This is a genomic window from Streptomyces sp. 12E, from assembly GCF_055633275.1.
The window spans coordinates 6,115,682-6,338,728 of record NZ_JBVNCJ010000001.1 but is presented as its reverse complement, the minus strand read 5'-3'; the positions used below and the strand labels follow the sequence as shown (position 1 = coordinate 6,338,728).

Annotated in this window: 202 protein-coding genes, 1 tRNA gene, 6 pseudogenes and 2 riboswitches (2 of these 211 only partly in view); of the genes and pseudogenes, 89 read left to right on the top strand and 120 right to left on the bottom strand. The window is 72.4% G+C overall.

Annotation, left to right across the window (positions count from 1 at the left end):
* Nucleotides 1-559, bottom strand: the start of a protein-coding gene (locus ACZ8ZB_RS29115; protein ID WP_470740590.1) for a hypothetical protein. Its footprint begins 968 nt before the window's first position; 559 of the gene's 1,527 nt are visible here — the first part of the coding sequence; it begins with the start codon at nt 557-559; the stop codon falls past the left edge of the window.
* A gap of 202 nt (nt 560-761) precedes the next feature.
* Between ACZ8ZB_RS29115 and ACZ8ZB_RS29110 the strand changes: the two genes are divergently transcribed.
* Nucleotides 762-1,211 (top strand): nuclear transport factor 2 family protein, encoded by a 450-nt coding sequence (locus ACZ8ZB_RS29110; protein ID WP_470740589.1) that lies wholly within the window; start codon nt 762-764, stop codon nt 1,209-1,211.
* A gap of 14 nt (nt 1,212-1,225) precedes the next feature.
* Here the strand turns inward: ACZ8ZB_RS29110 and ACZ8ZB_RS29105 are convergent, their stop codons facing one another.
* On the bottom strand, nt 1,226-2,488 hold the full coding sequence (locus ACZ8ZB_RS29105; protein WP_470740588.1) for a HEAT repeat domain-containing protein: 1,263 nt from the start codon (nt 2,486-2,488) through the stop codon (nt 1,226-1,228).
* Between the two features lie 385 nt (nt 2,489-2,873).
* Between ACZ8ZB_RS29105 and ACZ8ZB_RS29100 the strand changes: the two genes are divergently transcribed.
* The 4 genes from ACZ8ZB_RS29100 (at nt 2,874) to ACZ8ZB_RS29085 (ending at nt 7,718) form a co-directional block, all read left to right on the top strand.
* Nucleotides 2,874-3,635, top strand: a complete 762-nt coding sequence (locus tag ACZ8ZB_RS29100) for a hypothetical protein (RefSeq protein ID WP_470740587.1) — start codon at nt 2,874-2,876, stop codon at nt 3,633-3,635.
* A 236-nt stretch (nt 3,636-3,871) separates the two neighbouring features.
* Nucleotides 3,872-4,765 carry a DUF1963 domain-containing protein gene (locus ACZ8ZB_RS29095; RefSeq protein WP_470740586.1) on the top strand — a complete coding sequence of 298 codons (894 nt, stop codon included), beginning with the start codon at nt 3,872-3,874 and terminating at the stop codon, nt 4,763-4,765.
* Nucleotides 4,766-5,217: 452 nt separating this feature from the next.
* The gene (locus ACZ8ZB_RS29090; RefSeq protein WP_470740585.1) at nt 5,218-5,904 is read left to right on the top strand and encodes a LysE family translocator; all 687 of its coding nucleotides are present in this window, start codon (nt 5,218-5,220) and stop codon (nt 5,902-5,904) included.
* 578 nt (nt 5,905-6,482) lie between these two features.
* Nucleotides 6,483-7,718, top strand: a complete 1,236-nt coding sequence (locus ACZ8ZB_RS29085; RefSeq protein ID WP_470741562.1) for an IS30 family transposase — start codon at nt 6,483-6,485, stop codon at nt 7,716-7,718.
* Here the strand turns inward: ACZ8ZB_RS29085 and ACZ8ZB_RS29080 are convergent.
* The gene (locus tag ACZ8ZB_RS29080; protein WP_470740584.1) at nt 7,715-9,340 is read right to left on the bottom strand and encodes an MFS transporter; all 1,626 of its coding nucleotides are present in this window, start codon (nt 9,338-9,340) and stop codon (nt 7,715-7,717) included. The two genes, ACZ8ZB_RS29085 and ACZ8ZB_RS29080, sit on opposite strands and share 4 nt — an antisense overlap.
* A gap of 132 nt (nt 9,341-9,472) precedes the next feature.
* On the opposite strand from ACZ8ZB_RS29080, the gene ACZ8ZB_RS29075 reads away from it, so the two are divergent.
* Nucleotides 9,473-10,063: a helix-turn-helix domain-containing protein gene (locus tag ACZ8ZB_RS29075; protein ID WP_470740583.1), complete on the top strand. Its 591-nt coding sequence runs from the start codon at nt 9,473-9,475 to the stop codon at nt 10,061-10,063.
* Nucleotides 10,064-10,191: 128 nt separating this feature from the next.
* Nucleotides 10,192-11,070: a class I SAM-dependent methyltransferase gene (locus ACZ8ZB_RS29070; protein ID WP_470740582.1), complete on the top strand. Its 879-nt coding sequence runs from the start codon at nt 10,192-10,194 to the stop codon at nt 11,068-11,070.
* Between the two features lie 100 nt (nt 11,071-11,170).
* Here the strand turns inward: ACZ8ZB_RS29070 and ACZ8ZB_RS29065 are convergent, their stop codons facing one another.
* The 20 genes and pseudogenes from ACZ8ZB_RS29065 to ACZ8ZB_RS28970 form a co-directional block, all read right to left on the bottom strand.
* Nucleotides 11,171-11,452: an RNase A-like domain-containing protein gene (locus ACZ8ZB_RS29065; RefSeq protein WP_470741606.1), complete on the bottom strand. Its 282-nt coding sequence runs from the start codon at nt 11,450-11,452 to the stop codon at nt 11,171-11,173.
* Between the two features lie 3 nt (nt 11,453-11,455).
* Nucleotides 11,456-11,794: pseudogene (locus ACZ8ZB_RS29060) on the bottom strand (hypothetical protein); the annotation flags it as partial.
* A 13-nt stretch (nt 11,795-11,807) separates the two neighbouring features.
* A tRNA-Leu gene (locus ACZ8ZB_RS29055) sits at nt 11,808-11,892 on the bottom strand.
* A gap of 258 nt (nt 11,893-12,150) precedes the next feature.
* The gene (locus ACZ8ZB_RS29050; protein ID WP_470740581.1) at nt 12,151-13,344 is read right to left on the bottom strand and encodes a sugar phosphate isomerase/epimerase family protein; all 1,194 of its coding nucleotides are present in this window, start codon (nt 13,342-13,344) and stop codon (nt 12,151-12,153) included.
* A 115-nt stretch (nt 13,345-13,459) separates the two neighbouring features.
* Nucleotides 13,460-14,839 carry a nucleotide pyrophosphatase/phosphodiesterase family protein gene (locus ACZ8ZB_RS29045; protein WP_470740580.1) on the bottom strand — a complete coding sequence of 460 codons (1,380 nt, stop codon included), beginning with the start codon at nt 14,837-14,839 and terminating at the stop codon, nt 13,460-13,462.
* Nucleotides 14,836-16,005: a metabolite traffic protein EboE gene (eboE, locus tag ACZ8ZB_RS29040; RefSeq protein ID WP_470740579.1), complete on the bottom strand. Its 1,170-nt coding sequence runs from the start codon at nt 16,003-16,005 to the stop codon at nt 14,836-14,838. The genes ACZ8ZB_RS29045 and eboE overlap by 4 nt, the downstream gene beginning before the upstream one ends.
* A 3-nt stretch (nt 16,006-16,008) precedes the next feature.
* Nucleotides 16,009-16,899 (bottom strand): TatD family hydrolase, encoded by an 891-nt coding sequence (locus ACZ8ZB_RS29035; RefSeq protein WP_470740578.1) that lies wholly within the window; start codon nt 16,897-16,899, stop codon nt 16,009-16,011.
* Nucleotides 16,899-17,639, bottom strand: a complete 741-nt coding sequence (locus ACZ8ZB_RS29030) for an EboA domain-containing protein (protein ID WP_470740577.1) — start codon at nt 17,637-17,639, stop codon at nt 16,899-16,901. Before ACZ8ZB_RS29030 ends, ACZ8ZB_RS29035 begins: the two co-directional genes overlap by 1 nt.
* Nucleotides 17,636-18,670 carry a sugar phosphate isomerase/epimerase family protein gene (locus ACZ8ZB_RS29025; RefSeq protein WP_470740576.1) on the bottom strand — a complete coding sequence of 345 codons (1,035 nt, stop codon included), beginning with the start codon at nt 18,668-18,670 and terminating at the stop codon, nt 17,636-17,638. The genes ACZ8ZB_RS29030 and ACZ8ZB_RS29025 overlap by 4 nt, the downstream gene beginning before the upstream one ends.
* Nucleotides 18,667-19,653: an SCO3242 family prenyltransferase gene (locus ACZ8ZB_RS29020; RefSeq protein ID WP_470740575.1), complete on the bottom strand. Its 987-nt coding sequence runs from the start codon at nt 19,651-19,653 to the stop codon at nt 18,667-18,669. The genes ACZ8ZB_RS29025 and ACZ8ZB_RS29020 overlap by 4 nt, the downstream gene beginning before the upstream one ends.
* The gene (locus tag ACZ8ZB_RS29015; RefSeq protein ID WP_470740574.1) at nt 19,650-20,819 is read right to left on the bottom strand and encodes an inositol-3-phosphate synthase; all 1,170 of its coding nucleotides are present in this window, start codon (nt 20,817-20,819) and stop codon (nt 19,650-19,652) included. Before ACZ8ZB_RS29015 ends, ACZ8ZB_RS29020 begins: the two co-directional genes overlap by 4 nt.
* Nucleotides 20,820-20,968: 149 nt before the next feature.
* Nucleotides 20,969-24,685 carry a ThuA domain-containing protein gene (locus ACZ8ZB_RS29010; RefSeq protein WP_470740573.1) on the bottom strand — a complete coding sequence of 1,239 codons (3,717 nt, stop codon included), beginning with the start codon at nt 24,683-24,685 and terminating at the stop codon, nt 20,969-20,971.
* Between the two features lie 269 nt (nt 24,686-24,954).
* Nucleotides 24,955-25,953, bottom strand: a complete 999-nt coding sequence (locus tag ACZ8ZB_RS29005) for a sugar phosphate isomerase/epimerase family protein (RefSeq protein ID WP_470740572.1) — start codon at nt 25,951-25,953, stop codon at nt 24,955-24,957.
* A gap of 15 nt (nt 25,954-25,968) precedes the next feature.
* On the bottom strand, nt 25,969-27,177 hold the full coding sequence (locus tag ACZ8ZB_RS29000) for a Gfo/Idh/MocA family protein (RefSeq protein WP_470740571.1): 1,209 nt from the start codon (nt 27,175-27,177) through the stop codon (nt 25,969-25,971).
* A 79-nt stretch (nt 27,178-27,256) separates the two neighbouring features.
* Nucleotides 27,257-28,297 (bottom strand): substrate-binding domain-containing protein, encoded by a 1,041-nt coding sequence (locus ACZ8ZB_RS28995; RefSeq protein ID WP_470740570.1) that lies wholly within the window; start codon nt 28,295-28,297, stop codon nt 27,257-27,259.
* A 17-nt stretch (nt 28,298-28,314) separates the two neighbouring features.
* Nucleotides 28,315-29,334, bottom strand: a complete 1,020-nt coding sequence (locus ACZ8ZB_RS28990) for an ABC transporter permease (protein WP_470740569.1) — start codon at nt 29,332-29,334, stop codon at nt 28,315-28,317.
* Entirely contained in the window at nt 29,331-30,848 is a 1,518-nt protein-coding gene (locus ACZ8ZB_RS28985) for a sugar ABC transporter ATP-binding protein (protein ID WP_470740568.1), read from the bottom strand. The genes ACZ8ZB_RS28990 and ACZ8ZB_RS28985 overlap by 4 nt, the downstream gene beginning before the upstream one ends.
* 218 nt (nt 30,849-31,066) lie before the next feature.
* Nucleotides 31,067-32,248: an ROK family protein gene (locus ACZ8ZB_RS28980; RefSeq protein ID WP_470740567.1), complete on the bottom strand. Its 1,182-nt coding sequence runs from the start codon at nt 32,246-32,248 to the stop codon at nt 31,067-31,069.
* Nucleotides 32,249-32,736: 488 nt separating this feature from the next.
* Complete coding sequence (locus ACZ8ZB_RS28975) at nt 32,737-33,684, bottom strand: beta-ketoacyl-ACP synthase III (protein ID WP_470740566.1); 948 nt, start codon at nt 33,682-33,684, stop codon at nt 32,737-32,739.
* 155 nt (nt 33,685-33,839) lie between these two features.
* Nucleotides 33,840-33,976, bottom strand: a pseudogene (locus tag ACZ8ZB_RS28970) (MFS transporter small subunit); the annotation flags it as partial.
* Nucleotides 33,977-34,218: 242 nt separating this feature from the next.
* On the opposite strand from ACZ8ZB_RS28970, the pseudogene ACZ8ZB_RS28965 reads away from it, so the two are divergent.
* The 3 genes and pseudogenes from ACZ8ZB_RS28965 to ACZ8ZB_RS28955 form a co-directional block, all read left to right on the top strand.
* A pseudogene (locus ACZ8ZB_RS28965) lies at nt 34,219-34,436 on the top strand (2Fe-2S iron-sulfur cluster-binding protein); the annotation flags it as partial.
* A gap of 18 nt (nt 34,437-34,454) precedes the next feature.
* The gene (gene fdhD, locus ACZ8ZB_RS28960) at nt 34,455-35,303 is read left to right on the top strand and encodes a formate dehydrogenase accessory sulfurtransferase FdhD (RefSeq protein WP_470740565.1); all 849 of its coding nucleotides are present in this window, start codon (nt 34,455-34,457) and stop codon (nt 35,301-35,303) included.
* Nucleotides 35,304-35,502: 199 nt separating this feature from the next.
* Nucleotides 35,503-37,203 (top strand): alpha/beta hydrolase, encoded by a 1,701-nt coding sequence (locus tag ACZ8ZB_RS28955; RefSeq protein WP_470740564.1) that lies wholly within the window; start codon nt 35,503-35,505, stop codon nt 37,201-37,203.
* A gap of 270 nt (nt 37,204-37,473) precedes the next feature.
* Here the strand turns inward: ACZ8ZB_RS28955 and ACZ8ZB_RS28950 are convergent, their stop codons facing one another.
* Nucleotides 37,474-38,526, bottom strand: a complete 1,053-nt coding sequence (locus tag ACZ8ZB_RS28950) for a bile acid:sodium symporter family protein (protein ID WP_470740563.1) — start codon at nt 38,524-38,526, stop codon at nt 37,474-37,476.
* A 108-nt stretch (nt 38,527-38,634) separates the two neighbouring features.
* Between ACZ8ZB_RS28950 and ACZ8ZB_RS28945 the strand changes: the two are divergent.
* Both ACZ8ZB_RS28945 and ACZ8ZB_RS28940 read left to right on the top strand, forming a co-directional pair.
* Nucleotides 38,635-39,052, top strand: a pseudogene (locus ACZ8ZB_RS28945) (long-chain fatty acid--CoA ligase); the annotation flags it as partial.
* 134 nt (nt 39,053-39,186) lie between these two features.
* Entirely contained in the window at nt 39,187-39,975 is a 789-nt protein-coding gene (locus tag ACZ8ZB_RS28940) for an aldo/keto reductase (protein WP_470741605.1), read from the top strand.
* A gap of 64 nt (nt 39,976-40,039) precedes the next feature.
* On the opposite strand, the gene ACZ8ZB_RS28935 is transcribed toward ACZ8ZB_RS28940, so the two are convergent.
* The 3 genes from ACZ8ZB_RS28935 to ACZ8ZB_RS28925 form a co-directional block, all read right to left on the bottom strand.
* Nucleotides 40,040-40,741 (bottom strand): SDR family oxidoreductase, encoded by a 702-nt coding sequence (locus ACZ8ZB_RS28935; RefSeq protein WP_470740562.1) that lies wholly within the window; start codon nt 40,739-40,741, stop codon nt 40,040-40,042.
* A gap of 67 nt (nt 40,742-40,808) precedes the next feature.
* Nucleotides 40,809-41,687, bottom strand: coding sequence for a class I SAM-dependent methyltransferase (locus ACZ8ZB_RS28930; protein WP_470740561.1), 879 nt, complete (start codon nt 41,685-41,687; stop codon nt 40,809-40,811).
* A 163-nt stretch (nt 41,688-41,850) separates the two neighbouring features.
* Nucleotides 41,851-43,563: a glycoside hydrolase family 6 protein gene (locus ACZ8ZB_RS28925; RefSeq protein ID WP_470740560.1), complete on the bottom strand. Its 1,713-nt coding sequence runs from the start codon at nt 43,561-43,563 to the stop codon at nt 41,851-41,853.
* A gap of 491 nt (nt 43,564-44,054) precedes the next feature.
* On the opposite strand from ACZ8ZB_RS28925, the gene ACZ8ZB_RS28920 reads away from it, so the two are divergent.
* The 3 genes from ACZ8ZB_RS28920 (at nt 44,055) to ACZ8ZB_RS28910 (ending at nt 50,245) form a co-directional block, all read left to right on the top strand.
* Nucleotides 44,055-46,970: a glycoside hydrolase family 48 protein gene (locus tag ACZ8ZB_RS28920; protein WP_470740559.1), complete on the top strand. Its 2,916-nt coding sequence runs from the start codon at nt 44,055-44,057 to the stop codon at nt 46,968-46,970.
* 143 nt (nt 46,971-47,113) lie between these two features.
* Nucleotides 47,114-49,783: a cellulose binding domain-containing protein gene (locus ACZ8ZB_RS28915; RefSeq protein ID WP_470740558.1), complete on the top strand. Its 2,670-nt coding sequence runs from the start codon at nt 47,114-47,116 to the stop codon at nt 49,781-49,783.
* A gap of 78 nt (nt 49,784-49,861) precedes the next feature.
* Entirely contained in the window at nt 49,862-50,245 is a 384-nt protein-coding gene (locus tag ACZ8ZB_RS28910; protein ID WP_470740557.1) for a hypothetical protein, read from the top strand.
* Between the two features lies 1 nt (nt 50,246).
* Here the strand turns inward: ACZ8ZB_RS28910 and ACZ8ZB_RS28905 are convergent, their stop codons facing one another.
* From ACZ8ZB_RS28905 to ACZ8ZB_RS28895, 3 genes are read right to left on the bottom strand one after another with little or no spacing between them, the layout of a single operon-like run.
* Nucleotides 50,247-52,118 carry a rhamnogalacturonan lyase gene (locus ACZ8ZB_RS28905; RefSeq protein ID WP_470740556.1) on the bottom strand — a complete coding sequence of 624 codons (1,872 nt, stop codon included), beginning with the start codon at nt 52,116-52,118 and terminating at the stop codon, nt 50,247-50,249.
* A gap of 35 nt (nt 52,119-52,153) precedes the next feature.
* A complete protein-coding gene (locus ACZ8ZB_RS28900; RefSeq protein ID WP_470740555.1) occupies nt 52,154-52,930 on the bottom strand; it encodes a class I SAM-dependent methyltransferase in 777 nt (258 codons plus the stop codon).
* Between the two features lie 5 nt (nt 52,931-52,935).
* The gene (locus ACZ8ZB_RS28895; protein ID WP_470740554.1) at nt 52,936-53,241 is read right to left on the bottom strand and encodes a 4a-hydroxytetrahydrobiopterin dehydratase; all 306 of its coding nucleotides are present in this window, start codon (nt 53,239-53,241) and stop codon (nt 52,936-52,938) included.
* 126 nt (nt 53,242-53,367) lie between these two features.
* Between ACZ8ZB_RS28895 and ACZ8ZB_RS28890 the strand changes: the two genes are divergently transcribed.
* A complete protein-coding gene (locus tag ACZ8ZB_RS28890) occupies nt 53,368-54,183 on the top strand; it encodes a helix-turn-helix domain-containing protein (protein ID WP_470740553.1) in 816 nt (271 codons plus the stop codon).
* Here ACZ8ZB_RS28890 and ACZ8ZB_RS28885 read toward each other — a convergent pair.
* Nucleotides 54,165-54,590, bottom strand: coding sequence for a hypothetical protein (locus ACZ8ZB_RS28885; protein ID WP_470740552.1), 426 nt, complete (start codon nt 54,588-54,590; stop codon nt 54,165-54,167). The genes ACZ8ZB_RS28890 and ACZ8ZB_RS28885 overlap by 19 nt on opposite strands.
* Nucleotides 54,591-54,812: 222 nt before the next feature.
* Here ACZ8ZB_RS28885 and ACZ8ZB_RS28880 point away from each other — a divergent pair, with 222 nt between their 5' ends.
* Together ACZ8ZB_RS28880 and ACZ8ZB_RS28875 are read left to right on the top strand one after the other, a co-directional pair.
* Nucleotides 54,813-55,676 (top strand): helix-turn-helix domain-containing protein, encoded by an 864-nt coding sequence (locus ACZ8ZB_RS28880; protein ID WP_470740551.1) that lies wholly within the window; start codon nt 54,813-54,815, stop codon nt 55,674-55,676.
* A 59-nt stretch (nt 55,677-55,735) separates the two neighbouring features.
* Nucleotides 55,736-56,551, top strand: a complete 816-nt coding sequence (locus ACZ8ZB_RS28875) for an SAM-dependent methyltransferase (RefSeq protein WP_470740550.1) — start codon at nt 55,736-55,738, stop codon at nt 56,549-56,551.
* 13 nt (nt 56,552-56,564) lie between these two features.
* Here the strand turns inward: ACZ8ZB_RS28875 and dnaK are convergent, their stop codons facing one another.
* The 5 genes from dnaK to ACZ8ZB_RS28850 all read right to left on the bottom strand — a co-directional run bounded on the left by dnaK (nt 56,565) and on the right by ACZ8ZB_RS28850 (nt 62,688).
* Nucleotides 56,565-58,439: a molecular chaperone DnaK gene (gene dnaK / locus ACZ8ZB_RS28870; RefSeq protein WP_470740549.1), complete on the bottom strand. Its 1,875-nt coding sequence runs from the start codon at nt 58,437-58,439 to the stop codon at nt 56,565-56,567.
* Between the two features lie 86 nt (nt 58,440-58,525).
* Nucleotides 58,526-59,257, bottom strand: a complete 732-nt coding sequence (locus tag ACZ8ZB_RS28865) for a glycerophosphodiester phosphodiesterase family protein (RefSeq protein WP_470740548.1) — start codon at nt 59,255-59,257, stop codon at nt 58,526-58,528.
* Nucleotides 59,258-59,336: 79 nt separating this feature from the next.
* Entirely contained in the window at nt 59,337-59,765 is a 429-nt protein-coding gene (locus ACZ8ZB_RS28860; protein ID WP_470740547.1) for an OsmC family protein, read from the bottom strand.
* A gap of 298 nt (nt 59,766-60,063) precedes the next feature.
* Nucleotides 60,064-60,570 carry a hypothetical protein gene (locus ACZ8ZB_RS28855; RefSeq protein WP_470740546.1) on the bottom strand — a complete coding sequence of 169 codons (507 nt, stop codon included), beginning with the start codon at nt 60,568-60,570 and terminating at the stop codon, nt 60,064-60,066.
* Nucleotides 60,571-60,612: 42 nt separating this feature from the next.
* On the bottom strand, nt 60,613-62,688 hold the full coding sequence (locus ACZ8ZB_RS28850) for a phage holin family protein (protein WP_470740545.1): 2,076 nt from the start codon (nt 62,686-62,688) through the stop codon (nt 60,613-60,615).
* Between the two features lie 513 nt (nt 62,689-63,201).
* On the opposite strand from ACZ8ZB_RS28850, the gene ACZ8ZB_RS28845 reads away from it, so the two are divergent.
* On the top strand, nt 63,202-63,975 hold the full coding sequence (locus ACZ8ZB_RS28845; protein WP_470740544.1) for an MBL fold metallo-hydrolase: 774 nt from the start codon (nt 63,202-63,204) through the stop codon (nt 63,973-63,975).
* A 38-nt stretch (nt 63,976-64,013) separates the two neighbouring features.
* On the top strand, nt 64,014-64,634 hold the full coding sequence (locus ACZ8ZB_RS28840) for a DedA family protein (RefSeq protein ID WP_470741604.1): 621 nt from the start codon (nt 64,014-64,016) through the stop codon (nt 64,632-64,634).
* 106 nt (nt 64,635-64,740) lie between these two features.
* Here the strand turns inward: ACZ8ZB_RS28840 and ACZ8ZB_RS28835 are convergent, their stop codons facing one another.
* From ACZ8ZB_RS28835 to ACZ8ZB_RS28820, 4 genes are all read right to left on the bottom strand, one after another.
* Nucleotides 64,741-65,991, bottom strand: coding sequence for an aminotransferase class I/II-fold pyridoxal phosphate-dependent enzyme (locus ACZ8ZB_RS28835; protein WP_470740543.1), 1,251 nt, complete (start codon nt 65,989-65,991; stop codon nt 64,741-64,743).
* Nucleotides 65,992-66,136: 145 nt separating this feature from the next.
* Nucleotides 66,137-66,808, bottom strand: a complete 672-nt coding sequence (locus ACZ8ZB_RS28830) for a hypothetical protein (RefSeq protein WP_470740542.1) — start codon at nt 66,806-66,808, stop codon at nt 66,137-66,139.
* Between the two features lie 137 nt (nt 66,809-66,945).
* Complete coding sequence (locus tag ACZ8ZB_RS28825) at nt 66,946-67,743, bottom strand: RNA polymerase sigma factor SigF (protein ID WP_470740541.1); 798 nt, start codon at nt 67,741-67,743, stop codon at nt 66,946-66,948.
* Nucleotides 67,744-67,892: 149 nt separating this feature from the next.
* Nucleotides 67,893-68,033 carry a hypothetical protein gene (locus ACZ8ZB_RS28820; protein ID WP_470740540.1) on the bottom strand — a complete coding sequence of 47 codons (141 nt, stop codon included), beginning with the start codon at nt 68,031-68,033 and terminating at the stop codon, nt 67,893-67,895.
* 164 nt (nt 68,034-68,197) lie between these two features.
* On the opposite strand from ACZ8ZB_RS28820, the gene ACZ8ZB_RS28815 reads away from it, so the two are divergent.
* From ACZ8ZB_RS28815 to ACZ8ZB_RS28805, 3 genes are all read left to right on the top strand, one after another.
* Nucleotides 68,198-68,590 (top strand): DUF2795 domain-containing protein, encoded by a 393-nt coding sequence (locus ACZ8ZB_RS28815; protein WP_470740539.1) that lies wholly within the window; start codon nt 68,198-68,200, stop codon nt 68,588-68,590.
* Nucleotides 68,591-68,661: 71 nt separating this feature from the next.
* A complete protein-coding gene (locus ACZ8ZB_RS28810; RefSeq protein ID WP_470740538.1) occupies nt 68,662-69,087 on the top strand; it encodes a CBS domain-containing protein in 426 nt (141 codons plus the stop codon).
* 21 nt (nt 69,088-69,108) lie between these two features.
* Nucleotides 69,109-69,654: a type 1 glutamine amidotransferase domain-containing protein gene (locus tag ACZ8ZB_RS28805; protein WP_470740537.1), complete on the top strand. Its 546-nt coding sequence runs from the start codon at nt 69,109-69,111 to the stop codon at nt 69,652-69,654.
* A gap of 12 nt (nt 69,655-69,666) precedes the next feature.
* Here the strand turns inward: ACZ8ZB_RS28805 and ACZ8ZB_RS28800 are convergent, their stop codons facing one another.
* Nucleotides 69,667-69,954: a DUF6158 family protein gene (locus tag ACZ8ZB_RS28800; protein WP_470740536.1), complete on the bottom strand. Its 288-nt coding sequence runs from the start codon at nt 69,952-69,954 to the stop codon at nt 69,667-69,669.
* A gap of 62 nt (nt 69,955-70,016) precedes the next feature.
* Between ACZ8ZB_RS28800 and ACZ8ZB_RS28795 the strand changes: the two genes are divergently transcribed.
* Nucleotides 70,017-71,129: a baeRF2 domain-containing protein gene (locus ACZ8ZB_RS28795; protein ID WP_470740535.1), complete on the top strand. Its 1,113-nt coding sequence runs from the start codon at nt 70,017-70,019 to the stop codon at nt 71,127-71,129.
* An 11-nt stretch (nt 71,130-71,140) separates the two neighbouring features.
* Here the strand turns inward: ACZ8ZB_RS28795 and ACZ8ZB_RS28790 are convergent, their stop codons facing one another.
* Complete coding sequence (locus tag ACZ8ZB_RS28790; protein ID WP_470740534.1) at nt 71,141-72,760, bottom strand: ABC-F family ATP-binding cassette domain-containing protein; 1,620 nt, start codon at nt 72,758-72,760, stop codon at nt 71,141-71,143.
* A gap of 143 nt (nt 72,761-72,903) precedes the next feature.
* On the opposite strand from ACZ8ZB_RS28790, the gene ACZ8ZB_RS28785 reads away from it, so the two are divergent.
* A complete protein-coding gene (locus ACZ8ZB_RS28785) occupies nt 72,904-73,743 on the top strand; it encodes a methyltransferase domain-containing protein (RefSeq protein ID WP_470740533.1) in 840 nt (279 codons plus the stop codon).
* A gap of 43 nt (nt 73,744-73,786) precedes the next feature.
* Here the strand turns inward: ACZ8ZB_RS28785 and ACZ8ZB_RS28780 are convergent, their stop codons facing one another.
* From ACZ8ZB_RS28780 to ACZ8ZB_RS28720, 13 genes are all read right to left on the bottom strand, one after another.
* A complete protein-coding gene (locus tag ACZ8ZB_RS28780; protein ID WP_470740532.1) occupies nt 73,787-74,110 on the bottom strand; it encodes a gas vesicle protein K in 324 nt (107 codons plus the stop codon).
* Nucleotides 74,107-74,295 (bottom strand): gas vesicle protein, encoded by a 189-nt coding sequence (locus ACZ8ZB_RS28775; protein ID WP_371237096.1) that lies wholly within the window; start codon nt 74,293-74,295, stop codon nt 74,107-74,109. Before ACZ8ZB_RS28775 ends, ACZ8ZB_RS28780 begins: the two co-directional genes overlap by 4 nt.
* On the bottom strand, nt 74,292-75,071 hold the full coding sequence (locus tag ACZ8ZB_RS28770; RefSeq protein WP_470740531.1) for a GvpL/GvpF family gas vesicle protein: 780 nt from the start codon (nt 75,069-75,071) through the stop codon (nt 74,292-74,294). Before ACZ8ZB_RS28770 ends, ACZ8ZB_RS28775 begins: the two co-directional genes overlap by 4 nt.
* Nucleotides 75,068-75,409, bottom strand: a complete 342-nt coding sequence (locus ACZ8ZB_RS28765) for a gas vesicle protein (protein ID WP_073931262.1) — start codon at nt 75,407-75,409, stop codon at nt 75,068-75,070. Before ACZ8ZB_RS28765 ends, ACZ8ZB_RS28770 begins: the two co-directional genes overlap by 4 nt.
* On the bottom strand, nt 75,406-76,626 hold the full coding sequence (locus ACZ8ZB_RS28760) for an SRPBCC family protein (protein ID WP_470740530.1): 1,221 nt from the start codon (nt 76,624-76,626) through the stop codon (nt 75,406-75,408). The genes ACZ8ZB_RS28765 and ACZ8ZB_RS28760 overlap by 4 nt, the downstream gene beginning before the upstream one ends.
* Nucleotides 76,626-77,210, bottom strand: coding sequence for a DNA primase (locus ACZ8ZB_RS28755; protein WP_470740529.1), 585 nt, complete (start codon nt 77,208-77,210; stop codon nt 76,626-76,628). Before ACZ8ZB_RS28755 ends, ACZ8ZB_RS28760 begins: the two co-directional genes overlap by 1 nt.
* Nucleotides 77,207-77,473 (bottom strand): gas vesicle protein GvpG, encoded by a 267-nt coding sequence (locus ACZ8ZB_RS28750; RefSeq protein WP_470740528.1) that lies wholly within the window; start codon nt 77,471-77,473, stop codon nt 77,207-77,209. Before ACZ8ZB_RS28750 ends, ACZ8ZB_RS28755 begins: the two co-directional genes overlap by 4 nt.
* Before the next feature lie 4 nt (nt 77,474-77,477).
* On the bottom strand, nt 77,478-78,251 hold the full coding sequence (locus ACZ8ZB_RS28745; protein ID WP_470740527.1) for a GvpL/GvpF family gas vesicle protein: 774 nt from the start codon (nt 78,249-78,251) through the stop codon (nt 77,478-77,480).
* Nucleotides 78,248-78,682 (bottom strand): gas vesicle structural protein GvpA, encoded by a 435-nt coding sequence (locus ACZ8ZB_RS28740; protein WP_030819129.1) that lies wholly within the window; start codon nt 78,680-78,682, stop codon nt 78,248-78,250. Before ACZ8ZB_RS28740 ends, ACZ8ZB_RS28745 begins: the two co-directional genes overlap by 4 nt.
* A 58-nt stretch (nt 78,683-78,740) precedes the next feature.
* Complete coding sequence (locus ACZ8ZB_RS28735) at nt 78,741-79,112, bottom strand: gas vesicle protein GvpO (RefSeq protein ID WP_470740526.1); 372 nt, start codon at nt 79,110-79,112, stop codon at nt 78,741-78,743.
* A gap of 108 nt (nt 79,113-79,220) precedes the next feature.
* A complete protein-coding gene (ligD, locus tag ACZ8ZB_RS28730; RefSeq protein ID WP_470740525.1) occupies nt 79,221-80,147 on the bottom strand; it encodes a non-homologous end-joining DNA ligase in 927 nt (308 codons plus the stop codon).
* Complete coding sequence (locus ACZ8ZB_RS28725) at nt 80,144-81,991, bottom strand: transketolase (RefSeq protein ID WP_470740524.1); 1,848 nt, start codon at nt 81,989-81,991, stop codon at nt 80,144-80,146. Before ACZ8ZB_RS28725 ends, ligD begins: the two co-directional genes overlap by 4 nt.
* The gene (locus ACZ8ZB_RS28720) at nt 81,988-83,520 is read right to left on the bottom strand and encodes an NAD(P)/FAD-dependent oxidoreductase (RefSeq protein WP_470740523.1); all 1,533 of its coding nucleotides are present in this window, start codon (nt 83,518-83,520) and stop codon (nt 81,988-81,990) included. Before ACZ8ZB_RS28720 ends, ACZ8ZB_RS28725 begins: the two co-directional genes overlap by 4 nt.
* Before the next feature lie 142 nt (nt 83,521-83,662).
* Here ACZ8ZB_RS28720 and ACZ8ZB_RS28715 point away from each other — a divergent pair, with 142 nt between their 5' ends.
* Entirely contained in the window at nt 83,663-84,625 is a 963-nt protein-coding gene (locus tag ACZ8ZB_RS28715; protein ID WP_470740522.1) for an LLM class F420-dependent oxidoreductase, read from the top strand.
* 354 nt (nt 84,626-84,979) lie between these two features.
* On the opposite strand, the gene ACZ8ZB_RS28710 is transcribed toward ACZ8ZB_RS28715, so the two are convergent.
* The gene (locus ACZ8ZB_RS28710; RefSeq protein WP_470740521.1) at nt 84,980-85,405 is read right to left on the bottom strand and encodes a phage holin family protein; all 426 of its coding nucleotides are present in this window, start codon (nt 85,403-85,405) and stop codon (nt 84,980-84,982) included.
* Between the two features lie 108 nt (nt 85,406-85,513).
* On the opposite strand from ACZ8ZB_RS28710, the gene ACZ8ZB_RS28705 reads away from it, so the two are divergent.
* Nucleotides 85,514-85,861 (top strand): VOC family protein, encoded by a 348-nt coding sequence (locus ACZ8ZB_RS28705; protein WP_470740520.1) that lies wholly within the window; start codon nt 85,514-85,516, stop codon nt 85,859-85,861.
* A gap of 106 nt (nt 85,862-85,967) precedes the next feature.
* Here ACZ8ZB_RS28705 and ACZ8ZB_RS28700 read toward each other — a convergent pair whose 3' ends face one another.
* The 7 genes from ACZ8ZB_RS28700 to ACZ8ZB_RS28670 all read right to left on the bottom strand — a co-directional run bounded on the left by ACZ8ZB_RS28700 (nt 85,968) and on the right by ACZ8ZB_RS28670 (nt 95,286).
* Nucleotides 85,968-86,522 (bottom strand): GNAT family N-acetyltransferase, encoded by a 555-nt coding sequence (locus ACZ8ZB_RS28700; protein ID WP_470740519.1) that lies wholly within the window; start codon nt 86,520-86,522, stop codon nt 85,968-85,970.
* 40 nt (nt 86,523-86,562) lie between these two features.
* Nucleotides 86,563-87,495: a S66 peptidase family protein gene (locus ACZ8ZB_RS28695; protein ID WP_470740518.1), complete on the bottom strand. Its 933-nt coding sequence runs from the start codon at nt 87,493-87,495 to the stop codon at nt 86,563-86,565.
* Nucleotides 87,492-89,444 (bottom strand): dipeptidyl-peptidase 5, encoded by a 1,953-nt coding sequence (locus ACZ8ZB_RS28690; RefSeq protein WP_470740517.1) that lies wholly within the window; start codon nt 89,442-89,444, stop codon nt 87,492-87,494. Before ACZ8ZB_RS28690 ends, ACZ8ZB_RS28695 begins: the two co-directional genes overlap by 4 nt.
* A gap of 16 nt (nt 89,445-89,460) precedes the next feature.
* Nucleotides 89,461-90,765 carry a M20/M25/M40 family metallo-hydrolase gene (locus ACZ8ZB_RS28685; protein WP_470740516.1) on the bottom strand — a complete coding sequence of 435 codons (1,305 nt, stop codon included), beginning with the start codon at nt 90,763-90,765 and terminating at the stop codon, nt 89,461-89,463.
* Nucleotides 90,758-91,591: a M55 family metallopeptidase gene (locus ACZ8ZB_RS28680; RefSeq protein ID WP_470741603.1), complete on the bottom strand. Its 834-nt coding sequence runs from the start codon at nt 91,589-91,591 to the stop codon at nt 90,758-90,760. Before ACZ8ZB_RS28680 ends, ACZ8ZB_RS28685 begins: the two co-directional genes overlap by 8 nt.
* Nucleotides 91,592-92,287: 696 nt before the next feature.
* Nucleotides 92,288-94,687, bottom strand: a complete 2,400-nt coding sequence (locus ACZ8ZB_RS28675; RefSeq protein WP_470740515.1) for an MFS transporter — start codon at nt 94,685-94,687, stop codon at nt 92,288-92,290.
* A 155-nt stretch (nt 94,688-94,842) separates the two neighbouring features.
* Nucleotides 94,843-95,286 carry an SRPBCC family protein gene (locus tag ACZ8ZB_RS28670; RefSeq protein WP_470740514.1) on the bottom strand — a complete coding sequence of 148 codons (444 nt, stop codon included), beginning with the start codon at nt 95,284-95,286 and terminating at the stop codon, nt 94,843-94,845.
* A gap of 171 nt (nt 95,287-95,457) precedes the next feature.
* On the opposite strand from ACZ8ZB_RS28670, the gene ACZ8ZB_RS28665 reads away from it, so the two are divergent.
* The 4 genes from ACZ8ZB_RS28665 to ACZ8ZB_RS28650 all read left to right on the top strand — a co-directional run bounded on the left by ACZ8ZB_RS28665 (nt 95,458) and on the right by ACZ8ZB_RS28650 (nt 99,190).
* Complete coding sequence (locus ACZ8ZB_RS28665) at nt 95,458-96,486, top strand: Rv2578c family radical SAM protein (protein ID WP_470740513.1); 1,029 nt, start codon at nt 95,458-95,460, stop codon at nt 96,484-96,486.
* 139 nt (nt 96,487-96,625) lie between these two features.
* A complete protein-coding gene (locus ACZ8ZB_RS28660) occupies nt 96,626-98,206 on the top strand; it encodes an alpha/beta hydrolase (protein WP_470740512.1) in 1,581 nt (526 codons plus the stop codon).
* A 55-nt stretch (nt 98,207-98,261) separates the two neighbouring features.
* Entirely contained in the window at nt 98,262-98,660 is a 399-nt protein-coding gene (locus tag ACZ8ZB_RS28655) for a RidA family protein (protein ID WP_470740511.1), read from the top strand.
* A gap of 20 nt (nt 98,661-98,680) precedes the next feature.
* A complete protein-coding gene (locus tag ACZ8ZB_RS28650; RefSeq protein WP_470741602.1) occupies nt 98,681-99,190 on the top strand; it encodes a GNAT family N-acetyltransferase in 510 nt (169 codons plus the stop codon).
* Here ACZ8ZB_RS28650 and ACZ8ZB_RS28645 read toward each other — a convergent pair.
* Nucleotides 99,187-99,762 carry an adenylosuccinate lyase gene (locus tag ACZ8ZB_RS28645; protein ID WP_470740510.1) on the bottom strand — a complete coding sequence of 192 codons (576 nt, stop codon included), beginning with the start codon at nt 99,760-99,762 and terminating at the stop codon, nt 99,187-99,189. The genes ACZ8ZB_RS28650 and ACZ8ZB_RS28645 overlap by 4 nt on opposite strands.
* 350 nt (nt 99,763-100,112) lie before the next feature.
* Here ACZ8ZB_RS28645 and ACZ8ZB_RS28640 point away from each other — a divergent pair, with 350 nt between their 5' ends.
* The 9 genes from ACZ8ZB_RS28640 (at nt 100,113) to pssA (ending at nt 111,120) form a co-directional block, all read left to right on the top strand.
* Nucleotides 100,113-101,918, top strand: coding sequence for a 3-hydroxyacyl-CoA dehydrogenase family protein (locus ACZ8ZB_RS28640; protein ID WP_470740509.1), 1,806 nt, complete (start codon nt 100,113-100,115; stop codon nt 101,916-101,918).
* Between the two features lie 163 nt (nt 101,919-102,081).
* The gene (locus tag ACZ8ZB_RS28635; protein WP_470740508.1) at nt 102,082-102,894 is read left to right on the top strand and encodes a TetR family transcriptional regulator; all 813 of its coding nucleotides are present in this window, start codon (nt 102,082-102,084) and stop codon (nt 102,892-102,894) included.
* 403 nt (nt 102,895-103,297) lie between these two features.
* Complete coding sequence (gene ccrA / locus ACZ8ZB_RS28630; RefSeq protein WP_470740507.1) at nt 103,298-104,641, top strand: crotonyl-CoA carboxylase/reductase; 1,344 nt, start codon at nt 103,298-103,300, stop codon at nt 104,639-104,641.
* A gap of 10 nt (nt 104,642-104,651) precedes the next feature.
* A complete protein-coding gene (locus ACZ8ZB_RS28625) occupies nt 104,652-106,700 on the top strand; it encodes a protein meaA (protein WP_470740506.1) in 2,049 nt (682 codons plus the stop codon).
* The gene (locus ACZ8ZB_RS28620; protein WP_470740505.1) at nt 106,697-107,659 is read left to right on the top strand and encodes an HpcH/HpaI aldolase/citrate lyase family protein; all 963 of its coding nucleotides are present in this window, start codon (nt 106,697-106,699) and stop codon (nt 107,657-107,659) included. The genes ACZ8ZB_RS28625 and ACZ8ZB_RS28620 overlap by 4 nt, the downstream gene beginning before the upstream one ends.
* Nucleotides 107,660-107,664: 5 nt before the next feature.
* Nucleotides 107,665-108,234: a MaoC family dehydratase gene (locus ACZ8ZB_RS28615; protein WP_470740504.1), complete on the top strand. Its 570-nt coding sequence runs from the start codon at nt 107,665-107,667 to the stop codon at nt 108,232-108,234.
* Between the two features lie 3 nt (nt 108,235-108,237).
* Complete coding sequence (locus tag ACZ8ZB_RS28610) at nt 108,238-109,443, top strand: acyl-CoA dehydrogenase family protein (RefSeq protein ID WP_470740503.1); 1,206 nt, start codon at nt 108,238-108,240, stop codon at nt 109,441-109,443.
* A gap of 170 nt (nt 109,444-109,613) precedes the next feature.
* A complete protein-coding gene (locus tag ACZ8ZB_RS28605; protein WP_470740502.1) occupies nt 109,614-110,270 on the top strand; it encodes a phosphatidylserine decarboxylase in 657 nt (218 codons plus the stop codon).
* Between the two features lie 22 nt (nt 110,271-110,292).
* Nucleotides 110,293-111,120, top strand: coding sequence for a CDP-diacylglycerol--serine O-phosphatidyltransferase (gene pssA / locus ACZ8ZB_RS28600; protein ID WP_470741601.1), 828 nt, complete (start codon nt 110,293-110,295; stop codon nt 111,118-111,120).
* A 548-nt stretch (nt 111,121-111,668) separates the two neighbouring features.
* On the opposite strand, the gene ACZ8ZB_RS28595 is transcribed toward pssA, so the two are convergent.
* Nucleotides 111,669-112,844 carry a glycerate kinase gene (locus tag ACZ8ZB_RS28595; RefSeq protein WP_470740501.1) on the bottom strand — a complete coding sequence of 392 codons (1,176 nt, stop codon included), beginning with the start codon at nt 112,842-112,844 and terminating at the stop codon, nt 111,669-111,671.
* Between the two features lie 155 nt (nt 112,845-112,999).
* Between ACZ8ZB_RS28595 and ACZ8ZB_RS28590 the strand changes: the two genes are divergently transcribed.
* From ACZ8ZB_RS28590 to ACZ8ZB_RS28575, 4 genes are all read left to right on the top strand, one after another.
* Nucleotides 113,000-114,070, top strand: a complete 1,071-nt coding sequence (locus tag ACZ8ZB_RS28590) for an ADP-ribosylglycohydrolase family protein (RefSeq protein ID WP_470740500.1) — start codon at nt 113,000-113,002, stop codon at nt 114,068-114,070.
* A 45-nt stretch (nt 114,071-114,115) separates the two neighbouring features.
* Complete coding sequence (locus ACZ8ZB_RS28585) at nt 114,116-114,481, top strand: hypothetical protein (protein ID WP_470740499.1); 366 nt, start codon at nt 114,116-114,118, stop codon at nt 114,479-114,481.
* A gap of 180 nt (nt 114,482-114,661) precedes the next feature.
* On the top strand, nt 114,662-115,165 hold the full coding sequence (locus ACZ8ZB_RS28580) for an NUDIX domain-containing protein (RefSeq protein WP_470740498.1): 504 nt from the start codon (nt 114,662-114,664) through the stop codon (nt 115,163-115,165).
* Nucleotides 115,166-115,224: 59 nt separating this feature from the next.
* Nucleotides 115,225-115,950: an SIR2 family NAD-dependent protein deacylase gene (locus tag ACZ8ZB_RS28575; protein WP_470740497.1), complete on the top strand. Its 726-nt coding sequence runs from the start codon at nt 115,225-115,227 to the stop codon at nt 115,948-115,950.
* Here ACZ8ZB_RS28575 and ACZ8ZB_RS28570 read toward each other — a convergent pair.
* The 16 genes and pseudogenes from ACZ8ZB_RS28570 to ACZ8ZB_RS28495 all read right to left on the bottom strand — a co-directional run bounded on the left by ACZ8ZB_RS28570 (nt 115,947) and on the right by ACZ8ZB_RS28495 (nt 134,188).
* A complete protein-coding gene (locus ACZ8ZB_RS28570; RefSeq protein ID WP_470740496.1) occupies nt 115,947-116,429 on the bottom strand; it encodes a methylated-DNA--[protein]-cysteine S-methyltransferase in 483 nt (160 codons plus the stop codon). The two genes, ACZ8ZB_RS28575 and ACZ8ZB_RS28570, sit on opposite strands and share 4 nt — an antisense overlap.
* 22 nt (nt 116,430-116,451) lie before the next feature.
* Complete coding sequence (locus ACZ8ZB_RS28565) at nt 116,452-117,933, bottom strand: AlkA N-terminal domain-containing protein (RefSeq protein ID WP_470740495.1); 1,482 nt, start codon at nt 117,931-117,933, stop codon at nt 116,452-116,454.
* Nucleotides 117,934-118,260: 327 nt separating this feature from the next.
* Nucleotides 118,261-119,115, bottom strand: a complete 855-nt coding sequence (locus ACZ8ZB_RS28560) for a DUF72 domain-containing protein (protein ID WP_470740494.1) — start codon at nt 119,113-119,115, stop codon at nt 118,261-118,263.
* A 39-nt stretch (nt 119,116-119,154) separates the two neighbouring features.
* Nucleotides 119,155-120,303: pseudogene (locus ACZ8ZB_RS28555) on the bottom strand (beta-galactosidase small subunit family protein); the annotation flags it as partial.
* Between the two features lie 18 nt (nt 120,304-120,321).
* Entirely contained in the window at nt 120,322-120,765 is a 444-nt protein-coding gene (locus ACZ8ZB_RS28550; protein WP_470740493.1) for a DUF3093 domain-containing protein, read from the bottom strand.
* A 143-nt stretch (nt 120,766-120,908) separates the two neighbouring features.
* Entirely contained in the window at nt 120,909-122,225 is a 1,317-nt protein-coding gene (locus tag ACZ8ZB_RS28545) for an RICIN domain-containing protein (RefSeq protein ID WP_470740492.1), read from the bottom strand.
* A 707-nt stretch (nt 122,226-122,932) separates the two neighbouring features.
* Nucleotides 122,933-123,445, bottom strand: a complete 513-nt coding sequence (locus tag ACZ8ZB_RS28540) for an O-acetyl-ADP-ribose deacetylase (protein ID WP_470740491.1) — start codon at nt 123,443-123,445, stop codon at nt 122,933-122,935.
* Complete coding sequence (locus tag ACZ8ZB_RS28535) at nt 123,442-124,851, bottom strand: phytoene desaturase family protein (RefSeq protein ID WP_470740490.1); 1,410 nt, start codon at nt 124,849-124,851, stop codon at nt 123,442-123,444. Before ACZ8ZB_RS28535 ends, ACZ8ZB_RS28540 begins: the two co-directional genes overlap by 4 nt.
* Nucleotides 124,852-124,953: 102 nt before the next feature.
* Nucleotides 124,954-125,799, bottom strand: coding sequence for an inositol monophosphatase family protein (locus ACZ8ZB_RS28530; protein WP_470740489.1), 846 nt, complete (start codon nt 125,797-125,799; stop codon nt 124,954-124,956).
* A gap of 100 nt (nt 125,800-125,899) precedes the next feature.
* Entirely contained in the window at nt 125,900-127,729 is a 1,830-nt protein-coding gene (locus ACZ8ZB_RS28525) for a gamma-glutamyltransferase family protein (protein WP_470740488.1), read from the bottom strand.
* A 242-nt stretch (nt 127,730-127,971) separates the two neighbouring features.
* A complete protein-coding gene (locus ACZ8ZB_RS28520; protein WP_470740487.1) occupies nt 127,972-129,276 on the bottom strand; it encodes an MFS transporter in 1,305 nt (434 codons plus the stop codon).
* Between the two features lie 3 nt (nt 129,277-129,279).
* A complete protein-coding gene (locus ACZ8ZB_RS28515) occupies nt 129,280-130,128 on the bottom strand; it encodes an ABC transporter ATP-binding protein (protein WP_470740486.1) in 849 nt (282 codons plus the stop codon).
* Nucleotides 130,125-131,180: a FecCD family ABC transporter permease gene (locus tag ACZ8ZB_RS28510; protein ID WP_470740485.1), complete on the bottom strand. Its 1,056-nt coding sequence runs from the start codon at nt 131,178-131,180 to the stop codon at nt 130,125-130,127. Before ACZ8ZB_RS28510 ends, ACZ8ZB_RS28515 begins: the two co-directional genes overlap by 4 nt.
* Nucleotides 131,177-132,220: a FecCD family ABC transporter permease gene (locus ACZ8ZB_RS28505; RefSeq protein ID WP_470740484.1), complete on the bottom strand. Its 1,044-nt coding sequence runs from the start codon at nt 132,218-132,220 to the stop codon at nt 131,177-131,179. Before ACZ8ZB_RS28505 ends, ACZ8ZB_RS28510 begins: the two co-directional genes overlap by 4 nt.
* Complete coding sequence (locus ACZ8ZB_RS28500) at nt 132,217-133,269, bottom strand: iron-siderophore ABC transporter substrate-binding protein (RefSeq protein ID WP_470740483.1); 1,053 nt, start codon at nt 133,267-133,269, stop codon at nt 132,217-132,219. The genes ACZ8ZB_RS28505 and ACZ8ZB_RS28500 overlap by 4 nt, the downstream gene beginning before the upstream one ends.
* 148 nt (nt 133,270-133,417) lie before the next feature.
* The gene (locus ACZ8ZB_RS28495) at nt 133,418-134,188 is read right to left on the bottom strand and encodes a helix-turn-helix transcriptional regulator (protein WP_470740482.1); all 771 of its coding nucleotides are present in this window, start codon (nt 134,186-134,188) and stop codon (nt 133,418-133,420) included.
* Nucleotides 134,189-134,415: 227 nt separating this feature from the next.
* Here ACZ8ZB_RS28495 and ACZ8ZB_RS28490 point away from each other — a divergent pair, with 227 nt between their 5' ends.
* The 3 genes from ACZ8ZB_RS28490 (at nt 134,416) to ACZ8ZB_RS28480 (ending at nt 137,537) form a co-directional block, all read left to right on the top strand.
* Nucleotides 134,416-135,480: a lipoate--protein ligase family protein gene (locus tag ACZ8ZB_RS28490; RefSeq protein ID WP_470740481.1), complete on the top strand. Its 1,065-nt coding sequence runs from the start codon at nt 134,416-134,418 to the stop codon at nt 135,478-135,480.
* A 199-nt stretch (nt 135,481-135,679) separates the two neighbouring features.
* Nucleotides 135,680-136,345, top strand: a complete 666-nt coding sequence (locus ACZ8ZB_RS28485; protein ID WP_470740480.1) for a hypothetical protein — start codon at nt 135,680-135,682, stop codon at nt 136,343-136,345.
* Nucleotides 136,346-136,691: 346 nt separating this feature from the next.
* Nucleotides 136,692-137,537 carry a CAP domain-containing protein gene (locus ACZ8ZB_RS28480; protein ID WP_470740479.1) on the top strand — a complete coding sequence of 282 codons (846 nt, stop codon included), beginning with the start codon at nt 136,692-136,694 and terminating at the stop codon, nt 137,535-137,537.
* A gap of 179 nt (nt 137,538-137,716) precedes the next feature.
* On the opposite strand, the gene ACZ8ZB_RS28475 is transcribed toward ACZ8ZB_RS28480, so the two are convergent.
* The 5 genes from ACZ8ZB_RS28475 to ACZ8ZB_RS28455 form a co-directional block, all read right to left on the bottom strand.
* Nucleotides 137,717-138,718 (bottom strand): TIGR03842 family LLM class F420-dependent oxidoreductase, encoded by a 1,002-nt coding sequence (locus ACZ8ZB_RS28475; RefSeq protein WP_470740478.1) that lies wholly within the window; start codon nt 138,716-138,718, stop codon nt 137,717-137,719.
* Nucleotides 138,719-138,729: 11 nt separating this feature from the next.
* Nucleotides 138,730-140,133: a dihydropyrimidinase gene (gene hydA / locus ACZ8ZB_RS28470; RefSeq protein WP_470740477.1), complete on the bottom strand. Its 1,404-nt coding sequence runs from the start codon at nt 140,131-140,133 to the stop codon at nt 138,730-138,732.
* Between the two features lie 34 nt (nt 140,134-140,167).
* The gene (locus ACZ8ZB_RS28465; protein ID WP_470740476.1) at nt 140,168-141,454 is read right to left on the bottom strand and encodes an aspartate aminotransferase family protein; all 1,287 of its coding nucleotides are present in this window, start codon (nt 141,452-141,454) and stop codon (nt 140,168-140,170) included.
* Nucleotides 141,451-142,293, bottom strand: coding sequence for a nitrilase-related carbon-nitrogen hydrolase (locus ACZ8ZB_RS28460; protein ID WP_470740475.1), 843 nt, complete (start codon nt 142,291-142,293; stop codon nt 141,451-141,453). The genes ACZ8ZB_RS28465 and ACZ8ZB_RS28460 overlap by 4 nt, the downstream gene beginning before the upstream one ends.
* 183 nt (nt 142,294-142,476) lie before the next feature.
* Nucleotides 142,477-142,746: a helix-turn-helix domain-containing protein gene (locus ACZ8ZB_RS28455; RefSeq protein ID WP_470740474.1), complete on the bottom strand. Its 270-nt coding sequence runs from the start codon at nt 142,744-142,746 to the stop codon at nt 142,477-142,479.
* 33 nt (nt 142,747-142,779) lie between these two features.
* Between ACZ8ZB_RS28455 and map the strand changes: the two genes are divergently transcribed.
* Together map and ACZ8ZB_RS28445 are read left to right on the top strand one after the other, a co-directional pair.
* Nucleotides 142,780-143,550 (top strand): type I methionyl aminopeptidase, encoded by a 771-nt coding sequence (gene map, locus ACZ8ZB_RS28450; protein WP_470740473.1) that lies wholly within the window; start codon nt 142,780-142,782, stop codon nt 143,548-143,550.
* A gap of 269 nt (nt 143,551-143,819) precedes the next feature.
* Nucleotides 143,820-146,348, top strand: coding sequence for an ATP-dependent Clp protease ATP-binding subunit (locus ACZ8ZB_RS28445; protein WP_470740472.1), 2,529 nt, complete (start codon nt 143,820-143,822; stop codon nt 146,346-146,348).
* A 40-nt stretch (nt 146,349-146,388) separates the two neighbouring features.
* Here the strand turns inward: ACZ8ZB_RS28445 and ggt are convergent, their stop codons facing one another.
* The gene (gene ggt, locus ACZ8ZB_RS28440; RefSeq protein WP_470740471.1) at nt 146,389-148,197 is read right to left on the bottom strand and encodes a gamma-glutamyltransferase; all 1,809 of its coding nucleotides are present in this window, start codon (nt 148,195-148,197) and stop codon (nt 146,389-146,391) included.
* Nucleotides 148,198-148,347: 150 nt separating this feature from the next.
* On the opposite strand from ggt, the gene ACZ8ZB_RS28435 reads away from it, so the two are divergent.
* A complete protein-coding gene (locus ACZ8ZB_RS28435; protein WP_470740470.1) occupies nt 148,348-149,103 on the top strand; it encodes a hypothetical protein in 756 nt (251 codons plus the stop codon).
* Nucleotides 149,104-149,720: 617 nt separating this feature from the next.
* Here ACZ8ZB_RS28435 and ACZ8ZB_RS28430 read toward each other — a convergent pair.
* The 5 genes from ACZ8ZB_RS28430 to ACZ8ZB_RS28410 form a co-directional block, all read right to left on the bottom strand.
* The gene (locus tag ACZ8ZB_RS28430) at nt 149,721-150,128 is read right to left on the bottom strand and encodes a DUF6278 family protein (RefSeq protein WP_470740469.1); all 408 of its coding nucleotides are present in this window, start codon (nt 150,126-150,128) and stop codon (nt 149,721-149,723) included.
* Between the two features lie 75 nt (nt 150,129-150,203).
* Nucleotides 150,204-150,983: an exodeoxyribonuclease III gene (locus ACZ8ZB_RS28425; protein WP_470740468.1), complete on the bottom strand. Its 780-nt coding sequence runs from the start codon at nt 150,981-150,983 to the stop codon at nt 150,204-150,206.
* A 52-nt stretch (nt 150,984-151,035) separates the two neighbouring features.
* Nucleotides 151,036-151,671, bottom strand: coding sequence for an MBL fold metallo-hydrolase (locus tag ACZ8ZB_RS28420; protein WP_470740467.1), 636 nt, complete (start codon nt 151,669-151,671; stop codon nt 151,036-151,038).
* Between the two features lie 54 nt (nt 151,672-151,725).
* The gene (gene pcaDC / locus ACZ8ZB_RS28415) at nt 151,726-153,027 is read right to left on the bottom strand and encodes a bifunctional 3-oxoadipate enol-lactonase/4-carboxymuconolactone decarboxylase PcaDC (RefSeq protein WP_470740466.1); all 1,302 of its coding nucleotides are present in this window, start codon (nt 153,025-153,027) and stop codon (nt 151,726-151,728) included.
* A 13-nt stretch (nt 153,028-153,040) separates the two neighbouring features.
* On the bottom strand, nt 153,041-153,490 hold the full coding sequence (locus ACZ8ZB_RS28410; protein WP_470740465.1) for a transposase: 450 nt from the start codon (nt 153,488-153,490) through the stop codon (nt 153,041-153,043).
* On the opposite strand from ACZ8ZB_RS28410, the gene ACZ8ZB_RS28405 reads away from it, so the two are divergent.
* Nucleotides 153,491-154,393 (top strand): cyclase family protein, encoded by a 903-nt coding sequence (locus tag ACZ8ZB_RS28405; protein WP_470740464.1) that lies wholly within the window; start codon nt 153,491-153,493, stop codon nt 154,391-154,393.
* 24 nt (nt 154,394-154,417) lie between these two features.
* Here the strand turns inward: ACZ8ZB_RS28405 and ACZ8ZB_RS28400 are convergent.
* Both ACZ8ZB_RS28400 and ACZ8ZB_RS28395 read right to left on the bottom strand, forming a co-directional pair.
* Nucleotides 154,418-154,704 (bottom strand): annotated as a pseudogene (locus ACZ8ZB_RS28400) (transposase); the annotation flags it as partial.
* 182 nt (nt 154,705-154,886) lie between these two features.
* Nucleotides 154,887-155,915 carry a LacI family DNA-binding transcriptional regulator gene (locus tag ACZ8ZB_RS28395; RefSeq protein ID WP_470740463.1) on the bottom strand — a complete coding sequence of 343 codons (1,029 nt, stop codon included), beginning with the start codon at nt 155,913-155,915 and terminating at the stop codon, nt 154,887-154,889.
* Nucleotides 155,916-156,109: 194 nt separating this feature from the next.
* Here ACZ8ZB_RS28395 and ACZ8ZB_RS28390 point away from each other — a divergent pair, with 194 nt between their 5' ends.
* From ACZ8ZB_RS28390 to ACZ8ZB_RS28370, 5 genes are all read left to right on the top strand, one after another.
* Nucleotides 156,110-157,120 (top strand): extracellular solute-binding protein, encoded by a 1,011-nt coding sequence (locus ACZ8ZB_RS28390; protein WP_470740462.1) that lies wholly within the window; start codon nt 156,110-156,112, stop codon nt 157,118-157,120.
* Nucleotides 157,121-157,123: 3 nt separating this feature from the next.
* Complete coding sequence (locus ACZ8ZB_RS28385; RefSeq protein WP_470740461.1) at nt 157,124-157,411, top strand: hypothetical protein; 288 nt, start codon at nt 157,124-157,126, stop codon at nt 157,409-157,411.
* A 5-nt stretch (nt 157,412-157,416) separates the two neighbouring features.
* A complete protein-coding gene (locus tag ACZ8ZB_RS28380) occupies nt 157,417-158,334 on the top strand; it encodes a carbohydrate ABC transporter permease (protein WP_470740460.1) in 918 nt (305 codons plus the stop codon).
* Nucleotides 158,335-158,490: 156 nt separating this feature from the next.
* Nucleotides 158,491-159,153 carry a carbohydrate ABC transporter permease gene (locus ACZ8ZB_RS28375; RefSeq protein ID WP_470740459.1) on the top strand — a complete coding sequence of 221 codons (663 nt, stop codon included), beginning with the start codon at nt 158,491-158,493 and terminating at the stop codon, nt 159,151-159,153.
* Nucleotides 159,137-161,155, top strand: coding sequence for a hypothetical protein (locus tag ACZ8ZB_RS28370; RefSeq protein ID WP_470740458.1), 2,019 nt, complete (start codon nt 159,137-159,139; stop codon nt 161,153-161,155). Before ACZ8ZB_RS28375 ends, ACZ8ZB_RS28370 begins: the two co-directional genes overlap by 17 nt.
* Before the next feature lie 561 nt (nt 161,156-161,716).
* Here ACZ8ZB_RS28370 and rraA (ACZ8ZB_RS28365) read toward each other — a convergent pair.
* Nucleotides 161,717-162,226, bottom strand: coding sequence for a ribonuclease E activity regulator RraA (gene rraA / locus ACZ8ZB_RS28365; RefSeq protein WP_470740457.1), 510 nt, complete (start codon nt 162,224-162,226; stop codon nt 161,717-161,719).
* A 185-nt stretch (nt 162,227-162,411) separates the two neighbouring features.
* Here rraA (ACZ8ZB_RS28365) and ACZ8ZB_RS28360 point away from each other — a divergent pair, with 185 nt between their 5' ends.
* The 5 genes from ACZ8ZB_RS28360 to ACZ8ZB_RS28340 all read left to right on the top strand — a co-directional run bounded on the left by ACZ8ZB_RS28360 (nt 162,412) and on the right by ACZ8ZB_RS28340 (nt 170,298).
* Complete coding sequence (locus tag ACZ8ZB_RS28360; RefSeq protein WP_106411711.1) at nt 162,412-163,290, top strand: GntR family transcriptional regulator; 879 nt, start codon at nt 162,412-162,414, stop codon at nt 163,288-163,290.
* 153 nt (nt 163,291-163,443) lie between these two features.
* On the top strand, nt 163,444-166,104 hold the full coding sequence (gene acnA / locus ACZ8ZB_RS28355; protein ID WP_470740456.1) for an aconitate hydratase AcnA: 2,661 nt from the start codon (nt 163,444-163,446) through the stop codon (nt 166,102-166,104).
* A gap of 116 nt (nt 166,105-166,220) precedes the next feature.
* Nucleotides 166,221-167,393 carry an ABC transporter substrate-binding protein gene (locus ACZ8ZB_RS28350; RefSeq protein ID WP_106411713.1) on the top strand — a complete coding sequence of 391 codons (1,173 nt, stop codon included), beginning with the start codon at nt 166,221-166,223 and terminating at the stop codon, nt 167,391-167,393.
* Between the two features lie 57 nt (nt 167,394-167,450).
* Nucleotides 167,451-169,220: an ABC transporter permease gene (locus tag ACZ8ZB_RS28345; protein WP_470740455.1), complete on the top strand. Its 1,770-nt coding sequence runs from the start codon at nt 167,451-167,453 to the stop codon at nt 169,218-169,220.
* On the top strand, nt 169,213-170,298 hold the full coding sequence (locus ACZ8ZB_RS28340; RefSeq protein ID WP_470740454.1) for an ABC transporter ATP-binding protein: 1,086 nt from the start codon (nt 169,213-169,215) through the stop codon (nt 170,296-170,298). The genes ACZ8ZB_RS28345 and ACZ8ZB_RS28340 overlap by 8 nt, the downstream gene beginning before the upstream one ends.
* A 130-nt stretch (nt 170,299-170,428) precedes the next feature.
* On the opposite strand, the gene ACZ8ZB_RS28335 is transcribed toward ACZ8ZB_RS28340, so the two are convergent.
* The 8 genes from ACZ8ZB_RS28335 to ACZ8ZB_RS28300 all read right to left on the bottom strand — a co-directional run bounded on the left by ACZ8ZB_RS28335 (nt 170,429) and on the right by ACZ8ZB_RS28300 (nt 177,193).
* Nucleotides 170,429-171,811 (bottom strand): DUF3500 domain-containing protein, encoded by a 1,383-nt coding sequence (locus tag ACZ8ZB_RS28335; protein WP_470740453.1) that lies wholly within the window; start codon nt 171,809-171,811, stop codon nt 170,429-170,431.
* 464 nt (nt 171,812-172,275) lie between these two features.
* Nucleotides 172,276-172,665, bottom strand: coding sequence for an FCD domain-containing protein (locus ACZ8ZB_RS28330; RefSeq protein ID WP_470740452.1), 390 nt, complete (start codon nt 172,663-172,665; stop codon nt 172,276-172,278).
* A gap of 273 nt (nt 172,666-172,938) precedes the next feature.
* A complete protein-coding gene (locus tag ACZ8ZB_RS28325) occupies nt 172,939-173,181 on the bottom strand; it encodes a GntR family transcriptional regulator (protein ID WP_470740451.1) in 243 nt (80 codons plus the stop codon).
* Nucleotides 173,182-173,232: 51 nt separating this feature from the next.
* Complete coding sequence (locus ACZ8ZB_RS28320) at nt 173,233-173,529, bottom strand: antibiotic biosynthesis monooxygenase family protein (protein ID WP_470740450.1); 297 nt, start codon at nt 173,527-173,529, stop codon at nt 173,233-173,235.
* Nucleotides 173,530-173,549: 20 nt separating this feature from the next.
* The gene (locus tag ACZ8ZB_RS28315; RefSeq protein WP_470740449.1) at nt 173,550-174,008 is read right to left on the bottom strand and encodes a cupin domain-containing protein; all 459 of its coding nucleotides are present in this window, start codon (nt 174,006-174,008) and stop codon (nt 173,550-173,552) included.
* Nucleotides 174,009-174,031: 23 nt separating this feature from the next.
* Complete coding sequence (locus ACZ8ZB_RS28310; RefSeq protein WP_470740448.1) at nt 174,032-175,402, bottom strand: NAD-dependent succinate-semialdehyde dehydrogenase; 1,371 nt, start codon at nt 175,400-175,402, stop codon at nt 174,032-174,034.
* Nucleotides 175,402-175,962 carry an isocitrate/isopropylmalate family dehydrogenase gene (locus ACZ8ZB_RS28305; protein ID WP_470740447.1) on the bottom strand — a complete coding sequence of 187 codons (561 nt, stop codon included), beginning with the start codon at nt 175,960-175,962 and terminating at the stop codon, nt 175,402-175,404. Before ACZ8ZB_RS28305 ends, ACZ8ZB_RS28310 begins: the two co-directional genes overlap by 1 nt.
* On the bottom strand, nt 175,898-177,193 hold the full coding sequence (locus tag ACZ8ZB_RS28300; RefSeq protein WP_106411721.1) for a CitMHS family transporter: 1,296 nt from the start codon (nt 177,191-177,193) through the stop codon (nt 175,898-175,900). Before ACZ8ZB_RS28300 ends, ACZ8ZB_RS28305 begins: the two co-directional genes overlap by 65 nt.
* 373 nt (nt 177,194-177,566) lie before the next feature.
* On the opposite strand from ACZ8ZB_RS28300, the gene ACZ8ZB_RS28295 reads away from it, so the two are divergent.
* The 9 genes from ACZ8ZB_RS28295 (at nt 177,567) to ACZ8ZB_RS28255 (ending at nt 185,802) form a co-directional block, all read left to right on the top strand.
* On the top strand, nt 177,567-178,280 hold the full coding sequence (locus ACZ8ZB_RS28295) for a FadR/GntR family transcriptional regulator (RefSeq protein ID WP_175462487.1): 714 nt from the start codon (nt 177,567-177,569) through the stop codon (nt 178,278-178,280).
* 239 nt (nt 178,281-178,519) lie between these two features.
* On the top strand, nt 178,520-179,212 hold the full coding sequence (locus tag ACZ8ZB_RS28290) for an aspartate/glutamate racemase family protein (protein ID WP_106411723.1): 693 nt from the start codon (nt 178,520-178,522) through the stop codon (nt 179,210-179,212).
* A complete protein-coding gene (locus tag ACZ8ZB_RS28285) occupies nt 179,209-180,045 on the top strand; it encodes a sugar phosphate isomerase/epimerase family protein (protein ID WP_470740446.1) in 837 nt (278 codons plus the stop codon). Before ACZ8ZB_RS28290 ends, ACZ8ZB_RS28285 begins: the two co-directional genes overlap by 4 nt.
* A gap of 30 nt (nt 180,046-180,075) precedes the next feature.
* Nucleotides 180,076-181,158, top strand: a complete 1,083-nt coding sequence (locus ACZ8ZB_RS28280; RefSeq protein WP_241911184.1) for an isocitrate/isopropylmalate dehydrogenase family protein — start codon at nt 180,076-180,078, stop codon at nt 181,156-181,158.
* 80 nt (nt 181,159-181,238) lie between these two features.
* Complete coding sequence (gene otnK / locus ACZ8ZB_RS28275) at nt 181,239-182,501, top strand: 3-oxo-tetronate kinase (RefSeq protein ID WP_470740445.1); 1,263 nt, start codon at nt 181,239-181,241, stop codon at nt 182,499-182,501.
* Entirely contained in the window at nt 182,498-183,142 is a 645-nt protein-coding gene (gene otnC / locus ACZ8ZB_RS28270; protein ID WP_470740444.1) for a 3-oxo-tetronate 4-phosphate decarboxylase, read from the top strand. The genes otnK and otnC overlap by 4 nt, the downstream gene beginning before the upstream one ends.
* Nucleotides 183,143-183,193: 51 nt before the next feature.
* Nucleotides 183,194-183,691: a ribonuclease E activity regulator RraA gene (gene rraA / locus ACZ8ZB_RS28265; RefSeq protein ID WP_470740443.1), complete on the top strand. Its 498-nt coding sequence runs from the start codon at nt 183,194-183,196 to the stop codon at nt 183,689-183,691.
* 3 nt (nt 183,692-183,694) lie between these two features.
* Nucleotides 183,695-184,834, top strand: coding sequence for a DUF475 domain-containing protein (locus ACZ8ZB_RS28260; RefSeq protein WP_470740442.1), 1,140 nt, complete (start codon nt 183,695-183,697; stop codon nt 184,832-184,834).
* A 150-nt stretch (nt 184,835-184,984) separates the two neighbouring features.
* Nucleotides 184,985-185,802, top strand: a protein-coding gene (locus ACZ8ZB_RS28255; RefSeq protein ID WP_470740441.1) for an IS5 family transposase whose coding sequence is annotated in 2 segments (ribosomal slippage) — nt 184,985-185,332 and nt 185,335-185,802 — 816 coding nt in all. Because the reading frame shifts where the segments join, the coding sequence is not laid out codon by codon here.
* Between the two features lie 1,329 nt (nt 185,803-187,131).
* On the opposite strand, the gene ACZ8ZB_RS28250 is transcribed toward ACZ8ZB_RS28255, so the two are convergent.
* Entirely contained in the window at nt 187,132-188,079 is a 948-nt protein-coding gene (locus ACZ8ZB_RS28250; protein ID WP_470740440.1) for an ion transporter, read from the bottom strand.
* A gap of 346 nt (nt 188,080-188,425) precedes the next feature.
* Nucleotides 188,426-188,815, bottom strand: a complete 390-nt coding sequence (locus tag ACZ8ZB_RS28245; protein ID WP_470740439.1) for a hypothetical protein — start codon at nt 188,813-188,815, stop codon at nt 188,426-188,428.
* A 201-nt stretch (nt 188,816-189,016) separates the two neighbouring features.
* Here ACZ8ZB_RS28245 and ACZ8ZB_RS28240 point away from each other — a divergent pair, with 201 nt between their 5' ends.
* The 6 genes from ACZ8ZB_RS28240 (at nt 189,017) to ACZ8ZB_RS28215 (ending at nt 192,845) form a co-directional block, all read left to right on the top strand.
* Nucleotides 189,017-189,235 (top strand): hypothetical protein, encoded by a 219-nt coding sequence (locus ACZ8ZB_RS28240; protein ID WP_470740438.1) that lies wholly within the window; start codon nt 189,017-189,019, stop codon nt 189,233-189,235.
* A gap of 93 nt (nt 189,236-189,328) precedes the next feature.
* Nucleotides 189,329-190,327 (top strand): sporulation protein, encoded by a 999-nt coding sequence (locus ACZ8ZB_RS28235; protein ID WP_470740437.1) that lies wholly within the window; start codon nt 189,329-189,331, stop codon nt 190,325-190,327.
* Between the two features lie 300 nt (nt 190,328-190,627).
* On the top strand, nt 190,628-190,894 hold the full coding sequence (locus ACZ8ZB_RS28230) for a GlsB/YeaQ/YmgE family stress response membrane protein (RefSeq protein ID WP_470740436.1): 267 nt from the start codon (nt 190,628-190,630) through the stop codon (nt 190,892-190,894).
* A 133-nt stretch (nt 190,895-191,027) separates the two neighbouring features.
* Nucleotides 191,028-191,603 (top strand): TerD family protein, encoded by a 576-nt coding sequence (locus ACZ8ZB_RS28225; RefSeq protein ID WP_470740435.1) that lies wholly within the window; start codon nt 191,028-191,030, stop codon nt 191,601-191,603.
* A 105-nt stretch (nt 191,604-191,708) separates the two neighbouring features.
* The gene (locus ACZ8ZB_RS28220) at nt 191,709-192,392 is read left to right on the top strand and encodes a hypothetical protein (protein WP_470740434.1); all 684 of its coding nucleotides are present in this window, start codon (nt 191,709-191,711) and stop codon (nt 192,390-192,392) included.
* 147 nt (nt 192,393-192,539) lie between these two features.
* Complete coding sequence (locus ACZ8ZB_RS28215; RefSeq protein WP_470740433.1) at nt 192,540-192,845, top strand: Sec-independent protein translocase family protein; 306 nt, start codon at nt 192,540-192,542, stop codon at nt 192,843-192,845.
* Between the two features lie 226 nt (nt 192,846-193,071).
* Here ACZ8ZB_RS28215 and ACZ8ZB_RS28210 read toward each other — a convergent pair whose 3' ends face one another.
* Nucleotides 193,072-193,275: a hypothetical protein gene (locus tag ACZ8ZB_RS28210; RefSeq protein ID WP_470740432.1), complete on the bottom strand. Its 204-nt coding sequence runs from the start codon at nt 193,273-193,275 to the stop codon at nt 193,072-193,074.
* Entirely contained in the window at nt 193,272-194,918 is a 1,647-nt protein-coding gene (locus tag ACZ8ZB_RS28205; RefSeq protein WP_470740431.1) for a glycoside hydrolase family 27 protein, read from the bottom strand. Before ACZ8ZB_RS28205 ends, ACZ8ZB_RS28210 begins: the two co-directional genes overlap by 4 nt.
* A 371-nt stretch (nt 194,919-195,289) precedes the next feature.
* On the opposite strand from ACZ8ZB_RS28205, the gene ACZ8ZB_RS28200 reads away from it, so the two are divergent.
* Nucleotides 195,290-196,894, top strand: coding sequence for a glycoside hydrolase family 43 protein (locus ACZ8ZB_RS28200; RefSeq protein WP_470741600.1), 1,605 nt, complete (start codon nt 195,290-195,292; stop codon nt 196,892-196,894).
* 268 nt (nt 196,895-197,162) lie between these two features.
* Here the strand turns inward: ACZ8ZB_RS28200 and ACZ8ZB_RS28195 are convergent, their stop codons facing one another.
* Nucleotides 197,163-198,176 (bottom strand): LacI family DNA-binding transcriptional regulator, encoded by a 1,014-nt coding sequence (locus ACZ8ZB_RS28195; RefSeq protein WP_470740430.1) that lies wholly within the window; start codon nt 198,174-198,176, stop codon nt 197,163-197,165.
* A gap of 207 nt (nt 198,177-198,383) precedes the next feature.
* Here ACZ8ZB_RS28195 and ACZ8ZB_RS28190 point away from each other — a divergent pair, with 207 nt between their 5' ends.
* Nucleotides 198,384-199,349 carry a glycoside hydrolase family 6 protein gene (locus ACZ8ZB_RS28190; protein ID WP_470740429.1) on the top strand — a complete coding sequence of 322 codons (966 nt, stop codon included), beginning with the start codon at nt 198,384-198,386 and terminating at the stop codon, nt 199,347-199,349.
* A gap of 69 nt (nt 199,350-199,418) precedes the next feature.
* On the opposite strand, the gene ACZ8ZB_RS28185 is transcribed toward ACZ8ZB_RS28190, so the two are convergent.
* The gene (locus ACZ8ZB_RS28185) at nt 199,419-199,610 is read right to left on the bottom strand and encodes a hypothetical protein (RefSeq protein ID WP_470740428.1); all 192 of its coding nucleotides are present in this window, start codon (nt 199,608-199,610) and stop codon (nt 199,419-199,421) included.
* Between the two features lie 638 nt (nt 199,611-200,248).
* On the opposite strand from ACZ8ZB_RS28185, the gene ACZ8ZB_RS28180 reads away from it, so the two are divergent.
* Nucleotides 200,249-200,515 carry a hypothetical protein gene (locus ACZ8ZB_RS28180; RefSeq protein WP_470740427.1) on the top strand — a complete coding sequence of 89 codons (267 nt, stop codon included), beginning with the start codon at nt 200,249-200,251 and terminating at the stop codon, nt 200,513-200,515.
* 89 nt (nt 200,516-200,604) lie between these two features.
* Here the strand turns inward: ACZ8ZB_RS28180 and ACZ8ZB_RS28175 are convergent, their stop codons facing one another.
* The 3 genes from ACZ8ZB_RS28175 to ACZ8ZB_RS28165 all read right to left on the bottom strand — a co-directional run bounded on the left by ACZ8ZB_RS28175 (nt 200,605) and on the right by ACZ8ZB_RS28165 (nt 202,396).
* Nucleotides 200,605-200,886: a DUF7336 domain-containing protein gene (locus ACZ8ZB_RS28175; protein WP_470740426.1), complete on the bottom strand. Its 282-nt coding sequence runs from the start codon at nt 200,884-200,886 to the stop codon at nt 200,605-200,607.
* 111 nt (nt 200,887-200,997) lie between these two features.
* Nucleotides 200,998-201,168 carry a hypothetical protein gene (locus tag ACZ8ZB_RS28170; RefSeq protein WP_470740425.1) on the bottom strand — a complete coding sequence of 57 codons (171 nt, stop codon included), beginning with the start codon at nt 201,166-201,168 and terminating at the stop codon, nt 200,998-201,000.
* A 247-nt stretch (nt 201,169-201,415) separates the two neighbouring features.
* Complete coding sequence (locus tag ACZ8ZB_RS28165; protein ID WP_470740424.1) at nt 201,416-202,396, bottom strand: ferric reductase-like transmembrane domain-containing protein; 981 nt, start codon at nt 202,394-202,396, stop codon at nt 201,416-201,418.
* A gap of 206 nt (nt 202,397-202,602) precedes the next feature.
* Nucleotides 202,603-202,833, top strand: a riboswitch (cobalamin riboswitch).
* A gap of 194 nt (nt 202,834-203,027) precedes the next feature.
* Between ACZ8ZB_RS28165 and ACZ8ZB_RS28160 the strand changes: the two genes are divergently transcribed.
* The 10 genes from ACZ8ZB_RS28160 (at nt 203,028) to ACZ8ZB_RS28115 (ending at nt 212,652) form a co-directional block, all read left to right on the top strand.
* A complete protein-coding gene (locus tag ACZ8ZB_RS28160; RefSeq protein WP_470740423.1) occupies nt 203,028-203,936 on the top strand; it encodes a GHMP family kinase ATP-binding protein in 909 nt (302 codons plus the stop codon).
* Nucleotides 203,933-204,955, top strand: coding sequence for a cysteine synthase family protein (locus tag ACZ8ZB_RS28155; protein WP_470740422.1), 1,023 nt, complete (start codon nt 203,933-203,935; stop codon nt 204,953-204,955). The genes ACZ8ZB_RS28160 and ACZ8ZB_RS28155 overlap by 4 nt, the downstream gene beginning before the upstream one ends.
* Nucleotides 204,952-206,193, top strand: a complete 1,242-nt coding sequence (locus ACZ8ZB_RS28150) for an ATP-grasp domain-containing protein (RefSeq protein WP_470740421.1) — start codon at nt 204,952-204,954, stop codon at nt 206,191-206,193. Before ACZ8ZB_RS28155 ends, ACZ8ZB_RS28150 begins: the two co-directional genes overlap by 4 nt.
* The gene (locus tag ACZ8ZB_RS28145) at nt 206,186-207,454 is read left to right on the top strand and encodes an MFS transporter (RefSeq protein ID WP_470740420.1); all 1,269 of its coding nucleotides are present in this window, start codon (nt 206,186-206,188) and stop codon (nt 207,452-207,454) included. Before ACZ8ZB_RS28150 ends, ACZ8ZB_RS28145 begins: the two co-directional genes overlap by 8 nt.
* Nucleotides 207,423-208,172, top strand: coding sequence for a class I SAM-dependent methyltransferase (locus ACZ8ZB_RS28140; protein WP_470740419.1), 750 nt, complete (start codon nt 207,423-207,425; stop codon nt 208,170-208,172). The genes ACZ8ZB_RS28145 and ACZ8ZB_RS28140 overlap by 32 nt, the downstream gene beginning before the upstream one ends.
* A 53-nt stretch (nt 208,173-208,225) precedes the next feature.
* A riboswitch (cobalamin riboswitch) is annotated at nt 208,226-208,403 on the top strand.
* A gap of 28 nt (nt 208,404-208,431) precedes the next feature.
* Nucleotides 208,432-209,457 carry an ABC transporter substrate-binding protein gene (locus ACZ8ZB_RS28135; RefSeq protein WP_470740418.1) on the top strand — a complete coding sequence of 342 codons (1,026 nt, stop codon included), beginning with the start codon at nt 208,432-208,434 and terminating at the stop codon, nt 209,455-209,457.
* Nucleotides 209,454-210,569, top strand: a complete 1,116-nt coding sequence (locus ACZ8ZB_RS28130) for a FecCD family ABC transporter permease (protein WP_470740417.1) — start codon at nt 209,454-209,456, stop codon at nt 210,567-210,569. The genes ACZ8ZB_RS28135 and ACZ8ZB_RS28130 overlap by 4 nt, the downstream gene beginning before the upstream one ends.
* Nucleotides 210,566-211,351 carry an ABC transporter ATP-binding protein gene (locus ACZ8ZB_RS28125; protein WP_470740416.1) on the top strand — a complete coding sequence of 262 codons (786 nt, stop codon included), beginning with the start codon at nt 210,566-210,568 and terminating at the stop codon, nt 211,349-211,351. Before ACZ8ZB_RS28130 ends, ACZ8ZB_RS28125 begins: the two co-directional genes overlap by 4 nt.
* A 343-nt stretch (nt 211,352-211,694) precedes the next feature.
* Complete coding sequence (locus tag ACZ8ZB_RS28120; protein ID WP_470740415.1) at nt 211,695-212,069, top strand: roadblock/LC7 domain-containing protein; 375 nt, start codon at nt 211,695-211,697, stop codon at nt 212,067-212,069.
* Between the two features lie 217 nt (nt 212,070-212,286).
* Nucleotides 212,287-212,652 (top strand): ArsR/SmtB family transcription factor, encoded by a 366-nt coding sequence (locus ACZ8ZB_RS28115; RefSeq protein ID WP_470740414.1) that lies wholly within the window; start codon nt 212,287-212,289, stop codon nt 212,650-212,652.
* A 13-nt stretch (nt 212,653-212,665) separates the two neighbouring features.
* Here ACZ8ZB_RS28115 and ACZ8ZB_RS28110 read toward each other — a convergent pair whose 3' ends face one another.
* The 8 genes from ACZ8ZB_RS28110 to ACZ8ZB_RS28075 all read right to left on the bottom strand — a co-directional run.
* Entirely contained in the window at nt 212,666-214,753 is a 2,088-nt protein-coding gene (locus ACZ8ZB_RS28110) for an SWIM zinc finger family protein (RefSeq protein WP_470740413.1), read from the bottom strand.
* On the bottom strand, nt 214,750-217,659 hold the full coding sequence (locus tag ACZ8ZB_RS28105) for a DEAD/DEAH box helicase (protein WP_470740412.1): 2,910 nt from the start codon (nt 217,657-217,659) through the stop codon (nt 214,750-214,752). Before ACZ8ZB_RS28105 ends, ACZ8ZB_RS28110 begins: the two co-directional genes overlap by 4 nt.
* Nucleotides 217,660-217,754: 95 nt before the next feature.
* Complete coding sequence (locus ACZ8ZB_RS28100; protein ID WP_470740411.1) at nt 217,755-218,333, bottom strand: sugar kinase; 579 nt, start codon at nt 218,331-218,333, stop codon at nt 217,755-217,757.
* Nucleotides 218,330-219,478: an ROK family glucokinase gene (locus ACZ8ZB_RS28095; RefSeq protein ID WP_470740410.1), complete on the bottom strand. Its 1,149-nt coding sequence runs from the start codon at nt 219,476-219,478 to the stop codon at nt 218,330-218,332. Before ACZ8ZB_RS28095 ends, ACZ8ZB_RS28100 begins: the two co-directional genes overlap by 4 nt.
* Before the next feature lie 129 nt (nt 219,479-219,607).
* A complete protein-coding gene (locus ACZ8ZB_RS28090; RefSeq protein ID WP_470740409.1) occupies nt 219,608-220,417 on the bottom strand; it encodes an ATP-binding cassette domain-containing protein in 810 nt (269 codons plus the stop codon).
* Nucleotides 220,414-221,457, bottom strand: coding sequence for an ABC transporter permease (locus tag ACZ8ZB_RS28085; protein ID WP_470740408.1), 1,044 nt, complete (start codon nt 221,455-221,457; stop codon nt 220,414-220,416). The genes ACZ8ZB_RS28090 and ACZ8ZB_RS28085 overlap by 4 nt, the downstream gene beginning before the upstream one ends.
* A complete protein-coding gene (locus ACZ8ZB_RS28080) occupies nt 221,454-222,458 on the bottom strand; it encodes a sugar ABC transporter substrate-binding protein (protein WP_470740407.1) in 1,005 nt (334 codons plus the stop codon). Before ACZ8ZB_RS28080 ends, ACZ8ZB_RS28085 begins: the two co-directional genes overlap by 4 nt.
* Before the next feature lie 171 nt (nt 222,459-222,629).
* Nucleotides 222,630-223,047, bottom strand: the 3' portion of a protein-coding gene (locus ACZ8ZB_RS28075) for a GntR family transcriptional regulator (protein ID WP_470741599.1). Its footprint extends 332 nt past the window's final position; only the last 418 of its 750 coding nucleotides appear in the window; its start codon lies off the right edge, out of view; its stop codon occupies nt 222,630-222,632.

The window sequence follows — 223,047 nt, the reverse complement described above, 5'->3', positions numbered from 1 at the left end:
GCTCCCACAGCGGGGGCCCGGCCGGGCCCAACCGGTCGTACGCGCATCCCTCGTCCGCGTTGAGCAGGACGAAGTCCGGCTCGGTGCGCAGCAGGGCGGCACGCAGTCCGCCCACCAGCTCGACCGGGGAGCGCTCCGGGAAGCCCAGCGCCGCACGGAGCCCGGCCCGCTCCTCGTCGATTCCGTAGTACTCACGGATCTCGTCCTCGGTCTCCGCGACGCGCGCCAGGATCCTCTCCTCGCCGTCGTCCGGCGACAGACGTGTGCAGTCGCGCCAGCCGGGCAGGCCGATCACGAGCTCCAGGGCCTCGTCGACGCTGGAGCCGATGATCCCCGCGGCGCCCTCCGAGTCGGCGTAGAGCACCGAGCCGTCCGCGCACACGAAGTACGTGCCGCCGGTGTCGTCCCCGGCCACAGGCTCCAGCGGCCCGCCCGAGGCGAGGCGGACCTCCTCGACATGGCCGTGGGCGGCGCGGTCCAGGTCGAAGTCGAAGGGGAAGGCGGCCAGTTCGGCCAGGCGGCGGTCCTGCCGCAGCAGTCGTAGCGCGTGATCGGTCATGTCACGGAAAGTAACACCATCCGCTGACCACGGACTCGCGGCCCTTGCGGGAGGCCATGGAGTCGCCGCCCTCCCCCCAGCGGCGCGGACCGTCCTCCACCGAACCGGCGCGTGGGGCGGGTCGCGGAAGTGCCGGCCCCCGCCGCACCACGATGTCCGATTGCCGCCGGCACGATCCCGTCGCGGTGCGCAGGCTGGTGCCATGACGATGCCATCCACCACGGAGTCGGCGACGGTCCTCGCCGGCATGTATGCGGCTGAGGCGGAGTACCTGGCGGCGGGAGGCCCCGGCGAGGCCTCGTTCGATCTGCTCGCGCCCTTCTTCGCGCCGGACGTCGAACTGCACCAGGCGGACGCGCTGCCCTACGGGGGCACGTGGCGCGGGCACGACGGCCTGGCGCGGTTCTTCCTCAGGATGGGAGAGGTGTGGGAGGCGTTCGACATGGTGGAGCAGGAGTTCCTCGCCACCGGTGAGACCGCGGTCGTGCTCACCCAGGTCCGTGCCCGCGCTCGCGCGACCGGCCGCGAACTCGGCTTCCCCATCCTGCAGACGATCACGGTCAGGGACGGGCGGATCACCGAGGTCCGTCCGTTCTACTGGGACACGCGGGCCGTCGCCGAGGCCTGCGCCGCGCCGGCGCCCACGGACTGAGGCCGGCACCGCGTTCACGGCCAGGGCGGCCGGCGCGAGCGGGGCGAGGCCCCGGACGCCGGCCCAGGGGCCTCGCCCTGGCCGGTTCCGGCGTAGGTCCGCAGGTCGGGGAGGGCGGTCGGCACCTTCCACCGGCGCAGGGCGTCCATGGGACCGGACAGCCGGACGACCTCGTCCTGGTCGACGGCGAAGCGCACGACACGCTGCTGCACGGTGCTCAGGTCACCGAAGGACCGCGGCGGTTCGGCGGGATCGCCGGGGAAGACCAGCGTGAACAGCGTGTGCGCTGTGTAGTACCGGTCGTAGAACCCTTCGACGCCCGTGCGGTCGGCCAGCCCGGCCAGCATGGCGTCGACCGTCCGGAGCGCCGTGGCCTCGGACGTCCCGGCCAGGGCCATCGCCGCGAGGCCGCTGTAGGAGCCGCTCAGGAACGACATCGTCCCGGTCTTCCCGGGCGGCCGGGCGACGACCTGCGTCAGTGTCTCGACGACGGCCGGTCCGGCGATGCCGAACCGCGTCAACGCGAAGGCGGAGGCCCAGCGCAGTTCGACGACCGGGCTCTCCAGGCAGTGCTCGACGAAGGGGACGGCCGCCGGATCGCCGAGCAGGCCGAGGGCGACCACTCCCGTCGCCGCGGCGCCGGGCGAGACCTCATCGGCGACGAACGCCTGCAACAGCGGAACCGACGTCGCCGCGGACTCGGGGAACCACGCCAGCAGGTTCGCCGTTCCGGCCCGCAGTTCGGGGCTGCCGGAGGTCAGCAGGGTGGCGAGCGCGGGGAGCGCTTCCCGGACGGCGTCGTAGGAACGCACCACCGCCTCGGCGTCGATCAGCACCTGCGCCCAGCTCTCCTCGCGCTGTCCGCGCTGCTCGTTGTCCGCCGCTTCGGCGATCCACCGGGCCCAGTCGTCGGCTTCGCCGCGCAGCCGTGTCAGGTAGGCGCGGTCTTCCTCGGGGTCGTAGCCGTTCGGCAGGTGGTTGGCGTCCAGCCCGATCGCGATGGCGGCCAGCAGCCTGACGCACCCGTGCCTGTCGGCCGTTCCCGGGTCGAGTGCCATCCGCACGAGGAACGGGACGGTGTACACCGCGGCCTGCGATCGCGTGCCCTGGTGCACGATGTGGTTCCCGAGCCGCGCACCCGGCGAATGCCGGCCCTCCCGGATCCCCGCCCGCATCGCCCGGAGGTGTCCGGGGACGTCGTCGGCCATGCCGTAGGAGTGCCGCAGCCGGGCCCAGGGCACGTCGTCCAGGCCGGCGAGGGGGTCGTCATCCGTCACGGCAGCAGATCCTGGCACACCGGGACTCCGGTTCCGTCCCGAGGTCCGCTGTCCGGTCGGACGAGGGGGCCGCCATCCGCGCCACCCCCTCCGCACGGCCGTCGCCCCTCGGCAACGGCCGACCGAACTCCCGGTCGGCATCCGGCCGTTCAGGGAGACGCATCACGACATCATGATCCACCGACGCTGATCGGTTCGAGGATCCTGCCCAGGGGGGCGTGCTTCGCCCGCCGCACCGCGCCGGTCCCTCCGCCTCGCGGGAGGCGGGGATCGTCCGATGCCCCATCGTGATCCGCGGGCGCGCAACCCCGTGTGGATGCCGGCCGTCTGTAAGGCGCTGGGGGGACGAGCCTCCGGTGCCTTTCCGTACAAGATTGGGGATCAGGTGGGGAAGCAGGTCTGGAGAGTCGCCGTGGCCGGTGGCGCGGCGGCGGTGTTCACGGCCGTGGCCGCGGTGCCGGCCGGGGCGGCCGAGGGCGGGGTCTCGTTCTCCCGTGTCCAGGTGAACGGCGGCAAGCCGATCGTGATCGGGGTGTCGGGGGAGGTCGCGGTGCCCGCCTCCTTCCGGATGACGACCACGCGCAAGTGGAAGTGGCCGGCGGTGTTCCTGTACCGCAAGGGGGCCGACCGGCTGTGGCACGCCATCGAGACGAGCGACTGCACCAAGGTGAAGTCGGGCGTCTGCGACTTCGACGAGACGATGTACTTCGACCCGAGCGTGTGGGACATGCGCAACAGCGAGGCCGGGGCCTGGAGGGTCGGAGCCGAGGTGTACTTCAAGGGCGGCGGTGGTGACGTCGACGACAAGGGTCTGACGGTCCACGTCAAGCGCAACTCCCGCCTCACCGTCAACGCCTCGCCCGAACCCGTGGCCAAGGGCAGGACCATCACCGTGACCGGAAAGGTCACCCGGGCCAACTGGGAGACCAGGAAGTACGCCTCCTACGGAGGACGCCAGGTGAGCCTGCAGTTCAAGCCCGCCGGCACCGCCTCCTACACCACGGTGAAGAAGGTGCACGCGAACGGCTCGGGCAATCTCAGGACGACCGTGAAGGCCTCCAGGACGGGTACGTGGCGCTGGGTGTACTACGGCAACACCACCACCGGGCCGTCGAAGTCGTCCGGGGACAGCGTCGTGGTGAAGTGATGTCCGCGGTCCCGGCGGGCCGGTGGGGGCCGGGTCGGCGGTAACGGCTGCGACGGTCGGGGCGTCGGGTCCGTCGCGAGCGCGGCGGACCCGGCGCCTTGCGTCCTGGCCCCGGATCGCCCCGCCCCGTGCCCGTACCGACGTCCTGGACGTGGCACAGCCGCATGATCCATCGGACAGGTCCCGGGAGGTGAGCCGGATCATCCGGTGTCAGTGGACTGGGGCAGGATGACGGCATGTCACATACGAAGAGGTTCCGGGAACACGCCCGCCGGCACGGCGTCTCCGACGACGCCGTCACCCGCATCCTGTGGTCCGTGCAGCCATCGGTCAAGATGAGCGTCAAGTCGCCCGGAAGCGTCCGGCCGGAGGACCGGGTGGTCGGTTGTGTCGGGGGGCTCCCCGACATGCCCGTGCACTCCACCTGGAAGCCCGGCGACCATTTCGTCGCCTGTCTCGATCTGGCGGCCATACCGAAACAGCCACTGGACGACCTGATCCCCCGGCAGGGACGGCTCCTGCTGTTCGCCGCCCCGGGCTACCGCGACACGTACCCGGAGAACTGGTCCGCCCCGGTGATCTTCGTGCCCCCGGGCACCGAGACGGCGGTGGCCGACGCACCCGTGGACTTCAGCTACTACACCATGCGCGAGGAGTCCCAGGAACTCCTGGAACGCAAGGTGCTCACCCTCCTGGAGCCCGCCGCATGGGACGTCCTCGGCTGGCCCGAGAGCGACCCCCCGCTCGAGGCCGCGATCGAGGAGTACGCCTCCCTGGTTCCCGACGCACCGGTCGTCAACCGGGAGGCGGGCGGCTCGCTGGACCTGCGCGGGACGCAGCTGAACCACCACGACTGGCTGGCCCTCTACGAGGAGGAGTTCCGGGAGAAGAGGGAGCAGGCGGTCTCCCTGGTCAGGGACGCCCCGGAGAGGTTCGACGAACTGCACGCCCGCGCCCTCAGGGAAGCGGCGGAAGCCTCCGAGGACAACACCGAACCGTATCTGTGCCTCGCGGAGGTCGCCGAGGCCAACGTCTTCGGTCCCGGTGACGGAGAGGTGGGCTGGGTGATTCCCCACGACGACCTCCTCGCCCAGCGGTTCGACCGCGTCGAGCATTCCTACTTCTCCTGATCCCACCTGCTGCCGCGGAAGCGGGCGCCGGCGGCCGGTACCCGCCACGGCGAACGCGGCCACGTCTTCCCCGGGACCGCGACGGCGGCCGCCGCTGCCACGCACAACCGGCCGGACGAGGAGAAGACAGGCAACCCTGCGCGCAGTGCGGTGCGCCGATGGATCCGCGGTCCCGCGACGACTTGTGCCCCGCCTCGCTCGCGTCGGACCATTCACGGCAGGCGTCATGGGGACCGTTGCACGGCGTTTCGGTCTCCTGTTCCTCACGCGCCCTCCGCAGCCGCCCGCGTCGCCGGGGCGTCCGTGCGGACGTCCCGTCCTTCCGCGTACAGCACTCCCCTGTACACGTCCCCGCGTCAACAGCCTCCCCGTACGCCCGTTCACAGGATGCCCCCGACCAGGCGGCGAGAAGGCCGTCGTCCCGCGCGGGCTACGGCTCGAGGAGTAGGCCGATGGTCCCTCTCCCCTTCCCGGGGATCACGGGCGATGATTCAACGGTGATCGGTCTGCACCAGTTGGCTGCCTTCTGCTCGATGTCCCTGCTGCTGTCCGCGATCCCGGGGCCCAGCGTGCTGTTCGTCGTCGGCCGGGCCCTTGCGCACGGGCGCCGGGCGGCGCTGGCCTCCGTACTCGGCAACGCCCTCGGCGGCTACGCCCTTGTCGTCGCCGTGGCGTTCGGGGTGGGGAACGTGGTGGCGAGGTCGGCCCTCGCCTTCGGCGTGATCAAGATCGCCGGGGCCACGTATCTGGTCTTCCTCGGCGTCCAGGCGATCCGGCACAGCCGCACGCCTTCCCCGGAGCCCGGCGCCGCGCGGGCCGTCGCCCGCGGAACGCTCCGGCAGACGTGGGAGGGGTTCACCGTCGGAGTGACGAACCCCAAGAGCATCGTCTTCCTGACGGCCGTGCTCCCGCAGTTCGTCGACCGGGACGCGGGCCACGTCGTCGGGCAGATACTGCTCCTGGGGCTGGCCGGGGCGCTGCTCCAACTGGCGTCCGACAGCGTCTGGGGACTGACGGCCTCCGCCGCGCGGGCCTGGTTCGGCCGTTCCCCGCGCCGGATGTCACTCGTGGGCGGCGCCGGCGGCCTGGCCATGATCGGACTCGGCGTCACGGTCGCCGCCACCGGCCGCGCGGACTAGGTGTGTTGACCACGAGCGTTGGCGACAGGGGGCGGGAACGCCTTCCGCCTCCGCGATCGTGGTCGGGGTGGTTCCGTGCTGACGCGAGCTGAACCGCGCGCATCACCTCACCCACCGCGAGAGGCCGCCGACCACGGGTCGGCGGCCTCTCGCCCGTTCCCTGTCGAGTACAGCGTGGTAACCGCCGGAGGGCGCGGGTGTAGGCAGGGGCGCCGGGGAGTCGCGGCGGCTGCCTTCCTGCGCTTCCGGTCCCGGGCAGGGCGGGGGCGGTTCGACCTCAGCGGCTCACCGGCCCCGGTGAGCGGTCGGCGGACGCGGTGTTCGCGGAGTGGTCCGCTGGGGCCCGGCTCGTGCGCGGTCAGCCGGCGCTTGGGTTCTAACGGTCCTCGCAACACCCGCGATCTGTGGGAGTTGCGAGGACCGTGGTCGTTGGGCGCGATGATCTTGCGGGGCTGCGGGAGCGTTTTCTTGCGCGGCTGGATGCCGTGGGGAACGTGACCGTGGTGGCGCGTGAGCTGGGGGTGAACCGGAACACTGCTTTCAGCTGGGCCCGGAAAGCTGGACGGAGCTCGGTTCGTCTGCCGCGCCGGCATCCCGGGCGGGACGAGTACGAGCGGCTTCGGGCCGCCGGTGTCGCACGCCGGGTCGCGGCCCGGCAGGTCGGCGTGAACGAGCGCACGGCCAAGGACTGGGACTGGGGCGTCAAGAAGAGCGGCACCACACGCACCTACGCCGACGGCCGCCGCGTCGACTACGCGGCGGGGACCGTCACGATGTCCGTTGTGACCACGCCACCGGTGGGCCTGACGGCCCTGGAAAAGCAGCTCCACCCGCGGTTCCTGACGCTCGCCGAGCGCGAGAAGATCCGCGATCTCCATGCGGCGGGCCACTCGCTGCGGGCGATCGGACGAGCCCTGGGACGGCCGGCGAGCACGGTCAAGCGGGAGATCGACGCGAACTCGGGCAGCGAGGGCTACCAGCCCTACGCCGCCCACCGCGCGGCCGCCGCCCGCAGGCCCCGGCCCAAGGAACGCAAACTGCTGCGCGAGGGACGGCTGCGCCGCTTCGTCCAGGACGGACTGCGCAGGCGGTGGTCACCGGAGCAGATCTGCCACGCTCTACTGAGAGAACATCCCGACGACGAGAGCATGCGGGTGAGCGTGGAGACGGTCTACCAGGCGCTGTATTTCCAGGCCCGTGGCGGCCTGAAACGGGAGGTGCAGGCGGCCGTCCGTTCCGGGCGGACCCGCCGCAAACCACGCCGGGACCCCCAGCGGCGCACCCCACGGTTCACCGACCCGATGGTGATGATCAGCGACCGCCCCGCCGACATCGAGGACCGGGCCGTGCCCGGTCACTGGGAAGGCGACCTGATCATCGGCCAGGGCGGCCGCTCCGCGATCGCCACCCTGGTCGAGCGCAGCACCCGCTACACCATGCTGGTCCACCTGCCGGGCGGAGCCCACGACGCCGAGACCGTCCGCGACGGCCTCGTCGCCACGATCCAGACCCTGCCCGCCCACCTGCGCGGTTCCCTCACCTGGGACCAGGGCAGCGAGATGGCACGCCACAAGCAGTTCAGCATGGCCACCGGCATGCCCGTCTACTTCTGCGACCCCGCATCGCCCTGGCAACGCGGCTCGAACGAGAACACCAACGGACTGCTGCGGCAGTACTTCCCCAAGGGCACCGACCTGAGCGTCCACAGCCCCGAAGACCTCGAACACGTCGCCCAGGAACTCAACGGCCGCCCACGCAAGACGCTCGGCTGGGATACCCCAGCCGAGCGTCTACGTGATCTACTCACCACCTAAAACCAAGTGGTGTTGCGACGATCCCTTGAACCCAAGGCGGAGACGGTCTCGGCGGGGTCCGTCTCGTCCGCGACCGCGGAGGGTGTGTTCCCGGGGCCGCGGAGGGCGATGTGCACGAACAGGGCGCCCATGAGGAGGGCGCCCGCCCACATGGCCTGCTGCCAGCCGTCGACGAAGGACCGCTGCGCCGCGTGGAGCAGGTCCGGTGCGTACGGTCCGGCGCCGCCCGCCGCCTCGACGGCGTTGGCGACGCCTTCCCGGGCGGTGTCCGCGGCGCCCTGGGGGATGCCGCGCAGCCTGTCGTCGATGGCGTCGCGGTAGCCCGCGGACACGAGCGCGCCGAGCAGGGCGACGCCGAGTGCGGTGCCGAACTCGCGGGTGACGTCGTTGAGGGCGGAGGCGACGCCCTGCTTCTCGCGCGGCAGGGCGGCGGTGACGGCTTCCGTGGACGGTGTCATCGACAGGCCCATGCCGACGCCCATGGCGAGCAGGCCGGGCAGGACGGACGGGTAGCCGCCGCCGACGGAGACGAGGAGCGCCATGAGCGCCATGCCGGCTCCGGCCAGTGCGACGCCCGCCATCACGGTCGAGCGGGCGCCGATCCCCGCGGCCAGCTTGGGGGCCAGGCCGGAGGCCGTCATCATCGCGAGGGCCATGGGCATCATCGCGACCGTGGACAGCAGTCCCGACCAGCCGAGTACGGCCTGGAAGAACGGGAAGAGGACCACGCCGATGCCCGCCTGGACACCGAAGACCACCAGCAGCGTGATCGAGCCGCCCGACAGTCCGCGCTCCCGGAACAGCCGTACGTCCAGCAGGGAGGCGTCGCGGCGGTGCAGCTCCCAGGCCACGAACCCGGCCGTGGCGACGAGGCCGGCCGTCAGGCCGATCAGCGTCGCGGGCGCGGTCCAGCCGCGTTCGGGGCCTTCCTGCAGGACGAAGATGAGACCGGTCACGGCGATCGCGGAGAGCAGGGCGCCGACGGTGTCGAACCGGTGGGCCGAGGTCTCGCGGGAGTCGGGGACCGACCGCAAGGTCATGGCCAGGGCCACGAGGACCAGGACCGCCGGCAGGACGAACAGCAGGCGCCAGTCGGCGACGTCGACCAGGAGCGCGGAGAGGAACATGCCCAGGATCCCGCCGCCTCCGGCGATTCCGGTCCACACGCCGATCGCCTTGCCGCGCTGTTCCTCGGGGAAGGTGGAGGTGATGACGGAGAGCGTGACCGGCATGATCATGGCGGCGCCGATGCCGCCGGCCACGCGGGCGGCGAGCATCGCTTCGGCCGTCGGGGCCAGGCCCGCGATCACGGTGGCGATGCCGAAGACCCCCAGGCCCGCGACGAGCACGGGCTTGCGGCCCAGGCGGTCGCCCAGGGCGCCGAGCGGCAGCAGCAGCGCGGCCAGGGCGAGGGTGTAGACGTTGATGATCCACAGGACCGTGCTCTGGGAGGCGCCGAATTCCACGGCCATGTGGGTCTGCGCGACGTTCAGCCCGGTCACCGAGGCGATGACCGCCATCAGGGCGAGGGAGACGGTGATCAGGATCATGCGCAGCCGGCGCGCGTCGGGGGTGTCCCGGCCGCCGTCCTGCGTGGCCGGTACGGGCTGGTTCGTCCTCATGGATTCCTCTCGGAAGGGCGTGCCGGGCCGGCGCCGGGGCAGGACCGGTCGCCGGCCGGGTGAAGGGGCGCGGGCGGCGCCGCGTCACACGACGCTAAGCCGGTCTTGCCTTGAAGGCATACACTGTTGCGCATGACGCAAGAAGATGAGGATCTGGACAGCCTCGTGCGCAAACGCATCCGCGCCCTGCGGGTGGCGCAGGGCTGGTCCCTGGAGGAACTGGCCTCCCGTGCCCACCTCAGCCAGTCCTCACTGAGCCGCATCGAGAACGGCCGGCGCCGCCTCGCGCTGGATCAGCTGGTCACCCTCGCCCGCGCCCTGGACACCACGCTCGACCAGCTCGTGGAGACCGCCACCGAGGACGTCGTCATCAGCCCGACGATCGACGGCGCCCACGGCCGGATGCGCTGGACCGTCAAGGCGGACCCCGGGATGAGCGTGGTGCGCCAGCGGATGACCGAACCGCCCCCCGAGAACCCGGCGCGCATGCGCGCCCACCCGGGGCGCGAATGGCTGGTCGTCCTGTCCGGCACGGCGATCCTCATGCTCGGCCACCGCCGCTTCCGCCTCGAGACCCATCAGGCCGCCGAGTTCCCCACGATGATGCCGCACGCGATCGGCGCCGACGGCGGACCCTGCGAGATCCTGGGCATCTTCGACCGCGACGCCCGCCGCGGCCACCAGAACGACAGCGGCGACGACGCCCAGGGCGCTCCCGGGTGACGGAGAGGCCGCGCGACGGGCCTCCCCGGCGGCGGTCTCTTGCGCGTCGGGCAACGCTCTCGACCATCGTCTTGCGCGGGCCGGGATGCTTCGTGCCGCAGGCGCATGTCCGTCCTAGCGTGAGAAGCATGAACCACGCCCACACCCACACCCACGCTCCCCGCCACGGCGCTCCGCACGGTCACCACCACGAGTGCGCGACGGACGGCCAGGCGGAGATCCTCGACCTGGACGCCGAGGTCCTCGCCGAGCACACCGCCTCCCTCACCGCGTGGCTGCCGCTGCAGGCCGCCCCGCACCACATCGTGGACCTGGGCTGCGGTACGGGCGCGGGCACCTTCGCCCTCCTCGACCGCTTCCCCGACGCGCACGTCACCGCCGTCGACGCCTCCGCCGAACACCTGCACCGTCTGCGCGCCAAGGCGCGCACCCGCGGCGTCCAGGAGCGCGTGCGCACGGTGCGGGCCGACCTCGACGAAGCGGCCTGGCCCGGCCTCGGCTCACCGGACCTGGTCTGGGCGTCGGCCTCGATGCACCACATGGCCCGTCCCGACCGTGCCCTGCGCACCGTCCACGCCGCGCTCGCACCCGGCGGCCTGTTCGCCGTCGTCGAACTGGCCGGCCATCCCCGCTTCCTGCCCGAGGACGCCCCCGAGGACCGGCCCGGTCTGGAAGAGCGCGTCCACGCCGCGGCCGACCGCCGCCAGGCCGCGCACCTGCCCCACCGGGGCGCCGACTGGGGCCCCATGCTGACCGCCGCCGGATTCACCGTCGAGGGCGAGCGCACCGTCGCCGTGAACCTCGAAGGCTCGCGCAGTGAAGCGATCGGCCGCTACGCCACCGGCGTCCTGCGGCGCATCCGCGGCGCCGTCGCGGACGGACTCTCCCCCGAGGACCTCACCGCGCTCGACCGGCTCCTCGACACCGACGGCCCGCACAGCATCCTGCGCCGCGACGACCTGACGGTACGCACCGAACGCACCGTCTGGGCCGCCCGCCGCACCTGACCACGGACGGCTCCTGCCGCCGGGGCGGGCCCGCCTCCGGGCCCGCGTACAGCACGCCTCCGTACAGGCGTCGTCGCTGGCGGCGTGCCGGTCGCGGCCGTCACGCTCGCCGCAGCACCACGCGCGCCGCGCGGACGTCGACGGGCCCGCGCCCCGCCGGCAGGTCGCCCTCCAGCTGGACCCGGCCCACGGGCTCCTCCCGGGAGGGCCGGGCGGCCTCGATGGTGAGGCGGGCCCGGGCCCCCCGGGCGAGCCGGCGGTGGATGACCTGCTCGTTGGCGGTCACCACCTGCCGGGTGGCCCAGTGGGCGGTCCCCCGGTCGGGGTAGGAGGTCGACCGGAACTCTCTGACCTTGCCCTCGTCCGGCGGCGGACCCTTGATCCACGCCTCGATGGCGGTCTTGTTCTGGTTGAGGTTGTGCTCGGCCAGCTCCTCCGCCCGCCGGCAGTCCGGGAAGGCCGAAGAGGCGCGGGGGTACGGCTTGCCGTGCGGCCATGCCTGCGTCGGGCCGTTCGTCTGCTGGTCGCGCAGGCGCTGCGCGAGTTGCTCGTCCGTCTTGCCGACGCGCCTGTCCAGGATGTGACCGTGCTCCAGGTACTCGTCGGCGGCGAGATCGAGGTCGTGCCTGTCGGCCGAGTCGGCCTTCAGCGTGAGTCCCAGCGGGGTGTCAGCCTCGGTGGAACGAGAACGACCGATGGCCCCGACCGTGTCGGTCGGGGCCATCGGTGGAGCGGTGTGTCCGAGGGGGGACTTGAACCCCCACGCCCGATAAAGGGCACTAGCACCTCAAGCTAGCGCGTCTGCCATTCCGCCACCCGGACAAGGTGTCCGTCGCCTTCGCGGGGTGTTCCCCGGGCGGCGACAGGGACAACCATACCAAGGTTTCGCAGCGCCTTTCACCTGCGTTTTCCGTGCCTCCGGGCGGTGGTGGGCGGGGTGCACGGTGTGTGTCCGGGCGGTGGTGGGCGGGGTGCACGGTGTGTGTCCGGGCGGTCACGTGCGCCCGGACCCGAGCCGGTGCGCGGCGGCCCTTCCCGCGGGTGGCGCGGGAGGGGCCGCCGTTCGGCCGGGCGGGGCGGTCAGCGGCGCCGCTTGCGCAGGGCCGCCAGGTTGTCGTAGCTGATCTTGGCCTCGCGCAGCGACTGCGCGGGGTCGGTGGCGCTCGGGGAGTTGTCGTCCTCGACCATCGGGTTGTGGTAGTTCCGCTCGCCGACGCGGGAGAAGAACGCCGTGTAGTCGATGACGCCCGTTCCGAAGGGCACCATGTCGTAGCCCATGCCGTTGGTCGTGCTGACGACGCCGTCCTTGGCGTGGAACAGCGGGTAGCGCTTGTTGTGGCGGGCGACCAGGCCGGCCGGGTCGAAGACGTTCTTCCTGGTCGAGCCGTCGTGGGCGGTGTACGTGTGGAACTTGTACTGGGCGACGTGCGCCCAGAAGACGTCCATCTCCAGCCAGACGAGCCGGGGGTCGGTGATCTTCAGGAAGTACTCCAGCTTGCGGATGCCGGAGCTGCGGGTCGGCCGGCCCTGGTCGTCCAGCGGGCCGCCGTCGAGCAGGAAGCCGTAGGCGCTGTCGTGGTTGTGGGTGTAGAGCTTGATGCCCTGACGGCGGGCGATCTCACCGAGGGCGTTCCACTTGTCGGCGGCCACGTCCCAGTCGGCGCGGTAGGAGCTGCCGGTGGGGTCGCCGCCGGTGCCCATGTGGTCCATGCCGAGGATGTTGGCGATCTCCAGGTGCTTCTTGAAGGTGTCCTTGTCCGCCGTGGTGAGCGGCCAGGAGGACGGGATGAAGCCGTGGTTGCCCTGGGCGCGCAGCCCGTAGTCGTCGAGCCAGCGGCGCAGCAGCCTGGCGCCCTGGACGGATTCCAGGTCGTCGCCGCCGGGGGCGTTCGCGTGCTGGCGGTAACCGGCGAACTCCACCTGGCGGTAGCCGTGGCGGGCCAGCTGCCTGAACACCTCGCGGAAGCCGGAGGGCAGGTCGCTCGCGAGGGGGTCGCGGGCGATGGCGTCACGGACGGTGTAGAGGATGATGCCGCGCTTGTGCGGCGGGACGAGCACCTGCCCGCGCCCGTGTCCGTGGTCGTGTCGGTGGTCTCCGCCCCGGTCGTGGGCCACGGCGGGGGCGGCGCCGAAGACGGGGGCGGCGACGGCTCCGGCCGCCACGGCGGTGCAGGTGCTGAGGAACCGGCGCCGGTCCACACCGAGGGTGCGGCGCAGCCCCTCGTCCGGGGTGTCGGCGGCTTCGGTGCGTGAGGGGTCGGAGTACGGGGTCACGAGTGGCCTGCCTTCTCGGTCGTGGCCGGCTCCGGTCCCGCCGGGACCGGCCGTTGTCAGTGCCGTGTGTTTCACTCTCGGTAGTCGGATGTCGGCGGCCGTGCGTGGTGCGGTGTCAGCCGAGTCCGGCGAGCCGGAGCAGGAGTTGTTTCACATCGGTGGCCGCGACGCGGTCGCCGAGGGCGCGGGGGGTGGAGCAGATGAGGAGCGGACCGTCGTCGTCGCTCGCGGGGAGGCGGCCGTGGCTGCCGCGGATGGGCGAGGGGTCCAGGGGCACGACCGCCATGCGGTAGCGCATGCCGAGCTTCTTGCGCGCCAGCGCGCCGGCCGCCTTGACCTTGACGTAGGGGTCGAGGGGGTCCATGAAGAGCTCGACCGGGTCGTAGCCGGGTTTGCGGTGGATCTCGACGAGCTGCGCGAAGTCGGGCGCGCGGTCGTCGTCGAGCCAGTAGTAGTACGTGAACCAGGCGTCGGTTTCGGCGACGGCGACCAGTTCGCCGGCGCGCGGGTGGTCGAGGTGGTGGGCCTTCTTGCCCTCGTCGTCGAGGAGCTGCTCGATGCCGGGCAGTCCCTCGAGGGCGGCGCGGGTGGCGTCGAGGTCCTCGGGGCGGCGCACGTAGACGTGGGCGAGCTGGTGGTCGGCGACCGCGAAGGCGCGGGAGGCCATCGGGTCGAGGTACTCCATGCCGTCCTGGGTGTGGACCTCGAGGAGGCCGGCGCGGCGCAGGGCGCGGTTGATGTCCACGGGCCGGTTCACGCGGGTGATGCCGTACTCGGACAGGGCGACGACGGTACGGCCCTCGGCGCGGGCGTCGTCGAGGAGCGGGGCCACGGCGGCGTCGAGGTCGGCGGCGGCCTTCAGGGAGCGCGGGTCGTCGGGGCCGAAGCGCTGCAGGTCGTAGTCGAGGTGAGGGAGGTAGCACAGGGTCAGGTCGGGGTGGCGGGTGCGCATGACGTGGCGGGTGGCGTCGATGATCCACCGGCTGGAGACCAGGTCGGCGCCGGGGCCCCAGAAGTGGAACAGGGGGAACGTGCCGAACTTCTCGGTCAGTTCGTCGTGCAGGGCGGGCGGCCGGGTGTAGCAGTCGGGTTCCTTGCGGCCGTCGGCGTAGTAGACCGGGCGGGGGGTGACGGTGATGTCGGTGTCGGCGCCCATGGCGTACCACCAGCAGATGTTGGCGACGGTGTAGCCGGGGTGGGCGCGGCGGGCGGCGTCCCAGAGCTTGTCGCCGGCGACGAGGCCGTTGTGCTGCCGCCACAGCAGGACGTCGCCGAGCTCGCGGAAGTACCAGCCGTTGCCGACGATGCCGTGCTCGGAGGGTGTGGTGCCGGTGAGGAAGGTGGACTGGGCGGCGCAGGTGACGGCGGGCAGGACGGTGCCGAGCGGGGCGCGGGAGCCGGACTGGCCGAGCGACTTGAGGTGGGGCATGTGGTCGAGGAGCCGGGGGGTGAGGCCCACGACGTCGAGGACGAGCAGGGGGGTGGGGCCGGTCATGGGAGCTCCTTCAGGCCGAGGTCCGTCAGGAGGTCGCGGGCCAGGGCGAGTTCGGCGGCGATGCCGTCGGCGAGCTGGGTGCGGCCGCGGGGGCGCAGCTCGGGCGGGAGGGCCTGCCAGGTGTAGGTCTCGACCTCGAGGTGGCGGGTGAGGGGGTGCGGGCCGCCGACGAGCCGGGTCAGGACGGACTTCAGGACGGGCAGCGTGGAGGTGAGGGGCGCGGCGGGAGCCGCGTGCAGCGGGACGTGGAAGTGGGAGCGCCAGGGAGCCGTGTCGGGCAGGGCGTCGCCGGCCAGGGCCTCGTCGAGGTCGTCGGTGCCGCGCAGGCCGACGGGGGTGGAGGTGCGGGTCTGGTGCAGGAAGCGGGGTTCGGCGAAGGCGGCCAGGGCCTCGCGGACCTCGGGGAGGTGGGGCTGCTCGGCGTGCAGGGCGGCGGAGAGCTGCGACTTGACCACGGGCACGCCGGCCCGGGTGAGGTCGTCCAGGGCGGTGTGCGGGTCTTCGAAGGAGGTGGCGAGGTGGCAGGTGTCGACGCAGATGCCGACGCGGTCGTGGGCGATCGCGGTGAGCGGTGCGATGGCGTCCCGGGTGGTCTCGACGACGCAGCCGGGTTCCGGTTCCAGGGCGACGCGGACGGAGCGTCCGGTCAGCTCCTCGAGGGCGTCGAGGCGTTCGGCGAGGGTGCGCAGGGCGGTGCGGGCCGTCTCCGCCCGCTGCTCGTCATGGGCGGTGCGCCAGGCGAGGGGCAGGGTGGAGATGCTGCCGTCGGTGACGTCGTCGGGGAGGAGTCCGGCGAGGACGCGGGCCAGGGAGGTGGTGTGCTCCAGGCGCTCGGGGTCGGCCCAGTCCGGTGTGTAGACGCGGTACTTGACCTCTTCGGCGCCGAAGCCCTCGTAGGGGAAGCCGTTGAGGGTGACGACCTCCAGGCCGCGCCGGTCGAGTTCGCAGCGCAGTCCGCGCAGGGCGGCGGGGTCGGTGACGAGGGCGTGCGCGGCGTCCCTGGCGAGCCACAGGCCGATGCCGAGCCTGTCCCGGCCGAGGCGGCGGCGGACCGGCTCGCAGTGGTCGCGGAGCTGGGCGAGGACGCCGTCCAGGGTTTCGGCGGGGTGCACGTTGGTGCAGTAGGCGAGGTGGACGGTGGAGCCGTCGGGGTGGCGGAAGCGCATGGCTCACGCCTCCGTGGCGGGGGCGCCGGCCGGCTGGGGCTCGTCCTTCGGTGCGCCGCGCAGGACGGAGTTGCCCTCGTGGGTGGCGCCGGTGGCGCCGACGTCGAGGTTCAGGCGGCCGCTGAGCCCGTAGAAGGCGACGGGGTTGCGCCACAGCACCCGGTCGACGTCGTCCTCGGTGAAGCCCTCGGCGAGCATCAGGTCGGCCACCTTGCGGGTCTTGAGGGGGTCGCTCCTGCCCCAGTCGGCGGCGGAGTTCACCAGGACCTGCTCGGGGCCGTGGGCGCGCAGGATCGCGACCATCCGTTCCTCGTCCATCTTGGTGTCCGGGTAGACGGAGAAGCCGAGCCAGGCGCCGCTGTCCTTGGCCTCCTTGACGGTGGTCTCGTTGAGGTGGTCGACCAGGACCCGGTCGGTGGGCAGGGCGGACTCGCGGACGACGTCCAGGGTGCGGCGCAGCCCGGCGAGCTTGTCGCGGTGCGGGGTGTGCACCAGCGCGGGCAGGCCGTGGTCGGCGGCGAGCTGGAGCTGGGCGGCGAGGGCGGTGTCCTCGGCGGGGGTCATGGAGTCGTAGCCGATCTCGCCGACGGCCACCACGTTGTCCTTGACGAGATACCGGGGCAGCGCGTCGAGGACGGGCGTGCAGCGCGGGTCGTTGGCCTCTTTCGGGTTGAGGGCGAGGGTGCAGTGGTGGGCGATGCCGTACTGGGCGGCGCGGAAGGGTTCCCAGCCGAGGAGGGCGTCGAAGTAGTCGAGGAAGGAGGCCGGGGAGGTGCGGGGCTGGCCGAGCCAGAAGGAGGGCTCGACGACGGCGCGGACGCCCGCTGCGTACATGGCCTCGTAGTCGTCGGTGGTGCGCGACGTCATGTGGATGTGGGGGTCGAAGATGCGCATCAGGACTCCTTGCCGTGGGGGTCGTCCGTGCCGTGCGGCGGGGTGGCGGGGGCGGAGCCGGTCAGGGCCAGGACGCGGTGCAGGTCCTCGGGGACGGGGCGGCCGGCGGCGGTGCGTTCCGCGGCGTAGTCGCCGAGCATGCGGGCGAGTTCGCCGTCGCCCCGGGCGCGCCGGTCCAGGTCCGCCACCTGGTCGAGGCCGACGCCGGTGAACAGGCACTTCAGGACCGCGTGCCGCCAGGCGTGGGCGTCGAGGTGCCGGGCGGCGTAGGGGCCGAGGGCGGCGGCGACGAGCCGGGTGTCGTTGGTGCGCAGGGCGTCCTCGACGAGCGGGAGGGCGCCGGGGCCGTCGGGCACCAGGTGCGGCAGGGCGTGCAGGACGGCGCGGCGTTCGTCGGCGGTGCCCTGGAAGTAGACCCGGCTCAGCGCGTCGGCGTCGGCGCGGGCCGCGTGCAGGATGAGGACGCGGGCGGCGTCGGCGTGGGCGGGGCCGCAGCGGCGGCCGGCCTCGGCCAGGCGCAGCTCCCACACGGAGACGGGCCCGTGGGCGCCGGGGTGGGCGGCGGCCTCGTCCAGGGCCTGGTCGAGCCAGGCGCGGGCGGCTCCGCCCAGCCGGTCGTCGAGGCGTCGGCGCAGTTCGGCGGGCGGGGTGAGGGCGGGGGTGGCGCCGTCACCGGGGGTCGCCGGTCCGCCGGTGGTGTCCGCCTCCGGGGTGGCCGGTGCGGCATGCGGGCGGGTCATGGGGTGCTGCTCCCTTCGGGGGTGGCGGAGGGATCGCCGTGCGGTGGGACGGGGACGGGAGGGGCGGCCTGGCGGAGGAACGGGAGGGAGTGGGCGGCGAAGTGGGGGCCCGCGTGGGAGTGGCGGGGCAGTTCGACGACCGTCAGGCCCTGGTAGCCGGTGGCGGCGAGGGCCGCGAGGACGGGCGGGAAGTCGATCTCGCCGTCGCCGAAGGGGAGGTGCTCGTGGACGCCTCGGCGCATGTCCTCGATCTGGACGTGGCGCAGCCAGGGGGCGGCGTCGCGTACGCAGTCGGCGGGCGGGAGGGGCTCGAGGCACTGGCAGTGGCCGAGGTCCAGGGTGAGGCCGAGGGGCCCGGGGTCGCCGAGCGTGCGGCGCAGGTGGTGGAAGTCGGCGAGGGTGGCGAGGAGGTGGCCGGGCTCGGGTTCGACGGCGAGGGGGACGCCGGCGGTGGCGGCGGCGTCCAGGACGGGGGTGAGGGTCTCGGCGAGGCGTTTCCAGGCGGTGTCCTCGTCGGTGCCGGCGGGGACGGTGCCGCTGAAGCAGTGCACGGCGTGCGCGCCGAGGTCGGCGGCGACGCGGACCGCCCGCAGGAGGAGGTCGGCGCGGCGGGCGCGGTCGTCCGGGTCGGGGTCCAGCAGCGAGGGGCCGTGCTTGCGGCGGGGGTCGAGCACGTAGCGGGCGCCGGTCTCCACGGTCACGCCGAGCCCGAGCTCGTCCAGCCGGTGCGCCACCCGGCGGGTGCGGGCGGCGAGGTCCGGGGCGAGCGGGTCGAGGTGCATGTGGTCGAGGGTCAGGCCCACGCCGTCGTAGCCGAGGTCGGCGAGGAGGGCGAGGGCGTCGTCGAGGCGGAGGTCGGCGAGGCCGTTGGTGCCGTAGCCGAAGCGGAGGGGGGTGCCGGCGTGCCGGTTCGCGTCCCGGGCCCCGTCCGCGCGTGCGGCCCGGCTCGTGTCCGGGGCCGTGTTCCCGCCCGGGCCGTGACCGTCCCCGGCCGCCTCCCGGCTCGCGCCCTGGTTCGGGTTCCGGCTCATGTGATGCTCACCTTCCTCATGCCGGCCCTCCTCGCGAACATCCGGCCGGCCGGGGCCAGGGCCGCGACCAGGAGGGACGTGGCGGTCGCGCCGGAGCGGGCGGCGAGTGCGGCCTGGAGCGGGATCGTGGCGCGGATGCCGCCGCCGACGGCGCGCTGGGTGAGCGGGGGTGAGGGGTTGAGCGCGGCGTGGACGTAGGGCCGGGCGGCCGTGACGGCGTAGGCGGCGCCCAGGACGGTGGCGAGGACGCCGGTGGCCCGGGGCGTGCCCCCGGTCGGGCCGGGACCCGGCAGGCCGGGGGCGGCTGCTGCCCGCCGGCCTGCCGGGGGTCGGGTGCGGCGGTGGGCGACCAGCCGGGTCAGCGCCCCCGTCGTCGCGAGGGCCGCCAGCGGGGCCAGGGCCGAGCCGCCGGTGGTCTCCCGGCGGGAGACGGCCGTGACCGCGAGGGTGTGGCCGCCGAGCAGCGCGGCGGAGGGCAGTGCGGCGCGGGCGCCGCCGCCGGTGGCCGCGGCGCCCAGGAGCAGGTCGAGTCCGCGGGCGGCGGCCATGGCCGCGGGACCGGCGGGCGTGTGCTTCAGGGCGAGGTCGTAGGCCCAGACGGTCGCCGCCAGGGGGGCGGCCACCGCGAGGGCGGGCCGTCCCGCGCCGGCGGCGAGCGCCAGTCCGGCGCCGGTGAGGGCACCGGCGGCGGTGAGGGCGGCGGCCGGGCGGATGCGGCCGGACGGCAGCGGGCGGTGCGGACGCTCCACGGCGTCCTCGGCGCGGTCCGCCCAGTCGTTCAGGGCCATGCCGGCCTCGTACAGGCACACGGAGGAGCCGATCGCGAGCAGGGTCCGCGGCCCGGGGCGCGCACCGGCCGCCGCCGCACCGGCCAGGGCGTCGCCGGGGACGGTGAAGAGGGCGGGCAGCCGCAGCAGTTCGGCCCAGGCGGCCGCGCGGGCCGGGCCGGCCGTCGCTCCGGCCGGGGCGGTCGTGCGGCTCATCGGTGTGCCTCGCGGTCGTCGGCGCCGGCGCCGTCCCGCAGCCGTTCGGCGAAGCGCCTCAGCTCCGTGTACTGCTCGGCCAGGGACGACGGGCCGTCGCCGACCGGATCCTTGAAGTAGAAGCCCAGTTCGCCCAGCGGGCCGGTCAGGCCCTTCTGCCGGGCGCGGGCGGTCAGCCGGGCCAGGTCGAGGACGAGGGGGGCGGCGAGGGCCGAGTCGCAGCCCTGCCAGGTGGTCTGGAGGACCATCCGGGCGCCGAGGAAGCCGTCGAAGGCGATGTGGTCCCAGGCCGTCTTCCAGTCGCCGAGCGCGGGCACGTCGTCGATGTGGACCTCGCCCTCGGGGGTGGTGCCGAGGGTGTCGGCGAGGACGCGTTCCTTGCCGGCGTTCTTGGCCGCGGCGGCAGCGGGGTCGGCGAGGGCGGCGCCGTCGCCGCCGCCCAGGAGGTTGGTGCCGGACCAGGCGCGCACGGCGAGGGCGCGCTGGAGGAACATCGGGCCGAGCACGGAGCGCAGCAGGGTCTGCCCGGTCTTGCCGTCGCGGCCCGCGTACGGCAGGCCCGAGGAGGCGGCGAGCGGAGCCAGCGCGGGGTGGTGCAGGCCCGTGGAGGGGGTGAAGTTGACGTAGGGGCAGCCGGCGCGCAGGGCGGCCGCCGCGTAGAGGGAGCTGGGCGGCAGGGTGCCGTCGGTGGGGGCCGGCTCGGTGGAGGCGACGTTGATCACGACGGCGCCCGCGAGGTCCTGGCGGCGCACGAAGTCGCGGATGTCGGCCGCGAACACGTCGATCCACTGGTCCTGGGTGCGGCCGGTGTCACCGGGCAACGGACCGCCGGGCCTGATCTCCCGGTCGGCGGCGACGAGTTCGGCGTGCACCGCGGACGGCAGGCCGTGCGGCAGGACGCCGCCGTCGGCGAGGTGCTCGGCACGCTTGGGCAGCGGGCAGTCGACGGTGTCGTGTCCGCCGAAGACGAGGGACGACACCGGGGGCAGACCGCAGGAGATGAAGTCGGGGGTCTCGGTGACCATGCCGGTCGGCGGGTGGAGCCCGGCGGCGACGGCGGCGCAGCCCGCGATCGCGGTCGTGGCGACGGATCCGCGTGCGCCGATGAGCCAGACGCCGCAGCGGGGGGCCGGGGTGGGGGCGGGGAGGAGCGGTTCGGCGGACATGGGCAGCCTCCTTGTCGTACGCGAACCTGGTGCGAGCGCCGGAAGGGGGGACGAGCGGGGTGCCGGGCGCGGGGCCCGGCGGGACGGCGGGCGGAGGTCCGGCGTCCTCCGCCCGCCGCCGTTCCGGTTGCCCCGGGGGGCGGTTCGCCCTAGGAGGGCAGTTCCTTCAGCTGGATGTTCCGGAAGGAGACCTGGTCGCCGGCGCCGTGGTTCTGCAGGCCGATGTGGCCGTCGGTCAGGCTCCGCTCGGGGTCCTTGTTGGTGAAGTCGTTGATCTTGACTCCGTTGAGGAACACCTGGAGGCGTTCGCCCTGGACCTTGATCTCGTAGGAGTTCCACTGGCCGGGCGGGCGCAGGACCTGGTCACGGGCCTTGATGTTCGCCGACTTGAACGAGTAGACGGAGCCCGTGGTGCGGTCGGCCGCGTCCGTGGCGTCGATCTGGATCTCGTAGCCCTTGTTCACCGCGGACCAGGGGTCGTCGGAGGCCGGGAAGCCCACGAAGATCCCGGAGTTGTCGTCGCCCCGCATCCTCCAGTCGAGCTTGAGCGAGTACGACTTCAGCTCCTTGGCCTGGTACCAGAGCAGCCCCATGCCGCCCTCGGACTCCAGGGTGCCGTCCTTGACGTTGAACTTTCCGGGGCCGGCCTGCTTCCAGCCGTCGAGGGTCTGGCCGTTGAAGATCTCCCGGTGGCCCTTGTCCGGCCTGCAGTCCGCCTTCACCTGGCCGGTGGCGTACTGCAGGCCGCCGAGCAGGTGGGCGCGGAAGGCCTCGTCGGCGTACGACTCCTTGGTGTGGCCGCCGCCGGTGTAGAAGGAGCGGCCGCCGCCGTAGCTCTGGCACCAGGCGATCGGGTGGTCGCCCTTCATGGTGCCGCCCTGGTAGGTGGTCTCGTCGAGGGTGGCGAGGATCTTGGCCTGCTCGCGCGGGTTGGTGCGGTAGTTGTACCACTCGTCGGTGCGCTCCCAGGTGTCGCCCAGGTGCGTGGTGGACGGGTGGTCGTGGTCGTGGACGCGCACGGTGGCCTTCTGGATGGCCGGGTGCGAGTCGAAGTGGGCGCCGACGAGGCCGCCGTAGAACTCCCAGTCGTACTCGGTGTCGGCGGCGGCGTGGACGCCCATGTAGCCGCCGCCGTTCCTGACGTAGTTCTCGAACGCCTTCTGCTGATCGGCGTCGAGGACGTCACCGGTGGTGGACAGGAAGGCGACCGCGTCGTACTTGGCGAGGTTGGCGGTGGTGAACTGCCGGGCCTCCTCGGTCGCCGTGACCGAGATGCCGGCCGGGGCGCCCAGTTCCTTCAGCGCGGCGACGCCCTCCGGGATGGAGTCGTGCCGGAAGCCGGCGGTCTTGGAGAAGACCAGGACCTTCTTGCCGGCCTTGAACGGCTCCTTGGAGAACTCGAAGTCGTCGATGTCGTACAGCGCGCCCTCGCCGCCCTTGAAGACCAGGTAGATCTCCGTGGTCTTCTTCGGCAGGGACCGCAGCGGCACGTCGACGTCCTGGAACGTCTCCCAGCCGCCGGTCGGCGGGATGTACGCCGAGCCGTGCAGCGTGCCGGTGGGCGAGCCGGTGCGCAGCTCGACGAAGCCGCCGGCACCGCCGGAGGAGGCCCGTACGGTCATCTTCTTCTGCCCGTCGAACTTGTAGGGGCTGAAGGAGATCCAGTCGCCGTCGTGGATGTCGCCGACGGTCTTGCCGCCGTTGGCGCCGGTCTTGTCGATGACCGACACGCCCTGCTGGGCGCCGAAGTGCTCGGCCTGGCGGTGCAGCGGCTGGAGCACGGTGCGGGCGGTGCCGGTCAGCGCCTCCTGGCCGTTCGCCCCGCCGTCGGTGTAACTGGCGCCGACGACGCCGTAGATGTTGGCGTTGGGGTCGTGACCGCCGTCGCCGGGGGGCGGGTTGAGGGTGCCCTCACAGCCCATTTCGCTGGTCAGCTCGTGGGCGTGGGAGTCGTGGCCGAGGCTGTAGGCGACCTTGACCTTGGAGCAGTCGATCGTCTCCTCGGGGTCGGTGACGGTCACCTTGAACGGCACGGGCTCGCCGAAGGCGGCCAGGCTTCCGTTGCCCGGAACGGTGATCTTCACCGTGGGCTCGGTGTTGCCGACCACGATCCGGACGCTGGCGTTTCCGGTGTTGCCCTCGGGGTCCTTCGCGGTGAAGGTCGCGGTGTAGGTGCCGGCCTTCTTGTAGCGGTGGGTGGGGGTGAGGCCCTCGCCCCTGGTGCCGTCGCCGAAGTCCCAGCTGTAGGTGAGGTCCGGGGAGTCGGCGTCCTTGGCGCTGCCGGTGAACCTGACCCTCAGCCCGGCCGCGCCGGACGTCCTGTCCGCGCTGACCTCGGCGATCGGGGAGAAGCCGTCCTCGGCGTTCTCGATCCGGTACAGGGCGGAGTCCTTGTCGCCCTGGAACCAGGACAGACCGTAGTCCAGGACGTAGAGCGCGCCGTCGGGGCCGAACTCCATGTCCATGATCTGGGTGCCGGTCCACGGGAAGTCGTTGATCTTCGCGACCGTGCCGTCTTCGGTCTGCTCGATCCGCTTGATCCAGCGGCGGCCGAATTCGCCGGCGAAGAAGTCGCCGTCGTACGCCTCGGGGAACTTCACCGAGGACTCGAGGTCGGGGTCGTAGCGGTAGACCGGGCCGCCCATCGGGGACTCGGAGCCGCTGCCGAACTCGGGGAGGGAGCCGCCGTCGTAGGGGATCCAGGCGGGCTGCGCGGGCGGCAGGTCGACGAGGCCGGTGTTGTGGCGCGAGGTGTTCTTCGGGGCGGCGCAGTCGAACTTCTCGCCGGAGGCGCCGGTGGCGAAGTCGTAGTCGTTGTAGGCGTCGTTGTCGCCGGTGCAGAACGGCCAGCCGAAGTTGGCGGGCTTGGTGACCTTGGCGAACTCGACCTGTCCCGCCGGGCCCCGGTTCGGGTCGGCGGCGCCGGCGTCGGGGCCGTAGTCGCCCACGTAGATGGTGCCGGTCTTCTTGTCGATGTTCATCCGGAACGGATTGCGGAAGCCCATCGCGTAGATCTCGGGGCGGGTCTTCTCGGTGCCGGGGGCGAAGAGGTTGCCCTCCGGGATCGTGTACGAGCCGTCCTCGGCGACCTTGATGCGGAGGATCTTGCCGCGCAGGTCGTTGGTGTTGCCGGAGCTGCGGCGGGCGTCGAAGGCCGGGTTGCGGTCCGCCCGCTCGTCGATCGGCGTGAAGCCGTCGGAGGAGAACGGGTTGGTGTCGTCGCCGGTGGACAGGTAGAGGTTGCCCTCGGCGTCGAAGGCGATGTCGCCGCCGACGTGGCAGCAGGTGCCGCGGGAGGCCGCGACGTCCAGGACCTTCTTCTCGCTGGCCAGGTCCAGGGTGCCGTTGGGGTTGAGGACGAACCGGGAGAGGCGGTTGACGCCGTCGAACTTCTTGAAGTCCTCGGCGGTGCCGTTCTCCGGGGCGTCGCCCGCGGGGGTGTCGAGCGGCGGGGCGTAGTAGAGGTAGATCGCCCGGTTGTTCTCGAAGTCCGGGTCGATGCCGACGCCCTGCAGGCCCTCCTCGTCGTGGCTGTAGACGTCGAGCTTGCCGGCGACCTTGGTGACGCCGCCCTGGTCGGTGAGGCGCAGCGTGCCGTCGCGCGAGGTGTGCAGGACGCTGCGGTCCGGGAGCACGGCGAGCGACATCGGCTCGCCCGTCTCGGGCTCGCCCTTGGCGAGCGGCACCTGCTGGAACTGCCCCTCGGCGGCTGCCGGTTCGTCGTGCTCCGGGTGGCCGGGGTGGGCGCCGGCGACGGTCGCCGGGGTGCCCACGGCCAGCAGCAGGCCGGTGAACAGGGCGAGACCGGTGCGAAGTCCGGAACGACGCCTCGTGGTGCGGGTGGATGTGAGTCTGCTTCTGTGCACGAAGTCCCTCCGGGAACGGGATGGGGCCGTACGGAACAGCTGCGAAGACGTGCGGTGCGTGCGGGCGCCGGGGTGCGCCGTCACCCCGGAGGCGTGAGTGTCCTGAACACTTCAGGGACGGTAACCGCGTTCCTCCGGGGCGAACACCCCTGGGAGCGGAACCTGTTGAACTTTTTCCCGACACAGGACAAAGCGGGATCCGGGCAGGCCGGGCCGGGGGCCGGCGGATGTGCCGGTCCCCGTCCCCGACCTGCCGTCGGGCGCCCGGGTCAGCTGTTGAACGCGGCGTCGAAGGACGCGCTGGGCGGCTCGAAGTCGAAGGCCTTGAGGCGGGTGAGCGCCTCGGGGGCGCCCTGGAGCCGGTCCATGCCGGCGTCCTCCCACTCGACGGAGACGGGCCCCCGGTAGTCGATGGAGCGCAGCATCCGGAAGACGTCCTCCCAGGGCACGTCCCCGTGGCCGGCGGAGACGAAGTCCCAGCCGCGCCGGGGGTCGCCCCAGGGCAGGTGGGAACCGAGGCGGCCGTTGCGGCCGTCGAGGCGCCTGCGGGCCTCCTTGCAGTCGACGTGGTAGATCCGGTCGCGGAAGTCCCACAGGAAGCCGACCGGGTCGAGGTCCTGCCAGACGAAGTGGGAGGGGTCGAAGTTGAGGCCGAAGGCCGGCCGGCGGCCGACCGCGTCCAGGGCGCGTACGGTCGTCCAGTAGTCGTAGGCGATCTCGCTGGGGTGGACCTCGTGCGCGAACCGCACGCCCTCGGCGTCGAAGACGTCCAGGATCGGGTTCCACCGCTCGGCGAAGTCCTCGTAGCCGCGCTCGATCATCGACTCGGGGGCGGGCGGGAACATGGCGACCAGGTGCCAGATGGCGGAACCGGTGAAGCCGATGACGGTGTCGACGCCGAGGAGGGCCGCGGCGCGCGCGGTGTCCTTGATCTCGGCGGCGGCCCGCTGCCGTACGCCCTCGGCCTCGCCGTCGCCCCAGATGCGGGCGGGCAGGATCGCCCGGTGGCGTTCGTCGATGATGGCGTCGCACACCGCCTGCCCCACCAGGTGGTTGGAGACGGCCCAGCACTTCAGCCCGTACTTCTCCAGGAGCTGGTGGCGGCCGGCGACGTAGGACGGGTCGGCGAGCGCCTTTTCCACCTCGAAGTGGTCGCCCCAGCAAGCGAGTTCGAGTCCGTCGTAGCCGAAGTCGCGGGCGAGTCGGCAGACCTCCTCCAGGGGCAGGTCCGCCCACTGGCCGGTGAACAGCGTGAAGTCGCGAGGCATCTGTGTCCGTCCTCCTCAGGCGGCGATCGGTGTGTAGACGGAGTTCTTCTCGGCGCTCTCCTCCACCGCCGCCAGGACGCGCTGCACCTGGAGCCCGTCGGCGAAGGAGGGGTCGGGGCCGCGGCCCTCGGCGACCGCGTGGACCAGGTCGCGGGCCTGGTGCACGAAGGTGTGCTCGTAGCCGAGGCCGTGGCCCGGCGGCCACCAGCCCTCGAGGTAGGGGTGGTCGGATTCGGTGACGAGGATGCGGCGGAAGCCGGCGTGCGCGCCGGGCTCGGTGCCGTCGTGGTACGACAGCTCGTTGAGCCGTTCCAGGTCGAAGGCGAGCGAGCCGCGCTCGCCGTTGAGTTCGATGCGCAGGGCGTTCTTGCGTCCGGTGGCGTACCGGGTGGCCTCGAAGGAGGCGAGGGCGCCGGAGGCGAAGCGGCCGGTGAACAGGGCGGCGTCGTCGACGGTGACCTGGCCGGTGCCGGCGGCGGAGACGGCGGCCAGACCGGCGCTGGGGGCGGTGGGCAGCGGACGCTCCCGTACGAACGTCTCGGTGAGCGCGGAGACGCCCGTCAGCCGCTCGCCGGCCAGGTACTGCGCCAGGTCGACGATGTGCGCGCCGAGGTCGCCGAGCGAACCGGAGCCAGCCTGCTCGCGGCGCAGCCGCCAGGTCAGCGGGAACTGCGGGTCCACCAGCCAGTCCTGCAGGTACACGACCCGTACGTGCCGCAGCGTGCCGATCCGGCCCTCGGCCACCATCCGCCGGGCCAGCGCGGTCGCGGGAACGCGGCGGTAGTTGAAGCCGACCATCGCCAACTGGCCCCGGGCCTGGGCCTCCTCGGCGGCGCGGGCCATCGCCTCGGCCTCCGCGACGGTGTTGGCGAGGGGTTTCTCGCACAGCACGTGCTTGCCCGCGGCGAGTGCGGCGAGCGCGATCTCGGCGTGGCTGTCGCCGGGGGTGCAGATGTCGACGAGGTCGACGTCGTCCCGTTGGACGAGGGCGCGCCAGTCGGTCTCGGTCTCCGCCCAGCCGTGCCGGTCGGCCGCCGCGCGCACGGCGTCGGCGTCCCGGCCGCAGATCACGGCCATCTCGGGGCTCAGCGGCAGGTCGAAGACGCGGCCCGCGGTGCGCCAGCCCTGGGAGTGGGCGGCGCCCATGAAGGCGTAACCGACCATGCCGATGCGCAGCGGTGGCTTCCCCGCCCGATCCCCGTCGGACGCTTGCGGCTGTGCCATTCGGATGTCCTCCTCGTCGTCGTGGCGGGCGGGGGTGGGCCCCGCCCGGGGGCTGGTCAGGCCCGTGGAGCGGGGCTCCTCACTTGAAGCCGGTGGGCATGTACTGGTCCACGTTCTCCTTGTCGACGACGGCCGAGTAGCAGGTCAACGACGAGGGGATCTCGAACTCCGCGAGACCGCCGACGCCCTTGCCCTGGCCGAGGGCGCGGGCCAGGTCGATCGCGGAGGCGGCCATCGTCGGCGGGTACAGGACGGTGGCCTTCAAAACGCCCCTGTCGGCCTTGATGGCCTCGAAGGCGGCGAGCGCGCCCGCGCCGCCCACCATCAGGAACTCGTCGCGCCCGGCCTGCTCGATGGCGCGCAGCGCGCCCACGCCCTGGTCGTCGTCGTGGTTCCACAGCGCGTCGATCCGCGACTGCGCCTGGAGCAGCTGGGACATCTTGGCCTGGCCGGACTCGACGGTGAACTCGGCGGCCTGGCGGGCCACCTTCTTGATGTTGGGGTAGTTCTTGAGAGCGTCGTCGAAGCCCTGGGTGCGCTGCTTGGTCAGCTCCAGGTTGTCCAGGCCGGCCAGCTCGACGACCTTGGCGTCCGCCTTGCCCTTGAGCTTCTCGCCGATGTAGTGGCCGGCGTTGAGGCCCATGCCGTAGTTGTCGCCGCCGACCCAGCAGCGGTACGCCTGCGGGGTGTTGAAGATCCGGTCGAGGTTGACGACCGGGATGCCGGCGCGCATCGCCTTCAGTCCGACCTGGGTGAGCGCCTTGCCGTCGGCGGGCAGGATCACCAGGACGTCGACCTTCTTGTTGATGAGGGTCTCGATCTGGCCGATCTGCTGGGCGGTGTCGTTGGAGCCCTCGGTGATCTCCAGGGTGACGTCGGAGTACTTCTCCGCCCGCTTCTTGGCGTTGTCGTTGATGGCGTTGAGCCAGCCGTGGTCGGCCTGCGGTCCGGCGAAGCCGATGGTGACCGGCTTGCCGGGCTTGTCGTCGGCGGCGGGCTGGTCGTTCGCGGCCGGCTCGTCGTCGCTGGACTCGTTGCTGGTGCAGCCGGTGACGAGGGCGCCGGCGGACACGGCGGCCGCTCCGAAGAGCAGCCCTCTGCGGCTGGTGAACTCTGGCATGGCGGTGAACCCCTTCTTCAGGTCGTGCTCGCGGTACGGCGCTGGACCAGCACGGCGGCGACGATGATCGCGCCCTTGGCGATCTGCTGGACGTCGCTCTGCAGGTTGTTCAGGGCGAAGATGTTGGTGATCGTGGTGAAGATCAGGACGCCGAGGACGGAGCCGACGATGGTGCCGCGGCCTCCGGTGAGCAGGGTGCCGCCGATGATCGCGGCGGCGATGGCGTCGAGTTCGTAGAGGTTGCCGTTGGTGTTCTGGCCGGAGCCGGCCAGCACGATCAGCAGGAAGGCGGCGATGCCGCAGCACAGCCCGGACAGCAGGTACAGGTAGAGCCGCTGGCGGCGTACGTCGATGCCGGCGAGCCGGGCGGCCTCCGCGTTGCCGCCGACGGCGACGGTGCGGCGGCCGAAGGTGGTCCGGTTGAGGACCAGCCAGCCGATGACGGTGACCGCCGCGAACACGAGGACCAGCGGCGGGACGCCGAGCACGTAGGAGTCGCGTTCGCCGAGGTCGAGGACGCCGTCGACGGTGACGATCTGCGTCCGGCCGTCGGTGATCTGCAGGGCGAGGCCGCGGGCCGAGGCGAGCATGGCGAGGGTGGCGATGAACGGGACCATTCCGCCGTACGCGATGAGCACCCCGTTGACCAGCCCGCATCCGAGTCCCACGAGGACGGCGGTGAAGAGGATGCCGCCGAAGCCGTACTCCTGGGTGGCGACCGTGGTGGCCCACACCGAGGCGAGGGCGACGATCGCGCCGACCGACAGGTCGATGCCGCCGGAGATGATGACGAAGGTCATGCCGACCGTGACGACGCCGATGACGGAGGCCTGGGTGAGGACGAGCTGGAGGTTGCGGGTGTCCAGGAACTCGTCCGGTTTGGTGATGCCGCCGATGAGGACCAGTACGGCGAGCACGCCGAGCAGCGACAGCGTGCGGACGTCGGCGCGGAACAACACGGCGCGCCAGGCGGGTGTTTCGCCGGCCGACGGCGCCTTGGGGGCGCTGTCCCGCGGCGGGGAGACGGGCTGCGTCATGACGCCGGGCTTCCTTCCATGACGAGGTCGAGTACACGGTGTTCGTCGAGTTCGCGGGCGGGCGCCGTGTGGACGACGCTGCCCTCGCGCAGCACCAGGACGCGGTCGGCGAGGCCGAGCACCTCGGGCACCTCGCTGGAGACCAGCAGCACGGCGAGGCCCTCGTCCGCCAGTCGGCGGACGACCGCGTAGAGCTCGGCGCGGGCGCCGACGTCGACGCCCCGGGTGGGTTCGTCGAGCAGCAGCACCCGGCAGCCGCGCAGCAGCCAGCGGGCGAGCACGGCCTTCTGCTGGTTGCCGCCGGACAGGGTGCGCACGGGCACGTTCGGGTTGTCGGGCCGCAGGGAGAGTTCGCGGACCGCCGCGCGCGCCGCCCCCAGTTCGGCGCCGCGGTCGATCCAGCCGGCCCTGGCGAAGCGGGACATGGAGGAGACCGACACGTTGCGGGTGACGGACTCCAGCATCAGCAGGGCCTGCGCCTTGCGTTCCTCGGGGGCGAGCCCGAGTCCGGCGCGCACGGCGGCCCGTACGCTCCCCGGCTTCAGGGGGCGTCCGTCGACGAGGACCCGGCCGGTGTCGGGCTTGCGGGCGCCGTAGACCGTCTCCAGGATCTCGGAGCGTCCCGAGCCGACGAGCCCGGCGAGCCCGACGATCTCCCCGGGGCGCACCTGGAGGTCGAGCGGGGCGAACTCGCCCTCGCGGGACAGCCCTTCGACGGTGAGCACCGGTTCGCCCCGCGGGGCGGCGACGGGCCGCTCCGGGAAGACGTACTCCACGTTGCGTCCGGTCATCAGCGCGACGACCTCGCGGGTCGGCGTCGACTTCGCGGGCAGCCCGCCGGCGACGGCGCGGCCGTCCTTCAGCACGGTCACCCGGTCGCCGATGCGGCGGATCTCCTCCAGGCGGTGCGAGATGTAGACGACGGCGACCCCGTCGGCGGTGAGGTCGCCGACGATGCGGAAGAGGTTGTCGACCTCGTCCGGGTCGAGGGCGGCGGACGGCTCGTCCATCACGATGAGCCGTACGTCGTGGGAGAGCGCCCGTGCCATGGACACGATCTGCTGCTGCGCCGCCGGGAGTTCGCCGACCAGCCGGGCGGGGTCGATCTCGGGGTGGCCGAGCCGCTTCAGCAGCCGGGCCGTCGACGCCCTGGCCGCTTTCGGGCGGACGACGAAGCCGGCCGTGGTCGGCTCATGGCCCAGGTGGACGTTCTCGGCGACCGACAGGTGTTCCACCAGGTCGAGTTCCTGGTAGATGGTGGCGATGCCGAGGCGCATGGCGGCGATCGGCGAACGCAGGGTGACGTCCTCGCCGCGCCAGCGGATGGCGCCGGTGTCGGGCTGGTGGGCGCCGGCCAGCACTTTGATCAGGGTGGACTTCCCGGCGCCGTTCTGGCCGAGCAGGCAGTGCACCTCGCCGGCCTGGACGTCGAGGTCGACGCCGTCCAGGGCCCGGACTCCGGGGAACGACTTGGTGATGCCGGACATGCTGAGCAGCGGTGATTCTGGTGCCATGCGGATTCCCCTCGGCGGGCGTACGGGCCGGTGTCAGGGCGATCCCCTCGCGGGGCAGGCGTTTTCGGGCAGGACGGGGCAAGGCGGTGGCGGTGCCTGGTACGGGTGGGCTGTTCCGGTGCGGAGGGCGTGCGTGGAGGCCGGTGCGGTGGAGCGGGTGCCGTGGCGCGGATGCGGTGGGGCCGGAAACAGGTGCGACGAAGGTGCGGTGAGGCTGTTTACGCGGGTGAGAACAGGTGGTCGCTGATGAGCCGGGCCGCGCCGATGACTCCGGCGGTGGGTCCCAGCTCCCCCAGCACGATCGGCAGGTTGCCGGTGGCCAGGGGCAGCGAGCCGCGGTAGACCTGGGTGCGGATCGCGGCGAGCAGGGTGTGGCCGAGGCCGGTCACCCCGCCGCCGATCACCACCAGGCCGGGGTTGAAGAAGCTGACCAGGCCGGCGATGACCTGGCCGGTGCGGTTGCCGCCCTCGCGGATCAGATCGAGGGCGGTGGCGTCACCGGCCGCGGCCGCGGCGGCGACGTCGACGGCGCTGAGCGCGCCGTTCGCCTCCAGCCGGGCGGCGAGTTCGGCGGAGAGCCGCTGTTCGGCGGCCTCCATGGCGTCCCGGGCGAGGGCCGCGCCGGAGAAGTGGGCCTCCAGGCAGCCCCGGTTGCCGCAGGCGCACGGACGGCCGTCGGGCACGGCCTGGATGTGCCCGATGTCGCCCGCGCTGCCCGTCGTACCGCGGTAGACCTCACCGCCGACGACGATGCCGCAGCCGATGCCGGTGCCGATCTTGACGCAGAGGAAGTCGGCGACGGTGCGGGCGACGCCCGCGTGCTGCTCCCCCATCGCCATCAGGTTCACGTCGTTGTCGACCATGACCGGGCAGCCGAGGTCCTGGCTGAGCGCCTCCCGCACGGGGAAGCCGTCCCAGCCCGGCATGATCGGCGGAGCCACCGGGATGCCCTCGGGGAAGCGGACCGGGCCCGGGACGCCGATGCCGGCGCCGTCGAACCCCTCCGCGAGCCCCGAGGCCCTCAACTTCGCGGCCATGGCGAGCACGTGCTCGAAGACCGCGACCGGCCCCTCGCGTACGTCCATGGGCTGGTTGATGTGCCCGAGGATCTCCAGCTCGGCGTTGGTGACGGCGACGTCGACCGAGGTCGCGCCGATGTCGACGCCGAGGAACCGAAGGTGCGGGTTGAGCCGGATGTTGTGGGAGCGCCGGCCGCCGCGCGAGGCGGCGAGTCCGTCGGCCACGACGAGCTCCGTCTCCAGCAGCCGGTCCACCTCCACGGCCAGTTTCGACCGGGAGAGGTCGACCTGGTCGCCCAGCTGGGCACGGGAGTTGGGTCCGCCGTCGCGCAGCAGCCTGAGCAGTCGGGCCTGGTGGGCGTTGGCGGGTCGCGCTGTCATACGTCTCACGGACCCCTCCCCGACTCGACCGGCCTGTGCGCGCCGGCTCCGGCCACGTGTGTGGCGTGCTTTCGGATGGGAAAGTAGCAGCGCCTGCCGGAGGTGGGAAGAAGTCGCGCAGGAATTGCCCCCTACTTTTTCCACTCACAGGACAAAGAGGTCCGTGAGGGTACCGGGAGGCAGCTCGCAAAGGGGCTGAAAAGGCGCTCACGGATCGCCCGGGAATCGACGCGCGCGTGGCCGGCCGGGGCTGGAGGACGCGGGTGGTGATGGGTTCGAGCAGCGCCTCGTGGACCCGGCCATGCGGCGGTCCGGGCCGTTCGAGCCTGGGCCCCCCCCCGGGGCAGTCCGGTCGACGGCATCGCCGTCCCCTCCGCGGCGGCGCCGTGCGCCCCCGCGGACGCCGGTGCGCCACCACCGCCCGTGGTGATCGTCCTCCGTCCACGGACCACGGCGCGCGCCTGCCGGGGCGCCGGGCCGGCCCGGGTTCAGGGGCAGCGCACGACCTGCCCCGCGTACGACAGGTTCCCGCCGAAGCCGAAGAGCAGCACCGGGTCGCCGGTCGACACCTCGCCCCGTTCGACGAGCTTGGAGAAGGCGAGCGGGATGCTGGCGGCCGAGGTGTTGCCGGACTCGGTGACGTCGCGGGCCACGACGGCGTTGACGGCGCCGAGCCGGCGGGCGAGGGGTTCGATGATCCGCAGGTTGGCCTGGTGCAGGACGACCCCGGCGAGGTCCTCGGGCGCCAGCCCCGCCTTCTCGCAGGCCTGGCGGGCGACGACCGGCAGTCGGGTGGCGGCCCAGCGGTAGACGCTCTGGCCCTCCTGCGCGAACCGCGGCGGCGTCCCCTCGATCCGCACCGCGTGCCCCATCTCGGGCACCGAGCCCCACAGCACCGGCCCGATCCCCGCCTCCCCGCCCGGCGCGCAGGCCTCCACCACGGCGGCGCCCGCCCCGTCGCCGACGAGCACGCAGGTGGTGCGGTCGGTCCAGTCGGTCACGTCGGTCATCTTGTCGGCGCCGACGACCAGCACCCGGCTCGCGCCGCCGGCCCGCACGGCGTGGTCGGCGGTGGCGAGGGCGTGGGTGAATCCGGCGCACACCACGTTGAGGTCCATGACCGCGGGTCCGGGCATGCCGAGGCGGGCCGCGACCCGGGCGGCCATGTTGGGCGAGCGGTCGATGGCGGTGGAGGTGGCGACCAGGACCAGGTCGATCTCGGCGGGTGTCCGGCCGGCCGCCGCCAGCGCCTTGGCGGCGGCGTGCGCGGCCAGCTCGTCGACCGGCTCCTCGGGGCCGGCGACGTGGCGGGTGCGGATGCCCACCCGGCTCGTGATCCACTCGTCGCTGGTGTCGACCATGCCCGCCAGGTCCTCGTTGGTGAGCACCCGGGCGGGCTGGTAGTGGCCGACGGCGACGATGCGCGAGCCGATCATGGATGGGTCCCCCTCGGTGGGTCGGGTGCGGGATGCACCAGTCTGATCAGTGACTCACCGGTACGAAGGCAGGTGAAGCGACAGGAAACGGGGGCGCGGCTTGTCGGCTTCCGTCAGGCCCCGGGCGGCTCGGCGCCGCCCGGGAGCCGCGGTCGCCCGGTGAACAACCGGGTCGCCTTCCGCACGAGCCCGTACAGCCCGTGGGCGAGCGGCGCCCCACCCACGGCCGGGCGAAGGCGATCGGCCCGCGGCGGCCGGGGTCAGGCGGACTCCGGCCGCCGTCGCCGGTCATCGGCGCCTCCTTCGGCGCCCCGTGACCGGGGACGTGGTGACGGGGGCGGACGGGCCGGCGGCTCCGGCCCGGCGGTGCGACGGGGGACTCGTGATTCCCCCCATTCCTCCCACCGCAGGAACGGCGGGGGCCGTTGAGAAGGCGGTCGAGCAGACGGCCACCGGTACCGCGCAAAGCCTCGCCGGGGGCCTCCTCCCTACCGCGGACACCGACTCGCCGGCGGAGATCCGGCGGTTTCCGCGGCGGAGTGCGGCATGCGGGCGGCGGGTACCCGGGACGGGCCGGGGCAGTCGGGACAACGACCGTGCGCGCGTACCGCGGCGTGGGATGCGGCCTCGCACTCCGTGTGCAGGACAATGGGACCGTGAAGGTCACCTCGCCGCACGACGATCCGGTGACCCTCGGCGACCTGTGCGTCGAGGGGCGCTTCGGCCATCAGCACGTACGGGACCGGGACTGAGCGGGAACGGGTGGGAACATGGGACGAGTCACGGAACGACGCAAGGTGCTCCGCATCCGCGACGGGGCGGTCTCCAGCCGCCCCGACACGCTCGTCGCCGAGGAACCCCTGGAGATCAGGCTGAACGGCAGGCCCCTCGCCGTCACCATGCGCACACCGGGCGACGACTTCGCGCTGGCGGCCGGTTTCCTGGTGAGCGAGGGAGTGCTCGCGACCGCCTCCGACCTGCAGAACATCGTCTACTGCGCGGGGGCTACGGCCGACGGTTCCAACACCTACAACGTGGTGGACGTGAAGACCTCCCCCGGCGTGGTGATCCCGGACCTCACGCTGGAACGCAACGTCTACACCACGTCCTCCTGCGGTCTGTGCGGCAAGGCCAGCCTGGACGCGGTGCGCACCACGGCCCGCCACCCCATCGCGGACGCTCCCGCGCTGCGCGTGGAGCCGGAGCTGCTGGCGGGCCTGCCCGACCGGCTGCGCGCGGCCCAGCGGGTCTTCGACCGCACGGGCGGCCTGCACGCGGCGGCCCTGTTCGACGAGGGCGGCGAGCTGCTCGACGTGCGGGAGGACGTGGGCCGGCACAACGCGGTCGACAAGCTGGTCGGCCGTGCCCTGCAGAGCGGAGCCCTGCCGCTGTCCCGGACGATCCTGCTGGTCTCCGGCCGGGCCTCCTTCGAGCTGGCGCAGAAGGCGGTCATGGCCGGCATCCCGATGCTGGCGGCGGTCTCCGCGCCGTCCTCGCTGGCCGTGGACCTGGCGGCGGAGACGGGCCTGACCCTGGTGGGCTTCCTGCGCGGCGGTTCCATGAACGTGTACGCGGGTGAGGAGCGCATCGCCCTGCGGGCCGCGGCCGCCCGGGGCTGACCGGTCCCCTTCCCGCACGGCGCCGGGGAGCGCCCCCCGCGCCGCGGGGCCCGCCTCGGTCCCGTACGGCGCCGCGCCCTCACGTCTCCCGCCCGGACGGCTGATCAGTTGCCACCGAAGAACGACGATCAGTAGGTTCGGGGCGTCGAACATCGAACGGCACGCTGTTCCGGTGTGTCAGGGGGCAGGGGGCTCGCGGATGCGTACGCGGTTTCGGGACTCGGGTCGCTCGGCCCGGTCTTTCCGTACGGGGGCGGACGGGTCCGGTGGTCCCTCGCGGTGCGCCGCGGTGCGCGCCGCCGCGCCCCGCCGCGCCGCCGCGGGCCTGCTCGCCCTCGCCGTCGTGTTCGTGGTGGCCGCGGGGGCCGGGTGCGATGTCGTCGGAGGCTCGGGCTCGGGTCCGTCCGCGTCCTCCGAGGACGGCGAGGCGCCCCGCCGGGACGAGCGCAAGGCGACGAACCCGCCCCCGGGGCTGCCCGCGGCTTTCACCGCCGGCCAGCGGCTCGACTGGTCGGCCTGCCCGGCACCGTCCGGGGCACAGGGGGACGGTGACGCCCCGGGCGACGGCTGGGAGTGCGCCACGATGAAGGCGCCGCTGGACTACGGGCGGCCCGTCCGCGACACGATCGACGTCGCCATGATCCGGAAGAGGGCCACCGGACCGGAGCGGAAGCGGATCGGATCGCTCCTCCTCAACTTCGGCGGCCCCGGCCAGTCCGGCGTCGTGGGGCTCCCCGAGTTCGCGAGCGACTACGCCGCGCTGGGCGAGCAGTACGACCTGGTCAGTTTCGATCCGCGAGGCGTCGGCGGGACGGCCCCCGTGATCTGCGGAGAGAGGGAGTACGAGGGCGGTGCCGCCTGCGGGAAGCACTCCGGTGAGCTGCTGCCGTACGTCGGCACCTCCCACACGGCGCGCGACATGGACCTGATGCGCTATCTCCTCGGTGACGAGGAGCTGCACTACTTCGGCGTCTCCTACGGCACCAGGCTGGGCGGCGTCTACGCCCACCTGTTCCCGGGAAACGTGGGCCGGCTCGTGCTCGAAGCCCCGGTCGACCCGACGCTGGACCGCCTGCAGGGCGAGCTCAGCCAGGTCAAGGCCGTCCAGCTCGCCTTCGACCGCTTCGCCGAGCACTGCGCGAAGGCCTACGACGACTGCCCCACCGGCAACGGTCCCGAGCAGGCCGGACAACGCGTCACCGAGCTGCTGGACGAGCTCGAGGAGAAACCCGCGCCCACCGACGGCGACGGGGAACTCGACGGCAGTCTCGCCGCCCATGCCATCGCGAACCACCTGGACAGCGGCGAGGAAGGCTGGAGGCCGCTGGCGAAGGCGCTCCGCGAGGTCATGGGGCGGGGCACCGGCAACGCGTTGCTGGGGGAGGCGTACGACCACGGCCCGGACACCCAGGCACGCGGCGCCCGGGCCGGCGCCGGAGCCCGCGGCGGGACCTCGGGCGGCAACGGCACGTCCGCCTTCGCAGCGATCACCTGCGCCGACTCCGACCTGCGCCCCGACTTCACCGAAGCCGAGGCGATGACGAAGCGGTTCGAGACGGCCTCCCCCGTCTTCGGCGAGACCTGGGCCACCGGCGTCCACCTCTGCTACGAGTGGCCGTTCGGCGGCGAGAGCGCCACCCCCGACGTCAGCGCGGACGGTGCCGCCCCGATCCTCGTCGTCGCCAACACCGGCGACCCGACGACGCCGTACGAGGGCGCCGAGCGGATGGCGGCCGAGCTGGGCGAGGGGGTCGGCGTGCTGCTGACGGTGCGGGACGAGGGTCACGGGTCGTACCCCTTCAACCGCTGCGCGACCGAGGCCGTCGACACGTACCTCCTTCACGGTACGACCCCCCGGGCCGGCACGGCGTGCCCGGCGCCGGGCGGCGCACCGACGTAGGCAGCGCGTTCCCGGTGACGCGGGACGAGCGGACGTACGTCCTGTCCACCATGGCGGCGGGTGCCGGGGTGCTGACCACGGTGGCGTCGTACCAGGCCTGCTCCCCGACCGGACCGTGGCACGGACCGGCGCGGGAGTTCACCCCGGTCCCGCCCCGGGGCGGGACCGCCGCCCACGGCCCGCGGACGCACCCGGAGCCGAGCGACGACGGGCGGCTGGTGCGCGGCTACGACGTGAACCGGCTCAAGAGGCCCGAAGCGGCCGGGATGCTCAGCCGGAACGTGTCCCTGTACCGGCCTCGGTCCGTGAGCGTCCGGCTCGGTCCGGGACGGTGCTCTCCTCGGCGTCCGTCTCGGCCGGGTCGTGCGAGCGCCGCTTGGCGATCACCGCGCACACCATCAGCTGCATCTGGTGGAACAGCATCAGCGGCAGCACCGCCAGCGAGGCCTGCGCCCCGAACAGCACGCTCGCCATGGGCAGCCCGGCGGCCAGCGACTTCTTCGAACCGGCGAACTGGATCGCGATCCGGTCCTCCCGGCCGAACCGCAGCGCCTTGGCGCCGTACCAGGTCAACAGCAGCATCACGGCGAGCAGGACGGCCTCGACGGCGAGCAGCCCGCCGAGCCGGGCCGGGCCCACCTGGTGCCAGACGCCCCGCACCATGCCCTCGCTGAACGCGGTGTAGACGACGAGCAGGATCGAGCCGCGGTCGACCAGCCCCAGCACCTTGCGGTGGCGGGAGACGAAGGAGCCGATCCAGCGGCGCAGCAGCTGCCCGGCGACGAACGGCACCAGCAGCTGGAGCACGATCCGCACCACCGACCCGGCGGAGAACCCGCCCCCGCTGTCACCCAGCAGCCCCGCCGCGAGCAGCGGGGTGACGACGATGCCGACCAGTGAGGAGAAGGACCCGGCGCAGATCGCGGCGGGCACGTTGCCGCGGGCGATCGAGGTGAACGCGATCGACGACTGGATGGTGGAGGGGACCAGGGTGAGGAAGAGCAGGCCCTGGTGGAGCGGGTCGGTCAGGAGGACCGGGACGAGTCCGCGGGCGGCCAGGCCCAGCACCGGGAAGACGACGAAGGTACAGGCCAGCACGGTGACGTGGAGCCGCCAGTGCTTCAGCCCGTCCAGGGCCTCGCGGGTGGAGAGCCGGGCGCCGTAGAGGAAGAACAGGAAGGCGATCGCGGTCGTGGAGGCGCCGGAGGCGATGTCGGCGCCGGTCCCCCGGGCGGGCAGCAGCGCGGCGAGGCCCACCGTCCCGAGCAGCAGCAGGATGTACGGGTCGATCGGCGGCCGACTCGGCCGGCGCAGGCATTTCACGGTGCTCCACTTGCTCGGGTGTTCGGTGCTCAGGGGGTACGGGCGCCCCTCCCCATCCTGCTCCCTCCCGCCCTTGACCAGGAATCCGGTGCACCGCCACGAGGACCACGCGCCAAGGAGATCCTGGTGGCCTCCGGCGGCAAGAGCGTCCCGCCGGAGGTGCTGGAGGAGCGGGTGCGGGCCATCCGCCGGTCAGCCGGTGCGTCGTCGTCGGCAACGACCGCCCGTGCGTCGCCGCGCCGGTCACCCTGGACCAGGAGGCCGTCGAACACTGGCTGGCGATGCGCGGCAGACCGCGGACGTCACCGGCCGAGCCGGTGCGCGACGCGGACCCGGAGACGGAGGTGCGGCGGGCCGTGGTCGCGGCGGACACCCTGGTCCCGCAGGCCGGGTCGATCCGCACGTTCGCATCCTGGCGCAGCCGTTCACCGAGGAGCACGGGCTGCTCACGCCGTCGCTCAAGCCGAAGCGGCGAGCGATCGAAGAAGCGTACGAGAACGGGGTCGAGGCGCTCCACCGGGCATGAATTTCCCGGTCAGGAATGCATCCCCGGCCGTGATCGTTGACGATGTGGGTAATACCTGTAGTACCTGACCACAACCGAAGGATCGAGAGCTCGTGAGCAAGGTCCCCCCGATCATCCTGAACAACGGCGTCGAGATGCCCCAGCTGGGCTTCGGCGTCTGGCAGGTTCCGGACGCGGAGGCCGAGACGGCCGTGACGACGGCGCTGGAGGCCGGCTACCGCAGCATCGACACCGCGGCGATCTACGGCAACGAGGAGGGCACCGGACGGGCCCTCGCGAAGTCGGGCGTCCCGCGCGAGGAGCTCTTCGTCACCACCAAGCTCTGGAACAGCGACCAGGGGTACGACTCCACCCTGCGGGCGTTCGACGCGTCCCTGTCGAAGCTCGGCCTCGAGTACGTGGACCTCTACCTGATCCACTGGCCGACGCCGGCCCGGGACCGGTACGTCGACACGTACAAGGCGTTCGAGAAGCTGCTCGGCGACGGCCGGGTCCGCGCCATCGGCGTGTCCAACTTCCTGCCGGAGCACCTGGACCGCCTGACCGCCGAGACGTCCGTCGTCCCCGCGGTCAACCAGATCGAGCTGCACCCGCACCTGCAGCAGCGCGCCGCGCGCGAGTACCACGCGGAGCGGGGCATCGCGACCGAGGCGTGGTCGCCGCTCGGTTCCGGCAAGGGGATCCTGGAGATCCCGGCGATCGTGGCGATCGCGCGGAAGCACGGACGCACGCCGGCGCAGGTGGTGCTGCGCTGGCACCTCCAGCTGGGCAACGTCGTCATCCCGAAGTCGGTGACGCCGTCCCGGATCGAGGAGAACATCGACGTCTTCGGGTTCAGCCTGGACGCGGAGGACCTCGCCGCGATCAGCGCACTGAACGAGGACCGGCGCATCGGGCCGGACCCGGCGGAGCTCAACGACTGACCTCGCGCACCCGACGGCCTCCCCCTCGGCCGGGGGAGGCCGTCGTGCGTCCGCGGGACGGTGTTCAGCTGGGCTGCCCGACGGGCCGTACGACGACGGTGTTGACGTCGACACCGGCCGGCTGCGCCATGGCCCACACGACGGAGTCGGCGATCTGGTCGGCGGTGAGCAGACGGCCGGGCGGGAGGCTGCCGTGGGAGTCCCAGAACGGCGTCTCCGTCCGGCCGGGCGCGATCAGGGTCACGCCCACGCCCCACTCGGTGACCTGCCGCCGGGTGTTCTCGGCGAGCCCCGTCACCGCCCACTTGGTGGCCCCGTAGAGGTTCCCGGGCCCGTGCACGAACCCGGCGACGCTGCCGACCAGCACGATCCGCCCGCGGGTCTCCTTCAGGGCGTCGACGGAGGCCCTGATCAGCAGGGCGGGACCCAGGACGTTGGTCAGCACCATCTCGGTCCATCCGGCGGGGTCCCCTTCGGCCACCGTGTCGTGGGTTGCGAAACCGGCGTTGGCGACGACGGTGTCCAGGCGGCCGAACCGCGTCAGCACGGTGTCCACCGCCGCTCGTACGTCGTCGTACTCTGCCGCGTTCCCGGTGATCGTCAACAGGTCCTCGGGCTCCCCGAGTTCCTTCGCGAAACCGCGCAGCCGCTCCTCGCCCCGCCCGGTGACGGCCACTCGCTGCCCCGCGTCCAGCAGTTGCCGGGCGACGGCGGCGCCGATGCCACTGCCGCCGCCGGTGATGAGCGTGACCGGAGAGTCGGTCATGGAAACCCCCTGGGTGTCGTCGTGTGCCGGGGAGTCCATCACTTGGAGAGCTCTCCAAGTCAAGCCGTCACACCGGCCGCACCGCCGCGTGGACCGTGTGGGCCGCCAGGACGAACACGTCCGGGCGGTGGTGGACGCTCGCCTTGTCGTCGGGGTCGAGGAGGCGGTCGAGGGTGGCGCGGTCGCCGGCGTCCAGGTCCTCGCCGACGACCTCGCGGGTGCGGGTGAGGGCGGTGACCACATGGGCGCGGGTACGGTCCGCGACCGGAGCGGGGAGGTCGAGGAGGAAGGTGCGTGAGCGGGCGTGGTGCAGGCCCGCCGAGGTGAGCAGGGCCGGCCAGTCCTCGACGACGGCCACCGAGCCCGGCAGCTCGGCCCGCATCCGGCCGAACCGCTCCTCCTCCACCACGTTGATGCGCGCCTGGAGACCGGGCCGGCCGAACCCGATGTCGCGGGGCAGGAACCGGGCGGGCAGTCCGCCCTCCATCACGGCCAGCGTGCCGCCGGGCGCCAGCCGCGCCGCGCAGGCGGCCAGCGCGGCGGCCTGGTCCCCCAGGTGGTGCACGCTGCGGCTGGCCCACAGCAGGTCGGCCGGATAGTCCAGCTCGCCGAGCACGTCGGGCAGTTCGCCGGCGAGGGTGTCGAAGCGGTCGCCGACGCCCTGGCGCCCGGCCCGGTCCCCGGCCCGCTCCAGCAGCGGCTGGGAACCGTCGACGGCCACGATCCGCGCGCCCGGGAAGATCTCGGCGAACAGGCACGAGATGACGCCGGGGCCACTGCCCGCGTCCACGATCAGCCCCGGTTCCGTCACCTCCTTCGCCAGCCAGTTCAGGGCCCGCTCGTAGAGCGGTGTGAACAGCTCCGCCTCGGATTCGAGCAGGGGGGCCAGCTCGGCCCAGTCGTGGTCGTGGTCGTGCTTGTGGTCGTGGTCGTGGTCGTGCGCCATGGTGTTCAGCCTCTCCGCTCGGATGCCGTCAGGGTGCGACGACGCACCGGGAGGGAGCAACCGTTGTTGCCGCTTCCGCAAAGGGATGCCGTGCGGAGAGGCGCGGCGGTCCGCCGGGGCAGGACCCGGCGGGTCCTGCCCCGGCGGACCGGTGGTCAGCCCGTCACGACAGCGGCGGGTACGCGTTCCTCATCAGCTCCTGGAACTGGGCGGAGAACCAGTGCCCGGAGATCGGGGCGTCCGCCAGCGCGCCCGACATGTTGTTGTCGTTGCGCGGGTTGCCGGTGTACGTCGGGTCGCACATCCGGTCGAAGCCCTTGCCCTCGTCGTTGTTGATGACCTTGCTCGCCCCGTCGGACTCGCCCGGGGGCTTCATCCACACGTAGGCGTCGATCCCGGGCTCAGGGGAGGCCTGCGGACGCTCACCGAGTCCGGCTCCCGACTGGTTGCACCAGTTGCCCGTGTTGAACCGGCGGTCGTAGCGGCCGCCGTCGACGTAGGTGTCCACGCTGGTCGTGGCGCCGGGCCCGGTGGGCCGGTTCGCACCGCCCCAGCCGTTGCGGGAGGTGTCGATCAGCATGCCGATGTTCGAGTCGAAGCCGATCGAGACCAGCTGGTTGCGCAGCGCCTGGGCGTACGACAGCTCGTCGACGTAGCGGTTCCAGCTGACCCACTTCGACTCGCGCACCGACTTGCCGGCCACGTTGTCGCCGATGGAGAAGTGGTCCTCCTTCAGCGCGCTGTAGTTGGCCGTGTTGGCGATGAAGCCGTGCACGTCGGCGACGGTCGCGCCCTCGGCGGTCGCGGCCTGCTTGAACATGTCGGCGGAGGCGCCGAAGTTGTCGTCCCAGCCCAGCCAGCCGTGGTGGCCGGCGTCCACGTAGTTGTAGACGTTGGGCACGTCGCCCAGCTTGTTCAGGGCGTAGCCGACGCCCTTGACGTAGTTGCCGTTGGCCTTCATCACGTCGCAGTTGGGCGTGGCGGTGGGCCGCGGGGAGACGTTGGTGACCAGGTTCGGCAGGGAGTCGATCTCGACCGTGGTGACGATCCGCAGGTCGGCGTACTTCGAGTCGGCGAGGATGGCCTTGATCGGGTCGATGTACTGCGTCTTGTACTTGTCGATCTCCGTCGGGCCGAGCTCGCCGTTGGAGGCGAGGGCGGCGCAGTCACGGCCGGGCAGGTTGTAGATGACCAGCTGGATGACGAGCTCGCCGGAACCCTTCTGCCGCAAGGCCTCGTCGAGGTGGTCGCGCAGGCCCATCTTGCCGTTGGCGCCGTTGATGGCGGCGGTGCGGTCCAGCCAGACACCGGTGGGCTGGTTCGCGATGCGGCTGCCGCCCGGCTCGGCGGCGGCGTTCGCGGACCACTCGGGGTTCACGTACACCTTGGCGCCGTCGTAGGGGTTGTTCACCCGGCCGGTCGGGTCCGGCGGCGGGTCGGTGGGGCCGCCGCCGGAGTCGACGTTGCAGGTCACCCCGTCGAGGGTGAAGGTGGCGGGGACGGCGTTGCTGCCGCTGTAGGTGCCCTGGAAGCCGAAGGAGGTCGAGCCCCCGGTGGCGAGGGTGCCGTTGTAGGACTCGTTGGCGGCGGTGACGTTGGCTCCGGACTGGCTCACCTTGGCGTTCCAGCCGCTGGCGATCCTCTGGTTGCCGGCGTAGGACCACTTCAGCGACCACGACGACTTGGCGGCGCTGTTGTTGGTGATCGTCACGGACGCGGTGAAGCCGGAGCCCCAGTCGTTCTGCACCTTGTAGTCCACGGTGCAGGGGACGGCGGCAGCCGCGCCGGCGGCGCCGGGGACGGCGGCGATCGCCGTCCCGGTGGCGCCGGCGACCAGCGCCATGGCGGCGAGAAGCGCGGTTCTGGTGCGACTCATCGTGCGGGTTTCCTATCCGTAGGGGGCTGTCCTTCTCGAGCGCGCGCGGACGATCGCGCGGCCTGGTGCCTTACGGGTGGGAGTGCCGTCCGGGCCCGGTCCGAACAGGCCTGTGACGCCGGCCGGGGATTCCGGGCAGCACGGACGGCAGGTGGATCCCACGGAACGAGCGACCCCGCGTCAGGTGCTCCACACGTGCACGGGGATGGCTAAAAGTACTGAACGCGGGGGGTGGCGCATGAGCGACTCCTTGCAGCTCGGACACGCCGGGACGGACGCGTCGACTGGTGGAACCGCTCCCACTGGTGCACATGAAGCTAGCGCCAAGTGACGGCAAAGAACAGGGGGCCGTCGACTTTCCCCCCAGCTCGATCCGTCGAATATTTTCGATTCGACCCGAGGCTTGACCGCCCCCTACCCCGTCTTCACTATGGGAGCGCTCCCACTGGTTCAAGGCTTGACATGTCCGAGTCGCAGGAGGAACCAGCACCATGCATCCCCCACCCAGGAGACGCAGAGGCTTACGACGGTTACTGACGGCCGTCGCGGCCGCTCTCGCCCTTCCCCTGACGATGCTCTCGACCGGCTCGACCCCCGCCCGGGCGGCCGCCGTCCAGTGCAGCGTCGACTACAAGACGAACGACTGGGGCTCCGGATTCACCACGGAGCTGACCCTCACCAACCGCGGTACGGACGCCATCGACGGCTGGACCCTGACGTACGGCTACGCGGGCAACCAGAAGCTGGTGAACGGCTGGAACGGCAGCTGGACGCAGTCCGGCACGACCGTGACCGTGAAGAACGCCGGGTACAACGCCCGGATCGCCGCCGGCGCCGCCGTCACGACCGGCGGCCAGTTCACCTACAGCGGCAGCAACGCCGCACCCACCTCCTTCGCGATCAACGGCACCCCCTGCGTCGGCGCCCACCAGCCGCCGATCACCGTACTGACCAGCCCCCAGGCCGGCGCCGTCTACACCCAGGGCGAGACGGTCCCGCTCGCCGCCACCGCGGCGGCGGCCGACCAGGCCACCATCACCAAGGTGGAGTTCTACGACGACACCGAGCTGCTGGGCTCGGACAGCAGCGCGCCCTTCACGCTCTCCGTCGGCGGCTTGACCGTGGGCAGTCATTCACTGGTGGCGAAGGCGTACGACAGCATGGGCGCCTCCGCCGAATCGACCCCGGTCGGCATCACGGTCGCCTCGGGTCCCGCCGTGGTGGCCACGCCGTCCCAGCTCGGCGTCCAGCAGGGCGAGTCGGGCACGTACGAGGTGAAGCTGTCCAAGCAGCCGAGCTCGAACGTGACCGTCACGACGGCACGGGCGAGCGGCAACTCGGGGCTGTCGGTCTCCGGCGGCGCGTCGCTCACCTTCACGCCGGCGAACTGGAACACCGCGCAGAAGGTGACGATCGCCGCCGACTCCTCGGGCAGCGGCTCGGCGGTCTTCGAGTCCTCGGCGCCGGGTCACGCCAAGGCGGCGGTCACGGTGACCCAGCTGGGCGCCCAGAAGACGTACGACGCGCGTTTCCTGGAGCTGTACGGGAAGATCACCGATCCGGCGAACGGATACTTCTCGCCGGAGGGCATCCCGTACCACTCGGTCGAGACGCTGATCGTCGAGGCGCCGGACCACGGCCACGAGACCACCTCGGAGGCGTACAGCTACCTGCTGTGGCTGCAGGCGATGTACGGCAAGGTGACCGGTGACTGGTCGAAGTTCAACGAGGCCTGGGACATCATGGAGAAGTTCATGATCCCGACCCACGCCGACCAGCCGACCAACTCCTTCTACAACCCCTCGAAGCCGGCGACGTACGCGCCCGAGTACGACACCCCGAACGAGTACCCGTCCGCGCTGGACACGGGCGTCCCGGTCGGCCCCGACCCGATCGCGGCCGAGCTGAAGTCCGCCTACGGCACGGACGACGTCTACGGCATGCACTGGATCCAGGACGTCGACAACGTGTACGGCTACGGCAACTCGCCCGGCAAGTGCGAGGCGGGTCCGGCGGACACCGGTCCTTCGTACATCAACACCTTCCAGCGCGGCCCGCAGGAGTCGGTCTGGGAGACCGTCCCGCAGCCCACCTGCGACGCCTTCAAGTACGGCGGGAAGAACGGCTACCTGGACCTGTTCACCAAGGACGCGTCCTACGCCAAGCAGTGGAAGTTCACCAACGCCCCGGACGCCGACGCGCGTGCCGTGCAGGCCGCGTACTGGGCGGACCTGTGGGCCAAGGACCAGGGCAAGGGCTCCCAGGTCTCCGCGACGGTCGCCAAGGCCGCGAAGATGGGCGACTACCTGCGCTACGCCATGTTCGACAAGTACTTCAAGAAGGTCGGCAACTGCACCAGCCCGTCCTGCCCGGCCGGCACCGGCAAGGACGCCTCGCACTACCTGCTGTCCTGGTACTACGCCTGGGGCGGCGCCACCGACACCTCGGCCGGCTGGGCCTGGCGCATCGGCTCCAGCCACGCGCACGGCGGCTACCAGAACCCCCTCGCCGCGTACGCGCTGAGCCAGTACGCGCCGCTGAAGCCGAAGTCGGCGACGGGCGCGGGCGACTGGGCGAAGTCGATGCAGCGCCAGCTGGAGTTCTACCGCTGGCTGCAGTCCGACGAGGGCGGCATCGCGGGCGGCGCGACCAACAGCTGGGCGGGCCGGTACACGACCCCGCCGTCCGGCACCCCGACCTTCTACGGCATGCACTACGACGAGAAGCCGGTCTACCACGACCCGCCGTCCAACCAGTGGTTCGGCTTCCAGGCGTGGTCGATGGAGCGGGTCGCCGAGCTGTACCAGCAGACCGGCAACGCGCTCGCCAAGTCGGTCCTCGACAAGTGGGTGGACTGGGCGCTGTCCGAGACCACGGTCAACCCGGACGGCTCCTTCCGGATCCCGTCGACGCTGCAGTGGTCGGGCAAGCCCGACACCTGGAACGCGTCGTCGCCCGGCGCCAACAGCGGACTGCACGTCACCGTCGCCGACTACACCAACGACGTCGGTGTGGCCGCGGCGTACGCCAAGACGCTGACGTACTACGCCGACCGCTCCGGTGACACGGAGGCGGCGGCCACGGCGAAGGCGCTGCTCGACGGCATGTGGGAGAACAACCAGGACGCGCTCGGCATCGCCGTCCCGGAGACCCGCGCCGACTACAACCGCTTCGACGACCCGGTCCACGTCCCGAGCGGCTGGAGCGGCACCATGCCCAACGGCGACGTGATCAACTCGTCGTCGACGTTCGAGTCGATCCGCTCCTTCTACCAGGACGACCCGGCGTGGTCGAAGATCGAATCCTATCTGGCGGGCGGCGCCGCGCCCACCTTCACGTACCACCGGTTCTGGGCCCAGGCCGACATCGCCCTGGCCATGGGCTCGTACGCGGAGCTTCTCGAATAGCCCCCGCCGACGCTCCGCGGACCGGTCCCGGCACCTGACGCCGGGGCCACACACGGCCGGGCGGTCCCACTCGCGCACGGTGGGGCCGCCCGGCCCTCGCACGCTCTCCCCGCTCCCCCTCCCCCCAAGAGGAAGGAACCCCCGTGCGAAGAACCCGTGTCCTGACGACCGTGCTCGCGCTGGCGGCCGGTCTGCTCGCGGGCGGCCCGCCCGCCCTGGCCGCCGGCGCCCCGGAGCCGGCCACCGCGCTCGCCGCCGACACCTACACCTGGAAGAACGCGCGCATCGACGGCGGCGGGTTCGTGCCCGGCATCGTCTTCAACCGCAGTGAGAAGGACCTGGCCTACGCCCGCACCGACATCGGCGGCGCCTACCGCTGGCAGGAGTCCACGAAGACCTGGACCCCGCTGCTCGACTCGGTCGGCTGGGACGACTGGGGGCACACCGGTGTGGTGAGCCTCGCCTCCGACTCCGCCGACCCCGACCGGGTGTACGCGGCGGTCGGCACGTACACCAACGACTGGGACCCGGCGAACGGCGCGGTGCTGCGCTCCACGGACCGGGGCGCGAGCTGGCGGAAGGCGGACCTGCCGTTCAAGCTGGGCGGGAACATGCCGGGACGGGGCATGGGGGAACGGCTGGCGGTCGACCCGAACCGCAACAGCGTGTTGTACCTGGGCGCGCCCAGCGGCAACGGGCTGTGGCGGTCGACCGACGCGGGAGCGAGCTGGTCGGAGGTCACGTCCTTCCCCAACCCCGGGAACTACGCGCAGGATCCGAGTGACACCTCCGGGTACGCCTCCGACAACCAGGGCGTCGTCTGGGTCACCTTCGACGAGTCGACGGGCGGCGCGGGGACGGCGACGAGGACGATCTACGTCGGCGTCGCCGACAAGGAGAACGCGGTCTACCGGTCGACGGACGCCGGCGCGACCTGGCAGCGGATCGCCGGACAGCCGACGGGACACCTCGCCCACAAGGGCGTCCTCGACGCCGAGAACGGCTACCTGTACCTCGCGTACAGCGACACGGGCGGCCCCTACGACGGCGGCAAGGGCCGGCTGTACCGGTACGCGACGGCGACCGGTGCCTGGACGGACATCAGCCCGGTGGCGGAGGCCGACACCTACTACGGCTTCAGCGGACTGACCGTGGACCGGCAGAACCCCGGCACGGTGATGGCGACGGCGTACAGCTCCTGGTGGCCGGACACGCAGATCTTCCGCTCGACGGACAGCGGCGGCACGTGGACGCAGGCGTGGAGCTACACGTCGTACCCCGAGCGGCGGAACCGCTACACGATGGACGTCTCGTCGTCGCCGTGGCTGACCTGGGGCGCGAACCCGTCACCGCCCGAACAGTCCCCGAAACTGGGGTGGATGACGGAGGCGCTGGAGATCGACCCGTTCGACTCCGACCGGATGATGTACGGGACGGGCGCGACGGTCTACGGCACGGAGAACCTGACCAACTGGGACGACGACAGATCGTTCACCATCACCCCGATGGTGCGGGGCCTGGAGGAGACGGCCGTCAACGACCTGGTCTCTCCCCCCTCGGGCGCCCCGCTGATCAGCGCGCTCGGTGACGTCGGCGGCTTCCGGCACACGGACCTCACCAAGGTGCCGTCGATGATGTTCACCCAGCCGAACTTCACGTCGACGACCAGTCTGGACTTCGCCGAGTCCGACCCGAACACGGTGGTCCGGACCGGCAACCTGGACTCCGGGCCGCACATCGCGTTCTCGACCGACAACGGCGCCGACTGGTTCGCGGGAACGGACCCCTCGGGCGTGAGCGGCGGCGGCACGGTCGCGGCGGCGGCCGACGGCAGCCGGTTCGTGTGGAGCCCGCAGGGCGCGGGCGTGCACCACACGACCGGGTTCGGCACGTCCTGGTCGGCGTCGAGCGGCATCCCGGCGGGGGCGGTCGTCGAGTCCGACCGGGTGGACCCGAAGAGGTTCTACGGCTTCAAGTCCGGCAGGTTCTACGTCAGCACGGACGGCGGTGCGACGTTCACGGCGTCGGCGGCGGCGGGGCTTCCGGCCGGCGACAGCGTGCGCTTCAAGGCGCTCCCGGGCGCGAAGGGCGACATCTGGCTGGCGGGCGGGGCGAGCGACGGCCCGTACGGCCTCTGGCACTCCACCGACTCGGGCGCGACCTTCACCAAGCTGGTGAACGTCGACGAGGCCGACACCGTCGGCTTCGGCAGGGCGGCGCCGGGCGCCTCGTACCAGACCCTCTTCACCAGCGCGGAGATCGACGGCGTGCGCGGCATCTTCCGCTCCACGGACCGGGGCGCGACCTGGACCCGCGTCAACGACGACGCCCACCAGTGGGGTTGGACCGGCGCGGCCATCACCGGTGACCCGCGGGTCTACGGCCGGGTGTACGTGGCGACCAACGGCCGGGGCGTCGTCTACGGCGACACCTCGGACACCGGCGGCACGGATCCCGAGGAGCCCGAGGAGCCGGAGGAACCCGATCCGACCGGCGCCTGCGCGGTGACCTACAAGATCACCAACCAGTGGACCGACGGCTTCCAGGCCGACGTCCGGCTGACCAACACGGGCTCGGCCGCCTGGAACGGCTGGTCCCTGACCTGGTCCTTCGCGGACGGCCAGAAGATCTCCCAGCTCTGGAACGGGTCCCACACCCAGTCGGGTGCGGCCGTGACGGTCCGCAACACCGGCTGGAACGGCACGGTGGCGGCGGGCTCTTCGGCGGCCTTCGGCTTCACGGCGACCAGATCGACGGCCAACAGCAGGCCCACGGCCTTCCAGGTGGGCGGGGAGACCTGCACGGTAGGTTGATCGCAGTGCACCCCGGCCCGCCCGTACCCGGTACGGGCGGGCCGGGGTCGTGAGACCCCTGGGAAGGACATGATCACCATGAAGCTCTTGAGACCCGCCCTCGCCGTCGCGGTGCTGATGTCGGTCGCCGCCTGTGGCGGGTCGTCCGAGCCGGAGGCGTCGGCGGGCGCGACGAGCGGTGCGGAGTCCCGGGGGGCCGGGGCCGTGGAGACGAGCCCTTCGGCGGACGCCGCGCCGGTCGCCGCCGTCATGCCCGACGTCATCGGCGGCAATGCCGGACGCGCGCACGAACAGATGGGTTCCGACCTCGACATGGTCTTCGAGGACGCGAGCGGGCGGGGCCGTCCGGTGGACGACCCCGCCGCGTGGAAGATCTGCAGCTCACGGCCGGGCCCCAACCAGCAGATCACCGGATATCCGGTGGTCCTCGACGTGGTGAGGACCACCGAGAACTGCGCTTAGGTCACGGCGTGTAGACCGTCGGCCTGGGCGGGGTGGGCATGCCGACGCCGATGAAGAAGCCGGTGTGCGGGGGCTGGTTGTAGGCGGTGTTCTGCCAGGCCAGGGACGTGCGGTACAGGGTGTCGTGGAGGAGGGTGGTGATGCGCCGGTCCGTGTCGTGGGGGGTGGAGTAGATGCGCAGGTTCCTGTTGTCGCCGGTGCGCCAGACGACCTCCTCGCGCCAGTCGCCCAGGATGTCACCGGACAGGACCGGGGTGGCCTTGGTGCCGTTGTTCGAGGACACGCCCGAACCGGTCAGCAGGCGGGTGTCGGAGGACGTGCCGTACTTGTCGATGCGGGTGCCGTCGAGGAGTTCGCGGACCGGATCGCCGTCCCACCAGGAGAGGAAGTTGGCGGAGGAGGGCTTGCGGCCCTTGGTGGCGCCGCCCTCGTCGCGGACCGAACCGTCGGAGGAGGACCACATCTCCGGGCCGGAGTTGCCCGGCCAGACGTCCGCCGCGACCCCGCGGCCGTTGTCGCAGCAGGCGCCGAGCTTCCAGCGGACCGCGCCGTTCGCCGGGTCGATGTACAGCGCGGCGGGCTGGCTCGTGGACTCGGAGACCTTGTAGTACTCCAGGCCGGAGGTCGACGGGTCGAGGTCGCCGAGGTGCTGGGCGTCGCCGTGGCCGGTCCTGGTGGTCCACAGGCCGTCACCGTCGTCGTCGACGGCCATCGAGCCGTAGACGATCTCGTCCCGGCCGTCGTTGTCGACGTCACCGACGGAGAGGGCGTGGGAGCCCTGACCGTCGTACCCCTTGCCGCTGTTGGTGGAGGAGTTGGTGTCGAAGGTCCAGCGGCGGGTGAACCGGCCGTCCCGCCAGTCCCAGGCCGCGATCACCGTGCGCGTGTAGTAGCCGCGCGCCATGATCAGGGAGGGACGGGCGCCGTCCAGGTACGCGGTGCCGGCGAGGAAACGGTCGACGCGGTTGCCGTAGGAGTCGCCCCAGGAGGAGACCGTGCCGCGGGCCGGGACGTAGTCGACGGTGCCCATCGCCCTGCCGGTCTGCCCGTTGAACATCGTCAGGTACTCGGGGCCGGACAGGACGTACCCGCCGGAGTTGCGGTGGTCGGCGGAGGAACTGCCGATGACCGTCCCGGTGCCGTCCTTGGTGCCGTCGGCGGTCTTCATGGCGACCTCGGCCTTGCCGTCGCCGTCGTAGTCGTACACCTGGAACTGCGTGTAGTGGGCGCCGGAACGGATGTTGCGGCCCAGGTCGACGCGCCACAGCCGGGTGCCGTCCAGCCTGACGCCGTCGACGATCGTGTTGCCGGTGTAGCCGGACTGGGAGTTGTCCTTGGCGTTGGTGGGCTGCCACTTGAGCACGATGTCGAGGGCGCCGTCGCCGTCGAGGTCCCCGACGGAGGCGTCGTTGGCCTCGTAGGTGTAGGAGACGCCGTCGGGGGTGGTGCCGCCGGACGGCGGACTGATCGGCACGTCCTTGTAGCCGGCGCGGAACTGTACGGCGTGCACGGAGTCGCCCTGCTCGGCGCCGTTCACCACCGCGCGGACGGTGTAGTCGGCGTGGGAGGGCGCGCCGGAGTGGAAGTAGGTGGTGGAGCCGGTGATCGGACTGGAGTTGACCTTGGTGCCGGCCCGGTAGACGTTGAACGCGACGTTGTCCGGGTCGGTGCCGAGCCAGCGCCAGCTGACCAGGTTCCCGCTGCCGGTGTGCACGCTGACGACGCCGCGGTCCAGCTTCTCGACCTGCCGTGCGGTGGCGGCCTCGGCGGGCGCGTCCGACAGCGCGGTCAGGCCGGCGCCGGCCAGCGCCGCCACGGCGAGCGCCGCGGGCAGGACGACACGGCGTCTGCGGTGCCTGTGGGGGTGGGTCACGGGAGGGACCTCCTGGGAGGACGGATGGGTTCCGCCTACCGGTCGCCGCCGGAACCCTCCAGGTTGCCGTCCGACGGTTTCCGGTACGCCCTGAGCCGGAACACGGGGTCGGCGCGGGGCCGGTCCTGGTCGGGGAGCTCGGCCAGCCGGGCGGCGAACTCCTCGGCGATCGGCGCACCGGGCGGCAGGGTGACGAACCAGCCGCGCCGCAGGTCCGCGATGGTGCGGCGGGGACTGCGGCCCTGGCCGCACCCCCGGAAGCGGGCCTCCCCCGCGGGGAGCAGACCGTGCCCGGCGGCGCAGGCGTCGACGGCGTCGAGGGCGTCGGGGACCGGGCTGCGCGGGCGCGCGGCGAGGACCGCGTCGATGTCGCTGCCCACGTTGTGCGAGGCGCCCTTGTGGACGGTGGTGACGTACACCCCGCCGGGCCGCAGCACGCGGGCGCACTCGGCGACGACCGCCCGTACGTCCTCGGGTCCTGACATCAGGTGCAGCAGCCACACGCTGACGACGGCGTCGAACCGGGCGTCGCCGAAGGGCAGCCGGCGGCTGTCGGCGCGGACCACGGAGCCCGGCAGACGGGCGACGGCCGTCCGGGTCATCGCCGTGGAGAGGTCGACGCCCGTCACCCGCAGACCGGGGCGGGCGGCGGCCAGCCGCCGGGTCACGATGCCGGTGCCGCACGCCACGTCCAGCAGGTCCCGCGCGCCGCCCGGTACGAGGCCCATCACCGCGTCGGCGGCGGCCGCCGCCCGCGGTTCACCGCCGCGTGAGGCGTCGTACCGTTCCGCTTCCTCGTCGTAGTCCAGCACGCGCCTCAGTGTGCACCGTGTCCGGGCGCCAGGTCCTCCACCCTGCGGGCGAGCTCGAGGTCCTTCTCGGTGACGACGCCGCCCGCGCTGTGGGTGTGCACGGACAGGACCACGGTGTCGTAGCCGAGGGTGAGGTCGGAGTGGTGGTCGAGCTCCTCCTGCACCTGGGCGATGTGGACGACCATCGCCGTCGCCGCGAAGTGCGAGCCGAGCCGGTAGGAGCGGGTGATCCGGTCGCCGTCGAGCGACCAGCCCGGCAGCTCGGCCAGCCGCTCCTCGATCTCCTTCTGCGACAGCGGTTCGACGGGCATGGGCTGCGCTCCTTCACCGGTCCGGATCTCGTGCCAGGGCCTCCAGACTGCCACAGAGGACCCCCGGGCCCCCGGTCGGAAACGGGCCGCTCCCCGGTGCTGCCGTTTCTCGATTACCGTCCTGGCATGACCACTGTCACGTCCGGTACCGCTTCCCGCACCGGAGGCGTGGGCCCGCTGCTGCGCGCCTGGCGGGAGCAGCGTCGGGTCAGCCAACTGGAGCTGGCCCTGCGCGCCGGCTCCTCCGCCCGGCACATCAGCTTCGTCGAGACCGGCCGCTCCCGGCCCAGTGAGGAGATGGTGCTGCGGCTGGCCGAGCACCTGGAGGTGCCCGTGCGGGAGCGCAACGCGCTGCTGCTGGCGGCCGGTTACGCGCCCCACTACCCGGAGACCCCGCTGGACGATCCCGCGCTGGAGGTGGTGCGCGAGGGCATCGAGCGGCTGATCAGCGGCTTCGAGCCGTATCCGGCGCTGGTGGTGGACGCGATGTACGACGTCGTGGCGGCCAACCGGGGGATCATGGCGCTGTTCGACGGCGTCCCTCAGGCGCTGCTGACGCCGCCGCTGAACGCGGTGCGGCTCACCCTGCACCCGCGGGGGCTGGCGCCGCGGATCCGGAATCTGCGGGAGTGGCGCGGCCACCTGCTGGAGCAGATGCGACGGCACATCGCCCTGCACCGCTCACAGCGGCTGCGGGCGCTGTACGACGAGGTGGCGGCGTTCCCCGTACCGGACTCCGCCGGCCAGGAGGAACCGGCCGATCCGGTGGCGTACTTCGCGCTGCCGATGGTGATCGAGCACAAGGGCCGGACGCTGTCGTTCGTGTCGTCGATCTCCACCTTCAACACCCCGATGGACGTGACCGTCGCCGAGCTGGCCGTGGAGACCCTGCTCCCGGCGGACCCGGCGACGGCCGAGTACCTTCAGTCCTGGCTGAGCTGACGCTCCTTCAGCGCCATGTGCTGGAGCAGGGCGAAGCCCGCCACGGTGAGCGCCTGGAGGACCGTCCACACCGCGCCCGCCGCGGTCGGGGTGAGCCACAGCGCGAGGGCGACGAGACTCACCGCCGTCCAGGCGAGGTTGGCCTCGACGACGATCCGCACGCCGGACGCCGGCGGGTGCGGCCGGGCGGCCAGCAGGCCCACGCCGGCCGCGTAGACCGCGAGGAACGCGCCGATCCCGAGCAGCAGGCCGGAACCGGCTCCGAGGAACCGGCCGAGCGGTCCGGAGAGGGCGAGGTAGGCGGCGGCGTTGGCGCCGGTCACCACGGCGTCGAGGGCCAGGAAGCGGCGCAGCATCCGCTGCGGCTCCACGGTCCGGGCGAGCACGGCGAGCTGGGTCGTGGACATGACGCATCATCCTCCGTCGGGATCGGTTGCCGGGTCCCGGGCCGGAGTGCGCCGGCCCGGGACCCGGTGCGTCCACGATCCCGTGCGGGCGGGGCCGGGTCGATTACCTCCCGGGTCATGCGGCGGGAACCAGGGAAACAGGGCGGTCGCCCGCGGCTCGTGAGAGTCTCTGAGGGACATGACAGACTGGGCGCGTACCCGGGCGCGTTGGGGAGGCGTGGCGTGAGTGAGCGGCGGGCCGCACCCACCGTGGGCCAGGTGGTCCTGGGAAGGCGGCTGCAGGAACTGAGGGAGGCCGCGGGCCTGTCACGGGAGGAGGCCGCCCGCATCCTGCGGGTGGCGCCCGCGACCGTACGGCGGATGGAGACCGCCGAGGTCGCGCTGAAGATCCCGTACGTCCAGCTGCTGCTGAGCGCCTACGGGGTGCCCGAGGGCGAGTCCGCCGCGTTCGTCGAGCTCACCGAGGAGGCGAACCGGCCGGGCTGGTGGCAGAGGTACGGCGACGTGCTGCCCGACTGGTTCAGCATGTACGTGAGCCTGGAGGGCGCCGCCCGTATCATCCGCTCCTACGAGCCGCACTTCGTGCCGGGGCTGCTGCAGACCGAGGGGTACGCGCGTGCCGTGCTGGAGGCCGGGACGATCGGGAACATCGGGCCCGAGGCGGTCGAGCGGCACGTGGCGCTGCGCATGGAGCGCCAGCGGCTGCTGGAGCGTCCCGACCCGCCGCACCTGTGGGTGCTGATGGAGGAGACGGTGCTGCGCCGTCCGGTGAGCGCCGACGGCCGGGTGATGCGCGACCAGCTCGACAAGCTCCTCGAGTACTCCGCGCGGGACCGGATCACGCTGCAGATCGCCGAGTTCGCCGACGGACCGCACCCGGGGACGTACGCGCCCTTCTCCCTGTTCCGGTTCGCCGAGCCGGAGCTGCCGGACATGGTGTTCACCGAGTACCTGACCGGCGCCCTGTACCTGGACTCCCGCAAGGAGGTGTCGGCGCATCTGGAGGTCCTGGACCACATGACGGCGCGGGCGGCCTCGGCACAGCGCACCGAGAAACTGCTGCGGGAATGCCGCGAGCACCACTGAGCCGCGCCCCCGGGCAGGCCTTTCGCGTCCACGAGGAATCCACGAGGAGAAGAACGCCCATGACCGGATCCGGCACCGCGCACGTCCGCATCGACACCAGCCGGCCGCATCCGGCCCGGGTCTACGACTGGTGGCTCGGCGGCAAGGACAACTACCCGGTGGACGAGGAGCTGGCACGCAGGATCCTCGCGGCGGACGGCACGGTGTTACGCGGGGCGCGGGCCAACCGCCGGTTCATGCACCGGGCCGTGCGCACCGTCGCCGAGGCGGGGGTACGCCAGTTCCTGGACATCGGCACGGGCATCCCCACGGAGCCCAATCTGCACCAGGTGGCGCAGGGCGTCGCCGCGGAGTCCCGCGTGGTGTACGCGGACAACGACCCGATCGTGCTGCGGCACGCCGAGGCGCTGCTGCACGGCACCGCCGAGGGCAGCACGCGGTACGTGCACGCCGACGTGCGGGACGCGGACACGCTGTTGCGCCGGGCGGCCGAGTCGCTGGACCTCGGCCGGCCGGTGGCGCTGTCGCTGGTCGCGCTGACCCACTACCTGGACGACGACCCGGACGGCGACGACGTGTACGGCCTGCTGGAGCGGTACACGGCCGCGCTGGCGCCGGGCAGCTACCTGATCCTCTCCCAGGTCACGCCCGATCTGAGCCCCGAGGCCGTGGAGCGGGCGGCGGACCTCTTCGGGCGCAGCGGCACGCCCTTCCACCCCCGCTCGCTGGCCGCGTTCTCCCGCTTCTTCACCGGCCTCGAACTGCTGGGCCCGGGGGTCATCCCGGTGCACGGGTGGCGTCCGGCGGAGGAGGACGTGGCGGCGCAGGCGGAGGGCATCGTGCCGGTCTACGCGGGGGTCGCCCGCAAGCCGTGACCGGTGCGGCGGGTCAGGCGGCGCCGTCCTCCCGCCGGCCGGTGTCCCGGTCGTCGTCGACGATCTCCGCGTCGACGACGCCGTCGTCGTCCTGCGGGGCGGTGTGCTGTTCGCCTTCCCCGGCCGGGGTCTGCTGGGCCTGCGCGTACATCGCCTGGCCCATCTTCTGGCTGACGGAGGCGAGTTTCTCGACGGCGGCACGCAGTTCGGCGGTGTCGGAGGACTCCTGCTCCAGCAGCCGCTTCACCTCCGTGAGGGCCGACTCGACCTCCGTCCTGGTCCCGCCGGGCACCTTGTCACCGTTGTCGCGCAGGAACCGTTCGGTCTGGTAGGCGAGTTGTTCGGCCTGGTTGCGGGTCTCGGCGGCCTCGCGGCGTTTGCGGTCCTCCTCGGCGTAGTTCTCGGCGTCGCGCATCATGCGGTCGATGTCGTCCTTGGGGAGGGCCGATCCGCCGGTGACGGTCATCTTCTGTTCGCGGCCGGTGGCGAGGTCCTTGGCGGAGACGTGCATGATGCCGTTGGCGTCGATGTCGAAGGCCACCTCGATCTGGGGGACGCCGCGCGGGGCCGGGGGCAGGCCGGTGAGGTCGAAGACGCCGAGCTTCTTGTTGTAGGCGGCGATCTCGCGTTCGCCCTGGTAGACCTGGATGCCGACCGAGGGCTGGTTGTCGGTGGCGGTGGTGAAGATCTCCGAACGCCGGGTGGGGATCGTGGTGTTGCGTTCGATCAGTTTGGTCATGATGCCGCCCTTGGTCTCGATGCCCAGGGACAGCGGGGTGACGTCGAGGAGCAGCACGTCCTTGACGTCGCCGCGCAGGACGCCCGCCTGGAGGGCCGCGCCGAGGGCCACGACCTCGTCGGGGTTGACGCCCTTGTGCGGTTCCTTGCCGGTGAGTTCGCGGACCAGGTCGGTGACGGCGGGCATCCGGGTGGAGCCGCCGACCAGGATGACGTGGTCGATCGCGGAGAGCTCCACGCCGGCGTCCTTGACGGCCTGGTGGAAGGGCTTCTTGCAGCGCTCGAGGAGGTCCGCGGTGAGCTCCTGGAACTGGGCGCGGGTGAGCTTCTCGTCGAGGTGCAGGGGGCCTTCGGCGGAGGCGGTGACGTAGGGCAGGTTGATCGTGGTCTCGGTGGACGAGGACAGCTCGATCTTCGCCTTCTCGGCGGCCTCCCGCAGCCGCTGCACCGCCATCTTGTCCTGCGCCAGGTCGACGCCGTACTGCCCCTTGAAGCGCTTGGCGAGGTACTCCACGACGCGCTGGTCCCAGTCGTCGCCGCCGAGGTGGGTGTCGCCGTTGGTGGCCTTCACCTCGATGACGCCCTCGCCGATGTCGAGCAGCGACACGTCGAAGGTGCCGCCGCCCAGGTCGAACACCAGGACGGTGTGGTCGTTCTCCTTGTCCAGGCCGTACGCCAGGGCCGCCGCCGTGGGCTCGTTGATGATCCTGAGCACCTTCAGGCCGGCGACCTCCCCGGCCTCCTTGGTGGCCTGCCGCTGGGTGTCGTCGAAGTACGCCGGCACGGTGATGACCGCGTCGGTGACGTCCTCGCCGAGGTAGGCCTCGGCGTCCCGGCGCAGCTTCTGCAGCACCCGGGCGGACAGTTCCTGCGCCCGGTAGCGGGTGCCGTCGACGGAGCCCTGCTCGGGGAACCGCCAGTGCGCGTCGCCCATGTACCGCTTGACCGAGCGGGCGGTGCGTTCGACGTTCGTCACGGCCTGCCGTTTGGCGACCTCGCCGACCAGCACCTCGCCGTTCTTGGCGAAGGCCACCACCGAGGGGGTGGTGCGGGCGCCCTCCGCGTTGGCGATGACGGTGGGCTCGCCGGCCTCCAGCACGGCCACCACCGAGTTCGTGGTTCCCAGATCGATTCCGACCGCACGTCCCATCGCCGTCCCCTTCCGCCAGGGCACCTCTCCGGAGTTCCAGCACAAAACTTGAGCGGATGTTTGTCAATAGGTTGAGCGGGTGATTGTCAACAAGACGTACGGTCGCGCAGGGCCACGGCGCGGCGAGGCCGGTCGGTGATCAGCACGTCCACGCGCGGGTCGTCGAGGAAGCCGCGCAGCGCCGCGTCCTCGTTGACCGTCCACACCATGGTGAACAGTCCGCCCCGCGCCGCCTCGCGCAGCACGCCGGCGCGGGCCAGCCGCCAGTGCGCGGCGACGCCGTGGGCGCCGCAGGCGCGGACCCGGCGCAGGGGCAGCAGCTCGCCGATCCGGGTCCGCACCAGCCGGCCCCGGCGGATCTCCCCGCCGTCCCGGCCGAGGGACAGCACGGTGCGCACCCGCGGGCGGGCGGCGGTGAGGGCGGCGACGGAGCTGTCCTCGAGGGTGGTGGCGACGAGTCCGTCCTCGCCGAGCAGGGCGACCGCGCGGTCGATCAGCTCCCTCTCGTAGCCGGTCTCCTTGAGGTCCAGATGGGCGACGAGCTTCCCGGCGACCAGCCCCATCACCTCGTCCACGACGGGCACGGGGTAGCCGGCGCGCTCGTTCAGCTCGGCCTGGCTGAGCGTGGACAGCGGCGGACCGGTACGGCGTACGCGGGGGTCGTGGTGGACGACGAAGACCCCGTCCGCGGTGCGCCGTACGTCGAGCTCGACGTACTCCGCGCCGGACACGAGCGCGTCCTCGTACGCCTCCCGGGTCGCCGGGGCGGCGCGCTCGGAGCCGCCCCGGTGGGCGGAGACGGCGGGGTGTGGCGTCATGGCGGTCGGCTCCGGGTGGGACGTGCCGCAGGCCGCCCCGGAAGGGAGCGGCCTGCGGTGGTGCGGTGCGGCGAGCGGGTCAGGCGAGCTTCGCCGTCAGGGTGATGTCCGTGCCCTTCAGCGCCTGGCTGACGGGGCAGTTCACCTTGGCGTCCTCGGCGGCGGCGACGAAACCGGCCTCGTCCAGGCCGGGGACGGTGCCCTCGACCGTGAGGTGGATGCCGGTGATGCCCTCGCCGGGCACGAAGGTGACGTCGGCGGAGGTGGTCAGCCGGGTCGGCGGGGTGCCGGCCTTGTCGAGACCGTTGGAGAGGGCCATCGAGAAGCAGCTGGAGTGCGCGGCGGCGATCAGCTCCTCCGGGCTGGTCTTCCCGTTCGCCTCCTCGGCCCGCGACGCCCAGGTGACCGGCTGTTCGGCGATGGCGCCGGAGGAGTCGAAGGCGACGACCCCGCTGCCCTTGAAGAGACTGCCTTCCCAAACGGTGTGTGCGGAGCGCGTGGCTGCCATGACGCATCCTTTCGAAATGTCCGGCCGTGTGTCCGGCGGTGCTCGGTCAGGGCGCCGGGTCACCGGGCGCCCTCCCCCATCCGATCACATCACAGCTCAACTCACCCGGAAGACGGGCCCCCTCGCGGTGAACGGCGGCCGTGCGCCCCGCGGGACGAGGTACGCGTGCTCCCGCCGGACCCGCGACACGTCGCACCGGCCGTCGGTGATGACGGGGAGCGGCGCGATGGCGCGGGCCGGAGCACGACGGGCGCCGGGTCCGGTGAACTGCCTCCCGCGGAGACGGGGCGACGCGTTCTCAGCAAAGCCGGGCGCGGTCGAGGGTCTCGGGCACCCAGTCGTGGAACACCAGCCGCGGGAAGAGCCGGCCCTCGGTGTCGAAGGGGAACGAGAAGCCGGGCGCCATCCGCAGGTCCCGGTGCGCCACCTGGACGTGGACGCGGCTGTCCGGGAGGAAGCGGGGCGCCCCGAAGGGGCCGATCCGGTTGATCCTCGCGTGGATGCGGTCGCCGTGCACCAGGGCGGCGCAGCCGTGCTCCTCCGCCTTCTCCGCCGGGACCCCGCGGACCCAGCGGTGGAACTCGTCGAGGAACCCGTGCCGGGCCAGCTCCCGCAGGCCGGTCCGCTCCGTCCGGGCGTCCCCGTGGCCGTCGAGGAACACCATGAGCTGGGGCACCCCCGCGCGGCGGCTCCAGTGGGCGGGGAGGTCCCGGACGACGCGGTCCAGGACGCACAGGACGTCCGTGCGCACCGCCGGGTCCAGTTTCCGGAGCTCGTCCAGCGTGTACGCGGCTTCCTGGTCCATCGCGCCATCATCCGCGACCGCCGCCGGCGGATCAACGGTCGCTCAGGCCGCGCGCTCCCGGTCCGGGACCGCGGACAGGTCCGCCCCGTCCGACTCGGTCAGCCAGCGGCGCAGCACCTGGTGGACCTGTTCGGCGCCGGCGAGCTCCGTGCCGTCGGGGACGGGTGGGGACAGGGCGAGCGGGGACAGCAGGAAGGGGCGGGACTGGGCGCCGCCGAGGCCGCCGTGGGAGCCGATCTGCTCCTCGAAGGCGAGGACCTCGCCGTCGGCGGGGTCGTGGAAGGAGTTGACCATGATGTCGGCGGTGTGCGGGAAGGTGTGGGTGCGGCGCACGACGTCGGCGGCGCCGGGGCCGAAGGCGGCCAGCGGGCCGGGGTCGTCGTCCAGCTCGTCCAGGGGGATCTCCGCGCCGTACGCGCCGAGGACGACCCCGCCGTGGCGTTCGCTGCGGACGAGGAGGAAGCCGATGCCGGGGTGGTTGGCGAGGGTCGCCAGCAGTGCGGGGTGGCGGGCGTCGATCTCCTCCTTGGTCATCCGGTGCGGCACGTCCGGGAAGGAGACCAGGCCGAGGTTGCCGGAGGCGAGCACGACGGGTTCGGAGCCGCGGGAGGGGCGGTAGTGCTCGGCGCCCTCCTCGACGGGCCGGCGCAGCGCCGCGCGGACGGCGGCGCGGGCCTCGGCGCCGCTGTGGGTGCGCTGGGCGCGGCGCGGCACGGGCAGTCCGCAGCCGGCCCGCACCAGGTCGCCGAGGGTGAGGCCGTAGCGGGAGCGGAAGGTCTCGCCGGGGCTCTGCCCGTGGTCGGAGAGGACGACGATCCGGTACGGGCGGGGGGCGTGCTCGGCGACGTTCTCGATCAGGGCGAGGGCGCGGTCGAGGCGCTGGAGGACCTTCTCGGTGTCCCGGCCGACGGGCCCGGAGTGGTGGGCGACCTCGTCGTAGGCCACCAGGTCCGCGTAGACGGCGGTGCGGCCGGCCAGCAGGTCGCCCGTCACGGCGGCGACCACGACGTCCCGTTCGACGACGGTCGCGAAGGCCCGCACGAACGGGTAGAGCCCGCCGCGCGAGACGCGCGGGCGCTGCCCGCGGAACCGGGCCCGGGTGGACTGGCCGATCTCCCGGCCCACCTCGGCGACGAAGGACAGCGCGGTGCGGACGGCGTTGGCGGGGTCGGAGAAGTAGGCGAAGTAGCCCGCGCGGGAGCGGGCCGCCGGGCCGCGCCGGCGGGTGGCGATGGAGAGCACCAGGGCCTGTTCGTCGGCGCCGCCGCTGAAGAGGTTGCCGCGGCTGGCGCCGTCGACGGCGAGCAGTCCGGCGTGGCCGGAGTATTCGATGGCGCGGGCCTGGAGTTCGGCGGCGCTGGTGGGCCGGTTGCAGACCATGACCTCGCGGCGGGCCTTCTCGTACCAGCGGAAGGCGGGGACGTCGTGGTTGCTGCCGTGCAGGATGCCGAGCTGGCTGGCGCCGGTCTGGCTGGACCAGTCGGTGCGCCAGGGGGTGAGGCGGTGGGAGGGGCGGTCGCCGCCGGTGCCGGTGCCGAGCCAGCGGGCGACGGTGGGCATCAGTCCCTTGCCGACGGCGTGCAGCAGGATGTCGTGGCCGACGCCGTCGAGTTGCAGGAAGACGGTGCCGGGGGTGGCGGGGCAGGGCGGGGCGGAGCCCCGTCTGCGATGGGCGAGGCGGTAGAGGCGGCGGCGGTAGGCGTCGTCGTCGCGCACCGCGAGGGCGGCGCCGGTGGCGGAGGCGACCGCGGACATGACGGCGGCGACCACGACCGCCGTCTCCGGTGCGGCGGCGCCCCGTTCGACCGGTGTGACGTGCAGGGCCAGCCACAGCAGGGCGCCGTTGAGGAAGAACACCAGCAGGCCCAGGACGAGCGCCGGCACGAGCAGCAGCAGGCGCACCAGCGGCGGCCAGACCAGGGCGGAGAGCAGACCGAAGGCGCCGGCGCCGAAGGCGGCGGTGACCGCGATGTCCGTGGCGCTGTCGCCGTCGGCCGAGCGCAGCCGGAAGTCGGGCAGGATGCCGGCGAGCAGCAGCATGGTGAGCGTGGAGACCGCCCACACGGCGACGCTCCGCCCGATCTGACTGGCGACCCGTCGCCACCGCCCGCCATCCACGCCCGCACACCTCACGTCCCGGCCGACCTGGCCCGTCTCCCACCCTGTCACAACGGCCGAACGAGGCGTTCCGTCCCCGTCGTACGGGCCGGCGGCTGCTCGGCTGCCGCCCGCCCAGGCCGTCGGCGGCGAAGGCCGCCGGAGCACACGGGCCTTCGTCGCCGCGCCGTACGACGGTTCCGCACGGCCCACCGCCTCCCCCGCGCCACGGACGGGCCGGTCCCGGACCGCACTCCGTCCCGCGGCACGCGGTGGTCGGGGCGCGGTGCCCGTACCCCGTGCGAGGAGTTCGCGGGCCACCACGCGGCCGTGTCCGGCGGCCCGGCGGGCGCACCCGGCGTGCCGGCCGCGGGAGTCCGCCGGGAAGGGACCGGCGCCCGGTTCCCCCAGCGGCGTCGTACTCGCGGTCCCCGTCCCCCGCACCGGCCCCGCGGCGCCCCTCGCCCCCGGTTCTCGCCGCCGACCCTACTCCTGCGCGTAGGCTTCGGGGAGTCGCACGAGGGAGGCGCGAAGGTGGCGGTGGAGGTCACGTGGTGGGGGCACGCCACCTGCACGGTCGAGGACTCGCACACGCGGGTGCTCACCGACCCCCTGTTCGCCCGCCGGTTCGCCCACCTGCGGCGCCGACGCGGCGCGGTGCCGCCGGCCGAGGCCCGGCAGGCGGACGTGGCCCTGGTCTCCCATCTGCACGCCGACCATCTGCACCTGCCGTCGCTGGCCCGGCTCGCGCCGGGCACGCGCCTGCTCGTGCCCCGGGGCGCGCGGCGCGCCGTGCCGGGGCTGCGCCGGCTCGCCCACCTCGAGATGAGCGAGGTGGCGCCCGGCGATGTGACGAGGGTCGGCGGCCTGGTCGTACGGGCCGTGCCCGCGCGCCACGACGGGCGGCGGCTGCCGGTCGGGCCGCACCGCTCCCCCGCCCTCGGCTACGTCCTGGAGGGCGAGGCGCGGACGTACTTCGCCGGGGACACCGGTCTGTTCGACGAGATGGCCAAGGAGGTCGGGCCGGTCGACGTGGCGCTGCTCCCGGTGGGCGGCTGGGGGCCGTACCTGGGCGAGGGGCACCTGGACGCGGGACGCGCGGCCGAGGCGCTGGCCCGGCTGGGGGCGTCCAGCGCGGTGCCGGTGCACTACGGCACGTACTGGCCGATCGGGATGGACGCCGTGCGCCCGCACGAGTTCCACGCGCCGGGGCACGAGTTCGAGCGGCAGGCGGCCCGGCACGCGCCCGGAGCGTCGGTGCACCGGCTGGGGCACGGGGAGCGCGTGCGCCTGGAGGTCGCGCGGTGATACTTCCCGCCGCCCCGGGCCAGGCGGCCGGCGCGTCGCTGTCGTCGGCGGCCCTGCCCGCCGTGGCGCCCGAGTTCACCCAGCAGGCCGTCGGCTACCCCTCGCTGTTCCTGCTGGTGCTGATCGGTGCGCTGGTGCCGGTGGTACCGACGGGCGCGCTGGTCAGTTCGGCGGCCGTGGTCGCCTTCCACCGGGCGGCGCCGTTCTCGATGGCGCTGGTGTTCGTGACGGCGTCGCTGGCGGCGTTCCTCGGGGACGTGGCGCTGTACTGGCTGGGGCGGCGCGGGATGAGGTCGAGGAACGGCTCGCGCTGGCTGGAGGCGATCCGGGAGCGCGCCCCGGAGGACCGGCTGGCCCAGGCGCAGGAGAAGCTCGCCGACCACGGGGTGGCGGTGCTGGTGCTGTCCCGGCTGGTCCCGGCCGGGCGGCTGCCGGTGATGCTGGCCTGTCTGGTCGCGAAGTGGCCGGTGCGGCGCTTCGTGCGGGGCAATCTGCCGGCCTGTCTGGCCTGGGCGGCGACGTACCAGTTGATCGGTGTGCTCGGCGGTTCGCTGTTCGCCGAGCCGTGGCAGGGCGTGCTGGCGGCGATCGTGCTGACGGTGCTGATCAGCGTGGCGCCGGGCCTGTGGCGGCGGATGCGGGGGACGGCGGCGGGGTGAGCAGGCCCCGGCGACGACGGTCCCGGCGACGGCGGGATCCGGTCACGTCAGGACCCGGGAACCGGATCCGGGGCGGCCGTCCTCACGGCCGGTCCGGGGTGCCGCGTCACCGGGGGGACTCCCGTCGCCGGCCGGCGCCGTCACGGAGCTCGTCGAGGACCGCTGTCAGCCGGGACAGCGCGCTTCGCACCTGCGGCAGTTCCAGGGGCGCGGGTGAGCTCAGGCCTTCCGCGCGCAGTTCGGCGGTGTCGCCCAGCAAGGGGGCGGTGGACAGCCGTACGCGCGGTGCTTCGAGATCGTCGCCGAAGCGGTGGCCACCCGGTGCGGGCATGCCGAGCCGGATGGTGAGGAAGTCCTCCAGCTCCTGGGCGTCGCCGATGCCGTGCGCGTCGAGCGCGGGGGCCAGGGGGGTGAGGTCGACGTACAGGTGCCGGCCGCAGCAGGGGGGCCGGGCGAGGGCGCCCGCGGCGACGACGGCGTGGTGCGCGGCGGCGGCGACGCGCGCGTGCAGGCGTACGGTGCCGGCGACGCGCGCGGTGACCGGTTCCGGCTCGGACAGCGCGTAGGCCGCCGCGGCGGCGACGGGTGCGGCGACGCACGCGTCGAGCGCGGTGAGCACGTCGAGCACGCGCGCGTGGAGCGCGTTCCCCTCCTCCCCCGCCGGGAAGCGGGCCACCGCCGCCGGCCAGCCCGGCGGGAGCAGGGCGCCGGCCAGGTCGGTGACGACGGTGACCCGGTCGGGCAGCATCTCGGCGGGGCTGAGCAGCACGGTGTCGTGCGGGTCGTGCAGGGTGTCGCGCCAGGTCTCGTCGCTGACCAGGTGGAGCCCCTCGGCGACGGCGGCCTCCAGGGTCTCGTGGAGCAGCTCGGGCGGGGTGACGCCGGCGGTGGGGTCGTCGGCGACGGAGAGCACCAGCAGGCGCGGGTCGCCGCCCTCGGCCCGCAGCCGGCGCACGGTCTCCAGCAGGGCGTACGGGTCGGGGACGCCACCGTTCTCTGTCGGGGTCGGCACGGGGAAGGCGGGGCGGCCGAGCAGGCGGGCGTAGGGGACCCACCAGGCGGCGCAGGGCCGGGGCACCAGGACGTCGCCGCCGAGGGCGGCGGTCAGCGCCACCAGCAGGGCGGGCGCGCCGGGGGCGACGGCCACCCGGTCGGGGGCGGCCGGCAGTCCGCGCCGGTCGCCGTAGCCGCAGGCCGCGTCCAGCAGGGCGGGCCCGCCGCCGACCGGTTCGGCGGCGGCGCGGGAGGCCGCGGCGGCGAGCACGGCGGACAGCTCGGGCAGGACGGGGAGCCCGTCCTCGGGGAGCACCGGCCCGAACCGGACGGGGCCGTGACCTTCCGGGTCCGTCCGCCGCATCCCTACCTCCGCGCAGTCCCTGGTGCCGGTGCCGTGGCGTCCGCCCGCGCCCCGGACGGCATCCCTTGGGCCAGTCAGTACCCAGCGTGCCGCGTGCCATGGGTGCCGGGGCGGGGCGCGCCGCGCACGGCGCGGGCGTCCGACGTCAACCGTCCGTGCCGGTGGTCCGGTCCCGGTGCACACGGTGCGCGGCGGCGGCGAGCGCGCCCGCGATCAGCAGCCCGCCGGCGACCAGCGCGGGCACGGAGTCGGTGAAGGCGCCACCCCCGCCCGCGTGGACGCCCTGGTACGCGGGGGCACTGGCGCAGGGGGTGGTTTTCGGCCCGGTGGGCTCGGGGGCGGGCGGTCTGTACGCGGAGGGCTCGTATGCGGTGGGCCCGGGCTTCAGGGCCTTCGGTCCGACGGCCCCGGGTTCGGCGGGGTCGCTCTCCTCGGGGTCGCTTTCCTCGGAGTCCTCGGAGTCCTCGGAGTCCTCGGAGTCCTCGGGGCCCTTGAGTTCCCCGGGTTCCCCGGGGGCGGGGATCTCCGCCTCGAGCCCCTCGAAACCCTCGAGGCCCTCGGGACCGAGGCCGGCGTCGGATTCGGCGTCGGGTCCGTCCGGGGCCGCGCGCTTCGGTGCGGCCGCCTCCGGCCCGGCGGGTTCGAGGGCGTCCGCCTCCCACGCGCCTTCCTCCGGTTCCGGGCATGGGGTGTGGGAGGCGGTGCCCCAGGAGGCCTCCTCGTCCAGAGAGGTGCCCGCGAACACGGCCGGTGCGAGCGCCACGAGGGCGGCACCGGTGACGGTGGCGAGGGACAGGGCACGGGCGGTGCGGCGCATGGTGCGGGCTCCTTCGAGCGACGGCGGGGCACGGCGTGCGGTCACGCCCCACAGCCATCACAGCCCCGTCACCGCCGCGCCGCCCGCCGCCGGACACCATTGGCGGGACCGGGCTCGCCCGTGCGGGTGAAGGACCGCTACGTCTCGTCGTCGTCCCGCATGACCTGCTCCCGCACCCGGCCGCAGCAGCGGCTGATCAGGCGGGAGACGTGCATCTGCGAGATGCCCAGCTCCTCGGCGATGCTGCGCTGCGTCATGTCGCCGAAGAACCGCATGTAGAGGATGGTCCGCTCCCGCTCGGGCAGCGCGGCCAGCCGTTCCTTGACGGCCTCGCGGTCGACCACGGTGTCCAGCGCCGGGTCGGGCGCGCCGAGCGCGTCGCCCAGCGAGTAGCCGTCGTCGCTGCCGGGCAGTTCGGCGTCCAGGGACAGCGCGGCGAAGCTCTCCAGCGCCTCCTGTCCGGTCCGGACCTCCTCCTCGCTCAGACCGGTGTGCTCGGCGATCTCGGCCACGGTCGCCCGGCGGCCGGGGGTGGTCCGGGACAGGTCCTGGGAAGCGTGCCGGACGCGGTTGCGCAGCTCCTGGACCCGGCGCGGTACGTGCAGGGCCCACATGTGATCGCGGAAGTGCCGCTTGATCTCGCCGGTGACGGTCGGCACGGCGTAGCTCTCGAACGCGTTGCCGAGTTCGGGGTCGTACCGGTCGACGGCCTTGACCAGGCCGAGCGCGGCCACCTGGTACAGGTCGTCGTAGTTCTCGCCGCGGCTGCGGAAGCGTCCGGCGAGGCGACCGGCCATGGGCAGCCAGGCCTCGACGATCTCGTCGCGGAGCGCGTCCCGCTCCGGCCCGGGAGGCAGTGCGGCGAGCCTGCGGAAGGCGTCCGCGGTGTCGGGGGCGTCGTCGTGCGGGTGTTTCGCGGTCGCTCGGATCGGCATGGCGCGTCGCAGCTCCCTCGGGGGTGCTCGGGTACGGACGGTCACCGTGGCGAGCGCACCGGCGGGAGCGGGTACGCCCGGAGCGGCGCGACACCGCCTCCACGGACGTGCCTCCTGTCCGAAGCACTGGGGCTGCGCCTGCCCCCGTTTCACCGCCCCAAACTCCCCAGCGGGGCTTCGGCCGGGTCTGCCTCGGGCGGTGCGGGCGGCAGCACGAAATCCTCGTAGCGGCCCAGCATCAGGATCGCGCCGAGCATGAGGGGCGGGATGAGCACGGCGAGCACCGCCATGGCCTGTCCTTTCCGGGAGGCGCGTGGGGGCGTGCGGGTGCGGGTGCGGGTCTCCCGCTCTCCGGCGGCCAAACCCCGGGCCGCGGCGATCCGGCGCACGAACCCCGTGTCGCCCTCCGCTCCTCGGGTACGCGGTGCGGACCCCGAAGGATCTGGAGGGAGACATGCAGCGAGGCAGCGACCGGCTCAGCGTCCACCGCGACGACGAGATGAAGCACGAACTGCAGGGTCTGCTGCGGTCCGGGCACCCCACCCGCACCGAGGAGTGGCACGACCCGGAGCCGTTCGCCGACGACGACCCCGAGGTCGCGCGCGGCCCGGTGACGCCGGGCCGCGGTCCGACGTCACTGGAGTCGGTGCGGCTGGAACTGGCCAGGATCCTGGGCCGCGGGGCGTTCCCCGCGGGACCGCGCGAGTTGACGCGCGCCCTGGACCGGCGGTACGCGCCCGACGCGCTCATCGAGGCGTTGGAGCGGCTGCCGCACAAGGACCGCTACGGCAGCGTCCAGGAGCTGGCCGAGGCGCTGACCCGGGCCCGGCAGACGGAGACCGCGTGAGCCGGGCCGCCGGGGCGCCGAGGCCGGCCCTCGGCGCCCCGGCGGCCGGGATCGGAGGGAGGGCCCCGGTCATGGCCGAGTCCGTCAAGGACGTGATGACCCCGGGCGTGGTCGCCGTGCGCCCGGACGCCTCGATCGTCGAGGCGGCGCAGCTGATGCGCACCCAGAACATCGGAGACGTGGTGGTGGCCGACGGACAGCGGGTCGTCGGCGTGCTCACCGACCGCGACATCACCGTCCGCGCGGTCGCCCGGGGCGCGGACCCGCTCGGGGTGAGCGTGGGATCGGTGTGCACGCCGGACCCGTTGACGCTCGCCCCGGACGATCCGGTGTCCTCAGCCGTCGCCCTGATGCGTGAGCACGCGGTCCGCCGGATCCCGGTGGTCGAGGGCGGTCTGCCGGTCGGCCTTGTGAGCCTCGGCGACCTGGCCGAGGCACGGGAGTCCGGCTCGGCGTCGGCCGACATCAGCCGTGCGCGGCCGGACGGGAACAACTGAACGAAAGGACGTGAGGGCATCATGCGCATCGCATTCCTGACCGCGCCCGAGGGCGTGGAGCAGGTGGAACTGACCGAGCCGTGGCAGGCGGCCGTGGACGCCGGTCACGAACCCGTGCTCGTGTCGACGAGTCCGGGGAAGATCCAGGCGTTCGACCATCTCGACAAGGCGGACACCTTCCCCGTGCAGGAGGTCGTCGGCGAGACGTCCGCGGACTCCTTCGGCGGGCTGGTGCTGCCGGGCGGGGTGGCCAACCCCGACTTCCTGCGCATGGACGACAAGGCCGTCGCGTTCGTGCGGGACTTCTTCGAACAGGGCCGGCCGGTCGCCGCGATCTGCCACGCCCCCTGGACCCTGGTCGAGGCCGACGTGGTCCGCGGCCGGGTGCTGACCAGCTGGCCCAGCCTGCGGACGGACCTCCGCAACGCCGGCGCCACCTGGGTCGACGAGCAGGTGAAGGTGTGCGACCACGGGTCGAACAAGCTGGTCACCAGCCGCAAGCCGGACGACCTCGAGGCCTTCTGCGAGACCTACCTGAAGGTGTTCGAGGCGGAGACGGACTCGTAGGCCGAAGGCCGGTCAGGTGCCCGGGGTCGTGGGTGTCGCGGTGTCCGCGGCGCCCCGTTCCCGGGCGCCTTCGCGTGTGCGGCCGGGGGCCACCGGGCGGTGCGGGTTGCGGCGCAGGTACTCGCCCTCCAGCTGCGCCATCCGCTCGTTGTGGGCGCGCAGCGCGCCGTTGGAGCCGTACAGCAGTGTGTCGTGGCGCGTGCGGTGGATGGTCTCCAGCTCCTTCATGAGCTGCTGGTCGTCCAGGCGGTCCGGCTCGACTCCGGTCATCGTGGCACCCCGCTCGTCGTGTGCGTTCATGTGGTCCGGGTACCCGCCCGGCCGGCACAAGCACTACCCCGAACGGCAACCGGGAGGGAGCCATGGAACTCGCTTTCCTGCATCCACTCTACGAACGTCCCGGCCCCTGGGCCTCCGTCTACGTCGACACCTCCCGGCACACGGAGCACACCCCCCAGGAACGACGGCTGAAGGCCCAGGCGCTGGCCGGCGAGCTGGCCGAACAGGGGGCGGACGAGGCGACCTGCCGGGCGGTGCGCCGGGCGCTGGAGGATCTGCGGCACTCCAGCGAACCGCACGGCCGCGCGCTGTTCGCCCGGGACGGCGAGGTGGTGCTCGACCCGCCGCTGGCCCGGTCCCCGCAGCGCGACCGGGCCGAGTGGGCGCCGCTGCCCAGGGTCGCGCCCCTGCTGGAGCTGGCCGGCGAGGACCCGGTGTGCATCGTCGCCTACGTCGACCGCAGGGGCGCGGACTTCGAGCTGCGCAGCGCGCTCGGCCGGGACGACGTCGGCGGTGTCACCGGGCGGCAGTGGCCGCTGCACCGGACCGGTTCCGTCGACTGGTCGGAGCGCCATTTCCAGCTGCGGGTGGAGAACACCTGGGAGCACAACGCCGCGGAGATCGCCGACGCGCTCGCCGTCTGCCACGAGGAGACCGGCGCCGATCTGCTGATCCTCGTCGGTGACGACCGTGAGCAGCGCTCCGTGCGGGAACGGCTGCCGCAGCGGCTGCACGGCCTGGTGGTCGAGGCCTCGCACGGGGCCGGCAGCAGGCTGCTCGACGAGGACGTGGAGCGGATCCGCGCGGATCACGTCCGGGACCGGGCCGCGGCGGAGCTGGAGCGGTTCCTCGCCGCCCGCAGCCCCGACGACGAGGGCCGCACGGGCGCCGTGGAGGGCGTGCCGGCGCTGGTCGAGGCCGCGCGCGAGCACCGGATCGACGAGCTGCTGATCCGGCCGGACTCGGCCGACGCGCACCGCGAGGTGTGGATCGGTGAGGATCCGGACCAGCTGGCGGTGCGGCGTACGGACCTGAAGGTGCTCGGCGAGCAGAACTCCTGGGCGGCGCGGGCGGACGACGCGCTGATCCGGTCCGCGGTCGCGACGGACGCGCCCGCGCTGTCGGTGGCCGCCGCCCCGGCCGCGCGGGACGACGCGCCGACCGGCGGACTGGGCGCGCTGCTGCGCTGGAAGTGACCCGCGGTCCCCTAGCGCACTCGCTCCACCCGGCGTTCGTCCCAGACCGGTTCGGAGGTCTCCCTGACACGGCCGTCGCTGCCGAAGACCAGGAAGCGGTCGAAGGAACGGGCGAACCAGCGGTCGTGGGTGACGGCGAGGACCGTGCCCTCGAAGCCCTCCAGGCCTTCCTGGAGGGCTTCGGCCGATTCCAGGTCGAGGTTGTCGGTGGGCTCGTCGAGGAGCAGGGCCGTGACGCCCTGGAGTTCCAGGAGCAGGATCTGGAAGCGGGCCTGCTGGCCGCCGGAGAGGCGGTCGAAGGTCTGCTCGGCCTGCTGGGTCAGTTCGTACCGGCGCAGGCGTGACATGGCGGCGCCCCGGTCCTGGGAGTGTTCGGCCCACAGGATGTCCAGGAGGGTGCGGCCCAGCAGTTCGGGGTGGGCGTGGGTCTGCGCGAAGTGGCCTGGCAGCACGCGCGCGCCGAGTCTCCAGTTCCCGGTGTGGGCCACGTCGTCGCCGGCGAGCAGGCGCAGGAAGTGGGACTTGCCGGAGCCGTTGGAGCCGAGCACCGCGACCCGTTCGCCGTAGAAGACCTCCAGGTCGAAGGGTTTCATCAGACCGGTGAGTTCGAGCCGCTCACAGGTGACGGCGCGCACTCCGGTGCGGCCGCCCTTGAGGCGCATCCTGATGTCCTGCTCGCGCGGGGGCTCCGGCGGCGGTCCCGCCTCCTCGAACTTGCGCAGCCTGGTCTGGGCGGCGCGGTAGCGGGACGCCATGTCCGGGCTGTTCTCGGCGGCCTGACGCAGCGTCAGGACCAGCTTCTTCAGCTGGGCGTGCTTCTCGTCCCAGCGGCGGCGCAGTTCCTCGAAGCGGGCGAAGCGTTCCCGCCGGGCCTGGTGGAAGGTGGCGAAGCCGCCGCCGTGCACCCATGCGTCGGCGCCCGCGGGACCCGGTTCCAGGGAGACGATCTTCTGGGCGGCGCGGGCGAGGAGTTCGCGGTCGTGGGAGACGAAGAGGACGGTCTTGCGGGTCTCGGCGAGCCGTTCCTCCAGCCAGCGCTTGCCGGGCACGTCGAGGTAGTTGTCCGGCTCGTCGAGCAGCAGCACCTCGTCGGCGCCGCGCAGCAGCGCCTCGAGGACCAGGCGCTTCTGTTCGCCCCCGGAGAGGGTGCGGACCTCGCGCCACTGCGCCTTCTCGTACGGCACGCCCAGCGCGGCCGTGGTGCAGATGTCCCACAGCGTCTCGGCCTCGTACCCGCGCGCCTCGGCCCAGTCGGCGAGGGCCTGCGCGTACGCCAGCTGGGCGGCCTCGTCGTCGACCGTCATGATCGCGTGCTCTGCGGCGTCGACGGCGCGGGCGGCCTCGCGGATCCTGGGCTGCGCCACGGAGACCAGCAGGTCGCGCACGGTCGTCCCGTCCCGTACGGAGCCGACGAACTGGCGCATGACGCCGAGGCCGCCGGTGACGGTGACGGAACCGCCGTGCGGCTTCAGCTCGCCGGAGAGGAGGCGCAGCAGGGTGGTCTTGCCCGCGCCGTTGGGGCCGACGAGGGCCACGACGGCCCCCTCCCCCACCCGGAAGGAGACATCGCCCAGCAGCGCCCTCCCGTCGGGGAGGTGGTACTCGAGGTGCGCGGCTTCCAGATGACCCATGACGGGATTGTGCGGGGTCGTCGGCGCAGGCGGCAAACGGTTTCCGGCAAGGCTGTACCAGAATGCGAGACGCATATCTCACGATGCGGCCGGGGGGCGTAGCGTGAGCGCCCTCCTACGAGAGTGGAAGGGGTGGGCTCGTCATGCCGGAAACGCGGGAGACCGCCGTCTACACGCACGGCCACCACGAATCGGTGCTGCGCTCGCACACCTGGCGGACCGCCGAGAACTCGGCGGCGTACCTCCTCGGGGTCCTCGAGCCCCGCATGCGGATCCTCGACGTCGGGTGCGGGCCCGGCACCGTCACCGCCGACCTGGCGGGGCTCGTCCCCGACGGGCACGTCACCGGTCTCGACCGGGATCCGGGGATCCTGGAGCGGGCCCGGGCGGCGGCCGGCGAGCGGGGGCTGGCGAACACCGACTTCCTGGTGGGGGACGTGCACGCGCTGGACTTCCCGGACGACACGTTCTGCGTGGTCCACGCCCATCAGGTGCTCCAGCACGTGGGCGATCCGGTGGGGGCGCTGCGCGAGATGCGGCGGGTGACCAGGCCGGGCGGGTTCGTCGCCGTACGGGACTCGGACTACGCGGCGATGACCTGGTACCCCCCGTCGGCGGGCATGGACGACTGGCTCGGCCTCTACCGGCGGGTGGCCCGGGCCAACGGGGGCGAGCCGGACGCCGGACGGCGGCTGAAGTCCTGGGCGCTCGCCGCGGGCTTCACGGACGTCACCGCGACCTCGGGCACCTGGACCTTCTCGACCGCCGGGGAGCGGGCCTGGTGGAGCGGCCTGTGGGCGGACCGCACGGTGGCGTCGGCCTATGCCCGGCGGGCGGTCGACGGCGGCCACGCCACCCGGCAGCGGCTGCGGGACGTGGCCGGGGCGTGGCGGGAATGGGGCGCCCGGGACGACGGCTGGTTCAGCGTGCTGCACGGGGAGGTCCTCTGCCGCGTGGAGGCGCGGACCACGCCGGTGAGGTGACGGCGGGGTCCCCGGGACCGGTCCCCGGGGACCGGTCCCGGGGTCAGTCCCGGGGAAGCAGCGGTCCGAGCGGTCCGAGGTCCAGGTTCAGGTCCTCGGGCCGCAGTCCGTAGCGGTTCCGCAGTTCCGCCATGCGGTCCTCGAGCAGCATGAGGGTGAGCCCGATCCGCTCCTCCTGCTCCTCGCTCAGGTCCCCCTCGTCGAACCGGCGCACCGCCTGCCGCTCCATGAGCTGGCGCAGCAGTTCCACGACGGTGAGCACCAGCTTGATCAGGTCGCGTTCGACCGTGTCCGGCTCCAGGTCCAGGCTCCTGCGGCGGCTGTCGTGCGGCTCGACGTGCCGCTCGCCGTCGGGCGCGGCCGTCACGGCGAGTCCTCGAAGGGCGAGGGGACCCGCGCGTTCACGGAGCTGATGAGCGCGTTGAGGTCGATGCGGACCAGGTCGACGTCCGCGATGCGCAGCGTGATGTCCCCCTTGATGACGACCCCGCCGGCCAGCAGCCGATCGAGCAGGTCCACCAGGGCTATCTCGCGGCGTTCGACGACGGTCACGGGCCCTCCTCCCCGGCGCTCTCCTCACCGGCGAACGAGTAGGCCGCCCACGGACCGGTGAGCTCGACCCGTATTCCGGGCTCGCCGTCCTTGGTGCGGTCCACCTTCTCCACGAACTCCTCGGACTCCGTGCGGGGCACCAGGTAGGCGGCGTTGAGCACGTTGCGCCCGGAGGCGCCGGAGAGCGCGGGATTCTGCGGTGCGTGCAGCCGGGAGTCCTCGGCGGCCCCGGAGAGGGTCTCGTGCAGCCGGGTCGCGAACGCCTCGGCCCGTTGCCACAGATCGTCCTGCGACTTCGTCCGCATGCGCCGCTGACGCAGGTACTCCCGGCCGGACGCCGGTTTCGGCACGGGCGCGGCGGAGGCCTCCGGCGTCCGGTCCGGCTCGACGTAGACCTTGACGCCCCACTCGACCCGGCCCTCCAGCCGGTCCAGGACGCGCAGGAAGCTCTCCTCGCGCTCCTCCATCATGGTCCGTACGCCGCTGTCGTCGCGGAACACGGTGCCGAGCCGCAGCGGCAGCGGGGTCGTGACGGTGGTGAGCGCGTCGATCACGCCCTGGTGGGCGCGGGCGACCGCGGTCAGCCAGTCGAGGTCCTCCAGGTGCGCGCGCAGCGGTTCCTCGGCGAAGTCCGCCTCGGGCACGTGGCTGACGACCGCCACCAGACCGTGGTGGGGCAGCGGCCGGGGCGGATCGCCTCCGACCCCGGTCAGCTGTGCCTGGAGCGGTGTGCCGTAGGGGCGGCAGACCGCGTAGACGTACCGCAGTCCGGTCACGGACCCTCCTCCTGTGCGCGGCGGGGCTCCAGCCCCAGTTCCTCCAGCCGGGCCAGCCGTTCACGCAACTCCGCGTTCTCCCTGGCCAGTTCGTCGCGCCGGGCGCGCGAGGACAGCGCCGGGTCGGACTCCCACCAGTCGATCCCCATCTCCTTCGCCTTGTCGACGGAGGCGACGACGAGCCGCAGTTTGATGGTGAGGAGTTCGATGTCCAGCAGGTTGATGCGGATGTCACCCGCGATCACGACGCCCTTGTCGAGCACCCTTTCCAGGATGTCGGCGAGATTGGCGCCGCTGCCCTGGCCGTACGGCTCGGGAAGCCGGCTGGGGGTCGTCATCGGCGGCTCCGGCCTTCGGGCTGCTCGTCCTCGTCCTCGTACTCAGCCTCGTCCTCGTCCTCCGGGTACTCGTCCTCCGGGTACTCGTCCTCCTCGTACCCGTCCTCGGACCCCTCGGGCTCTTCGGTTTCCTCGGCTCCTTCGTCCTCGGTCCCCTCGGCTCCTTCCTCCTCGGACTCCGGCTCGTACTCCTCCTCGGGTTCCGTGCCGGCTTCGTCCTCGGCCTCGTACTCGTCCTCGGGCTCTTCCTCGGCCTCGTACTCGTCCTCGGGCTCCTCCTCGGCCTCGTCCGAGGGAGCCTCGTTCTCCTCCTCGGAGGGGCCCTCGTCTTCCTCCTCGGCGAGGGCGTCCTCGTGGCTGCGGACGACCTCGCCGTCGCGGATCTCGCCCCGCCAGCCGTCCTGGGCCTCGCCCTTGAGGGTGATGAAGCGGGCGAAGTTCTTCAGGTCGAGCCGGGCGCGGCGGCCCTGGGCGCGCCAGATGTTGCCCGTCTTCTCGAAGAGGCCCGAGGGGTAGTACTCGATGACCAGCAGGACCCGGGTGAGGTTGTCGGCGAGACGGTGGAAGGAGACGACGCCTCTCGTCGTGCCCTTGGCGCCCTCCGAGGACCAGGCGATGCGGTCGTCGGGGACCTGCTCGGTGGTCTTCGCCTTCCAGCTGCGGTTGGACCACCAGATCTTCGCCTGCCAGTCCGAGGTGGTCTCGTCGGACTTGTTGGCGCTCTTGACGCCCTTGGCGAAGGTGCTGAAGTCCTGGTACTGGGTCCACTGGTCGTACGCCGTGCGCAGCGGGACCCCGACATCGATGTACTCCATGATGACGGTGGGCTTCTGGCCGGCGGACTTCTTGCGCTTGCCCTTGTCCTTGCCTCCGCCCAGCCCCTTCAGCGCGCCCATCACGTTGTCCTTGGCCCGTGAGGCTCCGAGTTCGACGGCGCTGCGCAGCGGGCCCTTGCCCTCCGCGATCTTGCGGCCGCCGTCGAGGGCGAGCTTGGCGAAGCCCGGGCTGTTGCCCTCGGCGATGTCGTTGAGCTTGTTCGTGGTCTCGCCGAGCTTGTGGCCGAGGCCGGTCAGCAGCCGGGTGGCCTGGGCCGCGAGGTAGTCCTGCAGTTCGGCCTTGAGCCGGTCGGCGGCCTCGCTGTGGGCCACGTCGGCGAGCGGGTTCTTCGACGCGCCGTTCCGTGCGGCGGAGCCGGCCCTTCCGAGGGTCTCGGCCATCACTCACCGCCTCCCTTCGCGGTGCGGGAGCGGGCGCCGCGGGCCGCGGCGGCGGTCTTCTTCGCCGCCGTCTTCCTCGCGGGGGCCGTCTTCTTCGCCGCCGTCTTCTTCGCGGAGGCGGCCTTCTTCCCCGGCGCCTTCTTGGCCGCCGCCTTCTTGGCCGGCCGCTCGGGGGCCGGCTCGTCCTCGTCCGGCGCCTCCCGGTCCTCCGCCTCGGCCGCCTCGGCGTCCTCGGCGTCCTCCCCGTCGGCGTCGTCCTTCGGACCCCGGCCCGCCAGCCGGTCGCGCATGTCGGCGGTACGGCCGTGCAGCCGGCCGGCGAGGGAGTCGAGCTGCCGCTCGACCAGCGCGCCGGAAGCGGCCTTGCCGACGCCCCGCAGCTCACCGCGGAGCTGGTCGCCGATCTCCTTGAACTGCGGATTGTCCCGCAGTTGCTGGGACACCAGGTCGGCGACCATGCGCGGGCTGAGGTTCAGCTTCTTGCCCGCCACCAAGCCGCCGACGGCGAGTGCCATCTTCAGCTTCTTGGTCCGTCCGAGGAGATATCCGGCCCCGATCGCGAGGCCCAGTCCCGTTCGATTCACTGTCCTGCCGTCCCATCCCCCGCACCCGCGCCCGTGCGCGTCGCGGTCTCCAGCCGGTCGAGGAGTTCGTCCTCCTGACGGTCGAACTCCTCCTCGCTGATCTCCCCGGCTTCCAGCCGCTCCTCCAGCCGGGCCAGTTCGGCACGGATCGTGGCGGGGTCGTAGTAGATGCGTTCCGCTTCCTTCAGCACCTGCCTGATGGCCCAGCCGCTGCCGCGTACCGGCGCGAACGGCAGCAGCAGCACCTCCGAGATCAGGCCCATGTCCTCACCCCACTTCGGTGTCCGTTCCGCCGGCCGCGGTGCCCGCCGGCTCGGCCGGGCCGGGCTCGACGAAGCTGTACGGCGGCAGCGGGCCGTTCAGACGCACCTCGAGGTGGGGCATGTCCTTGCGGACCCGCTCCACCGCGGACAGGAATTCCTCCGCCGTCTCCCGCTTCACCAGGTAGGAGACGTTGGCGAGCCAGCCCGTGGACTCGGGGCCCACGCTGACGGCGTCGGCCACCCCTTCCAGCGCGCTCTCCAGCGCGGCGCCGTCCTCGGACTCCTTGGCCTTGACCGCCGCGGCGACCATCTCGCCGAGCCGGATCTTGTCCTCGTAACTACCGCCACCGGACTTGCGGTTGGCCTCCGCGAGACCGCGGATCTCCGGATTTCCGGCCATCACGTGGTGCAGGACGGCGTCCTCCACGTGGTTGGCCTTGACGTTGTACTCGACCCGGCCGTCCAGCGCGCGCAGCCGCTCCAGGTAGTGCTCGGCGCGCTCGGCGAGGACGCCGGTGACGGAGTCGTCGTCCGGGGCGACGCTCCCGAAGCGCATGGGCAGCACGCACCCGGCCGCGCCGATCTCGCTGAGCACGTTCTGATGGGCGAGCAGTTCCCTGCGCTTGGGACGCAGCCCCTCGGGCGCGTCGCTGACGACGGCCGCCAGTTCTCCCGCCCGCAGAATGCGCACCGGGCGCGACGGATCACCGACGCCGCCCATGCCCTCGGGCAGTGACGGGTGCGACGCCGCCGTGATGCCGTAGACGTACGTGCTCACTCCTGCTCCTCCTTGCGACGGGCGGCGGTGCTCTTGCGGGTGCGCGGACGCGACTCGGTCTCACGCTCGGATCCACCCTCGCGCGCCTGCTTGAAGGCGTCGGAGATGGTGTCGGCGGCGCCGGACAGCGCCCCCTTCGACTTGCCGCGGGCGCCGGACTCGGTGACCTCCCCGACGATCTCGGGCAGCCCCGGGCTCTTGCGGGGCCCGGCCTCCAGGTCGAGGCGGTTGCACGCCTCGGCGAAGCGGAGATAGGTGTCGACGCTCGCGACGACGACACGGACGTCAATCTTGAGAATCTCGATGCCGACCAAGGACACGCGCACGAAGGCGTCGATGACGAGCCCCCTGTCCAGGACGAGCTCGAGCACGTCGTAGAGGCCGCTGCTGCCGCCTCCACCGCCGGTCTGCTGTGCCGGTACGACTGTCATTCCGGCTATCCCTTCTTGTCCGTGAGTGTGGGTGTGGTTGTGGGTCCGGCCGGGCGGCCTAGTGGCCGCCGGACCTGCGCGCGTCGGCGCGTCCCCGCTCGTAGCGGCGGACCCGCCGGTAGCCGGTGAGCTGCCCGTCCCGGTCCAGCTCGACCTGGTAACTCGCCATCAGGCTCATCGTGTCGGGCACCCGCTCGAGTTCGAGGACCTCGACCTCGAGCGCCCAGCCCTCCTCCGTCTGCTCGAAGGACGACACGGACTCGGCTTCCATCCCGGTGAGCTCCGCGAGCTGGCCGCGCGCCTGGCGCAGCACCTCCATCGGACCCGGCCGTTTGGCGCTTGTGCTGTTCTCCGTCGACTTGTGGGTTTCCTGTGAGTCCTGGGTTTCCTGTGAATCCTGTGACTCTTCGGTGTTTTTCGTGTTCGACATGGCCACCTCCCCCTTCGTGTGGCCGCAAGTGTGTTCGCCAAACCTCCGTGCGCCCGGCCGATCTCCACGGCCGGGCATCGTGCCCGGTCGAAGGGGTGCGAGCGCCGTTCAGCCCCGCAGGGCCGCCAGCCGGCGGCGGGCGGGGCCCAGGACGCGTCCCCGGCGCGGCAGGTCCGACCACGGGTCGGTGCGGACCTGCTCGACGGCGTCGGCGACGGTCCAGCGACGGGCGTGCAGGCCCGGATCGTCCAGCTGGTCCCAGGAGACGGGCGTGGCGACGGGAGCGCCGGGCAGGGCGCGGACGGTGCAGGGGGCCACGGCGGTCTGCGCGTAGGCGTTGCGCTGCACGTCGAGGTAGAGCCGGTCGCCGCGGTCCTTCTTGCGGGCGGCGGTGGTGAGCCGGTCGGGGTGGGCGGCGGCGAGGGTGTCGGCGACCTCGCGGGCGAAGGCGCGTACGTCGTCGAAGTCGTGGTCACCGGTCAGCGGCACGATCACGTGCAGTCCCCGGGACCCGGTGGTCATCAGCGCCGAGGGCAGGTCCAGCTCGTCGAGCAGCTCCCCCAGCAGCCGGGCGGCCTTCCGCACCGCCTCGAAGTCGTCGCCGGAGGGGTCGAGGTCGAAGACCAGCCGGTCCGGCCGGTCGATCCGGCCGGTGCGGGACAGCCACCGGTGCAGGGTGATGACCGCCTGGTCGACGAGGTGGAGGAGGGTGGCGGTGTCGTCGCACACGGTGTGCGTGACGGTGCCGCCCTCCTTGGCGACCTCGGCCCGGGTGATCCAGTCCGGATAGCCGTCCGGGGTGTTCTTCTGCATGAACGCCGGGCCGTCGATGCCGTCCGGGCGCCGGTCCAGCATCAGCGGGCGGCCCCGCAGGTGCGGCAGCATGAACGGGGCGACGGCCCGGTGGTAGTCGACGAGGTCGTCCTTGGTGTACTCCCCGGTGTCCCCGTCGCCGGGGAAGAGCACCTTCCCCGGCCGGTGGATCTCCACCCGGCGACGGCCGGCCCGTACGGTGCGCGACCCGTCGTCGCTCACGAGACGACCGCCTCCCCCACCAGCAGCCGGCCGGCCGCCGCGATCGACTCGGCGTCGATCCCGGCGGCGTGCAGCTGCTCGTCCGGGGAGGCCGACCCCGGCATGGTGCGCACGCCCAGCCGTACCAGGCGCGGTACCGGACGCCCGTCGGCGAAGGCCTCCGCGACCGCGTCCCCGAGGCCGCCCTCCGGGTGGTGGTCCTCCACCGTCATCAGGCAGCCGGTCTCCTCGGCGGCCGTGTGCAGCGTCTCCCGGTCGACCGGCTTCACCGAGTACAGGTCGATCACCCGTACGGCGATGTCCTCCTCCGCCAGGGCCTCCGCGGCGGCCAGCGCCTCGGGCACGGTGACGCCCGCCGCGACGAGGGTGAGCCGGTCGCGGCCGGAGGAGCGCAGCACCTTGCTGCCGCCGACCGGGAACTCCTCGTCGGGGCCGTAGATCACCGGGCCCGCACCACGCGAGGTGCGCAGGTAGCGGATGCCGTCCAGGTCGGCCATCGCGGCGACCAGCCGTGCGGTCTGGTTGGCGTCGCACGGGTACAGCACGGTCGAGCCGTGCACCGCCCGCATCATCGCCAGGTCCTCCAGGCCCATCTGGCTGGGACCGTCCTGGCCGATGGCGACGCCCGCGTGCGAGCCGACGAGGTTGATCCCGGAGCCGCTGACCGACGCCATGCGGATGAAGTCGTGGGCGCGGGTGAGGAAGGCCGCGAAGGTGGCGGCGTACGGCACGCGGCCGCGGGTCGCCATGCCGACCGCCGCGGCGACCATCTGCTGCTCGGCGATGTAGCACTCGACGTAACGCTCGGGGTGCTCCTTGGCGAAGGCCTCCGCGCGGGTGGAGTCGCCGACCTCCCCGTCGAGGACGACGACGTCGCCGCGCGCGGTGCCGAGGGCGGTCAGCGCCTCGCCGAAGGCGTTCCGGGTGGCCACCTCCTCGCCCTTGTCCCAGCGCGGCAGTTCCAGCCGGCCGGTGTGCGGGGCGGGCGGCGTTCCGTCGGCGGGCGGCTGCGCCACCCGGATGCGCAGGTCGCGGGGGCCGCCGAGCTCGGCGATGGCCTCCTCGGCCTCGGGCAGCGGTTTGCCGTGCAGGCCCTCGCGGTCCTGGACCGCCTCGACGCCCTTGCCCTTGAGGGTGCGGGCGAGGATCGCGGTGGGCTGGCCCTTGGTGGACAGGGCCTCTCCGTAGGCGCGGTCGACGGCGTCCACGTCGTGGCCGTCCACTTCGACGGTGTGCCAGCCGAAGGCCTGGAAGCGGCGGGCGTAGGCGTCCAGGTCGTGGCCGTGCCGGGTGGGGCCGCGCTGCCCGAGCCGGTTGACGTCCACGATCGCCGTGAGGTTGTCCAGGTGCTCGTAGGCGGCCTGCTCGGCCGCCTCCCAGACGGAGCCCTCGGCCAGTTCGCTGTCACCGCACAGCACCCACACGCGGTGGTCGGCGCGGGCCGGCCGCTTCCCCGCCAGCGCGATGCCGACGCCGACCGGGAGGCCCTGGCCGAGGGAGCCGGTGGCCGTCTCGACCCAGGGCAGCCGGCGCGGGGTGGGGTGGCCTTCGAGGCGGCTGCCGTTCTCGCGGAAGGTGAGCAGTTCCTCGTCGTCGATGGCGCCGACCGCCTTGTAAAGGGCGTACATCAAGGGTGAGGCGTGCCCCTTGGAGAGGACGAAGCGGTCGTTGGCCGGGTGGTCGGGGCGGTCGAAGTCGTAGCGGAAGTGGCGGGCGAACAGCACGGCCGTCAGGTCCGCCGCGGACATCGACGACGTGGGGTGCCCGGAGCCCGCGGCGGCCGCGGCGCGGACGCTGTCCACCCGCAACTGCTGGCCGAGCTCGACGAGTTCACCGGTGTTCATGAGTCTCCTTCGGTGGGGCGGTCGGTTCGCTTGACGGGGCCGGGCGCGACGCCGGGACCGGGCGGCGGCTGGTCGGGGGGCGGAGCGACGGCGGGCCGGTCCCCGGGCTGGCCCTTCGCGGGCTCACCGCCCGGCTGGCCCTTCGCGGGCTCACCGCCCGGCTGGCTCCTCGCCGGCTCACCGCCGGACCGCTCCTTCGCAGGCTCCGAACCCGGCCGCCCCTGATCGCCCGGTACCCGCGGCAGTTCCGGCGACGCCGTGTCCAGCGGCACCGACCAGGACCGGACGAGCCCCAACTGGACGGCCTGGCGCGGCAGCACGGCGTCCAGAAGCCAGTCGGCGGCCACCCGGACCCGGTTCCCCGGCATCGCCGCGAGGTGGTAGCCGCGGGTGACCGCGCCCGCCACCGGCCCGGACAGGTTCACGCCGAGCGGGTTGGCGGCGGCCTTGACGCCGCCCAGGTCCACCACGAACCCCATGTCCTTGTGCCGGTAGGCGCGTCGCTCGCCGTCGCCGAACGACGCGGCGACGTTGTGCGCGCACACCTTGCCCTGCCGCCAGGCGTGCTGCGCGGTCATCGGGGTGTACGAGCCGGGCTTCTCCAGGTCGGGCACGGCGGCGGCGTCCCCGCAGGCGAACACCTCGGGCCGGCCCGGCACCTGCAGGTGCGGGTCGACGAGCAGCCGGCCGCGTTCCATGGGCAGTCCGAGGGATTCGGCGAGCGGGTCGGGACGCACGCCCACGCACCACACCAGGGTGCGGGTGTCGACGAACTCCCCGTCCGTCAGCAGCACTCCGTCGTGCGTGGCCTCCTTCACGGAGGTGCCCATCCGTACGTCCACGCCCCGTTCGCGCAGGACCGCGTCGGCCGTGCGGGAGAGCCGTTCGTCCAGCTCGGGCAGGACCCGGTCGGCGATGTCCAGCAGCATCCAGCGCGGCCGCAGCCCGGTCCGCATGGGGTGCCTGGCGACCTGCGCGTCGGTGAACAGCTGCCCGTGCGCGGCGACTTCGGTGCCGGTGTAGCCGGCGCCGACCACGACGAAGGTGCAGCGGGAGGCGCACTTCTCGGCATCGTCGGTGGCGGCGGCGAGTTCCACCTGGCGGGTGACGTGGTCGCGCAGGTACAGGGCTTCGGGCAGGCCGCGGAAGCCGTGGGCGTGCTCGGCGACCCCGGGGATCGGCAGCAGCTTGTTGACGCTGCCGGCCGCGAGGACCAGCCGGTCGTAGTCGAGGGTGCCGCTCTCGCCCTCGGGGCCGGTGTAGTGCACCTGTCGTGCGTCGAGGTCGATGCGGTCGGACCCCCCCAGCACCAGCTTCACGTGCGGCAGCGTGCCGGAGAGGGAGACGGTGACCCGGCGCGGCTCCAGGACGCCGGCGGCGACCTGGGGCAGCAGGGGCAGGTACAGGAAGTAGTCGGTGGGGTTGAGCAGGACGATCTCGGCGCGCCCCCTGGCCAGCCGGGACAGGGTCCGGGCCGTGCGGTACCCGGCGAAGCCGGCACCGACGATCACAATGCGGGGTCGACTCACGGTTCGCCTCCGGCGCTGTCGCGTACGTCGGGAGACTTCCGCGTCCCCCCGGCGGGGTCCGCCAAACGTCCGGCCGGTTTCCGCCCGGCCCCCCGGGTACCCGGCCCGGGACCCGAACGCCCACGTCGCGGAGGCGCCCCCCATGCCCGAGTACGGCTATTTCCTCTCGTGCGAGCAGTACGGCCCCGCAGAGCTGATCGAGCAGGCGCGGATGGCCGAGCAGGCCGGATTCCAGGCCCTGTGGATCTCCGACCACTACCACCCGTGGAACGACGAACAGGGGCAGAGCCCGTTCGTGTGGTCGGTGATCGGCGCGCTGTCCGAGGCGGTGTCCCTGCCGGTGGGGACGGCGGTGACCTGCCCGACCGTGCGGACGCACCCCGCGGTGGTGGCGCAGGCGGCGGCCACGGCCGCGGTCATGTCACCGGGGGAGTTCCGGTTCGGCGTGGGCACCGGCGAGGCGCTGAACGAGCACATCCTCGGGGACCCCTGGCCGCCCGCGCACGTGCGCCTGGAGATGCTGGAGGAGGCGATCCAGGTGATGCGCCGGCTGTTCACCGGCGAGGAGGTCAACCACCACGGCACGCACTACACGGTGGAGAACGCCCGGCTGTACACCGTGCCGGACGAGCCCGTCCCGATCGACATATCGGGCTTCGGCCCGGCGGCCACCAAGCTCGCCGCCCGGGTCGGCGACGGCTACATCACGATGATGCCGGACGCCTCGATGGTGGAGCAGTACCGCAAGGGCGGGGGCGGCGGGAAGCCGGTCAGCGGCGGCACCAAGGTCTGTTACGGCACCGACCGTGACGAGTGCGTGCGCACCGTGCACCGGCTGTGGGCGAACGAGCAGCTGCCCGGCGAACTGGGTCAGGTACTGCCGTCGCCGAAGCACTTCGAGCAGGCGCAGACCCTGGTCACCGAGGACATGGTGCGGCAGAACCGGGTGTGCGGCGACGACGTGGACGAGCACGTCGCCGAGCTCCGGCGGTTCGCCGACGCGGGCTTCGACCGGATCTACGTCAACCAGATCGGCCCCGACCTGCGCGGCTTCTTCGACTTCTACCGCACCAAGGTGCTGCCGCAGCTCCAGCGGACCGCCTGAGCCGGGAGGACCCGGGCCGTGGAACCGTGCCGGCCCGGGACTCCACGACGGCGGTGACCGCCGAGGCGCCGCCGGTCGGCGGCTTCCCGGGCGGGGGCCCGTGCTGCTCGTGGAGGGCGGGAGCGCGCAGGACGCGCCGGGCATCGCGCTGTGGGACTTCGGGGTGCTGCCGCCGGAGCTTCCGCCGGTGCGGCTGCCGAGGGGCGTGCCGGGAAGTCCTCGACGGCGCCCCGGACCCCACGGGAGGCGCGTCCGGCCTCACCCCGGGACATCGGTCAGGGCCCGGCGCCGCGGACGCGAGGCGTTGCGCGGCACAGGGCGGGCCGGGCGGCCCGCTCCGCTTCCCGCAGCGGGTCAGGCCCGGCGGTGGGGCGTGTCGGGGTCGGATTCCGGCCGCGGCGGCACGACACCGGCGGTGGGGGGCGCGGACGGCGCCGGCGGGACGGGAACCGACCGGCCGGCGGGCGCGGCGGCCTGCGCGGGAAGGGTCGCGGACGCCGTGGGCCGGGCCGCGCCGCGCAAGGCGTAGGCCAGCGCGCCCAGGACCACGGCCGTGATCAGTGCGGCGGCCCAGTCCGGCAGGACCAGGTCGAGGGCGAGACCCACGGCCAGTGACACGGCCGCGCCCGCGTACAGGGCGGCGGCCCCGGATCCGGCGTACAGGGCGGCCCTGCGGCGCTGTCCCCGCGCCTGTTCGCGCAGTTCGTCGCGCACGGCTTCGCGGGCCACCCGCGCCAGCTCGTCGACCAGGTGCTTGTCCGGATGCTCCAAGCGCTGCATGAGCGTCGGGTACCCGTGCCCGCGGGCGCGTAACGCCCGCGGGCACGGAGCGTGAAGACCGCCTGCGCCGGGCGCCGGGCCGGCGTCGCCCCAACTAGGCTCGTCCCCATGGAGATTCTGGGTGCCACACTGCGCGTCTGCGTCGACGACATCGAGACCGCCATCCCCTTCTACGAGCGGCTGGCGGGCGGCAGGGCCCTCCGGTTCGAACGGGGCGGCGTGCAGGTCGCCGCGGTCGGCTGCTTCCTGCTGATGAGCGGTCCCCCGGCCGAACTGGACGTGCTGCGCAGGGTCGCGGCGACCCTCGCGGTCAAGGACGTCGAGGAGACCCGGCAGGTGCTCGCGGAGATGGGAGCCGACATCCTGGCGGGCCCGCTCCCCACGCCCGTGGGCCGCAACCTCATCGCACGGCACCCGGACGGGGCGGTCTACGAGTACGCGGACCGCCGCTCCTGACGCGGCCGGTCACGGCGTGGGCCGCGTCCGGGAGCCGTACCGGTCCGGCGGCGGCCCGCCCGGCCGGCGACCGCGTGAGCGGGGTCCGCACGCGGCGGGCCGGACGTCAACGCCCCTTCGTCATCTCGCTGGTGAGCGCCCAGCGTTGATGGTCGCGCCAGGCGCCGTCGATGAAGAGCATCTTCGGCGAGAAGCCCTCCAGGCGGAACCCGCAGGCGCGGGCGAGGGCGATGGAGGCCGCGTTGCCGGGCTGTACGTTGATCTCCAGACGGTGCAGCCGCATCGGGCCGAAGGCGTACCGCACCACGAGGTCCAGGCCCTCCCGCATCAACCCGCGCCCGGCCGCGTGCGCGAAGGCGCCGTAGCCCAGCGCACCGCACAGGAAGCCGCCCTCGACGATGTTGTTGATGTTGATGAACCCGGCGAGGGCGCCGTCCGCCCCCTTCTCGCAGACCAGGAAACCCGCCTTGGTGGGGTCCGCGATCAGCCGCCCCGCGTACGCGGCGTACTCGCCCCGGCTGTCCGGCGGGAACAGCCAGGGGTGGTGGAGGTCCTTGCTCTCCCGGGCGCGGGCGGTGAATTCGGCTCCGTCCGCCCGAGTGAAGTGGCGGATCCCCACGCGGTGGCCCTCGGCGAGGTAGCGGGAAGCGGTGTGCGGCACCCTGCCACCCTACGACGGGCCCGCGCGCGGCGCGGGCCCGTCAGCTCAGCGCCGGTTCGTCCAGGGTCAGCGTGCCCGCGTCGGCGTCGAGTTCCGCCGTGACGCCGAACGGGACGGTGAGCGCGTCGTCGCAGTGCCCGAATCCGAACTGCTCGGCCACCGGCACCCCGAGGCCGCCGAGCCGGTCGGCGAGCAGCGCCCGCACCCCGTCGTACGGCTCGCAGCGGGCCCAGGAGCCGAGCAGCAGTCCGCGGACCCCGTCCAGCCAGCCGGACCGCAGCAGTTGGGTGAGGTAGCGGTCGAGGCGGTACGTCTCCTCCCCCACGTCCTCCAGGCACAGCAGTCCGCCGCGCGCGGAGGGTCTGGCGTGCGCGGTGCCCAGCTCGGCGGCGAGCAGGCAGAGGCAACCGCCGAGGGTGACTCCGCGCGCCCGCCCCGGGACGAGCGCGGTGCCGTCGGAGCGGACGGTGCGGACCGTCTCGGGGGAGAACAGCGTGGCCCTGAGGTGGTCCTGCGCCCGCGCGCTCTTCACGAAGTCGGCGCCGGCGGCCATCGGACCGTGCAGGGTGACGAGGCCGAGCCGGACCGCGAACGCCTCGTGCAGCGCGGTGATGTCGCTGAACCCGACGAACACCTTCGGGCCCGCGGCCCGCATCGCCTCCCAGTCGAGCAGGTCGACCATGCGCTGTACGCCGTAGCCGCCGCGGGCGCAGATCACCGCGTCGACGGCCGGGTCGCACCAGGCGGACTGCAGGTCGGCGGCCCGGTCGGCGTCGCCGCCCGCGAGGTAGCCGAACTCGCCGTGCCGGTCCGGGACGTGGCGGCCCACCACGGGGTCGAGGTCCCAGCCGCGCAGCACGTCGAGCCCGGCCTGGAGCCGCTCCTCGGGCACCGGACCGCTGGGCGCGACCACGGCCACCCGGGCGCCGGGAGCCAGGCGGGCCGGCCGGCGCAGCGGCTCGACCCGGCTCACGTGCCCAGCTCCAGGGCCGGCACGCCGGGTGGTTCCATGCCGAACACCTGGGCGTACAGGGACAGCTCCGCCTCCAGGGCGCGCACCATGGTCTCCGCCCGCCGGAAGCCGTGCCCCTCGCCCTCGAAGGCGAGGTAGGCGTGCGGCACGCCGCGGCCGGCCAGCCGGGCCAGGAAGCGCTCGCACTGCGCCGGCGGGCAGATCACGTCGTCCAGTCCCTGGAGCATCAGGAACGGCACGGTGAGCCGGTCGGCGTGCGTGACGGGCGAGCGTTCGGTGTACCTACCGGGCACCTCGGCGCGCGGGCCGATCAGGCTCTCCAGGTACTGGGACTCGAAGTCGTGGGTCCCCCCCGTGCCCCAGCCGGCGAGGTCGAGCACGGGGTAGCTGATGGTGCCGCAGGCGTAGACGTCGGTCGTGGTGAGCGAGGCGGCGGCGGTCCAGCCGCCGGCGCTGCCGCCGCGGACGGCGAGCCGGTCGCGGTCGGCGGTGCCCTCGTCGGCGAGGGCCAGCGCGACGGCGGCGCAGTCCTCGACGTCGACCACGCCCCACTGGCCGTGCAGCCGGTTGCGGTACTCCCGCCCGTATCCGGTGGAGCCGCCGTAGTTGACCTCGGCGACGCCGATGCCGCGCGAGGTGAAGTAGGCGATCTCCAGGTCGAGCACGAGCGGCGCCCGGCCGGTGGGACCGCCGTGCGCCCAGATCACGTACGGGGGCAGTTCGTCCGCGGGGCCGGTGTGACCGGGGTGGTGCGGGGGATGGACGTGGGCGTGGATCTCGCGGCCGTCCGGTCCGGTGAACGTGCGGGCCTGCGACTCGGGGTAGTACGCGGGGTCCACGGCGTCCTCGTGGGCGGCGCCGATCACACGGGCCCGCCCCGTCCTGGTGTCCAGCTCCACCACCTCGTGGGAGCCGCGCGGTCCGGCCCCGACGGCGACGACCCGCTCGCCGTGTGCCGCGAGGGTGGGCGCGAACTCGCTCCACGGGCCGGCGGCGTCGACGACCTCGCAGGTCTCGGGGTCGAGCACGCCCAGCACGGGTGCGCCCCGGCCGTGCAGGACGGCGACCAGACCGCCCTCCAGCGGCGCGAACCAGCGCAGGCCCAGCTTCCACAGCGGTCCGCCGAACTCCTCCTCGCGCGGGCAGACCGGCGTCCCGTCCCGGTAGAGGTTCCACCAGCCGGTGCGGTCGCTCGCGTACAGCAGCCGGCCGTCGGGGGTCCAGTCGACCTGGGCGACGGACTCCTCGGGTCCGCCGGCCACCGTACGGGCGTCGCGCAGGGTGCCGTCGGCGGCGACGTCGGCGACGAGCAGTTCGGTGCCGTCCCACGGCATGCGCGGGTGGTCCCAGCCGAGCCAGGCGGCGCGCCGTCCGTCCGGCGCGAGGCGCGGCCCGGTGACGAACCGGTGCCGGCCGTCGCTCAGTTCCCGCACGGCACCCCGGTCGCCGGCGGCGGAGCCGTCCAGCGGCACGGCGGCCAGGACCCGGCGCACGTCGCCGGGGCCGTCGCCGGTGAACTCCTCCAGCACGCACCACACCTCGCCGCGCTCCGGCAGCAGCACCGGCTCGGCCCAGCGCAGCCCCTGCCCGACCGGGGACACGGGGGTGAGCGGGCGGGGCTCGCCGCCCGGCTCGTACCGGTAGAGGCGCTGGTCGGCGAAGTTCACGAACACCACGAGCGGGACACCGCCGCGCACGGTGCCGGCCCAGGGCCGGCCGCCGTACTCGATGACCCGGCTCCGCACGTTCCACGGCGCGGGCAGGACGGACTCCTCGGTGCCGTCGGCGTGCCGCCGCACCAGGCCGCGCCGGCCGGCCTCGGCGGGCCGGGGCTCGGTCCACCACACCTCCTCGCCGACGAAACCCACGAACTCGGGGCTGCCGTCGTGGGCCGCCGCCGTGGCCGCGTCGATGGGCGAGGGCCATTCGCCGTACGCCAGGGTCCGCACCGTCTCCCCCACTCGCTCAGGCCGTCCGCAGGAACCGGTCGAGGACGCGGACGCCGAAGTGGAGCGCCTCGACCGGGACGCGCTCGTCCACCCCGTGGAAGAGAGCCTGGTAGTCGAAGCCCTCCGGCAGCTTCAGCGGCGCGAATCCGTAGCCGGTGATGCCCAGCCGGGAGAACTGCTTGGCGTCCGTGCCGCCCGACATGCAGTACGGCACCACGTGCCCCTCGGGCGCGAACTCCTGGACGGCGGCCCGCATCCGGGCGTACGTCGGCGAGTCCAGCGGCGCCTGGAGCGCCACCTCGTGGTGCTCGAACTCCCAGTCGACGTCCGGCCCGGTGAGCCGGTCCATGGTCGCGCGGAACTCGTCCTCGGCGCCCGACAGATACCGTCCGTCCACGTGCGCCACGGCCTCCCCCGGAATCACGTTGACCTTGTAGCCGGCGTTCAGCATCGTCGGGTTGGCGCTGTTGCGGACGGTGGCCTCGACGAGTCTGCCCGCCGTGCCGAGCTTGTCCAGCAGGGCTTCCACGTCCGTCAGGTCCGTGTCGATGCCGTACACCGCGGCGATCTCGGTGAGCGCGGCCCGCACGGTCGGGGTGAGCCGCAGCGGCCACTGGTACTCGCCGATGCGGGTGACGGCGGCGGCCAGACGGGTCACCGCGTTCTCCCCGTTGACCTTGGAGCCGTGCCCGGCCCGGCCGCGCGCGGTGAGCCTCATCCAGGCCGTGCCGCGCTCGCCGGCCGCGATCGGGTAGAACTGCCGCCCTTCGCCGTCGTGGAAGGTGAACGCGCCCGACTCGCTGACGCCTTCGGTGCAGCCCTCGAAGAGGTGGGCGTGCCGGTCGGCGAGGAATCCGGAGCCGTCCTCGGCGCTGGCCTCCTCGTCGGCGGTGAACGCGACGACGACGTCCCGCCGGGGCCGCACGCCCTCGCGCGCCCAGGCCCGCACCACGGCGAGGATCATCGCGTCCATGTTCTTCATGTCGACCGCGCCGCGGCCCCAGACGACCCCGTCGCGGACCTCACCGGAGAACGGGTGCACGCTCCAGTCGGCGGCCTCGGCCGGGACGACGTCCAGATGCCCGTGGACGAGCAGCGCGTCGGCCGACGGGTCGGTGCCCTCCAGTCGGGCGACGACGTTGGTGCGGCCCGGCGCGCGCTCCAGGAGCACCGGCTCGAGCCCCGCCTCGGCGAGCCGCGCGGCGGCGTACTCGGCGGCGGGCCGCTCCCTGCAGTCCCCCCCGCCCCTGTTGGTCGTGTCGATCCTGATCAGGTCGGACGTGAACGTCACGACCTCGTCGAGGGCCCGCTCGTCAGCCATACTGCTCCTCCACCGCGGCCGAGGCGATCGTGGTGACCGCCTTGAAGGTGCGGATCCCGTCGTACATGGTCCCGCTGGTGTACGCCACCTTCCGCTCGCCGGTGCGGGTCACGCCCGGCACGACGGTGGCGGCCATCGCCAGGTGCTCGGCGTCGAACTCCACCGCGACGGTGAACGGCCCGGCGTCGACCGGCTCCCGGCGCACCGCCAGCGCGACCGCCTCCTCGGCGGCCGCGCGGATGTCGGCGGCCGTGCGGACCGGGGTGCGGCACACCGCCGCGTACCGGGACACATGGTCCTTGACGGCGACCTTCAGCGCCTCGGGCGCGTAGCCGAGCGCGTCCTCGCAGGCGACGTCGTCACCGGTCACCAGGATCACCGGCACCCCGTACTCGGCGACCACGTGCGCGTTGAGCAGGCCCTCGCTGGCCCGTACGTCGTTGACCCAGACCCCGGTGATGGAGTTGGCGAGGAAGGTGTGCGCGAGCACGCCCTCCATGCCGGCGCCGGCGTGGTAGCCGATGAACGCGATGCCGTCCACGTCGCCGTGCTGCACGCCCTCGACCATGGACAGCGCCTTGTGCCGCCCGGTGAGCATCTGCGCCCGCTCGTCCAGCTGCTCGAGCAGCAGGTTGCGCATGGTCCAGTGCGCCTCGTTGATCAGCACCTCGTCGGCGCCGCCGGCGAAGAATCCCTGCACGGCGGCGTTGACGTCCGAGGTGAACATGGACCGGCACCGCTCCCACTGGGGAGTCCCCGGCAGCACGTCGGCCGGCCAGGTGACACCGGTGGCGCCCTCCATGTCGGCGCTGATGAGGATCTTCATGCGGCACACGCTACGTGGTTCCGCCGGATCCCGGCCAGCCTGTGGATATTCCTCACCGGACCGGCGACGGAGGTCTCCTCGCCCCTCTCCGGCGTCGCCCTGCGCGGACTCGTCCACGACGTGCGGGAAGCGGTCGGCGAGGAAGCGGGTCCGGGTGCCGTTGCCGCGCCCCAGGTCGATCAGGGGCAGGGCGGGGCCGGTCGGGTGCGGTCCGGACAGGGCGAGACGGCGGGCCGCGGTGAGGGCGGGCTCCGCGTCCCGGAACACGGCCCCCGGCCCCTTCGGCGCCTCACGCCGGAAGCCCTCCCAGGCCTCCCGGTACCGACTGGCCGCCCCGAAGTGCGCCGTGCACCACCGCAGGTCGACCGCCGGGCGGCCGAGCGCGTCCTCCTCGGTGAGGGAGAACAGACGTCGCGCCCCCTGCTCCAGCGGGAGACGAGCCCGTCGCGGTCGACCACGGCCACGGCCGGCGGGATGCGGCCGGCGCCGCCCCGCCCGGCCGTCCCCCGCCCGGCGATCCGGAGGTGCGTCCCGCCCGGTGCCACGGTCCACGGCCCAGGCCCTCTCTCCCCCGGCTGTGCGGGATCTGCACCGCCGTCACCACCGTACGGCCACGGTCGGACGCGATGTGCGCCGACGCGGGAACTGCCCGCCGGCGCTCGCACCGGCGTGCGTTCCCGCGTGTCACGGGCCGTTTCAGTCCTCGTGCCCCAGCTGGAGGTCGCGTTCCGTGCGCCCTCCGCCGGCCACCTGGAGCACGGTCGCGACCGGCGGGTAACCGGCGGCGATGACGGTGTACTCGCCCGACGCCAGGTCGACGAACCGGAAGGTGCCGTCGGGTCCGGTGGTGAGGGTGTCGACGACGTTGCCCGCCGCGTCCAGCAGGGTCACGCGCGCCTCCTCGACCGGCCGCCCGCCGCCGGCCCGCACCGTGCCGCGCAGCATCGCGCCGCCGGCCAGCTCGACGTCCTGACGGGTCTCGCGGGCGGCCTGGACGGTGACGGGGAGGGCGGCCGGGCGGAAGGCGGGCGCGCTCGCGGCGAGCGTGTACTCGCCCGCCACCAGCTCGCTGATGACATAGCCGCCCTCCCGGCCGCTGCGGGTGCTCGCGACGACCTCCCCATGGACGTTGGTGAGCGTGACGGCCGCGTCCCGCACCGGTGTGCCGTCGGCGGTGACGACGGTGCCGGCCAGCCTGCCCGCGCCGCCGAGGACGACGTCGAGTTCGACGGGCCGCTCGCCGACGGTCACGGAGACCGCCTGCGGCTGGTGGCCGCCCGCGGCGGCGATCAGGACGTACGCGCCCGGGCCGGGGGTGGCCAGCGCGTACCGCCCGTCCTCGCCGCTCGCGCCCCGTCCGGTCTGCTGTCCGGAGACGTCGATGAGGGTCAGTGCCGCGCGCGGTACGACGGTCCCGTCGGGGTGCTGCACGGTCCCGCAGACGGGAACGCCGCCGGTGTGGGCCGACCGGGCGTACGGCACCCGTGCGGTGGAGCGGGGTGCTTCCTGCACCGGGTCGGCGGTGGGGGCGTGGTGGGACACCAGTGGTCTCTCCTTGAGGAAGAAGGCGATGAGCAGGCCGAGGACGAGCACCGGCACCAGGTGGAGGAAGACGCGCGGCATGGCGTCGGCGTAGGCCTGCACGTAGGCGTCGCGCAGCTCGGGCGGCAGCGCGTGCACCAGCTCGGGGGTGATCGACTCGGCGTCGGGCGGGGTTCCCGCGCCGGCGGGCGGGCGGTCTTCGAGCGCGTCGGTGAGCCGGCCCGCGAAGAGGGTGCCGAAGGCGGCGGCGCCGACGCTGCCGCCGATCTGCCGGAAGTAGTTGTGGGCGCTGGTGGCGGTGCCGAGATCGGCGGGGCGCACGGAGTTCTGCACGGCGAGGATCAGCACCGGCATCACCATGCCGACACCGGCGCCGAGGACGGCCGTCCAGATGCCGTAGTACAGCCGGGGGGTGCCGGTCTCCAGGCGGGACAGCAGCCACATCCCGACGACGGAGAGTGCGGTGCCGACGACGGGGTGCCACCGGTAGCGGCCGGAGCGGCTGACGAGGTGTCCGGAGACGATCGAGGCGCCGACGATCCCGCCCGTCATGGGCAGCATCAGCAGTCCGGATTCGGTGGCGGAGACCCCGTCGACCATCTGCAGGTACGTCGGCAGGTAGCCGGCGGCGCCGAACAGGGCGACGCCGGTCACCAGGCCCACCAGGCCGGTGACGTTGAAGACGGAGTCCCGGAACAGCCGCAGCGGGACGAGGGGTTCGGCGGCGAAGCGCTCGGCCACGAGGAAGAGGACGCCGGCCGCGACGGCACCCGCGCCGAGTCCCAGGACGAGGCGGGAGTCCCAGGCGTGTGCGGTGCCGCCCCAGCTGGTCAGCAGCACCAGACAGGTGGAGGCGGCGGCCAGCAGCAGGGTGCCGAGGACGTCGAAGCGGCCCCGGGCGGCCGGCTTGGGGAGTTTGAGCACCAGGGCGACGACGGCCATGGTGACGACGCCGAACGGCACGTTGACGTAGAAGCACCAGCGCCACGAGAGGTGATCGGTGAGGTAACCGCCGAGCAGCGGCCCGGCGACGGACGCGAGGCCGAAGGCGGCGCCGGTCAGCCCCATGTACCGGCCGCGCCGGCGCGCGGGCACGATGTCCGCGATGATCGCCTGGACGCCGATCATCAGGCCGCCCGCGCCGACTCCCTGCACCGCGCGGTAGGCGATCAGCTGGTCCATGGTCGACGCGCGGCCCGCCAGCGCGGAGCCGACGACGAACACGAGGAGCGCGAACTGGAAGACGCTCTTGCGGCCGAGCAGGTCGCCGAGCTTTCCGTAGACCGGCAGTCCGACGGTGGCGGTGAGCAGGTAGGCGGTGATCGCCCAGGACATCCGGTCCAGGCCGTGCAGCTCGCCGACGATCCGGGGGAGCGCGGTGGCGACGATCATCTGCTCCAGGGCGGCGAGCAGCAGCGCCGGGATCAGCGCGAGGAAGACCAGCCGGACCCGGCGCGGGCTCAGGTCCGGCTCGACGACCCGTGCCGGGGGCGGCGGGCCCCCGGCCGACGGTGCCGTGGCCGGCTCGTCCTGCGTCAGAGTGATCCCGCCCACGTGCCGCTCCCCTCGTCGCACCGCCGGACAATTCCCGCGTGAAAGCGACAACTACGGGCAAGCACGGCGAGTTACGGGACAGGGAAGGGTCGTCACGAGATCACTCGAAACGGTGAGGAGCCAACTCCGCGGGCTTTACGAGGGGTTGCCACCCCTCACTTCTCGACCTCCGCGGCCAGCCTGGCCAGCAGGGCGTCGTGGATGCGGGCGAGGCCCTTGGGCGCGAAGGTCTTCTCGAAGAAGCCGCCGATGCCGCCGGCGCCGTCCCAGACGGTGGTCACGACGACGCGGGAGCGGCCGTCACCGGCCGGGGTGACCCGCCAGGTGGTGACCATGGAGGAGTTGCGGTCCTTCTCGACCAGTTCGCCGTCGGTCGGCTCGGTGACCTCCAGGAGGCAGTCGCGGACGCGCTTGCTGGTGGCCTGGAGCTTCCAGTGCACCAGGGTGCCCTCGCCGTCGCCGCCCTCGCGGACCTCGTACTCGCTGTACTGCTCGGGCAGCACTTTCGCGCGGGTGCCGCTGTAGTCGGCGAGGGCGTCGAACACCGTCTCCGCGTCCGCCTCGACGATCCGCTCCGTAGTGGCTTCGACCTGCGCCATCGCTTACCTCCAGGGCATGGGTTCTCAGGGCCGGGGCAAGCCAATCACCCCCGCGCCCGGCCGCCCAAATCGGGGCTTCGGATGTGATCGGGAGGGTGACCGAAGATGTCGTCCGCCCGATCATGGGAACATATGTTCTATTCTGTGGCGCGGCGACACCGAGGAGGCGACATGCGCTGGGAGAACCTCTCACCGGGCTCCGCACACAGCCGGGCCGACGCCGCGCTGTTCGGCGCGGAGGCGGTCACGACCCGCACCTTCGACACGCCGGAGTTCCGTGGCGTCACCTTCCACGAGGTCCGGGCCCGCTCGATCGTCGACCGGGTGCCGGGAGCCTCCCGCATGCCGTTCGAGTGGACGGTGAACCCCTACCGGGGCTGCGCACACGCGTGCGTCTACTGTTTCGCGCGCAGCACCCACGGTCATCTGGACCTCGACACCGGCCTCGGCTTCGACAGCCAGATCGTGGTCAAGGTGAACGCGCCCGAGCTGCTGCGCCACCGGCTGGCCTCCCGCGACTGGCGGGGCGAGCACATCGCGATGGGCACGAACGTCGACTGCTACCAGCGGGCGGAGGGCCGCTACCGGCTGATGCCGGGCATCCTCGCCGCCCTGCGCGACCACGCCAACCCGTTCTCGATCCTCACCAAGGGCACGCTGATCCTGCGGGACCTCCCGCTGCTGAGGGAGGCCGCCCGGGTGACCGACGTGGGCGTCTCGGTCTCGGTGGGGTTCACCGACGAGGAGCTGTGGCGGACGGTCGAACCGGGCGCTCCGGCCCCGGAGCGGCGGCTGGACGTGGTCCGGACGTTCACCGGGCACGGCATCGACTGCGGGGTCCTGATGGCGCCGGTGATCCCGTTCCTGAGCGACCGTCCGGACCGGCTCCGGGCGGCCGTACGGGCCGTCGCGGCCGCGGGCGCCGCCTCCGTCACCCCCCTGGTGCTGCATCTGCGGCCGGGCGCCCGCGAATGGTTCATGTCCTGGCTCGGGCGGCACCATCCGCACCTGGTGGCCCGCTACGAACGGCTGTACGCGGACGGCGCCTACGCCCCGAAGTGGTACCAGCGCCGCATCACCCGCCAGGTGCACGAGCTGGCCGAGGAGTACGGCATCGGTCCCACCCGGGCGGGGACGCCCCGCCGGATCCGCGCCGCCGGAACCCCGGCGGTCGGACCGGACCGGCTGACGCTCTTTTGAGAGCGTTCGAGCGCATCCTGCGACCCGATCGGGTCAAGAATCAGCGGAACGTGTTCGGACGGGGTCCCGCATCGGGACGATGCCGCGTGAACCGTGAGCCCCGCGGTCCGCCGCACCTCCGTCCTGGGAGGACCCCACCATGAGAAAACGCGCAGCCGTGCTGTGCGGTGCCGTCGTCGTCCTGGCCGGAAGCCTCACGGCCGCGCCCGCCGAGGCCGGCTCGCCGCGCGCCGCGAGGACCCCGCACGCCGCGAAGCCCGGCTGGAAGGAGTGCGGCACCGACGACTACCCGAGGCTGCAGTGCGCGTCCGTCGAGGTGCCGCTCGACCACACCGACCCCGCCGGGCGGAGGATCACGCTCGCGCTGTCCCGCGTGCCGCACACCGCGGAGCGGTACCAGGGCCCCCTGCTGGTGAACCCGGGCGGCCCCGGCGGCAGCGGTCTGACGCTCGCCGGGTTCGTCGCGGCGGCGCTGCCGAAGCACGTGGCCGCCCAGTACGACGTCATCGGCTTCGACCCGCGCGGAGTGGGCGCGAGCGAGCCGGCGCTGGACTGCGCGCCGGGTCACTTCGACCCGGTGCGCCCTGACCCGGTGCCGGCCTCGCCCGAGGCCGAACGGGCGAACCTCGCGCGCGTGCGGTCGTTCGCCGCGGCCTGCGGACGCAAGTACGCCGATCTGCTGCCGCACATCGACACGAACAGCACGGTGCGCGACCTGGACGTGATCCGGCGGGCGCTGGGCGCGGAGAAGCTCAACTACTTCGGGTACTCCTACGGCACCTACCTGGGAGCCGTCTACGCCAAGCTGTTCCCGGAGCGGGTGCGGCGCCTGGTCCTGGACTCGGTCGTCGACCCCACCGGGGTCTGGTACGACGCCAACCTCGACCAGGACCACGCCTTCGACGACCGCCACCGCGCCTTCATGGCCTGGGTCGCCGAGCACGATCCGGCGTACGGGCTGGGCACCGACCCGGAGGAGGTCGAGGCCACGTGGTACGCGATGCGCGCGGCGCTGAGGAAGGACCCGGCCGGCGGGAAGGTGGGCGCCGCCGAGCTGGAGGACACCTATCTCCCGGGCGGCTACTACAACGGCTACTGGCCCCACCTCGCGGAGGCGTTCTCGGCGTACGTGAACGAGCGGGACGCCGGGCCGCTGATCGAGGCGTACGAGAACTTCGGCGCGAGCGACGCCGCCGCCGCCAACGGTTACAGCGTCTACACCGCGGTGCAGTGCCGGGACGCCGCCTGGCCGCGTGACTGGCGGCAGTGGCGCAAGGACAACTGGGAGGTGTACGAGCGGGCTCCCTTCCTCGCCTGGAACAACGCCTGGTACAACGCGCCGTGCGCCTTCTGGCCGACCGGGTCGCTGCGGCCGGAGCGCGTCCGCAACGACAAGCTGCCGCCCGCGCTGCTGTTCCAGGCGACGCACGACGCGGCGACCCCGTACCAGGGCGGTGCCACCGTCCACCGGCTGCTGGCCCGCTCCAGCCTGGTGGTCGAGTCGGGCGGCGGCAACCACGGCATCACGCTGAGCGGGAACGCCTGCCTGGACCGGCATCTGACGGCCTACCTGGCCGACGGGACCGTGCCTCGCGGGGACGGTCGCGAGGCCGACGCGGTGTGCGCGGCGCTGCCCGCCCCCGAGCCGCTGACGTCGAAGGCGGCGCCGGCGTCGGCGCGCGGTTCGACGCTGCACGGTCTGCTCGGCTTCCGGAGCTGAAGGCCTGACGACCCGTCGGGGACGGACTGTCGTACCCGTGGTCCATCATGAACGCATGAGTGACCTGACCCGCATCCCCGCCCCCGACGGCGTGGCCCCCGCGGCCCAGTACACCCACGTGGTGTCGGGCACCGGCCGCTTCGTCGCCGTCTCCGGCCAGCTCGCCCTGGACGAGGACGGCGAGCTCGTCGGCGAGGGCGACGCCGGGGCCCAGGCCCGCCAGGTGTTCGAGAACCTGCGGCGCTGCCTGGCCGCCGCCGGGGCGACCTTCGACGACGTCGTGAAACTCACTTTCTTCGTGACGGACATGGCGCACATGCCGGCCATCCGCGCGGCCCGCGCCGAACACATACCGGACGACCGGCTGCCGGCCGCGTCCGCCGTACGGGTCGCCGGGCTGGTCCGCCCGGAGTTCCTGATGGAGATCGAGGCCTTCGCCGTGGTGGGTGCGTGAGCGGGCTCGTGCTGCGGTCCATGACCGCCGACGACTGCGAGGGCGTCGCCGGGATCCGGATACGCGGGTGGCGGCACGCGTACCGGGGTCTCGTCCCGCAGTCGTACCTCGACGGCCTCGACGTCGGGGCCGACGCCGAGCGGCACCGCGCCCGCCTGACCGGCGGTGACGGCGGCGTGGTGAACCTGGTCGCCGAGGCCGACGGCGGCGAGCTCGCGGGATGGGCCGCGTTCGGCCCGTACCGGGACGCCGGCGGGCGCACCGGGGACGCGGAGCTGTACGCCCTCTACCTGCTTCCCGAGCGCATCGGCCAGGGCGTGGGACGGACCCTGCTGACCGAGGTGACCCGCCGCTGCGCCGCCGTCGGCCACCCGCGCGTGCGCCTGTGGGTCCTCGAGGGCAACGCCCGCGCCCGCCGTTTCTACGAGCGGGCGGGGTTCGGCGCGGACGGGGCCGAGGAGCCCTTCGAGGTGGACGGGGTGGTGGTGCCCGAGGTGCGGTACACGAAGGAGCTCACCGGGCGGCCCTAACGCGGTCGGGGGATCCGGGCCAGCGCGTGCACGGCCGCCTCGGCCAGCGCCGGATGGGCGAGGGCGTCGTTGAGCACCGGCTCGGCGCGCGGGTCGCCGAGTTCGCCCAGCCCTTCCACGCAGGCCAGCGCGACCCGGCGGTACGGGTCGTGGGGGCGCAGACGCCGCCGCAGGGTGGTGATCAGGGCCGGGACCGCCTCGGGGGCGCGCAGTGCGGTCAGCAGGCGGACGGGGTGCAGGGCGTAGGCGACGCGGAGTTCGTTGGTGGCGAGGGCGGCGGCGGCGCGGGCGGTGCGCGGGTCGCCGAGGCGGGCGAGGGCGTGGGCGGCCGCGGCGCAGCGCGGCGGGTCGCGGTGGTTGAGGAGCAGCACCAGCGCCTCGAAGGCCCGCCGGTCCCCCGCCACCCCCAGCCGGAACGCGGCCAGTTCCCGCGCCCACAGCGGCTGCCCGGCTTCGGTGAGGACGCCGGCCAGGGTGTCGGGCTCGTCCGTGGCCAGGAGGCGGTCGTACGCCGCCGATCCGCCCGCCTCCGCCCGTAAGCGCTCCGTGAGCGATCGCAACTCTTCGTCCATGGTGCAGAGGTTAGGGGGTGCACGGGGCCGCTCGGGACGTACCTCACAAAGCCGGGGGGCTGGCGCGCTCGTTACCCGCCGGTTAAGCTCAGACGAGCGAGTTACCCGCTCGCGATCCTCCTCATGGCGGTCTGGTGACGCGGCCGTCCTGAGTGGCAGTCGGTTCGGTGCCCCGTGTACCGCAGTACGGCCCGGCCCCGGGACAGGGCCGGCCGGACCGTCGTTCGCCGACGGCGCCGGGCGTGTGCGCTCGCAGCCCGGTTCACACCCGCATCCCGCACGTACCCGGTGCGCCCTTCGGCGCACCCGGGCGTGTTCTCCGTCGTCACCCTCATTCCTGGAGTCCCGCGATGGCCGCTCCCCTCTCCGACACCCCTCTGTCCCCGCTCCGGACCGTCGCCGTGGTCGGCCTCGGCACGATGGGCACCGGCATCGCCGAGGTCCTGGCCGGCGCCGGCCGCGACGTCATCGGCATCGACATCAGCGAGGCCCAGGCCGCCCGGTGCGTCGCCGCCCTGGAGGCCTCCACCGCCCGAGCCGTTCGGCGCGGCCGACTGACCGAGGAGCGGCGCGCGGACCTCCTCGCCCGCGTGACCACCTCCGCCGACCTCACGGCGGCGGCCGACGCCGATCTGGTGATCGAGGTGGCGCCGGAGTCGTACGAGATCAAGCAGCAGATCCTCCGTGAACTCGACGGGATCGTGCGGCCGGACACCCTTCTGGCGACCGGCACCAACGCACTGTCCGTCACGCGTCTCGCCGCCGACTCGGCCCGCCCCGAGCGGGTGCTGGGCATGCACTTCTTCAACCCGGCGCCGGTGATGAAGCTGGTGGAGGTCGTCTCCTGCGTGCTGACCGCCCCCGCGGCCGTCGCCGCGGTCACCGACCTCGCGCTGGACCTGGGCAAGGAGCCCGTGGCGGTCGGCGACCGGCCCGGATTCGTCGCCGACGGGCTGCTGTTCGGCTACCTCAACCAGGCCGCCGCGATGTACGAGGCCAACTACGCCTCCCGCGAGGACATCGACGCCGCGATGCGGCTGGGCTGCGGGCTGCCCATGGGCCCGCTGGCGCTGCTCGACCTGATCGGCGTCGACACGGCGCGCACGGTCCTGGAGGCCATGTACGCCGAGTCCCGTGACCGGCTGCACGCCCCGGCCCCGGTCCTCAAGCAGCTCAGCGAGGCGGGCCTGACGGGCCGCAAGGCGGGGCGCGGTTTCTACACGTACGAGGCTCCGGGCAGCGGCGCCGTCGTGCGGGACGCCCTGACCCCGCCGGAGGGCGGCTCCCCCGCCACCGGCCGTCCGGTGCGTTCGGTGGGCGTCGCGGGCTCCGGCACCATGGCCTCCGGCATCGCCGAGGTCTTCGCCAAGGCCGGCTACGAGGTGGTCCTGGCCGCCCGCGGCGCGGAGAAGGCGCAGGGCGCCAAGGCCCGGATCGGGAAGAACCTGGCGCGCTCGGTCGACAAGGGCCGGATGACCGCCGAGGCCGCCGCCCGGGCCCTGGAGCGGGTGCGCCCGACGGGCACGTACGACGACTTCGCCGACGTCGATCTCGCGGTCGAGGCGGTCGCCGAGGACCTGGAGGTCAAGCGGCAGCTGTTCGCGGCGCTGGACAAGGTCTGCAAGCCGGGCGCGGTCCTCGCCACCACCACCTCCTCGCTCCCGGTCGTCGCCTGCGCCCGTGCCACCTCGCGCCCGCAGGACGTGATCGGCATGCACTTCTTCAACCCCGCGCCGGCCATGAAGCTGGTCGAGGTGGTGCGTACGGTGCTGACCGCCGACGACGTGCACGCCACCGTGCGCGAGGTCTGCGGCACGATCCGCAAGCACCCCGTGGACTGCGGCGACCGGGCCGGGTTCATCGTGAACGCGCTGCTGTTCCCCTACCTCAACAACGCGATCAAGATGGTGCAGGAGCACTACGCGTCCCTCGACGACATCGACGCCGCGATGAAGCTGGGCGGCGGCTACCCGATGGGGCCGTTCGAACTGCTCGACGTCGTCGGCCTGGACGTCTCGCTCGCCATCGAGAAGGTGCTGCACCGCGAGTTCCGCGACCCGGGGCTCGCGCCGGCGCCGCTGCTGGAGCACCTGGTGGCCGCGGGCTGCCTCGGCCGCAAGACCGGCCGTGGCTTCCGCGAATATGCCAAGCGCTGAGCGGCGCCCCGGCGACTGGTCCGAGGGCGGCGCGGAGTGGGGCGGACTGCTGGACCCCGACCGGTTCCCGCCGCCGGCCCGCGGCGCCCCTCCCCCGCCCGGCGAGGGCGGGGGAGCCCCCGGTCATGCGCACCGAGCTGCGCACATGCAGTACGTTCAGGGCATGTCCCAGCCCGCCAAGTCCGCACGTACACCAGCCACGACCGAGCAGCCGGAAAGCGCCGCAGGCTCCCGTGCCGCCGCCCAGCGGCTCAAAATGCGCCGGGAACTGGCGGCCGCCGCGATGGAACTGTTCGCGACCAAGGGGTACGAGGCGACCACCGTCGACGAGATCGCCGCCGCCGCCGGGGTCGCCCGCCGCACCTTCTTCCGTCACTTCCGTTCCAAGGAAGAGGCGATCTTCCCCGACCACGACGACACCCTGGTCCGCGCCGAGGCGGTGCTCAACGCCGCCCCCGCGCACGAGCATCCGCTCGACACGGTGTGCCGCGGCATCAAGGAGGTCATGAGGATGTACGCGGCGCGGCCGGAGATCTCGGTCGCCCGCTACCGGCTGACCCGCGAGGTGCCCACCCTGCGCGAGGCGGAGATCGCGTCGGTGGCCCGCTACGAGCGCCTGTTCACCCGCTATCTGCTCGGTCACTTCGACGAGCACGCGCACGACGACGACGCGGGCGACGACCCGCTGCTGGCGGAGGTCGCCGCGTCCGCCGTGGTCACCGCGCACAACCACGTGCTGCGGCGCTGGCTGCGGGCCGACGGGCAGGGCGACGTGGAGGCCGAGCTGGACCACGCCTTCGCGATCGTCCGCAGGACCTTCGGCAACGGGATCATGGCGGGCCGGCGCACCGCGCCGCCGAAGCCGCCGGCCGCCTCGGCGTCCGCGCACGGCGAGGTCCTGGTGACGGTCGCCCACGTGGACGCCCCGCTGGACGAGGTGATGCGGACCATCGAGCAGGCGCTCAAGGAGCGCTGAACCGCCCCGAGGAGCACGGAGCGATCCGCTCGCCGCTGTGATGACGGCCACCCCGCCGGGTGGCCGTTTTGCCATGTCAGGGGCGCTTTTCACACCCGCTTCCGGGCCGGTTCGATCGATCATCGCTCATCTGATGGGTAAAGATTTCACCTGAGCCGAGGTTCTGGCACGCAGTGCCTTGCCGGATGACACGGCGTGCCATACGTTGAAGATGTCCGGGCGAGTCCCGGCGGGCCCACCGCCCGCACGTCCGGACGCCTGCGTCACAGGCAACCTCCCGCGCACACCAAGCGCTGCCGAAGCACCACCCGCCGGACCGACGGCGCCCCTCGCCCCCTCAGCAGCACACCGACGTAACCCTCAGCGCCCCTCCCTCAGGGCGCTCATCGCCGGAGGCAACACCGTGACCGTCAAGGACATCCTGGCCGCGATCCAGTCGCCCGACTCCACGTCGGAGGACTTCGCCGCCCTGCCGCTCCCCGAGTCGTACCGCGCGATCACCGTGCACAAGGACGAGACGGAGATGTTCGCGGGCCTCGAGACCCGCGACAAGGACCCCCGCAAGTCGATCCACCTGGACGACGTGCCGCTGCCCGAACTCGGCCCGGGCGAGGCCCTGGTGGCCGTCATGGCCTCCTCGGTCAACTACAACTCGGTGTGGACCTCGATCTTCGAGCCGCTGCCGACCTTCGGCTTCCTGGAGCGCTACGGCAAGCTCAGCGAGCTCGCCAGGCGCCACGACCTGCCGTACCACATCATCGGCTCCGACCTCGCGGGCGTGGTGCTGCGCACCGGCCCCGGCGTCAACGCCTGGCGCCCCGGCGACGAGGTCGTCGCCCACTGCCTCTCCGTCGAGCTGGAGTCGTCCGACGGCCACAACGACACCATGCTCGACCCCGAGCAGCGCATCTGGGGCTTCGAGACCAACTTCGGCGGCCTGGCGGAGATCGCGCTGGTGAAGTCCAACCAGCTGATGCCGAAGCCGGACCACCTCAGCTGGGAGGAGGCCGCCGCGCCGGGCCTGGTCAACTCCACCGCCTACCGGCAGCTGGTGTCCCGCAACGGCGCCGGCATGAAGCAGGGCGACAACGTCCTCATCTGGGGCGCGAGCGGCGGACTCGGCAGCTATGCCACCCAGTTCGCGCTGGCCGGCGGCGCCAACCCGATCTGCGTCGTCTCCAGCGACCAGAAGGCGGACATCTGCCGGTCGATGGGCGCCGAGGCGATCATCGACCGCACCGCCGAGAACTACAGGTTCTGGAAGGACGAGAACACCCAGGACCCCAAGGAGTGGAAGCGCTTCGGCAAGCGCATCCGCGAACTCACCGGTGGCGAGGACATCGACATCGTCTTCGAGCACCCCGGCCGCGAGACCTTCGGCGCCTCGGTCTTCGTCACCCGCAAGGGCGGCACCATCACCACCTGCGCGTCGACCTCGGGCTACATGCACGAGTACGACAACCGCTACCTGTGGATGTCCCTGAAGCGCATCATCGGCTCCCACTTCGCCAACTACCGCGAGGCCTGGGAGGCCAACCGCCTGATCTCCAAGGGCAGGATCCACCCGACGCTCTCCAGGACGTACTCCCTGGAGGACACCGGGCAGGCGGCGTACGACGTCCACCGCAACCTGCACCAGGGCAAGGTCGGCGTGCTGTGCCTGGCGCCCGAGGAGGGCCTGGGCGTGCGCGACCACGAGAAGCGCGCGCGGCACATCGACGCCATCAACCGCTTCCGGAACATCTGAGGGCCGGGCCATGGCAGAGCGTCCCGCGCCGCAGGCGCAAAGGGAGAAGGACCGTCCGTGGCTCATGCGGACGTACGCCGGTCACTCGACGGCCGAGGCGTCCAACGAGCTGTACCGGCGCAACCTCGCCAAGGGCCAGACCGGCCTGTCGGTCGCCTTCGACCTGCCGACCCAGACCGGGTACGACCCCGACCACGTCCTCGCCCGCGGCGAGGTCGGCCGGGTCGGCGTGCCGGTCGCGCACCTCGGTGACATGCGCCGGCTGTTCCAGGACATCCCCCTGGAGCGGATGAACACCTCGATGACGATCAACGCCACCGCCATGTGGCTGCTGGCGCTCTACCAGGTCGTCGCCGAGGAGCAGGGCGCGGACATCACCAGGCTCCAGGGGACGACCCAGAACGACATCGTGAAGGAGTACCTGTCCCGGGGGACGCACGTCTTCCCGCCGGGCCCGTCGCTCCGCCTCACGACGGACATGATCGCGTACACGGTCTCCCACCTCCCGAAGTGGAACCCGATCAACATCTGCAGCTACCACCTGCAGGAGGCCGGGGCCACGCCGGTGCAGGAGATCGCGTACGCGATGTCCACCGCGATCGCCGTGCTCGACGCGGTGCGCGACAGCGGCCAGGTGCCGCGGGAACGCATGGGCGACGTGGTCGGCCGCATCTCCTTCTTCGTCAACGCGGGCGTCCGCTTCGTCGAGGAGATGTGCAAGATGCGCGCCTTCGGCCGCATCTGGGACCAGGTCACCCGCGAGCGGTACGGCATCGAGAACCCCAAGCACCGCCGCTTCCGCTACGGCGTCCAGGTCAACTCCCTCGGTCTGACCGAGGCGCAGCCGGAGAACAACGTCCAGCGGATCGTGCTGGAGATGCTGGCCGTCACCCTCTCCAAGGACGCCCGCGCGCGCGCCGTGCAGCTGCCGGCCTGGAACGAGGCCCTCGGCCTGCCCCGCCCCTGGGACCAGCAGTGGTCGCTGCGCATCCAGCAGGTCCTGGCGTACGAGAGCGACCTGCTGGAGTACGACGACATCTTCGAGGGGTCGAAGGTGATCGAGGCGAAGGTGGAGCAGCTGGTCGCGGACTCGCTGGCGGAGATGGAGCGGATCGAGGGGATGGGCGGCGCGATGGCCGCCGTCGAGTCCGGCTACCTCAAGTCCCAGCTGGTCTCCTCGCACGCCGAGCGACGGGCCCGGATCGAGTCGGGCGAGGAGAAGATCATCGGTGTCAACGCCTTCGAGGGCACCGAGCCCAACCCGCTGACCGCCGACCTGGACACCGCGATCCAGACGGTCGACCCCGCGGTGGAGGCCCGGGTCGTCGCCTCGCTGCGGAACTGGCGCGACACCCGCTACCAGCCGCCCTTCAACCACCCGCGCCCCTGCAAGGCGCTGGAGAGGCTGAAGGAGGCCGCGAAGGGCACCGCCAACCTCATGGAGGCCACCCTGGAGTGCGCCCGGGCCGGCGTCACGACCGGCGAGTGGGCCGGGGCGCTGCGCGAGGTGTTCGGCGAGTTCCGGGCGCCGACCGGTGTCTCCTCCGCCCCGGTGGCGGTGGCCGCCGAGGAGGGCTCGGCCCTGTCGGCGGTCCGCCGCAAGGTGGAACTGACGGCGAAGGACCTGGGCGTGGGCAAGCTGCGCTTCCTGGTCGGCAAGCCGGGCCTGGACGGCCACTCCAACGGCGCCGAGCAGATCGCCGTGCGGGCCCGCGACGCCGGGTTCGAGGTGGTCTACCAGGGCATCCGGCTCACCCCGGAGCAGATCGTGGACGCCGCCCTCGCCGAGGACGTGCACGCGGTGGGCCTGTCCGTCCTCTCCGGCTCGCACGCCCAGCTGGTGCCGGACGTGCTCGAACGGCTCCGTGTGGCCGGTGCCACGGACATACCGGTGATCGCCGGTGGCATCATCCCCAGCGGTGACGCCGAACAGCTGCGGGCCGCCGGAGTGGCCGCGGTCTTCACCCCGAAGGACTTCGACATCACCGGGATCATCGGCCGCATCGTCGACGAGATCCGCAACGCGAACAAGCTCGACCCCTTGGAGGTCCCCGCATGACGACCGTCAACCGCCTTCGCCCCCGCCGCTCCTGTCTGGCGGTCCCGGGAAGCAACCCGCGCTTCCTGGAGAAGGCGCAGGGCCTCCCCGCGGACCAGGTCTTCCTCGACCTGGAGGACGCCTGCGCGCCGCTCGCCAAGCCCGAGGCGCGGCACACCGTCGTGAAGTTCCTCAACGAGGGCGACTGGACCGGCAAGACCCGCGTCGTGCGGGTCAACGACTGGACGACGGAGTGGACGTACCGGGACGTCGTGACGGTCGTCGAGGGCGCCGGCCCGAACCTCGACTGCATCATGCTGCCGAAGGTCCAGGACGCCCAGCAGATCGTGGCGCTGGACCTGCTGCTGACCCAGATCGAGAAGACCATGGGCTTCGAGGTCGGCCGGATCGGCATCGAGGCGCAGATCGAGAACGCCCGCGGCCTGAACAACGTCAACGAGATCGCGCAGGCCTCCCCGCGCGTCGAGACCATCATCTTCGGCCCGGCCGACTTCATGGCGTCCATCAACATGAAGTCGCTGGTCGTGGGCGAGCAGCCGCCCGGCTACCCGGCGGACGCCTACCACTACATCCTGATGAAGATCCTGATGGCCGCCCGCGCCAACGACCTCCAGGCGATCGACGGCCCCTACCTGCAGATCCGCAACGTGGACGGCTACCGCGAGGTCGCCCGACGGGCCGCCGCGCTCGGCTTCGACGGCAAGTGGGTGCTGCACCCGGGCCAGGTCGAGGCGTCCAACGAGATCTTCTCGCCGTCGCAGGAGGACTACGACCACGCCGAGCTGATCCTGGACGCGTACGACTACTACACGTCCGAGGCGGGCGGCAAGAAGGGCTCGGCGATGCTCGGCGACGAGATGATCGACGAGGCCAGCCGCAAGATGGCCCTGGTCATCTCGGGCAAGGGACGCGCCGCCGGCATGCGGCGCACGTCGAAGTTCGAGATCCCGGAGGCCTGAGCGCGATGCAGTTCGGACGCACCTACGAGGAGTTCGAGGTCGGCGCGGTGTACAAGCACTGGCCGGGAAAGACGGTCACCGAGTACGACGACCACCTGTTCTGTCTCCTCACGATGAACCACCACCCGCTCCACATGGACACCAACTACGCCGAGAAGGCGACGGACTTCGGCAGGAACGTGGTGGTCGGCAACTACGTCTACTCGCTCCTGCTCGGCATGTCGGTGCCCGACGTCTCCGGCAAGGCGATCGCCAACCTGGAGATCGAGTCGCTCAGGCACGTGGCGCCGACCTTCCACGGCGACACCGTCTACGGCCAGACGACCGTGCTCGACAAGTGGCCGTCGAAGTCGAAGGACGACCGCGGCATCGTCCACGTCGAGACCAGGGGCTACAAGCAGGACGGCACGCTGGTGTGCGTGTTCCGCCGCAAGGTGATGGTGCCCACCCGGACGTACATCGAGGCGCGCGGCGGCGAGCAGCCCGGCCGCCCGCCCGTCTCCCACCACCACCCTCAAGGGACGCCCCCGCGGGGCGACACCCCTGGTTCGGAACCCAGCGAGCAGGAGAAGTAGGCCATGGCCCGTCTCGCCCAGACCGCCGGTCTGACCGACGTCCAGCAGGAGATCCTCTCCACCGTCCGCGACTTCGTGGACAAGGAGATCATCCCGGTCGCCACCGAGCTGGAGCACCGCGACGAGTACCCGCAGCAGATCGTCGACGGCCTCAGGGAGCTCGGCCTCTTCGGCCTGATGATCCCCGAGGAGTACGGGGGCCTGGGCGAGTCGCTCCTCACCTACGCCCTGTGCGTGGAGGAGATCGCCCGCGGCTGGATGTCGGTGTCCGGCATCATCAACACGCACTTCATCGTGGCGTACATGCTCAAGCAGCACGGCACGCAGGAGCAGAGGGACCACTTCCTGCCGAGGATGGCGGCCGGCGACGTCCGGGGCGCCTTCTCGATGTCGGAGCCGGGTCTGGGCTCCGACGTGTCGGCGATCACGTCGAAGGCGGTGAAGGACGGCGAGGAGTACGTCCTGAACGGCCAGAAGATGTGGCTGACGAACGGCGGCACGTCGTCACTGGTGGCCGTTCTGGTGCGGAGTGACGAAGGACACCCCGAGGGCACCGCGCCCCACAGGTCGATGACCACCTTCCTGGTGGAGAAGGAACCGGGCTTCGGCGAGGTCCGTCCGGGCCTGACCATCCCCGGCAAGATCGACAAGATGGGCTACAAGGGGGTCGACACGACCGAGCTCATCATGGACGACCTGCGGATTCCCGCCGATCGGGTGCTCGGCGGGACCACCGGCCGAGGTTTTTACCAGATGATGGACGGGGTCGAGGTGGGCCGCGTCAATGTGGCGGCGCGTGGCTGCGGGGTCGCTCAGCGTGCCTTCGAGCTCGGCGTCCGGTACGCCCAGCAGCGTCACACTTTCGGCAAGCCGATCGCCCAGCACCAGGCCGTTCAGTTCAAGCTGGCCGAGATGGCTACCAAGGTGGAGGCCGCGCATGCCATGATGGTGAACGCAGCGCGCAAAAAGGACTCCGGGGAGCGAAACGACCTCGAGGCAGGGATGGCGAAGTACCTCGCCTCCGAATACTGCAAGGAAGTCGTGGAGGACGCCTTCCGGATCCACGGCGGCTACGGCTTCTCCAAGGAGTACGAGATCGAGCGCCTCTACCGGGAGGCACCGATGCTGCTGATCGGTGAAGGCACCGCCGAGATCCAGAAAATGATCATCGGCCGCCGACTGCTCGAAGAGTATCGATTCCAGGGCTAGATGTCCGGATACGGGGTGTTTTCTTGGAGAAGATGATCACACCCCGTACGCACTCCTCGACCGCCGACTCGGCTGACTGCCTTACCCAGTTACGGCTCGGAACCGCTACGATCGCCGGAAAGCCGCCGTCCCCCGCAAGTGCGCGGCATCATCCGCTACGAAGGTCATCCATGTCCCACAGCCAAACCTCTGCACACCGCGACAGCCTCGCCGGCGTACGCCTCGCGCGCGGAGCATCGCCGTGGCTTCTGCCGACCGTCGCCACCGCAGCCGTCAGTCTGCTCCGCTCCCGCCGCTCGGGCGCCGCCAAGGCCGTCGCCGTCCCCGCCACCGCCCTGGCGGCGGGGATGCTGTGGTTCTTCCGCGACCCCGAGCGTGAGATCGCCCAGGGCAGGGTCATCTCGCCCGCCGACGGTGTGGTGCAGAGCATCATGCCGTGGAAGGACGGCCGTACCCGCGTCGCGATCTTCATGAGCCCGCTCAACGTCCACGTGAACCGGGCCCCGCTGTCCGGCACGGTGACGTCGGTCGAACACATCCCCGGTGGCTTCGTTCCCGCCTTCAACAAGGAGAGCGAGAACAACGAGCGCGTCGTGTGGCACTTCGACACCGAGCTCGGCGACATCGAGATGATCCAGATCGCCGGCGCGGTGGCCCGCCGCATCGTCCCCTACGTGCCCCGGGGCACCAAGGTCGAGCAGGGCGAGCGCATCGGTCTGATCCGCTTCGGCTCGCGCGTCGACGTCTACCTGCCCGAGGGCGTGGAGGTCGCCGTCGAGGTCGGTCAGAAGACCGTGGCTGGGGTGACTCGCATTGACCGTGGTTGATCCCGAAACACAGGCCGGCTGGGTGCCCGAGGCCGACGAGGCGGACGACGACGAGGAGATGCCCCTCTCGCTCCGCCTGTCGATAGCGGACACCCTCACCCTCGGCAACGCCACCTGCGGCTTCATGGCGGTGTACTTCACCACCACCGGCATCCTGATCCCGCACCTCCAGGGCAGCCAGGAGACCGGCATGGCCCGCCACAGCGCGGCCACCGCCGTCATCCTGATGCTGTGCGCGGCGGTCTTCGACCTGTTCGACGGCCTGGTGGCGCGCAAGCTGCGCTCCTCACCGATGGGCGCGGAGCTGGACAACCTGTCCGACCTGATCAGCTTCGGCCTGGCGCCGGCGTACTTCGTCCTCGTCTACGGCATGGTCGCCAACGACGCGCACCAGAGAGTGGCCGCGGTCGGCGCGATCACGGTGCTGCTCGCGGTGGTGCTGAGGCTGGCGAGATTCTCCTGCGTCACGGTCAAGGACGGCACGTTCCAGGGGATGCCGTCACCGTTCGGGGCGCTGACGGTCGTGTCGATCGTGCTGCTCGAGCTGCCGTTCGAGGCGACGCTGCTGGCGATCCTGGGGACGGCGTGGCTGATGGTGAGCCGTGTGGAGTACCCGAAGCCGCGGGGGCGGCTCGCGGTGGCGATGCTGTCGTGGATCGTGCTCAGCATGGGGCTGCTGGCCGCGTGGGCGTTCGACGCGCCGGGCGGTCAGCTGCTGCTGCAGACGGGCTGCGCACTGCAGCTGGTGATGGGTGCGGTGATTCCGCTGTTCGCCACGGCCCGCCGGGTGAACACCTTCCGTGACAACCGGCGCGAGAGCCGCGAGGCGCGGGCGGCGCAGATCCCGTAACCCGGCTCGTACGTCGCCCGAGGGCCCGGACCGAATCGCGATTCGGTCCGGGCCCTCGGGTTTTCCCGCCGCGCTCCGGACGTCCTGCCGGGCCGGTCGGAGCCGCTCGTACGGCGCCGCCCTCCGCCCGCGGACCCGCTCGTCCGCCACCACGGCGAGGAACCCCTTCAGGTCGGGTCGGCGGTCTTCGCCCGGGGCCCCTTCCGCCGGCGCCGGCCGGGCCGCCTCGGACACATCGGTGATCAGCACGATCCGCCGGTACGCCGCACGGGCGCCCGGACGAGCGGGCCGGCCCGCTGCGCGAGCGCACGGGCCGAGACGGTCCGGGGCGAGCGTCCGGTGCGCGCCGGACGCCCGTGCACGGTCCACGCCGACCGTGCGGTCGGCCTCCTGCGGTGCACCCGGGCAAGCCTCCGGGGGCGGTCTCGGGCCTGCGGGCCCACGGCGGGGTGGGGTCCGGCGCCGGGCGTGCCCCTGCCCGGCGCAGGGAGCGGTTAGGACCGGTCCGGCCGGAGGCGGAGCGGGGCCCGGGTCCGGCGGGACCCGGCTCAGGCCAGGAAGTCCCGGGCGATCCGCTCGGCGGTGCGCTCCAGGACCGGTCCCGCGTCCGCGATGCACTTCGCCACGTCCGGTTCGAGGTCCGTCAGGGCGTACGCCCGCCGGATCCCCGCCCGCCCCAGGACCTCCGGCGGCAGCGCGAGGCGTCCGCACACCGCGACCACCTCCTTGCCCGCCGCGCGCGCCGCCGCGGCGACACCCGCGGGGGCCTTCCCGTGCAGCGTCTGCTCGTCCAGGGAACCTTCCCCCGTGATCACGAGATCCGCCCGCTCCAGCGCCGGGGCGAACCCGAGCACGTCCAGCATGACCTCGATGCCGGGGCGGAACCCGGCGCCCAGCAGCAGCGCGCCGAACCCGATGCCGCCCGCCGCGCCGGCCCCCGGGGACGCGGCGTACGCGGCGGCCCTCGCGCCCACCGCTCCCTCCAGCACCTTCACGAAGTGCGCGAGCGCCGCGTCCAGCGTCTCCACGTCCTCCGGCGAGGCCCCCTTCTGCGGGCCGTACACCGCGGGCGCCCCCTTGGGGCCGGTCAGCGGATTGTCGACGTCGCTGGCGAGCACGAACTCCACCGACGACAGTCGCGGGTCCAGTCCGGACAGATCCGCCGACGCCAGCTCGGCGAGGCCTCCGCCCCCCGGCGCCACCGGCTCGCCGTCCGCCCTCACGAACCGGGCGCCCAGCGCGGACAGCATGCCCGCACCGCCATCGGTGGTGGCGCTTCCGCCCACCCCGAACACGATGGTCCGCGCCCCCGCGTCCAGCGCGGCCCGCAGCAGCTCCCCCGAGCCGTACGTCGACGCCGTGAGCGGCGCGGACACCCCGGCCGGCAGCCGCTGCAGCCCGCTCGCCTCCGCCATCTCCACGACGGCCGTGTCCCCGCGCAGCGCGTACGCCGCGGTCACCTCGTCCCCGAGGGGGCCGGCGACCCGCGCCTCCCGCCGCTCGAACCCGGCCGCGACCGCCGCGGCCACGGTGCCGTCGCCGCCGTCGGCCACCGGCAGCGCCTCGACCTCCAGGTCCGGTACGACCCGGCGCAGCCCGGCCGTCACCCGCCCGGCGACCTCGGCGGCCGTCAGCGACCCCTTGAACTTGTCCGCGGCGACGAGCACCCGCTGTGCCGATCGCGTCGTACGAGTGCCGCTCCCTGCAGCGTCCGCCACTTGCATTCCCCTCGTTCTCCGGGCCTCGCGCACATGTCAAGGCCAGTCGCGCCGCTGTGACCTTAACCGGCGGGCACGGTGGCCGCCATGCCCTGCCCAGCCCGTGGAACGGCCCGTGGAACGGCCCGTGAAACCGCCCCGGACCGGGTAGACCTGGTTCCATGAGCACTGTGCACACGGGGCCGGGACTCGCCGACCGCGTCCTCGGGGGCTGGCTGGGCCGGATCGCGGGCAACATGCTCGGCAAGCCGGTGGAGCAGGGCGAGGTGTGGACGCGTGAGCGCATCGACCGCTACCTGCGGCGGGCGGACGCCCTCCCCCTGACCGACTACCTCCCCGGGCCGCCGACCGAGAGCGAGGGCCTCGACCTGCGCCCCGAGTGGCGGTCCTGCGTCCGTGGCCGCGTCCACGGCAGCTGCCGGGACGACGACGTCGACTACGCGATCCTCGGCCTCGACCTGCTGGAGACCCACGGCTTCGCCTTCAGCACCGAGCAGGTGGGCGACCTGTGGCTGCTGCGGCTGCCTTACCTGCAGACCTTCACGGCGGAACGGGCGGCCTACCGCAACCTCGCGAACGGCCTCAAGCCCCCGCTCACGGCCACCTACGACAACCCCTTCCAGGAGTGGATCGGCGCCCTCATCCGCGCGGACATCCACGGCTGGACCTCCCCGGGCGCCCCGCGCCGCGCCGCCTCGCTGGCCCGCAGGGACGCGGTGCTGTCCCACACGGGGAACGGGGTGTACGGCGCGATGTGGGCGGCGGCGCTGGTCTCGGCCGCGTTCACGGCGCCCACGGTGCGGCACGCGGTGGACGAGGCGCTGACGGTGATCCCGGTGAGCAGCCGCCTGGCCCGCACCGTGCGCCGGGTGGCGTCCCTGCACGAGGCCGGGCTGGCCTGGGAGGACACGCTCACGACGCTCGCCCGGGAGACGGCGGGCCTCGGCTGGATCCACACGGTCCCGAACGCGGCCGTGCTCACCGCCGGTCTGCTGTACGGCGACGGCGACTTCACCTCGACCATCGCCCTGACCGTGCGCGGCGGCCTGGACACCGACTCCAACGGCGCCACGGCGGGGTCGGTGGCCGGGGTGCTGTGCGGCGCCTCCGCCGTCCCCGACCAGTGGAAGGAGCCCCTCCAGGACACGGTCCGCAGCGCGGTCTTCGGCTTCGACGGGGTACGCATCAGCGAGCTGGCGGAACGCACGCTGCGCCTGGCCCGAACCGAGTAGCCGTACTCAGGCGCGCCGCCGTCCGTCCGTTCCAGCATGGTGCCCATGGTGCGGTGGGTCGTGGACGTGGGGTCGGCGGTCCTGTTGTCGGGGCTCGAGGTGGCCGCGCTGGTCGCCTTCTGGTTCGTCGAGGGCCTGAAGAAGTGGGCTGCCGAGCAAGGGCCCGTCCCCGGTGCGAGGGGCCGGTTGTTCCTGGTCCTGAGCGTGGGGCCGGCTTGCCTGGCGGCGACCGGTTACGGCCTCTGCCGGGCCGGCCTGCGGGTGTCCTGCGCGTCCCAGGCGGTGTTGGCCGCACTTCTCGTTTCGCTGCTGGTCCTGGGCGCGGGAAGCGAGTGCCGCGGGTGGATCGTCCGTCACCGGATGCGGCGCCGTCTTCGCCGAGGGCGTCGGCGTCCGCGTGCAGGCGGTTGACGGGCGCCGGTCCGGACCGCCGCTCCGGCCGGCTTCGCGCCCGCGCGGAAGCACGCAGCGATGTGCCCCGGCGCGTGCGCCTCCGGCGTCGGTCACGGGACCGGCGTGTGCTGCCGTGCGCCCCGCGGGCCCGGCTCCGTTCCCGCGGCGGTGCCCGGCGCCGCGGTTACCCTTCCGGGCATGACCACCACCGAGCCCGTCCAGGACTACGCCGCCTACATCGCCTCCCTCCCCCGTGTCCTCGCCGGCGCCGCCGTCCTCCTCCGGGACGCGGAGGGGCGGGTGCTGCTCGTCGAGCCGAACTACCGGGAGGGGTGGGTGCTGCCCGGCGGGACGGTCGAGTCGGACGACGGGGAGAGCCCGCGCGAGGGGGCGCGGCGGGAGACGGCCGAGGAGATCGGGCTGGACCGGGAGCCGGGGCGGCTGCTGGCGGTGGACTGGGTGCGCGGGCCGGGCCGGCCGCCGGTGGTGGCGTACCTGTACGACGGTGGCGTGCTCGGCGCGGACGATCTCGCGGCGATCCGGCTGCAGGAGTCGGAGCTGCTGTCCTGGCGGCTGGTGCCGCGCGGCGAACTCGCCGAGTACCTCCACGGCTCCCTGGGCCGCCGGGTGTCGGCCGCGCTGGACGTCCTCGCCGACGGTTCGGGGACCGCGGAGCTGGAGGACGGGTACCGGGTGCGCTGAGCCGGCCCGGGGCGATATCCGCTCGCCGGACCGGCGCCCCGCGACCTACCCTCGGCCGCATGAGCAAGCCCCTCGTCGCCCTTCTCACCGGTGCCGGTGTCAGCACGGACTCCGGCATCCCGGACTACCGCGGGCCGAACGGACTGTGGCGCCGCGACCCGGGTGCCGAGAAGCTCGTGACGTACGAGTACTACATGGGCGACCCGGAGATCCGCCGCCGCTCCTGGCGGATGCGGCGCGCGAACTTCGCGCTCGCCGCCGAGCCGAACGCCGCGCACCTCGCCGTGGTCGAGCTGGAGCGCTCGGGCGTGCCGGTGCGGGTGATCACGCAGAACGTGGACGGGCTGCACCAGCTCGCCGGGATGCCGGACCGCAAGGTGCTCGAACTCCACGGCTCGGTACGGAGCGTGGTGTGCGTCACGTGCCGGGCGCGCGGCCCGATGGTGGACGCCCTCGCCCGCGTCGGGGCCGGTGAGGACGATCCGCCGTGTCTGGACTGCGGCGGCGTCCTCAAGCCGGCGACGGTGATGTTCGGCGAGCACCTCGATCCCGTGGTGCTCGGCGAGGCGGCGGCGGTCAGCAAGGCGTGCACGGTCTTCATCGCCGCCGGGACCAGCCTCCGGGTCCACCCCGCCGCCGGACTCGCGGAGGTGGCCGCCGGCCACGGGGCCCGCCTGATCGTCGTCAACGCGGAGCCCACCCCGTACGACGGCCTCGCCGACGAGGTGATCCGCGAGCCGATCGGCACCTCGCTGCCGGCGCTGCTGCGCCGGATCGCCGCCTAGAACAGGGCGGCTGAGCGCTCGAGGTCCAGCAGGCGCCGCTTCCGCTCCAGGCCGCCGCCGTAGCCGGTGAGGCCGCCGCCCGCGCCGATGACGCGGTGGCAGGGGACGACGATGCCGATCGGGTTGCGGCCGTTGGCGAGGCCCACCGCGCGTGCGGCCCTGGGATTGCCGAGGACGTCGGCGAGCCGGCCGTAGGTGCGGGTCTCGCCGTACGGGATGCGGGTCAGCTGCTCCCAGACGCGGCGCTGGAACGGGGTGCCGTGCAGGCGCAGTTCGAGGGTGAACTCCTTCAACTCGCCCGCGAAGTAGGCCGCGAGCTGCTCCCGCGCCTCGGCGAAGGGGGTGTCGTCGGGGGAACCGAAGGTCTCCTCGGGCGGGCGGTGGCGCTGGCCGGTCATGTAGAGGCCGCACAGGACGCCGTCGTCGGCGACGAGCGTCAGCGGGCCGTAGGGGCTGTCGGTCACGGTGTGCTGCTTCATCGGCTGGGATTCCCTGGTTCCTTCAGGTCGGCAGGAAGTTGACGGGGTGGCTGTCCGTCGCCCACAGGTACTGGACCGCGTACGCCCGCCAGGGCCGCCAGGCCGCCGCGCGTGCGGTGAGGGCGGCCGGGGTGGAGGGCAGGCCCAGTCCGCGGGCGGCGCGGCGGACGCCGAGGTCGGTGGGGAGGAAGGCGTCGGGGTCGCCGAGCGCCCGCATGGCGATGACGTCGGCCGTCCAGGGGCCGAAGCCGGGGAGGGCGAGGAGCAGGGCACGGGTCTCGGACCAGTCGCTGTCGGCGCCCAGCCGGAGGTCCCCGTCGGCGAGCCGGCGTACGAGGGTGGTGAGCGTGGTGCGGCGGGCGCGGGGCAGGGCGAGGGTTTCGGGGTCGAGCGCGGCCAGCGCTCCGGGGGACGGGAAGAGGTGGGTGAGGCCGCCCTCGGGGTCGTCCACGGGTGTGCCGTGCGCGGTGACCAGGCGGTCCGCGTGGGTGCGGGCGGCGGCCGTGGAGACCTGCTGGCCGAGGACGGCCCGGACGGCGAACTCCGCCGCGTCGACCGTGCGCGGCACGCGGCGGCCGGGCGCCTTGTCGACGAGGGGCGCGAGGACCGGGTCCGTGCGCAGCTGCTCGTCGACGGCGACCGGGTCGGCGTCCAGGTCCAGCAGGCGGCGGCAGCGGCTGATGGCGACGGTGAGGTCGCGGGGGTCGCCGAGGGTGAGGCGGCAGGCGATGTGGTCGGAGCGCGGGGTGAGCGCCACGATGCCGTGTCCGTACGGCAGGCGCAGGGTGCGTCGGTAGGCGCCGTCCCGCCACTCCTCCACGCCGGGCACGGCGGTGGCGGCGAGGTGGCCGAAGAGGTTGTCGGGGTTGAGCGGGGCGCGGAACGGCAGGCGCAGGGAGAGCGTTCCGGGGGCGCCGCGGGAGACCTGCCCCGGCGCCCGGGAGCGCAGCTCGCCCGGGGCGAGCGCGTAGACCTCGCGGACGGTGTCGTTGAAGGTGCGGACGGAGGAGAAGCCGGCCGCGAAGGCGATCTGCGCCATCGGCAGGCCCGTGGTCTCGATGAGCAGCCGCGCGGTCCGGGCGCGCTGGGCGCGGGCGAGTGCGAGGGGGCCCGCGCCCAGCTCGGCGAGGAGCTGGCGTTCGACCTGCCGGGTGCTGTAGCCGAGCCGGGCGGCGAGGCCGGGGACGCCCTCGCGGTCCACGACGCCGTCGGCGATCAGCCGCATGGCGCGGGCCACCGCGTCGGCGCGGTGGTTCCACTCCGGTGAGCCGGGGCTGGTGTCGGGCCGGCAGCGTTTGCAGGCCCGGAATCCGGCCTGCTGGCAGGCCGCCGCGCTCGGGTGGAAGACCATGTTCCCGGGCTTGGGCGGGACCACCGGGCAGCTGGGCCGGCAGTAGATGCCGGTGGTCAGGACGGCGGTGAAGAACCAGCCGTCGAACCGCGCGTCCTTGGACCGCACGGCGCGCACGCAGCGCTCGGTGTCGGTGTGCATCCCCTTCTGCATGCCTCAAGGATCGGGCACGGCCGGGCCCCGGTCCGGCGGGAATCCGACATCGACGTCACGTGTGCTGCGGCTGTCCGGATCACCGTGCCGACGCGCGCAGCGGTCACGGCCCGTTCGGACCGGCCCGCACGGGGGCGCGGGGTCCGCTGCCGGTGGCGGAGGCGGGCACGGAGCGGTCGGCCTGCTCGCACCGGCCGCGGCTGCTGCGCCGTCCGGGCCCGGTGGCCGGTGAGCGCCGGGGCGTTCCGTGCCGCGCGCCGCACGACGACCGTGCCGCCGGACCGCCCGGCCGGGCCGTACACCACGGGCAGCGGCTGCGGCCGGGGTTCAGTGACGCCTCGTGGCGAGCAGCTCCCGCATGGTCTCGGCGGCGCGTACGGCGGCGTCCGCGCAGCAGTTGTTGAACAGCACGTGCAGCTCGTCCGTCCGCCGCGCCGCGCGGCGCAGCCGGGGGACCCAGGCGGCGAGCTCGGCCGCGTCGTAGTCGTGGCGGAAGCGGTCCTCCTTGCCGCCCCTCCCCCACGCCCTGCTGCGGCCGTGGAACCGTACGACGCCGAGGGCGGGACGGCTGACGGGCGCGACGGGCGGGAGGGAGCCGGTGAGCCCCTGGGCCATGTCCACGCCGACGGCCGTCGCGTCCAGCGCGGACAGCAGCGCGAGGGTGTCCTCGGCACGCCCCGCCTCCCACCACGCGGGATGCCGGAACTCGACGGCGAGCGGCCAGCCGGCCGTGCGCCGCGCGCACTCCTCCAGCGTCCGCTCGGCCGAAGCTCCGGGCGCGAGCCAGGGCGGGAACTGGAACAGCACGGCGCCCAGCCGCCCGGCCGCGCGCAGCGGCTCCACCGCCTCCGCGAACCTCCTCCACACCTCGTCGAGGAGGGCGCCGTCCACCGGCCGGTCCCGCAGGTCGGCGGGGAGCGCCTGCGGCCGGGTGGGGTGGCCGGTCAGCAGCGAGAACGCCTTGACGTCGAAGCGGAAGCCCTCCGGTGTGCGCTCCACCCACAGCTCGCTGTTGCGGCGGCGGGGCAGCGCGTAGTAGCCGGAGTCCACCTCGACGACGGGCAGCCTGGAGGCGTAGTGCCGCAGCCGGCCCTCGGCGTCCCGCCGGCCGGGCGGATACCAGCCGCTCGTCACGAGCATGCGGTCCGTCCACGAACAGGCCCCGACCAGAATGTCACCCATGGGAGCCCGGTTACCCCGGGCTCCCGGGAGTGTGTCCCCCTACTCGGTCGCCGTGGGCCGGCGCGAGGCCGCCGTCGCCCCGTCCACGTCCGGCAGCGGGCGCAGGCGGTAGGTGTACGCGTAGTCGCGGTCGGCGAAGAGCTTGAACTCGTCGTGGGTGTGCGCGCCCCAGCTGTTGTCGCCGCCGACGCCCATCTGGCGGTGGTTGACCCGCAGGACGACCGCGTCCCGCGGGGTCAGCTGGTAGTCGTGCCGGACGCCGGCCGACAGGTCCTCCGGGGTGAAGTGCGAGGCGTTGATCTCCAGGAGGGGCTCGCCCGACACCAGCAGGCCGCGGCCCCTGCCGTCGGTCAGGGCGGCCCAGCGGACGTCGGTCCTGTTGCCGTTCTCCTGCGGGCGGATGTAGGGGGTCCACTGGCCGGCCACGGTCGACGTGTGACGGCCCACGTCGGTGCCGGTGTTGCGGTCCCAGTGGTTCTCCTCGGGGCCGCGGCCGTAGTAGTGCAGGCGGTCCAGGCGGCGCGGCAGGAACAGCAGCGTGCCGACCTCCGGGATGTACGGCAGGTCCGCCGCGCCCGGGTGCAGGGTGTTGTCGACCTTGATCTCGCCGTTGCCGAACACCGTGTAGGCGGTGGTGTACGCCGATTCCACGGTGGTGGGCAGCGTGCCGCGGACCGTGATCCCGACGGCCCGCCCGCCGAGGGCCCGCACGGTGACGTCGGTGACCTTCCGCCGGGTGCCGGCGTCGCGCCAGGTCCGGTTGCGGAGGTGCTGGCCGTTGCCGTGGTCGTTGTCGGTGGGCGCCCGCCAGAAGTTGGGCACGGGGCCGGAGGTGATCAGGCGGGCGCCCATCGCCTCGTAGGAGGTGATGGTGCCGCTGCCCTTGTCGACGGTGACCGAGAAGCCCCTGCCGGTGATCCGGACGTCCTTCTCCCGTTCCTCGTGGCGCAGGGCCGGGACGCGTGACAGGGGTACGGGGGTCACGGCCGGGCTCGCGGCGTCGAGCGGGAGCTGTTGCCGGGCCACCTCGAAGCCCGCCCCGGCCCACTTCGTGGACTCCCGTGTGGTGAAGGAGAGGTTGAGGAAGTACTCCGTGCCGGGGCCGGGGTCCTTCGGCAGGCGTACGGGCAGGGTGACGTCCTTCCCGGACAGCGGCGGCACGTCCAGCTGGTCCCGGGTCAGCCGCCCTGCCGTCCGTCCCGGCCGTCAGCGACGGGCGAAGGACAGCACCGCGAGGAGCGTGACCGGTTGACGGGTGGAGAGGTAGAGGTAGGGCTCGGGAGCGTCCGGGTCGTCTATCTCGATGCGCACGGCCGTCGGGACGTAGCTGCGCAACAGCATCGCCGCACGGCCGTCCGACCGTCGGGTGCGCCAGAGGAACGCCTCCTCGGCGTCCAGGATCTCGGTCATCCCCAGGGAGGTGACGGGCAGTCGCATCGAGCCCGCCGTGAGGTGACTGCCCGTCACGACGATGCGGGCGGCTCCGTAGGCGCGCAGCCCCAGCGCGGTGAGGACCACCACGGCCGTCAGTCCGCCGGCGGCGGCCAGGGGTCCCAGGGGCAACAGGACGAGGGCGGCCATCACACCCGGCAGGGCGGCGAGCCAGAACCACGTGCGCGGCACGCCGAGTCGTTCTTCGTACAGACGCATGGCCCCACCCTGTCATCCCCCGTGTCACGGCTCGCGGCCGGAGGGTGCCTCACGGTGTCCCGTACGACGCCGGCCCTCGGCCGCGTCGGCCGACCCGGTGGACGGGCCCCGGGCGCTCGCGCGGGAGCGCCCGGAGGGCGGCATCAGCCGCGCCGCCAGGTCTGGTTGGCGGTGCCGGTGCAGGGCCACAGCTTGACCGGCGTGCCGTTGGCCTCCTTGCCCCACCACACGTCGACGCACTTGTCGCCGGCCTTGAGCGACACCAGGTCCTCGGTGCTGTTGATCTTGAACTTCTGTCCGCTCGACCCGTCGCACCGCTGCAGCAGGACGGCCGTCTCCTTCTCCACCGACCCGCCGTCCAGCCCCATGCACAGGTCCTCGCCGATGCGCAGGGTCCTGTCGGCGTCGTGGAAGGACCAGGTCTGGGCGCCCGTCGAGGCCCCACAGGGCTGGATGACCAGTTCCGCCCCGGCTCCCCGGTGACTCGCGGTCAGGCACTTGCCGGTGTCGGCGCTGACGATCCGGGCGGTGGCCACGGTGGCCGTCGTGTCCGCCCTCTTCTCGGCCTGCCGGGCCGGTTCCTCCGCCGTGTCCTCCTCCTTCCTCCTCTCCGTGGCGGCCTGCGGGCCCGCGCCGGCGACGGGGCCGGAGCCGTCCGGGGACGCCTCGCCGCCGCCCTTCGTCTCCGCCTTCCCGTCCTCCGTCCGCTTCCCGTCCTCCGTCCGTTTCCCGTCCTCCGTCTTCTTCCCGTCCTTCTCGTCGTCGCCTTCCCCGCCCTTCGCCGAGTCCGCCGGAGCACCGCCCTTCGAGGGCTCCGCGGCATAGACGCCCGGCTGCTGCTGTTCCTCCCGGCCGTCGAGCAGCGCCCGGGAGTCGGCAGCCGCGTCGGCCCGGCTCCCGGGCCGCTCGTCCCGGTCGTCACCGGCCATGATCAGCAGCGGTACGGCGAGCAGGATCACCCCGGCGATCCCCGCGGCGGCCAGCATGGGGGCCTTCGGCCGCCCCGGCGCACCGTCGCCGTCACCGTCGCCGCTCCCCCTGCCGGCCCCGCGGGCGCCACCGAGCGCGGCAGCCAGTCCGGACCGGGAGGCCGCGGTACGGGCCGGTGTGGCGGTGCCCGCCGCCGTCTCCGGCCGTTCCCCGCGGTCCGTACCCGGTTCCGCGGCCTCTTCCCGTGCCTCCGGCTCGTTCGCGGCCGAGGCCGTCCCGGATCCGGCCGTGGCGGCGGAGGGGGTTTCCGTCCCGCCCCGGCCGCTCTCGCCGGCCCTGGCGGCGCCTTCGGCTGCGGCGGCGTCGGCGCTCGCGGTGGCCGCGCCGCGGCGCGGGGCGGGCCGCAGCACGGCCTGCTCCACGTCGTCGCCCACCGGGGACAGCACCACCGCGCGACGGACCGGTGGCCCGCCGTCGGCGCCGGCCGGGCGGGCGGACTCGCCGCCGACCGGCCTGTTCTGCCGTGACATCGTTCGTTCTCCTTCGGTCTCACGGTTGTCTGCCGCACGCTCGCGGTGCCCCGCGGCCGGGGCGCGGTGCCGGGCCCGGAACACCACCGGCTTCCGCCGGGGAGGACGGGCACGAAGCGGTCCGGGGCGACCGCCGCCGGCGGCCGGCTGTCCGTCCGGCCGGAAGGTACGGCTTGCGGCGCGGGGGAAGGGGCCGGCCTCGCGCCGTCCCCCGCGCTCGCCGAGCACCACACCGCGTACGGGGTGCCGTGTCCTCGCCTCCACGACGGCGGAATCGGATCGGTTCACGGCCACTGCGGCACCGTAGTGGGGGCAGATGACCGGCAGGACGTCCGCGACGTCACCTCACCGGCCCCCGCGCGTTCCCTCCCGGTCACCTTCTCTCCGTCCCGCGGCGCGCCGGCGGGACCCGCCGGCGCCGTGACCGGGGCGGTGGCGGGTCCCGGCGCCCGTCAGGCGGTACCGGCGACGGCCGGGACGACGACCGGGACGACGAGGGCGGCGCGGTACCGGTGTGCTGACCGCGCGGTGCGCGGGTCCTCCTCGGACACGGGCGACTCGTGGTGGGGCGGCTCCGCCGCCGCTGGGGACGTGCGGCAGGGGCACCGGGTCACCGGCGGGCCGGCCATCGGGGGCGTCCGCTCCCGGGAGCGGCGCGGCGACCGCGCCCCCGCGGGTGGCCCTCCGCGGGCTCGTCCTGGTTCCCGTCAGCCGAGCCGCCGGGCGAACGCTCCGTACGCCCGGTCGTCGAAGAGGACGAACCTCACCTCTTCGACGGCGGTCGGCGTGCTCCGCACCGTCTCCACCGCGATGCGGGCCGCGTCGTCCATCGGCCACCGGTACACGCCGGTGGAGATCGCCGGGAACGCGACCGTCCGGGCGCCCAGTTCGTCGGCCACGCGGAGCGACTCCCGGTAGCAGGAGGCGAGCGGCTCGGGATCGCTGTCCGGGCCCTGGTGCACCGGACCGACGGTGTGGATCACCCAGCGGGCGTCGAGGCGGCCCGCGGTGGTGGCGACCGCCTGCCCGGTGGGCAGGCCCCTGCCGTACCGGGAGGCGCGCAGGGCGCGGCATTCGGCCAGGATCCCCGGTCCGCCCCGGCGGTGGATCGCGCCGTCCACGCCTCCCCCGCCGAGCAGGGAGGAGTTGGCCGCGTTGACGATCGCGTCGGCGCTCTGGCGGGTGATGTCGCCCTGGACGAGCGTGATCGTGGTGGTCATGTCCGGCGCAGCCTCCTCCAGACGGCCTTCGCCGCGTTGTGTCCCGACATGCCGTGCACGCCGGGGCCGGGCGGGGTGGCCGACGAGCAGATGAAGACGGCCGGGTGCGGGGTCGTGTAGGGGGAGAGGGAGAGTGTGGGACGCAGCAGGAGCTGGAGTCCGGAGGCCGCGCCGGAGGCGATGTCGCCGCCGACGTAGTTGGCGTTGCGGGCGGCGAGTTCGGGCGGTCCCGCGGTGGCGCGGGCCAGGACGCGGTCGCGGAAACCCGGGGCGTAGCGCTCCAGTTGGCGCTCGATGGCGTCGGTGAGGTCGCCGGTCCAGCCGTTCGGCACATGGCCGTACGCCCAGAAGACCTGCTTGCCGGCCGGGGCCCGGGTGGGGTCGGCGACGCCGGGCTGCACGGTGATGAGGAAGGGCGCGTCGGGGGCGCGGCCCTCGCGGGAGGCGGCGCGCAGGGCGGCGGCGATCTCGCCGCTGTCCGCGCCGATCTGCACGGTGCCGGCGGTGCGGGCCTGGGGCGCGGTCCAGGGGACGGGGCCGTCCAGCGCGTAGTCGATCTTGAAGACGCCGGGGCCGTAGCGGTAGTTCGCGTAGTGGTCGCCGAAACCCGCGATGCGGGCCAGGGCGGTGGGCGAGGTGTCGAAGACGTACGCCCGGGCCGGCGGCAGGTCGTCGAGGCGCTTGACCTCGTAGTCGGTGTGGATGCCGCCGCCGAGGTCCTCGAGATACGCGGCGAGGGCGTCGGAGATCGCCTGGGAGCCGCCGCGGGCGACGGGCCAGCCGCGGGCGTGCGCGGCGAGGGCGAAGACCAGCCCGACGGCGCCGGTGGCGAAGCCGTCGAGGGGGGCCATGACATGGGCGACGAGGCCGGCGAACAGGGTGCGGGCCCGTTGGTCGCGGAAGCGGCGCGTGAGCCACGTCGACGGGGGCAGGCCGGCCAGGCCGAAGCGGGCGAGGGTGACCGGGTCGCGGGGCAGCGCGGTCAGCGGCAGCGACATGAAGTCGCGGGCCAGGGTGTCCCACTTGGACAGGAAGGGTGCGACGAGGCGCCGGTAGGCGCCGGCGTCGCGCGGTCCGAAGGAGGCGGCCGTCTCCCCGACCGACCGGGACAGCACGGCCGCCGTGCCGTCCGGGAAGGGGTGCGCCATGGGGAGGTCCGGGTGCAGCCACTGAAGTCCGTAGCGCTCCAGGGGCAGTGCGCGGAACGCGGGCGAGTTGACGGCGAGGGGGTGGGCTGCGGAGCACGGGTCGTGGCGGAAGCCGGGGAGGGTGAGTTCCTCGGTGCGGGCGCCGCCGCCGACGGTGTCCTTCGCCTCGAACAGGGCCACCGAGAAGCCGCGCCGGGCCAACTCGACGGCAGCGGTCAGCCCGTTCGGCCCCGCACCCACCACGACCGCATCGAGCATCGACGGCACCTTCGGACTCCTTCGTCAGCCGACGGCCACTGGGGGATCAGGATATGCCGGGCCGCCGGCGTGCTCCCGGGGCCGTGGGCGAGGCATGCGGTGTCAGGCTCCGCCCGCCAGCAGTTCCACCACCCGGCGGGCCGTGGCCGCGTCGCGGGCCGCGGTGAAGGGCAGGGTGTTGCCGCCCCTGATGCCGAAGGGCTCGCCCGCACGGGTGAGGTGGGCGCCGCCCGCCTCCTCCACGAGGAGCAGACCGGCCGCGTGGTCCCACGCGGCCTCCCAGGAGAAGGCGACCGCGTCGGACTCGCCGCGGGCGACGGCCAGGTATTCCAGGCCGGCCGAGCCGCAGGCGCGGGGGGCCACGCCGTCCGTCCACAGGCCGAGCAGGGCGCGCTTCTGCTCGTCCGTGGTGTAGTCCGGGTGGGAGGTGGCCACGCGGAGCTCGCGGCCGGGTTCCGGGGAGCCCGCGCGCAGCCGCTCGCCGTCGAGGTGCGCGCCCCGTCCCCGCACGGCCGTGGCGAACTGGTCGCGGGCGGGGGCGTAGGTCCAGGAGGCGTGCACGACTCCGCCCCGGGCGAGGGCGACCAGGGTGCAGAAGCCGGTGTCGCCGTGCACGAACTGGCGGGTGCCGTCGACGGGGTCGATGATCCACACCGGCGCCTCGTCCTGTATCGCCTCGTACGACGCCGGGTTGGCGTGCACCGCCTCCTCGCCGACCACGGCCGAACCGGGCAGCAGGGCGGCGAGCGCGTCCGTGAGGTACAGCTCGGCGTTGCGGTCGGCGTCCGTCACCAGGTCGTGCGGGCCGGCCTTGAGGTCCACCTCGTGGTCGGCGAGCCGCCGCCAGCGCGGCACGATCTCCTTCGCCGCGGCCTTGCGGACCAGTTCCTCCACGTCGGAGGTGTGCCGGGCGAGAAACTCGTCGATGGTTTCGTTGGTCTCGATCATGCCTCCATGAGAGCACGCGCCACTGACAATCCCCACCCGCCCGGTGCACTCCCGGTGGAATCGGGAGGAAAATGGGGTGCCCGCCCTCGGTGTCGTGGGCTCAGCGACCCACCGCGTAGCCCTGCATGCCGCGCGGGTTGGCCGCCGCGGAGAGGACGCCGGTGGCCGGGTCCCGGGCGACGGCGCAGAGCCTGCCCTCCGACCAGGCGTCGCCGACGGTCACCGCGTGGCCGCGGCGGCGCAGCTCCGCCACCACCGCCGGGTCCGTGCGGGACTCGACGGTGACGCTGCCGGGGCGCATGCCCCGCGGGTAGAAGGAGCCGGGGAAACTGTCGTTGTGCCAGTTGGGGGCGTCGACGGCGCCCTGGAGGTCGAGTCCGCCGCGCACCCGCTCGCGCAGGGCGACCGCGAGGAAGAAGTGCAGCTGCCACTGGTCCTGCTGGTCCCCGCCGGGCGTGCCGAACGCCATGACGGGCACCCCGTCGCGCAGGGCCATGGACGGGGTGAGGGTGGTGCGGGGGCGGCGGCCGGGGGTGAGGGTGTTGGGGAGACCCTCCTCCAGCCACGTCATCTGCAGCCGGGTGCCGAGCGGGAAGCCCAGTTCGGGCACGACGGGGTTGGACTGGAGCCAGCCGCCGCTGGGGGTGGCCGCGATCATGTTGCCCCAGCGGTCGACGACGTCCAGGTGGCAGGTGTCGCCGCGGGTGCCCCCGTCGGCGAAGACGTCGGGTTCGCCGGACACGGGGGACGTGGGGCTCTTGGCGACGGTGGGCTCGCCGACGCCCATCGGGCTGGAGCCGGGCGGCTCGGTGGCCACCACGCACGCGTGGGCGCTCAGCCGGGGGGTGCGCCCGCCGGGGCTGCCGGGCCGCAGGCCGTGGGAGGCGCGGGGGCCGATCCCGGCCCGCCGCTCGGCGTTGTACTCGGCCGACAGCAGGTCGTCCAGCGGCACCTCGGCCGCGTCCCCGTACCAGGCCTCGCGGTCGGCCATGGCGAGCTTGCAGCCCTCGATCAGCAGGTGCGCGTAGTCGGCGGAGCCGTAGCGGGGCAGTTCCGGCGGGAGCAGGGCGAGTTGCTGGAGCAGGACCGGGCCCTGGCTCCAGGGACCGGCCTTGCACACGGTCCAGCCGTTCCAGTCGTACGTCACCGGGGTCTCGTAGGTGGCGGACCAGCCGGCGAGGTCGGCGGCGGTCAGCGTGCCGGTGCGGCGCTCCCCGCTGGTGTCCAGGGTCGGGCGCCCGGCCTGCCGGACCAGCGCCTCGGCGATGAACCCGGTCCGCCACACCTCCCGCGCGGCGTCGATCTGCGCCTCCCGGTCGCCGGCCCCGGCGACCTCGGCGAGCAGCCGCTTCCAGGTGGCGGCGAGGACGGGGTTGCGCAGCAGCTCGCCGGGGCGCGGGGCCCGGCCGCCGGGCAGGTACACCTCGGCCGAGGAGGTCCACTCCGTCTCGAACAGCTCGCGTACGGTCTCGACGGTCTCGCCGACGCGCTCCACGGGCGGGTGTCCGTCCTCGGCGTACCCGATGGCGTGCTTCAGGACGTCGGCGAGGGCCTTGGTGCCGTGGTCGCGCAGCAGGAGCATCCAGGCGTCGAAGGCGCCGGGCACGGCCGCGGCGAGCGGTCCGGTGCCGGGGACGAGGTCCAGGCCGAGCCCCTTGTAGTGGGCGACGGTCGCCCCGGCCGGGGCGACGCCCTGCCCGCACAGCACCCGTACCTCACCGCCGGCCGGCGCGAGCAGGATCGGCACCTCGCCGGCCGGGCCGTTGAGGTGCGGTTCGACGACGTGCAGCACGAAGGCTCCGGCCACGGCGGCGTCGTAGGCGTTGCCGCCGTCCTCCAGCACGGCCATCGCCGACTGCGAGGCCAGCCAGTGGGTGGAGGACACCATGCCGAAGGTGCCCTGAAGGGTGGGGCGGGTGGTGAACTGCATCTCTCACCTCGGTGTGCGCGGGCGCCGGTCGGCCCATCCAACCGTGAAGGGCGGGTGCGGCGCGACGGCACCCGTGACTCCGTGGCCGAACGGCGACCGGACTCCGGTCACGAAGAGGGCGGTGACGGTTCTTCCGGCTTCACGGGCCGTGCGGCGGGAGCGCTCCGGGGCAGCGGCGCGGCGGAAGCGCGCCGAGCCGGTCCCCCGGGGCGCGCGAGTGAAGCCCCTCGAAGGGCTGCGGGCTACCGGTCGGCGCCGGCGTCCTCACGGTCCGGTGCGGATCCGGCGCTCTCGTCGGCGCGGCGGCGGGCGTCCTCGTCGGTGCGGGCGTCGTAGCTGATGAGCCTGGGCAGCGCGGCGGCGAGCAGACCCACCGCGGCGACGCAGGCGAGGCCGCCGGTCCAGATCGCCGGTCGGGCGCCGGTCCAGCCGGCCATCGCCCCGGCGCGGACCTGACCTAGCTGGGGGCCGACGCTGTAGGAGAGGACCTCGATGCCCGCGAGCCGGCCGCGCAGCCGGTCGGGGATGGTCTGGTTCCAGATGGTCGAGCGGCCGAGCCCGCTCAGCATGTCCCCCGCTCCCGCCAGGCCGAGGAACACCAGCACCAGCCAGACGTTCGACGTCCAGCCGGCCGCCGCCATGGCCAGGCCCCAGCCGGCGGCGCCGAACACCACCAGCAGGCCGTGCCGCTGCGTCCGGGAGACCCAGCCGCTGGTCAGGCTCAGCAGCAGCGACCCGACGGCGCCCGCCGAGTACATCAGGCCCAGCGCCCAGTCGGCGTCGAGCTCGTCGGCGAGGAAGGGGAAGATGGTGTTGGGGAAGGCGAAGAACATCGCCGCCAGGTCCACCGCGTACGTGCCGAGGAGCACCGGCCGCGACCAGGCGTACCTGGCCCCTTCGGCGATGCCGCGCAACGACGGCTTGGCGGCGTGCTCGACGGGCGGCACGGGGGAGAGCCGGCGGCACATCAGGACCGACGCGAAGAAGCAGACCACGGTGGTGGCGTAGGCGGGGACGTTGCCCGCGTACGCCACCACGAGGCCGGCCAGCGCGGGTCCGCCGATCGCGCCCGCCTGCCAGCGCAGGGCGTTCAGCGCGGCCGCGGCGGCGAGCTGCTCGTGCGGGACGATCCGGGCCAGCAGTGAGTCCAGGGCGGGGCGCTGGAGTCCGGCGAGCGCCGCCACCGCGGCCGCCACCACGTACAGCGGCCACAGCATGGGATGCGGCAGCAGCGCGTTCAGCAGCAGGACGACGGCCAGCAGTCCCAGCCCCGCCTCGGTGAGCACGATGACCTTGCGCCGGTCGACCGCGTCCGCGAGTGCCCCGCCGTACAGGCCGAAGACCACCAGCGGCACCAGTTCGACGGCGCCCATCGCGCCCACCGCGAGCGGTGAGCCGGTCAGTTCCTTGATCTGGAGCGGCAGCGCGATCAGCGCCATCACGCTGCCGAGGTAGGTGACCAGGCCCTGCACCCACAGGAGGCGGAAGTCGCGGGAGGAGCGCCAGGGCGTGAGGTCGGGGAGTACTGCGACAAGCTTCTTGATCATGGTTCAGCGGCTCCCGGCCGCGCGCTGCGGGGATACGGCTCGGGGCTCCGCGGCCGTCGAGTGGTGGCGTCCGATCGGCAGGACGAGGGGCTTGCCCGAGACCGGGTCCTCGATGACGCGGCTCTCCATGCCGTACACGGCCCGGACCGTGTCCTCGGTCATCACGTCCTCGGGTGTTCCGGCGGCGTGCAGTCGCCCGGACGCCAGGGCTATCAGCCGATCAGCATAGCGGGCGGCCAGGTTGAGGTCGTGCAGGACCATGACGATCGTGGTGCCGCGGGTCCGGTTCAGGTCGGTCAGCAGGTCGAGGACCTCGATCTGGTGACTGATGTCGAGGAACGTGGTGGGCTCGTCGAGCAGCAGCAGGTCGGTCTGCTGGGCCAGCGCCATGGCGATCCACACGCGCTGGCGCTGGCCGCCGGAGAGCTCGTCGACGGCCCGGTCCATCAGGTCGGTCGTGTGGGTGGCCTCCAGCGCGGCGGCGACCGCGGCGTCGTCCTCGGCCGTCCAGCGGGAGAAGGCGCGCTGGTGGGGGTGGCGGCCCCGGCCGACCAGGTCGAGGACGGTGATGCCCTCGGGGGTGACCGGTGCCTGCGGCAACAGGCCGAGGGTGCGGGCGAGTTCCTTGGCGGGGGTGCGGTGGACCTCCTTGCCGTCCAGGAGGACCCTGCCCGCGCGCGGGACCAGCAGCCGGGACATCGCGCGCAGCAGCGTCGACTTGCCGCAGGCGTTGGCGCCGACGATCACCGTGATCCGCCCGGCCGCGAGGGCCAGGTCCAGGCCCTCGATGACGGCGCGGTCGCCGTAGCCGAGCGCGAGGTTCTCGGTGACGAGGGTGTGGGACGCGGTCACAGTGAGCCTCCGGCCCGGTTGGTGCGGACGATCAGGTAGACGAGGTAGGGCGCGCCGAGGACGCCGGTGACGATGCCCACGGGGTAGCGGGTGTCGAAGGCGTACTGGCCGGTGAAGTCGGCGACCAGGACGAGCAGGGAGCCGACCAGTCCCGCCGGGACCAGCAGGGAGCCGCCGGTTCCGGTGAGCCGGGCGGCGATCGGGCCGGAGAGGAACGCGACGAAGGCGATCGGTCCGGCCGCCGCCGTGGCGAACGCGATCAGCCCGACGGCCGCGACGATCACCGTGACGCGGGTGCGTTCGACGCGGACGCCGAGCGCGGCGGCCGTGTCGTCGCCCAGGCTCAGCGCGTTCAGGTCGCGGGCCCGGGACAGCAGCACCGGACCGCACACGAGCACGGCGAAGACGGCGGGCACGGTCTCCCCCCAGGTGGTCCCGTTGAGGCTGCCGGTGAGCCAGCGCATCGCCTCCTGGAGGTCCCACTCGCCGGCCTCCGACAGGACGTAGGAGGTGACGCTGTCGAGCAGGGCGGCGACGCCGATGCCGATCAGGATGAGCCGGGTGCCGGCGACCCCGTCCCGGAAGGCGAGGGTGTACATGAGCAGCGCCACGCCGAGGGCCGCGGCTATCGCCACGGCCGACACCCCGGTCCCGCTCATCGAGAAGGTCACGATGGCGAGGGCCGCCGCCGCGCTCGCTCCCGCGGTGATGCCGATGACGTCGGGGCTGGCGAGCGGGTTGCGGAGCATGGTCTGGAAGGTGACGCCGGCCATGCCGAAGCCGAAGCCGGCGGTCAGGGCCAGCACCGCCCGCGGCAGCCGCAGCGTGCCGACGGTGAAGGACGCTCCCGGCACCTGCTCGCCCATGACCACGCGCAGCACGTCGCCGGCCGGGTAGAAGGTGTGTCCCGCCATGAGGGACGTGGCGAACGCTCCGGCGACGAGGACCAGCAGCGTGAGGACGAGGAGCCGGCGCCGGTGCGCGCCGCGGACCCGTGCCCGGGTGACGGCCGGCAGTGTGGACGACGGGGCGCGGACTGCTGGTGCGCTCACAGGGACCTGACCTTTTGGCGTCGGACGATGTGGATGAAGAAGGGGGCGCCGATGATCCCGGTCAGGATCCCCACGTCGATCTCGGCCGGGCGGGCCACGACCCGACCCACCACGTCCGCGGCCGTCAGGAGGACCGCGCCGCCCAGCGCGGAGAACGGCAGCAGCCAGCGGTGGTCCACGCCCACCAGGAGCCGGCAGACGTGCGGTACGACGAGACCGACGAAGAGGATCGGTCCGGCGACGGCGGTGGAGGCGCCGCACAGCACCACCGCGCCGAGCGCCGCGCCGGCCCGGACGAGGGCCACCCGCTCGCCGAGCCCGGCGGCCAGGTCGTCGCCCAGGGCCAGCGAGTTCAGGGCGCGGGCGGAGGCCAGGCAGATGACGAAACCGGCGCCGAGGAACGGCAGGACGCTGCCGAGCTGCCCGTAGGAGGCGCCGCCGACGCCGCCGATCTGCCACAGCCGGAAGGTGTCGGAGATGTCGTTGCGCGGCAGGACGACGGCGCTCACCAGGGAGGTCAGCGCGGCCGTGATGGCGGCGCCGGCGAGGGCCAGTTTCAGGGGAGTGGCGCCGCCGCGGCCCAGCGAGCCGACGGCGTACACGAAGGCGGCGGTCAGCGCCGCCCCGAGCATCGCCACCCAGATGTACCCGTCCGCCGACGCGAGCCCGAAGTAGGCGATGGCGGTGACCACGGCCAGTGAGGCGCCCATGTTGACGCCGAGGATGCCGGGGTCGGCCAGCGGGTTGCGGGTCACTCCCTGCATGACCGCGCCGGAGAGTCCGAGGGCGGCGCCCACGACGACGGCGAGGAGGGTGCGCGGTATGCGCCTGGTGACCGCCGCCTCCTCCAGGGTGGCCTCCGCGCCGCCGAGTGCCGCCCATACGTCGGACCAGGCGACGGCACGGGAGCCGAGGGCGAGGGAGGCCACCGTGACGGCGGCCAGGACGGCGGCGACCGTGAGGAGCCACAGGACGCGGACGCGCGCCGGACGCCGTGTCGGTACGGCGTCCGGCGTGATCGGGGTGGGGGCGACGGTCACTTGACCTTGTCCGCGGCCTCGGCGAGCGCCTTCACGTAGTCCTCAAGGACGTACGGGATGGACAGCGGGGTGGGGTTGGCCGCGGTGGCCAGCGGGGTGCTGCCGGGCAGCAGGTAGACGGAGCCCCGCTCGACGGCTGCCAGCTTCGAGGTGAGCGGGTCGTCCTCGAGGGCCTTGAGCAGTTCGCCCGTGTCGTCGCCGTAGCCGGTGATGACGTCGACGTCGTTGAAGTCGTCGATGCGCTCGGCGCTCTTGGTGAGCACGAACTTCTTCGTCGACTCGGACGGCCCCGAGACGCTGGCGGGGATCTTCATGCCGAGGTCGGTGAAGAACTGGGTGCGGGTGTCGTGGGTCGTGTAGAAGCCGACCTGGCTGACATCCTTGGAGGAGACGTGCGTCATGAACATCGCCGTCTTGCCCTTGAGCTGGGGGTACTTGGCGGCGGTCTTGCCGATCTGCCCCTCGAGGTCGCCGATGAGCTTGTCGCCCTCGTCGGCGAGTCCGATGGCCTTGCTGTTCTGACGGATGATGTCGCGCCACGGGGTCGCCCAGGCGGCCTCGGGGTAGGCCACCACGGGGGCGATCCGGCTGAGGGTCTCGTAGTCCTGCTCGGTCAGCCCGGAGTACGCGGCGAGGATGACGTCGGGCTTGGTGTCGGCGACGGCCTCGAAGTCGATGCCGTCGGTCTCGTCGAACAGGACGGGTGTCTCGGCGTCGAGTTCCTCGAGCCGCTTCTCGGTCCAGGGCAGTACGCCGTCTCCGTCGTCGTCGCCGAAGTTGGCCTTGGCCATGCCGACGGGGACGACGCCGAGGGCGAGCGGCACCTCCTCGTTGGCCCAGTTCACGGTGGCGACGCGCTTCGGCTTGTCGGGGACGACCGTGGTGCCGAGGGCGTGCTCGATCGTCACCGGGAACCGGCCGGAGGCCTTGGCGTCGGCACCGGCGGCGCTGCTGTCGTCGTTGGTGTCGCCGGACTCGCCGCCGCAGGCGGTGAGTCCGGACAGGAGGGCCACCGCGAGGGCGAGCGCGCGCAGGCGTGGGGTTCTCATCGGCCCGTGTTCCACTTTCAGTCAAGTTAGGTAAGGCTTGCCTGAACAATGTATGGAGCCGGGGCTCATGGATCAATCGAGTCTTTTCGACAGCCCTTGTAGCGATCGGGACACGTGACGGTGCGGGCCCTCCGGTGCGACGGGCCCTTCAGCGCGCCCGGAACCTGCCGGGAGTCATACCGGTCGTCCGCCGGAAGGCGGCTCCGAAGGCGCTCGCCGAGCGGTAGCCGACCGCGTCGGCCACCACGTCGACCTCGAAGCCGAGGGACAGCAGGTGCACGGCGTGCTGGGCCCGCACCGAGGCGACCCAGCGGGCGAAGCTCGTGCCCGTCTCGCTCCGGAACGCGCGGGTGATCGTGCGGACGCTGCACCCGAGGGCGGCCGCCCAGCCGGTGAGCGTGCGCTGGTCGGCGGGATCGGCCCGTACGGCGTCCACGATGGGCCGCAGCAGCGCGGAGGTGGGCAGTTGCACCAGCAGCGCCCGAGAGGACGGACGCAGCACGTCGAGCACCATCGCCTCGGCCACGGCCCTGGAGCGCGGCGGCAGGCCGGGCTCCTCGAGCCGCTCCAGGAGCAGCCGGAGCAGCGGGGTGATCTCCACGGCCACCGGCGCGTCAGGCAGCGCCGACTGCGTGCCGTACCGGAAGAAGTGGGCGCGGTAGGAGGTTCCGGCGACCGCGGAGGCGGAGTGCAGCTGCCCCGCCGGCATCCACAGCCCCAGCGTCGGCGTGATGCACCACACCCGGGAGCCGACCACGGCGGTGGAGGTGCCGTACACGTTCCAGAGGAGTTCGTGCCAGGGGTGCGAGTGTTCGTTCCACGTCGTGTCGGCGGCGACGACCTCCTCGTACCCCTGGATCACGAAGGGCACGTCCCCCTCGCCGGCGGCGAGTGCCGGCAGGTCCCTGATGACACGCATGCGCTCAGGCTAACCGGCGCCCGTGCCGCTCCGGCCGCCGGTCAGGGACGCATCCGACGGCGCCGACGGACACCGCCGGTACTGTGTGCACCCGCAGCCGGGGGACGGGGCCGCCGTGGTGGCCGCCGCCGTCTGACCGGCCGCGGGGCGGGGCGGATCCGGCGGGGGCGGGGAACATCCCCGCCCCCGCCGGTGTTGGTTCCGGCGGCGGAACGAAAGGCGGAGCCGTGCACGGTGAGTACAAGGTTCCCGGCGGCAAGCTGGTCGTCGTGGACGTGGACGTGGAGGACGGCGTGCTACGGCACGTGCGGGTGGCGGGCGACTTCTTCCTGGAACCCGACGAGGCGCTGGACGCCGTGAACCGCGCCCTGGACGGCGCCCCCGCCGACACCGACGCCGCCGGTCTGGCCGCGCGGATCGACGCGGCCCTCCCCGAGGGGACCGTGATGTACGGACTCACCCCCGAGGGCGTCGGCATCGCGGTGCGCCGCGCGCTCGCGCACGCCACCGACTGGACCGACTACGACTGGCAGGTGATCCACGAGGGCCCGCAGTCCCCCGCCCTGCACATGGCGCTGGACGAGGTGCTGACCGCCGAGGTCGCCGCGGGCCGGCGTCCACCGACGCTGCGGGTGTGGGAGTGGGGCGCCCCGGCGGTGATCATCGGAAGCTTCCAGTCCCTGCGCAACGAGGTCGACGCGGAGGGCGCCCGGCGGCACGGCATCGAGGTGGTGCGCCGGATCTCCGGCGGCGGCGCGATGTTCGTGGAACCCGGCAACACCATCACGTACTCGCTGTCGGTGCCGGAGGCGCTGGTGCAGGGGCTGTCGTTCCAGGACAGCTACGCCTACCTCGACGACTGGGTGCTGGGCGCGCTCGGCGAGATGGGGATCAGGGCCTGGTACCAGCCGCTGAACGACATCGCCACCGACCAGGGGAAGATCGCGGGCGCCGCCCAGAAGCGGATCGTGGGCCCGGACGGCGGCCCCGGCGCGGTGCTGCACCACGTGACCATGTCCTACGACATCGACGCCGACAAGATGCTCGACGTGCTGCGCATCGGACGCGAGAAGCTGTCCGACAAGGGCACGAAGAGCGCGAAGAAGCGGGTGGACCCGCTGCGCCGGCAGACCGGTCTGCCGCGCGGGGCCGTCATCGAGCGGATGATCGACTCGTTCCGCGCCCGGTACGGGGCGGCGGACGGCAAGGCGACGGACGAGGAACTGGCCCTCGCGGAGGAACTGGCGCGGACGAAGTTCACCACGCCGGACTGGACCGCCCGCGTGCCCTGACAGACGCAAATCCCCTCTTCGCGGGGAGAATTGAGGCAAGACGGCACCCCGGGCGGTACGCCCCTGTCACCGCTCCCCTACGGAGCGAGTTGGCCCTTTCCGCACCACGGCGATGCGTGTGACACTGGCGTCCCGTCCGCTGTGCGGACTCCGTCCGCTGTGCGGACCCCCTCCGCACCGTCCCCACGAAGAGTGCGCCGTGCGTTCCTTTCCTCTGCCGGTCGCCCTGACCGCGCGCCTGTCCCCGGTCATCGTCCTCGCCGCGGCCGGCTGGGCACTGTCCTCCGGCCCGACGGACGCGCCGCAGGAGGCGGCCGACCGACCGACCGGGAAGACGGAGACCCGGTCCCCCTCCGCCCCTTCGCAGACGCAGGCGGTGAAGACGTACGCCGCCGCGCCGGCGCCGTGCGACAGCATCGCCGAGAAGACCGTCAAGTCCCTCGTGCCGGGCGCCAAGACGGCCGGCAAGGAGATACCGTCCACGGACCCGGATCTGCGCCGCACCTGTTCCTGGAACGCGCTCAAGGGCTACGAGTACCGCTGGCTCGACGTCTCCTTCGAGGTGCTGGAGTCGGACGAGGCGGCACAGCGGTCGTACCAGGGGCGGGTGGAGGACAGGAGCGGCGGGGGCGCGGTCCCGGGCCTCGGGGGCGAGGCGTACTCCGTCGTGAACCTCACCACCGAGGACAAGCAGCAGACACGCGAGGGCGTGGTGGTGGTCCGCGCCGCCAACGCCCTGGTGGTCGTGACGTACAACGGCAGCGACTTCGAGTCGAAGAAGGCGCCGGGCACGGACGAGATCAACAAGGGCGCCATCAAGGCCGCGAAAGAGGCGGTGGCGGCGCTGGAGAAGAACCGGAATTGACGGTTCCGTGACATCTGTCACAGCTGTCGACGATCTGCGCGGGCCGCTTAGTAGGAACCGCCCTGCCGACATGAGGGACTTGTCCGTCTTGCCGTTAATGCGGAAGGGGGCGGGACGAAGGGCGTCCGGGCGGGAAGCCGGCGACCGCCGCTTCTTCGCCGCATGACGCTTTCTGACAGGGCGGCAGGCGTCCCGAAGGGCCCGCCGCGGGTGGGTCGGCACGCCCTCCCGTCCGCCGCAAGCCCCTCGTGGGCCTACGAAGCGCGGTAGTAAGAAGGCCCTTTGCGCCCGGTGCCGGGGCGTCCCGAGAATGACCAGCCTCCGGACAGCAGAGGTGAGGTCACGCATGGGAAAGCATCGTCATCAGAAGCAGTACCGGCGGACGGTCGTCGCGGCGCTCGCCATGGGGGTCATAGGCATACCCTCGGTCGCCATGGCCTGTACGGACTGGTCCGACGAGGGGCAGCGGCAGAGCCGGGACACGGCGGCCGGCGCCGGGGACAGGTGGGGCGGCCCCGACTGGTACAGCCGGTGGGACGGCCGGCAGCACGGCGAGTCCACGGCCCTCCCGTCGGACACGCCGACCGCCACCGCGAGCGCCTCGAAGTCCGGCACGCCGAAGGACAGCGGTGCGAAGCCGTCGCACGAGCCGAAGACGAAGACCCCCGAGGCAGCCACCTCCAAGCCCTCTTCCAAGCCCACGACCGCGGCCCCGAAGCCCACGACCACTACCGCGGCCCCGAAGCCCACGACCCCGGCTCCGAAGCCCACCACGACGGCTCCGAGCCCGGCCGCGACGGGCGGCGCCGGTGTCTCCGGTGCCGTCGCCAAGGTCGTGGAACTCGTCAACGCCGAACGGAGCAAGGCCGGTTGCTCTCCGGTGAAGACGAACTCCACCCTGGCCAAGGCCGCACAGGACCACAGCGAGGACATGGCCGCGAGCGGCACCATGTCGCACACCGGGTCGGACGGCTCCTCGCCCGGTGACCGCATCACCCGCGCCGGCTACGGCTGGAGCACCTACGGCGAGAACGTCGCCCACGGCTACTCCACCCCCGAGCAGGTGATGACCGGCTGGATGAACAGTCCCGGCCACAAGGAGAACATCCTGAACTGCGCGTTCAAGGAGATCGGCGTCGGTCTCGCCCAGCCCGGCTCCTACTGGACCCAGGACTTCGGCACGGCACGGTAGGAGCCGTACGCCCACGCGCGCCGCCCGCCCGGCCAGGAGGACGGCGACGGCCCGCGGGTTCGGCCGGAGGTGTGCCAGGAGCGTCCGCCGGATGTGTACGGGCCGGGCACGGGCCGGCCGGAGGGCGTGGGCGGGACGGTCGCGGTCATGGGCGCGCCCCTTCGGAAAGGGGATGCCGGTCAGCGGCCGAGCGCCGGGATGATCTCCGCTCCGTACGCGTCGATCGTCGTCTCCTGCGCGTCGTGCATGTCGTACACGGCGAACTGGTCCACGCCCAGTTCGCGCAGCGCCCGCAGCTTCTCGATGTGCGCCTCGACCGGACCGAGCAGGCAGAACCGGTCGACGACCTCGTCGGGGACGAAGTCCGTGGACGGGTTGCCGGCCCGCCCGTGGTGGCTGTAGTCGTAGCCGTGCCGTCCCTTGACGTACGAGGTCAGCGCCTCGGGGACCAGGCCGGAGTGCTCGCCGTAGCGGGCGACCAGGTCGGCGACGTGGTTGCCGACCATGCCGCCGAACCAGCGGCACTGCTCGCGGGCGTGCGCCAGGTCGTCGCCGACGTACGCCGGGGCGGCGACGCAGACGGTGACGGACGCCGGGTCGCGTCCCGCCTCCACGGCCGCGGCGCGTACGGCCTTCACCATCCACTCGGTCAGGTACGGGTCGGCGAGCTGGAGGATGAAGCCGTCGGCCTTCCGCCCGGCGAGGGCGAGCGCCCTGGGCCCGTACGCGGCCATCCAGACGGGCAGCTTCCCGTCGCTCACCCACGGGATCCGCAGCGGCTGCCCGTCGACCTCGGCCTCGCGTCCTTCGGCGAGGTCGCGGATCGCGTCGATCGCCTCACCGAGGCGGGCCAGGGTTCCCGGCCTGCGTCCGGCGACGCGCATCGCGGAGTCGCCGCGGCCGATGCCGCAGACGGTGCGGTTGCCGAACATGTCGTTGAGGGTGGCGAAGGTGGAGGCGGTGACCTCCCAGGTGCGGGTGCCCGGGTTGGTGACCATCGGGCCGACCTTCAGCGTGGTGGTGCCGGCCAGGATCTGGCTGTAGATCACGAAGGGCTCCTGCCACAGCACGGCGGAGTCGAAGGTCCAGCCGTGGGTGAAGCCGCTCCGCTCGGCGCGCTTCATCAGGCTGACTACCCTCGAGGCCGGCGGGTCGGTCTGCAGGACGAGTCCGAAGTCCATGCGCGGCTCTCCTAGGTGAGGTACTGACAGGTGGACCGCGGGGTGTAGACGCCGTGTCCGGCGCGCCCGGTGTACTCCCGGTCGGTGATGACGGGGACACCGCGCGAGAGGACGGTCTCGACGCGGCCGGTGACCCGCTTGCCCTCGTAGGCCGAGTAGTCGACGTTCATGTGGTGGGTGTCGGCGGAGACGACCTGCTCGGCGTGCGGGTCGTAGACGACGACGTCGGCGTCGGCGCCGGGCGCGATGGTGCCCTTCTTCGGGTACAGGCCGAACATCCGGGCCGGGGTGGCGCAGGCGATCTCGATCCAGCGGCGGCGGGAGACGTGCCCGTCGAGGACGGCCTGGTGGAGCAGGTCCATGCGGTTCTCCACGCCGGGGAGACCGTTGGGGATCCTGGAGAAGTCGCCCCGGCCGAGCTCCTTCTGGCCCGCGAAGCAGAAGGGGCAGTGGTCGGTGGAGACCACCTGGAGGTCGTTGGTGCGCAGGCCCCGCCACAGCGCGGCCTGGTGCTCCTTCGGCCTCAGCGGGGTGCTGCACACGTACTTGGCGCCCTCGAAGCCGGGCTCCGCGAGGTTGTCGGCGGACAGGAACAGGTACTGCGGGCAGGTCTCGCCGAAGACGTTCAGCCCTTCGTCGCGGGCCCGCGCCAGCTCGGCGACCGCCTCCGTCGCGGAGACGTGCACGACGTACAGCGGGGCGCCCGCGACCTGGGCGAGCCGGATGGCGCGGTGGGTGGCCTCGGCCTCCAGGAGGGCCTTGCGGACCTCCCCGTGGAAGCGCGGGTCGGTCTCGCCGCGGGCGAGGGCCTGTTCCACGAGCACGTCGATGGCGATGCCGTTCTCGGCGTGCATCATGATCAGCCCGCCGTTCCCGGCGGAGCGCTGCATGGCGCGCAGGATCTGGCCGTCGTCGGAGTAGAAGACCCCCGGATACGCCATGAACTGCTTGAACGAGGTGATCCCCTCCTCCACGAGGAGGTCCATCTCCTTCAGCGTCCCGGCGTTGACGTCCGAGACGATCATGTGGAAGCCGTAGTCGACGGCGCAGTTCCCCTCGGCCTTGGCGTGCCAGGCGTCCAGGCCCTGACGCAGGGTCTGGCCGACGCTCTGCACGGCGAAGTCGACGACGGTGGTCGTCCCGCCCCAGGCGGCGGCCCGGGTGCCGGTCTCGAAGGTGTCGGAGGCGGAGGTGCCGCCGAACGGCAGCTCCATGTGGGTGTGGGCGTCGACCCCGCCCGGGATGACGTACTTGCCGGTGGCGTCGACGGTCCGGTCGGCGGTGAAGGCGTCGGCGGCCGGGGTGCCGGAGGCGGCGAGGGCGGCGATGCGGCCGTCCTCGATCAGGACGTCGGCGTGGATCTCGTCGGAGGCGGTGATGACCAGGCCACCACGGATGACGGTACGGCTGCTCATGGTGCTCCCTCTCTACGAGCTCTGCGAGCCGGTGCTACGACGTGCTCCTCAGGGCGCGCTCGAGGATCGCGGCCCCCTCCTCGGCCTCCGCGACGTTGAGGGACAGCGGCGGGGCGATGCGCAGGGCGCTGGTGTCGTGGCCGCCGCCCTTGCCGATGAGCAGACCGCCCGCGCGGGCCGCCTCCAGGACGGCGGACGCGGCCGCCGGGTCGGCCTCGTCGGTGCCGGGCTTCGTCAGCTCGATGCCGATCATCAGCCCGCGTCCGCGCACCTCGCGTACGGCGGGGACCTGGGCGGCGGCGGCCCGCAGCCGCTCGATGAGCATGCCGCCGACCCGGCGGGCGTTGCCCTGGAGGTCGTGCTCCAGGAGGTAGGTGAGGTTGGCCAGGCCGGCCGCCATGGTGATCTGGGTGCCGCCGAACGTCGAGATGCTGTTGGCGTCCAGACAGTTCATGATCTCGGCGCGGGCCACCACCCCGCCGATGGACATGCCGTTGCCGATGCCCTTGGCGAAGGTCAGCATGTCGGGCGGTCCGCTGCGGCCGTGCGCCTGCCAGCCCCAGAAGTGCTCGCCGGTGCGGCCCCAGCCGGTCTGCACCTCGTCGGAGATCCACAGCACGCCCCGCTCGTGCAGCACCTCGCGGAAGGCCGCGTACAGTCCGTCGGGCGGCGAGGTGAAGCCGCCGACGCCCTGGATCGGCTCGGCGATCAGCGCGGCGGGCGGGCGGATGTGGCCGAGGACGTCCTTGAGGTCGTCGACGCAGGCCGCGACGTAATCGTAGTCGTCGAGCGCGGCGAACGGGCCCCGGGTGCGCACGCCGCCGTGGACGTAGTGCGTCTGGAGCGGGGAGAGCGAGGTCGGGGACCAGCCGCGGTTGCCGGTGACGCCGACCGCGCTGAAGGAGCGGCCGTGGTAGCTGTTGCGCATGGCCAGGACCGTGTTGCTGCGCCGGTGGGCGGTGGCGAGCAGCAGGGCGGTGTCGTTGGCCTCGGTGCCGGAGGTGGTGAAGAACACCCGGGCGTCCGGGATGCCGCTCAACCGGGCGATCCGCTCGGCGAGTTCCACCATCTGCCGGTTGAGGTAGAGGGTGGAGGAGTGGACGATCCGCCCGGCCTGCTCGCTCACCGCCTTGGTGACCTCGGGCAGGGCGTGGGCGGTCATGGTGGTGAGGATGCCGCCGAAGAAGTCCAGGTAGCGGTTGCCGTGGGAGTCCCAGACGTGGCGTCCCTCGCCGTGGGTGATCTCGATGGGCTCCTCGTAGTAGAGGGCGAGCCAGTCGGGGAGCACGGACCGGTGGCGGCCCAGCAGATCGTCGCTCACGGCCGCACCAGCCCCTCGTAGGCGTCGGGGCGGCGGTCGCGGTAGAAGGCCCACTGCCGGCGCACCTCCTCGATGAGGTCGAAGTCCAGGTCGCGGACCACGAGTTCCTCCTTGCTGTCGCTGGCGACGTCGCCGACGAACTGCCCGCGCGGGTCGACGAAGTACGAGGTGCCGTAGAAGTCGTTGTCGCCGTACTCCTCCTGGCCCACGCGGTTGATGGCGGCGACGAAGTACTCGTTCGCGACGGCCGCGGCCGGCTGCTCCAGCCGCCACAGGTGGGACGAGAGGCCGCGGTGCGTGGCGGACGGGTTGTAGACCAACTGGGCGCCGTTGATGCCGAGTTGCCGCCAGCCCTCCGGGAAGTGACGGTCGTAGCAGATGTAGACGCCGACCTTGCCGACGGCGGTGTCGAAGACCGGCCAGCCGAGGTTGCCGGGCCGGAAGTAGAACTTCTCCCAGAAACCCTCGACCTGCGGGATGTGGTGCTTGCGGTACTTGCCGAGGACGGTGCCGTCGGCGTCGATCACGGCGGCGGTGTTGTAGTAGAAGCCCGACTGCTCGACCTCGAACACCGGCACGACGATCACCATGCCGGTCTCGCGGGCCAGCTCCCGCATCCGGTGGACGGTCGGCCCGTCGGGCACGGGTTCGGCCCAGCGGTAGTGCTCGGGGTCCTGGACCTGGCAGAAGTAGGGGGCGTTGAACACCTCCTGGAACCCGATGACCTTCGCGCCCCGCCGGGCCGCCTCCCGGGCGTGCTCCTCGTGTTTCGCCAGCATGGACTCGGTGTCCCCGGTCCAGGTGGCCTGGACCAGAGCGGCACGTACGACGTTGGCCATGAGCTGCTCCTTCGACGCGACGTCAGAGCCTCTACGCCCGTAGAACCCGTAGAACCCGTAGAACCCGTAGAAACGGTCGCAGAGGGACGAACGTAAGCCTCTCGGGCGGCCTTGCCAAGACCATCGTCGCGAACCCGCCGGGCCGGTCGCTTTTCAGCACTCCGGTGGGTGAGCCCACCGGAGTCAGGCGGCGACCGGCGCCTCGGGCGTCGCCGGGGCGCAGCGCCCCACCAGGTCGTCCATCGACAGGCCGAGCGCGCCGGCCAGCGCGGCCACCGTGAAGAACGCGGGGGTCGGGGCGCGCCCCGTCTCGATCTTGCGGAGGGTCTCCGCGGAGATGCCGGCGTCCGCCGCGACGTCGGCCATGCTGCGGCCGCCGCGCGCCTCGCGCAGCAGCCTGCCGAGCCGCTCGCCGCGTTCGCGCTCTTCCGGGGTCAAGGGGGTGCGCACCATGACGCCCATTCTAATACCGGTATAGTAATTGGCATGATGGAACTGAAGACCGACACATCGATCGATGCCATGTACGAGGCGAGCCAGGTCGTCGCGAGCGCGCTGACGGCCGTACGGAACGCCGCCGACGTGGGCGTTTCCCTGCTGGAGCTGGACGAGGTGGCACGGGACGTGCTGCGGGCGGCGGGGGCGTCCTCGCCCTTCCTGGGCTACCGCCCCTCCTTCGCGCCGACCCCGTTCCCGGCCGTGATCTGCGCGTCCGTCAACGACGCGATCGTGCACGGCATCCCGGACGGCTACCGGCTCCGCGACGGGGACCTCGTCTCGATCGACTGCGGCGCCCTGCTGGGCGGCTGGGCCGGGGACTCGGCGATCAGCTTCGTCGTGGGCACCCCGCGTCCGGCCGACGTGACGCTGATCGGGACCGCCGAGCGGGCGCTCGCGGCGGGCATCGAGGCGGCCGTCGTCGGCAACCGCATCGGCGACATCGCGCACGCGATCGGCACGGTGTGCCGCGCCGGGGGGTACGGCATCATGGAGGACTTCGGCGGCCACGGCATCGGACGCCGCATGCACGAGGACCCGGGCGTACCGAACGAGGGCCGACCGGGGCGGGGCATGCCGCTGCGGCACGGCATGGTGTTCGCGATCGAGCCCATGCTGATCGCGGGCGGCACCGACACGTACCACACGGCGCCGGACGGCTGGACCCTGCGCACCAACGACGGCACCCGAGCGGCCCACGTGGAACACACGGTGGCGATCACGGAAGCGGGCCCCCGCATCCTGACAGCCCGCCACTGACCCCGGCCGCTCGTGCCTCCCCAGCGCCCAAGGGCCCGGGAGGCACCCCGCCACCGCGGACGATCGCACCGCAGGGCGGCACGGGTGGGCGCGACGGCACCCCGCAAGCGCCGGGCTGCGCAAACACCCCCCGGCCCGCGCCCGCGCCGCGCCCCGCACCACAAAGCTGGACATGCCCACCCGAACGGATCGTGTCATCGTGGGCATGAGCGAGCCCCGACCGGGTTACCCGGCCCCGGCACGTCGACCCAGCGAAGGAACGGATGACGATGACGAGTGGTTTCGTCGGCCCGGAGGGCGACCCCTTCGCGGAATTCCTCGCCCGCTTCTTCGGCGGGCCGCGCCCCCGCCAGATCGACATCGGCCGGCTCCTCAGCCAGCCCGCGCGGGAACTGGTGCGCGGCGCCGCCCAGTACGCCGCCGAGCACGGCAGCCGCGACCTGGACACCCAGCACCTGCTGCGCGCCGCCCTCTCCGCCGAACCGACCCGGAGCCTGCTCAGCCGGGCGGGCGCGAACCCCGACTCCCTGGCGTCCCAGATCGACGACCGTCAGGGCCCCGTCCAGCACAGTCCGGGCGAGGCCCCGCCGCCGACCTCCCTGTCCCTGACGCCCGCCGTCAAGCGGGCCCTGCTGGACGCCCACGAGATGGCCCGGGCGTCCGGCGCCGGCTACATCGGCCCGGAGCACGTGCTCACCGCCCTCGCCGCCAACCCCGACTCGGCCGCCGGTCACATCCTCAACGCGGCCCGGTTCTCCCCCTCCGGCCCGCCGGAGGCGCCGGAGGCCCCGCCCGCCCGCGCCGAGCGCCCCCGCCCCGCGACCGGCACGCCGACCCTCGACAAGTACGGCCGTGACCTCACCGAGTTCGCCCGCGAGGGCCGTGTCGACCCGGTGATCGGACGCGACGACGAGATCGAGCAGACCGTCGAGGTGCTCTCCCGGCGCGGCAAGAACAACCCGGTGCTGATCGGCGACGCGGGCGTCGGCAAGACCGCCGTCGTAGAGGGGCTGGCCCAGCGGATCGCCGAGGGGGACGTGCCCGACGTGCTCCTCGGACGGCGCGTGGTCGCCCTGGACCTGACGGCGGTCGTCGCCGGGACCCGCTACCGGGGCGACTTCGAGGAGCGGATGAACAACATCGTCGAGGAGATCCGCTCCCACTCCGACCGGCTGATCATCTTCATCGACGAACTGCACACCGTCGTCGGCGCCGGGGGCGGCGGCGAGGGCGGCTCGATGGACGCCGGCAACATCCTCAAGCCGGCCCTCGCCCGCGGCGAGCTGCACATCGTGGGCGCGACCACGCTGGAGGAGTACCGCCGGATCGAGAAGGACGCGGCGCTGGCCCGCCGCTTCCAGCCGATCATGGTGCCGGAGCCGACGCCCGCGGACGCGATCGAGATCCTGCGCGGCCTGCGGGACCGGTACGAGGCCCACCACCAGGTCCGCTACACCGACGAGGCGCTGGTGGCGGCCGTGGAGCTGTCCGACCGCTATCTGAGCGACCGCCGGCTGCCGGACAAAGCCATCGACCTGATCGACCAGGCCGGCGCGCGGGTGCGGCTGCGGGCCCGGACCAAGGGCACGGACGTACGGGCCCTGGAGCGCGAGGTCGAGCAGCTGACCTGCGACAAGGACCAGGCGGTCGCCGACGAGCAGTACGAGCGGGCCACGCAGCTGCGGGACCGCATCGTGGAGCTGAAGCAGCGGATCGCGGACACCGGCGGCGACGGCGAGGTCGACGAGGGGCAGAGCCTGTGGGTGGACGCCGAGGCGATCGCCGAGGTGGTGGCCCGGCAGACGGGCATCCCGGTCAGCCGTCTCACCGAGGAGGAGAAGGACCGGCTGCTGGGTCTGGAGCGGCACCTGCACCAGCGGGTCGTCGGCCAGGAGGAGGCGGTGCGCGTCGTGTCGGACGCGGTGCTGCGCTCCCGCGCGGGGCTCGCCAGCCCCGACCGGCCGATCGGCAGCTTCCTGTTCCTCGGGCCGACGGGCGTCGGCAAGACGGAGCTGGCGCGGGCGCTCGCCGAGGCGCTGTTCGGCAGCGAGGACCGGATGGTGCGGCTCGACATGAGCGAGTACCAGGAGCGGCACACGGTCAGCAGGCTGGTGGGCGCCCCGCCCGGCTACGTGGGGCACGAGGAGGCCGGGCAGCTCACCGAGGTGGTGCGCCGGCACCCGTACTCGCTGCTGCTGCTCGACGAGGTGGAGAAGGCGCATCCGGACGTCTTCAACATCCTGCTCCAGGTCCTCGACGACGGCCGGCTGACCGACTCGCAGGGCCGGACGGTGGACTTCGCCAACACCGTGATCGTGATGACCAGCAATCTCGGTTCCGAGGCGATCACCCGGCGCGGCGCGACCCTGGGGTTCGCGTCCGGCGACGCGGACGCGGACCAGGAGGCGCGGCGCGAGCAGATCCTGCGGCCGCTGCGGGAGCACTTCCGGCCCGAGTTCCTCAACCGGATCGACGAGATCGTGGTGTTCCGCCGGCTGACCCCCGAGGAGCTGCGGCGGATCACCGACCTGCTGCTGGAGAGCACCCGGCGCGGGCTCAAGGGGCAGAACATCTCGGTCGACTTCACCGACGCGGCCGTGGACTGGCTGGCCGAGCGCGGCTACCAGCCCGAGTACGGCGCCCGGCCGCTGCGCCGCACCATCCAGCGGGAGGTCGACAACCAGCTGTCGCGGCTGCTGCTGGACGGCCGGGTCCGGGAGGGCGGCCGGGTGACGGTGGACACGGAGGACGGACGTCTGGCGTTCCGCACGCAGGAGACACCGGCACCCGAGCTGTGAGCGGGAAGGGGCGCCCCGGGCGGGACGCCCCTCCGTGTGTCTAGCGCGCCGGGCGGACCACCATCGCCGAGCCGCCGCCCCTGCGGACCTTCTCGGCCGCCGCGAGCCATCGGCCGTCCGGCAGCCGCTGGACGGCCGTGGCCGCGCCGATCTCCGGGTTCTCCCTGAAGGAGTGCCCGATGGCCTCCAGACGCTGCCTGACCTCACTGTCGTACAGGCCGGGTTCGAGTTCGGTCTGTGCGGCGTTGCGCTGGCTGGCGCGCGGCGCGGCGATGGCGTCGGCCAGGGGCAGCCCGCGGTCGAGGAAGCCGGTGAGGGTCTGCAGCACGGTGGTGATGATGGTGGAGCCGCCGGGCGAGCCGAGCGCCACCACGGGCCGGTCGTACCGGTCGAGCACGATCGTCGGCGAGATGGACGAGCGGGGCCGCTTGCCGGGGCCGGGCAGGTTCGGGTCGTGGACGGCCGGGTTCGCGGGGGCGAAGGAGAAGTCCGTCAGCTCGTTGTTGAGCAGGAACCCGCGGCCGGGCACGGTGATGCCGCTGCCGCCGGTCTGCTCGATGGTGAGGGTGTAGGCGACGACGTTGCCCCACCGGTCGGCGGTGGTGAGGTGCGTGGTGTTCTCGCCCTCGTACGTCGTCGGGGCGGCCTCGCCGCCCGTCGCGCAGGGCTCGGGGTCCCGGGGGTCGCCGGGGGCGAGGGGGCTGGTGAGGACGGCGTCGTCCTTGATCAGGCAGGCGCGGGAGTCCGCGAACCGCTGGGAGAGCAGTTCCTCGGTGGGCACGTCCTCGAAGGCGGGGTCGCCGACCCAGCGCCCCCGGTCGGCGAACGCGATGCGGCTCGCCTCGATGAAGCGGTGCAGGTACTGCGCGTCGCTCGCCTCGGAGAGGTCGGTGCGCTCCAGGATGTTGAGCGCCTCGCCGACCGTGGTCCCGCCGGAGGAGGAGGGCGCGACGGAGTAGACGTCCAGGCCGCGGTAGGAGGTCTTCGTGGGCGCCTGGGACTTGACGCGGTAGGCGGCGAGGTCGCGTTCGGACAGCTCGCCGGGCCGGGCGTTCCAGCCGGAATCCGGGTCCACCGGCGGCTTGCCGACCGTCCTCACGATGTCCCGGCCGATGTCGCCCCGGTACAGGGCGTCGACGCCCTCGCGGCGCAACTCCTTGTAGGTGCGGGCCAGATCGGGGTTCTTGAAGGTGGAGCCGACGACCGGGAGTCCGCCGCCCGGGAGGAACAGCTCGGCCGTGTCGGGGAAGTGGCGGAAGCGGGTCTCGTTGGCGGCGGTCTGTGCGCGGAAGGTCTCGTCGACGGTGAAGCCTTCGCGGGCGAGGCGTTCGGCGGGCTTGAGGACGGTGCCAAGGCCGCGCTCGCCCCACTTGTCGAGCGCCCGCTGCCAGGTGGCGGGTGTGCCGGGGGTGCCGACCCCGAGTCCGCTGCTGACCGCTTCGGCGAACGGGACCGGCTCGCCGTTCTCCAGGAACAGTCCGGAGTCGGCGGTCAGCGGGGCCGTCTCGCGGCCGTCGAGGGTGTGCACGGTGCGCGAGCGGGCGTCGTAGTAGACGAAGTAGCCGCCCCCGCCGACGCCGGCCGAGTAGGGCTCGGTGACGCCGAGCGCGGCGGCCGTGGCGACGGCCGCGTCGACGGCGTTGCCGCCCTTCCTCAGAATCTCGATCCCGGCGGCGGAGGCGTCGGCGTCGACGCTGGAGACCGCGCCGCCGTGGCCGACGGCCACCGGGACCTTGGGCATGTGCCGGGAGGGCGCCTGGTGCTGGGTGGGCGGTGGGGCCGCCCCCACCGACAGGACGGCGGCACCGGCCGCCAGGACTGCGAGACTCCGTGCGACAGGACGACGCATCCGTACCTCCGGTGAACGGCTGTCCGCGCAGCCTAGTTCGTCACCGGGCTCCCGTCAGGAAGGCCGGGGGCGTGCCGCCCCGCCGTTCGGCGGCCCTCGTGGCCCGCTTCTCGAACACGGGTTTGCGCGGTCCCGCTAGCATGCGCGCCCATGACTGACGACGTGCGCAACATCGTTCTGGGCGTGGTGGCCGCCGGCCTCAGCGCCGCGCTGGGCTGGATCGCCCGTACCTGTCTGTGGAAGCGCAGGCTCCGGCGCAAGCAGGCGTTCTTCGGCCTGCCGGAGAACGCCGAGTCCCTGCTCGTCGTCAACCGCGATCCGGCGGCGGCGGAACCGGCGGTGCACCGCTTCGACGTGTTCGCGCTGCTGGAGCTCTCCGCGCTGATCAAGGACTGCGGGGCGCACGTCCAGATGGTCACCCAGGACGCCGTCCACCAGGGCTTCGGCGAGCGGACCGAGTTCTGCGTGGGCGGGCCGGGATCCAACAGACGGATGGTGGCCCACATGGCGGCCATGCTGCCGGGGGTGCGGGTCAACGTCGATCCGGAGCCGGGCCCGGACCGGGGCGCCTTCCAGATAGGCTCCGAGCGCTACCGCATGGACCCGGGCGTCACCGAGTACGTGCTGCTGGCGCGGCTGACCGTCGGCGAACGGCGCGAGACGCGGCCGGTGTTCCTGTTCTGCGGCCAGCGCGCGATCACCAACCAGGCCGCGACCCGCTACCTCGCCCGCAACCACGAGCGGCTGGCCCGCAAGTACGGCTCGCACTCGTTCGTCCTGCTGCTGAAGGTGATCAACTCACAGGCGTACGGCCCCGACGTGGTCGAACTGGTCGCGGATGTGACGAGGGCCGCGCAGACCGCGCTGCCGGCTGCCGCGCCGCGCACCGGTCACCGGGCGAACTGACCCCGCTCAGCACCACCCGTCCGGCGCGCAGCTGACCTTCTCCCCGTCGGCGGACGACCCGTCGAGGTCGCGTCCGCCGCGCGAGCAGTGATCTCCGGCTGCCGCCGGACGGGACTGGCCGATGTGATCCGCCGCCCCGTGGACGCGGGGCGGTGGGCCCCTCCCGATGACGGTGCCCCCGCTCCTGCCGCGAAGACCCCTCCCCCACCGGGATGAAGGAACCATCGTAGTCGAGGTCCGGACGGGCGGGTCCAGGGGCGTCACCGCGGTCGATGTCCGAGGGCGACGGGGAGGGGGCCGTCGGCGCGGTCGCCGCTGGGACCGCCGGGGATCCCGCCGGGCGCGCGGTCCCCCACGATCCGGCCGTGGTCCTCGGGACCGCGCCGGACCCGACGGGCCCCGGCCGGCCGATCGCCCCCTGCCGCGCCGGACTCCCCTGCCCCGGCGGGCCGATGACGGCGGCCGCCTCCCCTCGCCGCGACGAGCCCGATGCCCCGCGGGACACGGAGATCCCGGAGCGCTCGCCGACGTCACGCGGCTCGCTCGGCGGATCGGCGGGAGCGCCCGCCCCCCTGCTCGTCCTCAGCCGTACGCACACCGGGCCGCGGACGGGGGCCTCACGCCTCCGCGACCTCCGCGTACAGCTGGGACAGCTCGGGCACGCCGTCGGCCGCCCACTCGTGTCCGGCGTCCACGACGTCGAACTCCCGGCCGGAGGTGAGCCGTACGACCGGCTGGCCGTCGGCCCGGATCTCCCAGGCGGCTCCCGGCACGGTGCGCACGATGACGGTGCCGAGGTACAGCCCGGCGTCGTTGCCCAGCCAGGCCGAGGCCTCCTCGTCGTCCCGCCAGCGCGGCACCAGCTGGTCCAGCGCCTCCAACGAGGCCGGGGAGTCGTCGAGTCGGACCCCCGCCCGGTCGGCCTGGGAGCGGAGGAGTTCGCACTCGGCGAGGAGTTCCGCGATGCCCTCGGGATCGGGAACCCCCGTCTTCCGGCGCCGGTTGCCCAGGAAAGGGATGTCCATACCGCCAGCCTGTCATTCGTACCGTGTCGCACACCACAGGCGCGCGGGGTCGGAGGAGGGCCGGCCGGCGCCTCGCTACACGTCGAGGTCGACCACGACCGGCGCGTGGTCCGAGGCGCCCTTGCCCTTGCGCTCCTCACGGTCGACGTAGGAGTCCGTGACCGCCTTCGTGAAGGGCTCGTTGCCGTACACCAGGTCGATGCGCATGCCGCGGTTCTTGGGGAAGGCGAGCTGGCGGTAGTCCCAGTACGTGAAGGGGTGGTCGTACTTGAGGGGGCGCGGGACGACGTCGGAGAGGCCGGCCTCGCGCAGGGAGGCGAGGGCGGCGCGCTCGGCGGCGGTGACGTGGGTGGAGCCCTCGAAGACGGCCCGGTCGAAGACGTCGTCGTCGGTCGGGGCCACGTTGTAGTCGCCCAGGACCGCGAACGGCCGGCCGCCCGCCGCGTCGCCGGCCACGGCGGCCCTGAGCGCCTCGAACCACTGGAGCTTGTACGCGTAGTGGGGGTGGTCCACCTCGCGGCCGTTGGGCACGTACACCGACCAGACGCGGACCGGGCCGCAGGTCGCGGAGACGGCGCGGGGTTCGACGGAGCCGTCGTAGCCGGGGTCGCCCGGCAAGCCCTTGACGACGTCCTCGAGACCGACGCGGGAGAGCACCGCCACGCCGTTCCACCGGCCGGTGGCGTTCACCGCCGACTCGTAACCCAGCTCGCGCAGCTCCTCCACCGGGAACCTCTCCTCGGCGACCTTGGCCTCCTGGAGGCACAGCACGTCCGTGCCGCTGCTCTCCAGCCAGGCCAGGAGCCTCGGCAGGCGGGCGGTGATCGAGTTCACGTTCCAGGTCGCGATGCGCATGCTCCCCAACCTACCCGGCGCCTGTGACAACGCCCGCCCGCCGCCCGCGGGGTCACAGCTCGGCGGAGCCTCCCGGTGCGAGCCGCAGGTGCTCCGTGCCGCCGAGGGCGCCGATCTGGCGGTCGTAGATCGGGCGGGCGAGGTCGGTGAGGAGGGCGTCGTGGATGTCGTAGGCGCGCCGCGGCCTCACCTCGCGGACGTAGTCGATGACCTCGGAGATCTTGTTCCAGGGGGCCATGACCGGCAGCATCAGCGTCTCCACCGGCCGGTCGGGGACGGTGAGCGCGTCGCCGGGGTGGAAGAGCTTCCCGCCGTCGACGAGGTAGCCGACGTTGGTGACGCGCGGGATGTCAGGGTGGATCACCGCGTGGAGCTCGCCGTGGACCTGGACGTCGAAGCCCGCGGCGGTGAAGGCGTCGCCGTGGCCGACGGTGTGCACACGGCCCGGGAAGGCCGCCGAGAGCTGCTCCGCGACCGACTTCAGGGTCCAGACCGCGGCGGCCGGATTCGCCTCCAGGACGGCCCGCAGCCGGCCCTCGTCGAAGTGGTCGGGGTGCTCGTGCGTGACCAGGACGGCGTCCGCGCCCAGGGTCGCGTCCTCCTCGCTGAACATCCCGGGGTCGAGGACGAGGACGCGGCCGTCCTTCTCCAGGCGGACGCAGGCGTGCGACTTCTTCGTGAGCTTCACGATCCCATCCTGCCCCCGTGCCGCCCGCGGCCGCGCACAGCACCCCCGGAGGGCTCACTCCTGGGGCGTGGTCTCCTCGCGGATGACCTGCTGGGCCACCCGGAAGGCACTGTTCGCCGCCGGGACGCCGCAGTAGACGGCCGTCTGGAGCAGCACCTCCTTGATCTCGTCCGGGGTGAGCCCGTTGCGCAGGGCGGCCCGGGTGTGGAAGGCGAGCTCCTCCAGGTGGCCGCCGGCGACGAGGGCGGTGAGGGTGACGCAGCTGCGGGTGCGCCGGTCGAGTCCGGGCCGGTTCCAGACCTCGCCCCAGGCGTAGCGGGTGACGAGCTCCTGGAAGTCGCCCGAGAACGCGTCGGTCCCGGCCAGCACCCCGTCGACGTGCGCGTCGCCCAGCACTTCCCGGCGGGCCTTGAGCCCGGCGTCGTAGGGGTCCGGCCTGCCCTGCGGCTGCTGCGGTGCGGCGGGCGGCGGGGCGATCTCGGCGACGGGGGCCTGCTGCGGCGGGACGACGGCCGGCGCCGGCCGCACCGCCGCCGCGGGCATGGCGACGTGGCCGGTGGCGGTGTCGAAGCCGGGCTGCCAGGCGGTGGAGAAGTGCCGCACCAGCAGATCGGTGACGGCGGCCGGCTGCTCCACCGGCACCAGGTGGGAGGCGCCGGGGACGACGGCGAGCCGGGCGTCCGGGATCCCGGCGACCAGCGTACGGGCCTCGGCGGGGCCGGTGACCTGGTCCTCGGAGCCGACCAGCACCAGGGTCGGCACGCCGACGCTGCCGAGCCCGGCCCGCGCGTCGAACGAGGCGAGGGCCTCGCAGGCGGCGATGTAGCAGCCGGGGTCGGTGGTGCGCACCATCTGCACGGCCCACTCGGTGATCGCGGGCTGGGCGGCGGCGAACCCGCCGGTGAACCAGCGCTCCGGCGCGGAGCGGGCGATGGGGTCGAGGCCGTTGGTCCGCACGATCACCCCGCGCCGGCGGAACTCGTCCGCCGTGCCGAAGCGGGGCGAGGCGGCGATCAGCGCGAGGGAGGCGAGGCGCTCGGGGTGGCGCAGGGCCAGCTCGATCCCCACGGCGCCGCCGAGCGCGCAGCCCGCGTAGCCGAAGCGCTGCACGCCCAGCCCTTCGAGAGTGGCGAGCAGCCGCGTGGTGAGATCGGCGACCGAGCCCGCGGGATGTGCGGGGGCGCCCCCGTGTCCCGGCAGATCGAACCGGAACACACGCCACTGCTTCGTCAGCTCGGGGACCTGCCGGTCCCACATGTGCCATGTGGTACCCAGTGAGGGACCCAGGATCAGAACCGGAGCGTCTTCTGGCCCGTCGAAGCGGTATTGCAGGGTGTTGGGTGGTGTCTCGCTCACGCCCCAGACCCTCTCACGTCTCACGGACGCCCCTATAACGCAGGGGTGCGGGGAACCGCTTGAGGCATCGGATGATCTCACGGCGGATCTTGCCCTCCTGGGTGCGGCGTTCGTAGTACGCCTGGGCACGCGGGTCATGGCGCAGCCGGGTGAAGACGATGCGATGCGGGGCGGCGTTCGCCTGGCGGTCGCCGCCGTAGTTGAGCCGATGTGTGCACCGCCGCCCCGAGGAGTACTCGATGGGGCTGACTCCGCAAAGGGCAGCAAAGGACTCCTCGCTGTTCAGCCGCTCGGGGTTGTCTCCCATGGCGATCAGGAGAGTGACGGCGCTGTCCGGGCCGATGCCCACCGGTTCGAGCAGTTGGGGGACGTGGTGTTCGACGAGCCGGGTCAGGCGTTGGTTGAGCTCATTGATCTGCCCGGTGAGCTGTTCGATGCGCTCGGCGGGCATGCGCAACGTCATGTGGGTGGCCTGGGCCACCGCGTCCTCGTCTCCCCCACGACCGGGTGGGCCGAGGCGCGCGCAGGTGCGGAACAGCTCGGCATTGCCCAGGCTCGACAACCGTTCCCGCAGGGCGGGGTCGGCGCCGACCAGGACGGCCTTGAGCTGGTTGGTCGCCTGGGTGCGGGCCTTGACCGCGGCCAGGCCCGCGACGACGTCCTGGACGACTTCCACCTCCAGGCGAGCACCCAGATCGACGAACTGCGCCACCGTCGCGCCTCCGGACACGGCTTCTACAACGGTGTCCCCGACGAGGACATCACCCCGCGCAGCCCACGCCTGGGCGTCCAGCTGTGGGCCGAGACTCCGCTGGCCGGGCGAGGACTGTTCATCGACATCGACGGCCTGCTGCGCGACCGCGGCACCCCGCTCGACCACGCCTGCGGCCCCGCCCTCACGCCGGACCTGCTCGACGCGGCACTGGACGCACAGGGTTCCCGTGTCGAAGACGGCGACCTCGTCCTCGTCCACACAGGCTGGGCCCAGTGGTACCTCACCACCGATCCCGACACCCGCGCCGAAACGAGACAGTCGCGGCGCGCCACCGGTTTCGCCCAGTCCCGCGACTTCGCCGCCTGGTGCTGGGACCACCGCATCGCCCTGATGGCCACCGACGCCTTCGCCGTGGAGGTCCTGCCCGTCCTGCCGGGCAGCGACTTCCTGCACAGCGCTCCCGAGGACGACGGCATGATGCACCAAGAACTGATCGCCAAACTCGGGCTCCCCCTGGGCGAGTTGTGGAACCTGACAGCCCTGGCCGCCGACTGCCGGGCCATCGGCCGCTGGGACAGTCTCCTGACGGTCAAACCACTGCACCTCACGGGCGGAGTCGGCTCACCCGCCAACGCCACGGCACTGCGGTAGCAGAGGACGAGACCTCCTTGACCGACTTCCGGCCCGTAGCTTCGGGATGGGAGTTCCAGGTCGCCGGCCTGCTGGTCACTGTCTTCTCGCGGTGCCCGTTGCGCCAGGTGGCGGGAATGTCGGTGTGTTCGCCCAACTCGGCGCGCCGATCTTTACGGTGGCCTCGGCCTCGATCAGCTCCTGCAGCAGCGGTCGGCGCCGTCGCGGACGAGTTCCAGACCATCGGCCGAACGTGGTGACTCAAGCAGGCGAAGCAGTTCGGGCTGGGACAAGGCCGTCGCGCACCCTCTGGGGTCGAACTGCCCGTTCACTCCGGCCAGTTGTACGGCGGCCCGTCAGTTGAGCAGGGGGCGGACACCGGCAGACGGCGCACCCTAGGGAGCAGAACCCGCGCACTCAACCGTGGATATCCCCTATGCCACGCCGCGGGAAGCCATCGCATGGGATGCGGCGCGGGCAGAGTTGGTTCGAACGGACGAAAGCTCCGGTGTGGTCAGCCTCCTTCACCCTTGCTCCTCGCAGCGGCGACCGCCGGCAGTCGCTGGGACGAGTCACGTGCGATGAGTTCGCACGGGACTGTCACGCGGCCTCGGTCTCGTTCCGTACGGCTGCCGAACAGTTGGTGAGCGGCTCTCCTGCCCAGTTCCTCGAGCCGCATGTCGACGCTACTGAGGGGAGGGCGGGAGCCCAGGGTGAATGCGTCCCAGTCGTCGAATCCGACGATGCCGAGGTCGTCGGGGACCCTGCGGCCCATGTCTCGGGCCGCGTCGACGGCTCCGCGTGCGAGCTGGTCGTTGCCGCAGAAGATCGCGTCGATGGACGGGTCCTCGGTGAGCAGCATGATCGTCGCGGACATGCCCCACTGTTCGCTCCACTCGCCGACGTAGGGGCGAGAACCCGCGAGTGTCAGACCGTGCTCGGCGAGTGTCTCCTTGACGCTTTCGAGGCGAACCCGTGTGGCGTGGAAGGTGCTCGGTCCGGTGATGTGGGCGATGCGGCGACAGCCCTGCTGGACCAGATGCTCGATCGCCTGCCGTGCGCCGTCGGCCTCGTCGGGAACCACCGAGCAGTCACGCGGATCGGAGGAAGGAGCGTAGGCGTACACGATCGGCATGCGGGCGGCATGGGAGACCGGCGGGCGCGCGTCAGTGTGCTGCCCCAGCATGATCACGCCGTCGGCCTGGTGCTTGACCAACGCGTCCAGATTGCGGCGTTCCAGTTCGGGATCGCCGTGGGAGTCGTACAGCAGGACTGCCATCTGCTCGGACCCGAACGCGTGGGACGCGCCCATGAGGACGGGCAGGGTGAACCTTCCGACGCCGTCGGCGGCGACGATGCCGACGGTTCGGCTCCTGCCGGTGCGCAGGTTCTGCGCGAAGGCATTGGGCGCGTAGTCGAGGTCGCGGGCGGCCGCGAGCACTCGCCGGCGGGTGGCTTCGCTGACCTGAGCCCGTCCGTTGAGCGCCTTGGATGCGGTCGAAGGGGACACCTGCGCACGCCGCGCCACGTCGGAAATGGTCACCGGGTGCTCCATGAAGCCTCCTGTCCGGGTGGGCAATGTCACCCAAGGTACTTGACATGACAAGCGGCCCTGCTGGCTAATAGCGGGCAGACAACGATTTCGGTCAGCCGCTTACAGGCGCCACGTAATGCCACTTTACCTGCGTGGATAGCGTCGAAATCGTTGTTGGAGCCGACTGCTGCATGGAGGCAGATGTGCGCAATGACAGGAACAGGTGGTGCGCCGTCGCCGCCGCGGCCCTCGCGGCACTGCTGGCGGGATGCCAGGCCGCTCCCCAGGCGAGCCAGGAGACCGCGGCGGGGGATGTGTCGGCCGTGGACGACGGCGCCGACCTGACGCTCTGGACCCGGCTGGCCGCCGACTCCTCACTCGGGCAACTGGTGAATCGTTACAACGCCACGCACCGCAACCAGGTGAAGCTGACGTCCGTCCCAGGCGACTCGTATCTGCAGAAAGTGGGTATCGCCGCCGGCAGCAAGGCTCTGCCCGACCTGCTGGCCACCGACGTCACCCACGCGTCCGGCCTCGCCTCGAAGAACGTGCTGCTCGACCTCACCAGACGGGTCAACTCACTGCCGTACAAGGACAAGCCGGCGTCCGGCCCCCTCACGGCCTCGACCGTCGACCGGAAGTTCTACGCCGTACCCACCGTGGTGGACGTGTCGGCGCTGTTCTACAACAAGGTCCTCTACGAGAAGGCCGGCCTCGATCCCGACCGGCCGCCCACCACTCTCGCCGAAGAAGTTCAGCAGGCCACGGAGATTCACGCCCTCGGCGAGGGCATCGCCGGCTCCTACTTCGCGGGCAACTGCCCGGGCTGCAACATGTTCGCCGGCTGGCCCTCGATATGGGCCGACGGCGAGGAACCGCTGAGCGGGGACGGCACCACCGCACAGCTGGAATCCGCCTCCAGCCGCGCTTGGATGGACGCCTGGCAGCGGATGTACGCCGACGGAGTCGTGCCGAAGAAGGCGCGCGAGGAGACCGGGGCGACCTGGACCGTGGGGTTCCAGGACGGCACTGTCGGCCTGCAGCGGTTCGGCGCCCTCGGCTATGCCACTCTCAAGCAGAACGACAAACTCCGTATCGGGGTGACCGCCATCCCCGGAGCGGAGGGCGAGCAGTCCTCCTTCGTCGGCGGTGACGTCCTGGGAATCTCCGCCACGTCCGCCAAAGCGCGTCAGGCATGGGACTTCGTGAAGTAGGCCATGTCGCAGAAGGCGCAGGTCGACGTCGTGGCCAAGAGCGGCGCGCTCCCGGTGCGCACCGATCTGGCGGACAACCGCTACTCGGCGACCGACCCCAACATCGTGGCGCTGAACAAGCTGGTCGCCACCGGTCACACCCCGTCCTCGCCGGCGTTCGGCCAGGTCTTCACCGACGCCAACGGGCCATGGCACAAGCTGTTCCGCGACGCCGTCTTCTCCGGTGCGGACGCCGCGGCGCTGGCCGAGGACAACTCAGCGATCACGGCCGCTCTGCAGATCGGCGGCTGACCGACATGGCCACTGCCCTTCCGCTGCGCCCGAAGGTGTCCGCGCACACCCGCAACCGGTCCCGGGCCGGCATGCTCTTCGCCCTGCCCACCACCCTCGTCGTCGGCGTCTTCTTCGTCGTTCCGCTCGGCCTGCTGGTGTGGATGTCCTTCAACGACTGGCCACTCATCGGCGCCTCCCGCCCCAACGGTCTGACGGACTACGAGGCGGTCACGGATCCGCTGTTCACCCGGGCCATCACGTTCACCATCGTGTGGACGGTTCTGTCCACCGCGGTGCTGCTGGTCGTCTCGCTCGCACTCGCCCTGCTCGTGCAGGAGGCACGGCGCGGCGTGGGTGTCTTCCGCACCTTGTTCCTGCTGCCCGTCGCGGTCGGCATGGCGGCCGCGACGCTGATGTTCTACTCGTTCTTCATGGATCCGGGCAGCCCGCTCAACGGGGCACTCACGGTCCTGGGAATCGGCCCCGTCGACTGGATCGGCTCCCGCGACCACGTCATCGCCTCCACGCTTCTGCTGGTCACCTGGCGCTTCGCCGGCTTCTACATGCTGATCCTGCTCACCGGCCGCCTGCAGGCCATCCCCGCGCCGCTGTACGAGGCGGCACGTGTGGACGGTGCGGGCGCGTGGACGACCTTCAAGTCGGTCACGCTGCCGCTGCTGCGGCCCTCGCTCTCGCTGGCCCTGTTGCTCTCGGCCACCGGCGGCCTGCTGTCCTTCGAGCAGTTCTTCATCATGACGGCCGGCGGCCCCGACAACTCCACCGTCACCCTCGTGCTCGCCGTCTACCGGCAGGCGTTCACGCTGTTCGACCTGGGACGTGCCGCCGCGATGTCCGTGGTCCTGCTGATCGTCCTGCTCGGACTGAACACGGGCCAGTTCGTCCTGATGCGCCGCGGCGCGGAAGACCAGAGGCACCCGTAGTGACCCACCCCGTGACCAAGAAGCCAACCGCACGCACAGCCGCGTACTACAACCCTGACCACCGCTCTGGCCGCCCTGTTCGCCCTCCCCCTGCTCTTCCTGCTGGGCCAGTCCTTCCACGGAGCGGACGGCTTCGGACTCATCAACTACCGCGAGGTGATCGACTACGGCGAAGGGCTGGGGACGTACGTCGGGAACACCTTCCAGCTCGCCGCCCTGACCGTGGCGTTCACCGTCGTCATCAGCACCACGGGCGGTTACGCCTTCGCCCGGCTGCCCCTCCGCGGACGGCACATCCTCTTCGGCGTCACTCTGGCGATCCTGATGGTGCCCTACGCCTCGCTCCTCCTGCCCCTGTCCATCCTGCTGGGCTGGCTGGGACTGCAGAACACCATCGTCGGCGTCGCGCTCGTGATGACCACCCTCCAGCTCCCCTTCAGTCTCTTCATGATGCGCAACTCCTTCTCCGCCCTGCCGCGTGAGATGGAAGAGGCCGCCATGGTCGACGGCTGCGGCTGGACCGGCACCTTCTTCCGCATGCTGCTGCCCGGAGTCCTGCCCGGCATCGTCACGGTCACGCTCTACGCGTTCCTCGCCGGCTGGAACGAGTTCATCGGGCCGCTGATCTTCCTGTCCGACGGCGACAAGGCAACGCTGCCGGTCGCCCTGGTCTCCCAGCGTCCCGGCACCCTCGGGCACATCGACTTCGGCTCCCTCCAGGCAGGCGTCATCATCGCCGCCGTCCCCTGTGCCCTGCTGTTCCTCCTGCTCCAGCGCTACTACGTGAAGGGATTCTCCTCCGGTGCCCTCAAGGGATGACCACACCACCTGGACGTTCGGCCCAGGCAGCGTCCACCTGTGCTCCGGCGCACCACGGCAGTTCACCGACCCCGACCAGCCGGACCGCCGCTTCCTGCTGGACGCGCGCACCCCCTGGCACTCCACCGAGCACACCTGGGGGTCGGGGCACCTGGTGACGGACGCCGGCGCCGGTCGCTGGAACGCCCCCGAGAGCATCGACGCGAAACCGGACCGCGTCCGGGTCAGGCACGCCCCGATCACCGGCATCACCGTGGAGACGACCCGCTGGATCCAGGGCGACGACTACCTGGAGCGGTACACCTTCACCAACACCGGCGGGGCCACGCGAAGCATCCGTGCCCTGGGCATCCAGACACCCTTCGCCGACCTCTACGAGAACGCCGCAGCCGCCCTGCGCACCGCCGTGCACGCCCACGTCTTCACCGGCGGCAGCCGGTCCTGGGTCCTGGCCCAGCCGATCTCCGGGACCGGCCGCTGCCTCGGCCTCGTGGTCCGCACCGGCCGACTCGCCGGCTACTCCATCGAGAGTCGCAACGCCAACACACTGTCGAACGCCCGCGGCCACCTCGTCCTCAACGTGACCGATCACGCCGCCCACCCGTCCGCCTTCGGCGGACAGCCCGTCATCGAGCTGGCCCACGGCCAGACCTACACCATCGAATGGGTCCTGACCTGGTACGCCTCTCCTGACGACTTCGAGCGGCACAATCCCGGTCCTGTCGACGTCACTTCACTGGCCACCGAGGTCGGCCACGAACTGACCATCCCGGCCACGGACGTCACCCCCCTGTCCGAGCACGTCGACGTCCGCCGCGACGGCGAGGCCACCGTCCTCACCTCCACCGACCACGGCCCCGTCACCGTACGCGTCGGTGACGCCTTCACCGAGGTCCTCTTCCACCTGTCGCCGCCCGAACTCGTACGGCGACGCGTCACCTACATCGTGACCCGCCAGCGCTCACCCGAACGGCCCGGCCTGCTGCGCCACGCGTTCGTACCCGTGGACACCACTACCGGCCTGTCCGTCCTGACCAACGGATGGTCCGACTGGAGCGACGGCTCGGAACGGATCGCCATGCCGCTCCTGGTGCTGCTGGCCAGACAACAGGGCTGGATCGATCCGCAGATCGCCGACCCCCTGGTGGAGGGATGGGCCGAGTTCGCCCTCGGCCACCTGCTCGACGACACCCTGGCCCCCCGCCGCGGCTCCCAGGACCAGCACACCGGGATCCGGCTCTACGACGCTCCGTGGCTGGCCTCCTTCTTCCTCGAGCACCACCGAGTCCACCGTCACCCCGAGCAACTGGAAACGGCCGCGCGCATTCTCGAACGGGCCTACGAGCTGGGCGCCGGACGCCACCTGGCGATCGGTCTGTCCGAGACCGTCGCCGAAGCCGCCGACGCGCTGGACACCGCTGGGCAGGAAGAACGGGCGGCGCGACTGCGCGAGGAGATCGTGCGCTCCGCGCGGCACTTCATCAACCTGGGCGAGCAGCTCCCCGAGCACGAAGTCGCCTACGAACACGCCATCGTCGCTCCGTTGCTGAACCTGCTCATCGACGCGTGGCGGATCAGCGCCGACCCCGTCCTGGAGAAGGAGATCGCCGAACGGCTGCCCTGGCTGCTCGCCTTCAGCGGACGCCAGCCGCACGTTCGGCTGAACGGGGTCAGTATCCGGCACTGGGACGGCTACTGGTTCGGCCAGGACCGGCTCTTCGGCGATGTCTTCCCGCACTACTGGAGCGTGCTGACCGCGACCGTCCTGTACCGGCTCCCCCCGCGTCTGCGTACCCCGCACACCGAGCACGTGGCCCGCTCGTCCCTGCTGGCCAACCTCATCAACTACCGCTCCGACGGCTCCGCCACCTGCGCCTTCGTCATGCCCAGCACGGTCGACGGGCGGCAGGCACACAGAGCCGACCCACTCGCCAACGACCAGGACTGGCACCTGGTCACCTGGCTCAGACTCGCCCGCAGTGAGAACGTCCCTCTCTCCTGACGCCATGGGTCACTCGTCATTTCCCCAACGGAAGGTGGTTGTGTCTCCCACAGGCCCGTGGGCCCTCCCCCGGACGCTGATGCTGGTCGCGGGGCCCGTGCTCGGTCCTTCCCCGACAGCCGAGGGCCTTGCCGAAACCGCCGGCCGGATCGTCATCCATAGCGACTCCAGGGCACCTCGAAGGACGACACACGGTTCGGCGATGTCCGTGATGTACGGCGCGGCCGGCGCACGAGGCGAAGCACCTGCGGGCTTCCCCCACGTGCGCCGTGCCCTGAAGGAACTGGCCGCACCCGGATGGTAGGCGTCACCGAGGCCCAAGCCCGCATCGGCGCCCTCCTGACCGTCACGTCGACCCTCCGCGACAGCGAACGGCCTCACGTCACTGAGCCACTCGGCTCGCGCCACATCCACGTCGGAGCACGCACCGTCCCGCTCGCCACCGGCACGCCTCGATGGCGCGGCGCAGAACCGTTGTTCGCAAGAGCGCGTCGTCGGACGACGATTCACTTCGCGACGTCCCCGAGCCGTCCACTGACAAGCCTGGCCCGCCGCGGCTGCTCACGCTGAAACAGACACCTGAGGGCCCTGACCGGCCGGGAGCAGTACCACCCCGTCCTCATCGGCATGCAGGACATCACCGACGGCGAACGTGACCCCGCCGAAGGAAACGGGCACGTCCACCGCTCCCCGCCCCGTCTTGTCCGCTCTGCGCGGATTGGTGCCCAGCGCCTGCACACCAAGCCGTATGCCGCCCAGTGCGACGCTGTCGCGGACGGCACCGTACACGACGACCCCTGCCCATCCATTGTCCCGGGCCCTCGCCGCCATTCGATCACCGAAAAGCGTGGTGTCGAGGGAACCGCCACCATCGACCACCACGACGGCCCCGTCACCAGGTGAATGGAGCAATTCGTGCAGCAAGGCGTTGTCCTCGCGACAGGAGACGGTCCGCACCGGGCCGGCGAAGGAGCGCAGTCCCCCGTAGGTGGTGAACTGCACGCCGCAGACACGCAGTCGGTGGCCGTACTGGTCGGCCAGGTCGGCGGTGGGGACGGGAATCGACTGCATCGTTGTAGGGCTGCCTCTCATTGCTCCTGGCTTCACAGAGGCGCGAATCAGCACCCCGGCCAAACTTTGCACCATCATGACGATAGATACAATCCCTTGACGAGAGAGAGTCCAGCGACCGCGCCCGCCATACCCGGACTCATAAGATGGGGCGTCCCCCATCCCCTTCCGAAGAGCGCAGACTGATGTCGCGGCCCAACCTGACCACCTCCATCGCCACCCGCCTGGTCGATCTCCTGCGCCGCAGCGGTCTGAAGGAGGGCGCGCACATCACCGAGCAGTGGGCGGCGGACGAGCTGGACGTCTCCCGCACCCCGGCCCGGAAGGCGATGCTCTTCCTCGCCGAGGTCGGCATTCTGAGGCGGGAACCGAATCGGGGTTTCTTCCTGGACCGTGACGCCGCCACCCTGACCGGGACGGATCTCGCGGCGGGCGCCGACATCGAGGAGGACGCGTACTTCCGGATCGCCGACGACTACATCGGGGGACGGTTCACCGGCCCGTTCACCGCGGCCGACATCAGCCGCGGCTACGGCCTGTCGGCACGCCAGGCCGACCGGGTACTGGCCCGCATGGAGTCCGAGGACCTGGTGCGCCGTAAGGCCGGTGGACGCGGCTGGGAGTTCCAGCAGGTGCTCTCGACCGTCGAGGCGCACGACCAGAGCTACCGCTTCCGCATGATCATCGAGCCGAACGCCCTGCTGGAGCCCGGCTTCACGATCGACCCCGAGGCCGCGGCCCTGCACCGCAAGCAGCAGGAGGCCCTGCTGCGCGGAGACATCCTGCTGCTGCCCCGGGCGGAGTTGTTCCACGTCAACGCCTCGTTCCACGAGATGCTCGTGAGCTTCTCGGGCAACCAGTTCCTCCTGGACGCCGCCCGCCGGCAGCACCGGCTGCGCCGCCTCATCGAGTACCGCCACCAGGTCGACCGCTCCCGCCTGGCCGGCCAGGCCCGCGAGCACCTGCACATGCTCGACCTGGTCGAGGACGGGAAGCTCGAGGAGGCGGCCGCCTTCCTGCGCCGCCACCTGGACAAGGTCCGCGTCATCAAGACGCAGCGCTGAGCACCTCACTCCCCGAGCACCCTTCCCCGCCATCGGGCCTTTTCGAGAATCCGACGCTCCAACGGTTGTATCAATCAGCGGCTTGAGACAATATGGGCCGCGCCCGGCGCCATGCGCCCGTGGGCTCCTCTTCCCGGAACGACAGCAGGGACCATGAGCACAGACCCTCGCACGGACCCCACCGCCACCGCCGTCCTGACCGTCGCAGGGCACTCGTACCGGTACCAGCCGCTGGCCGGGCTGCTGCCCGCCGAGCGGCTGGCCGAACTGCCGTACGCGGTCCGGGTGCTGCTGGAGAACGTCGCCCGCCGTTCCCCCGCCGCGCTCGGCGACGTACTCGCCCGTGCCCGCTCGGGCCACGGTGACTGCGAGCTCCCGGTGCACCCGAACCGGATCATGCTGCACGACACCACGTGTCTGCCCGCCCTCGCCGACTTCGCCGCCCTGCGCGACAGCGTCGCCGAACTCGGCGGTGACCCGGGGCGGCTGCAACCGGCCGTCCCCGTGGACCTGACCGTCGACCACTCGGTCATCGTCGAGGAGTACGGGCACCCCGACGCCGTCGAGCGCAACCTGCTCATCGACTTCCGCCGCAACAGCGAGCGCTACGCGTTCGTGAAGTGGGCCGAGCGCAGCCTGCGCGGCTTCCGGGTCGTGCCGCCCGGCACCGGCATCATCCACCAGGTCAACATGGAGGTCCTGGCCCGCGTGGTCTGGCGCGACGAGGACCCGGCCGAGGGCGGCCTGCCCTGGCTGCACCCGGACGTGCTCGTCGCCACCGACAGCCACACCCCGATGATCAACGCCCTGGGCGTCGTCGGCTGGGGCGTGGGCGGCCTGGAGGGGCAGGCCGCCATGCTGGGCGAGGCGGTCACCATCCCGTACCCGCGCGTGGTGGGCGTGCGTCTGACCGGGCGGCTGCGGCCGGGCGTCGGCGCCACCGACCTGGCGCTCACCCTCACCGAGCTGCTGCGCGCCAAGGGCGTGGTGGACCGGTTCGTGGAGTTCTGCGGCCCCGGTGCGACCACCCTCGGGTGGGCGGAGCGTGCCGCGGTCTCCAACATGGCGCCCGAGTACGGGGCGACCTGCGTCTACTTCCCGTACGACGACGAGACCGCCGCCTACCTGCGGCTGACCGGCCGCGACGAGGCACACGTACGACTGGTCGACGCCTACCTGACCGCGCAGGGCCTCAAGCGCACCACCGACCGGCCCGAGCCGCGCTACGACGACGTCATCGACCTCGATCTGGCGACGGTGGAGCCGAGCGTGGCCGGCCCCGATCTGCCCCATCAGCGGCTTCCGCTGTCCCGAGTGCCCGAGTCCTTCCGGTCCACCACCGCCGGTCGGCCTGCGCACACGACGGAGTTCGCGGAGCGGCTCCCCGAGGGGCCGGTCGCCATAGCGGCCATCACCAGTTGCACCAACACCGCCAATCCGACGCTGGTCGTGCAGGCGGCACTCCTCGCCGAACGGGCACGGCGGGCCGGGCTCACGGCGAAGCCGTGGGTGAAGACATCCCTGTCACCCGGCTCGCGGGTGGTCGAGGACTACCTGCGCGAGGCCGGACTCCTGGGCCCCTTGGCGGAAACCGGCTTCCACATCGTCGGCTTCGGCTGCATGACCTGCATCGGCAACTCGGGCCCGCTCCACCCCGAGCTGGAGCGGCTCGCCGCCGACGCCCACATCGATCCGGTGGCCGTCCTGTCCGGCAACCGCAACTTCGCCGGCCGCGTCAACCCGCGCGTCGCCCAGTCCTACCTCGCCTCGCCACCGCTGGTCGTGGCGTACGCGCTGGCCGGCTCGATCCTGCACGACTTCGAGCGCGACCCGCTCGGTACCGGCGCGGACGGCACCCCCGTGTTCCTGAAGGACCTGTGGCCCACCGATGAGGAGGTCGCCGCGCGCGTCGCCGCCTCCGTACGGCCCGAGATGTTCCGGACCAACGCCACCCGGCTGCGCGAGGGCACCCGGGCGTGGCACGAGATCGAGGCGCCCGACGGCGTCCGCTTCTCCTGGGATCCGGACTCCACCTACATCCGCCGCCCCCCGCACCTCACGGGCCTGTCCGCCTCACCGCCCGACCGACTGCGCGTCGAGCGGGCCAAGGTGCTGATGGTGCTGGGCGACGACGTCACCACGGACCACATCTCACCGGCCGGCGCGATTCCGGCGCGCAGCGCCGCCGGGCGCTGGCTGACGGACCGCGGTGTCGCCCGCCGCGACCTCAACCAGTACTCGACCCGCCGCAGCAATCACGAGGTCATGCTGCGCGGGGCCTTCACCAATGCGGCCGTCCGCAACCTGCTCCTCCCGTCGGCAGACGCCTTCACGGGCGGTCACGCCCACACCGCCGACCGCTCCGCCGTCCTGCCCGTCCACGAAGCCGCCGCGACCTACCGTGCCGCGGGCCATGATCTGGTCGTCGTCGCGGGCCGCAACTACGGTGCCGGGTCCAGCCGCGACTGGGCCGCCAAGGCACAGGCACTGCTGGGAGTGCGGGCGGTGATCGCCGAGTCGTACGAGCGCATCCACCGCAACAACCTGATCGGCATGGGCGTGCTGCCCCTGGAGTTCGAGAACGGCGACACGGCATCGGCCCACGCCTTCACCGGAGAGGAGGAACTCACCTTCGACGGCCTCGCCGACCTGCGCGTCGGCACGAACCGCGTCACCCTGTCCCTCACCCGGCCCGACGCCTCCCGCACCACGGTCCGCCTCCGGCTGCGCCTCCACTCACGCCAGGAACTCGCCTACCTCCGGCACGGCGGAATCCTGCCGTACGTAGTGCGCCGCGCCATCGCGGCGTCGTAACCGGACGGCACCGCGCCCGCCTCTTGCCCCCCCCCACGCCCACCGGCGTCACCCGACCCCGCCGGTCTCTCGAAGCAGCTGACAGCGTCGTCGCGCCCCCTACGAGAAGAGCCGCCATGTCCACCATCCCCCGCACACCCGCACCGGGACCATCGTCCAGCGCCTGCCCCTCCCGCCGTCACCTCCTACGGGGCGCCGCGGCCGTCGGAAGCCTCACCGCCCTGGGCGGCACACTCTCCGCCTGCACGGCCGACGAGGCGAACGCCGCCGCCCCACAAGCCCCCGCGTACTACCCCGCCTCCTACGACACGATCGTCGACGCCTCACGGCGGGAGCGGAAGCTCCTCATCTACTCGAACACCTCGCAGACCAACTGGCAGCCGGTCTTCGACGCGTTCGCCCGGCGCTACCCCTGGCTGTCGGACATCCGCGCCACCAACCTCGGCGGCTCCGCCGTCTACGAGCGCTACTACAGCGAATCCGCCGCCGGAACCTCCCCCGCCGACGTGCTGGCCAACAACGCGGGCCCCCTGTGGGGCGACTACGCGACCCGGAACACCGCCGCCGACTACCGCTCGCCGGAGAAGGACCACTTGCCGGACTGGGCCGAGCTGCTGCCCGGCGTATGGACCATGTCGACGGACCCGGTCGCCCTCATCTACAACCGCAAGACCCTCGCTCCGGACCAGTTCCCCGACGGTCTCCGGTCGCTGGCGGCGATCGTAGAAGCGCAGCCGTCCCGCTTCCGCGGGAAGATCGGCGTCTACGACCCGACCAACGCCTACGGCTACGCCAGCAACCATGGCTACACCTCGAACGTCGCGGGCGGCTGGGACACGTTCCGACGGCTGCTGCCTTTCGCCCACGCCGACCACTCCTCCGGCACGCTCGTGGAGAAGGTCGTCTCCGGCGAGTACGACTTCTCCATCAACCTCAGCGGTGGCGTCGCGATCCCGGCCGCCGAGCACAGCGGGGGCCTGCTGGGGTGGAGCTACTACGCGGAGGGCACCGTCGTCATGCCACGTGGAGTGTCCATCGTGAAGACCGCCCCACACCCCAATGCGGCCCGTCTCTTCCTGGACTTCCTGCTCTCCGCCGAAGGGCAGGCGGCGGTCGCCGAGGGCGGCCTGGTGCCGTACCGGCCGGACGTGCGCCAGGACGCCATGGACAGCTTGCAGGACATGCGGCGCAAGCTCGGCGCGGAGCGCGTCCATCTGTACCGGCCCGTGCAGGTCCCCGAGCGCGTGCAGGAGGCATACGTCGCGCGCTGGGAGAAGGCAGCCGGCTGAGCCGACCGCGCCCGCCCCAACGCCTCCCTGCCCCCGCCCCGTCCGTACGGAGTCGCCATGGCCATCCAGACACCCCAGGCGCCACCCGCCCCGTCCCGCACCCCGCGCGCGGGCGAGCTGGGCACGCCCCAGTACCGGCGCCTGTTCGGCGCCGGACGTGAAGTCACCATCCACTGGCTGACGTTCCTCGTCACCGCCGTGCTCGTCCTCGCCCCCGTCGTACCGATCCTCTACCAGTCGGTCCGCAACCAGCCCCTGTACGCGGCCGGCGGCGCCTTCACCCTCTCGAACTACACCCACCTGTTCACGTCGGCGGGCTTCGGTTCGATCATCCTCGACACGCTCCTCTTCGCCGTCCTGACGACCGTGTTCGCGCTCGCCATCGCGGTGCCCATGGCGATCCTGCTGGAGCGCACCCGCTTCCCCGCCGCCCGCCTGTTCGGCCAGGTGCTGCGCTGGCCCATCTACATCTCCCCGCTCGTCCTGGCCTTCGGCTGGATCGTCGTCTACGGGCCGGCCGGTTTCCTGACCAGCGCGGTGCGCGAGGGCCTCGGCTGGGTGCCCTGGAACCTTTACTCGCTGCCCGGCATGGCGTTCGTCGAGGCCGTCGCCCAGGTCCCCATCGCCTATCTGTTCTGCGCCAACGCGCTGGCCGCCTCGGACACCTCGCTGGAGAACGCGGCCCGGAGCGTCGGCGCGGGACCTCTGCGCATCCTGCGCTCGGTCGTGGTGCCGATGCTGCGTCCACCGATGCTCTACGCGGGCCTGCTGATCTTCGGCACGGCGATCGAGACACTGTCCATCCCACTCATCCTTGGCGAGCCCGCCGGCATCACCCTCTTCTCCAACTTCCTCTACGAGCAGGGCATCGACTCGATCAACCCGGACTACGGCCTGCTGGGCGCGGCGTCCACCTTCATGCTGCTCACCACCATCGGCCTGGTCGTGTTCCAGACGCGGCTGCTCAAGCACGCCCAGCGGTTCGTGTCGGTGCGCGGCAAGGCCACCCGCTCCGACCTGCTCGACATCGGTGCCTGGAAGTGGCTGGGCTTCGCCTTCGTCGGTCTGTACGTCGTCTTCGGCGCGCTGCTGCCGATGCTCGCGCTGATCCTGCGCGCGTTCACCTCGCTGCTCACTCCGCTGGTGAATCCGTTCGACCTGCTCACCCTGGACAACTTCCGTCTGATCTTCGACTACGCGCCCTACACCGAGTCGATCGTGAACAGCATCACCGTGGCCTTCGTGGGGGCGGTGGCCGTGACCCTGTTCGGCACGGTGGTGGTCCTCGTGGCACGCCGTTCCGACTTCCGCTTCGCCCGGCTCCTGGAGACGACCGCGCAGTCGCCGCACGCGGTCCCGGGCCTGATCGTCGGCATCGGCCTGTTCTGGGCCTTCACGTGGATGCCCGGCGGCGACCTGGTGCGCGGCACGCTCTTCGCGCTGATCATCGCCTTCGGCATCCGGGCACTCCCGTCGGCGTACGGCGCGATCTCCCCGGCGACCATGCAGCTCGGAGCCGAACTCGACAACGCCGCACGCGTCGCCGGCGCCGACTGGTGGCGCACGGTGTCCCGGATCATGCTCCGTCTCCTCGTGCCCGCGATGCTCGCCTCGTTCCTGCTCATCTGGACCCAGATGATCCGCGAGTACGCCCCTGCCATGTTCCTCGCCGGAGCCGAGTCACAGGTCATCGGCACCACTGCCATCGACCTGTGGACCCAGGGTGAGACCGGCTCCGTCGCCGCCCTCGCCACCCTGCAGATCGCCGTCACCGCCGTCGTCGCCGGCCTCGCCGGTCTCCTCCTGAAGGGGAAGAAGCATGCCTGAGCTGGTCGTCGAGAACATCAAGAAGTCCTTCCACGGGACCGCAGTCCTGGAGGACATCAACTTCACCGTCGCCGACGGGGAGTTCTTCACGCTGCTCGGCCCGTCGGGCTGCGGCAAGTCCACCACCTTGTCGTGCGTCGCGGGTCTGGAGACCCCGGACTCGGGCACCATCCGCGTCGGCGACCAGGTCTTCTTCGACGGCACCCCGCGCCACACGGTGCCCCCCGAGGGCCGCAATCTCGGCTTGGTCTTCCAGTCGTACGCGCTCTGGCCGCACATGACGATCGCCGACAACCTCGCACTGCCGCTGAAGCTCCGCAAGGTCGCCAAGGACGAGCGACGGCGCCTCATCGACGACGCCCTCACCAAGGTCGACATGGCCCACCTGCGCGACCGCTACCCCCACCAGCTCTCCGGCGGACAGCAGCAGCGCGTCGCCCTCGCCCGAGGCATCGTCTACTCCCCCGGCGTCCTGCTCCTGGACGAACCGCTCTCCAACCTGGACGCCAAGATGCGCGACCAAGCCCGCGTCTGGCTCAAAGACCTCCAACGCGAGGTCGGCATCACCACCGTGTACGTCACCCACGACCAGGTCGAGGCGATGTCCCTGTCAGACCGCATCGCCGTGTTCATGCACGGCCGCCTCCAGCAGGTGGGCACACCGACCGAGATCTACGAGACCCCTGCCACCCCCGAGGTCGCCGGCTTCATCGGCCGCTGCAATCTCCTGGAGGGGCGCGTGGATTCCACCGAGGGCGAAACCGTACAGGTCGAACTGGGTGAGACGGGCCAGCGCTTGAGGGTGGCCGGGGTCTGCTCCGCGGGGTCGTCCGCCACCGTGGGCCTGCGCTCCGAACGCATCACGCTCACCGACCGCGCGGACGCCCCGCACGACGGTGCCGTCAATGTGCTCCGGGCGAGGATCGAACAGTGTTCTTACACCGGAGCACGATTCGAGTACGAACTCAGCGTCGGCGACCTGCGCGTCCACGCCGAGAGCCCCGTCCGGCACACGGACGCCGAGATCAACCTGGTCATCCGCCCGGACGACTGCCTGCTGTTCCCGGCACAGGTCTGATCCGGAGCGCAGCACGCGGCCGGTCCCGGCGGGCATCGGCCTCGCACGACGCCTACCGGGACCGGGCTGCCCGCACTCCTGCGGCACGGGCCGTCAGAACGCTGCACGTCAGCGTCGCGGACGTCATGTGTCAGTGGTCGGTCTCCAGGTGGAGCTTGAGCAGGTCCACGCCGTAGTCACCGCCGTTGGGTGTGCGGATGATGGTGTGGATGTGCTGCTGGGTGGGGGTGCCGCCGCCCATGCCGCCACCGGCCGGGCCGCCGCTCGGCATACCGGTGGGCTGCCCGCTCGGCATGCCGGACGGCTGGCCGCTGGGGGCGCCACCGCCGCCGCCCATCTGGGCGTTCTCGCCGTAGGCCAGCGGGGACTGGGCGTCGTACTCGATGAGCACGACCGGGCTGTGCACCCGGTAGTAGAAGGCGGAGGAGTCCTCGCTCTCGCCGATCCAGTAGAAGTACGTGTCGTCGAGGTGGTCCTGCACCTCCTTCATCTTCACCGCGGCGTGGCCGTCGTCCATGTAGCCGACGTAGACGCCGACCAGGTCGAGCAGTTTCTGGCGCTGGACGGAGGTGAACTCCTTGGCGGCGAGTCCCTGGTAGGCCAGCTCCAGGTTGTCCTGGCCGGCCCCGGCGACCATGTTCGTGCCGCCCTTCTCGTCGGCGGAGATCACCTTCTTGCGCTGCGTCGAGGTCAGGGACCGCAGCAGGGCCAGACCGGCCTTGGTCTCCGGCTTGAAGAGGGTGATCTTCTCGCCGTTGTAGGTGGCCGAGGTCGGCTCCGAGCCCATGAAGGTCGGGGACATGACGACCTGGTCGCCGAGGACGAAGTAGTTGACGGCCAGGTGGTGGCCCTCGTACTGGAAGCCCCAGGGCTTGGTCGTGGAGGGGGTGCCCATGAAGGTGAAGTAGTAGTGCCCCTCGGTCAGCGTCTCCCTGCCGCCGCCGTTGTAGTCACCGAGGAAGGCGTTGAGCTTCATGATGTTGCGGGTCTGGGTCAGCCCGTCGGCCGACAGGGCCTTGCCGAGCAGGGCGTATCCGAGGCTCTGCTGCTTCTCGGTCAGATCGCCCATGCGGGCGCCCTCGCGTTCGTAGCCGTCGACGTTGCTCCAGGCCAGCCACTCGTCGTCGTCCACGTCGAACACGCACGCCCGGCGCACCGTGGCGCTGAGCCCGTCCAGGAACGCCTGCGCGGCCTTCACCACCGCATCCGTCGAGACACCGGTGGAGTGGATGGAGAACAGGTCGTCGACGACCTTGCCGTCGGTGGTGACACCCGTGAAGTCGGCGTACTTCACCTCGGTGGCGCCGGGGCCCATGCCCCCGGCGCCACCGGGCCCACCGGACGGCAACCCGCTCTGGGCGCCGCCTGACGCAGAGCCGCTCGTGTCGGACACTCCGGCGGAACAGCCAGTCATGGTCGCCACGGCGGCGGCACCGCCGAGCAGCAGGGAACGGTTCATGAACCAGCGGCGCGTGCGCTCGGTGGCGGGGGTACGGGGACGGTGTGCGTGCATGGACGTGACACTCGCCCAGGACCCTGATTTTTCCGTGAGGTCTTCCTGTCAGACGCCTATGAGATCGCGACGGTGACAGCAGTCGACGACTCCCTCAGCGCGGACCTCGCCCGCTCAGCGCGGTGGCACAGCACGCGCGTCATGAAGCTGCGGTTCATACACTCCCCCTACCTGGAAGGAACCGGAGCCGGCGGTCCGCTCCCGCGGCACGGGGATGGTGACCGGCTGGGAGGCGTCCGCGGCCAGGGCGGCGGACGCGGTAGAGCCGCTGAGGGACGCCGCGTGTGGCGGAGCCTGAACACGGCCATGCGGTCCCAGCCGTTCGCCCAACTGGCGAGGCCACGGGGTGTGCGCGGTATCGAGGTGGGCCCCGGACACGCACCGCTTCTCTCACCTGGAGGAGTTCGTCGAAGTCGGCCGCAGGAGAGTGTACCCAAGCCGGTCCCACCCCGCCGGGCACACCGTCAGTCGACGGTACCCGCCCTGCGGCGCGTCTTCTCCTGGCTCACGGACGACAGGTGTTCGCGCAGATAGGCCGACGCCTCGGTGCGTTCACCGGCCGGGAGAAGGTCGGCGATGCGCACGTGCTCGGCGCAGCGCAGGGCCGCGCGGTCGCGTTGGAGGGAGAGCCTGTATTCGATGAGGCGGCGCAGCCGGTCGACGCGGCGCAGGGAGTCGATGAAGAACGTGTTGTTGCTGCACGCCATGACGGCCTCGTGGAAGCGGCTGTTGAGGTCGTACAGCCGGGCGTTGCCGATGGTGTGAATCTCTCCGTCGACCAGTCGCTGCTGGGCACGGGTGGTTTCGAGGGCGTCGCGGTCCAGGACGAAGCCAGGTTCGAGCGGCGGGTTCAATGGCGAGCCGGAAGCGCTAGCTGTCCTGGTAAGCGTCCATCGAGGTGAGCATGGGCTGGAACTCCTAGCCGTAGCCGGGGAGCCGTTCGATCCAGCCTTCCACCCGCTACGTGGCGCAGGACGTGGGCGAGTTATCCGGGTGGGACGTCATAGCGGCGGGCGAGGGCGTTCTCCGTGATCCGGTCGGGGAGCCGGCCGTCGAGCCGGTCGGCCGCGATGCGCAGGTAGACGTCCTCGGTGGCGTCCGCGACCGGCGGGAGCGGGACGCCTCGGTCAAGGCCGGACCGGTGAGAACGACGGTGCAACCGCCCCGTTCGGCGGCGGCCACCACTCCATCGTCACCAGCAGATGCAGGGCCTGGCGGACCGGTGAGCGCGAGACCTTCAGCTGTTCGGCCGGGGCCCGTTCGACCAGGCGCGCGCCGACGGGCATGTCGCTCGACGCGCTGTACTCCACGATGCGGGCGGCCGTCCGCCGGGTGAGCGGGGTGGGGCCGTGGGCCCTGGGCGCTGTCATCCTCTGATGCCTCCGCGTGGGCCGAGACCCGGTCGGTCCCGGCCGCCGACGTCATGGTGCAAGGACGGAGCGTACGTGTTCGACCTGCGGCGGAGTCGCGAAGTGCGGTCCGGCCAGGGTCCGCCACTTGGCGAAGCCCTCGGAGGCGCGGAAGGCGACGGTGTGATGCTCGACGGTCTCCCAGCGGACCATCAGCCGGTAGCGCGAGGGGTGTTCGACGCTGCGGTGCAGGTCGACCCCGTCACAGCCGTCGGCCGCGAGGAAGTAGGGAAGGGCCTTGGCGACGGCCTCTTCGAACTGTTGCTCCTGGCCGGGGTGAATCTCGATCTGGGCGATCTCGGTGATCAATGGGTGCTTCTTTCTTGGTCTCAGCCGTTGTTCTGGGCGGCGGCCTTGGCGTGCTCGGCGTCTACCCGTGCGGTGACGCCGGTCTCGACGATGGTGCGGGTGGCGTCGACGGTGGCGTAGATCCACAGGATGCGCATCGGCTCGGTGGCGGAGGCGTTGCGGAAGCGGTGGGGCATGCCGGCGGGGACGTAGGTGGTGTCGAAGCGGGTGACGTGGTGTTCGGTGCCGTCGATCTCCACGATGGCGTCGCCTTCGAGGATGGTGACGCTCTCCGGGCAGTTGTGGGTGTGCAGGGCGATGCCCGCGCCGCCGTCGAAGAGGGTCTGTCCGGTGAGGAAGACTTCGGCTCCGGTCGCCTTGGTCACCAGGGGGATCGTTCGGGCGCCGCCACCGCGGCTGAAAGCGGTCAGTTCGGCCGGTCGCAGCACGGCGGGCGGGAAGGAGCTGAAGCAGGGCTGGTCGCATGGGTGGTCGTGCACGGTGTTACTCCGGGTGGGGGTGGTCAGGCGGCGGGGCCGATCCAGACAGTCTTGGTGTTGGTGAACTCGCGAATGCCCTCGGCGCCGAGTTCGCGGCCGTAGCCGGACTTCTTGATACCGCCGAAGGGCAGCCGGGGGTCGGAGGCAACCATGCCGTTGACGAAGACGGCACCGGCGTCGATGACGCGGGTGAGCCGGCGGGCGCGCTCCAGGTCGGTGGTCCACAGAGCGGCGCCGAGGCCGTACTCGGTCCGGTTGGCCAGCGTGATCGCCTCGTCGGCGTCGGCGACGCGGGTAATGGCGGCGACCGGGCCGAAGGTCTCCTCGTCGAAGGCGGCCATGCCGGGGCGGACGTGGTCGAGGACGGTGGGCGGGTAGTAGCAGCCCGGGCCGTCAGGGACCTCGCCGCCGAGGACGAGAACAGCGCCGGCGTCGACGGTGCGACGGACCTGGTCGTGCAGGATGTCGCGGAGATTGGCGCGGGCCATCGGGCCGATCGCCGTCTCGGGGTCGGTGGGGTCGCCGACCTTCAGTTCCGCGGCGGCGGCCGTGAAGGCGGCGACGAACGCGTCGGCCACGGCCTCCTCGACGATGAACCGCTTGGCGTTGACGCAGGACTGGCCGACGTTGACGTACCGGGCCTTGACGGCAGTGGCGGCGGCGGCCTCGACGTCGGCGTCGGCGAGCACGACGAAGGGGTCCGAGCCGCCGAGTTCGAGGACCTGCTTCTTCAGCACGGCCGCGGCCTGGGCCGCGACGATCGCACCGACCTCGGTGGACCCGGTGAGCGTGACCGCCGCGACGCGCGGATCGGCGATGATCCCGGCGACCTGGTCGACCTCGATGAGCAGGGTGCGGCACAGGCCCTCGGGGGCGCCGGCCTTGCGGACGACCTCCTCGACGGCGAGGGCGCACTGCGGGACGTTGTTGGCGTGCTTGAGCAGGGTGCCGTTGCCGGCGGCGAGGGCGGGGGCGGCGAAGCGGAAGAACTGCCAGAAGGGGTAGTTCCACGGCATGACGGCGAGGACGACGCCGAGCGGGTCGTAGACGACGGCGCTCTCGGTGGCGTTGGAGGCGACGGGTCGGTCGGCGAGCTGCTCGGGGGCGTGCTCGGCGTAGTACTCGCAGGTCATCGCGCACTTCTCGATCTCGGCGCGTGCTTCGGTGATCGGCTTGCCCATCTCGGCGGTGATGAGCGTCGCGTAGTGGTCCTTGCCGTCGCGCAGGACGCGGGCCATCTCCCGCAGCAGGGGGGTGCGGTCGGTGATGTCTCGTCGGCGCCAGGCGGCTTGGGCGTCGGCCACCGCGTCGAGGATGCCGTCGACCTCCTCGGCGGACTGCGGGGTGTAGCGGGCGAGCTCGGTGCCGTTGGCCGGGTCGGTGGAAACGATCATCAGGCGGTCTCTCCGGTGTGCTCGATGGTGCGGCGGATCTCGGCGGCGAAGTCGGCGGTGCCGAGGGTGCCGCCGATGTCGCGGGTGCGGGTGGCGGGGTTGTCCAGCACGGTGCTGACCGCGCCGGTGATCAGGGCGGCGGCCCGCTGGAGGCGGTCGTCGCCGTCGCGTCGGCCGCGCCAGTCCAGCGGCATCGCGGCGGACAGGATCAGAGAGGTGGGGTTGGCGACGCCCTGGCCGGCGATGCCGGGGGCGGAGCCGTGCTGGGCCTGGGCCACGCACAGGGTGTCGGAGGCGTTGGCCGAGCCGCCCAGGCCGCTGTGCGTCGCGGTGACCGGGGCGGTCTCGGCGGGGCGCAGTCCGACCCGGCGGCGACGAAGGAACCCGTAACGACCCTCGCACGGACCGTCAGGACGCAGGTGAGCGGGGCACCGGCGAGAAGCCTTCGACCAGGGTCTGCCAGGGGGTCTGGGGGACGAAGGACACGCACACGGCTCAGGTGATACTGATGGCGCCGGTGAGAAGGGCGAAGGCGATGTAAGCGAAGGAGACCAGGACACCCCAGCGCAGGGCGTGCTTCTGGAAGTCGCCCAGTTCCGCCTTGACCAGGCCGAGGAGGACCCACAGGGGCGCGCTGGTGGGGCCCATCATGTGGAGGATCTGGCCGATGGCTCCGGCGCGGGCGATCTCATTGGCCGGGATGCCGTAGTGGGCTGCGGATTCGGCGAGGACGGGGACCACACCGAACCAGTAGCCGTCGTTCGACATGAAGAAGCCGAGGGGAAGCGCGAGGACCGCAGTGAACAGCGGTATGACGTTGCCCCAGCTGTCGGGGACGATCGACAGCGCCGCGTCGGCCATCGCCTTGATCATGCCGGAGTCGGTCATGATGCCGGTGAAGACGCCGGCGGCCAGGACGAGGATCATCACCGGGACCGCGTTCGCGGCCTGGCGCTTGATGAGGTCCTGCTGGTCGCCGATGGAGCGGATGTTGACGAGCAGGGCGATGACGAAGGCGACCATGAACAGCACCAGGAGGTCGGCGACCTCGGCGATGAGCAGGACCATCAGGAGCAGGGTGAGCGCGGCGTTGAACCACAGGCGCCAGTCCACCTTGATCGGCTCGAACGCCTCGCCGGAGGCGATCTCCAACTTGTAGGCGGCCAGCTTCTCGGCGTCGATCTTGTGGCGTTCACGCAGGCCGAGCCAGTAGGCGACGGCGATGATGGCCAGGCTGGTGAGGGCCATGGGGCCGATCATGTGGACGAAGTACTCGCTCGCGTTCAGGTGCAGGACGCTGATGCCGCGGGTGGCCGCGCCGCCCCAGGGGGTGGTGCCGGAGATGGTGCCCAGCGCCATGGCGGCCAAGGTCGCCAGGATGAGGGGGTTCATCCCCAGGCGTCGGTAGATCGGCAGGAACGCCGAGCAGACGATCATGTAGCTGGTGGTGCCGTCGCCGTCGAGGGCGACCAGGAGGGCGAGCACGGCGGTGCCGACCACGATGCGGACCGGGTCACCCTTGGAGGCGCGGACGATGGCCTGGACGATCGGCTCGAAGAGTTTCACCTCCATCATCAGGCCGAAGTAGAGGACGGCGAACAGCAGGAGGGCGGCGGTCGGCGCGACCGTGTCCAGCCCGTTCATGATCATGTCGCCGAGTTGGCCCCCCTTGCCCGCGATGACGGCGGCGACGAGGGGGGTGAGCATGATGGCGGTGAAGGCGGAAAGGTACTTCCGCATCACGAGCAGCATGAAGCTGCCCAGGGTGGCGAAGCCGAGGACGGCGAGCATCGTTGCTCCTTGCTCCTTGGGGCAGGACTGAGGGCCGCCGGTCGGGCGGCGGCGCGGAACGGCGCGTGAGGTCAGTGCGTGTCGGTTCGGGTGGCGACCGGCAGCGCACGCAAGGCCGTACTCGGCTCGTGCGTCGGGTCGGTCATGGTACGTGCGGCTCCTGTACGGCGGGCTGGGCGGGCGCACGGTCGTGGCGGGGCTGGGCCCGGTGGGGAGGTCAGGAGTGCGCCTGGCATGGCTGGGACGTCCGGGGTGGCCGACACGGGGAAGGACGGGTGACTCGGACCCGTCGACTTCCGGACAACCGGTTTACCGGATTGCCGGTAGGTAACTAGAATCCGGCCATCGCGTCAATACCGAAGTGAGGAAATCGATGGCCGAACTCGCCAGAATCACGGTCGAGCCGCGCGAGCCGCTGGCCGCCGAGGTCTCCCGCCGCCTAATCGACTACCTGATGTCCGGCGAGGTCCAGCCCGGCGACCGCATCCCCTCAGAGCGACAGCTCACCGAGATGCTCGGGGTGAACCGGCCCACCGTGCGCGAGGCGATCAAGTCGCTCGGCTTCCTCGGCCTGCTGGAGATCCGGCAGTCCAGCGGCACCTACTTCCGCGGCACCGACTCGGACGTGCTCTACCGGCTCTTCGAACTGGGGCTGGTGCTCGGCGAGCGGGGCGCCCGGGACATGGTGCAGGCCCGTGCAGAGCTGGAGGTGATCGTCGCGGGACTGGCCGCGCAGGCCCGCGACGAGGCGGGCGTCGAACTGCTCCGGACCCGACTGACGGCGATGCGGGAGTGCCCGGACGCGGAGTTCCCGGAGGCGGACACCGCCTTCCACGCCGCCCTGGGCGAACTGGCCGGCAACACCGTGCTGCGGGACATGCTCAAGGGGATGCGGGCGATGATCCAGCGCGGCTGGGTGGAGCGCACGGGGGCGGTCCGCTCCCGCAAGGTGGCCTACGACGACCACGTACCGATCTTCGAGGCGGTCGCGAACGGTGACGCGGAGGCCGCCCGCGCGGCGATGGCCCGGCACATGGACGGCGCCTCCCGGCGCCTGATGAAGGCGCTCGAACAGCGCGAGGGGTAGGGGCCACGGGGGGGCTGCCGGACCTCTTCCGGCAGCCGGAGGCCCAGCCCTACGCACAACCGGTTGACCGGTTGACCGGTTGGACCTAGAGTGGCGGCGCGGCACCGATACACCACGCTGCCGCCCCCATCTCGGGCCCGTGTTCTCCGCCGTCGGGAAACATTTCCCGCGTCGTCCGGAGGCCGGTCCTCGGTCGGGACCCTTGCCGGTCCCCGCCTACCGGAAGAGGTAAGAACCCGGTGATCGAATCCCCTCCCCTGGTCGCCATGATCCACGCCGTGCCGGCCGCCCACCGCATCGCCCAGGACGCGTTCGCCCAGGAGTTTCCGCAGGCCACTGTCTGGAACGTGCTGGACGACCGCCTGCTGGACGACGCCAACGCGACCGGCGGCCTCACCGACGCACTGCGTCGCCGCATGCTCCGGCTGATCGCACACGTCATGGACGGTGGCGCCCAGGGTCTGCTGCTGACCTGCTCCTCCTACGGGGAGGTGGTGGACACCGCCCGCGTGCTGTGGGACGTGCCGGTGCTGAAGTCGGACGAGTCGATGTTCAAGGCCGCCCTGGCCGGCCCGTACCGGCGGATCGCCGTCGTCGCTTCCACCCCGCCGGCCGTACCGGCGGCAGTCGCCCAGCTGGAAGCGCTCGTCCCGGCCGTCCGCCCGGGCCGCCCGGTCGACATCGTGACCGCGCTGAGCGAGGCTGCCGCCGGCGCCGGCCCCGAGGAGGCGGCCCGACTCCTGGCGGACGCCCTCCGTACGGTCGGAGGCACAGACGCCGACGCGGTGCTCCTGGCGCAGTACTCGCTCACGCCGGTCCGCGACGCCCTGGCGGCCCTGCTCGGTGTGCCGGTACTGGACGGCGCCGGTGCCGCCGCCCGTGAGCTGCGCGGCCTGCTCGTCCCGGTCGGGGCGCAGGTGGTCACGCCATGAGCGCAGTACTGCCCTGGCCGGTGGCCTACACGGTCTCCGGGAACGACTGCGTCTCATCCATGCCGCTCGGCCACTCGGCGCCGCTCGCCGAGGCCGTCCGCGATCTGGCCGAACTCGGTTACGACGGGGTGGAGGTACAGGTCCGGGAGACCGGCGCGCACGACGCCGAGACGCTGGCCCGGACCGTCGAGGCCGCCGGCCTGAAGGTCCTGGGCATCGGCACCGGACCGGTGGCGGCGCAGGACCGGCTGACCCTGACCGACCCGTCCCCCGACGTCCGCCGGCATGCGCTGTTCCGGCTGCTTGGCGCGGCCCGGCTGGCCGGGGAACTGGGCGTGCCGGTCTCGCTCGGCCAGACCCGGGGCACCTTCCTGCCCGGCCTCGCGGACATGCAGCGCGTGTGGGCCGAGCGTGCCGTGGAGCAACTGGCCGAGGAGGCCGCCACGCGCGGAAGCCGGCTGCTGCTGGAGCCGCAGTCGCGGGCCAACACCTCGCTGTGGCACACCCCGGCCGAGGCCCTCGCCGTCCTCGACTCGCTCGACGCCCCGACCGGCCTGGTGCTGGACACCCACCACCTCGACGCCGAGGGCGTCGACGTGGTCCGGGCCGTCACCGACCACGCCGCCGTCACCGGCTGCCTGCAACTCGCCGCCGCCCCGACCCGGGGGCCCCTGACGGTCGGTGATCCCCGGCTCCCCGAGCTCCTCACCGCACTGCACGCCGGCGGCTTCACCGGCTGGCTGACTCTGGAGCACACCCAGGACGGCGACAGCACCAAGGCCGCCGCCCGTTCCTGGACCGCGCTCACCGACGCCGCCTCGGCACTGTCCTGACCATTTCTTGTTCTGAGAGGAACCCGCACCATGAGCAGCAAGACCTACCGCCTCGGCGTCCTCGACGGCGACGGCATCGGCCCCGAGATCGTCCCGTCCTCCGTCGAGATCGCCACCGCCGCCGCCGAGGCCGCCGGCGTCTCCGTCGACTGGGTGACGCTGCCGCTGGGCGCCTCCGCCATCGAGACCCACGGCACCCCCGTCCCCGAGGAGACCAAGGACGCCCTCGCCGGCCTCGACGGCTGGTACCTCGGCCCGCACGACTCGGTCAGCTACCCCGAGCCGCACAAGTCCGCCCTCAATCCCTCGGGCACCCTGCGCAAGCACTTCCAGCTCTTCGCCAACATCCGCCCCGCCAAGTCCTTCCCCGGCGCGAAGGCCGTCTGCGACAACGCCGACCTGGTCATCGTCCGCGAGAACACCGAGGGCTTCTACGCCGACCGCAACACCTACGCGGGCACCGGCGAGTTCATGCCCACCCCGGACACCGCGATCATGCTGGGCATCATCACCCGCGAGGCCACCGAGCGCGTCGCCCGCGTCGCCTTCGACCTGGCCCGCTCGCGCCGCAAGAAGCTCACGATCGTCCACAAGGCCAACGTCCTCAAGCTCACCACCGGCCTGTTCCGCACGGTGTGCCAGGAAGTGGCGAAGGACTACCCGGACGTCGCCGTGGACGACTTCCACATCGACGCCATGACCGTCCACCTGGTGCGCCGCGCCCAGGACTTCGACGTCATCGTCACCGAAAACATGTTCGGCGACATCCTCTCCGACCTGGCCGGCGAGATCTCCGGCTCGCTCGGCACCGCCCCGTCCATCAACTCGTCCGCCACCACCGCCATGGCCCAGGCGTCCCACGGCTCCGCCCCGGACATCGCCGGGCAGAACGTCGCCAACCCGGTCGCGATGATCCTTTCCGGCGCCATGCTCTTCGAGTGGCTCGCCGCCAAGCACGGCGACGAGAAGCTCGCCACCGTCGCCGAGATCATCGAGAAGGGCGTGGCCGACGCGATCGCCGCCGGCACCTCCACCCGCGACCTCGGCGGCTCCGCCTCCACCACCGAGTTCACCGCCGCCGTCATCAAGGCCATCGGCGCCGGCCAGCACTGACCGTCCACTCCGGGGCGGGTGACTCCGCCGCCCGCCCCGGCCCCCTGCTCCGCCCGCGCGCCTGAGGAGAGACCACGACCATGACCCTGCGCATCGGCTGCATAGCCGACGACTTCACCGGCGGCACCGATGTCGCCGCGGCCTTCCGGCGTGCCGGCCTGCGCACCGCCCTGGTCTTCGGCACCCCGGACGACACCACCGCGCTCCCGGCCGACTGCGATGCCGCCGTGGTCGCCCTCAAGTCGCGTTCGACGCCTGCCGACGAGGCCGTCGCCGACTCCCTCGCCGCCCAGCGCTGGCTGTGGTCCAAGGGCGCCGCGCAGGTGTACTTCAAGTACTGCTCGACCTTCGACTCCACCCCGCAGGGCAACATCGGTCCGGTCACCGACGCCCTGATGGACGCCGCCGGCGCCGGCGTCACCCTGCACTGCCCGGCCTCCCCTCCCAACGGCCGCACGGTCTACCAGGGCCACCTCTTCGTCCACGGCCAGCTGCTGTCCGACTCACCGCTACGCCACCACCCCCTCAACCCCATGACAGACTCCGCGCTGGTGCGCCTGCTGTCCGCGCAGGCCCGCCACCAGGTGGCACTGATCGACTGGACCACCGTCCGCCGCGGAGTCGAAGCCGTCCGGGACGCCGTCGTAGCCCACCAGCAGGCCGGCGTCCGGCACCTCATCGCCGACGCCCTCACCGACGAGGACCTCGCCGTCCTGGGCGCCGCCACGCTCGAACTGCCGGTCGTCGCCGGGGCCGCCGGCCTCGCCGAAGGACTCGGACACGCCTACCCGGCCGCCGGTCCAGCCACCGCCGAACCCTGGCCGCGCGACGGGCGGGCGGCTGTCCTTGCCGGCAGCTGCTCGGCCCGCACCCTGGAACAGATCGCCCAGTTCCACGCCGCCGATCTGCCCTCCCTCCACCTCGACGTCCTCGCCGCCGCCTCCGACCGCGACGTCACCGGCGAGGCCCTCGCCTGGTACGACGGACAGGACCCCGACCTGCCCGTCCTGATCTACGCCTCCGCGTCACCGGAGGAACTGGCTGCCGTGCAAGCCCAATTGGGTGTCGCCGAGGCAGCCGCGCAGGTCGAAGAACTGCTCGGCACCCTCGCCACTCACCTGGTCGAACGCGGCGTACGCCGTCTTCTGGTGGCCGGAGGGGAGACGTCAGGCGCCGTCACCACCGCCCTCGGTGTCCGCGCCGTCCTCGTCGGCGAGGAGGCCGACCCGGGTGTGCCCTGGACCTACGCCACCACCAAGAGCGGCGACCTCGCCCTCATGCTGAAGTCCGGCAACTTCGGCGCCCCCGACCTGTTCACCCGCGCCCTCACGGAGGCCGAGTGACCGCCTACGCCGACGAGTCGGCCGCCCGGACGCTCATCGTCCGTACCGCTCGCTCGCTCTTCACCCGCGGTCTGACACACGGCTCGACCGGCAACCTGTCCCTCCGTCTGGCCGACGGTACCCTGCTCCTCACCCCCACCGGTTCCAGCCTCGGCACCGTCGAGGAAGCCGAGCTGTCCCGCACCGACCTGCACGGCAAGCACCTGGACGGCCCTCGGCCCACGAAGGAGGCGTTCCTGCACGCCGCCTTCTACCGGGCCCGCCCCGGCGCCCGGGCAGTCGTCCACCTGCACTCCACCCACGCCGCCGCCGTCTCCTGCCTCGACGACGTGAACCCTGCCGACGCGCTGCCCCCGCTCACCGCCTACTACGCCATGCGCGTCGGAAAGCTCCCCCTCCTCCCCTACCACGCCCCAGGTGACAACAGCCTCGAACCGCTCGCCGAACGGACGGCCCGCACCCACCACGCCCTTCTCCTCGCCAACCACGGGCCCGTCATCGCCGGCACGTCGATGGAACAGGCCGCCGACGCGATCGAGGAGCTGGAGGAAACCGCCAAGTTGCACCTCCTCCTGCGAGGACACGCCACCCGCCCCCTCACCCCCGAGCAGGCTGCCGCGCTCGCGCCCCCATCCTCCTGACGGCCGGATGAGAAACGGGCGCGGCAGCCCCGAACGAAGAGGAGCATCACCATGCCCGAGACAGTCACCCCCGTCCCCACGGCCGACCTCGTCGACCAGTACGGCACCGACCTGCGCGTCTGCGACATGCAGTTCCGCCAGTTCGGCGCCCACCGGAGCTTCGCCGGCCGCGTCCGGACCGTCTCCTGCCACGAGGACAACGGCCTCCTGCGCGACCTGCTGCGCACCCCGGGCGAAGGCGCCGTCCTCGTCGTCGACGGAGGCGGCTCCCTGCGCACCGCCCTGGTCGGCGACCTCATCGCCGGTGCCGCCCAGGACAACGGCTGGGCCGGCCTCGTCCTGCACGGCGCCGTCCGCGACAGCGCCACCCTGGCCGGCCTCCGGCTCGGCATCAAAGCGCTGGGCTCCATCCCCCGCAAGAGCGCCAAGGACTCCGCCGGAGCCATCGACGTGCCCGTCACCATCGGCGGAGTCACCTTCCGCCCCGGCGACATCCTGCACGCCGACGACGACGGCATCGCCCTCCTCCCCGAAGGCACGGTGAACTGACCGGTGATCCTGAAGACCTTCGGGTGGTCGTTCGCGGTCACCGCGCTCGGCCTGGTGGCCGCGATCTTCTACGGGGGGTGGGCCGCCTTCGGCGTGGTGGCGATCCTGTCCGTCCTGGAGATATCGCTGTCCTTCGACAACGCGGTGGTCAACGCCGGGATCCTGAAGAAGATGAATGCCTTCTGGCAGAAGATCTTCCTCACCATCGGCATCCTGATCGCCGTCTTCGGCATGCGCCTGGTCTTCCCGGTCGTCATCGTCGCCGTCAGCGCGTCGCTCGGGCCGATCGAGGCCGTCGACCTCGCCCTCACCGACAAGGACCGCTACCAGGAGCTGGTGACCGACGCCCATCCGTCGATCGCCGCCTTCGGTGGCATGTTCCTCCTCATGATCTTCCTGGACTTCGTCTTCGAGGACCGGGACATCAAGTGGCTGGGCCGGCTGGAGCGCCCGCTGGCCAAGCTGGGCAAGGTCGACATGCTGTCGGTCTGCATCGCCCTGATCGTGCTGCTGGTCTCGGCGATCACCTTCGGTGCCCATGCCCACCAGCACGGTGGCACCCACGCCGACAAGGCGGAGACGGTCCTGCTCTCCGGCATCGCCGGTCTGATCACCTACCTGGTCGTCGGCGGCCTCTCCGGCTTCTTCGAGGACAAGCTCGAAGCGGAGGAGGAACGGGAGCACAAGGAGGAGGGAGCCGCGCGCACCGGCAAGCCCAAGTCGGCCGTCAAACTCGCGGGCAAGGCCGCGTTCTTCATGTTCCTCTACCTGGAGGTCCTGGATGCTTCCTTCTCCTTCGACGGCGTCATCGGCGCCTTCGCCATCACCAACGACATCGTCCTGATGGCCCTTGGCCTCGGCATCGGCGCCATGTACGTGCGGTCCCTGACCGTCTACCTGGTCCGCGAGGGCACCCTCGACGACTACGTCTACCTGGAGCACGGCGCCCACTACGCCATCGGCGCCCTCGCCGCCGTCCTCCTGGTGACCATCCAGTACGAGATCAACGAGTTCATCACCGGCATGATCGGTGTGGTCCTGATCGGCGCCTCCTTCTGGTCCTCCGTCCGCCGCAACAAGCGCCTCCCCGTGGCCGAGGGTGAAGGCGAAAAGGACGAAACCGAAGCGGTTTTCACGCCATAAGCGCCATTGACGCGCCGAACTCTGGTAACCGACCTGTGAGTAGACGATGCGGCTGGGTCCACACGGGGCCCAGCCGCTGGATCGTTCATGGCGACGAGACTCAGAGGGTGTCTCACGTGGTGTGAGGTGGATGCGGCATGATGTTTTGCCATGGGTGTTGGTTTGTCGCAGCGGTTGGTTCCTGACGAACTCTGGTCGCTCGTCGCACCGTTGCTGCCTCCCTTCGCTTCCCGTCCGCAGGGAGGCGGTACGGCTCCGGTTGATGAGCGGGCCGTGTTCACGGCTGTGGTGTACGTGCTGACCAGCGGCTGTGCCTGGCGGCATCTGCCGGAGACGTTCGGCGTCTCGCCGGCCACCGCGCACCGCCGGTTTTCCGCATGGACCAGGGACGGGCTGTGGCGGCGGCTGCACCAGGCCGTTCTGGACGAGCTCGGCGTCCGCGGCGAGGTGGACTGGACCTCGGCCATCGTGGACGCGGCCTCCGTCCGCGCGAAAAGGGGGGATCGCTGACCGGGCGCAATCCGGTCGACCGGGGCAAGAGGGGCAGCAAGCTCCACGTCCTGTCCGACGCCCAGGGCCTCCCTCTCGCTCTTGGCGTCTCCGGCGCGAACGTCCATGACAGCCAGGCGCTGCTGCCGCTGGTCCTGGGCATCCCCGCCATCCGCTCCCGGCGCGGTCCGCGAAGGCGCCGCCCCGGCAGACTCCGCGCGGACAAGGCGTACCACTCCGCCGACAGGCTGAAGTGGCTGCGCGAGCGGGGCATCGTCCCGCGCATCGCCAGGCCCGGCATCGAGTCCAGCGAACGGCTCGGCCGGCACCGCTGGAAGATCGAACGGTCGATCTCGTGGCTTTTCGGCTACCGCCGCCTGACCGTCCGATACGAGCGAAAGGGCAGCCACTTCCTGGCCTTCCTCGGACTCGCGGCGACCCTGACCTGCTACAAGAAGCTCGCAAAACTCACCACGTGAGACACCCTCTCAGAACAGATTGATGGCGTGACGCCCCGACCGGGTGACGCTATTCAGCTAAGAAGGTCAGTGGACGTGCCGACCCGTCCGCTGGAGTATGCCTCGCCAGCCGATCTTGTGCCGGTGGCCTCACCACACACATGGAGGTACGCGCCCTGGTCGATGGATTCGAGAACGGTGTCGCGGTGGCGCCAGAGCCTGTGCAGCACACAGCGAGATTTCCCGAGCGGTGCGACCGCGAATCAGGCGTCCGAGAGTCACAGGCACACGGACCACACGAGGAACCGACCACATCGCGCGCGCCGGCTCATGCCGTCTCACGGCGAAGCCGCACCGGAGTAGTCTGGTGCGGCTTCGTCGTCTCGCAGATCCGCTGAGAAATCCCGCCAAGGGGACGGACCTCGGTGGGGCCTCGCCGTATCACCCTCGTGTCACACCGCAATCACCAACTGGGTGGGCCCTTTCGGACCAAAAGGTCCTGACCTACAATTTCATGCCCTGGCTGGACTGGCGTGGACGCCCCTGGACGGTCTCTACAACCTGTGCCAGGTGGTACCCAGTGAGGGACCGAGGATCAGGACCGGAGCGTCTTCCAGCCCGTCGAAGCGGTATTGCAGGGTGTTCGGCGGTGTCTCGCTCACGCCCCAGACCCTCTCACGTCGCACGAAATCTCACACAGCCCGGGGAAGCCGGCGGTCCGATGCACCCGCGGCTCGGCCCGTCGGGCACTGTCGACGGCCTCGTCGATCGGGTCCTGGCCTTTCGGCGTGTACGCGCGCCCCTGACGCAGCGTGGCCTGTCGGCCGCGCTCTCGCCCGGTCCTCCCGTCGACGCACTGCTTCCTCCATCGGCACGGCTGTCGGCTGCTCCGAGTTTGCAGCACAGCATGTGGTGCCGTCCCGGAGGCCGGGATGACGTGGCTGGAGACCTTTCGGGCCGCTCAGATCAGCCCCCTGACAGTCACCCCTTGGGATACGCCGCCGAACTCACGCACGCCCCTCCGCCTCACCGTGCAGGCCGTCCCATGTGGCGTATGACCTCCGTCGGCGGGACCACCCGCCGGAACGGCGTCCACAACTCGTCCGGCACCAACCGCTCAACCAGATCGCCATGTACTGCTCAACGAACGATCACGCCATCAGAAACGGCGTCTCAGTACAGCAGTGCAGGCAGCGATGACCGGCCCCACACCGCACCTCGGCACACGGCCGCATGCGGAGTTCGCCCTCGGTTGAAACCTCCAGCCCGTTGGCAACTGCGTCCCTCACGAAGAACCCACTCGTCGGCCCTGGGGACGGCGATCAGGGAGTCCTGGAGGTCATGTCACGGTCAACGACAGCGAGGCTCTGCGCTCGGCACGGTCCGTTCCCTTTCCCCTTCGCCTCCGAACGGCCCGACCTGGGCGGCAAGGTCTCGTTCCAGCTCGTCCAGGGCCCTGCGAGCCGCCTCGATACGCCGGCGCAGGTGTTGTTGATCCGTCTGATGCGAAGCCGGGGGGCGCGCTGTCGGCGCTTCTCCTTCCCCCTCCCCCATGTCCCGGGCCTCCTCAAGGGAGGTGAGAACGACACCGATGAGGACGTTCACCAGGACGAAGGAGGCGAGCAGGACGTAGGAGGCGTAGTAGAGGAGGCTCCAGCGTGAGATCTCCAGGCCCGCGTGGATCGCGTCGCCGATGCCGTCGAGCATCATCAGGAGGAAGAGGGTGAGGACAGCGCGGCCGATGGAGCCGTAGTGCTCGGGGTCGTGGTGGCCGAAGAAGACCCAGCCGACCATGGCGTACACGTACAGAAGCAGGGCGCCGACGAGCAGAAAGCTCAAAGTGCCGGGCAGGCTGCGGGCGACCGCGACGAGCACGATGCGCAACTGGGGCAGGAAGCGGGCGGTCCGTAGGACCCTGGCCAGCCTGAGAAGCCGCAGCACAGTGGTGTTCTCGCGGACGGCGGGCAGGAAGGCGCACAGGACCACGGCCAGGTCGAAGAGGTTCCACGGGTCTTTGCAGAAGTCCCGGGGGCGGTCGGCGTGGGCAGCCATGCGCAGCAGGATCTCGACGGTGAACGCGGCCAGACAGGTGTGCTCGGCGAGCCGTAACCAGCGGTGCCACTCCTCGACGACTCCGGAGTACGTCTCCAGACCCAGCAACGCGGCGTTGGCGAGGATCAAGGCGAAGACGGTGAGGGCGAACCAGCGGGTCTCCGTGATGTCACGGCAGTAGTGTGCGAGTCGCCGGCGCCCGGACGGGGCGGTGGACTCGGCCACGTGGTCTTGGTGCTGCGGCATCCTGCTGCCTTGTCTCCTCTGTGCCTCCAACGCTCCCGCCCCGGCCGAGCCGGCCGGACACGGGATCGTTGAGTGAGCATGCTCCAGAAGAGACTTCTACAGCACTGTAGTTATTGATGCGCGAGCGCCCCGGGAGAAGGCCGGGGCGCTCGGACTCCGTCACCAGGCGGGTGAGCTGCTCCCGGTCGTGGACCGAGGCCGGCTGGATCGACGATCCGGCCGGCCGGCCGCTCCTCGTCCACCAACCACCCGGGCGCTCTCGCGGACCTGGGCCTCCGGCACTGCGGACGCCGGAAGACCCGCAGCGCTCACCGGCGCCGGCAGTATCGGGGTGAGGCGCCGACGGTCAGGCATCACGCCTCCGCAGGACCAGCGCCGCTCCGGCCAGGGCGAGGACGGTGCACCCGGTGACCAGCGCCAGGGACGGCCGGGCCGCCAGGCTGCCGACCGTCTCCGGGCTCGCGCCGGACGTCCGCGTGAGCTTCTCCAGCGCAGCGGTCGGGGCGGCTCCGGCGACCCATCGCCGCGGGCCGCCGAGGAGCGGCCCGGACAGGGACGGCAGCAGCACGGAGACCACGGCGGCGACCACGCCGGCCGTACGGCGTACGGACGTTCCGATCGCCAGGCCGAGCACGCCGACGGCGGAGAACAGAGCCGCGGTGCCGAACAGCGCGGGCAGCGGCTCCCCCCGGGCGTACGAACCGTCGAGGACGGCGTCGCCCAGCAGGTACGCCACCGTGCACGAGGCGAGTCCGACAGCGGGGGTACGCGCCGCACTCCGAGACGCCGGCACCTGGCCGGCGCAGGAATCTGTTTTCGGTCTTTCCCGGCGCGCCCGCCCCGACCGTGTCCCTCCTCGCCTCCGATCGCCTTATGCTTCTACTCGCTTGTAGAAGACCCGCGCAAGCCGGGTCTCGCGCCTCTGGAGACGACACGCATGGCTTCGATCGACCTGGACAAGGTGCTGGACAAGACATGGGCGGACAAGAGCCTGCCCGAGATCCTGGCCGCCCCGGTGGCCGCACTGAAGGGGGTCTCCGACCGCGACGGTGAACTGCTGCAGGAGGCGTTCGGGGTCAAGACCATAGCCGACCTGGCGGAATTGAAGTACTCCCGCTGGGCGCAGGCGCTCGCCGCCCTCGACGCGGCCGAGTAACCAGCCCCCGCGCACCGCCGTGGTGCCGCGCGCCGTCGGGCGGGCGGCACCGCCCTCATGGAACACACGCACGTTTAAGGAGTGGACGCCACCATGGTGTTCAAACGACTGCTCGGCTCACTCGGCGTCGGCGGCCCCACCGTCGACACGGTCCTCGACCCGGGCTCCGCCCGGCCCGGTGGCACGCTCACCGGCCAGGTCCACCTCAAGGGCGGCAACGCCGACTTCGACATCGAGCACATCGCCCTGGAACTCGTCGCCCGGGTCGAGGTCGAGCACGAGGAGGGCGAGAGCGAGGGCGGCATCGCCTTCGACCGGTTCACCGTCGGCGGCGGCTTCCGGCTCGCCGAGGGCGAGCAGCGCAGCGTGCCGTTCAGCGTGACGCTGCCGTGGGAGACCCCGGTCACCGAGCTGTACGGACAGCCACTGGGCATCGTGCTCGGCGTGCGCACCGAACTGTCGGTGGTGGGCGCCAAGGACAAAGGTGACATCGATCCGCTGACCGTCGGTCCGCTGCCCGTCCAGGAGGCGATCCTCGAAGCGTTCGGCCGACTCGGCTTCGGCTTCAAGTCGGCCGACCTGGAGTACGGGCGCATCGGCGGCACGGGGCAGCAACTGCCCTTCTACCAGGAGATCGAGATCACTCCGTCGCCGCAGTACGCACACCAGGTGAACGAGATCGAGGTGACGTTCCTCGCCCACCCGGGCGGTATGGAGGTCGTGCTGGAGGCGGACAAGCGCGGAGGCTTCTTCTCCGGCGGCCACGACGCGCTGACCAGGTTCACCGTCGGCCACCACGACTCCCGCGACTGGACCGCCGAGGTCGACGGCTGGGTGCGCCAGTTGGTCGAGCACAGGGCCTCACACGGTGCCTACGGCCACGGCGACCCGTACGCCGGGGGACACGGCGGGCACTACGGTCACGGCGACCATCACCACGACGACCACCACCGATCCGGTCCCGGCATGGGAACCGTCGTCGCCGCGGGCGCCGCCGGCCTGGCGGTCGGCGTCGTCGGCGGCATGGTCGCGGCCGAAGTCGTCGACGAGGTCGGTGACTTCTTCGAAGGCGACGAGGAGGACGAGGGCTGACGGCAGGCCCCGGTAAGCGGTAGAGGACGCGCGAGCAGGGGGCGGGCAGGCGCTTCTCCCCGTCCCCTGCCGATGACTTCCACTCAGTTGCGGAAGAACCGCGGACCGGAGCGCCTGGGGCCGGGCCCCCTCCCGACGCGTACGGAGTTCTCATGATCCTGCGAGACCGCCTCGAGGAGTCCGCGTCGACACCGGCGAACCCTCCAGCCCACCACCGGGACATCTACATGACTGTAGAAGTTACGCTGTTCCCGGACCTGCCCGCACACAAGAAGGACCACTGGAAGGAGTGCTGGAGAGATGGGTGTCATCGCATGGCTGGTACTGGGGCTTCTCGCCGGAGCGATCGCCAAGGCCATCCTGCCCGGACGCGATCCGGGCGGCTGCATCGGCACGACGCTCATCGGCGTCGCCGGCGCCTTCGTGGGCGGCTGGCTGTCGGCGGAGCTCCTCGACCGGCCGGTACAGCGGGAATTCTTCGACGCCGCGACCTGGGGATCGGCCATCGCGGGTGCACTCGCACTGCTGATCGCCTATCGCCTGCTGTTCGGCAACTCACGGAACTGACCAGGGACTTCGACGAGGAACGCCGACTCGGGAGGCGGCCGCACACCCCTCCCACTTCTTCTACAGTGATGTAGATTCTTGACTCGGGCCCGCGCCGCGGACCCCGACCGCACCCGTCGAGAAGGAGTACGCAGTGGGAGTTTCCCTGTCCAAGGGCGGCAACGTCTCGCTCAGCAAGGAGGCGCCGGGCCTGACCGCCGTCCTGGTCGGCCTCGGCTGGGACGTACGCACGACCACCGGCACCGACTACGACCTCGACGCCTCCGCACTGCTCCTCGACGCCTCCGGCAAGGTGCCGTCGGACCAGCACTTCGTCTTCTACAACAACCTCAAGAGCCCTGACGGTTCGGTGGAGCACACCGGCGACAACCTCACCGGTGAGGGCGAGGGCGACGACGAGGTCGTCAAGGTGAACCTCGCGGCCGTACCCGCCGAGATCGGCAGGATCGTGTTCCCGGTGTCCATCCACGACGCCGAGAACCGCGGCCAGAGCTTCGGCCAGGTCCGCAACGCCTTCATCCGCGTCGTCAACCAGGCGGACAACCAGGAACTCGCCCGCTACGACCTGTCCGAGGACGCCGCCACCGAGACCGCGATGATCTTCGGCGAGCTGTACCGCAACGGTGCGGAGTGGAAGTTCCGTGCGGTCGGGCAGGGCTACGCCTCAGGACTGTCCGGGATCGCCGCCGACTTCGGCGTAGGCGTCTGACGCTCCCACGACGACGCCGGACCGGCCCTCCCGAGGGGCCGGGTCCGGCGCGTCGACGCGCAGCTCCGACCGTGACACCGAAACATCCCACCCGCAGGAGACCACGTGGCCGACCCACTGCGCCTTCGCCCGGAGGACAGGCCGGACTTCGAGGCGGTACTGCGCCTGGCGTTCACCACCGCGGACATACAGAAGGCGCTGAGCGCCGACTCCACCGGCCGAGCCGCCGGACGCCTGCGTCTACGGGCTCTCGGCGACGCCGACGAGATAGCCGCCGCGGCACGCGAGGAATACGGCACGTACCTCGCCCTGCGCACCTCGGCACGGCCCGACCCACCGCAACGCCCCACCGCCGGCACCCTGCTGCCCGCCCTGGCGGTACTCACCCCGCTCGTGGCCACCACATCCGCCGCGGTCCTGCTCGTCCTCGGCTACCTGCTCCGACTGACCGATACGGAAGGCGCGCTGCCCGGCTCGCTGGTCACCGCCGGATGGGTCCTGACTCTGATCGCGGGCACCAGCGCCCTCCTCGCCTTCGCCGCACTGCTGAGAACGGCCATACGCGGCGGTGACGAGCCCGCGCACGTGACACGTCCGCAGCAGTCACGACTGAACTGGCGACAAGCCCTTCTGGACCGAGGCGTCCTGCCTCATCTGCGCCGATACATCCATGAGGATCCAGCCCTCCGCAACGCATCCCCCCTGGTCGTCCACACCACTGAGTCCCACGGCTCCCACACCACCACGGACTCGAAGGAACACCCCTCTCCCGCCGGTCAGCATGAGTGAGGGCCGTCAGGTGAAAGCCGCCGGCGCGCCGACCGCCGGCCGAACTTCCGGCACCTGCTTCCGGCCGTCGTGCCCCGCCTGCGAACGTCACCGCCGCTACGCTCGCGCCGTTCAGGCCCGGTCCCCGGAAAAGGGAGCGGGACACTCATGCTCGGGCTGAGCGAACTCGTCATCGTCCTCATCGCCGCCACAGCCGTCCTCGTCGCCGAGGAGGGCCCTGAACCGGCCCGATCCGCAGGCAGGTCGGCCCGCGTCCTCGAGGCCGAGGCCCGCGCCATGAAAGGGGAGAGCGGGTCGGCCGCCGCTCCCTGGCCCGCCCCGCGCTGGTCGCCCTCGCGGTGGCCTCCTTCGCTGCGCTCGCCCTGTTCGCGGTGCCGTTCCCCGTGGTCATCGCCGCCGCAGCCGTCGTCGGCCGTCGGCCGGCTGCTGGCCCGGCTCGCCCGCACCCCCTGAAGTCGCCGGCCGCGCACGCGGCCGGCGACGGGCCCGCCCCCATCCCTCGACCGCTGCGACCGCCGTTCCGGCACCCTGCGTCAAGAGTGCGGTGGGAGCGCTGCGCCGACGGTCGCGGGCCTCTCGACGACGCACTGCCTCACCGCGTCGGGAACCACGGTGGCGGGCACGGCGTCCTGAGCCGGGACCGTGTCCGCCCGGGAGATCTCCCGGGCGGACACGGCGCTCAGCCGCAGGCGGTGCCGTGCACGGCGTGGGTGCTCGGCGGGAGGGTGTTGCCGGTGTGGGTGGCCGGCCCGGAAGCCGATGTACCGACGCCCGGGGTCCCGCCGCAGCCGGGGGCGGCCGTGCCGGCGGATGCGGCAGCCGTGCGGGAAGCCGTGGCCGGGGTGTTGTCCCTCTGGCCATGACCCAGTGCCGTGTCGCTCACGCGCGGGTCCACTTCTGGTTGGCCTGGCCGTTGCAGGTCCACAGCACCAGCGGGGTCCCGTTGGCGGTGCCGGCCCCGTTGGCGTCGAGGCACAGTCCGGAGCGGACGTTGCGGATCGAACCGTCGGAGCCGACGGTCCACTTCTGGTTGTTCTGGCCGTTGCAGGGCCAGGTGATGACACGGGTGCCGTTGGTGGTGCCCTGGTCGTAGGCGTCCAGGCACTTGTCGCCGTAGACGCGGATCTCGCCGCCCGCCCACGTGGTCCACAGTTGGTTGGCGGCCGTGTGGCAGTCCCACAGCAGAGTCGCGGCGCCGGCGGCCGTGGAGGCGTTGTCCACGTCCACGCAGCGGCCGGAGGCGTTGCCCCGCAGGCGTGAGGTGGTGGCGGCCAGCGGGCTGCCGCCGCTCACCCGGTACGCGGCGACACCGTGCGCGGGGACGCTCGCCGAGAGCTGCCCGGACGTGCTCGACGTGCCGCCGGTCCACAGGTCGGTGACGGTGAACGGCCCTCCGCCCAGGCCGATCTGGGCGGCCGTCGTGGTGACCGTCGCCGCGCTCCCGCCCCGGTTGAACAGCCCCACCGCGACCGAACCGTCCGCCAGGGGCTTGGCGAACACCTCGAGGTTGCCGTCGTCGCGCACCCTGCGTCCGCCCGCGCCCAGGGAGTCCTGGTTCACCGCCAGCAGGCGCGGGTTGCGCAGGATCGCGCTGACGTCGGCGGACATCGTCCGGATGTCGTTGCCGGCCATCAGCGGGGCACTCATCAGAGCCCACAGGGCGAAGTGGGAGCGGGACTCGGTCAGCGACAGGCCGGGGCGGCCGACGACCAGCATGTCGGGGTCGTTCCAGTGCCCCGGGCCGGCCTGTGCGGCCAGCGGCGCATTGACGTCCAGGACGTTGCCGACGCCCATCGGGTAGCTGTTGGTGTTGCCGTTCTGCCAGATGTCGAGCAGGTCCTCGGTCGTCCGCCACAGGTCGGCGACCTCGCCCCAGTTGTACGTGGACCCCGTGATGGCGTGGAAGCTGTTGGGGTTGATGCTGTAGACGATCGGCCGACCGGTGGCGCGCAGGGCATCACGCATCAGCTTGAACCGCGCGACCTGCTCGTCACGCGTGCCGCTCGAGGAACACCAGTCGTACTTGAGGTAGTCGACCCCCCACGAGGCGAACGTGGCGGCGTCCTGGACCTCGTGGCCCCTGCTGCCCGTGGAGCCCGGGTACGTGCCCACGGTCTGCGCGCAGGTGCGCTCGCCCGGCACCTGGTAGATGCCGAACTTCAGGCCCTTGCCGTGGATGTAGTCCCCGAGGGCCTTCATCCCGCTCGGGAACTTCGTCGGGTTGGCCCGCAGGTTGCCCTGCGCGTCACGCTGCGGGTCGAACCAGCAGTCGTCGACCACCACGTACCGGTAGCCGGCGTCCCGCATGCCCGAGGACACCATCGCGTCGGCGGCCTGACGGACCTGGGCCTCGGTAATCCCGCACCCGAAGCTGTTCCAGCTGTTCCACCCCAGCGGTGGGGTGAGCGCCGGACTGCCCGGCGCGGCCGTGGCGGTGGACTGCGCTGAGGCCGTCACGGACGCGGCCACCGTCAGCGCGGCGGCCGTGAGGAGGCGGAACAGTCGTCCGCCTGATCGTCTGGGCACCGGGACTCCTTCGGCAGGGAGGAGAGAGGAGAGGAGAGGAGAGGAGAGGAGAGGAGAGGGTTCGAAATTTCGATTGCCGTTCGGAAACTTCGGATGCCCCACGGATACTAGAGAGGCGACCGGTCATGTCAACACCTCCCCGAGGGGCAGGATTTGTCGCTTGATCAGCAAGGAGGCAAGGGCGAGGCGCACCGGCTCCGCGCCAGGCGCTTCGAACGTTTCGAAGCGGCGCACGACTTGCGCGAGAGGGGTTGACGGGGTACGCCAGCCTCCTATCATCCAGAATGCTCGACACGTCGCACCATGTTCGACATCTCGAAAGCGACGGAGCCACTCCGACCGATGGGCCCGAGGTGAACACCTCCATGAATATGTCATGTTCGCATCAATTTTTTACTCGCCGCCGCATGCTCGCGGCCGCCACCGGCCTGGCCGCCGGCGCCCTCATCCCCCCTGGGCCCGCCCTCGCGACCGCGGCGCAGTACACGAACCCGGTGATCTGGCAGGACTTCGCGGACATCGACGTCCTTCGCGTCGGCGACACCTACTACGCCTCGGCCTCGACGATGCACTACTCGCCGGGCGCGCCCGTCCTGCGCTCGTACGACCTGGTGAACTGGGAGATCGCCGGCCATGCGGTATCCGTCCTCGACTTCGGCGCCAAGTACGACCTGAACGGCGCCCGCGGCTACGTCAGAGGAGTCTGGGCATCGTCACTGGCCTACCGGCCCAGCAACAGGACCTTCTACTGGCTCGGCCAGATCGACTTCGCCCGGACGTACCTCTACACCGCCACCGCGGTGGAGGGGCCGTGGAACAGGCTGACGACGATCAGCACCCCCTACTACGACGCCGGGCTGCTCGTCGACACCGACGACACCCTCTACGTGGCGTACGGCAACACCACCATCAGCGTGGCCCAGCTCTCTCCCGACGGCCGCAGCCAGGTCCGTACGCAGGAGGTCTTCAGGACACCGTCCAGCGTCGGCACCTTGGAGGGCGCCCGGTTCTACAAGATCAACGGGCGGTACTACATCTTCCTGACCCGCCCCGCGAACGGCCAGTACATCCTCAAGTCCTCGAGCGGCCCCTTCGGCCCGTACACGATGCGGCAGGTCCTCCTCGACCTGCGCGGACCGATCCCCGGCGGCGGCGTCCCCCACCAGGGCGGGCTGGTGCGGACGCAGAGCGGCGCCTGGTACTACATGGCCTTCGTCGACGCCTACCCCGGCGGCCGCATGCCCGCCCTGGCGCCGGTCACCTGGACCGCGGACGGCTGGCCCGTCGTACAGCTCGTCAACGGCGCGTGGGGCACCACGTATCCCAGTCCGGCCGTACCCGCTCCGCCCCGCCAGGTCACCCCGATGACCGGCGTCGACACCTTCGACGGTACGACCCTGAAACCGAGATGGGAGTGGAACCACAACCCCGACGACACCAAGTGGTCGGTCGGCAACGGCCTGACGCTGCGGACCTCGACCGTCACCCACGACCTCTACTGGGCCCGCAACACCCTCACGCACCGGATCCAGGGCCCCACCTCCACCGCCACGGTCCAGCTCGACCACTCCGCGATGCGGGACGGCGACCGGGCCGGGCTCGCGCTGCTGCGTGACTCCTCCGCCTGGATCGGCCTCAAGCGCGACGGCGGTGCGACACGGGTGGCGATGGTCACCGGGCTGACCATGGACAGCAACTGGAACACCACCGGCACCGGCACCGAGACCGCGAGCGCGCCCGTCTCCGGCGGCCGCGTCTGGCTGCGCGCGAACGCGGACATCCGCCCCGGCGCACCGCGCCCCGGGACCTTCTCCTACAGCACCGACGGCATCACGTTCACCCGTCTCGGCCCCGCCTTCTCCATGGGCAACGACTGGCGGTTCTTCATGGGCTACCGGTTCGCCCTCTTCAACCACGCCACTCAGGCCCTCGGCGGCGAGGTCCGCGTCACGCGGTTCGAGCTGTCCACACCCTGAACCGATCCATCGACCGCACGGCCCGGCCCGGCCCCGACCCGCCCCGACCCGTCCCGTCCCGACCAGGAGGACCATGAACCCGGCGCCGCGACCGGCATCAGCGGAAAAAGGGGCAGGCTGCAACCAGTACCCAAGCCGTCGGACCGGACGGCAGCCGCTGCTTCCGCCGCTGGACCCCGGCCACCCTGGCCGGCTCCCTGGGCGCCCCGCGCCGCGCCCGAGGGCAACCCGTTCGGACCGGGGCCCGCCCCTCCCGGACAGTGAGGAGTCAGGCGCTGGCCCGGACGGCCAAGCGGGTGGGGAGGACCAGCGGGGTGGGGTCCTGCCCGTTGACGAGCGCGACGAGCATGCGCGCCATCTCCCGTCCGAGAGCCTCTATGGGCTGATGGACGGTGGTGAGCGGCGGATCGGCGATCCGGGCGACCGTCAGGTCGTCGAAGCCGACCACGGCGACGTCGGCGGGGACCCGCCGGCCGGCCTCCCGCACGGTGCGCAGCGCTCCCGCCGCCATGTTGTCGTTGGCGGCGAACACCCCGTCCACATCGGGGTGTTCCGCCAGCAGCGCGGCCATGGCGGCGGCTCCGCTGGGCTCGGTGAAGTCCCCCTCCAGTGGCGGGAACGGATCGAGACCGGCGCCCAGCATGGCGTCCCGGTAGCCGCGGTACCGGGCGCGCCCGGCCCCGGTGTCCAGACGCCCGCAGATCACGGCCACGCGTCTCCGGCCGAGTGAGACCAGATGCTCGGTCGCCTCGCGCGCTCCGCCGACGTTGTCCACGTCCACGTACCACCGGGGAGCCGGACCGACCGGGCGCCCGCCGAACACGACGGGCATCTGCGCCTCGTCGGCCATCCGGGTCAGCGGATCGTCCTCGCGCAGCGCCATCAGCATCACACCGTCCGCGCCCCTGGACCGCAGGAGCTCCTCGACCCGCTTGCGGCCCCGGTCGGAAGCGGCCAGGCACAGCATCAGATGCAGGTCCGCCTCGTCCAGGGCGGCCGACGCCCCCACGATCACCCGGGCGAAGAACGGATCGGCGAAGATCGACGGGTCCTCTCCCGAGACGACCAGGGCGGCAGCTCCCGTCTGACGGGTGGCCAGCGCGCGGGCGGTCGGATTGGGTACGTAACCGAGTTGCCGCACGGCCCGTTCGACGGCCTCGCGCTTGGCCCGGCTGACGTGCGGGGCATTGTTGAGGGCGCGGGAGGCCACGGAGCGGGAAACACCGGCGCGTTCGGCCACCTCGTCGAGCGTCGGATGCCGACGCGGCGCTGCTTCTGCCATGGCTCGTGAGTCTTCCACAGGCGGGGAGCGCTCAGGGACACAGATATGGGACCGCTTCCAGTGCGGTGACCCACAGAACCTACGTCCTGCTGTGAAAGTGGCGTGCTGCGCCGACTATTGACAGCTCATTCCCTCACCTCCACGATTGGGACCGCTTCCAGTGGGAGCGCTCCCAAAGCGCACCTCCTCTGAAACCGAGGTACTGTTGTGAGCCGCAGAATCCGCACCCTGATGGCAGCGCTCTGTGCTCTGCCGCTGGCGTTCGCCGCCGCACCCTCCGCCCACGCGGCCGACCCCACCACGATGACCAACGGGTTCTACGTGGACCCCGACTCGAGCGCGAAGCGGTGGGCGGCCGCCAATCCCGGTGACGGCCGGGCCGCCGCGATCAACGCCTCCATCGCCAACACACCGATGGCCCGCTGGTTCGGCTCCTGGAGCGGCACCATCGGCACCGCGACAGGCGCCTACGTCGGAGCGGCGGACCACCGGGACAAGCTGCCCGTCCTCGTCGCCTACAACATCTACCACCGTGACCACTGCGGCGGGCACTCCGCCGGCGGAGCCGCCTCGCCGTCCGCCTACGCCAGTTGGATCGCTCAGTTCGCCGGAGGCATCGCGGCCCGCCCGGCCGTCGTCATCCTCGAACCGGACTCCCTCGGAGACTACGGCTGCATGACCCAGGCCCAGATCGACGAACGCGAGGCCATGCTCACCGGCGCCCTCGCCGAGTTCAACCGCCAAGCCCCCAACACCTGGGTCTACATGGACGCCGGCAACCCGCGCTGGGCCGACGCGGCGACCATGGCCCGGCGCCTCCACGAAGCCGGCCTCCGACAGGCCCACGGCTTCTCGCTCAACGTCTCCAACTACGTCACCACCGCCGAGAACACCGCCTACGGCAACGCCGTCAACAACGAACTGGCCGCCCGCTACGGCTACACCAAGCCGTTCGTCGTGGACACCAGCCGCAACGGCAACGGCTCCAACGGCCAGTGGTGCAACCCCTCCGGCCGCCGCATCGGTACGCCCACCCAGAGGGGCGGAGGCGCCGAGATGCTCCTGTGGATCAAGACCCCGGGCGAGTCCGACGGCAACTGCGGTGTCGGAACCGGCTCCACGGCCGGCCAGTTCCTCCCCGAAGTCGCCTACAAGATGATCTACGGCTACTGATCCGGGACTCCCGCCGCCCGCACAGGCGACCGGCAGCCCGCCGGGGCGGCGGGCACTCCCCCGACCACCTCACCGGAGAGGGGCCGACGCGGTTTCCCCTTCGAGGGCCTGGACGTGCGATCCGTCCATGGAGCAGTCGTCCAGTTCCAGCAGGTCGGCGCGGCGCACCTCGGTCAGCAGGGCTGAATGCAGGCACGGCCGGACTCCGGCCACGGTCCAGTCCCGCAGTCGGCGCCAGGCCGTCACCCCGGACCGGCCCACTGCTTCCCTTGGCGCGTCGCACCAGGCCACGCCCTTGCGCAGGACGTGAACGATGCCCGCCGGTGCGCCCCCGCCCGGCACCGGGAGCCGCCCGGGACGGCGGTGCCGCCGTGGGCGCTCGTGGGAATCGGCGGACTGACCGGGTGGCGTCGGACGGCTGTGGCCCCCGATGCCGCGACGGTCGTCAATGGCGGGAACCTGAGGTTCGGCCCTGGAGGCGGCGGCGTGACCAGGGGATACGGAGGCATCCTCTACAGGACCCCGGTCACGGAGCAGCTGAGAGCACTGGTGAACCCCCAACGCGGTGAGACGAACTGCCGCGCCTGTGCGGTGGCAGTCGACCGTCTGCTGGCCGAGGGCCCCCTCCTCGGCGCCCGGAGGCCTCAGGGAGGGTCTCCACAGCACCCGTCGAAGCGTTGTACGGCGGACGGCAATTCAAAGCGTCCACCGTCTCGGGCATCGTCAACGAGATCAAGAAGGGGGAGATGGCGCCCGAGGTATCGTGAGGGGCCGGAAGGGGCGGCGAGCCCGTGTCTTCAACGCGGTGAACACCAAGGGGGACGTGGTGTTCCCGGATGGTCGACCGGGGCATGCCGATCTCTCACCATGGCGAAACTTCCCCTCCTGAGGACAGACTGATGCTGGACATGGAAGAGGCGACCAGACTGGCCAAGAAGTTCCTGGACGAGAAGGTCAGCCACGAGGGCATGGCCTTCGCGCTTGTCGAGGGAGAGCGCGCCCGGGTGGGAAGCACCTTCTACTTCGACTGCCAATCAATCGCTCACCTCCGTACCGGGGAACTGCGGGACATGGCCGTCGGCACGGGCTACGTCAGCGTCGACGGGGAAACAGGGGAGTGCCGCATGCTGGGAGCGACCGAGTCCGCCCGGCTCGACCTCTTCTGACCCGCCTCGTCACGCCCTTTGATGTGCCCCATGGGGAAACGGGCCGGTGGCATGCGCGACATCCGGCGCATGCCACCGGCCCGGTAGCGTCACCCGTCCACGTACCCCTCGGTCCACTCGTCCTTGTCCATGGCGAACTCCTCCACGTAGAAGCAGTCCGGTTCGTCGCTGAAGCCCGGGAGCCGGCGGGCTCGTCGGATCCGGGCCCGTGCGGCGTCTCGGCTCGAGTAGGTGCCGAGCAGTTTCACGTCGTCCCCTGCCTCCTCATCGGCCCAGAAGTCGTCGGGAGCCTTGAAGTGCTCGGCTTCCGTTCCTTCCGGCGCGTGGTGGTGTACGTGCCAGAGCAGGTGGACCATCTGCGGATCGGCCACGGTGATCTTCCGACCTTCCTTGCTGGGCTCAGTTGCGCGACAGGTACTTGCGCACCTTGTGGTGGACGGAGCCGGGGCCCTTCTTGTGGGGCGGCCGGTGGCCGCCCCCCTTCATGACCCGGTCCGTCGCCCGGTCGAGGGATCCGCCGGCCTTCCGTCGTCGGTGTCGGGGAACGCGAGCGTTCCTGTCACACTGCCCTGAAGGGTCAGGTCCTCGGAGCCGACGACGGCGACCGCGGTGCCGGAGATCTTGCGGATGCGGGAGTAGCCGGACTCTGTCATACCGGGTGGCCGCCGGTACACCACTCCAGCGGACGTGGCCGGGCCGATGCCGCCGGGACCCCTGCCGGCTCACCGCGCACGGCGGTGCGGCCGGTCCCGCGTTCGACGCCCGGCTCCACCTCGTTGCCGTGAACTCCCGGACGACGACGCCTGCCTGGTCGCAGACGTCCAGGCAGGCAAACACCCGTACCGGGACCTGAGCGCGCGGACGTGCCGTCCGTCCCGCCAGCCCGCCCGGTGCCGGCCGTCAGTCCGTCTCCTGGGCGTGGGGGGCCGTCGCGGGCGGATGGGCCGGACGGTCCCGTCCGCCGTCGCGGCCGGACACCACCACGACGACGATCCCGACGACGACGGCTGCGACGGCGACCCGCCCCGCCGCCCGCACCCACCATCCCGGCCGGGCCGCTCCCCCGCCGGGGGAGCCCAGCCGTTCGGCCCGCCGGGCCGGTCTCAGCAGGCGCGTCAACAGCAGTACCGCGACCGGCAGTTGCAGCAGCCACAGCACGGTGCGCGGCCACTGTCCGTACCAGACGTTGGTTCCGTACAGCAGGGTGTGCCACACGCTCAGCACGTAGACGACGATCACGAACCGGTGCAGCCGCCGCCAGGTGTTCGCTCCGATGCGGTGCCGGACGTAGAACAGCAGCCCCAGCGGAATCGCCAGGTACAGGGCGCCCTGGCCGATCGGGATGGCGACCCTTCCGGTTCCGGAGTCGTACCAGCCGGGAACGAAGCTGTCGGCGAAGGCCACCCACAGCCGCTCGGCCCAGTCCACCTTCGTCTCGTAGCGCACGAGTTCCGCCGCGAACATCAGCGCGTGCGCGAACATCAGCGCCATGGTCGTCAGGCTCGTGGTGCGGTGCCAGCGCTCCAGCACCTGCCGGGAGACCGGCAGCCGGGCGGGGCGCGGCCCCGACAGCAGCAGACCGAGCATGACCGTGCCCCAGGCCCACAGCAGCCCCGACCAGCCGAACGCCTGGCTGAGCAGGTACATCCAGTAGGTGCCGGGATCGTCCATGAACGGCATGACCGCGACGGTGTCCGAAGCACCCGACTCCATGCGCGCCCACAAGAGCGCGAAGACCAGCGCCGTGACCACCACCGCCGTGGTGGCGTCGGGCAGCGCGGACCGCAGGTCGCCGCGGAGCGCGACGCGGTCGCCGGGAGGCCGTCGCCGTCCGGGCGGGGTCACCGCCCCGTCCTCGTCCGGCCTCACGTCTGACGTCATCAGGGGCCTCCCGGGCGCGGGCCACCGCAGCAACGGTGCGCATGTGGTGTGAGACGACAAGTCTGGCTGAGGAGGCAGCGATCCCCAGAGGCGTTATCCGGCCAGAGCCACCACGAGAACTGCACGGGGCACACCTGGTTTCTGCCTCCCCTCCACATTCAAGACAACCGCCGAAGCCCCACTGTCGCAGGGATACGAGCGCCTCTACGCTGGTACACGCAGTCGGTTCGCGCCTCCCGTCCGCCCGGACGCCCGGTGGCGCGACGCAAGAGGGAACCCGGTGCGAATCCGGGGCTGTCCCGCAGCGGTGAGTGGGAACGAAAGCCGTCGATGTCACTGGGCCCGCGTCAGGGCCGGGGAAGAGACGGCCGGTAGGTGTACGCCCTTTCGGCGGACGTGCCCGCGAGTCCGAAGACCTGCCACTGCGCCCGTGTCCCGCGCGGGCTGTGCGCGTGACCTCGTGGACTGGGTCGGCGGTATGGGCGGTCCTACGTCGTGCGTGTGGCCGCGCTTCCTTCCCTGTCGGTGTGCAAGGCCCGGTACGGAGGAGGATGCTGTGCGGGACCCAGCCTGTTCGCGTCGGCCGTACCGACCCCGGGTCGGCGTGTCGTCCGACGGACCGGGGCCGACCATGCCCGGACCCGTCGCGGGTGTCCTCCAGGAACCGGGCGTGTCCGGCGGCACGGTGTCCGGTGTCTGCCACGGCACTCTGGGCGAGCTGTACCAGGGCCCGTTGCGAGCGGGCACCGATCCTGAGATCGCGGTGGTGTCCTTTCCCGTGGACCGTCACTCCTGGGTGTACTTCACACCGAGGACGACGGTCGGCTCGCCGCGTCCGCCGGCACTGGGTGAGAAGTCGGCGACAGCGGTTCGGCTCTTCCTCGACCACTACGGCCTCACCCTGCCACCGGGCGACTGGCACACCCACTCCGAACTGCCGGTGGGCGTGGGGATGGCCAGTTCCACGGCGGACATCGTGGCGACGCTGCGCTGCCTGTTCCGCGTCTTCTCCCTGCCGTACGACACGGACGTGGTCCTCGGCGTCCTGGCGGGCATCGAGCGCGCCGACAGCGTCTTCCTCGACGAGTTCGCCCTGTACCTCAGCGGCCGGCACCGGGTGGTACGGCGACTGGGCCCGGACATCGGCTTCCACGCCGCCTTCGTCACGGAACCCGGCACGGTGGACACCGCCGCCGTCACTCCCCTGCTGCTGGACCACTACCGGCGCCGCGGCGAGGAGTACCAGCGGTGCCTGACCGATCTGCTGAAGGGCTTCGACTCGGGCGACCCGGGCGCCGTCGCCCGCGCCGCGACGACCAGCGCCGCGTTGTCCCAGGAGGTGCTGCCCAAGGCGACCTTCGGCAGCCTGCAGGCCCATCGTGAGCGGTTCGGCGCCGACGGCGTCTTCGTCGCCCACACCGGCTGCCTGGCCGGCTATCTCTTCGCCTCACGCCCACGGGCCGAGGTCAAGTCCGAACTCTCCGCGTTCTTCCACTCGCTCGGCCACCAGTGCACCTTCGCCCAAGGAGGCTACGGGTGATCCACCCCCACATCGCCGACGCCCTCAAAGTCCCGGACCTCGTCCGGCTCACCGACGGCCTGGTCCTGCTGCGGTTCGAGTCGATGAAGATCTACTCGGCTCTGGCCGCCGTCCGTCGTCTGCTGGAGCGGGGCACGGTCCGTCCGGGACAGACCCTGATCGACAGCTCCAGCGGCATCTACGCCTACGCCCTCGCCCTGGCCTGCCACCGGTACGGCATGCGGTGCCACATCGTCGCGTCCACCACCGTCGACGCCACCACCCTCGCTCAACTGGAGATCCTCGGCGCCACGGTGGAACAGGTCAGACCGTCGCGGAACCTCAAGCTCGACCAGGAACTGAGGGTGCGGCGGGTGCGCGAGATACTCGCCGAGCGCCCTGGCCACCACTGGATGCGCCAGTACCACGACGACGTCCACTACCTCGGCTACCGAGAGGTCGCCGACCGGATCGCGGCGGAGTTCCCGGCCGTACCGCTGACCGTCGTCGGCGGGGTGGGTTCCGGAGCTTCGACCGGCGGCATCGTGGAACACCTGCGCGTTGCGGACCCCTCGGTGCGCCTGGTCGGCGTCCAGCCCTTCGGCAGCGTCACCTTCGGCAGCCAGGACCATCACGATCCCGAGGCGATCATCGCCGGCATCGGCTCGTCGATCGTCTTCGACAACGTCCGCCACCACCTCTACGACACCGTGCACTGGCTGGACTTCACCCACGCCATGTCCGGCGCGGTCGCCCTGCTGCGCGAACACGCGGTGTTCGCCGGGCTGTCCACCGGCGCCGGCTACCTGACGGCGACGTACGAGGCCCGCCGTCACCCCGACCGACTGCACCTGGTGGTAGGGGCCGACACCGGACACCGTTACGTGGAGCGCGTGTTCGCCCGGCACGCCGAGGCCCTGGACCCGGCCGCGCTGAAACCCCTCGAGGTCCGCACTCCGGAGGAGATGGCCATGCCCTGGTCGAGGATGACGTGGCAACGCACTCCCCGTCCGGCCCGCTGGAAGGAGCAGGCGGCATGACCGTGGCCTGCCTGGAGTCACTGACCTTCGGCCTCGGCCGTCTGGTCCGCGCCGCCGACCGGCTCGGCGAGCGCCTGCTGCTCCTCACCCGGGCCCCCGCCTACTACGCCTACGAACTGGACCGGCTGCCCGCCGGCGCCCTCGACGTCGTCGTGACCGACACCTTCGACGTGGAACGAACCGCCGATCTGCTCCGGCGCACCCCGGGGCTGCGCGGCCTGATCAGTTCCACCGACACCTGGACTCTCACCGGCGCCGCCCTCACCGAACGCCTCGGCCTGCCCGGTCTCGATCCAGCCGTCCTGCGACTGACCCGGGACAAGGCCGCCGTACGCAACAGACTGCACGACGCGGGTCTCACCCGCGGAAGGGCCGTCGAGAACGCCGAGCCGGACCGCGAGGCACGCGGACTGCTGCTCAAGGAGGCGGGACTGCCGCTCGTGCTCAAGGACACGGCGGGCACCGGAAGCCAGAACGTGTGGCTGGTCCGGGACGAGGGCGAACTCGACGCGGCGCTGGCGGAGGCGTCCGGTCGGGACCTGAAAGGACGGTTGTTCGCCGAGCCCTATTTCAGCGGCCCGGTGTACAGCGCCGAGACGCTCACCTGGGACGGCCGCACCCGGCTGCTGGGCGTCTCCAGTCGGCTCATGTCACCGGAGCCGCACTTCCGGGAGGAGATCACCGCCTTTCCCGTCGCTTTTCCGGGCCCGCAGCGGACATCGCTGGAGCGCTGGCTCGACCGGGTGCTCGCCGCCGTCGGCTACACCGACCGGTTCTCGCACGTGGAGTTCGTGCTGACCGCCGACGGCCCGGAGGTGGTGGAGGTCAATCCCCGGATCGGGGGCGCGCTGGTCGGGGAGGGCATGTGCCGGGCGCTCGGCGTCAACATGTACGAGGCGATGATCGAGGCCGCGCTCGGCCGCCGCCCTCGTCTCATGGATGCGGACCTGCCCGGTGGTCCGGCCGTCGCCTTCGTTCTGGGCTATCCGGCCGCGCCCGGCGTGTTCGCCGGGGTCGCCGGGCTCGACCGGCTCACCGACATGCCGGGAACGCCCGCCTGGTACCCGGTCAAGCAGACCGGCGACCTCATCGAGCACCTCGGCGACAGCCGCGGCTACGCGGGCATCGTGTACGCCGAGGCGGAGACCGCCGAACTCGCCACCCACCGCGCGGTGGCCGCCGCGGGCGCCCTGCGGGTACTCACCGACCCGGCCGGCCGGGAGGCGCCCGGTGGGTGAGCGCACCACTCGGGGACCTGGTCTGCGGGCCTCGCTGTTTCCGCTCACCGGCCCGCTGCGGTTCCTCCTGCTCAGCTCGTTCCTCATTCCGCTCGGCAGCTTCATGGTCCTGCCGTTCATGTCGGTGTTCCTGCACGAACGGCTCGGGATGGGGCTCGGCACGGTCGGCGTCGTCCTGGCCGTGGCATCGCTCGTGCAGTTCTCCGGCGGCATCGTCGGCGGAGCCCTCGCGGACCGGATCGGACTGCGCCGCACGATGCTGTGGGCACTCGTCGTGCGCACCGTCGGTTTCGCCGGACTCCTGCTGGCCCTGCGCTGGCCGACCCTCGCGGTCTGGGCGCTGGTCCTGACGTGCTGCGGTGCCGCGCTCTACCTGCCCGCGAACAAGGCGTACCTGGTGCACGGCGTCGACGACGAGCGCCGCCCGGCGTTCCTGTCGGCGGGCAACGCGGCACTCAACGCGGGCATGGCCGTGGGCCCGCTGATCGCCGGGCCGTTCGTCCTCTCGTCACCCGGCTGGCTGTTCGCGGCCGTGACGACGCTGTTCCTCGCGATCACGGCGGGACACGCACGACTGCCAGGGACAACCACGGAGCACCCCGCCGGGCCGGAGGACACTGCCCCCTCGGGGCTCCTGGCCGGCGTGGCACTCCTGCCGTTCGCCGCCAACGCGCTCGCCTTCTACCTCTACTTCCACTTCCAGCACTTCCTGGCGGTGTACGCCGTCGAGCGCGCCTCCAGCGCGTTCTACAGCGTGGTGCTGCTGCTCTGCTTCACGCTGGTCATCGTCGTACAGCCACTCGCGTCCGGCCTGATCCGGCGCATGCCGTACGCCCTCGCCCTCGCGGTCGGCTTCACGGGGCTGGCGGCGGGCCTGGCCGTGCTGGCGGCCGGTACCCGGACGGCACTGCTGGCGGGCGGGGCGCTGATCACGCTGGGCGACATCGTGCTGTTCCTCAAGAACGACCTGGAGGCGCTGCGCCGCAGCCCCCGCTCCGACGCCGTGGTCTTCGGCCAGCAGCGGCTGGCCGCGGGCCTGGGCGCCTGCGCGAGCGGCGTGCTGGGCGGGCAGTTGTACGGCCTCGGCGAACGGGCCGGGCACACCGGCTGGTTCTGGCTGCTGGCAGCCGCCCAGTGTCTGCTGCTTCCCCCTCTGCTGCTCACGCTGCGCCGTCACACGGCGCAGCGCCCTGTCCCCGACGGCGACCATGAAGGAGCACTGACGCGCGATGACACGGACGGGCGGATTCCAGGACGATGACTTCTGGACCGAGTTCCACGACTTCCTCTTCTCCGAGCAGCGCCACGAGCAGGCCGAGGAATTGCTGGACACCTCTCCCCTGCTGGCCTTCCCGCAGGGGTCGCGCGTGCTGGACCTGTGCTGCGGGCCGGGGGTGTTCACCGTGCCGCTCGCCCGCCGCGGTCACCGCGTGACCGGAGTGGACCTGAGCCCGGCCATGCTGGACCGGGCACACAAGCGGACGGCCGACGCCGGTGCCGAGGTGACCTACGTACGGGCCGACGCCCGCGAGTACGAGGCACCGGGCGGCTTCGACGTCGTCCTCAACATGTTCACCTCCTTCGGGTACTTCGAGGATCCCGCGGACAACGCGCGCGTGCTGCGCACCATGCACACCTGCCTGGCTCCCGGCGGCACGCTCGTCCTGGACCTCGCCGGGAAGGAGCTCCTGGCCCGCAGGGTCACCCCGCCCAAGGTGGTGCGGCGGGGCGACGACCTGATGGTGCAGACCGACACCGTGCTGGACGAGTGGGCGCGGCTGCGCAGCGAGTGGGTGCTGGTCCGGGGTGAGCGGGTGACGCGGGCCACCTTGACGTGGTTCGTGTACAGCGCGGTGGAGCTGCGGCGGATGGTCGAGGAGGCGGGGTTCGGCCACGTGGAGGTCTTCGGCGGGTTCGACGGGCGCCCCTACGACGAGAGTGCCGAGCGGCTCGTCCTTCGGGCGGTCCGCGAAGCGTGAGGAAGGCGGGGCGTGCGGCCGGGTCCGCGCGCCCTTTGGCCATCGGCTCGAGCAAACGTAGGATCACCTGGTCATCGCCGCGACGGGAGACAGGAAGCCGGTGTGAATCCGGCACGGTCCCGCCACTGTGACCGGGGAGCGCCCCTCCGACACGCCACTGCGCACCGCGCGGGAAGGCGGAGGGAACGTCGATCCGGGAGTCAGGACACTGGTCCGTCGCGGGCCCGATCCGAGGAGCGCGGACTCCAGGAGGCTTCACGTGTCCCAGCTGTTCACCCCTGCCCGCACGCACGGGTTCCTTCGTGCCACGGCCGCTGCCGTGGCTCTTTCGTCAGTGCTGCTGACCACCGGCTGCGGTTCGTCCGACGGGAGCGGCGGGGACGCGAAGGCCACCGCGGCCGTGCCCGAGGGCTTCCCGGTCACCGTCGACAACTGCGGCGTGAGGACGACGTACGACGAGCCGCCGGCGCGGGTGGTCACCATCCACCAGCACCCGGCGGAGCTCATGCTCGCGCTCGGTCTGAAGGACCGCATGGTCGGCACGGCCTTCCCCGACTCCGCCGTCCTGCCCGAGCTGAAGAAGGACTACGAGGCGATCCCCGAGCTGGCGGAGAGGGAGCCGTCCTTCGAGAAGGTCCTGGACGCCGAGCCGGACCTCGTCTACGGAGGCTACGGCAGCGCCTTCGCCGAGAACGAGGGCCGCTCCCGCAAGGCGTTCGCCGACGCAGGCATCGACACCTACCTCAACCGCGAGTACTGCGGCGAGAAGCGGGTGACGATGAAGGACACCTACGACGAGATCCGCACCATCGGCAGGATCTTCGGTGTCCCGGACCGGGCCGACGAGCTGGTCGCCGACCTCGAGGGCCGCGTCGGCAAGGCCGCCGGCAAGGTCGGGGGCGAGCCCGGGGTGTCCGTCTTCGTCTACGACAGCGGTGACAAGAGCGCCTTCACCGCGGGCGGCAAGAGCCTGGGCACCGAGCTGATCCGGCTGGCCGGCGGCGAGAACGTCTTCGCCGACCTCGACGACGTCTTCGGCGACGTCTCCTGGGAGCAGGTCGTCGAGCGCAGGCCCGAGGTCATCGCCGTCTACGACTACGCCGGCGCCGGAAGCGTGGAGGAGAAGAAGAAGTTCCTGCTCTCCCAGCCCGCGCTCGCCGACGTGCCCGCCGTCAGGAACAAGCGGTTCGTCGTCCTGCCGCTGACCGCCACCCTGGTCGGCATCCGCTCGGCCTACGCGGTCGAGGACCTGGCCCGCGGACTGCACCCCGAGAGCTTCCGGTGACCCGGGCCGCCACCGACTCCTCCACCGAGCGGGCGGTTCCACGGCGGAAGGCCGACGAGCCGGGAGCGGGCCGTACGAGGTCGGCCGTCACGCTGCTCGTCCTCACCGCCCTGCTCGTCGTCTCCGCCACGGCGGGCCTCGCGATCGGCTCCGTCCAGGTGCCGCCCGGCCAGGTGTGGGGCATCGTGACGCACGCGCTGGGCGCCGACTGGCAGGATCCGGACTGGTCGCGGGCCCGGGAGACCATCGTGGTGGACGTACGGGCGCCGCGGGTGCTGCTCGGTGCGGTCACCGGCGCCGGCCTGGCGGTGATCGGCACCGCGCTGCAGGCCCTGGTGCGCAACCCGCTCGCCGAGCCGTACCTGCTCGGCGTCTCCTCGGGGGCGTCGCTCGGCGCGGTCTCCGTGATCGTGTTCGGGGTCGCCCTCTTCGGGCCGGCCTCCCTGCCGGCGGCCGCCTTCCTGGGCGCCCTGGGCGCGCTCCTGCTCGTGTACGCCACCGCCCGCACCGGCGGACGCATCACCTCGGCGCGGCTGGTGCTGTCCGGGGTGGCGGTCGCGGCGGTGCTCACCGCGGTCCTCGACCTGCTGCTGCTCACCACCGGCCGGGGCAACGAGGCCCGCGCGGTCCTCGCCTGGACCCTCGGCGGCCTCGGCGGGGTCGGCTGGGGCACCCTGTGGCTGCCGAGCACGGTCCTGCTGCTCGGTGTCGGCGTCCTCATGGCGCAGGCCCGCAACCTCAACCTGCTGCTGGCCGGCGAGGAGGCGGCCACCACGATGGGGCTGGACGTGGCCCGGTTCCGCGCCCGGCTGTTCGTGCTGCTCTCCCTCGTCACGGGCGTGCTGGTCGCGGCGGCCGGACCGATCGGCTTCGTCGGCCTGATGACGCCCCACATCGTGCGCCTGTTCGTCGGCGGCGACCACCGCCGGGTCCTGCCGACGGCGGCACTCGGCGGAGCGGTCTTCCTCGTCTGGGCCGACATCGCCGCACGGACGGTCGCCGCGCCGACGGAGATACCCGTCGGCGTGCTCACGGCCCTGTGCGGCGGGCCGTTCTTCCTATGGCTGATGCGCCGGGACGCCCGGCGCGGCACCGACCGAGGAGCGGCATGACCGCGACCGAACTGAGCGTCGACGGCGTCACGCTCACCGCCGGAGCCCGCCGCCTGGTGCACGACGTCTCCCTGACCGCCCGCCCGGGCGAGACCATCGGGCTCGTCGGCCCCAACGGCAGCGGCAAGTCCAGCCTCCTGCGCACCGTCTACCGCGTCCTGCGCCCCGACACCGGCCGGGTACGCGTCGACGGGGACGACGCCTGGGCGCTGCCGGTGCGGCGACTGGCCCGCACCGTGGCGGCGGTGGTCCAGGACTCGGCGGCCGACTTCGACCTCGCCGTCCGCGAGGTCGTCGCCATGGGCCGCACCCCGCACAAACGGCTCCTCGCCGGCGACACCGCCGAGGACGCCGAGATCATCGACTCCGCGCTCCTGGCGGCCGACGCCGTCCACCTGGCCGACCGCCCCTTCGACCGGCTCTCCGGCGGCGAGCGCCAGCGCGTCCTCATCGCGCGCGCCCTCGCCCAGCAGCCCACCCTCCTCGTCCTCGACGAACCCACCAACCACCTCGACATCCGCCACCAGCTGTCCGTGCTCGCCGCCCTGCGCCGCCTGCCCGCCACCGTGCTGCTCGCCCTGCACGACCTCAACCTGGCCGCCTACTACTGCGACCGCCTCTACGTCCTGCACGACGGCGAAGTCACCGCCTCCGGCCCGCCCGCCGAGATCCTCACCCCGCAGCTTCTGGCCGAGGTCTACGGAGTGGCGGCGGAAGTCGCCACCCATCCGCGCACGGGCGCCCCGCAGGTGACGTTCCTCCCCGGGGAACCACGCGGCTGAAGGGCCCGCCCGTGCCCCTGCCCGCCCGCGCCGCCTGGGCATGAGCGGGCGCGGGCCCGGAAAAGGCGGTCGGGGACCCCGGCCTCCGGGTGGCTCCCGCCCGGTGGTCGTCGGGCCGGCCGTCCGGGAGAGATCGCGATGCCGCGGGAGCGAAGCTTTGCGAACCGCTCACGATCACAGGGCAGTTCATGACGCACACCTTCGATCGTCGGATGGTCATACCGGAAAACACGTCCTCCCGGGCCGGTGCCGCCTGCCTACGGTGCCACCACCGGCCAGGGCGGGAGGCGCCGCCCCGTGCAGGCCGACGCAACCCACGAGAAGACCGAAGAGGGAGACGTCCATGGCAACTGTGGAAGTGTCGTTGAAGGAAGTCATGACCGTCGTCGAAGGGGCCCTCGGAGCGGCCCTCGTCGACTACTCCAGCGGCATGGCCCTGGGGACGCTGGGCGGGGGCAAGGACCTGGACCTGACCGTCGCGGCCGCCGGCAACACGGACGTCATCCGGGCCAAGGTGCGCACCATGGAACTGCTGGGGCTGACCAGCCAGATCGAGGACATCCTCATCACCCTCGACAGCCAGTACCACCTCATCCGGCTGGTCACCGGCCGCAGCGGCAACGGTCTGTTCCTGTACCTCGTGCTCGACAAGTCACGGTCGAACCTGGCGATGGCCCGCCACCAGCTCAAGCGGACCGAGCAACAGCTGGAAGTCTGAACGCCTCCGGGTCCCGGCCGACGCGCGCCCACGATGTGAAGAATTCTTCAAGTCACCACATCGACATGATCCCCATCCGCGGATGCGCGCCGCGCCGGGCGAGAAGGACCGGCGCGGAAGGGCCGGTCCGGAAAGACGGCACATCGTGCGGCGGCGCGTTCGCGGGGCGTCGCCGCACGGTGGAGAACATCCCCGACGCGGCAGGGAGTGCGCGCCCATGCGAGTCCCCCTCTACCAGGCCAAGGCGGAGTTCTTCCGCATGCTGGGACACCCTGTGCGCATCAGGGTCCTGGAGCTGCTGCAGCACGGGCCCGTGCCGGTGCGGGACCTGCTCGCCGACATCGACATCGAGCCGTCCAGCCTCTCGCAGCAACTGGCCGTGCTCAGGAGGTCCGGCATCGTCGTCTCGGTCCGGGAGGGATCCACCGTCCGGTACGCCCTCGCCGGTGGCGACGTCGCCGAACTGCTCCGCGCGGCCCGCCGAATCCTCACCGAACTGCTGGCCGGGCAGAGCGAGCTCCTGGCCGAACTCCGGCAGAGCGACGCGCCCTTGCCGCCGGCGCCCCGGAGCGGGCGGGGCTGAGGCCCCGGGGCCGTCACAGGTCGCCCGGCGCGTCCAGACCGGTCAGAGCGCCCACGGGGTCCGGGTCGGGGGTGCCGCGGGGCCACCAGTCGTCGTGGCCCGGCTCGGACTCGTAGGCGTACCAGAGGTGGTCGCGGCCGAGGCGGAGCTGGACGTGGCCCCGGGGGTGGGTCAGGTGGTTGCGCCAGGGGCGGAAGGCGGGGAGGTCGGCGGCGAGGAGGAGCGGGCGGGCGCGGTCGAAGCGGCCGGCCGGCGGGTCCCAGGGCTCCTCGAGGACGGCGAGGCCCGCCGGCCCGCCCTGACGCCAGGCGGCGACCGCGCGCGCCAGCTCGGCGGGGGTGCGGCCGGCCGCTCTGGCGAGGGAGGAGTACAGCGCGCGCGTCGCCCCGGTCAGACCGGAGCCGGGGCGGACGGCGGCGAGCCGCACCGCGTCCTGCCAGAGGGTGAGCCGGCCGACCGGGTCGCGGCCTGTGGTGAGCAGGGCGTGTGCGCGGGCGGCGGCGTCGGTGGCCAGCTGGTCCAGCGCGAACGGGTCCGGTCCGCCCGGGGACGCGGGGTACGCGGGCGGCTGCTCGGGGTGCGGCGGCGGGGGCAGCGGGGCCGGGAGCGGGGGGAGGGCGCGGTCCCGTCGGGCGAGGACCTCGGCCGCCCGGAGGCCGGGCAGGGGTTCCGGTTCCTTGTCCTGGGCGGCGCGGGCCGCGCGGGCGGCGCTGAGCCGGGACAGCGCGTCGACCACCTCGCGCTCACCGCGTCCGCGCAGCAGGAGCAGCACGAACGGGTCGGCGTCGAGCAGCCGGGCCGTCTGGTAGCAGAGGGCGGCGGCGTGCTTGCAGGGGTGGCCGGCATCGGGACAGCTGCACTGCGGGGCGAGGTCGCCGGGACCGGGCAGCAGCGGGACCCCGCAGTCGGCGAGGGACGGGGGCATCTCCTTGTCCAGCAGCGCCGCGATGTGGCCGGGGCGGTCGGCGGCGGCGTCCAGGAACCGCTCCCAGTCGGCGTCCGTGAACGTCCGCAGCCGCACCTGTACGCGGTACGGCCGCGGGCGGCTGCCCCGCACGTACGCGAGCACGAGTCCCGGCGTGACGGTGACGGCGTCGACGTGTCCCTGCCCGGCGTACCCGCGTCCGCGGGCGAGTCGGGCGGCGTCCAGCGCCCCCTCCTCCAGCGCCGTGACCCATGCGTCGCCCCACCAGGTCCCGGCGAAGCCCTCGCCGTCCGAGGCACGGGGCGGGAACGCCGGGAAGGTGCGGCGCAGATCGCCGTCGCGGGCGGGGGCGGCCATGGAGCGGGGGGCGACGGGTGCGGGCGGTGCGGTGTCCCGCGGGGTGCGGGACGGACGTGTGCCGGCGTCCTCCGCGGCCCCGTCCCGGGCGCGGGGGGCCGGAAGGCCGCCGGGCGGGCGCGCGTCGTCAGGCGTCGCGGGGGCGCCGCCCCGGCCGGGGGCGGCGTCGGTCCGCGGGTCCGGTCCGGGCATGCGGAAGGCGTCCGCGAGCGACTCCCGTACCTCACGGGCCCGGGCGTCGGCGGCCCGGTCGCCGCGGGTCGTGCGCGGGACCAGGGGCGCGGGGGCGCGTCGTGCACGGGGCTCGGCGTCCGTCGCACGGCCGCCGGGTGCCGGGCGCGCCCGCAGCGCCTCCTCACGCGCGGAGCGCAGCGCCTCCCGCGCGATGTCCCCGGGGCGCGGGAGCGCGTGCTCTCCGGCGGCAGCGACCGCTGTGTCCCCGGGGTTTCCGGGGTTCCCGGGGTTCCCGGACGACGGGTCGGCAGGGGGCGGAGCGTCGCCGTGGGGCTCCTCTCCGAAAGGCGCCCCGCCCTCCGCCGGTGCGCCCGGGTCCTCGTGGTCCGGTTCCGCCGCACCGGCGGGCTCCTGCGCACCGCGCCGGGCCCGCACCGCCTGCCGCAGCGCCTCGCGGGCCGCGTCGCCCGGGCGGGATCCGCGGCCGGGGTGAGGGGGGCCGTCGGGCCGTCCGGGGGCCGGGGCGGCCGGCCGGTCCGGAGCGGGCCGGTGCTCCGGTGCGTCCGGGGCCGCCGGTTCGCGGGTGGTCCGGGCGCGGGCGGCGCGCAGGGCCTCGCGGACCTCGTCGGAGGGGCGGGGGGTCATGCCGGCCTCCGCAGGGACACCAGGTCGGACAGGTCGCGGTCGGACAGCTCGGTGAGGGCCGACTCGCCGGCGCCGAGGATCGCGTCGGCGAGGGCGCGCTTGGACTCCAGCATCTCGGCGATGCGGTCCTCGACCGTGCCCTCGGTGACCAGGCGGTGAACCTGGACCGGCTGGGTCTGGCCGATGCGGTAGGCGCGGTCGGTGGCCTGTTCCTCCACCGCGGGGTTCCACCAGCGGTCGACGTGGACGACGTGGCCCGCGCGGGTGAGGTTCAGGCCGGTGCCGGCGGCCTTGAGGGAGAGCACCAGGACCGGGGTCGCGCCGCTCTGGAAGCGGTCCACCATGCGCTCCCGCTCCGCCACCGGCGTACCGCCGTGGAGGAGGTCGACGGGGACCGCGCGCCCGGCGAGGTGCGCGGTGATCAGGCGGGCCATCCCGACGTACTGCGTGAAGACCAGGGCGGAGCCGTCCTCGGCGAGCAGGGTGTCCAGCAGCTCGTCCAGCAGGGCGAGTTTCCCGGAACGGGCCGCGAGCCGGTCGCCTCCGGCGTGCGCGTGCTCCTCCTTGAGGTAGAGCGCCGGGTGGTCGCAGATCTGCTTGAGCGAGGTCAGCAGCTTCAGCACCAGTCCGCGCCGGCCCATGCCCCGCGCGCTCTCGATGGCGTGCATCGACTCGCGCACCACGGCCTCGTACAGCGCGGCCTGCTCGCGGGTGAGCGGTACGGGGTGGTCCGTCTCGGTCTTGGGCGGCAGCTCGGGGACGATTCCGGGGTCGGACTTCCTGCGCCGCAGCAGGAAGGGGCGGACCAGGCGGGCGAGGCGCTCGGCGGCCTCCTCGTCCTCGCCGGTCTCCACGGCGCGCGCGTGCCGGGCCCGGAAGGACTGCAGCGGGCCGAGGAGTCCGGGGGTCGTCCAGTCCAGGAGGGCCCACAGCTCGGAGAGGTTGTTCTCCACGGGGGTGCCGGTGAGCGCCACCCGCGCGGGGGCCGGGATCGTGCGCAGCGCCTTCGCGGTCGCGGAGTGGGGGTTCTTGACGTGCTGCGCCTCGTCGGCGACGACCATGCCCCAGGCCCGCCCGGCCAGCTCCGGGGCGGCGGAGCGCATGGTGCCGTAGGTGGTGAGGACGAAACCGCCGTCGAGGCCGTCCAGGGTGCGGTCCGGGCCGTGGAAGCGGCGCACGGGGACGCCGGGTGCGAACCGGGTGATCTCCCGCTGCCAGTTGCCGAGCAGCGAGGCCGGGCAGATCACCAGGGTCGGCTCGGTGCGGGCCCGCTTCAGGTGCAGCGCGATGAGGGTGACGGTCTTGCCCAGGCCCATGTCGTCGGCGAGGCAGCCGCCGAGGCCGAGGGAGGTCATGAGGTCCAGCCAGGCCAGGCCCCGCAGCTGGTAGTCGCGCAGGGTGGCGTCGAGGCCGGGCGGAGGCTCGGCGGGCCGCACCCCGGCGGTCAGGCGGTCGCGGAGGGCGGCGAGGGCGCCGGCCGGCACCGCCTCGACCGTCTCCCCGTCGATCTCCGCGTGGCCGGTGAGGGCGACGGACAGCGCGTCGACCGGGTCGAGCAGCCCCAGGTCCCGCTTGCGGGCCTTGCGGACGAGGCCGGGGTCGACCAGCACCCACCGGTCGCGCAGCCGTACGACCGGACGGTGGGCCTCGGCCAGGGCGTCCATCTCGGTCTCGGTGAGCGGGTCGCCGCCGAGGGCGAGCTGCCAGCCGAACCGCAGCAGGTCCCCGCTCTCGAAGAAACCGGTGCCGTCGGTCGCCGAGCCGGGGGCCGGGCGGACCACCGCCGTGGCGGTCAGGTCCTGGGCGAGGTCCCGGGGCCAGTGCACGGCGACCCCGGCCGCGGCGAGCCGGGCGGCCGCCACGCCCAGCAGGTCGTTCAGCTCCTCCTCGGACAGGGCCAGTACGTCCGGCACGTCCTGGTCGGAGAGCCGGTCCAGCGGCGGCCAGACCCGGGCCGCGCGGCGCACCGCGAGGGCGGCGTCCACCCGCGCGCGGGGGCCGAAGGCGTCGTCCGCCGCGCCCGCCCACAGCGCCGTCGCGTCGGCCACCAGGGTCGGGTCGGCGAGGCTGTGCACCTGCACGATCGCGGCTCCCGCGCTCCGTGCGGCGCTCCCGTCCCCGCCGGCTCCCCCGCCGCCGTCGAAGAGGTCGTACGCGGACAGGTCCAGACGGAGCGAGATCCGTACGCCGGCGTCCATGCCGGCGGCGACCTCGGCGGCCCAGTCGCGGGCGTCGGGCAGCCGCTGCGCCTTCCGCGCGGCGAACGGGAGCCCCGCGGCGTACGGCGCGGCCGGGGTGCGGGGCAGGGTGTCGGCGACCGCGTCCAGGAAGGCGCGCACCAGCGACTCCGGCCGGGGCAGCCGGAGGGGGCCGGGGCCGGGCAGCGGGACGGCGTGGCCCTCGTACGGCAGGGCGGCGGCCACCGCGCGCAGGTGCGCCACGTCGTCGGGGTCGAGCGGGCCGGCGCGCCAGGCGTCGTGGCCGGCGGCGGTCAGGCCGGGCAGCAGCCGGCCGCGGGCGGTGAGCCGCAGGGCGTGCAGGGCGGCGGCGCCCCAGCAGGCGGTGGCGGGGTGGGCCGCGGGATCGTGCCGGGCGCGGACCAGCAGCGGGAGGGCCTCGTCGACGGGGAGGGAGAGCGCCGGGACCGTCCGCCGCCGCACCCCCGTGCCGTGCGGGCGGACGACGGTGAGGTCGGTGCGCGGCGCGGAGGCGCCGGGCGGCCCTTCGCCGTCGGGCGGCCCTTCGCCGTCGGGGCCGCCCTGGGGGTCGTAGAAGGCGACGCGTCCCTCGCGCGGGAGGGACGCCGGGAGGAAGACGGCCGCGAGCCGGACGGGGACGTCCGTCCCGCCCGCACCGCCGGATCCGGCGGTCTCCCGCCCGGCGGCCGTCATGGTCCTCTCGGCCATACGTCCTGTCGCCTCCCGCCCGTCCGTCTGATCAGCCGTCCCCGACTCTACGGGCGGGGTCCGACAATCGGTCCCAGCGGCCGGCGCGCGCGGGGTCAGGGCACGGTGCGGGAGACCACGTACACCCTCGGGTAGCCCGGCTTGTGGTGGTTGACGACGACGTCGTGCGTGGGCGCCGGGTCCTTCTGCTCGTGGACGAGGCCGGACCAGGTGCCGGGGCCGTCGAACGTCCAGCCGGTGACGTCCCGGTCGCGCTCGCCGATGGGGATGTCGTCCTGTTCCAGGTCGTCCTCCCGCACGCCCATGCTGGTGAGGAAGGCGCTCAGGCCCGCGTCGGTGGTCTCGAACTCGACGTAGAGGCGGCTGGTCTTCCAGTTGTTGGTCTCGTAGGAGGCCACCCACCAGGCGGGGTGCGGCACGGGCACCTGGTAGAGGCGGCGCTGCACCTTCGACGGCCAGCCCTCGGTGAGGCCGGTCGCGGAGTACTTCGCCTCCTTGTCCTTGCCGCTGGCCCTGCTCTGGTTCGCGGAGATCACCAGGTATCCGGCCGGGACGCCGATGAGCAGCACGATGATCAGCAGGGTGAGCGCCCTGCGGCGGATCATGTGCCACCGGCTCTCGGCCGGGCGGGGCGTGTCCGGAAGGTCCGTGTGCCGGGGGGACGCGTCGCTCACAGCGACTCCTGGGTGGTGCGACGGGCCTCCGCGTACCGCTCGTAGCGCTCGTAGCGCTCGACCCGGCGGCGCTTGGCGCGGCGGAAGCGACGGGCGACCAGCCGGGCGAGGTCGGCGGCGCCGACCATGCCGGCCTCGGGGCCGAGCTGGGCGCGGACGATGCGGGCCTCGGGGCGGTAGCCGCGGCCGGTGAGGTGCCGCTTGAAGGCGTCCCGCGCGGGGCCGATCAGCAGGTCGTCGGCGGCGGAGACGCCGCCGCCGATGACGAAGCAGGAGGGGTCGAGGGCGGCGGCGAGGTTGGCGATGCCGACGCCGAGCCACTGCCCGATGTCCTGGAGCAGTTCGATGCACATGGCGTCGCCCTCGCGGGCCAGCTCGGTGATCATCGGGCCGCTGATGTCGCCGATGCTGCCCTTGACGTGCTCGATGATCCCGTAGGCGACCGGCGAGTCGGCGGCGGCCAGCTCGCGGGCCTCGCGGACCAGCGCGTTGCCGGAGCTGTACTGCTCCCAGCAGCCGCGGTTGCCGCAGGGGCAGCGGTGGCCGCCGGGGACGACCTGCATGTGGCCGAACTCGCCGGCGACTCCGTACTTGCCCCGCTTGACCTGCCCGTCCTCCAGGATCGCGCCGCCGATGCCGGTGCCGAGCGTGATCATGACGAGGTGGTCCTCGCCGCGGCCGGCGCCGAAGCGCCACTCGGCCCAGGCCGCGGAGTTGGCGTCGTTGTCCACCAGGACGGGGACGGCGAGGCGGTCGGCGAGGCGGTCGCGCAGCGGCTCGTTGCGCCAGGACAGGTGGGGGGCGAACAGCACGCGGTTGCGGTCGGCGTCGACCCAGCCGGCCGCGCCGATGCCGACCGCGTGCACGTCGTGCCGGTCGGACAGGTCCAGCACCAGTTCGACGATGGTGTCCTCGACGACCTTGGGGCTCTTGGACTTGTCCGGGGTCTCGGTGCGCAGCCGCTCCAGGATGTTGCCGTCGGCGTCGACGACGCCCGCCATGACCTTGGTGCCGCCGATGTCGATGCCGACCGTCGGGACCCGGGGCGCCGTCAGGTGGGAACGGCGCTCCCGGGTGCCGACGGTTCTCAGGACCGGGGCGCGGCGGGAGCCGATGGGGGCGGTGAAGTCGCGGTAGGTGCTCATCGTGTGCGATTGTGCCGCACGGCTCCGCCGGGTGCCGAATGGATCCCGGGTGCGTGGTGCGGATCATTGTCGGGTGCGGGTGCGCCGGAGTTGATCGCGCCCACGCGGCGGAGCCGCACGTCTATACAGCTATACAGCCCCGCGCCCCCGGGGGCGTTGCAGTTCATGGCGTAGGTCGTCCAGCTCCGTGCCGCCGGCCATCTGCCTTGTCAGCTCGTCCAGCGTGAGGGAGTCACGGGTGTGGCTTCCCGCCATCGTGCCGCGTTTCAGCAGGACGAACCGGTCGCCCACCAGGTGGGCGTGGTGCGGGTTGTGGGTGATGAAGACGACGCCCAGGCCCTGGTCGCGTGCCGCGGTCACGTATTTCAGGACCCCGCCCGACTGCTTCACGCCCAGGGCCGCCGTGGGCTCGTCCAGGACGAGGACCTTCGCCCCGAAGTGCACCGCGCGGGCGATGGCCACGCACTGGCGCTCGCCGCCGGAGAGGGTGCCGATGGGCTGGTCGACGTCGCGGAGGTCGATGCCCATGCGGAGGAGTTCCGCGCGGGTGGTGCGACGCATGCGGTCGACGTCCATGCGCTTGAAGGGGCCGGTGCCCTTGCGGGGCTCGGAGCCGAGGAAGAAGTTCCGCCACACCGGCATCAGCGGGACGACGGCCAGGTCCTGGTGGACGGTGGCGATGCCCCGGTCCAGGGCCTCGCGCGGCGAGGCCAGGCGGGTCTCCTCGCCGTCGAGGGCGAGCGTGCCGCCGTCGTGCCCGTGCAGTCCTGAGATGATCTTGATCAGGGTGGACTTGCCGGCGCCGTTGTCGCCCAGCACGCAGGTGATCTCGCCCGCGTGCACCTCCAGCGACACGTCCTCGAGGGCGCGGACGTTGCCGTAGCGCTTGCTGACGCCGGACAGCTCCACCAGGGCCGTGCGGGAGCCGGTCCGGGTCATGCCGAGGCCTCCGCGCGGCGGCGCACCCAGGCGTTGAGCAGGGTGGCGAGGAGCAGCATCGCCCCGAGGAAGAACTTGAACCAGTCGGGGTTCCACTCGGCGAAGACGATGCCCTTGCTGGTCATGCCGAAGATCAGTGCGCCGACCGCCGAGCCGACGGCGCTGCCGTGGCCGCCGGTGATCAGGCAGCCGCCGATGACGGCCGCGATGATGTAGATCAGCTCGTTGCCGACGCCTTCGCCGGACTGGACGACGTCGTAGCTGAAGAGCAGGTGCTGGCCGCAGATCCAGGCGCCGAGGGCGACGCCCATGTAGAGGGCGGTCTTGGTCCGGGTCACGGGGACGCCCACCGCACGGGCGGCCTGTTCGTTGCCGCCGACCGCGAAGATCCAGTTGCCGGCGCGGGTACGCAGCAGGATCCAGCTGCCGAGGGCGACCAGGGCGAGCCACCACAGCACGGTGACCTTGATGTGCATGCCGCCGACGGTGAGCGTCGACGCGAAGAGCGCCCGCGCGGCGGGGAAGCCCTCCATGTCGGCGATGGTCCGGGTGGAGACGGTGCCGCCGATCAGCTTGGTGAAGCCGAGGTTCATGCCGGTCAGCATCAGGAAGGTGCCGAGCGTGACGATGAAGCTGGGCAGCTTCGTGCGGGCCAGCACGATCCCGTTGAAGGCGCCGACGGCGAGCGTGACCAGCAGGGACACGCCGACGCCGACCCAGACGTTGGCGGTCATCTGGTAGCTGAACATCGACGACACCAGTGCCGACGACGTGACCAGGACCCCGGCCGACAGGTCGAACTCGCCGCCGATCATCAGCAGGGCGACCGGGACGGCCATGATGCCGATGGTGGAGGAGGCGTAGAGGACGGTGCCGAGGCTGGGGGCGCGCAGGAAGCTGTCGGCGGCGAGGGCGAAGCAGCAGAAGACGGCGATCGCGCCGACGAGGGAGCCGAGCTCGGGTCTGGTCAGCAGCCGCTGGAGCGGCGAAGAGCTGCGCAGAAACCTTTCATCAGAGACGTCGGGAGTCGTCGCGCTCATCGGGTGCCCCGCCGCGTGTACTCCTCGAGGGCGACGGCGTCGTCCTCGGTGATGACCTGCGGTCCGGTGAGCACGGGCCGGCCGCCGCCGAGGACGTCGGCGTTGTACCGGTACAGCCACAGCAGGTCGACCGCCTCGTAGCCCTGGAGGTAGGGCTGCTGGTCGACGGCGAAGCCGAGGCTGCCGTCCTTCAGGCCGGCGGCGACCTTGGCGTTGAGGTCGAAGGTGTCGACCTCGGCGTCGCTGCCCGCCCCCTCGCGGGCCTTGACGGCGGTGTCGGCGTAGGGGGCGCCCAGGGTGACGATGGCGTCCACGGCGGCGTCGGACTGCAGCCGGGCCTCGATCGCCGACTGCACGTCGGGCATGTTCGTGCCGTTGACGTGGAGGCGGACCAGCGTGCCGTCGAAGGTCTCCTCCACCCCGTCGCAGCGCTGCTCGTGACCGACGTTGCCCTGCTCGTGCAGGACGCACAGGGCCTTCTTCCGGCCCCGCCCGTTCAGCTCCTCGCCGACCGCCTCGCCGGCGATCGTCTCGTCCTGGCCGATGTGGGTGAGCGCGCCGAACTCCTTCGACTCGGCCGAGCCGCTGTTCACGGTGACGACCGGGATGCCGGCCTTGCGGGCGCGCGCGAGGGAGGCCTTCATCGCGTCCGGCTTGGCGAGGGTGACGATGATGCCGTCCACCTTCTTGTCGACGGCCGCGTCCACGAGCTGCGCCTGCTGCTGGGCCTCGTCGTCGTGCGAGTAGAGGAAGCGGACGTTGTCCTTCAGCGCGGCCTGCTCCGCACCGCTCTGCACGATGTCCCAGAAGGTGTCGCCGTCTCCCGCGTGGGTGATCATCGCGAAGGTCCAGCGGGGGGTGTTCACCGCCGCCCCGCCCCGGGCCGCCGCGGCCGCGCGGGCGTCCTCCGCCCGTTTGCCGCCGGTACTGCTGCATCCGGCGAGCGAGAGACTCAGCGCCCCCGCCAGCGCGATGCCCACCCAGGTCGAAAACCGTGACACGAGGACTTGCCCTTCTTGCTGTGCTCTTGCGTATGCAAGGGGCCGATGACCGCACCGGCCCCAAACGCCCCATTCTCGAACACGGGCATCGGGCGTCCCCTCGCGGGGACCGGTAGCCGGTCACATTGTCCGGACATGAGGACCGCACGGGGTGCGCGTCACGTCGGATTGTCAGGACCGTACAAGCAACTGGAACTCGAACGAGTAGCGGGAGGGCCGGTACGTGTGGGTGCCGAACTCCACCGCGCGACCGGTGTCGTCGAAGGTCACGCGCTCCATGGTGAGCAGCGGGGCGCCGGTCTCCTCGCCCAGCCGCTCGGCCTCCCCGGCGGTGGCGGCACGGGCGCCGATGGTCTGGCGGGCGCTGTGCAGGGTGATCCCGGCGGCCCGCATCAGCCGGTACAGGCCGGTGGCCTCCAGCCGGCCGGTGTCCAGGTCGAGCAGGCCGGGCGGCAGGTAGTTGCACAGGTACGCCATCGGCTCCCCGTGGGTGAGCCGCAGCCGTTCGATCCGGTGCACCTCGCCGCCCTCGGCCACGCCGAGCGCGCCCGCGACCTCGGCGGACGCCGCCACCACAGTGTTGACCAGC

What these genes read in the sequence shown, in the direction of transcription:
- ACZ8ZB_RS29110 (WP_470740589.1), top strand. Translation starts at nt 762, where the DNA reads ATGACGATGCCATCCACCACGGAGTCGGCGACGGTCCTCGCCGGCATG.
- ACZ8ZB_RS29095 (WP_470740586.1), top strand. Translation starts at nt 3,872, where the DNA reads ATGTCACATACGAAGAGGTTCCGGGAACACGCCCGCCGGCACGGCGTC.
- ACZ8ZB_RS29090 (WP_470740585.1), top strand. Translation starts at nt 5,218, where the DNA reads ATGGTCCCTCTCCCCTTCCCGGGGATCACGGGCGATGATTCAACGGTG.
- ACZ8ZB_RS29080 (WP_470740584.1), bottom strand. Translation starts at nt 9,340, where the DNA reads ATGAGGACGAACCAGCCCGTACCGGCCACGCAGGACGGCGGCCGGGAC.
- ACZ8ZB_RS29075 (WP_470740583.1), top strand. Translation starts at nt 9,473, where the DNA reads ATGACGCAAGAAGATGAGGATCTGGACAGCCTCGTGCGCAAACGCATC.
- ACZ8ZB_RS29070 (WP_470740582.1), top strand. Translation starts at nt 10,192, where the DNA reads ATGAACCACGCCCACACCCACACCCACGCTCCCCGCCACGGCGCTCCG.
- ACZ8ZB_RS29045 (WP_470740580.1), bottom strand. Translation starts at nt 14,839, where the DNA reads ATGACCGGCCCCACCCCCCTGCTCGTCCTCGACGTCGTGGGCCTCACC.
- eboE (WP_470740579.1), bottom strand. Translation starts at nt 16,005, where the DNA reads ATGCGCTTCCGCCACCCCGACGGCTCCACCGTCCACCTCGCCTACTGC.
- ACZ8ZB_RS29035 (WP_470740578.1), bottom strand. Translation starts at nt 16,899, where the DNA reads ATGCGCATCTTCGACCCCCACATCCACATGACGTCGCGCACCACCGAC.
- ACZ8ZB_RS29030 (WP_470740577.1), bottom strand. Translation starts at nt 17,639, where the DNA reads ATGACCCGCCCGCATGCCGCACCGGCCACCCCGGAGGCGGACACCACC.
- ACZ8ZB_RS29025 (WP_470740576.1), bottom strand. Translation starts at nt 18,670, where the DNA reads ATGAGCCGGAACCCGAACCAGGGCGCGAGCCGGGAGGCGGCCGGGGAC.
- ACZ8ZB_RS29020 (WP_470740575.1), bottom strand. Translation starts at nt 19,653, where the DNA reads ATGAGCCGCACGACCGCCCCGGCCGGAGCGACGGCCGGCCCGGCCCGC.
- ACZ8ZB_RS29015 (WP_470740574.1), bottom strand. Translation starts at nt 20,819, where the DNA reads ATGTCCGCCGAACCGCTCCTCCCCGCCCCCACCCCGGCCCCCCGCTGC.
- ACZ8ZB_RS29005 (WP_470740572.1), bottom strand. Translation starts at nt 25,953, where the DNA reads ATGCCTCGCGACTTCACGCTGTTCACCGGCCAGTGGGCGGACCTGCCC.
- ACZ8ZB_RS29000 (WP_470740571.1), bottom strand. Translation starts at nt 27,177, where the DNA reads ATGGCACAGCCGCAAGCGTCCGACGGGGATCGGGCGGGGAAGCCACCG.
- ACZ8ZB_RS28995 (WP_470740570.1), bottom strand. Translation starts at nt 28,297, where the DNA reads ATGCCAGAGTTCACCAGCCGCAGAGGGCTGCTCTTCGGAGCGGCCGCC.
- ACZ8ZB_RS28990 (WP_470740569.1), bottom strand. Translation starts at nt 29,334, where the DNA reads ATGACGCAGCCCGTCTCCCCGCCGCGGGACAGCGCCCCCAAGGCGCCG.
- ACZ8ZB_RS28985 (WP_470740568.1), bottom strand. Translation starts at nt 30,848, where the DNA reads ATGGCACCAGAATCACCGCTGCTCAGCATGTCCGGCATCACCAAGTCG.
- ACZ8ZB_RS28980 (WP_470740567.1), bottom strand. Translation starts at nt 32,248, where the DNA reads ATGACAGCGCGACCCGCCAACGCCCACCAGGCCCGACTGCTCAGGCTG.
- ACZ8ZB_RS28975 (WP_470740566.1), bottom strand. Translation starts at nt 33,684, where the DNA reads ATGATCGGCTCGCGCATCGTCGCCGTCGGCCACTACCAGCCCGCCCGG.
- fdhD (WP_470740565.1), top strand. Translation starts at nt 34,455, where the DNA reads ATGGGACGAGTCACGGAACGACGCAAGGTGCTCCGCATCCGCGACGGG.
- ACZ8ZB_RS28955 (WP_470740564.1), top strand. Translation starts at nt 35,503, where the DNA reads ATGCGTACGCGGTTTCGGGACTCGGGTCGCTCGGCCCGGTCTTTCCGT.
- ACZ8ZB_RS28940 (WP_470741605.1), top strand. Translation starts at nt 39,187, where the DNA reads ATGCCCCAGCTGGGCTTCGGCGTCTGGCAGGTTCCGGACGCGGAGGCC.
- ACZ8ZB_RS28935 (WP_470740562.1), bottom strand. Translation starts at nt 40,741, where the DNA reads ATGACCGACTCTCCGGTCACGCTCATCACCGGCGGCGGCAGTGGCATC.
- ACZ8ZB_RS28930 (WP_470740561.1), bottom strand. Translation starts at nt 41,687, where the DNA reads ATGGCGCACGACCACGACCACGACCACAAGCACGACCACGACCACGAC.
- ACZ8ZB_RS28925 (WP_470740560.1), bottom strand. Translation starts at nt 43,563, where the DNA reads ATGAGTCGCACCAGAACCGCGCTTCTCGCCGCCATGGCGCTGGTCGCC.
- ACZ8ZB_RS28920 (WP_470740559.1), top strand. Translation starts at nt 44,055, where the DNA reads ATGCATCCCCCACCCAGGAGACGCAGAGGCTTACGACGGTTACTGACG.
- ACZ8ZB_RS28910 (WP_470740557.1), top strand. Translation starts at nt 49,862, where the DNA reads ATGAAGCTCTTGAGACCCGCCCTCGCCGTCGCGGTGCTGATGTCGGTC.
- ACZ8ZB_RS28895 (WP_470740554.1), bottom strand. Translation starts at nt 53,241, where the DNA reads ATGCCCGTCGAACCGCTGTCGCAGAAGGAGATCGAGGAGCGGCTGGCC.
- ACZ8ZB_RS28890 (WP_470740553.1), top strand. Translation starts at nt 53,368, where the DNA reads ATGACCACTGTCACGTCCGGTACCGCTTCCCGCACCGGAGGCGTGGGC.
- ACZ8ZB_RS28885 (WP_470740552.1), bottom strand. Translation starts at nt 54,590, where the DNA reads ATGTCCACGACCCAGCTCGCCGTGCTCGCCCGGACCGTGGAGCCGCAG.
- ACZ8ZB_RS28875 (WP_470740550.1), top strand. Translation starts at nt 55,736, where the DNA reads ATGACCGGATCCGGCACCGCGCACGTCCGCATCGACACCAGCCGGCCG.
- dnaK (WP_470740549.1), bottom strand. Translation starts at nt 58,439, where the DNA reads ATGGGACGTGCGGTCGGAATCGATCTGGGAACCACGAACTCGGTGGTG.
- ACZ8ZB_RS28865 (WP_470740548.1), bottom strand. Translation starts at nt 59,257, where the DNA reads ATGACGCCACACCCCGCCGTCTCCGCCCACCGGGGCGGCTCCGAGCGC.
- ACZ8ZB_RS28860 (WP_470740547.1), bottom strand. Translation starts at nt 59,765, where the DNA reads ATGGCAGCCACGCGCTCCGCACACACCGTTTGGGAAGGCAGTCTCTTC.
- ACZ8ZB_RS28855 (WP_470740546.1), bottom strand. Translation starts at nt 60,570, where the DNA reads ATGGACCAGGAAGCCGCGTACACGCTGGACGAGCTCCGGAAACTGGAC.
- ACZ8ZB_RS28835 (WP_470740543.1), bottom strand. Translation starts at nt 65,991, where the DNA reads ATGCGGCGGACGGACCCGGAAGGTCACGGCCCCGTCCGGTTCGGGCCG.
- ACZ8ZB_RS28830 (WP_470740542.1), bottom strand. Translation starts at nt 66,808, where the DNA reads ATGCGCCGCACCGCCCGTGCCCTGTCCCTCGCCACCGTCACCGGTGCC.
- ACZ8ZB_RS28825 (WP_470740541.1), bottom strand. Translation starts at nt 67,743, where the DNA reads ATGCCGATCCGAGCGACCGCGAAACACCCGCACGACGACGCCCCCGAC.
- ACZ8ZB_RS28820 (WP_470740540.1), bottom strand. Translation starts at nt 68,033, where the DNA reads ATGGCGGTGCTCGCCGTGCTCATCCCGCCCCTCATGCTCGGCGCGATC.
- ACZ8ZB_RS28815 (WP_470740539.1), top strand. Translation starts at nt 68,198, where the DNA reads ATGCAGCGAGGCAGCGACCGGCTCAGCGTCCACCGCGACGACGAGATG.
- ACZ8ZB_RS28810 (WP_470740538.1), top strand. Translation starts at nt 68,662, where the DNA reads ATGGCCGAGTCCGTCAAGGACGTGATGACCCCGGGCGTGGTCGCCGTG.
- ACZ8ZB_RS28805 (WP_470740537.1), top strand. Translation starts at nt 69,109, where the DNA reads ATGCGCATCGCATTCCTGACCGCGCCCGAGGGCGTGGAGCAGGTGGAA.
- ACZ8ZB_RS28800 (WP_470740536.1), bottom strand. Translation starts at nt 69,954, where the DNA reads ATGAACGCACACGACGAGCGGGGTGCCACGATGACCGGAGTCGAGCCG.
- ACZ8ZB_RS28795 (WP_470740535.1), top strand. Translation starts at nt 70,017, where the DNA reads ATGGAACTCGCTTTCCTGCATCCACTCTACGAACGTCCCGGCCCCTGG.
- ACZ8ZB_RS28790 (WP_470740534.1), bottom strand. Translation starts at nt 72,760, where the DNA reads ATGGGTCATCTGGAAGCCGCGCACCTCGAGTACCACCTCCCCGACGGG.
- ACZ8ZB_RS28785 (WP_470740533.1), top strand. Translation starts at nt 72,904, where the DNA reads ATGCCGGAAACGCGGGAGACCGCCGTCTACACGCACGGCCACCACGAA.
- ACZ8ZB_RS28765 (WP_073931262.1), bottom strand. Translation starts at nt 75,409, where the DNA reads ATGACGACCCCCAGCCGGCTTCCCGAGCCGTACGGCCAGGGCAGCGGC.
- ACZ8ZB_RS28760 (WP_470740530.1), bottom strand. Translation starts at nt 76,626, where the DNA reads ATGGCCGAGACCCTCGGAAGGGCCGGCTCCGCCGCACGGAACGGCGCG.
- ACZ8ZB_RS28750 (WP_470740528.1), bottom strand. Translation starts at nt 77,473, where the DNA reads ATGGGCCTGATCTCGGAGGTGCTGCTGCTGCCGTTCGCGCCGGTACGC.
- ACZ8ZB_RS28740 (WP_030819129.1), bottom strand. Translation starts at nt 78,682, where the DNA reads ATGACAGTCGTACCGGCACAGCAGACCGGCGGTGGAGGCGGCAGCAGC.
- ACZ8ZB_RS28735 (WP_470740526.1), bottom strand. Translation starts at nt 79,112, where the DNA reads ATGTCGAACACGAAAAACACCGAAGAGTCACAGGATTCACAGGAAACC.
- ACZ8ZB_RS28725 (WP_470740524.1), bottom strand. Translation starts at nt 81,991, where the DNA reads ATGAACACCGGTGAACTCGTCGAGCTCGGCCAGCAGTTGCGGGTGGAC.
- ACZ8ZB_RS28715 (WP_470740522.1), top strand. Translation starts at nt 83,663, where the DNA reads ATGCCCGAGTACGGCTATTTCCTCTCGTGCGAGCAGTACGGCCCCGCA.
- ACZ8ZB_RS28710 (WP_470740521.1), bottom strand. Translation starts at nt 85,405, where the DNA reads ATGCAGCGCTTGGAGCATCCGGACAAGCACCTGGTCGACGAGCTGGCG.
- ACZ8ZB_RS28705 (WP_470740520.1), top strand. Translation starts at nt 85,514, where the DNA reads ATGGAGATTCTGGGTGCCACACTGCGCGTCTGCGTCGACGACATCGAG.
- ACZ8ZB_RS28685 (WP_470740516.1), bottom strand. Translation starts at nt 90,765, where the DNA reads ATGGCTGACGAGCGGGCCCTCGACGAGGTCGTGACGTTCACGTCCGAC.
- ACZ8ZB_RS28680 (WP_470741603.1), bottom strand. Translation starts at nt 91,591, where the DNA reads ATGAAGATCCTCATCAGCGCCGACATGGAGGGCGCCACCGGTGTCACC.
- ACZ8ZB_RS28670 (WP_470740514.1), bottom strand. Translation starts at nt 95,286, where the DNA reads ATGGCGCAGGTCGAAGCCACTACGGAGCGGATCGTCGAGGCGGACGCG.
- ACZ8ZB_RS28665 (WP_470740513.1), top strand. Translation starts at nt 95,458, where the DNA reads ATGCGCTGGGAGAACCTCTCACCGGGCTCCGCACACAGCCGGGCCGAC.
- ACZ8ZB_RS28660 (WP_470740512.1), top strand. Translation starts at nt 96,626, where the DNA reads ATGAGAAAACGCGCAGCCGTGCTGTGCGGTGCCGTCGTCGTCCTGGCC.
- ACZ8ZB_RS28655 (WP_470740511.1), top strand. Translation starts at nt 98,262, where the DNA reads ATGAGTGACCTGACCCGCATCCCCGCCCCCGACGGCGTGGCCCCCGCG.
- ACZ8ZB_RS28650 (WP_470741602.1), top strand. Translation starts at nt 98,681, where the DNA reads ATGACCGCCGACGACTGCGAGGGCGTCGCCGGGATCCGGATACGCGGG.
- ACZ8ZB_RS28645 (WP_470740510.1), bottom strand. Translation starts at nt 99,762, where the DNA reads ATGGACGAAGAGTTGCGATCGCTCACGGAGCGCTTACGGGCGGAGGCG.
- ACZ8ZB_RS28640 (WP_470740509.1), top strand. Translation starts at nt 100,113, where the DNA reads ATGGCCGCTCCCCTCTCCGACACCCCTCTGTCCCCGCTCCGGACCGTC.
- ACZ8ZB_RS28635 (WP_470740508.1), top strand. Translation starts at nt 102,082, where the DNA reads ATGTCCCAGCCCGCCAAGTCCGCACGTACACCAGCCACGACCGAGCAG.
- ACZ8ZB_RS28625 (WP_470740506.1), top strand. Translation starts at nt 104,652, where the DNA reads ATGGCAGAGCGTCCCGCGCCGCAGGCGCAAAGGGAGAAGGACCGTCCG.
- ACZ8ZB_RS28620 (WP_470740505.1), top strand. Translation starts at nt 106,697, where the DNA reads ATGACGACCGTCAACCGCCTTCGCCCCCGCCGCTCCTGTCTGGCGGTC.
- ACZ8ZB_RS28615 (WP_470740504.1), top strand. Translation starts at nt 107,665, where the DNA reads ATGCAGTTCGGACGCACCTACGAGGAGTTCGAGGTCGGCGCGGTGTAC.
- ACZ8ZB_RS28610 (WP_470740503.1), top strand. Translation starts at nt 108,238, where the DNA reads ATGGCCCGTCTCGCCCAGACCGCCGGTCTGACCGACGTCCAGCAGGAG.
- ACZ8ZB_RS28605 (WP_470740502.1), top strand. Translation starts at nt 109,614, where the DNA reads ATGTCCCACAGCCAAACCTCTGCACACCGCGACAGCCTCGCCGGCGTA.
- ACZ8ZB_RS28595 (WP_470740501.1), bottom strand. Translation starts at nt 112,844, where the DNA reads ATGCAAGTGGCGGACGCTGCAGGGAGCGGCACTCGTACGACGCGATCG.
- ACZ8ZB_RS28590 (WP_470740500.1), top strand. Translation starts at nt 113,000, where the DNA reads ATGAGCACTGTGCACACGGGGCCGGGACTCGCCGACCGCGTCCTCGGG.
- ACZ8ZB_RS28585 (WP_470740499.1), top strand. Translation starts at nt 114,116, where the DNA reads ATGGTGCGGTGGGTCGTGGACGTGGGGTCGGCGGTCCTGTTGTCGGGG.
- ACZ8ZB_RS28580 (WP_470740498.1), top strand. Translation starts at nt 114,662, where the DNA reads ATGACCACCACCGAGCCCGTCCAGGACTACGCCGCCTACATCGCCTCC.
- ACZ8ZB_RS28575 (WP_470740497.1), top strand. Translation starts at nt 115,225, where the DNA reads ATGAGCAAGCCCCTCGTCGCCCTTCTCACCGGTGCCGGTGTCAGCACG.
- ACZ8ZB_RS28570 (WP_470740496.1), bottom strand. Translation starts at nt 116,429, where the DNA reads ATGAAGCAGCACACCGTGACCGACAGCCCCTACGGCCCGCTGACGCTC.
- ACZ8ZB_RS28565 (WP_470740495.1), bottom strand. Translation starts at nt 117,933, where the DNA reads ATGCAGAAGGGGATGCACACCGACACCGAGCGCTGCGTGCGCGCCGTG.
- ACZ8ZB_RS28560 (WP_470740494.1), bottom strand. Translation starts at nt 119,115, where the DNA reads ATGGGTGACATTCTGGTCGGGGCCTGTTCGTGGACGGACCGCATGCTC.
- ACZ8ZB_RS28550 (WP_470740493.1), bottom strand. Translation starts at nt 120,765, where the DNA reads ATGCGTCTGTACGAAGAACGACTCGGCGTGCCGCGCACGTGGTTCTGG.
- ACZ8ZB_RS28545 (WP_470740492.1), bottom strand. Translation starts at nt 122,225, where the DNA reads ATGTCACGGCAGAACAGGCCGGTCGGCGGCGAGTCCGCCCGCCCGGCC.
- ACZ8ZB_RS28540 (WP_470740491.1), bottom strand. Translation starts at nt 123,445, where the DNA reads ATGACCACCACGATCACGCTCGTCCAGGGCGACATCACCCGCCAGAGC.
- ACZ8ZB_RS28535 (WP_470740490.1), bottom strand. Translation starts at nt 124,851, where the DNA reads ATGCTCGATGCGGTCGTGGTGGGTGCGGGGCCGAACGGGCTGACCGCT.
- ACZ8ZB_RS28530 (WP_470740489.1), bottom strand. Translation starts at nt 125,799, where the DNA reads ATGATCGAGACCAACGAAACCATCGACGAGTTTCTCGCCCGGCACACC.
- ACZ8ZB_RS28525 (WP_470740488.1), bottom strand. Translation starts at nt 127,729, where the DNA reads ATGCAGTTCACCACCCGCCCCACCCTTCAGGGCACCTTCGGCATGGTG.
- ACZ8ZB_RS28520 (WP_470740487.1), bottom strand. Translation starts at nt 129,276, where the DNA reads ATGATCAAGAAGCTTGTCGCAGTACTCCCCGACCTCACGCCCTGGCGC.
- ACZ8ZB_RS28500 (WP_470740483.1), bottom strand. Translation starts at nt 133,269, where the DNA reads ATGAGAACCCCACGCCTGCGCGCGCTCGCCCTCGCGGTGGCCCTCCTG.
- ACZ8ZB_RS28495 (WP_470740482.1), bottom strand. Translation starts at nt 134,188, where the DNA reads ATGCGTGTCATCAGGGACCTGCCGGCACTCGCCGCCGGCGAGGGGGAC.
- ACZ8ZB_RS28480 (WP_470740479.1), top strand. Translation starts at nt 136,692, where the DNA reads ATGGGAAAGCATCGTCATCAGAAGCAGTACCGGCGGACGGTCGTCGCG.
- ACZ8ZB_RS28475 (WP_470740478.1), bottom strand. Translation starts at nt 138,718, where the DNA reads ATGGACTTCGGACTCGTCCTGCAGACCGACCCGCCGGCCTCGAGGGTA.
- hydA (WP_470740477.1), bottom strand. Translation starts at nt 140,133, where the DNA reads ATGAGCAGCCGTACCGTCATCCGTGGTGGCCTGGTCATCACCGCCTCC.
- ACZ8ZB_RS28460 (WP_470740475.1), bottom strand. Translation starts at nt 142,293, where the DNA reads ATGGCCAACGTCGTACGTGCCGCTCTGGTCCAGGCCACCTGGACCGGG.
- ACZ8ZB_RS28455 (WP_470740474.1), bottom strand. Translation starts at nt 142,746, where the DNA reads ATGGTGCGCACCCCCTTGACCCCGGAAGAGCGCGAACGCGGCGAGCGG.
- map (WP_470740473.1), top strand. Translation starts at nt 142,780, where the DNA reads ATGATGGAACTGAAGACCGACACATCGATCGATGCCATGTACGAGGCG.
- ACZ8ZB_RS28445 (WP_470740472.1), top strand. Translation starts at nt 143,820, where the DNA reads ATGACGAGTGGTTTCGTCGGCCCGGAGGGCGACCCCTTCGCGGAATTC.
- ggt (WP_470740471.1), bottom strand. Translation starts at nt 148,197, where the DNA reads ATGCGTCGTCCTGTCGCACGGAGTCTCGCAGTCCTGGCGGCCGGTGCC.
- ACZ8ZB_RS28435 (WP_470740470.1), top strand. Translation starts at nt 148,348, where the DNA reads ATGACTGACGACGTGCGCAACATCGTTCTGGGCGTGGTGGCCGCCGGC.
- ACZ8ZB_RS28430 (WP_470740469.1), bottom strand. Translation starts at nt 150,128, where the DNA reads ATGGACATCCCTTTCCTGGGCAACCGGCGCCGGAAGACGGGGGTTCCC.
- ACZ8ZB_RS28425 (WP_470740468.1), bottom strand. Translation starts at nt 150,983, where the DNA reads ATGCGCATCGCGACCTGGAACGTGAACTCGATCACCGCCCGCCTGCCG.
- ACZ8ZB_RS28410 (WP_470740465.1), bottom strand. Translation starts at nt 153,490, where the DNA reads ATGACGTTGCGCATGCCCGCCGAGCGCATCGAACAGCTCACCGGGCAG.
- ACZ8ZB_RS28385 (WP_470740461.1), top strand. Translation starts at nt 157,124, where the DNA reads ATGTCGCAGAAGGCGCAGGTCGACGTCGTGGCCAAGAGCGGCGCGCTC.
- ACZ8ZB_RS28380 (WP_470740460.1), top strand. Translation starts at nt 157,417, where the DNA reads ATGGCCACTGCCCTTCCGCTGCGCCCGAAGGTGTCCGCGCACACCCGC.
- rraA (WP_470740457.1), bottom strand. Translation starts at nt 162,226, where the DNA reads ATGCAGTCGATTCCCGTCCCCACCGCCGACCTGGCCGACCAGTACGGC.
- ACZ8ZB_RS28360 (WP_106411711.1), top strand. Translation starts at nt 162,412, where the DNA reads ATGTCGCGGCCCAACCTGACCACCTCCATCGCCACCCGCCTGGTCGAT.
- acnA (WP_470740456.1), top strand. Translation starts at nt 163,444, where the DNA reads ATGAGCACAGACCCTCGCACGGACCCCACCGCCACCGCCGTCCTGACC.
- ACZ8ZB_RS28350 (WP_106411713.1), top strand. Translation starts at nt 166,221, where the DNA reads ATGTCCACCATCCCCCGCACACCCGCACCGGGACCATCGTCCAGCGCC.
- ACZ8ZB_RS28345 (WP_470740455.1), top strand. Translation starts at nt 167,451, where the DNA reads ATGGCCATCCAGACACCCCAGGCGCCACCCGCCCCGTCCCGCACCCCG.
- ACZ8ZB_RS28340 (WP_470740454.1), top strand. Translation starts at nt 169,213, where the DNA reads ATGCCTGAGCTGGTCGTCGAGAACATCAAGAAGTCCTTCCACGGGACC.
- ACZ8ZB_RS28335 (WP_470740453.1), bottom strand. Translation starts at nt 171,811, where the DNA reads ATGCACGCACACCGTCCCCGTACCCCCGCCACCGAGCGCACGCGCCGC.
- ACZ8ZB_RS28325 (WP_470740451.1), bottom strand. Translation starts at nt 173,181, where the DNA reads ATGACAGCGCCCAGGGCCCACGGCCCCACCCCGCTCACCCGGCGGACG.
- ACZ8ZB_RS28310 (WP_470740448.1), bottom strand. Translation starts at nt 175,402, where the DNA reads ATGATCGTTTCCACCGACCCGGCCAACGGCACCGAGCTCGCCCGCTAC.
- ACZ8ZB_RS28300 (WP_106411721.1), bottom strand. Translation starts at nt 177,193, where the DNA reads ATGCTCGCCGTCCTCGGCTTCGCCACCCTGGGCAGCTTCATGCTGCTC.
- ACZ8ZB_RS28295 (WP_175462487.1), top strand. Translation starts at nt 177,567, where the DNA reads ATGGCCGAACTCGCCAGAATCACGGTCGAGCCGCGCGAGCCGCTGGCC.
- ACZ8ZB_RS28285 (WP_470740446.1), top strand. Translation starts at nt 179,209, where the DNA reads ATGAGCGCAGTACTGCCCTGGCCGGTGGCCTACACGGTCTCCGGGAAC.
- ACZ8ZB_RS28280 (WP_241911184.1), top strand. Translation starts at nt 180,076, where the DNA reads ATGAGCAGCAAGACCTACCGCCTCGGCGTCCTCGACGGCGACGGCATC.
- otnK (WP_470740445.1), top strand. Translation starts at nt 181,239, where the DNA reads ATGACCCTGCGCATCGGCTGCATAGCCGACGACTTCACCGGCGGCACC.
- rraA (WP_470740443.1), top strand. Translation starts at nt 183,194, where the DNA reads ATGCCCGAGACAGTCACCCCCGTCCCCACGGCCGACCTCGTCGACCAG.
- ACZ8ZB_RS28250 (WP_470740440.1), bottom strand. Translation starts at nt 188,079, where the DNA reads ATGCCGCAGCACCAAGACCACGTGGCCGAGTCCACCGCCCCGTCCGGG.
- ACZ8ZB_RS28240 (WP_470740438.1), top strand. Translation starts at nt 189,017, where the DNA reads ATGGCTTCGATCGACCTGGACAAGGTGCTGGACAAGACATGGGCGGAC.
- ACZ8ZB_RS28235 (WP_470740437.1), top strand. Translation starts at nt 189,329, where the DNA reads ATGGTGTTCAAACGACTGCTCGGCTCACTCGGCGTCGGCGGCCCCACC.
- ACZ8ZB_RS28230 (WP_470740436.1), top strand. Translation starts at nt 190,628, where the DNA reads ATGGGTGTCATCGCATGGCTGGTACTGGGGCTTCTCGCCGGAGCGATC.
- ACZ8ZB_RS28215 (WP_470740433.1), top strand. Translation starts at nt 192,540, where the DNA reads ATGCTCGGGCTGAGCGAACTCGTCATCGTCCTCATCGCCGCCACAGCC.
- ACZ8ZB_RS28200 (WP_470741600.1), top strand. Translation starts at nt 195,290, where the DNA reads ATGTCATGTTCGCATCAATTTTTTACTCGCCGCCGCATGCTCGCGGCC.
- ACZ8ZB_RS28195 (WP_470740430.1), bottom strand. Translation starts at nt 198,176, where the DNA reads ATGGCAGAAGCAGCGCCGCGTCGGCATCCGACGCTCGACGAGGTGGCC.
- ACZ8ZB_RS28180 (WP_470740427.1), top strand. Translation starts at nt 200,249, where the DNA reads ATGCTGGACATGGAAGAGGCGACCAGACTGGCCAAGAAGTTCCTGGAC.
- ACZ8ZB_RS28170 (WP_470740425.1), bottom strand. Translation starts at nt 201,168, where the DNA reads ATGACAGAGTCCGGCTACTCCCGCATCCGCAAGATCTCCGGCACCGCG.
- ACZ8ZB_RS28165 (WP_470740424.1), bottom strand. Translation starts at nt 202,396, where the DNA reads ATGACGTCAGACGTGAGGCCGGACGAGGACGGGGCGGTGACCCCGCCC.
- ACZ8ZB_RS28160 (WP_470740423.1), top strand. Translation starts at nt 203,028, where the DNA reads ATGCCCGGACCCGTCGCGGGTGTCCTCCAGGAACCGGGCGTGTCCGGC.
- ACZ8ZB_RS28150 (WP_470740421.1), top strand. Translation starts at nt 204,952, where the DNA reads ATGACCGTGGCCTGCCTGGAGTCACTGACCTTCGGCCTCGGCCGTCTG.
- ACZ8ZB_RS28140 (WP_470740419.1), top strand. Translation starts at nt 207,423, where the DNA reads ATGACACGGACGGGCGGATTCCAGGACGATGACTTCTGGACCGAGTTC.
- ACZ8ZB_RS28125 (WP_470740416.1), top strand. Translation starts at nt 210,566, where the DNA reads ATGACCGCGACCGAACTGAGCGTCGACGGCGTCACGCTCACCGCCGGA.
- ACZ8ZB_RS28120 (WP_470740415.1), top strand. Translation starts at nt 211,695, where the DNA reads ATGGCAACTGTGGAAGTGTCGTTGAAGGAAGTCATGACCGTCGTCGAA.
- ACZ8ZB_RS28115 (WP_470740414.1), top strand. Translation starts at nt 212,287, where the DNA reads ATGCGAGTCCCCCTCTACCAGGCCAAGGCGGAGTTCTTCCGCATGCTG.
- ACZ8ZB_RS28110 (WP_470740413.1), bottom strand. Translation starts at nt 214,753, where the DNA reads ATGACCCCCCGCCCCTCCGACGAGGTCCGCGAGGCCCTGCGCGCCGCC.
- ACZ8ZB_RS28105 (WP_470740412.1), bottom strand. Translation starts at nt 217,659, where the DNA reads ATGGCCGAGAGGACCATGACGGCCGCCGGGCGGGAGACCGCCGGATCC.
- ACZ8ZB_RS28095 (WP_470740410.1), bottom strand. Translation starts at nt 219,478, where the DNA reads ATGAGCACCTACCGCGACTTCACCGCCCCCATCGGCTCCCGCCGCGCC.
- ACZ8ZB_RS28090 (WP_470740409.1), bottom strand. Translation starts at nt 220,417, where the DNA reads ATGACCCGGACCGGCTCCCGCACGGCCCTGGTGGAGCTGTCCGGCGTC.
- ACZ8ZB_RS28085 (WP_470740408.1), bottom strand. Translation starts at nt 221,457, where the DNA reads ATGAGCGCGACGACTCCCGACGTCTCTGATGAAAGGTTTCTGCGCAGC.